The organism is Pseudomonas sp. PK-RTE-24 (assembly GCF_054052265.1).
In genome coordinates, this window is the sequence record NZ_CM133224.1 from 2884648 (window position 1) to 3115333 (window position 230686).

Below are 230686 nucleotides of genomic sequence, written 5' to 3' on the forward strand. Positions count from 1 at the left end.
GGTGATGTCGGCGATATGCACGGTGAGCAACCCTCCGCTGTGTTGTTCTCCCTTGATTGACCTTTATCCAGAATAGATGTTCGGTCGGGATTGCGCGGTGGGGTGTCACTCGGGTTTTGTTGAAAGGTAGATATTCGCGAGCAGGCTCGCTCCCACAATGGAATGCATTTTCCCTGTGGGAGCGAGCCTGCTCGCGAAGCGGCCAGTCGTCGCAGCTTAAATCCTGAAGCTGCCAACCAACTGTTTGAGACGCGAAGCCTGCTGCTCCAGATCCGAACAAGCGCGCAACGTCGCTTGCAGGTTCTCCACGCCTTCCTGGTTCAGCGTGTTGATCTCGGTGATATCGACATTGATCGACTCGACCACAGCGGTTTGTTCCTCGGTCGCCGTCGCCACCGACTGGTTCATCCCGTCAATCTCGCCAATGCGCAAGGTCACGCTGTTCAGGCGTTCGCCGGCGAGGTTGGCGATCTCGACGCTGTCCTGGCTGTGGCGCTGGCTGTCGCTCATGGTGCTCACCGATTCCCGGGCGCCGACTTGCAGCTCCTCGATCATGGTCTGCACCTGTTGGGCCGATTCCTGAGTGCGGTGCGCGAGGTTGCGCACTTCGTCGGCCACCACGGCAAAACCACGACCGGCCTCACCGGCGCGCGCCGCTTCGATCGCCGCGTTCAGCGCCAACAGGTTGGTCTGCTGGGAAATGCTGGTGATCACTTCGAGAATCTGGCCGATGTTGACGGTCTTGCTGTTCAGCGACTCGATGTTGGTGCTCGACGCGCTGAGCATGCTCGACAGCTGGTTCATCGCTTTGATGCTGCGCTCCACCACTTGCTGGCCATCTTCGGCCAGACCCCTGGCATCGCTGGCCTGATTCGACGCTTGCGCGGCGTTGCGGGCGATTTCCTGGGCGGCGGCGCCGAGCTGATTGATCGCGGCAGCAACGCTGCTGGTGCGCGAAGCTTGCTGGTCGGAGTTGTACATCGACGAGTTCGACGCAGCGACCACGCGCAGGGCGACCTCGTTGACCTGGCCGGTGGCCGAGGACACTTCGCGGATCGAGCCGTGAATGCGCTCGACGAAGCGGTTGAACGCGGTGCCGAGGATGCCGAATTCATCGTTATTGATGATGTTCAGGCGTTTGGTCAGGTCGCCTTCGCCGTCGGCGATGTCTTCCATGGCGCGGGTCATCACGTGCAGCGGCTGGATCAGCAGGCGGATGAGCATGCCGAGCAGGGCAATGATGATTACCACGGCAATGATGGTTGCGATTACCGCTGAGGTGCGGAATTCGCTGAGCATCGCGTAGGCCTGGTCTTTATCGATCGACAGACCGATGTACCAGTTCACCGACGGCAGGCCTTTGATCGGAGCGAAGGTGACGATGCGGGTTTTGCCGTCGACGCTCACTTCGCTGAAATCGCTGCTGATGCGCGGAGTGTCCTGCGGATAGGCTTCTTTCAGCGATTTCATCACCAAAGCCTTGTCCGGGTGGACGAGGATCTTGCCGTCAGCGCTGATCAGAAACGCATAGCCCATGCCGTCGAAATCCCGCGCGGCGAGGGTGTCGATCAGCGATTGCAGGCTGAGGTCGCCGCCGACCACGCCGACGCTCTGCCCGGCCTTTTTCGACGCGGTGGCGATGGAAATGATCAACTGGCCGGTGGCCGCATCGATGTAGGGTTCGGTCAGGGTCGAGGTGCTGCTGCTTTCGGCACCTTTATACCAAGGGCGTACGCGCGGATCGAAACCGTCCGGCATCTTCACGTCCGGGCGGATGGTGAAGTGGCCAGTGGCATCGCCCAGGTAGGTGGCCATGAACGTCGAGGTCAGGCTTTTCTGTTCCAGCAGGCTGGCGACGGTGGCAGGTTCCGGGTTGATGGCGATGTTCTGCGCGGCGTTCTCGATCAGCAGAATGCGCCCGCTGAGCCAGGTCTGGATGTTGCCGGCGGTGACCTCGCCCATTTCATTGAGGTAGTTGTTCAGATCATCGCGGATCGCATTGCGCTGCAGCCAGTCGTTGTACAACGTGAACGAGGCAAAAGCGGCAATGACGATGAGAGCGGCGGCAAGCAAAATCTTATGGCTGAAGCGCAGGTTTTTGTTCATGGCTTGGGGTTCCGCTAAGGTCTTAATGTCCTGGGCGTGCTTTGATAGAGACGCGCACTATGGGCAAGGTTGAAAAATTGATATTTCCGGCTCTCCTTAGGGAAATGTCCGACCCGGTTTTCTGGCGGGTCTGTCCAATTTATGTATCGGCCATGTGTCATCAAAGATTAACCATTGGGTGAGAAAATGCCTGACTCCTCGCAACTCGTTATCGGCGCTGATCCGGCCGCGCAACCCATCGCTCAGGCCATGCGCCTGGCCAACCGCCACGGCCTGATCGCCGGCGCCACCGGCACCGGTAAAACCGTGACGTTGCAGCGCCTGGCCGAAGCGTTCAGCGACGCCGGTGTGGCAGTGTTCGCTGCCGACATCAAGGGCGACCTGTGCGGCCTCGGTGCTGCCGGCAACCCGCAGGGCAAAGTGGCCGAGCGCATCGCCGGCATGCCCTGGCTCGGTCACACGCCGCAGGCTTATCCCGTGACGCTGTGGGACATCCACGGCGAATCCGGACATCCGCTGCGCACCACGCTGAGCGAAATGGGTCCGCTACTGATCGGCAGCCTGCTCGAGCTGACCGACAGTCAGCAGTCGGCGCTTTACGCGGCCTTCAAGGTGGCGGATCGCGAAGGGCTGTTGCTGCTGGATCTCAAGGATCTGAAAGCGCTGCTCAATCACCTCAAGGACAATCCACAGTTGCTCGGCGAAGACGCCGCGCTGATGACCACCGGTTCCAGCCAGGCGCTGCTGCGCCGGTTGGCGACGCTGGAACAGCAGGGCGCCGAAGCCCTGTTCGGCGAGCCGGCGCTGCAACTCGAAGACATTCTGCAACCGGGCGCCGATGGCCGTGGACGTATCCATCTGCTCGATGCCAGTCGGCTGGTGCACGAGGCGCCGAAGGTTTACGCAACGTTCCTGCTGTGGCTGCTGGCCGAGTTGTTCGAGCAACTGCCCGAGCGCGGCGACGCCGACAAGCCGCTGCTGGCGCTGTTTTTCGACGAGGCGCACTTGCTGTTCGGCGACACGCCCAAAGCTCTGCAAGAACGGCTCGAGCAAGTGGTGCGTTTGATTCGTTCCAAAGGCGTTGGCGTGTATTTCGTCACCCAGTCGCCGGCGGATCTGCCGGATGACGTGCTGGCGCAGTTGGGCTTGCGTATTCAACACGGTCTGCGTGCGTTCACCGCCAAAGAGCAGAAATCCCTGCGCGCCGTGGCGGATGGCTTTCGGCCGAATCCGGCGTTCGACAGTCTGTCGGTACTGACTGAACTGGGGATTGGCGAGGCGTTGGTGGGCACCTTGACCGAGAAGGGCACGCCGGAAATGGTCCAGCGTGTGTTGGTGGCGCCGCCGCAATCGCGGATCGGCCCGCTGACTGAAACCGAGCGCACCGTGCTGATCGCCGGCTCGCCGTTCAAGGGCCGTTATGACAAGCCGATCGATCGCGAGTCGGCCTATGAAATCCTGATGGGACGCAAAGGGCTGGCGCCCGAGGCTGAAACACCAGCGGGCAAACCAGCGGCCGCAGAGCCAAGCCTGGCTGACCGCGCTGGCGAATTCCTCGGCACGGCGGCAGGGCAGGCGCTGAAATCGGCGATGCGCCAGGCGGCCAATAATCTCGGCAAGCAGTTGGTGCGCGGGTTGATGGGCTCTTTATTGGGCGGCAGCAAGCGCCGCTGAATTGAGGAGAATCGGAGATCAATACAGTGGGAGCGAGCCTGCTGGCGAAAGCGCTGTGTCATTCAACATCAATGTCGTCTGACATGGCCTCTTCGCGAGCAGGCTCGCTCCCACATGGCAATGGTGTGCACGGTCAGGTTTTGCTTTTGGCATGCGCCGCCAGCCGCTCCAGCGCCGCGCGCAATCCCGGATCGCTGATCCCGTCGGCCGTCGACTGAATCGTCTCTGCCGCACTGCTCGACAGATCCATGGTGTGCCCAACCGCCCGATGCTGCACGATCGGCGGGCGTACGCTGAATTTGATCCGCGTCAGGTTGGCGAACTCTTCGAACAGTTGCAGTTGCCGTTGCAGGCGTTTCTGCTGATAGCGCAGGCGCGTCGCCCAGTGACCGTCAGTGACCACCAGCGACAGCTCGCCTTCGCGCCATTTGGCCACCCGGCAATGCTCGCGGGCGGCCGGCTGCAACTGGCTTTCGAGCAGGCGCTGCAAATGCTCCAGGCGCTGGGCATGGCCGAGGATGGCTTTGAGCGGTTTGGCTTCGCGTAGCAGAACGGCGGGTGCTCTGGCCGTAAGAGGGCGAAACGCCATGATCGAACACCTGAAAGTCACAGAGGCGCCATGGTAGCAGAAAGCTGCGGAACCTCTGGGCCATTGCTTTTGTCCCTGATTTGCTCATTAAATCAACGCCTGACTTCTTTCCCCCGACGGGTTGAAGTTGAGCAAAACGCCCCTATTTTAAGTGAGCCCCGTCAAAGCGCAGTGCCAGCATCGTGGAACATCGCCACTTTCCTCACCACCGTTTCCGGGTAGAATGCTCGTTCGCATGCGGCCATGAGGGCTGCACGGGCGACTCACGGGGCCGCCCTCCATCCCTTTAGTGTGGAAGATCCTGCCGATATGTTTGCGCCTTTGTTAAAGAAACTTTTTGGAAGCAAGAACGAGCGTGAAGTCAAACGCATGCTCAAGACGGTGCAGCTCGTCAATGCCTTCGAAGAGCAAATGGTGGCCCTTTCGGACGATCAATTGCGCGCCAAGACCGCCGAGTTCAAGGCCCGTATCGCCAAAGGGGAAACCCTCGACAAGCTGTTGCCTGAAGCCTTCGCCGTAGCCCGCGAGGCCGGCAAGCGTGTGATGGGCATGCGCCACTTCGACGTGCAACTCGTCGGCGGCATGACTCTGCACGAAGGCAAGATTGCCGAAATGCGCACCGGTGAGGGCAAGACCCTCGTGGCCACCCTGGGTGTTTACCTCAACGCACTGTCCGGCAAGGGCGTGCACGTTGTGACCGTGAACGACTACCTGGCCCGCCGTGACGCCAACTGGATGCGTCCGCTGTATGAATTCCTCGGCCTGACTGTCGGCGTCGTGACGCCGTTCCAGCCGCCGGAAGAAAAGCGTGCCGCCTACGCCGCCGACATCACCTACGGCACCAACAACGAATTCGGTTTCGACTACCTGCGCGACAACATGGCGTTCAGCATGGATGAAAAATTCCAGCGCGAACTCAACTTTGCCGTGATCGACGAAGTCGACTCCATCCTCATCGACGAAGCGCGTACTCCGCTGATCATTTCCGGTCAGGCCGAGGACAGCTCCAAGCTGTACATGGAGATCAACAAACTGATCCCGCAGCTGGAACTGCATGTCGAGGAAGTCGAAGGCCAGGTCACCAAGGCCGGTCACTACACCGTTGACGAAAAGACCCGTCAGGTCGAACTCAACGAAGCCGGTCACCAGTTCATCGAAGAAATGCTCACCCGCGTCGGCCTGCTGGCCGAAGGCGAGAGCCTGTACTCGGCGCACAACCTTGGCCTGCTGACCCACGTCTACGCCGGTCTGCGTGCGCACAAGCTGTTCAATCGCAACATTGAATACATCGTGCAGGACGGTCAGGTCGTACTGGTCGACGAACACACCGGTCGTACCATGCCGGGTCGTCGTCTGTCCGAAGGCCTGCACCAGGCCATCGAAGCCAAGGAAGGTCTGAACATTCAGGCCGAGAGCCAGACCCTCGCCTCGACCACTTTCCAGAACTACTTCCGTCTGTACACCAAGCTGTCCGGCATGACCGGTACCGCCGACACCGAAGCGTTCGAATTCCACCAGATCTATGGTCTGGAAGTCATGGTCATTCCGCCGAACAAACCGTTGGCGCGTAAAGACTACAACGACCTGGTGTTCCTCACCGCCGAAGAGAAATACGCGGCGATCGTCGCGGACATCAAGGAAAGCATGGCCGCCGGTCGTCCGGTGCTGGTGGGTACCGCGACCATCGAGACGTCTGAGCACATGTCCGAATTGCTCGTCAAAGAAGGCATCGAACACAAGGTTCTCAACGCCAAGTTCCACGAAAAAGAAGCTGAAATCATCGCTCAGGCCGGTCGTCCGGGTGCGCTGACCATCGCCACCAACATGGCCGGTCGTGGTACCGACATCCTGTTGGGCGGCAACTGGGAAGTGGAAGTCGCTTCGCTGGAGAACCCGACTCCTGAGCAGATCGCGCAGATCAAGGCCGACTGGCAGAAGCGTCACCAGCAAGTGCTGGAGTCCGGCGGCTTGCAGGTAATTGCTTCCGAGCGTCACGAATCGCGCCGTATCGACAACCAGCTGCGTGGCCGTGCCGGTCGTCAGGGCGATGCCGGTTCGAGCCGCTTCTACCTGTCGCTGGAAGACAGCCTGATGCGCATCTTCGCCTCCGACCGCGTGAAGAACTTCATGAAAGCCCTGGGCATGCAGCCGGGCGAAGCGATCGAGCACCGTATGGTGACCAACGCGATCGAGAAGGCGCAGCGCAAGGTTGAAGGCCGCAACTTCGACATCCGTAAGCAACTGCTCGAGTTCGACGACGTCAACAACGAACAGCGTAAAGTGATCTATCACATGCGTAACACGTTGCTGGCCGCTGACAACATCGGTGAAACCATCGCCGATTTCCGTCAGGACGTGCTCAACGCTACCGTCAGTGCGCACATTCCGCCGCAATCGCTGCCAGAGCAGTGGGATGTGGCCGGTCTGGAAGCGTCGATCGAAAGCGATTTCGGCGTGAAACTGCCGATCCAGCAATGGCTCGACGAAGACGATCACCTGTACGAAGAAACCCTGCGCGAGAAGCTCATGACCGAGCTGATGGCGGCGTACAACGAGAAAGAAGACCAGGCCGGTGCCGAGGCGCTGCGCTCGTTCGAGAAGCAGATTGTCCTGCGCGTACTCGACGACCTGTGGAAAGATCACCTGTCGACCATGGATCACCTGCGTCACGGCATTCACTTGCGTGGCTATGCGCAGAAGAACCCGAAGCAGGAATACAAGCGCGAGTCGTTCACACTGTTCTCCGAGCTGCTGGATTCGATCAAGCGCGACTCGATCCGCGTGCTCTCGCATGTTCAGGTTCGTCGCGAAGATCCGGAAGCCGAAGAGCAACGTCTGCGTCAGGAGGCCGAAGCACTGGCGGCGCGCATGCAGTTCGAGCACGCCGAAGCGCCTGGCCTGGATCAGCCGGAAGCGCTGGGTGAAGAGGTCGATGTGGCACTGGCCACCGCCGCTGCCCCGGTTCGCAACGAGCAGAAGCTGGGCCGCAACGAACTGTGCTACTGCGGTTCGGGCAAGAAATACAAGCATTGCCACGGGCAGATCCAGTAAAACCCGTTTCAATCGCTGAACACCCCGCGCCGCGACCGGCTCCTGCCGTCGCGGCGTTTTGCCATTTATCCCACCGTCCTTTCCCGTGGCGGTGCTGACATCATTGAGTAAGGAGCGCATTCATGGCTGTTGGTCTTGGTCCTTTGCCAACGTTGCACCCGGTTGCCGGTTTTGAACTCGGTATCGCCTCGGCCGGCATCAAGCGCCCGGGGCGCAAGGATGTGGTAGTGATGCGCTGTGCTGAAGGTTCGACCGTGGCTGGCGTGTTCACCCTGAACGCGTTCTGCGCCGCACCAGTGATCCTGGCGAAAAAGCGCGTGCACAATGCCGTGCGTTACTTGCTGACCAACACGGGCAATGCCAACGCCGGTACCGGCGAGCCTGGCTTGGCGGCTGCCGAGCGCACCACCGCTAAGTTGGCCGAGCTGACCGGCGTCGATGCCAGCCAGATTCTGCCGTATTCCACTGGCGTGATCGGCGAGCCGCTGCCGGTCGAGAAGATCGAAGGCGCACTGCAAGCCGCGCTGGATGATCTGTCGGAGAACAACTGGGAAGCCGCCGCCACCGGGATCATGACCACCGACACGCTGCCGAAGGGCGCCAGCCGCCAGTTCGAGCATGACGGCGTGACCATCACTGTCACCGGCATCAGCAAAGGCGCCGGCATGATTCGCCCGAACATGGCGACCATGCTGGGTTACATCGCCACCGACGCCAAAGTCTCCCGCGAGGTGCTGCACAACCTGATGCTCGACGGCGCCAACAAGTCGTTCAACCGCATCACCATCGACGGCGACACCTCGACCAACGATTGCTGCATGCTGATCGCTACAGGCAAGGCCGCGCTGCCCGAGATCACCCGCGCTGAAGGCGAGCTGTTCGCCAAGCTGAAGCAAGCGGTGTTCGAAGTGTGCATGGATGTCGCCCAGGCCATCGTGCGTGACGGCGAAGGCGCGACCAAATTCGTTACCGTTGAAGTGAATGGCGGCGGCAATCATCAGGAATGCCTGGACGTCGGTTACACCGTGGCCCACTCGCCGCTGATCAAGACCGCGCTGTTCGCCTCTGACCCGAACTGGGGCCGTATCCTCGCTGCCGTGGGCCGTGCCGGCGTGCCGGATCTGGACGTGAGCAAGATCGACGTGTTCCTCGGCGACGTGTGCATCGCCAGCCGTGGCGCCCGCGCCGCGACCTACACTGAAGCCCAGGGCTCGGCGGTGATGCAGCAGGAAGAAATCACCATCCGCATCGAACTGGGCCGCGGCGATTGCAGCGAAACCATCTGGACCACCGACCTGTCGCATGAGTACGTGAAGATCAACGCTGAATACCGTACTTGATTCAAGGTGTGGGAGTGGGCTGCCGGCCTCTTCGCGGGCAAGCCCGCTCCCACAGTGATTGCGGTCGTTCACAAATGCCGTGTACACCACCAAAACCTGTGGGAGCGGGCTTGCCCGCGATGACGGACGACCAGACGCCAGACATTCTGGATTGTTTCCCTGACGAAAAGGCGCCACACCATGTCCCTGCACCTGATCATCGGCGACAAACTGCTTTCCTCCTGGTCCCTGCGTGCGGCACTGGCGCTGGACCTGACCGGCGCACCCTACAGCGAAGAGCTGATCAAGCTCGGCAAACCCGACACCCGCGAGCGCCTGCTCAAGCACTCGCCGACCGGCAAGGTGCCGCTGCTGCATACCACCCGTGGCACCATCGCCGATTCGCTGGCCATTGCTGAGTACCTCGCTGAGCAGTTTCCGTCCGAGCAACTCTGGCCGAGCGATACCTTTGCCCGCGCGCAGGCCCGCTCGGCCTGCGCACAAATGCACAGCGGCTTCTTCGCCATGCGTAACCACATGCCGTTCAACCTGAGCCAGGACGCACCGCTGAACCCGGTGCCGCCAGAAGTGAAGGTCGATATCGAACGCATGCTCGCGCTGTGGGCCGAATGCCGCGCGGTAGCGACGGAAGAGGGGCCGTACCTGTTCGGTCGTGTCAGCCTTGCCGATGCCTTTTTCGCGCCGATCGCCGTGCGCTTGCGCACCTATCAGGTGAAGCTGCCGGCGGTCGACGAAGCCTATGTTGAAACCATCTACCAATGGCCCGCCTTCAAAGCGTGGCAAAAGGCTGGACTGGAGGAATTGAACCCGTGAAACGCGTCCACGTCGCCGCTGCCGTCATTCGTGACGGCGCCGGCAAAATCCTTATCGCCCGCCGTGCCGACACCCAGCATCAAGGCGGCTTGTGGGAATTTCCCGGTGGCAAGGTCGAGGCTGACGAATCGGTCGAGTCGGCACTGGCTCGCGAGCTGCACGAAGAGCTGGGCATCGTCGTTGACGCTGCCCGGCCGCTGATCAAGGTTCGCCACGATTACCCGGACAAACAGGTCTTGCTGGATGTCTGGGAAGTCTCGGCGTTCAGTGGCGAACCCCACGGCGCTGAAGGCCAGCCACTGGCCTGGGTCACTGCCAGGGAATTGATCGGCTATGAGTTTCCGGCGGCCAATCAGCCGATCGTCGCGGCGGCGCGCTTGCCTGCCGAATACTTGATCACTCCCGAAGATCTGGAGGGCCCGGCCTTGTTGCGCGGCATCCAGAAGGCGATTGCCGGAGGCATCAAACTGATCCAGCTGCGCGCACCCAACGGCTACGACCCGAAATACCGGGATCTGGCGGTGGATGCGGTGGGCCTGTGCGCCGGCAAGGCGCAGTTGATGATCAAAGGGCCTTTCGAATGGCTCGGCGATTTCCCGTCTGCCGGATGGCACATCACCGCTGCCCAACTGCGTAAATACGCAGCGGCAGGACGTCCGTTGCCGGCCGAGCGCTGGCTCGCGGCGTCCTGCCATGACGCCGAAGAACTGGCGCTGGCCGAGCAGATGGGCGTTGATTTCGTCACTCTGTCGCCGGTGCAGCCGACGCTGACGCACCCGGATGCGCAGCCGTTGGGGTGGGAGCGAGCACAGGCGTTGATTGACGGTTTCAGTAAACCGGTGTTTCTGCTCGGTGGAGTAGGGCCGGCGGAACGCGAGAAGGCTTGGGGTACTGGGGCTCAGGGTGTCGCGGGGATTCGGGCGTTCTGGCCTGATCCAGTGTAAGAGCTACCGACCTCTTCGCGAGCAGGCTCGCTCCCACAGTGGATTGCATTTCTCCAGTCAGAATGCAGTCAAATGTGGGAGCGAGCCTGCTCGCGAAGGCGCCCTGACAGGCGCTACTTTCCTTCAGGTTTCGCCGCCGGCTGCCACAAAATCTCCGCCACCCCCTGCCGCCGCGCAATCAACCGCGCCACAACAAACAGCAAATCCGACAACCGATTGATATACGCCAGGCCAACCCCGGCCAACGGCTCCAGCGCATTCAAATGCTGACAGCGCCGCTCGGCACTGCGCGCCAGACTGCGGCAGACATGTGCCTGCGCAATCAACATCGAACCACCCGGCAAGATGAAGTTTTCCAGCGGCCCCAGCTCTTCATTCCACACATCAATCGCCGCTTCCAAACGCTCGATTTCGGCCTCGTTCAACGCCTGATATTCAGGCATCGCCAGTTCTCCACCGAGGTCGAACAGGCGATGCTGACAAGGCGCCAACACTTCGATGATTTCATTCAGCGCCGGATGCACTTCGCGCTCGGCGAGCAAACCGGCCAGCAGCACGCCGACCTGACTGTTCAGCGTATCGACCTCGCCGATCGCCTCGATGCGCGGGTGATCCTTGGGGACGCGACGGCCGTCACCGAGGCCTGTTTCGCCTTTGTCGCCGGTGCGGGTGTAGATCTTCGACAAGCGAAAGCCCATGGGTTACCTCGGTAGTGAATTGGTTTCGGTGGTCAATGGCGCAGGCTGCACCAGCGGCAGACGCAGAGTGAAGCAAGTGCCCTGGCCGGGCGCCGACTGCACTTCCATCTGGCCTTTGTGATTGTTGGTGATGATGAAGTACGACACCGACAGACCAAGCCCCGTGCCCTGGCCGATTTCCTTGGTGGTAAAGAACGGCTCGAAAGTGCGCTTGCGCACGTTCTCGCTCATGCCGATGCCGTTGTCCTCGACCTGAATCTCGGCCCACGGCGGATTGAGTCTGGTGCGCAAAATGATCCGGCCCGGCTCGCTGTCGTCTTCGCGCTGATGAATCGCCTGCGCGGCATTTTTCAACAGATTGAGCAGCACCTGTTCCAGTTCGTTGGCGGTGCCCGGCACTGGACCCAGGGCCGGGTCGAACTGGCGGATGATCGCCTGGCCCTTGAAGTCGAAACCGATGGCCAGATCGAAGTCGTTACCGGCGATTTCCACGGCTTGATCGATCAGCGCCGGCAGATCGCACGGCGCCATTTGCCGGGTGCTGCGGCGGCTGAAGCTGAGCATGTGCGTGACGATTTTCGCCGCGCGGGCGCCGGCCTGTTGAATGCCGTCGAGCAGTTGCGGGACTTCGCGGCCTTGCAGGTAGCGGTTCACCGTGTCCAGTTCGATGCCCAGTTGTTCGGCAGTCTCGATGTTCTTCGGCAGATCCGCCGACAGACGCCGACGAATGTTCTGCACGTTGTGCAGGATCGCGCCGAGCGGGTTGTTGATTTCGTGGGCCATGCCGGCCGCGAGGCCACCGACCGAGAGCATCTTCTCCGACTGCACCATCATTTCTTCCAGCGACAGACGCTGGGTGATGTCATCGATACGGATCACCACGCCACGCCCGGCACCGCCCATCAGCGGATAAAACGTCAGCGCATAATGCTTGGGTTCATCGTCCTTGAACCAGGTTACCCGGTCGACTTTGGCCACGGTGTGCTGTTCGACGGTGGCCTTGAGCTGCGGCAAAAACGGCTTGAGCGGTTCGAAGGCGAGGAAGATCGGCTGGTTCAGCGCCTCGTCCAGGCGTGTCCCGGAAAGTGCGCTGGCCTCCTGGTTCCACTGGGTGACGTAGAGCTGTTCATCGAGAGCGATCAGCGCCGAGGGCATCGAGTCGATGATGCTGTTGAGATAATTCTGGAAGCCGGTGAGCTTCTTTTCGATCTTGCTGCGCACCTGGACTTCCAGCTCCAGTTTGCGGTTGGTATGGCGGGTTTCCTCGGCCAGCCCTTGCGCCTGATCGTAGGCGGCCTGCGAGTCGTCGCGGGCGCGTTTGAGTTGCTGCTCACGGGCTTCGATGCGCGAAAGCATGGTGTTGAACGCCTCGGCCAGACTGCCGATTTCGTCGTGATTGCCGCGTGCAGCGCGCAAGGCGTAGTTCTCTTCGCGGGTGACCTGCCGGGACAATTCCTCCAGCTGATGAATCGGCCGGGTAATCAGACGTTTGATCTGCCGGGCAATCACCAGCCACAGCAGTACGCTGAAGATCAGGATGCCGAGGCTGGCGGTCAGAGTGCCGGTGTAGAACGCCATCGGCAGTTCGCTGCTGGCGACCAGCAACAGATGCCCCGGCGCGGCACCGGGGCGGGGCAGGGTGATCAGTTGATTGCTGCGAAACTCGGTGAGTTGCCAGGCTTCGACATGGCGGTAGCGCTCGGGGAGGCTGAGTTTTTCGCCGCGCTGCACTTGCGCCAGGCGTTCGCCCTTGCCGTCGTACAGGGCGGCGGCGCGCAGCGGTGAATAACTGTCGAGCTCCTTGAGCAGGCGCTCGGCGCTGCGCGGCGACTCCAGCGCATCGCTGACCAGACTCGGATTGGCGATCAGCCGGCCGATGGTCTGCAAGGCCTGTGGTGCCATGCTTTCCTGGGAAATGTAGTAGGCGGCGCTGATAAAGGTCAGGTTGGCGACCAGCAGAACCGTGGTCAACAACACCAGCAGGGCGGCCAGCAGTTTCTGGCCGACCGGCAGGTTTTCAAGGCGCTGGCGCAATGGCATCAGGTTTATCGCAGCAGGGGAACAAGTCGTCAGCCTAGCGGCTGCTCAGTCGCTGGGCAATCCACGCTTGTGCAGATGAGCGATCAGGCGTTGCTGCAACTGCTGCAGATGCGGCAGATGCAACTGATGGCGCTCGGCAACTTTGCAGGCGCGGCCCAACAGATAGCTGATCTCGGTGCGGCGCTGGTTGGCGACGTCCTGATACATCGAAGAGTAATTGGCGGCGGTGGCGTGGATCACGCGTTCGACTTCCGCTTGCAGATTGTCCGCCGCAGCGGGTTGGCCGCAGCGTTCGAGCAGTTCGGTCAATTCGGCACAGAGTGTGGCAACTTCGCAGTGATGCTCGCTCAGCCCGCCGTTGCGGCAATCGTGGAGCACGGTCAGCGGGTTGATCGCGCAGTTCAGCGCCAGTTTGCGCCACAGTCGGGTGAGGATGTCAGCGCTCCATTCATGGGGAATGTTCGCCGCTTGCAGATCGTCCAGCCAGACCGGCGCCAGCGGATTTGCCGCATCGCCCAGCCAGTTGAAACCGTGACCGGCAAACACCACGCGCCAATCGCCATCGCGGAACGCGCCCTCGGTGCTGGACGCGCTGATGCAGCGCGCTTGCGGTACCCGCGCGGCCACGGCGTCCTGACTGCCAAGGCCGTTTTGCAGGAGGATCAGTTCGGCGTCCGGAGCGAGGCGTGAAGCGAGGCGGGCGACGGCCTCTTCGGCGTCATAGGCCTTGCACGCGACCAGTAAACGGCGAATTGGCTCGGGGCTGTCCGGGGTTTCGCCGGGAACTGCATAGGTATGAGCTTGTCCGTTTTCTACCAGGGTCAAGCCGCCCACTGCCTCGTAGCTGTGCAAGCGCGCGGCATCGCGCAGGATCAGTTGCACAGGCAAGCCGGCCCGGGCCAGACGTGTCGCCCAGAGTGTGCCGAGGCTGCCGGCGCCGAGTACATGCCAGGTGGTCGACATCAGTTTTTTGCTCGATTGCTTGCAGGCATGTGCGGCTCGCCGTATCGGTAGGAAAAGACCCGTTATAATGAGCCCGATTTTAACCGCAAGCCAAGCGCGCTCCATCCACATCGAGCGCGCCTTTTTATTGGAGAGATTACATGCCGTCGTTCGACGTGGTATCCGAACTGGACAAACACGAACTCACCAACGCGGTCGAGAACGCCGTGAAGGAACTCGATCGTCGTTATGACCTGAAAGGCAAGGGCAGCTTCGAGTTCAAGGAAAAAGACCTGACCGTCAGCCTCACCGCCGAAGCTGCTTTCCAGCTCGAAGCGATGATCGAAATCCTCAAGCTGGCGCTGACCAAGCGCAAGATCGACGTGCAGTGCCTTGAGGTCAAGGATGCTTACGCTTCGGGCAAACTGATGAAGCAGGACGCCATCCTCAAGGAAGGCATCGACAAAGAGCTGGCAAAGAAAATCGTCGGCCACATCAAGGAAGCCAAGCTCAAGGTCCAGGCCGCCATTCAGGGCGAGCAGGTGCGTGTCACCGGCAAGAAGCGCGACGATTTGCAGGAAGCCATCGCGGCCCTGCGTGCCAGGGAATTCGGCATGCCGCTGCAGTTCAACAACTTCCGCGACTAAGCTTGGTCTGAAGGCTATGTGGGAGCGAGCCTGCTCGCGAATGCGGTGTTTCATTCAGCGAAAAGTTGACTGACACGCCGCATTCGCGAGCAGGCTCGCTCCCACAGTTGTTTTGAATACACCCCGGGAAGCCGGAAATCAGGAGATAGAACATGGATTTGAATGCGGAAGTGGACCACCTGGTCAAGGCGTCCCAGGCGTGGATCCCGATGATCATGGAATACGGCAGCCGCGTACTGCTGGCAGTGATTACCCTGGCGATCGGCTGGTGGCTGATCAACAAGGTCACGCAAAAACTCGGCGGTCTGCTGGCCCTGCGCAATGCCGACCTCGCGCTGCAAGGCTTTATCAGCAGCCTGGCCAACATCATTCTCAAGGTGCTGCTGATTGTCAGCGTCGCGTCGATGATCGGCGTCGAAACCACCTCGTTCGTCGCGGCTATCGGTGCTGCGGGTCTGGCGATCGGTCTGGCCTTGCAGGGCAGCCTGGCGAACTTCGCTGGCGGCGTGCTGATTCTGCTGTTCCGCCCGTTCCGTATCGGTGACTGGATCGAAGCCCAAGGTGTAGCGGGTACCGTCGACAGCATCCAGATTTTCCACACCGTGCTGCGTACCGGCGACAACAAGACCATCATCCTGCCCAACGGCAACCTGTCGAACGGCATCATCACCAACACCAACCGCCAGCCAACCCGCAAAGTCGTGTTCGATGTGGGCGTGGATTACGAAGCGGATCTGCAGAAGGCCCGTCAGGTATTGCTGGATCTGGCCAAGGATCCCCGCGTCATGCAGGACCCCGAGCCACAGGCAGTGATTTCGACATTGGGCGACAGTTCGATCACGGTTTCCCTGCGTGTCTGGGTTAAAACTGCGGATTATTGGGATGTGATGTTCATGTTCAATGAACAGGCGCGGGATCGTTTGAAGGCTGCCGGGATTGATATTCCGTTTCCACAGCGGGTTATACGCGTAGTGCAGGAATCTGCCACGCAGTAAGCGTCTTTGAAGTTGGCTTGGCAGTCAGCAACTAATATAAAACCCGAGCAGTGTGCACACTCTCGGGTTTTTTATCGGCGCGATAAAACTATGCTGGCTAATAAGTAGCTGGCTAATGTTTTTTCTGTTTGATCAGTTATTCATCCATAAAAAAACCGCCCTCCTGATTCAGGAGGGCGGTTTTGTTAGAGCAAAGCTCTACAGTACGTCAGCTTCGCAACCTTATTACAGGATGCTCAGTGGATATTCAACGATCAAACGCAGGTCGTTGTTATCACCACCGTTGTAAGAAGTGTTGGAGCGATACCAGGCGCTACGCAGGCGGAAAGACAAGTCTTTCGCTGGACCGTTTTGCATAACGTATTTGGATTCGAAGTCCAGTTCGTGCTCTTTGCCCTCTTCAGCGCCGGTGCTGATGTTGTCACCTTTGATGTAACGGGTCATGAAGCTCAGACCAGGTACGCCGAAGGTAGCCATGTTCAGGTCATAACGGCCCTGCCACGAACGCTCGTCTGCACCGTTGAAGTCAGAGTACTGCACGGAGTTGGCGAGGAAGATCGTGCCGCCGCCGTCCACGCCGTACACGTAACCGGTGTCACCGCTGGAGCGCTGGTGGGCGAGGGTGAATTTGTGCGCGCCGATGCTGTAAGCAGCGCTAAGGGACCAGATGCGGTTGTCGATGTCGCCGGACAGGTCTTGACCCTGGCTCTTGCTCTTGTACCCGTTGAAATCGAAGTTCAGCGACTGTTCGTCGTTGATCGGCAGGGTGTAGTTCAGATTGACGTATTGCTTCTTGAAGTGGTCTTCCACGTCGGATGCTGCAACACCGGCGACAAAACTGTCGGTGAACTGATAGGTAGCACCGGCGATGTCAGCGGATTTCAGGCCACCTTCAACGATGGAGTCACGACCCATCTGGCTTTGCGCGCTCAGCGCGGTAAAGCGACCTGCGCTCAGTTCCAGGCCCGGGATCTCTTTGGATACGAGCATGGTGCCGGTAGCGGTCTCAGGCAGCAAGCGGCTGTCGTCGGTGGAAAAAACCGGGCTGGCGACAAACTGGTTACCGTATTTCAGGACAGTGTCGGAAAGACGGAACTTGACTGCTCCACCGCTTTTCGACTGAGTGTCTTCAGCTCTGCCGTCGCTATCGGGAGCGAACAGACCGTTGCCAGTGCGGCCGCGTCCAGTGTCCAGCTTGATGGAGCCAAGACCGAAAGCATCTACACCTACACCGATGGTGCCTTGGGTGAAGCCGGACTCGTAAATGGCATGCATGCCAATACCGGTTTCTTCCCGATAGCCCTGGCGCTCACCCGACGGGCTGCTTTTCAGGTTTTCGTTCTTGAAATCACGGTTCATATACAGCATGCGAGTCTTGACGCTGAAGCTGCTGTCTTCAACAAAACCTTTCGATTCATCTTGAGAAGACGCCATTGCGAACTGCGAGGTGCCTGCTGCAACAGCCAGGGCGATCATGCTCCACTTCATCACGCGCATCGTGATTTGCTCCTTTGGTTTTTAGAAGAGTACTGCCGTCCCACCTGTTTTATTATCTGGGCGGCTCTTTCTTTTTGTGTCGGCGCAAACTTATATCACGCCGACATTGTTGGCGATACTTGCGAAATCAACCTTTCAGCTTCTTTACGGCGTTGTCGCAAAAGGAGCGCTGGATGTCGCAAATTCACAGTACCGATGCAGCCGGACTGACAACTTTATCGCTGTTTCCGGGCCTTTTTTGCATCGCTAAAAAAGAGTCCCTGGCAAAACACTTGAATCTCCATCGGGCAACCCTGCCACTGTTTTTATTGGCTTCAAGCGACCACTTCCAGTGGTGCGCTTATAGTCCATACGGTTACTAATGCAACAAGCGTGCACAAACCGCGAAAACGCTGCGGTTATTTTTCTATGGGCCGCTCGCAGATGTGAAAACCGTGTGAAAACGGGGCTCCGGAGCCTTTTTTGCTGCGGGCTTGACGAGGTTCTCCCAATGGTGTTGCAGCGTACCCAGGGTGCGCAGGACAGCAAAAAACGTTACCGGTTCACCCCTTACTGAGTATTTAGCGGATGCCCGACCCAGTGAGCGTAGTCGTGTTGTGCAGTTTTGGTGCAAAAAAATCATGAATCCAGCCTTGGGCAATCTGGCGGCGACTGACCTGAGGTACGGCAGATCAAGGATTTTCGTGCAGCTCTTCACGTCAAGGCTCATGTCGGGGCCCGTGTTGGTGCGCGGCCGGGATAAATGTTTCATGTCGGAGCGCCTGACGATTTACTGCTGGCAGCGGCGTGAAGCTCGCTGCATTCGCAGGTATGCTGCCGTTCTGTCGCTTGGCGCGCTGCTTCGAATGGGCCGCCGCTAAGCTGAGTTAGAGGATCAGCGGGAGTGCTCACAGTGTTTGCTTTGGATTCACGACTTCAACAGGACGCCCTGGTCATCGGCGACTTTCCGTTGTGCCGGCTGTTGCTGTCCAACGACAGCAATTACCCTTGGTTCATCCTGGTACCTCGTCGCGAGGATATAAGCGAGTTGTTTCAGTTGGATGTCGCCGATCAGCAGCAACTGTGGCAGGAAACCACCACCCTTGCCGAGTTACTCAAGGATTCGTTCGACGCCGACAAGCTGAACGTGGCAACCCTGGGTAACGTTGTCAGCCAGTTACATATGCATGTGATCGTGCGTAAGCGTGACGATGTCGCCTGGCCGGCTCCGGTCTGGGGCAGGCACCCGGCCAAGCCGTACAGCGCGGAACAGGTAGCAGCCATTCGCGAGCGCTTGCGTCTGGTGCTGACCGATGAATTCACTTTTTTGGAGGGCTGAGTCATGAGCCTTGAGGGACGCGTAACCGATCTGGAAAGCCGTCTGGCCTTTCAGGATGACACCATTCAGGCTTTGAACGATGTGCTGGTGGCCCAGCAGAAAGTCATCGAGCGCCTGCAATTGCAGATGGAAGCGCTGATCAAGCGTCACGAAGAAATGGTCGGGCAGTTCGGTGCTTTTGAGGAAGATGCACCGCCGCCGCATTATTGAGCCATTCGGCAGGCATAAAAAAACCGCGAACAGTCAGGCTGCTCGCGGTTTTTTTGCTTTGGATCAGCGACGCGGCAGGGCGGCGATCACGTCCTCGGCTTGCAGGCCCTTGTCGCGGTTCATTACCGAGAACTCGACGCGCTGGCCTTCGACCAGGACGCGGTGGCCTTCGCCACGAATGGCGCGAAAGTGCACGAAAATATCATCGCCGGAATCCCGGGAGATAAACCCGAAACCCTTGGAAGTGTTGAACCACTTCACGGTGCCGGTATCGCGATTGCTCATGTCATAGGTAGTCGGCGCAGCGGCCGGTGACGATTTGTAGAAGCTCACGGCCAGATGCAGCAGCACGGCAACCAGGGCGATCACCAGGCTGAACAACACCGCCGGCTGGCCAGCGATGACCGGCATCGGCGCGATCAGGGTCAAAGTTTGCAGGACGACAGTCAGTACCAGAAGGGCGCTGACCAGATTTTGCAGATGCTGCCGCGGGCCTTTGTTCCAGTAAGGAATCACTGGAGCGATGACCAGGTTCAGCAGGCCGAAAAAGGCCAGGTAAAGTGCATCGGGCTGTTGCAGGTAAGGAACGGCTTCGGCTTTCAGGCTGGGTATGAACGACAGCAGCAAGGCTGCTGCGCCCATTAGCAGGTGGACGATTTTCAACATTTTGATTGGCTCACGTTATGACGGCTCACAAGGAAGAGCTGAAGGCGCACGGTTCGCTTCAGGACAAAATAAGAGGCGGTGGACACGTACACGGCATCAGCCTATGCGCAACACCCCGGAAAATAGGGCATGGCGACACACTGCCTATTTAACAGCAAAGCCTGCGGCTACTCAAATCAGCCCGGCCAGCGGCAGAGAAACGGTCGATTTGTCGCAGTCTGACCACGGATTCATAGCTGCGAGCCGGCTCTTGCCTTGCTACAGTGGGACCGAACCTGCTGGATGAATTCAATCACTGTTAGGGGGCAAGCATGGCAATTGATATCGGTATCAGTGAAGAAGACCGCAAATCCATCGTCGAAGGGCTGTCGCGACTGCTGTCGGACACCTACGTGCTGTATCTGAAAACCCATAACTTCCACTGGAACGTCACCGGCCCGATGTTTCGCACGTTGCACCTGATGTTCGAAGAGCAATACAACGAGCTGGCGCTGGCCGTCGATTCGATCGCCGAGCGTATCCGTGCGTTGGGCTTCCCGGCGCCGGGTGCCTACGCGACCTACGCGCGTCTTTCTTCTATTAAAGAAGAAGTCGGTGTGCCGAGCGCCGAAGACATGATCAAGCAATTGGTCGAAGGCCAGGAAGCGGTGACTCGTACCGCGCGCGGTATCTTCCCGCTGCTGGAAAAGGTCAGCGACGAGCCCACCGCTGACCTGCTGACCCAGCGCATGCAAGTGCACGAAAAAACTGCGTGGATGTTGCGCGCGCTGCTCGAGGAATGACCCGGCCGCTGCGGACGGCGTGAGGTCGTCCGCATGCTCTCCAGACTCTTACCGTTGTCGTTGGCTTGTCCTACGAGGCTGGTCAACAAGTCGTATGGCGCGAACTTTGTCACTGGGTTTTTATGAAGGCGCAGGATGTTGCCTTATAAATCAGCAGTCATGGCAAAGGAGTGTCAACGCTATGGTAGAAGGAGACAGGCGAAGCGGCAGGATGTCGGCTTCGCGGCACATAATAAAGGTCGATCCGTTTGTCAGCGAGTTCGACATGAACCTGATCCGGCCGCTGTCGCGATCGATTCGCCTCAATGGTTTTGCGACCTGCCTGCGACTCGAGCAGGTCTACTGGAACATCCTCGGCGGCATGGCCGAGGACAATCATTGCTCGATCAGCACACTGCTATCCCACGTTGATCGTGAGGTGCATCTGCGTTACGGCGGAGTGAAGAATTTCAGTGCGCTGGTGCGGGTGGTTTGCGTCATGAACGGGATCAAAGATCTCGCACCCGCAGTTTCACGCTGAAACGGCGGTTGCAACGAGGTTGCGGGCCGTGCAGCGTTACGGCTGCACAGCCCGCATTTAATCGATATAATCCCGCGCTTTCGCCGCAAAGCCCTGCGCGCGGCAGCAATCTGATCGCCGAGACACCTCCATGCCAATGTACGATTACCTATGTGCTTCCTGTGGTCATCAGTTGGAAGCCATTCAGAAGATCAGCGACGCACCGTTGGTCGATTGCCCTGCCTGCCAGGCGCCCGAACTGAAGAAGCAGCTGTCCATGCCGGGTTTTCGCCTCAGCGGCAACGGTTGGTACGAGACCGACTTCAAGACCGGAGCCAAGAAGAATCTGGCCGGTGGCGACAAAGCTGACTAGGGTTCCAACCCTGAACGAACGACACGCGTGAGTTTCCGCCTTGCTTGATGGCGGCGGGATCTCCACCGAATTTCGAATTACGAGAAGCGAACCACACCATGATGCGCAGCCACTATTGCGGCCAACTGAACGAAAGCCTGGAAGGCCAGGAAATTACCCTTTGCGGATGGGTTCACCGTCGCCGCGACCACGGCGGGGTGATTTTCCTCGACATCCGTGATCGTGATGGTCTGGCCCAGGTGGTGTTCGACCCGGATCGCGCCGAGAGCTTCGCCGCTGCCGATCGCGTGCGCAGCGAATACGTCGTGAAGATCACCGGCAAGGTGCGTCTGCGTCCGGCCGGCGCGACCAATGCCAACATGGCCTCGGGCATGATCGAAGTGCTGGGTTATGAACTGGAAGTGCTGAACGAGTCGGAAACCCCGCCGTTCCCGCTCAACGAGTTCTCCGACGTTGGCGAAGAAACCCGCCTGCGCTATCGCTTCCTCGACCTGCGTCGTCCGGAAATGGCCGAGAAGCTGCGTCTGCGTTCGCGCATGACCACCAGCATCCGCCGCTTCCTCGACGAGAACGGCTTCCTCGACGTCGAAACGCCGATCCTGACCCGTGCCACCCCGGAAGGTGCGCGTGACTATCTGGTGCCGAGCCGCACCCACGCCGGTTCGTTCTTCGCCCTGCCGCAATCGCCGCAGCTGTTCAAGCAGCTGCTGATGGTCGCCGGCTTCGACCGTTACTACCAGATCGCCAAATGCTTCCGTGACGAAGACCTGCGTGCCGACCGTCAGCCGGAATTCACCCAGATCGATATCGAGACCAGCTTCCTCGATGAAAAAGAGATCATGGGCCTGACCGAGCAGATGATCCGCAACCTGTTCAAGGAAGTGCTGGATCTGGAATTCGGCGAATTCCCGCACATGACCTTCGAAGAGGCCATGCGCCGCTATGGTTCGGACAAGCCGGACCTGCGTATTCCGCTGGAACTGGTCGACGTTGCCGACCAGCTCAAAGAAGTCGACTTCAAGGTATTCAGCGGCCCGGCCAACGATCCGAAGTGCCGTATCGCCGCACTGCGCGTTCCAGGCGGGGCGAGCATGCCGCGCAAGCAGATCGACGATTACACCAAGTTTGTCGGCATCTACGGTGCCAAGGGCCTGGCGTACATCAAGGTCAACGAGCGCGCGGCCGGTGTTGAAGGTCTGCAATCGCCGATCGTGAAGAACATCCCGGAAGACAAGCTCAACGTGATCCTCGATCGCGTTGGCGCAGTCGATGGCGATATCGTGTTCTTCGGTGCCGACAAGGCCAAGATCGTCAGCGAAGCCCTGGGCGCGCTGCGTATCAAGCTCGGTCACGACCTGAAGCTGCTGACCTGCGAGTGGGCGCCAATGTGGGTCGTCGACTTCCCGATGTTCGAAGAGAACGACGACGGCAGCTTCTCGGCGCTGCACCACCCGTTCACCGCGCCGAAGTGCACCCCGCAGGAGCTCGAAGCCAACCCGGCCGGCGCACTGTCCCGTGCGTACGACATGGTGTTGAACGGCACCGAACTGGGCGGCGGTTCGATCCGTATCCATCGCAAGGAAATGCAGCAAGCGGTATTCCGCCTGCTGGGCATCAACGAAGCGGAACAGGAAGAGAAGTTCGGCTTCCTGCTCGACGCGCTGAAGTACGGTGCACCGCCGCACGGTGGTCTGGCCTTCGGTCTGGACCGTCTGGTGATGCTGATGACCGGCGCCCAGTCGATCCGTGAAGTGATCGCCTTCCCGAAAACCCAGAGTGCTGCCGACGTGATGACGCAGGCTCCGGGCGTAGTGGATGCCAAGGCATTGCGCGAGCTGCACATTCGCCTGCGCGAAACGCCAAAGGCTGAGTAAGACGGGCCTGAAGGCGCATCTTCGGATGCGCCTTTTTTCTTTCTCAGGTCGAATTTTTCAATTGCCGGCCGCTGCCTCGGCGGGGCGGGCAAGGTTTCAAAGAGCATTCGGAGCAAGTTATGGCAGGTCATTCCAAGTGGGCAAACATCAAGCACCGCAAAGAACGTCAGGATGCCAAGAGGGGCAAGATCTTCACAAAGTGGATCCGTGAACTGACCGTTGCGGCCCGTCAGGGTGGCGGTGATCCGGGTTCCAACCCGCGTCTGCGTCTGGCTCTGGACAAGGCGTTGAGCGCGAACATGAGTCGCGACATCATCGACCGTGCCGTCGCGCGCGGTGCCGGCGCCACTGAAGCGGACAACGTTGAAGAACTGACCTACGAAGGTTACGGCCCGGGCGGTGTGGCGGTGATGGTCGAGTGCATGACCGACAACCGCAACCGCACTGCGGCGGCTGTGCGTCACGCGTTCAGCAAGTGTGGCGGCAACCTCGGCACCGATGGTTCGGTGGCGTATCTGTTCGAGCGCAAGGGCCAGATCAGCTTCGCTCCGGGCGTCGATGAAGACGCACTGACCGAAGCGGCACTGGAAGCCGATGCCGATGACGTGGTCACCCACGAAGACGGTTCGATCGACGTGTTCACCTCGTTCACCGGTTTCTATGCGGTGCGCAACGCGCTGGAAGCGGCCGGGTTCAAGGGCGATGATGCGGAAATCGTCATGCAGCCGACCACGAGCGCCGAGCTGGATCTGGAAGGTGCGGAGAAAGTGCTCAAGCTGATCGACATGCTTGAGGACCTGGATGACGTGCAGAACGTCTACTCCAACGCGGACATCCCGGAAGACGTCGCCGCTCAGCTTGGCTGATGTAAATAGAAAGGTCGCAGTTTTTTGCTGGCTCTACACTTCTTCTGTAGGAGCTGCCGAAGGCTGCGATCTTTTGATCTTTTAAAAACACAAAGATCGCAGCCTTCGGCAGCTCCTACATGTACCCTCAGCTTTCGCATCATTTTCTGCAGGCGTTATGACTCTAATCCTTGGTATCGACCCCGGTTCGCGCATCACCGGTTACGGGATCGTTCGCGATACCGGGCGGGGTGGCTGCATCTATGTGGCCTCGGGCTGCATTCGCACCGGTTCCGGCGAGCTGCATGAGCGTCTGCAGATCGTCTATCGCGGCGTGCGCGAAATCATCAAGACCTACGGCCCGGTGACCATGGGCATCGAAAAGGTGTTCATGGCGAAAAACGCCGACTCGGCGCTGAAGCTCGGACAGGCGCGGGGCGCTGCGATTGTCGCCGGCGCCGAAGAGTGTCTGGAAATCGCCGAGTACACCGCCACGCAAGTCAAACAGGCGGTGGTCGGCACCGGTGCGGCCAATAAGGAGCAGGTGCAGATGATGGTCATGCACATGCTCAAGTTGACCAGCAAGCCGCAGATCGACGCCTCCGACGCTCTCGCGATTGCCATTTGCCATGCGCACACGCGCTCCAGCCTGCTGCCGCACGGTCTGGGAACCGCACGCAGTCGTGGCGGGCGCCTGCGTCTCTGATAGCATCAGCATCAATTTTCCTGAAAGTGGCTTCGCGGTGCCTGTGTTGCCGGCGCGCAAGCCACCTTCAATCGTCGCCAGCCCACGGCTGGCCAGCGCTCAAGGATTCAAAACGTGATTGGACGCTTGCGCGGCACCCTGGCTGAAAAACAGCCGCCGCACCTGATTCTCGATGTCAATGGCCTTGGCTATGAGGTGGAAGTGCCCATGACCACCCTTTATCGTCTGCCGTCGGTCGGCGAACCGCTGACCCTGCACACCCATTTGGTCGTACGCGAAGATGCGCAATTGCTCTATGGTTTTGCCGGCAAGCGTGAGCGAGACTTCTTTCGCGAGCTGATCCGTCTCAACGGCGTCGGACCGAAACTGGCGCTGGCGTTGATGTCGAGCCTGGAAGTCGACGAGCTGGTGCGCTGCGTGCAGTCTCAGGACACTTCGGCGCTGACCAAGGTGCCGGGGGTTGGCAAGAAAACCGCCGAGCGTTTGCTGGTGGAATTGAAAGATCGCTTCAAGGCCTGGGAAACTTCGCCGGCGATGTTCGCGCTGGTGCCGAATCAGCCGGACGGCCCGGCGCCGGTCAACAGTGCCGAGACCGATGCGGTCAGCGCGTTGATCTCGCTGGGCTACAAGCCGCAGGAAGCGAGCAAGGCGATTTCCGCGATCAAAGACAAGAACCTGAGCAGCGAAGACCTGATCCGCCGCGCTCTGAAGGGAATGATTTAAGTGATTGAAGCTGATCGTCTGATCGCCGCCGCGCACAGCCCGCGCGAGCGCGAAGAAGTCCAGGATCGGGCCATCCGCCCGGTCAGTCTGGCCGACTACATTGGCCAGCCGACCGTGCGCGAGCAGATGGAGCTGTTTATCCAGGCTGCCCGTGGCCGCAGCGAGTCCCTCGATCACACCCTGATCTTCGGCCCGCCGGGGCTGGGCAAGACCACGCTGGCGAACATCATTGCCCAGGAAATGGGCGTGTCGATCAAGAGCACCTCCGGGCCAGTGCTGGAACGCCCGGGTGATCTGGCCGCGTTGCTGACCAATCTTGAGCCGCACGATGTGTTGTTCATCGACGAAATCCATCGTCTGTCGCCGATCGTTGAAGAAGTGCTGTATCCGGCGATGGAAGATTTCCAGCTCGACATCATGATCGGCGAAGGGCCGGCAGCGCGCTCGATCAAACTCGATCTGCCGCCTTTCACTCTGGTCGGCGCCACCACCCGCGCCGGCATGCTGACCAATCCGTTGCGTGATCGCTTCGGTATCGTCCAGCGTCTGGAGTTCTACAGCACGGCGGATCTGGCAACGATCGTCAGTCGTTCGGCGGCAATTCTCGGTCTGCCGCTGGACCCGGAAGGTTCGTTCGAGATCGCCCGTCGCGCCCGTGGCACGCCGCGAATTGCCAACCGTCTGCTGCGGCGGGTGCGCGATTTCGCTGAAGTACGCGCCAAGGGACACATCACCAAAGCGGTGGCGGATCTGGCGCTGAACCTGCTGGACGTCGACGAACACGGTTTCGATCACCAGGACCGGCGTCTGCTGCTGACCATGATCGAGAAGTTCGACGGCGGTCCGGTTGGTATCGACAGTCTGGCGGCGGCGATCAGTGAAGAACGCCACACCATTGAAGACGTGCTCGAACCGTATCTGATCCAGCAGGGCTACATCATGCGCACGCCACGGGGCAGGGTAGTGACGCGGCATGCCTATCTGCATTTCGGTTTGAATGTTCCGTCACGCATGGGCGAGATGCCCGTGGCAGACGAGTTTCTCGACGCCGTCGACGATTGATACACATTTGTTGGTGATTTATTCAGGGTTTGTACTGTCAGACGACGGTACTTTTGCGTTAAAGCTTTGAAACCACGAAAAACAGTTGTCTGGCCGGATTGGCAACCTGAGGAGTAAGCACTAGAGTATGCGCGCGCAAAACGGGCTTGAGCCGTTCGCACATCGTTGTCGCGTTTATTACGAGGACACCGATGCGGGCGGCATCGTGTATTACGTTAATTACCTCAAGTTTATGGAACGGGCTCGAACCGAGCGGCTACGGGAACTGGGTTTTGCCCAATCTGTGCTTGCCGGAGAGGACCTGTTGTTCGTCGTGCATTCCAGCGAAGCGCGCTACCACGCGCCGGCGCGACTGGATGACGAACTGCTGGTAAGCGCTGATGTAATCGAATTGAACCGTGCCAGCCTGCGCTTCAAACAGCAGGTCAGGCGGGCCACGGATAATGTGCTGCTCTGCGAAGGGCAGTTTTTGGTGGCCTGCGTGCGCACCGACAGTTTGAAACCCCGGGCCCTTCCCGAAGACCTGCGTGCGGCCTTCGCCGACGCGGTCGGCCCGGGTACACACTCAAAGCAGGAGATAAAGCGTGGAAGCTAACGTCGTCGACCATTCCTCCATGTGGAGCCTGGTCAGCAATGCCAGCATCGTGGTGCAGTTGGTAATGTTGACCCTGGTGGCCGCATCGGTGACCTCATGGATCATGATCTTTCAGCGCAGCAACTTGCTGCGTGCCGGTCGACGTGCCCTGGAGAGCTTCGAAGAGCGCTTCTGGTCGGGCATCGACCTGTCCAAACTGTACCGTCAGGCCGGCAGCAATCCTGATCCGGATTCGGGCGTGGAGCAGATTTTCCGTGCCGGCTTCAAGGAATTCTCCCGTCTGCGTCAGCAGCCAGGTGTCGATCCTGAAGCCGTGATGGAAGGTGTCGCTCGTGCGATGCGCGTGGCCATCTCGCGCGAAGAAGAGAAACTCGAGCAGAGCCTGCCGTTCCTCGCCACCGTCGGTTCGGTCAGCCCTTACATCGGTCTGTTCGGCACCGTGTGGGGGATCATGAACTCCTTCCGCGGTCTGGCCAGCGCCCAGCAAGCGACCCTGGCCACCGTTGCCCCGGGTATCGCCGAAGCCCTCATCGCCACCGCGATCGGCCTGTTCGCTGCGATCCCGGCGGTCATCGCTTACAACCGTTTTGCTGCGCGCAGCGAAACCTTGCTGGGCCGCTACTACACGTTCGCCGATGAATTCCAGGCGATCCTGCACCGCAAAGTGCACACCAGCGAAGAATAAGCAGGTATTTCCCGATGGCTTTAATCGCTCGAGCTCGCAAAAAGCGCAAGCCGGTCGCCGAGATGAACGTGGTGCCCTACATCGACGTGATGTTGGTGCTGCTGGTCATCTTCATGGTGACCGCGCCGATGCTCAATCAGGGCGTGAAAGTTGATCTGCCCAAGGTTTCCAGCGAAGCCTTGCCGCAGGACAACAACACTCAGGTCCTGACCATTTCGATCAAGGCTGACAAGACCTACTACTGGAACCTTGGCAGCGAAGTCGACACCGAGAAGCAACAGGACAGGGCCATGACCCTGCCACAGATGACGGACGCGGTGACCAAGATCATCCGCGCCGGCACCGAGGGCGGCAAACGCACCCAGGTGTTCATTCGTGGCGACAAGACTGTCGACTACGGCGCCGTCATGGGCGCCATGGGCGGGTTGCAGAAAGCCGGGGTCGGTAACGTTGGTCTGATTACCGAGGCCCCCTGATGCAGCAACAGCGAGAGCCGTCCGCCTCGGAAAGCTACTTCTGGCCTAGTGTTCTGGCAATCGTCCTGCACGTGCTGGTGTTTGGCATGCTGTTCGTCAGTTTTGCCTTCACGCCCGAACTGCCGCCGGCCAAGCCGATCGTCCAGGCGACTCTGTACCAGCTGAAATCGAAAAGTCCGGCGACTACCCAGACCAATCAGAAGATTGCGGGTGAGGCGAAGAAAACTGCCGCGCGCCAGACTGAAGTCGAACAGCTCGAACAGAAAAAGATCGAGCAGGAAGCGGTGAAGGCGGCGGAACAAAAGAAAGAGGAAGCGGCTCAAAAGGCCGAGGAAGCCAAGAAGGCCGACGAGGCGAAGAAAGCGGACGAAGCGAAAAAGGCTGATGAAGCCAAGAAAGCCGACGACGCGAAGAAAGCCGAAGCGAAAAAGGCCGAAGAGAAACAATTGGCTGATATAGCCAAGAAGAAGGCCGAAGACGAGGCGAAAAAGGCTGCTGAAGAAGAGGCCAAGAAAGCCGCTGCTGAAGAAGCCAAGAAGAAGATCGTCGAAGACGCGAAGAAGAAAGCCGCCGAAGACGCCAAGAAGAAAGCTGAAGCTGAAGAGGCGAAGAAGAAAGTCGCCGAAGATGCGAAGAAAAAGGCTGCTGCTGACGCTGCCAAGAAAAAGGCCCAGGACGCAGCTCGTAAATCGGCTGAAGATAAAAAGGCCCAGGCATTGGCTGAGTTGCTTTCGGACAAGACTGATCGGGCAGCGACCAAGGCTGATGAACTCGGCGACAGCGTCGCGGGTGATTTCGATGATCTGATCAGGCTGCGTGTTTCGGAGGGTTGGAATCTTCCGCCTTCGGCACGTAAAGGCATGAAGGTAGAGCTGCGGATCAGTATGTTGCCGGACGGTACCGTAACGGGCGCCGCGGTCACGAAGTCCAGCGGCGATGCTCCTTTTGACGCTTCGGCGGTAGCTGCAGTCAAGAACATCGGGCGGTTGACGGAAATGCAGGGGTTGAGCCCTAGTGATTTTGCTCCGTATCGTTCATTCAAGATGACATTCAATCCTGAGGATTTAGGCTTGTGAGAAATATTCTTCGATCAATGCTGGTCGTTATCTGCTGCCTTGCAGGGATAGCGGTAGCAGACGAAAAGAACATCCTGATCAGCAGTGGCACTGACCGGGCAACTCCGATCGCCGTCGTACCGTTCGGCATGCAGGGCGGTGCCGTGCTACCGGATGACATGGCGGAAATCATCGGTAACGATTTGCGCAACTCGGGCTACTACGCGCCGATCCCCAAGCAAAACATGATCAGCCAGCCAAGCCAGCCGAGCGAAATCATCTTCCGTGACTGGAAGGCATTGGGTGCTCAATACGTGATGGTCGGCAGCATCGCTCCAGCGGGCGGTCGCCTGCAGGTGCAGTGGGCACTGTTCAACGTCGCCACCGAGCAGAAAGTGGCGGACGGCAGTGTTTCCGGTACGACCGACCAGATCCGTGACATGGCGCACTTCATTTCCGATCAGTCGTTCCAGAAGCTGACCGGTATTGACGGTGCCTTCTCGACACGTTTGCTGTACGTAACGGCCGAGCGTTTCTCCGAGAAGAACACGCGCTACACCCTGCAGCGCTCCGACTATGACGGCGCCCGCGCAGTGACTCTGCTGCAATCGCGCGAGCCGATCCTGTCGCCGCGTTTTGCACCGGATGGCAAGCGTATCGCCTACGTGTCGTTCGAGCAGAAGCGTCCGCGTATCTTCATGCAGAACATCGACACCGGTCGCCGTGAGCAGATCACCAACTTCGAGGGCCTCAACGGCGCGCCAGCCTGGTCGCCGGATGGCAATCGCCTGGCGTTCGTGCTGTCGAAAGACGGCAACCCGGACATCTACGTGATGAACCTCGGTTCGCGTCAGATCAGCCGCGTAACCAACGGCCAAGGCATCAATACCGAACCGTTCTGGGGCAAGGATGGCTCGACCATCTATTTCACCTCGGACCGTGGCGGCAAGCCGCAAATCTATAAAACCAGCGTCGGTGGCGGTGGTGCCGAGCGTGTGACGTTCGTGGGCAACTACAACGCCAACCCGAAACTTTCGGCTGATGAAAAGACTTTGGTGATGATTCATCGTCAGGATGGCTTCACCAATTTCAAGGTGGCAGCTCAGGATCTGCAGCGAGGTAGTGTAAAGATCCTCACTGATAGCACTCTGGACGAGTCACCTACTGTTGCGCCCAACGGCACCATGGTAATCTACGCCACCCGCCAACAGGGCCGGGGAGTCTTGATGCTCGTGTCCATTAATGGACGCGTGAGGCTCCCGCTTCCTACCGCTCAAGGCGAAGTCAGAGAACCGTCCTGGTCCCCTTACCTGAAGTGAGCGGGCGCTACACGTTTTACTTAACACACTGGGGTTCATTAGGAGTTTCACGATGGAAATGCTGAAGTTTGGTAAATTTGCTGCGCTGGCTCTGGCCATGGCTGTAGCTGTAGGTTGCTCGTCCAAAGGCGGCGACAACGCCGGTGAAGGCGCTGTTGATCCAAACGCTGGTTACGGCGCAAACACCGGTGCCGTTGACGGTTCCCTGAGCGAAGAAGCTGCTCTGCGCGCAATCACCACCTTCTACTTCGAATACGACAGCTCGGACCTGAAGCCAGAAGCCATGCGCGCTCTGGACGTTCACGCCAAAGACCTGAAAGCAAACGGCGCTCGCGTTGTTCTGGAAGGCAACACCGACGAACGTGGTACTCGTGAGTACAACATGGCACTGGGCGAGCGTCGTGCGAAAGCCGTTCAGCGCTACCTGGTACTGCAAGGTGTTTCCCCAGCTCAGCTGGAACTGGTTTCCTACGGCGAAGAGCGTCCAGTTGCTACCGGCAACGACGAGCAGTCCTGGGCCCAGAACCGTCGCGTCGAACTGCGTAAGTAATTCGATATGCGAACGTGCCGTCGTGCTGTAACTGTTCTGGCTCTCAGCCTCGCGCCGCTTGCGGCGTGGGCTGCGGTTCCTGTGGTCGATGACAACTCCGGTTATAACAATAGCGGGAGCAGTTATCCGCCTGCGGGTTACGGTACGAACGGCGCCTATGCCGGGGGAGCGGCTTCGGCCCCTGCCTCGGCACAAGGCATGCTGTTCAACCAATTGCAACAGATGCAGGATCAGATCTCGCGCCAACAGGGCGTGATCGAAGAACTGCAGAATCAGGTTTCGCGCATGAAGCAGGAATCCCTGGAGCGATACCAGGATCTTGATCGGCGCATAGGATCCGGCGTTGCACCAGCCGCGACTCCCGAGAATTCTTCTGCTGGTGGCGATGCAAGTGCTGCTGCCGGTGCTGCCGCAGGCGCGGGTGCTGCTGCGGCAGCCCAGGCCCCTGCTGCGGGTAGCGAACCGGCTGATCCGGCCAAGGAAAAGCTGTATTACGATGCCGCTTTCGACCTGATCAAAGCCAAGGATTTCGACAAGGCCAGCCAGGCCTTCGCCGCTTTCCTGCGCAAATACCCCAACAGCCAGTACGCGGGCAACGCCCAGTACTGGTTGGGCGAAGTGAACCTGGCCAAGGGTGATCTGCAAGGTGCAGGTCAGGCCTTTGCCAAGGTTTCGCAGCTGTATCCCAAGCACAACAAAGTGCCGGATTCGCTGTACAAGCTGGCTGACGTAGAACGCCGCCTCGGTCATACCGACAAGGTCAAAGGCATTCTGCAGCAGGTGGTGTCCCAATATCCGGGCACTTCCGCCGCGCAGCTGGCCCAGCGTGATTTGCAGCGCATGTAAGCCTGTTCATCCGTGTTTTGAAGAAACCCGCGCTTGTCGCGGGTTTTTTCGTTAGAATTCACGCCCTTTTTCTGAAACACGCTTCTTGTGGTCTACGCGTTGGCGGGATTGCCTGAAGTGCCTGACGGAGGCGGACAGCCTGTTTAGCTGTTACGCCCGTGGCGACTATGCAAGACACATTGAGAATCACCGAAGTTTTCTACTCGTTGCAGGGGGAAACTCGGACTGCCGGGCTGCCCACGGTTTTCGTGCGCCTGACCGGTTGCCCGTTGCGTTGCCAATACTGCGACAGCGCTTATGCGTTCAGCGGCGGCACCGTCCGCACCCTCGACGACATCCTTGAGCAAGTGGCCGGTTATCGTCCGCGTTACGTTTGTGTCACCGGCGGTGAGCCGTTGGCTCAGCCGAACGCCATTCCTTTGCTTGAACGGTTGTGTGATGCCGGTTACGAGGTGTCGCTGGAAACCAGCGGCGCCCTCGACGTGTCCGCCGTCGATCCGCGTGTCAGTCGCGTCGTCGACCTGAAAACGCCGGGCTCGAAAGAAGCCCATCGCAACCGTTACGAGAACATCGAACTGCTGACCCGCAACGATCAGGTGAAGTTTGTCATCTGCTCGCGGGAAGACTATGACTGGGCGGTATCGAAACTGATCCAGTACGGGCTTGATCGACGTGCGGGTGAAGTGCTTTTCTCCCCAAGTCATCATGACCTCAATGCCAGGGATCTGGCGGATTGGGTGGTGGCAGATAACCTGCCAGTGCGGCTGCAACTGCAGTTGCATAAATATCTATGGAATGATGAGCCGGGGCGCTGAGATGATTGAGCAACTGAACACTACCGAAAAACGTGCCGTTATCCTGCTTTCGGGCGGCCTCGACTCGGCCACCGTGGTGGCGATGGCACGCGCCGAAGGCTACGCCTGCTATACCATGAGCTTCGATTACGGCCAGCGCTCCCATGCTGAATTGCATGCCGCCGCCCGCGTTGCTCGCGATCTGGGAGTGGTCGAGCACAAGGTCATTGGCCTGAATCTCAACGGCATGGGCGGCTCGGCGCTGACTGACACCAGCATCGACATTCCGGAAGAGCTGGGCGAAGGCATTCCGGTGACTTATGTGCCGGCACGCAACACCGTGTTTCTGTCGTTGGCGCTGGGTTGGGCCGAAGTGCTCGGCGCGCGCGACATCTTCATCGGCGTCAATGCAGTGGATTATTCCGGCTACCCGGATTGCCGTCCCGAGTTCATCGAGTCGTTCGAGCGCATGGCCAACCTGGCCACCAAAGCGGGCGTGGAAGGCAATGGCTTCCGCATTCAGGCGCCACTGCAAAACCTGAGCAAGGCGCAGATCGTCCAGGCTGGCGTGAAGCTGGGCGTGGATTATGGCCTGACGGTTTCCTGCTATCAGGCAGACGATGACGGCCGCGCCTGCGGCAAATGCGACAGCTGCCGCCTGCGTGCTGAAGGCTTCGCGGCGGCGGGTGTGAGCGATCCAACTCCTTATTTTTGATCTTTTTCAAAAAAGGTGTTGAATAGTCCTTAAAAATCAGTATTATACGCGCCACCACACAGCGGGTCGTTAGCTCAGTTGGTAGAGCAGTTGGCTTTTAACCAATTGGTCGTAGGTTCGAATCCCACACGACCCACCATATTTGGCGGTTTAGAAAATCCGGAAGGCCCACGAAAGTGAGGATTTCCGGGTTTTTTTTTGCCTGCAATTCGGGCGTTCGACGTTTCAGCGCGGGCGGCCTGACACAGGTCAGAATCATCTTTTGTATCAACGGGATATTCTGTAGCCTTGCGCAGCTTCAACGCTGTCCGTGCCTGATGATACTCACTCTCCCGGCGGTACCCTCTAACGGTCCGGAGCCGGGTGTATACTCGACTTTCGCGCGAATGCGCCTGCAGGTCTTGCGAACATGACGCAGATTTCCGAACGCCTTCTGGTTCAAGCCCACCTCGACGCCAAACAGCCCAAACCGCTGACGGCAGAAGAGGAGGCTTATTACCGTTCCGCCATCGCCGCCGAGCTCAAGGCTCAGGACGCGGTGCTGGTTGCCCACTTTTATTGCGATCCGGTGATTCAGGCCCTGGCCGAAGAGACCGGCGGCTGTGTATCCGATTCCCTGGAAATGGCCCGCTTCGGCAATGCCCATCCGGCCAAGACCGTGGTGGTCGCCGGCGTGAAGTTCATGGGCGAGACTGCAAAGATTCTCAACCCGGAAAAACGCGTGCTGATGCCGACCCTGGAGGCGACGTGCTCGCTGGACCTGGGTTGCCCGGTCGATGAGTTCTCGGCGTTCTGCGACCAGCACCCGGAACGCACCGTGGTGGTTTATGCCAATACTTCCGCCGCCGTGAAGGCTCGGGCTGACTGGGTGGTGACTTCGAGCTGTGCACTGGAGATCGTCGAAAGCCTGATGGACAACGGCGAGACGATCATCTGGGGCCCGGACAAGCACTTGGGCACTTATATTCAGCGCAAGACCGGCGCCGACATGCTGCTGTGGGACGGTGCTTGCATCGTCCATGAAGAATTCAAGTCCAAGCAGCTCGAAGACATGAAGGCGCTGTACCCGGACGCGGCGATTCTGGTGCATCCCGAGTCGCCGACTTCGGTGATCGAACTGGCGGACGCCGTCGGTTCCACCAGCCAGTTGATCGCTGCCGCGCAAAGCCTGCCGAACAAGACCCTGATCGTCGCCACCGACCGTGGCATCTTCTACAAGATGCAGCAGCTGTGCCCGGACAAGGTCTTCATCGAAGCGCCTACCGCCGGTAACGGCGCGGCTTGCCGCAGTTGCGCACATTGCCCGTGGATGGCCATGAACACCCTTGAGCGCACGCTCAAGAGCTTGAAGGAAGGCACCAACGAGATCTTTGTCGATCCGGCGCTGATTCCCCAAGCGATCCGCCCATTGAAGCGCATGCTCGACTTCACCCAGGCAGCGCGGATGAAATTGGCGGGTAACGCCTGAGAGAACCCCTTGTATGAGTGAGCCCTGTGGTGAGGGGATTTATCCCCGTTGGGTGGCGAAGCCGCCCTAAATCAAACACCGCGGCATATCAGGGATACCGCGTGGGCTCCTTTACGACTACTACGCAGCCGGACGGGGATAAATCCCCTCACCACAGGCCGACTCTTGAGCATGGAAATTATTTGCTCTTCTTCGGGATCCGCACCACACGCGTATCCGAATAGATGTCGTGCCAGGTGCGTTTCTGCTTGTCGAACAGCGACCAGAAGAACCCCAGCCCGATACACAACCACGACGCGATCGACACCATAAAGCGCAGCAGCGCCTGCCACAGGCTGATCGCTGTGCCGTTGGCGTTCTGCACGCGGATCCCCCACACCTGCATGCCCAGTGTCTGCCCGCCGTGGGTCCAGAACTTGGCGAAGAAGCCGAACAATACCAACAGCAGCACCGTGGAGTAGAGCGGATCACCATCCAGCTGGCCGGCGTCGGTCATCACTCGCAGACGCTCTTCGCCAATGATCGCCGCCTGGATCAACTTATAGATGAATCCGGTGACGATCAGCAGGGCGGCGCACAGCAGGAAGTCGTAGAACATCGCCGCCAGACGACGACCGAGAGCAACGGGAGGAAAGTCCCCTTGCGGCGTGAGCAGGTGTTTCGACATGGCAGCCTCGGGACGCGAATGGAAGCGCCATTTTACGGATAAGCGCGCACAAAAAAGCCCCTGATATCAATATCAGGGGCTTTTTCGTATCAGAAGATCAGGCTTCTGCTTGTACTTCGTCAGCCTGCATGCCTTTCTGGCCTTGCACGGCAACGAAAGTCACTTTCTGGCCTTCTTTCAGGCTCTTGAAGCCGTTGCCCTGAATGGCGCGGAAATGTACGAACAGATCCGGACCGCTTTCTGGAGTGATAAAACCAAAACCTTTCTCGTCGTTAAACCACTTGACGGTACCGCTCTGACGTGTGGACATTTCTTATTTCCTTTGACGCATAAATTGATGACAGCCCCTTTCACATGAAAGAGTACTGGAGCTGGTTGCAAGGAGTAAGAAGACGTCGAGCGGGATGTAGCTAACTTGTAGGCTACTGCCCAGGTCACGATTCCAAGCTGACCCATGCAAACACAGTGGACAAACTCTACGCCAACTACGGGAGAAAAAACAAGCCCTGCGAAGACCCCGGTTTTACTGCTCTTCGGGGCAATTAGTCAGTTCACTAGTGCAGTCTTGGACGATTGTCTGGTTCAGTTCTTTGCAGTCGTTATAAGCAACGTTCATATTCGAAACAGATGATAAAAAACGCACTGTTTTATGGCGATTGCGTTACACATTAGTGCACGCATAACGCAATCGCGTTACTTATAGAAACAGTCGATCAACCGCGATAGTAGCGTTGTGGAACAAATGGCATTTTGCTTACAAGCATTTGCACCTTTTTCCCACGGACGATGGCCCACACAGGTGTATCGAGCGTGACGTAGGCGCTGTCGAGGTAACCCATCGCCAATGGCCCGCCCAAGGTTGGACCAAAGCCGCCGCTGCAGACGCTGCCGATGATCTCGCCGGACTCGTTGACGATCTCTGCGCCTTCACGCACCGGGGTACGCTCCTGTGGCAGCAGGCCGACGCGTTTGCGTGCGACGCCGTTCTGTTGTTGCGCGAAGATCTGCTCGGCGCCCGGGAAACCGCCGGCCCGTGCGCCGTCGGCGCGGCGTGGCTTGGAGATCGCCCAAAGCAGGCTGGCTTCGATCGGCGTGGTTTCGGTGTTCATGTCATGGCCGTACAGGCACAGGCCGGCTTCCAGACGCAGCGAATCACGGGCGCCGAGGCCGATGGCCTGGACCTCTGGTTCGGCGAGCAGGGCGCGGGCGAGTTTCTCCGCTTCAGCGGCCGGTACCGAGATTTCGAAACCGTCTTCACCGGTGTAGCCCGAACGGCTGACAAAACAGTCCACGCCGAGCAACGACACACGGTTGAACTGCATGAAGGTCATCTTCGCCACATCCGGCGCAAGACGCGCCAGCACCGTGACGGCTGCCGGACCTTGCAGGGCGAGCAGGGCGCGCTCTTCGAACAGCGCCGTAATGGTGCACTGATCGCCGATGTGTTTTTGCAGATGCGCGAGATCCTGATCCTTGCACGCGGCGTTGACCACCAGGAACAACTCGTCATTGCCCAGATTGGCAACCATCAGGTCGTCGAGGATGCCGCCGCTTTCGTTGGTGAACATCGCATAACGCTGCATGCCCACCGGCAGGTCGATGATGTCCACCGGCACCAGGGTTTCCAGGGCTTTGGCCGCATTGGCACCGGTCAGACGAATCTGGCCCATGTGCGAGACGTCGAACAGCCCCGCCTGTTCGCGGGTGTGCTGGTGTTCTTTCATCACGCCGAGCGGGTATTGCACGGGCATGTCGTAGCCGGCGAACGGCACCATGCGCGCGCCGAGTTCGAGGTGCAGTGCGTGCAGCGGGGTTTTCGAGAGTTGTTCGGTGGACATGCGTGGCTCCTTTGAATTTGGGTTGCGGGTGAGAGGCAGGATCAAGAGCCCCTCACCCCAGCCCTCTCCCGGAGGGAGAGGGAGCTAGTTACGTTTGGCTGAGTTCGTAATCAGCATTCGATAATGTTGACCGCCAGGCCGCCGCGGGCGGTTTCCTTGTATTTGCTTTTCATGTCGGCGCCGGTCTGGCGCATGGTGCGAATGACTTTGTCGAGGGATACGAAATGCTGGCCGTCGCCACGCATGGCCATGCGCACGGCATTGATGGCTTTCACCGAACCCATCGCATTGCGCTCGATGCACGGGACTTGTACCAGGCCGCCGATCGGGTCGCAGGTCAGGCCGAGGTTGTGTTCCATGCCGATTTCCGCGGCGTTTTCGACTTGTTGCACGCTGCCGCCGAGCACTTCGCACAGAGCGCCGGCCGCCATTGAACAGGCCACACCGACCTCACCCTGACAACCGACTTCGGCGCCGGAGATCGAAGCGTTTTCCTTGTAAAGAATGCCGATTGCGGCAGCGGTCAGCAGAAATCGCACGACACCGTCGTCATTCGCCCCGGGGATAAAACGCATGTAGTAATGCAGCACCGCCGGAATGATCCCCGCCGCGCCATTGGTGGGCGCAGTGACCACGCGTCCGCCGTTGGCGTTTTCTTCGTTGACCGCCAGTGCATAAAGATTGACCCAGTCGAGCACCGACAGCGGATCGCGCAGGGCCGATTCCGGGTTCTTGCACAATTGCCGATGCAGCGCCGCCGCCCGGCGTTTGACCTTCAAACCGCCCGGCAAGATACCTTCGTTACGACAGCCAGCAGCGACGCAGTCCTGCATCACCTGCCAGATTTTCAGCAGGCCGGCACGGGTTTCGGCTTCCGGGCGCCAGGCGCTTTCGTTGGTCAGCATCACCTGACTGATCGACAGCCCGTACGTAGCGCAATGAACGAGCAAGTCCTTGGCGCTTTTGAAGGGGAAGGTCAGTGGCGTTGCATCTTCGACAATGCGATCGGCGCCGGCAGCATCTTCATCGACAACAAAACCACCGCCGACCGAGTAGTACTCGCGGCTGCGGATCTGAATCCCCGCCGCATCGAAGGCGCGAAAGATCATGCCGTTGGGGTGATAGGCCAACGGTTTGCGGATCATTGCCAGATGTTCTTTCTCGTTGAACGCAATGCTGTGTTCGCCGAGCAGGTTCAAGCGGGCGTTGCCGCGAATTTCCTGCAGGCGCGCGGCGACGGTTTCGGTGTCGACTGTGTCCGGGTGCTCGCCTTCAAGGCCGAGCAGCACGGCTTTATCGCTGCCGTGACCTTTGCCGGTAGCACCGAGCGAACCGTACAGCTCGACACGCACGCTGGCGGTGCTGGTCAGCAGGTTTTCACGGCGTAGACCCTCGGCAAAGCGCGCAGCAGCGCGCATCGGGCCGACGGTGTGGGAACTGGAGGGACCGATGCCAATCTTGAACAGGTCGAACACGCTTAACGACATGAGTGGTTCTCCGGTTTCTTGTTATGGGGATTGGCGCAGTTTTTGAGATCGGTGCAGATCCCTTGTGGGAGCGAGCCTGCTCGCGAAAGCGTCGGATCAGCCACCATTTACGTTGACTGAAATGGCGCCTTCGCGAGCAGGCTCGCTCCCACAGGGGGATCTAGGGTATTGCTGAAATCGGGGCCGATATTCAGCCCCTCATTCCATTAAGCGTAGCTTTCGATCGACGGGCAGGCACAGACCAGGTTGCGATCGCCGAAGACGTTGTCGACACGGCCGACCGGCGGCCAGTATTTGCCTTCGATCAGCGACGCGACCGGATAAACGGCTTGCTCGCGGCTGTACGGGTGGGTCCATTCGCCGACCAGTTCCGCTGCGGTGTGCGGGGCGTTTTTCAGTGGGTTGTCTTCCTTGTCCAGGGTGCCGTTTTCCACTGCGCGGATTTCCTCGCGGATGCGGATCATGGCGTCGCAGAAGCGGTCCAGTTCTTCCTTGGATTCGCTTTCGGTCGGCTCGATCATCAATGTGCCGGCGACCGGGAACGACATGGTCGGCGCATGGAAGCCGAAGTCGATCAGGCGCTTGGCGACGTCATCGACGCTGATGCCGCTGCTGTCTTTGAGCGGACGCAGATCGAGGATGCACTCGTGCGCCACCAGGCCGTTGCTGCCGGTGTACAGCACTGGGTAATGCTCTTCGAGGCGACGGGAAATGTAGTTGGCGTTGAGGATCGCCAGTTGCGAAGCGCGCTTCAGACCGGCACCACCCATCATGCGGATGTACATCCAGGTAATCGGCAGAATGCTCGCGCTGCCGAACGGTGCCGCGCAGACCGCGCCTTCCTTGCGTTCCATCTGGCCGTGGCCCGGCAGGAACGGGGTCAGGTGCGATTTGACGCCGATCGGACCGACGCCCGGGCCGCCACCGCCGTGCGGGATGCAGAAAGTTTTGTGCAGGTTCAGGTGCGAAACGTCGCCGCCGAACTTGCCCGGTGCGCAGAGGCCGACCATGGCGTTCATGTTGGCGCCGTCGATGTACACCTGGCCGCCGTTGTCGTGAATGATCGCGCAGATCTCGCGAATGCCTTCTTCGAACACGCCGTGGGTCGACGGGTAGGTGATCATCAGCGCGGCGAGGTGTTCGCGGTGCTCGATGGCTTTGGCGCGCAGGTCTTCAATGTCGACGTTGCCACGGGCATCGCACGCGGTGACGACCACACGCATACCAGCCATTTGCGCGGTGGCCGGGTTGGTGCCGTGGGCCGACGACGGGATCAGGCAGATGTCGCGGCGCTCATCGCCACGGCTCTGGTGGTAGGCGCGGATCGCCAGGAGACCTGCGTATTCGCCTTGCGAACCAGCGTTCGGTTGCAGCGAGATCGAGTCGTAACCGGTGGCGGCGCAGAGCATCGCTTCCAGCTCATCGGTCAGTTGCTGGTAACCGGCGCTTTGTGCGGCCGGGGCGAACGGGTGCAGTGCACCGAATTCGGCCCAGGTCACCGGGATCATTTCACTGGCGGCGTTGAGTTTCATGGTGCACGAGCCCAGCGGGATCATCGTGCGATCCAGCGCCAGGTCTTTGTCCGCCAGTTTGCGCAGGTAGCGCATCAGCTCGGTTTCCGAGTGGTAACGGTTGAACACCGGGTGGCTGAGGATCGGCGACTGGCGCACCAGCGCAGCAGGGATGGTGCTCTGCACCGAGGCGGCCAGCGCAGCGAAGTCCGGCAGGGCCTTGCCGTCAGCGAACAGGCCCCACAGGGTTTCGATATCAGCCTGAGTGGTGGTTTCGTCGACCGACAGGCCCAGACGTTCGGCGTCGATCACACGCAAATTGATCTGCTCAGCATGCGCCTTGTCGTGCAGCGCAGCGGTGTCTGCGCCGGTAGCGATGGTCAGGGTGTCGAAGAAACTGGCTTGTTCAACTTGAGTGCCGAGAGCAGTAAGGCCCTTGGCCAGGATCGCGGTCAGGTGATGCACGCGGTTGGCGATCTGCGTCAGGCCTTTCGGGCCGTGATAGACGGCGTACATGCTGGCAATGTTGGCCAGCAGCACTTGAGCGGTGCAGATGTTCGAGGTGGCCTTTTCGCGGCGGATGTGTTGCTCGCGGGTCTGCATCGCCAGACGCAGGGCCGGCTTGCCGAAACGGTCAACCGAGACACCGACCAGACGGCCGGGCATGTCGCGCTTGAACGCATCTTTGGTGGAGAAGTAAGCGGCGTGCGGGCCACCGAAGCCCAGCGGCACGCCGAAGCGTTGCGCCGAACCGATGGCAACGTCGGCACCGAATTCGCCCGGTGCGGTGAGCAGGGTCAGGGCGAGTAGGTCAGCGGCCACGGCCACCAGAGCGTTGGCGGCGTGGAAGCGCTCGGTCAGTTCGCGGTAGTCGAACACATCACCGTTGCTCGCCGGGTATTGCAGCAGCGCGCCGAAGAACGGCGTGACGTCAGTCAGTTCGCGCTCATCGCCCACGACCACGTCAATACCGAGCGGCTCGGCACGGGTGCGCAGCACGTCGAGGGTCTGTGGATGGCTGTGGATCGAGGCGAAGAACTGGTGGCTGCCCTTGTTCTTGCTCAGGCGTTTGCAGAAGGTCATGGCTTCGGCAGCGGCGGTGGCTTCGTCGAGCAGCGAGGCGTTGGCGATCGGCAGGCCGGTGAGGTCGCTGATCATGGTCTGGAAGTTCAGCAGCGCTTCGAGACGGCCCTGGGAAATTTCTGGCTGGTATGGGGTGTAAGCGGTGTACCAGGCCGGATTTTCCAGCAGGTTGCGCAGGATCGGCGACGGCGTGTGGCAGTTGTAGTAGCCCTGGCCGATGTAGGTCTTGAACAGCTGATTCTTGCCGGCGATGGATTTGATCATCGCCAGGGCGTCGGCCTCGCTGAGGCCGTCGTCCATGCCGAGCACGCTGGTGCCCTTGATGCTTTCCGGGATGACGCTGGCGCTCAGCGCTTCGAGGGAATCGAAGCCGAGGCTGTTGAGCATGGCTTGCTCGTCACCGGCGCGCGGGCCGATGTGACGGGCGATGAATTCGTTGGCGGTGCCGAGATTGATGGCGGTCATGGCGTAATTCCTCAGGCTTCGGCTTGGGCTTTGATCAGACGGTCGTAAGCGTCCTGATCAAGCAGTTTGCCGACAGCGGCGGCGTCGCTTGGCTGGAAGCGGAAGAACCAGCCTTCGCCCAGCGGATCTTCGTTGACCAGCTCAGGAGCGTTCTCCAGCGCCGGGTTGACTTCCAGCACGTCGCCATCGAGCGGCATGTACACGCCGCTGGCGGCTTTCACCGATTCCACGGTGGCGGCTTCAGCGCCTTTTTCGTAAGCCTGCAGCTCAGGCAGTTGCACGAACACCACGTCGCCCAAGGCGTTCTGCGCGAATGCGGTGATGCCGACAGTAACGCTGCCGTCGGCTTCGGTGCGCAGCCATTCGTGATCTTCAGTAAAACGCAACTCGCTCATGGAAACTCCTCAGGGGCCAGACTCGTCTGGTGGACGCGGTGGAAAGCTTGGGGCGGGGAAGCCCTTTATAGATGAGGAGGCAGGTAGCAAGAATGCGGCCAAGGTTGATTTATCTATATAAATCAATGGCTTGGATTTTTTAGGTGGGTGTCGGCAGGTTGCGCCTGTAGCGAAATCGCTACAGCTTGGGGCGAGGAGAAAAGCTTAATCGGATCAAAGCGTTGCGCAGCGCTGGTCACAGGCGGGTGTAGCGATATCGTTCCGCTGTAGCGCTTTCGGTACAGATAGAGGTCGTTTTTGAACGGATTTTGAATCCGCCATAAAACCTTGTGGGAGCGAGCCTGCTCGCGAAGACGGTGTGTCAGGCGCCAGCTATTTCGCTGATAGACCGCTTTCGCGAGCAGGCTCGCTCCCACATGGGGAATTTCCTGCAATAGGGATGCGTGGTGAGTCAGGGTTTATTGGGAATGCCGTATTTGCGCAGGCGATGGGCGATGGCGGTGTGCGAGGTTTGCAAGCGGCTCGCCAGTTGCCGGGTCGAGGGATAGCTGACGTAAAGCTTTTCCAGCAGCGCCCTTTCGAACGATTCGACCGCTTGTTCGAGACTTTCCACCTCAGTGTCGCTCTGGCGCGCGACGGAGGTGCCGGCGATGTCGAGGTCGCCGATATCGACAAGGCTGCTCTCGCAAATCGCTGCCGCGCGGAAAATCACGTTCTGCAGTTGCCGCACGTTGCCCGGCCAGCGATTGCCGAGCAGCGCCGGATAAGTGCCGGGCGCCAGGCGGCAGACCGGGCGCTGGATCTGCGCACAGGCCTGCTGCATGAAGTAGCGAGCCAGCAGCAAAATGTCTTGACCGCGTTCACGCAGCGGCGGCACTTCGACGTTGAGCACATTGAGGCGATAGAACAGGTCTTCGCGGAACAAGCCTTCGCTGACCATTTTTTCCAGATCGCGGTGGGTAGCGCTGAGGATGCGCACATTGACCTTCACTTCACGATCACCGCCCACCCGACGAAAGCTGCCATCGTTGAGAAAGCGCAGCAATTTGGCCTGCAAGTACGGCGACATCTCGCCGATCTCATCGAGAAACACCGTGCCCTGGTTGGCCAGCTCCATCAGCCCTGGCTTACCGCCACGCGCCGCACCGGTGAAGGCGCCGGGGGCATAGCCGAACAGTTCGCTCTCGGCGAGGTTCTCCGGCAGCGCCGCGCAGTTGAGGGCGAGAAACGGAGCGCTGTGCCGTGCACTGATGGCATGGCAAGCGCGGGCGACGAGTTCTTTACCGGTACCGGTTTCGCCTTGAATCAACAACGGTGCATCAAGGGCGGCGACGCGTTGCGCGCGGGCCTTGAGTGTGCGGATCGCCGGAGACTCGCCGAGCAGCGCGTCGAAGCCTTCGGCGTGATCGTGGTGCAGTGCCGAGAGTTGTTCGCCGATGCGGTTCGGTTGATACAGGGTCAGCAGGGCGCCGGCGTCGGTGATCGGCGTGGCGTCGAGCAGCAGGGTCTGGCCGTTGACGGTGATCTCGCGCAGCGGCAGGCGAAAGCCGTTTTCCAGCAGGGTATCGAGCAGGCCGGGCTCATTGAACAGCGCCGAGACGCTTTCACCGGCCGGTTCGCGACCGTACAGGGCAATCAACGCCGGGTTGGCCAGCAGCACCTTGCCGGCGCTGTCGAGGGCCAGCACCGGGTCGGTCATCGCCGCGAGCAGGGCATCTAGCTGCAAGTGCCGGCGCTGGCCGGGGAGGATATCGACCACGGTCACCGCTTCCACGCCGAGCACGCGAAACAGCGCATCTTTCAGTTCTTCGAGCACTTGCGGGCTGAGGGTCGGCGCGTCGATGTAGACGTTCGGCGGGATCATCTCCACCGCATCCAGATTGAGATTGCGCCCACCGAGGATAGCCAGGACTTCCTGGGTGATGCCGACGCGGTCGATGAAGCTGACGTGGATACGCATGGGGGCGGTTCAGTGATCTGTAGTGCGGAGGGGGGCAAGTATGCCTTAAATCAAAAGCCCCCTCACCCCAGCCCTCTCCCGGAGGGAGAGGGAGCCGACCGAGGTGTCTGGGGTTATGCATCGACCTGAAAGTACCGGGCGATTATGGATTCAGTGATGCAGGATCAGGTCGACGCAATGCTGCAGCATCCCCCAATCGGTTCCCTCTCCCTCCGGGAGAGGGCTAGGGTGAGGGGCTTTTGATTTTTATTCGAAATGCTCGAGGTTCACCGGATCCCCCGACTGCATATTCAACTTCTGCCGAATGTCTTCAAACATCAGATCGTAATGCTTGTGCACCGAGCCGATCTGGCTGTGGGTCTTGGGGATGCCGTACTTCTCGGCGATCCGCGTGACATCGCGGGCGAAGTTGTAGGCCTCTTCCTTGGGCAGGAAAAACGCCTCCTTCATGTCCTTGCCCTGCATGCTGCCGTGCAGGGTGAACTGAATCCCCTTGCCTTTCTGCGGATCGGTGAACACTTCATAGTCCAGATGCACGTTGTAATTGACGTCATCGTCGGTCAACGCGTGCCGCTCGATGTGCAGATGACCGGGTTCGAACTGGGCCATTGAGCTACTCCTTTCAAGGCATGGAAGCGGAGCAGGTCTTGAGCCTGCCCCGGCGTTTATTGTTATCGGTAGCTGATCCCCGGCTTCGCCGTGCTGACCCGCGTACCGGCGGTGCCCTGGACGATGGCTTCGATATCGGCCAGCGAACCGATCACCGCGACCTTGCCAGTATGGCGCGCGAATTCGCAGGCTGCCTGCACCTTCGGCCCCATCGAGCCGGCGGCGAAACCAAGGCGTTCGAGTTCGTCAGGGTGGGCTTCGGAGATGGCTTTCTGCGTCGGCTTGCCGTAATCGATGAACGCTGCGTTGACGTCAGTGGCGATCACCAGCAAATCGGCTTCCAATTGCTCGGCAAGCAACGACGAACACAGATCCTTGTCGATCACCGCCTCGATACCCTTAAGGTTACGGTTTTCGTCATACATGGTCGGAATGCCGCCGCCACCAGCGCAAATGACGATGCTGCCCTTGTCCAGCAGCCACTTGATCGGGCGGATTTCGAAGATGCGCTTCGGCCGTGGACTGGCCACCACGCGGCGGAATTTGTCGCCATCCGGGGCAATCGCCCAGCCTTTTTCGGCGGCGAGTTTTTCCGCTTCGGCTTTCTCGTAGACCGGGCCGATCGGCTTGCTCGGCTTCTTGAAAGCCGGGTCGTTGGCGTCGACTTCAACCTGGGTCAGCAGGGTGGCGAACGGCACTTCGAAGTCGAGCAGGTTGCCCAATTCCTGTTCGATGATGTAGCCGATCATGCCTTCGGTTTCGGCACCGAGCACGTCCAGCGGGTATGGGGTGACAGAGGTGTAGGCCGCCGCTTGCAGCGACAGCAGGCCGACTTGCGGGCCATTGCCGTGGGCGATGACCAGTTGGTTGCCGGGATGGATCTTGGCGATTTGCTCGGTGGCGATGCGGATGTTGGCGCGCTGGTTGTCAGCGGTCATCGGCTCACCACGGCGGAGCAGGGCGTTACCGCCCAGGGCTACGACGATACGCATGGTGCAATCCTTCTAAGCAGAGGAATGACAAACGATTCGATCTCCCTGCTGGAACCGATATCCCTGTGGGAGCGAGCCTGCTCGCGAACGCGTCAGATCAGTCGACATCGCTGTTGAATGACCCACCGCTTTCGCGAGCAGGCTCGCTCCCACATTGGGTTTCCGGTTCCTTCAGTGGGAGCGCTGTGGCGTCAGAGATCAGCCAGGGTCGAGACCAGAATCGCCTTGATCGTGTGCATGCGGTTTTCCGCTTGCTCGAAGGCGATGCAGGCCGGCGACTCGAACACGTCGTCGGTCACTTCAATACCGTTTTTCAGGTGCGGATATTGTTCGGCGATCTGTTTGCCGACCTTGGTGTCGCTGTTGTGGAACGCCGGCAGGCAGTGCATGAACTTGGTACGCGGGTTGCCGGTGGCCTTCATCAGCTCGGCGTTGACCTGATACGGCAGCAGTTGCTGAATGCGCTCGGCCCAGGCTTCCACCGGTTCACCCATCGATACCCAGACATCGGTGTGAATGAAGTCCACGCCCTTGACCGCTTCTTTCGGATCTTCGGTGAGGGTGATGCGTGCGCCACTTTCCTCACCGTATTTTTTGCAGCGCGCGACCAGATCGTCCAGCGGCCACAGTGCTTTTGGCGCGCAGATGCGCACGTCCATGCCCAGTTTGGCGCCGATCAGCAGCAGCGAGTTACCCATGTTGTTGCGCGCGTCGCCCAGGTAGGCGTAGCTGATTTCATGGATCGGCTTGTCGGCGTGCTCACGCATGGTCAGCACGTCGGCGATCATCTGGGTCGGGTGATATTCATCGGTCAGGCCGTTGAACACCGGCACGCCGGCGAACTTGGCCAGCTCCTCGACGATTTCCTGTTTGAAGCCACGGTACTCGATGGCGTCGTACATGCGCCCGAGCACGCGGGCGGTGTCCTTCATGCTTTCCTTGTGGCCGATTTGCGACGAGTTCGGGTCGATGTAAGTGACGTTGGCGCCTTGGTCATAGGCCGCCACTTCGAAGGCGCAACGGGTGCGGGTCGAAGTTTTCTCGAAGATCAGGGCGATGTTATTGCCCTTCAGGTGTTGTTGCTCGGTGCCGGTGTATTTCGCGCGTTTCAGATCACGGGACAGGTCGAGCAGGTAACGCAGCTCACGTGGGGTGTGGTGTTCCAGGCTGAGCAGGTTACGGTTGTGAATGTTAAAAGCCATGATGGATCTCCTTGGGTTTCGGTTATCCCCTTGGCCGCGCTCGATAAGTCGCGGCGAAGGCTCAAAGATTAGTAATCGATCGGGTCGCGGATGATCGGGCAGGTCATGCAGTGGCCGCCGCCACGGCCTCGGCCGAGTTCGCCGGCGCTGATGGTGATGACCTCCACGCCAGCCTTGCGCAGCAGAGTGTTGGTGTAGGTGTTGCGGTCGTAGCCGATGACCACGCCTGGTTCCATTGCCACCACGTTGTTGCCGTCGTCCCATTGCTCGCGTTCGGCGGCGAAGCTGTTGCCGCCGGTTTCCACCACGCGCAGTTTCGGCAGGTTCAGCGCCGCAGCGACGGTGTCGAGGAAGCTGCCTTCTTCGCGGCGGATGTCGATGCCACCCTGTTTGCTTTCGTCAGGACGCAGGGTGAAGGCGACGATCTGGTTGACCACTTCCGGGAAGATCGTCACCAGGTCGCGGTCGCAGAAGCTGAACACGGTGTCCAGGTGCATTGCTGCGCGGGACTTCGGCAGGCCGGCGACGATGACTTTTTCCACCGCTTTGTTGTTGAACAGGTTCAGCGCCAGTTGGCCGATGGCCTGCCGCGATGAGCGCTCGCCCATGCCGATCAGCACCACGCCGTTGCCGATCGGCATGACGTCGCCGCCCTCGAGGGTGGAGTTGCCGTGGTCCTTGTCCGGGTCGCCGTACCAGATCTCGAATTCGGCGTTGGTGAATTGCGGATGGAATTTATAGATGGCGGTGGTCAGCAGGGTTTCCTGACGGCGCGCCGGCCAGTACATCGGGTTCAGCGTCACGCCACCGTAGATCCAGCAGGTGGTATCGCGGGTGAACTGGGTGTTGGGCAGCGGCGGCAGGATGAAGCTGGAGTGGCCGAGGAAGTCGCGGAACATCTGGATGGTCTTGCCACCGAAGCTGTCCGGCAGATCATCGGCCGACACGCCGCCAATCAGGAATTCGGCGATGTGCCGTGGCTCGAGGCTTTTCAGCCAGGATTTCACTTCGCTGATCAGGCCCAGGCCCACCGAGTCGGCAGTGACTTTGCGCTCAAGAATCCAGTCCAGCGCTTCGGGGATGGCAACGATGTCGGTCAGCAGGTTGTGCATTTCCACCACGTCGATGCCGCGCTCGCGCATCTTGGTGACGAAGTCGAAGTGATCGCGCTTGGCCTGCGCCACCCACAGCACGTCATCGAACAGCAGTTCATCGCAGTTGTTCGGGGTCAGCCGCTGATGGGCCAGACCTGGGGAGCAAACCATGACTTTACGCAGTTTCCCGGCTTCGGAGTGGACGCCGTACTTCACTTTTTCCGTGGTCATTTCTGTGTTCCTCCAGATGACAATTCAATCAGGGGTTACAGCGTCAGGAAGCCATCGTAGAGACCGTAGGCCGCCACCACGGCACCCACGACCACTGCGGCGAAAATCAGCTTCTCGACGTTGGTGAAAACCGGTTGTTTGAGTTCCAGCTTGGCCTTGGCGAACAGGATCGCGCCGGGCGCGTAGAGCAGGGCCGACAGCAGCAGGTACTTGACCCCGCCGGCGTACAACAACCACACCGCATAGATCAGGGCGATACCGCCGATGATCAGATCCTTGCGCCGCTCGGCGGCAAAGCCTTCGTAGCTCTCGCCGCGCACCGCCAGCAGCAGGGCATAGGCCGCCGACCACAGGTAGGGCACCAGAATCATCGAGGTGGCGAGGTAGATCAGCGACAGGTAAGTGCTGGCCGAGAACAGGGTGATGATCAGGAACACCTGCACCATCGCGTTGGTCAGCCACAGGGCGTTGACCGGCACATGGTTGGCGTTTTCCTTGCGCAGAAACTCCGGCATGGTGTGGTCTTTGGCGGCGGCGAACATGATCTCCGCACACAGCAGCACCCACGACAGCAGCGCACCGAGCAGCGAGATGATCAAGCCGACGCTGATCAGCACCGCCCCCCAGTGACCGACCACATGCTCAAGCACGGCGGCCATCGACGGGTTCTGCAGTTTCGCCAGTTCCGGCTGGGTCATGATGCCCAGCGACAGCACGTTCACCAGCACCAGAAACAGCAGCACGGTGATGAAGCCGATCACGGTGGCCTTGCCGACATCCGAGCGTTTCTCGGCGCGGGCGGAGAAGATGCTCGCGCCTTCGATACCGATGAACACCCAGACGGTGACCAGCATCATGTTGCGCACCTGGTTCATCACACTGCCCAGATCGGGGTTTTTCACGCCCCAGATGTCGGCGGTGAAGATGTCCAGTCTGAACGCGAAGACTGCGATCAACACGAACAGCAGCAGCGGCACGACCTTGGCGACGGTGGTCACCAGGTTGATGAACGCCGCTTCCTTGATCCCGCGCAACACCAGAAAATGCACGCCCCACAGCAGCAAGGACGCGCCGATCACCGCCGCCGGGGTATTGCCTTCGCCGAAGATCGGAAAGAAATAGCCGAGGGTGCTGAACAGCAGAACGAAGTAACCGACGTTGCCCAGCCAGGCGCTGATCCAGTAGCCCCAGGCCGATGAGAAACCCATGTAGTCGCCGAATCCGGCCTTGGCGTAGGCGTAGACCCCGCCGTCCAGGTCAGGCTTGCGATTGGCGAGGGTTTGAAAAACAAATGCGAGGGTGAGCATGCCGACGGCGGTGATGGCCCAGCCGATCAGCACTGCACCGACGTCGGCGCTGGCGGCCATGTTTTGTGGCAACGAAAATATCCCGCCACCGATCATTGAACCGACTACCAGTGCAACCAGTGCACCGAGTCTTAGTTTTCCGGGCGCTTCAGACATTTGCATGACTCCATTGCAGGAAAGGAGAGCTCACAGCCTAGTACCGTTGTCTGTTCGAATAGCTGACTTGGATCAGTGCATGGCCACATTCCATTGTTAATGAATGACTTATCCACCCGTTGCGGGCATAGCACTGTGCTCTGGAAGGCCCGTCCCAGAGCCGTTTCGCTTACGCAATTGGGAATAGCAATTAATGCTTTCGAACTATGACGCTAGTTGCTTTTCCGCGTTTGGCAAATGTCCGTCATCTGTTTTCAGTACAGAATTGAATAATCAAGATTGGCGCACAAAACTGACTTAACGTGCTAAGCGTTATCGTGGTCGGCTATATATAACGGTGCGAAATTGGCCATTACCTGATAAACGTCATCTACCCTTAGGCTTTTAGTCGGCAGTTGTTACAAATAAACAACAACGGCTCTTTCAAGGAGATCTGCATGTCGCAACCGACGCAAAAGCTGCGCCTTGGTGCGTTGATCGCGCTGGTGGTGGGGTCGATGATCGGCGGGGGGATTTTCTCGTTGCCGCAAAACATGGCGGCGCGCGCCGATGCCGGGGCGATCCTGATCGGCTGGGGCATCACCGCAATCGGCATGCTGACGCTGGCCTTCGTCTTTCAGACCCTGGCCAATCGCAAGCCGGAGCTGGACTCGGGCGTCTACGCCTACGCCAAGGCCGGGTTCGGCGATTACATGGGTTTTTCGTCGGCGTGGGGTTACTGGATCAGCGCCTGGCTGGGCAACGTCGGCTATTTTGTGTTGCTGTTCAGCACCCTCGGTTATTTCTTTCCGGTATTCGGCCAGGGCAACACGCCGATCGCCATCGGCTGCGCTTCGGTGCTGTTGTGGGCGGTGCATTTTCTGGTGATGCGCGGGATCAAGGAGGCGGCGCTGATCAACCAGTTGACCACCGTGGCCAAGGTCGTGCCGCTGATCATGTTCATCGTCATCGCTGCCGTGGCATTCAAGGCTGACATCTTCACCCGCGACATCTGGGGCCGCAGCAACCCGAACTTCGGCGGGGTGATGGATCAGGTGCGCAACATGATGCTGGTCACCGTGTTCGTGTTCATCGGCATCGAAGGCGCCAGCGTCTATTCGGCTCGCGCAGAAAAACGCAGCGACGTCGGCCGCGCCACGGTGATCGGTTTTCTCGGCGTGCTGGCGCTGCTGGTGCTGGTCAACGTGCTGTCGCTGGGCATCATGAGTCAACCGGAACTGGCCAATCTGCAAAACCCATCACTGGCAGCGGTGCTCGAGCACATCGTCGGGCCGTGGGGTGCGTTGCTGATCAGCATCGGACTGGCGATTTCGCTGTTGGGCGCGTTGTTGTCATGGGCCTTGCTGTGCGCGGAAATCCTCTTCGCCACGGCCAAAGACAAAACCATGCCGGCGTTCCTGAAGAAGGAAAACAAGAACCACGTGCCGGTCAACGCGCTGTGGCTGACCAATGTGATGATCCAGATTTTCCTGCTGATCACACTGTTCTCGGCGGGTACTTACACCAGTCTGATCTATCTGGCGTCGTCGATGATTCTGGTGCCGTATTTGTGGTCGGCGGCCTATGCGGTGCTGCTCAGCGGGCGCGGCGAAACCTACGAACACGCCTCGGCGGAACGTACAAAGGATCTGCTGATCGGCGGCATCGCCCTGGTTTACGCGGTGTGGCTGTTGTATGCCGGGGGAGTGAAATATCTGCTGCTGTCGGCGCTGCTGTATGCGCCGGGGGTGATCCTGTTTGCCAAGGCCAAGCGTGAACAGGGGCAACCGGTTTTCACTACGGTGGAAAAGGGGATTTTTGCTTGCGTGGTGATCGGGGCGGGGCTGGCGGCGTATGGGTTGTATAGCGGGGTGTTGTCGTTGTGATCTGAAAAGCAGCCCCTCACCCTAGCCCTCTCCCAGAGGGAGAGGGGACCGACCGAGGTGTCTGGCGCTATACGTCGACCTGAGCGATCGAGTTGATTATGGATTCGACGAAAATCTTGCACGTCGGCGTAACTGTCCAATATCCCCCAATCAGTCCCCTCTCCCTCTGGGAGAGGGGACCGACCGAGGTGTCTGGCGCTATACATCGACCTGAGCGATCGAGTTGATTATGGATTCGACGAAAATCTTTCACGTCGGCGTAACTCTCCAATATCCCCCAATCAGTCCCCTCTCCCTCTGGGAGAGGGCTAGGGTGAGGGGCTTCTCATGGCCAACACGGAGGATGCGAGCCCAACTCCGTCGCCGGCCAATTCCACCGCATCGCCGTCCCGCTGATCTGCAGCGGCACGCGCAACCTCCGCGCCGGTCCCCACGCGGTGTGTTCAATCGCCGGATCCTGATCCAGTGCGTCTTCAGCCCGCAGTGGGTCAAGCATCCCCGGCCCATGCTCAAGCAACAGCTTCGCCGTCCGTGCCAGCGACAACCGCGCCGAACCCCCGCGACCGCTGGCCAGTCGTTCAGTCAGCAGCCTTATTGCACTCGCCGCCATCAGATACCCGGTCGCATGATCCAGTGCCTGCACCGGCAGTGGCGTCGGTTTATCGCTGTGCTTCCAGCGCTGTCCGGCCTCGGCGATGCCGCTGCTCATCTGCACCAGGCTGTCGAAGCCCCGGCGGTTCTGCCAGGGGCCGCTCCAGCCGTAGGCATTGAGGCAGACGTCGATCAGCCCCGGTGCCAGTTGCCTTCGGCGTTCAATACCAAACCCCAGATGTTCCAGCGCATCGGCGCGATAGCCGTGGAGCAAGATGTCGGCGTCTTGCAATAAACCTTCGAACACTGCGCGATCCGCTGGCACTTGCAGATCCAGCCGCGCACAGCGCTTGCCGACAGTCATTTCCGGAACGACGCCGGGTTCGTTCCAGCTCGGTGGATCGATGCGCAGCACGTTTGCGCCGAGCCCGGCGAGAAAGCGGCTGGCGCTGGGACCGGCGAGGACGCGGGTCAGGTCGAGCACCTTGATCCCGGCCAGAGGTCGTGCGAGCGAGCCTTGCCATGGGCTGCGGTTCTCGTCCGTCTGCTCGATGAATTGCACCAGCGCTTCGGCATTCACCGCCAGCCCCTGCGGATGCTGCTGCCACTGCGCCCAACTGCGCATCTCGGCGGCGCAGCCGTTGGCGTCGACCACTGCTTGTTCCAGATCCGCACTGTCCCATTGCGCGACTTTCGCCGCCATTGCGGCGCGGTCGGCGCAGGCACCGAGCACGCGTTCAGCGGCGGCGCGGTGATGCGGAGCGTTGGTGTGCAGACGGATCCAGCCGTCCCGGGTCGCATAGTCGCCGGCGATCGCGTCCCATAACGGCGGCACCTGCCAGCCGATCGGGCGAAGCGAGGTGGAGAACCAGAACGAGGCCAGGCGCCGGTCGACTGCAACCGCAGGCAAGTGCCCGGTTTGCTGGTGAAGCAATTCGCTGAGCGCTTGGCCGGCAGCGGCGATGCTGGCGCAGGCCAGTTCAGTGACGGCGAACGCCGAGGGCAGCGCGCCGTCACCGGTGAAGGGTATTGGCGTGTGAGGCAAATCGAGTGCGGTTTGGATGGACGTGAGCAGATCAGTCATCGAAGGCCCTCCGGAACGAGAGGGCGATGATAGTGCAAAAGAATCGCGGTTTAGATGAAACCAGGATGTGAACCCGTTTCCCCAGTGGGAGCGAGCCTGCTCGCGAAGGCGTCGTGTCAGTCAACACGGATGTTGGATATGACGACCGCTTCGCGAGCAGGCTCGCTCCCACAGGGATTTATGCTGGGCCGTTACACGCGGAACTGATCCATCAATTTCATCTGCTGGCTCGCCAGGCTGTTGAGCTGGCTGCTGATCGCTGCCGATTCGGTGGCCTGCTCGGTCAGGGTTTCGGTCACGGTGCGAATCGCCGAGACGTTGCGGTTGACCTCTTCGGCCACGGCGCTTTGCTCTTCGGCGGCACTGGCGATCTGCAGGTTCATGTCGCTGATCACCGTCACCGCGTCGCTGATCTTGCCCAGCGCATCAACGGCCTGACGAATCTGCCCGGCGTTGTTGTGCGCCTGGGTCTGGCTCGAGTGCATGGTGGCGACCACGCCACGGGTACCGGTCTGGATGCGCTCAATGACGATGCGGATTTCTTCCACCGAATCCTGCGTGCGTTTGGCCAGGTTGCGCACCTCGTCGGCGACCACGGCAAAACCGCGACCGCTTTCGCCGGCGCGGGCGGCTTCGATGGCAGCGTTGAGGGCCAGCAGGTTGGTCTGTTCGGCGATGCTGCGAATCACTTCCAGCACCGAGCCGATCTGCTCGCTGTTCACTGCCAGCGCTTCGACCTCGGTAACTGCTTTGCTCACCTCATCGGCCAGTTGATTGATGTCGCGGGTGCTGCGCTCGATGATCGCCATACCGTCCTTCGCCGACTGATCGGCACCCTTGGCCGCATTGGCCGCGTTCGAGGCACTGTTGGCGACGTCGTGGGCGGTGGCGCTCATTTCGTTGGACGCGGTGGCGACCTGATCGATTTCGCGGAACTGCACCTGCATGCCTTCGCTGGTCTGGCGGGCAATTTCCGACGACTGATCGGCCGTGCCACGTGCTTCGGTGATGCTCTGTTTGATCTGCGCGATGGTCGGCTGAAGCTTGTCGAGGAAGCGGTTGAACCAGTTCACCAGTTCGCCCAGTTCGTCTTTCTTGCTGTAGTTCAGGCGCTGGGTCAGATCGCCTTCGCCGCTGGCAATGTTCTTCAGCATGTCGGCGACGCTGTTGATCGGACGGGTGACGCCGGAGGCGGTGAGCCAGATCAGCAGGAGGCCGACCAGACCGGCCACGCCCGCCACCAGCAGGGCAGTGATGACGCCGGTTTGTTGCGCGTCATCCAGCACCGCTTGCAGTTTCACCGAGTCGGCCAGCAGCACGTGCTCGGGCAGGTCGATGACCACGCCCCAGGCCCGCGAATTGCCGATCGGGTCGACCGGGTAAACCGCGCGAATCAGCTCGCCCTGTTGGAGAATTTTTGCCGTGCCGCTGCCGACCAGTTGCAATACATCCTTGCCGTCAGCGCCGAGGGTGTCGCTGATTTTTTTGCCCACTCGCGTCGCGTCGGCACTGTCGGCCGCCAGTACGCCGCTGCCGGAGACGATCAGCATGTGCCCGGCGTTGTTGAACAGGCTGCGCTGCGAGTCGACGGCGGCGGCTTGCAGGGCGTCGAGCGCAATGTCGACACCAACCACGCCGATCGCTTTGCCATCCACCAGCAGCGGCACGGAAATGGTCGTCATGAGCATTTCCTTGCCACCGACCGTGTCGGCATACGGGTCAAGCAGGCAGGTGCGTTTGTTGTCGCGAGGGCAGGTGTACCAACTGTTGTACGGCGTGCCGCTGACGCTGAGGGTGGTCTTGGTCAAGTCGTCCTCGACCATGATCGTATTCAGCGCGGCGCCGGCGGCACGGCTCCAGTACGAGGCGAAGCGCCCGGCTTCGTTGGACTGCCGCGCGGCATCGTTGGCGAATTCGCTGTCCTTGCCGTCGAGGCCGTTGGGTTCGAAGGCCAGCCAGATACCGAGGACTTTATCGTTGCGCTCGAAAGCGGTTTTCAGGCTCTGGTTCAACTCTTCACGAACAGCGCCGGCTTCGAGCGAACGCTTGGCCGCCATCGTCCGCAGATCCTTGATCTGGTCGGCGAGGGCGGTGACCACCAGCAGGCTTTCACCAAAGGTTTTCTGCACCCGCACCGCTTGTTCGGCGGCCTTGGCCTGCAGCAGGTTCTGCACGCTGGCGGTGAGCAACTGGTTGCTGGATTGACTGACCAGCGCGTCGTTCTGGTTGGTCTGGTAGATGTTCATGCTGACAATCAGCACCACCACTCCGAGCAGGCACAGGCCGGAGAGCAGGACGATTTTCAGGCGAATGGAAAGAGAGTCGAACATGGGGCGATCTCGCGAATGGAATAAACAGGTGGCTGGGCCGGGAGCCCGGTTTGCCAAATCCATTCAGCGCCATTCAATCCTCATCGGCGTTAAGCGAAACGGCATGAGGCGCTTGCCGACGGACGGTCGCTGCTAAACGTTTGCGCAGGGGAAAGTGCTGAAAAGGCTTTAATTACAGGGATGTTTCACTACCGCGATGGGCGTTTCCGGGCGCGACCAGATCCACAGGTTGCCCGTGGCCATGCCGGCAATCGCCAGATAGATCGGCCAGCCGTGGTCGAGCATCACCAGCATCAACGTCGCACACAGCAGCATGCTGACGGTGGCACTGAGCTTGGCCTTGCGCGCGATGATCCTGCCGTTGCGCCAGTTACTGAGGATCGGCCCGAACAGGCGATGATTTTCCAGCCACGCACTCAGGCGCGGCGAACTGCGGGTCGCGGCCCACGCGGCTAAAAGGATGAACTCGGTGGTCGGCAGACCGGGCACGACGATGGCGACAAGGCCAATGCCGAGGCTGACATAGGCCAGCAGGCCGAACAGCAGACGGGCGAGTTTTGATGGGGCGGGTGCGGGCATGGGCTCGAGGTGGTTTCTGGAGCGGAACGGGGATCTTACAGGCTTACGCAGCCTCCTGTAGGAGCTGCCGAAGGCTGCGATCTTTTGATCTTTAAAGCAACATCAAAAGATCGCAGCCTTCGGCAGCTCCTACACAGGGATATTCGTGGCGCTCAGGCCGGTTCGGCTTCTGTCGCATAAGCCCGTTCCAGCAGCACGGTAAAGCGGTTGAATGCATCCAGCGCACCTTGCTCCACTTCAGCCTCTTCCTCAGCGGTGAACGGCAACGCATCGAGGGTGCGTACGAAGCTTTTCCAGCCCTCGGCGCGGCCACCTTGCGGTTCAGCCAAATGCCGGGCACCAAAGGTTTCGCTCAGTTCCAGTGCCACCGCACGCTTGATCAAAAACGCCGCGCCGAGCTTGGAACCCTCGGAAACAAAGATCCAGCCCAGCGCCCGCGCCTTGCTCGGGTTTTTCAGCGCGCCGGCCACCGGCGCCGGGACTTCGGTGTCGAGGTCGGCAAGGTCAGCCTTGGCCGCTTCGGCGCGGCAACGGGCCGGTAGATCCGGGACGATCGCGGTCAGTTCGGCATCGTTGTACAGCTCGACCAGTTCCGCCTGGAACAGGTACTGCGCGACGACGAAACGGGCGAAGCTGGCGCGGGTTTCGAATAGTGCGTGGGCTTTGACCAGCGCATCGAGTTTGCTGTGCGGCTCGTGGGTTATCTGGTTCAGGCGTTGCGAACGCAGGGCTTTTTCCGGGGTAGTCATGGGGTGTCCTTGATAGATGAGGCGCTTGATAACAAGACGTACGGGCGGGCGCCGGACAGTAAAAAAAACCTCACTGCGCGGCGAGAACACGCGCAGTGAGGCCGGCCGGATCAGATGTCCCAGATCAGGTTGATCGCGAAGTTGCGTCCCGGCTGGGTCAGCCGATCGAGGTTGGCCGGTTGCGTCACCGAGGCTTCGCCGACGCTGTCGTAACCGCGCACGTCATCCCATAGCCAGTATTTCTTGTCGGTCAGGTTGTAGACGCCGCCGCTGACGGTGACGTCGTCGGTCACCTTGTAATAGCCGGCCAGATCGAGAATGCCGAAGCCTGGGGTCTTGAACTGACTGCTGACGCCGTCCGGCGACTTGAAGTTGTTGTCGTCGACGCGGTCCTTTTTCTTCACCACGGTCCAGCTCAGCAAACCGCCATAGTTGTCCTGGTCGTAACCGAGACCGAACACGCCGGTGAGCGGATTGACGCTGTTGATCGGCTCGCCGCTGTCGTTGTTGCGACCGTAGGCGTAGGCGATCGAGCCTTGGGTATACAGGCCTTGCGGCGCGCCGAACGCATCCAGGTTCAAGCGACCTTTGACTTCCGCACCCTTGATGGTGGCGCGCTTGATGTTGTTGCTCTGGAAGGTCAACTGATCGTCGCCCGGCTTGACCGCGTCCTCGTTGATGAAGTCGCGGTACTTGTTATAGAACACCGCGACGTCGAACGAACCCTGCTCGAAATTCCCGCGCAGGCCGGTTTCGAAGCCTTTGCTCTTTTCCGGCTCGAGGTCGGAGTTGGGCGCTACGGTGTAGCCGGTCGTATTGTTCTCGAAACGCCCGTACAGCGATTTTGCCGTGGGCGTGCGGAAGCCTTCGGCGTACTGGCCGTACCAGGTGTAGTTGTCCGTCAGTGCATAGGTCAGGCCGAATTTCGGCGACACCTTGTGCCAGGTCTTGTTCTTGTCGCTGACCGTGCCCTGGCCGTCGGCGTTCACGGTGTTGAGGAACTCTTCAGTGATGTGCGGCTTGAGCTGGGTGTAGTCGTAGCGCAGGCCCGGCAGGAAGGTCCAGTCGTTCCAGCTGATCTGATCCTGAGCAAACAGGCTGTAGGTGTTGATGGTCGGATCGGGGAAATCAGTGGCCTTGGCCAGCACATCTGCCGGACTCGTCGCGCCAATCGCCGTGCAGCCGCGACCGACGGCCACACACGTGCCGTCGCCGCTGCGCGAGCCGGTGACTTTCTGCTGTTTGATCGTGGTGCCGTAAGTCAGCAGGTGATCGGTGTCACCGATGGCGAAAGCCTTGTCCAGTTGCGCGTCGAACACCCACTGTTTTTCTTCGTAGAGCGTGTCGCGGGTACGCTGCACTTTACGGGTGATCGGGTAGTACAACTCTTCGGTGCTCTGGTCGGTCTTGGCGATCTGGTGATTGAGGCTCCACTTGACGTTATCGACCAGCAGGCTGCCGAGGGCGAACGCGTGTTCGATGCCGAAACGCTCGCGGGTGATGGTGTCGTTACCGGTGCGCCACTGGTACATGCCGCCGGGCAGGACGCTGCTCGGAATGGTCGGCGCGCCATTGAAGTACGGGCCGCCGTAGGCACTTTTCTGGTCGGTGTCGCGATCGTCCTTGTACTTTTCGTAGGTCAGGCCCAGACGCGAATCGTCGTTGTAATTCCAGCCGAGCTTGGCCAGAACGTTGGTTGCGCGCACGTCTTCCGGGTTGGCGGCGGTGCGTTCCAGACCGGTGCCGTTGTGGCTGCCAAAGGATTCGGTTTCATGACCGTCGCGTTGGCTGTAATGCAGCAGACCGTCGAACTCACCACTGCGGCCAGCGACGGTGGCGGATTTCAGCCAGCTGTCGTCGGCGGAGCTGTAACCGCTTTTCAGACGCGCGCCGACGTCCTTGCCCGGTTTGATGATGTCGTCGGCGTCCAGCGTGTAGTAACTGACCGCGCCGCCGATGGCGTTGCTGCCGTACAGCACCGAGGCCGGGCCGCGCAGAATTTCCACACGCTTGACGATTTCCGGGTCGACGTAGTTGCGCTGGCTTTTGGCGTAGGGGCCGTTGAAGAAGCCGTTGGGGATTTCCACGCCATCGACTTGAGTCAGGATGCGGTCGCCGTCGATACCGCGAATGTTGTAGCCGCTGATGCCGCCGCGCTGGCCGGCACCGCCAACGGAAACGCCCGGTTCGTAGCGCACCAGATCCTTGATGGTGTTGACGTTGTTGCGGTCAAGCGCTTGGCGCTCCTGCACGCTGACGGTCGAGGGCACGCTGTTGACCGACTGTTCCTGGCGAGTGGCGCTGATGGTCACCTGATCGAGATTGAGCGTGCCGCTGCTGTTGCGTTTTTCCAGCACGACATTGTTGTTGCTCAGTTTGCGAAAGCTCAGGTTGGTCCCCACCAACAGGCGTTCGAGGGCTTTCTCCGGCGGCAGCGAACCGCGCACGCCCGGCGACGAGACGTTCTGCCCCAACTCGGCCGGCAAGCCGACCTGCCAACCGGTCACGGCGGTAAAGGCATTCAGTGCCGAAACCAGCGGTTGCTGGCCGATGGCGAAGGCGTAATCGCCCATGTTGCGTGTCGGTTGCTCGGCGGCGGCGAGCAGCGGTGCGGTGCCAGCCATGAGGATGGCCGCAGTCAGCAGCGACAGCACGCGGGAAGGGGAGGAAGTCTGGCGGGTAAGGCGTGAGGACATCGATAGCGCTCCGTGTCGCACGAATCTTTATAGGTGCTGATCGGCATGGTTAGATGCGAATCAATTGCATTGGCTATAACGAGACGTACTGTCGCTGGCTATCGAGTAAAAATAATTCTCATTTAGTTCAGGATCACCAGTGCCGGGAATTCCTGCAGGCGCGCCGAGGTGATGTGAGCGAGGGAGCGGACCACGTCGAGCGGCTGGTCGAGACGGTAATTGCCGGTGACGGCGACGTCGGCCAGGTGCTCGTTGTTGTTGATGATCCAGCCCGGGTAGTAGCGGCGCAGCTCGGCCAGCACCTGATTCAGCGGGCAGTTCTCGAACACCAGACGGCCTTCAACCCAGGCCAGATCGGCATTGGCGTCGAGCTTGGCCGGGCGATCAAAACCGTTGGGGCCGATGCGAATGCTTTCCCCGGCACGCAGGCGCACCCGGGCATCGTTGTGGGTGGCGCGCAGATCGACATCGCCACGTTGCACATTCACTTGCGCGACCCCGTCGAGGTAGCGCACGGCGAATGCGGTGTCGTGGACGCTGGCCGTTACCGGACCTGCGTCGATCTCCAGCGGCTGATTGCGCCCGCTGGCGATCTCGAAAAACGCCTCGCCCTGAAACAAACGGGCCACACGCTGCTGGTCATTGATGGTGCTGGAAAATGCCGAATTGGTGTTGAGCAAAACCTTCGAGCCGTCTTCCAGTTGCAAGCGCTGACGCTCGCCGACCACGGTCAGGTGATCCGCTTGAATGCGCATCGGCAAGTTACTGAAACTGAACAGCCCAAGGATCAGCACCGCAGCGGTGGCCAGCGGTTTCCAGTGCGGGCGCAAGCGTTTGAGGAAGGTGATTTTTACCGGTTTTGTCGCCAGAGCCTCGGCGCACAGTGCGACTTGCGGGCCGTCCCAGATGGCCTGGGCCTTGGCGAACGCCTCGGCATTCAACGAATCAGCCGCCAGCCAGGCATGAAATTGCCGGGTCTGTTCCTCATCCGGGCTGCCGAGCACGATGAGCCAGTCCAGCGCCTGGTCCATTGCAGCTGCAGCGTCCCGCGCCGAATCGGGCGAAGGCGAGCGGTGGGTGTCCGTCACGGTGGTTCCTCAGGGCTTCTGGCGAAGCAGTTTCTAGCTTCAAGCTGCAAGCTGCAAGCCGGATGCGTTACCGCTTTTTGTTTTTACTTGTAGCTTGCAGCTCAAAGCTTGCCGCTGCCGTTATGTCGTTCGGCAACACCGATGCAGATCGACATGATCAGTTTCAGTTCTTTCTGCACGGTGCTCAGCGAAACATTAAGTTCATCAGCGATTTCCTGATAACTGTGCCCGTGCAGGCGGCTGAGGATGAAGATCTGTTGCTGGCGCGGGCTAAGTTGGCTGAGGCTCACGTTCAAACGCTCCAGCAGTTGTTCGGCGTGGGCGGCGTCTTCAGCGCTGCTGGCGGGCGCGGCGATGCTCTGCACGACATCTTGCGGCACGTCGTCGACCATGGTCCGCGCATGAATCTTGCGCGCACGCAAATGATCCAGCGCCAGATTGCGCGCGGTCTGGAAGACAAAGGGTTCAAGGTGATCGATGGCCCGTTCGCTCAACGCCCGGGTCACGCGCAGGTAGGTCTCCTGCAACAGGTCTTCAGCGGTGCTGTGATTGTTGACCATCCGTTCCAGCGTGCGCAGCAGGGAAGTGCGCTGGGCGAGGAAGACGTGGTTGAAGCGCGATTGACTCACGGGAGGACCTGATCCATTTCGAGCGAATGATAATGCTTATCATCCAGCTAAATGGTCAAGTGCTGATTTCGAATTGAAATCGGATCTCCTGTGGGAGCGAGCCTGCTCGCGAAGGCGTCGTGTCAGTCAATTCCATATCGACTGACAGACAGCTTTCGCGAGCAGGCTCGCTCCCACAGGGATTGGGGACCGGCCGGGATTATTCGGCGTTACACAACGCCAGGCAGTTATCCAGCATGCGGTTGGAGAAGCCCCATTCGTTGTCGTACCAGGCCAGCACTTTCAGCAACTTGCCGCTGACCTTGGTGTGGTTGGCGTCGAAGATCGACGACAGCGGGTTGTGGTTGAAGTCGCTGGAAACCAGCGGCAAGGTGTTGTAACCGAGAATCTTCGAATGCTGGCTCGCCGCTTTCAGCAGGGCGTTGACTTCGTCGGCACTGGCTTCTTTCTTAAGTTGCACGGTGAGGTCGACCAGCGACACGTTGATCACCGGTACGCGCACGGCCATGCCGGTCAGTTTGCCCGCCAGTTCCGGCAGCACCAGGCCTACCGCTTCGGCTGCGCCGGTCTTGCTCGGGATCATGTTCTGCGTGGCCGAGCGGGCACGGTACGGGTCGCTGTGATAGACGTCGGTGAGGTTCTGGTCGTTGGTGTAGGCGTGGATGGTGGTCATCAGGCCGCTTTCGATCCCCAGCTCGCGATGCAGCACCTGCGCCACTGGCGCGAGGCAGTTGGTGGTGCACGAAGCGTTGGAAATGATCTGGTGCGACTGACGCAGAATGTCGTGGTTGACGCCGTAAACCACAGTGGCGTCGGCGCCTTTGGCCGGGGCAGAAATGATCACCTTGCGGGCGCCGGCGCTGATATGCGCGGCGGCTTTGGCACGGTCGGTGAACAGACCGGTGCATTCGAACACCACGTCGATTTTTTCTGCGGCCCAGGGCAGGTCGGCCGGGTTGCGAATGGCGCTGACCGCGATGCGGTCGCCATTGACCGTCAGGCTTTCGTTATCGTGCGCCACTTCGGCGTCGAAAGTGCCGTGGACGGTGTCGTATTTGAGCAGATGGGCATTGATCGAACTGTCACCCAGATCGTTGATCGCGACGATCTGCAGGTCTTGACGATAGCCTTGGGTATACAGTGCGCGCAGGACATTACGGCCGATGCGGCCAAAACCATTGATTGCGATTCGAAGAGTCATGGAACAGCGCCGCCGTCGTTTTGTTGTTGGAATTACAAGATTATTCGCATAAAAATAGAAAACAAGCCTTTTTAGTGGCAATATTTTGTTTTATCTACAACGAGTGACCTGAATCAACTGGTCCGAATGGTCAAAAAAGCCGTCTGTCATTCCAACAACAACGGCGTTTGATCAGCATAGACAATCAGGTCGCCACATCCGTTAGCCTGGAGTTCTACACATGCATCCCCGCGTTCTTGAGGTCACCGAACGGCTTATCGCCCGCAGCCGCGCCACGCGTCAGGCTTACCTTGCATTGATTCGCGGCGCCGCCACCGATGGCCCGATGCGCGGCAAGCTGCAATGCGCCAACTTCGCCCACGGCGTGGCCGGTTGCGGCACTGAAGACAAGCACAGCCTGCGGATGATGAACTCGGCGAACATCGCCATTGTGTCTTCGTATAACGACATGCTCTCGGCGCACCAGCCGTACGAAGTTTTCCCCCAACAGATCAAGAACGCCCTGCGCGAAATCGGCTCGGTCGGCCAGTTCGCCGGCGGCACTCCGGCCATGTGCGATGGCGTGACCCAGGGTGAGCCGGGCATGGAGCTCAGCCTGCCGAGCCGCGAAGTGATCGCCATGTCGACCGCCGTGGCGCTGTCGCACAACATGTTTGACGGCGCGCTGATGCTCGGCATCTGCGACAAGATCGTTCCGGGCCTGATGATGGGTTCGCTGCGTTTCGGTCATCTGCCGACCATTTTCGTACCGGGCGGGCCGATGGTGTCGGGGATTTCCAACAAGGAAAAAGCCGACGTCCGCCAGAAGTACGCCGAAGGCAAGGCGACCCGCGAAGAGCTGCTGGAATCGGAGATGAAGTCCTACCACAGCCCGGGCACCTGCACCTTCTACGGCACCGCCAACACCAATCAGTTGCTGATGGAAGTCATGGGCCTGCACTTGCCGGGCGCGTCTTTCGTCAACCCGAACACGCCGCTGCGCGACGCGCTCACCCGCGAAGCCGCGCATCAGGTCACGCGCCTGACCAAGCAGAACGGCAACTTCATGCCGATCGGCGAAATCGTCGACGAAAAGGCGCTGGTCAACTCCATCGTTGCCCTGCACGCCACCGGCGGCTCGACCAACCACACCCTGCACATGCCGGCCATCGCCATGGCCGCTGGCATTCAGCTGACCTGGCAGGACATGGCCGACCTCTCCGAAGTCGTCCCGACCCTGAGCCACGTCTACCCGAACGGCAAAGCCGACATCAACCACTTCCAGGCAGCGGGCGGCATGTCGTTCCTGATCCGCGAACTGCTCGGCGCAGGCCTGCTGCATGAAGACGTCAACACCGTGCTCGGCCATGGCCTGAGCCAGTACACCAAGGAGCCGTTCCTCGATAACGGTGAGCTGGTCTGGCGCGAAGGCCCGACCGACAGCCTCGACGAAAACATCCTGCGTCCGGTATCCCGTGCGTTCTCGCAAGAGGGCGGCTTGCGGGTGATGGAAGGCAACCTCGGTCGCGGCGTGATGAAGGTTTCCGCCGTTGCGCTGGAGAACCAGATCGTCGAAGCACCGGCGATGGTCTTCCAGGATCAACAGGATCTGGCGGACGCATTCAAGGCCGGTCTGCTGGAGAAGGATTTTGTCGCGGTGATGCGCTTTCAAGGGCCGCGCTCCAACGGCATGCCCGAGCTGCACAAGATGACGCCATTCCTCGGCGTACTGCAGGATCGCGGCTTCAAAGTGGCATTGGTGACTGACGGGCGCATGTCCGGCGCGTCTGGGAAAATCCCGGCGGCGATTCACGTCAGCCCGGAAGCTTATGTCGGTGGCGCTTTGGCGCGCGTGCAAGAGGGCGATATCATCCGCGTCGATGGCGTCAAAGGCACCTTGGAACTGAAGGTCGACGCCGCCGAATTTGCAGCGCGCGAACCTGCCAAAGGCCTGTTGGGCAACAACATCGGCAGCGGCCGCGAGCTGTTTGGCTTCATGCGCATGGCCTTCAGCTCGGCGGAGCAGGGCGCCAGCGCCTTCACTTCTGCCCTGGAGACGCTTAATTGAAACTGGCTTTGGTCGGTGACATCGGAGGCACCAACGCGCGGTTCGCGTTGTGGCAAAACCAGCAACTGCAATCGGTTCAGGTGCTGGCCACGGCCGACTTTGCCAGCCCGGAAGAGGCAATCGCTCTGTACCTGAGTGGGCTCGGCCTGGCGCCGGGTTCGATCGGCTCAGTGTGCCTGTCGGTGGCAGGTCCGGTGAGTGGCGATGAATTCAAGTTCACCAACAATCACTGGCGGCTCAGCCGCAGCGCGTTCTGCAAGACCTTGCAGGTCGAGCAGTTGTTGCTGACCAACGACTTCTCGGCGATGGCGCTGGGCATGACCCGCTTGCAGCCGGGCGAATTCCGCGTGGTCTGCGAAGGCACGCCGGAGCCGTTGCGCCCGGCGGTGGTGATCGGCCCCGGCACTGGCCTGGGTGTCGGCACCTTGCTCGATCTCGGCGAAGGGCGCTTTGCCGCGTTGCCGGGCGAGGGCGGCCACGTCGACCTGCCGCTGAGCAGTCCACGCGAAACGCAACTGTGGCAACACATCTACAACGAAATCGGCCATGTCAGCGCGGAAACCGCGTTGAGCGGCGGCGGCCTGCCTCGACTGTACCGGGCGATCTGCGCGGTGGATGGTCATGAGCCTACGCTTGAAACGCCGGAAGCGATCACCGCCGCTGGCCTTGCCGGTGACCCGATCGCTTTGGAAGTGCTCGAGCAATTCTGCTGCTGGCTCGGCCGCGTTGCCGGCAACAACGTGCTCACCACCGGCGCGCGCGGCGGGGTGTTTATCGTTGGCGGGGTGATTCCACGCTTCGCCGATTTCTTCCTCGCCAGCGGCTTCGCCCGCTGCTTCGCCGACAAAGGCTGCATGAGCGATTACTTCAAAGGCATCCCGGTGTGGCTGGTGACGGCGCCGTACTCCGGCCTGGTCGGCGCCGGCGTCGCCCTGGATCAATCAATCCCGACCTGAAATGCAATCCAATTGTGGGAGCGAGCCTGCTCGCGAAAGCGGTGTGTCAGTCAACAGATCTGTTGAATGTTAAAACCGATTCGCGAGCAGGCTCGCTCCCACAAGGGTTTCTGTAGTGTCTGTTAGTTTGATGCTTAAGGCATAATCCGCCCCAACTCCAACAACAAGGATGCCTTCGAAGTGAGCTCAGTCAACAAGTCGATATTGTTGGTCGATGACGACCAGGAAATACGCGAGTTGCTGGAAACCTACCTGACCCGCGCCGGGTTCCAGGTGCGGGCCACCGCCGATGGTGCCGGTTTTCGTCAGGCGCTCAACGAGGCGCCGAGCGATCTGGTGATCCTCGATGTCATGCTGCCCGACGAAGACGGCTTCAGCCTGTGCCGTTGGGTACGCCAGCACCCGCGTCAGGCACAGGTGCCAATCATCATGCTGACTGCCAGTTCCGACGAAGCCGACCGCGTGATCGGTCTGGAGCTCGGCGCCGACGATTACCTCGGCAAACCGTTCAGCCCGCGCGAACTGCAAGCTCGGATCAAGGCCCTGCTGCGCCGCGCACAGTTCGCCCACGAACGCAGCGGCAGCGAAGTGCTGGTCTTCGACGACTGGCGCCTGGACACGGTCAGCCATCGGCTGTTCCACACCGACGGCGAGGAAGTGATCCTTTCCGGCGCCGATTTCGCTCTGCTGAAACTGTTCCTCGATCATCCGCAGCAAATCCTCGACCGCGACACCATCGGCAACGCCACCCGTGGCCGCGATCTGATGCCGCTCGATCGCATTGTCGACATGGCCGTCAGCCGTTTGCGCCAACGCTTGCGCGACACCGAAAAACCGCCACGGTTGATCCGCACCGTGCGCGGCAGCGGCTATCAGTTGGCAGCCAATGTGGTTGCCGGCAATGCTCACTGAGTCGCTGCGCAAATTCGCCAGTCGCATACCGGTGCCGCGCTCACTGCTCGGGCGGATGCTGCTGCTGACTCTGCTGGCGGTGCTGTTCGCGCAGACGCTGTCGAGCGTGATCTGGGTATCGCAGTTGCGCGCCACTCAACTCGAAGGCCTCGTCACCAGTGCCCGCAGCCTGGCGCATTCGATGACTGCCAGCGTCAGCTATTTCCGTTCCTTGCCAGTGGCCTATCGACCGCTGGTGCTCGATCAGTTGCGCAGCATGGGCGGCACCCGGTTTGTCGTGACGCTGAACGACAAGCCGCTGGGCATGGACGTGCTGCCGGTGACGCCGCGCAAGGCTGCGGTGATGCAAGCGGTGGACGAAGTGCTGCGCCAGTCTCTGGGCCATGACACGGATATTTCGGTGACCTTCGTCAGTCCCGAAGACCTGCGGATTTTCAACGCAGGTTTGAAACTTGATGAATTGCCGCGCTCTTGGGCGCACTACGCGTTGACGCTTGAACCGGTGAATCCGCCGGTGCTGGTCACGCAGATTCAAATGGCCCCGGGCGAATGGCTGTACATCGCCTCGTTGCTGCCCGAGCCGTATACCAGTCTCGAAGAACAAGGCCTGCCGGCGCAGCAGGTGTGGTTTATCGTCCTCACCAGCGGCTTTCTGTTGTTGTTCATCGGCCTGCTGGTGCACTGGCAGAGCCGGCCGCTCAAGCGTCTGGCGCGGGCAGCGCGGGATCTGTCGCTGGGCGCGGACGTCGAGCCAGTGGCGGAGGGCGGTGGCAGTGAAGTGGTCGAAGTTGGCCGGGCGTTCAACACCATGCGCGAACGCATCAGCCGTTACCTGACCGAACGCAGCCAGTTGTTCAGCGCGATTTCCCACGACCTGCGCACGCCGATCACCCGCCTGCGCTTGCGCGTCGAACTGCTCGAGGACGAACAGCTGCAAGCCAAGTTCGGCCGCGATCTGGATGAGCTGGAGTTGCTGGTCAAAGGCGCGCTGCAATGTGTCAAGGACACCGACATCCACGAGAACATCGAGCCGGTGGATCTCAATCATGTCCTCGATTGCCTGGTCGAGCCGTATCTCGCGCCGAACGGCAATGGCCGCGTCACTCAGCACGGCCGCGCGCTGTCGGCATACCCGGGCAAACCGCTGGCGCTCAAGCGCTGCATCGGCAACCTGATCGACAACGCCTTGAAGTACGGGCAGAACGCGCATCTGCACATCGATGACGATGACAGCGCGTTCGTTTTGCACGTCGACGATGAAGGGCCGGGTGTGCCGCAGCAGCGGCTGGAGCAAGTGTTCGAGCCGCACTTTCGCCTGGCGGGGCAGCAGCAGGGCTACGGATTGGGACTGGGCATTGCGCGCAACATCGCCCATAGCCATGGCGGCGAGGTGACGTTGCAGAACCTGCGTGAGGGCGGGTTGCGGGTGACGTTGCAGTTGCCTCGGTCTGTGGATTAGCCCCGAAAAGCCCCTCACCCTAGCCCTCTCCCAGAGGGAGAGGGGACCGATTGGGGGATGCTGCTGAGGTGCGCTGACCTGTAAATGCGGTGGTGAATCCATAATCGCCAATATTTTTCAGGTCGACGGAGGACGCAAGACACCTCGGTCGGCCCCCTCTCCCTCCGGGAGAGGGTTGGGGTGAGGGTGCTTTTGCTCTTCTCTTTTGTCACGAGCCAGTGACAAACCCCGCCCCCTTCGTTACAAGCCCGCCCTGGCCCGTTGTTTAGACTGCCCGCAGTCCTAACAACAAAAAAGGGTCACGCCATGGACACCTTTCACCCAGACTTCAGCAGTTGGCTGAACGCCCCTGCCCACCAGCAATGGCTAGCCGCCGAAGGCCTGCGTCTGCTGGATTTCGCCAAGGCATCACGACTGCCCGAAGGCTTCGGCAACCTCGACGAACGCGGCCGTTTGCCGGCGAACGCACGAGCCGAAACCATGAACACCGCGCGCATGACCCACAGCTTCGCCATGGCGCACATTCAGGGGTTGCCGGGGTTTGCCGAACTGGTCGACCACGGTATCGCCGCGTTGCGCGGGCCGCTGCGTGATGCGCTGCACGGTGGCTGGTTTGCGGTTGCCCAGCATCGTGACGACAACACCGGCAAGAACGCCTATCTGCACGCCTTTGTCGCACTCGCCGCCAGCTCCGCCGCGGTCGCGCAACGGCCCGGCGCCCAGGCTTTGCTCGATGACGCAATCGACATCATCGACACTTATTTCTGGAGCGAAGAAGAGGGCGCCATGCGCGAATTCTTCAATCGCGACTGGAGCGAAGAAGAAGCCTATCGCGGCGCCAACAGCAACATGCACGCGACCGAAGCATTCCTCGCGCTGGCCGATGTCACCGAAGATCCGCGCTGGCTGGTGCGCGCCCAGCGCATCGTCGAACGAGTGATCCATGGCCACGCTGCAGCCAACGATTACATGGTCATCGAACACTTCGACCGCGACTGGCAACCGCTGCGCGAATACAACCGCGACAATCCGGCTGACGGTTTCCGTCCTTACGGCACCACGCCGGGCCACGGTTTCGAATGGGCGCGCTTGCTCCTGCACCTTGAAGCCGCGCGGGTGCAGGCCGGCATGCTGACGCCGGGCTGGCTGGCCGTCGATGCGCAAAAACTCTTCGAAAACAATTGCCGCCACGGCTGGAATGTCGATGGCGCGCCGGGCATCGTCTACACCCTCGACTGGCACAACAAAGCCGTGGTCCGCCATCGTCTGCACTGGACGCATGCCGAAGCCAGCGCCGCCGCCAGTGCCTTGCTCAAACGCACCGGCGACGGGCAATACGAAACCTGGTACCGGCTGTTCTGGGAGTTCTGCGAGACGAATTTCATCGACCGCTGCAACGGCAGCTGGTACCACGAACTCAATCCGCAGAATGTGCCGAGTGCCGATATCTGGCCGGGCAAGCCCGATCTGTATCACGCCTGGCAGGCTGTGCTGATTCCACGATTGCCGCTGGCGCCAAGCATGGCCACGGCTTTGGCGCAGTCGTCCCGGCCTGTTGCTGTGTAACCATGTCGTGACATTTACGCGTCCCTTCGTTACCTGCGAAGCGAAACGCTCTGTTTAAACTCCGTGCAGCGCAAGCACCAGACTTGCAATGCATAACAACAAGAAAGGTACATCTCGAATGAATGCGATTTCTCGCCTCGCTACTGTCATTTCTGTCGCCTCCCTGTTCCCGCTCGCAATCCTGCCGCTCAGTGTCTCCGCCGCCGATTCCAAAGGTTCGGTCGAAGTCGTGCACTGGTGGACTTCCGGTGGCGAAAAAGCCGCTGTCGATGTGCTCAAGGCCCAAGTCGAAAAAGACGGTTTCACCTGGAAGGACGGCGCTGTCGCCGGTGGTGGCGGTGCGACTGCCATGACCGTGCTGAAAAGCCGTGCCGTTGCCGGCAACCCGCCAGGCGTAGCGCAGATCAAAGGCCCGGACATCCAGGAATGGGCGTCGACCGGCCTGCTCGACACCGACGTTTTGAAAGACGTCGCCAAGTCGGAAAAGTGGGACAGCCTGCTCGACAAGAAAGTCTCCGATACCGTGAAGTACGACGGTGATTACGTGGCCGTGCCGGTGAACATTCACCGCGTGAACTGGCTGTGGATCAACCCGGAAGTCTTCAAGAAAGCCGGCATCACCAAGAATCCAACCACCCTCGAAGAGTTCTACGCGGCCGGCGACAAGCTGAAAGCGGCGGGCTTCATTCCGCTCGCTCACGGCGGTCAGCCTTGGCAGGACAGCACCGTGTTCGAAGCCGTGGTGCTCTCGGTCATGGGCGTGGATGGCTACAAGAAAGCCCTGGTCGATCTCGACAACAAAGCGCTGACCGGCCCGGAAATGGTCAAGGCGCTCACTGAGCTGAAGAAAGTCGCGACCTACATGGACGCGGACGGCAAAGGCCAGGACTGGAACCTCGAAGCGGCCAAGGTCATCAACGGCAAGGCCGGCATGCAGATCATGGGTGACTGGGCCAAGTCCGAATGGACCGCCGCCAAGAAAGTCGCCGGCAAGGACTACGAGTGCGTAGCGTTCCCGGGCACCGACAAGGCGTTCACCTACAACATCGACTCGCTGGCCGTGTTCAAGCAGAAGGACGCAGGCACTGCGGCCGGTCAGCAGGACATCGCCAAAGTCGTGCTGGGTGAGAACTTCCAGAAAGTCTTCAGCATCAACAAAGGCTCGATCCCGGTGCGCAACGACATGTTGAACAACATGGACAAGCTCGGCTTCGACTCCTGCGCACAGACCGCTGCCAAAGACTTCCTGGCGGACGCCAAGTCCGGCGGCCTGCAACCAAGCATGGCGCACAACATGGCGACCACGCTGGCGGTGCAGGGCGCGTTCTTTGACGTAGTCACCAACTACATCAACGACCCGAAAGCCGACCCGGCCGATGCGGCGAAGAAACTCGGCGCGGCAGTTCAGTCGGCCAAGTAATGCTTGGCCCCTGTAGCAGTGGGCGTTTGTGGTGAGGGGATTCATCCCCGATGGGTTGCGAAGCGACCCCGGAAAGTTGCAGCGGTGCAGTGTCTGAAATACCGCATGTAATGATTTCGCGACTGCTGCGCAGTCGATCGGGGATAAATCCCCTCGCCACAGGGCTCACTCCTGCAAGGGAATGCTTTCGTAAACCCTTATTGTGGATTTCCCCATGAGTTCTGTTGCTGTGTTCAGCAAGGCCTCGCCGTTCGATGCATTGCAGCGCTGGCTACCGAAACTGGTGCTGGCGCCGAGCATGTTCATCGTGCTGGTGGGCTTCTATGGCTACATCCTGTGGACGTTCATTCTGTCGTTCACCACCTCGACCTTCCTGCCCAACTACAAGTGGGCCGGTCTGGCGCAATACGCGCGGTTGTTCGACAACGATCGCTGGTGGGTGGCGAGCAAGAACCTCGCCGTGTTCGGCGGCATGTTCATCGGCATTACCCTGGTGATCGGCGTGTTGCTGGCGGTGTTCCTCGATCAGCGCATCCGTCGCGAAGGCTTTATCCGCACCATTTACCTGTACCCGATGGCGCTCTCGATGATCGTCACCGGTACCGCATGGAAATGGCTGCTCAACCCGGGCATGGGCCTGGACAAATTGTTGCGTGACTGGGGCTGGGAAGGCTTCCGTCTGGACTGGCTGATCGACCCCGATCGCGTGGTCTACTGCCTGGTGATCGCCGCTGTGTGGCAAGCCTCTGGCTTCATCATGGCGATGTTCCTCGCCGGCCTGCGTGGCGTCGATCAATCGATCATCCGTGCTGCGCAGATCGACGGCGCGAGCATGCCGCGCATTTACTGGAAAGTCGTGCTGCCAAGCCTGCGTCCGGTGTTCTTCAGTGCGGTGATGATCCTCGCGCACATCGCGATCAAGAGCTTCGACCTCGTTGCGGCAATGACCGCCGGCGGTCCGGGTTATTCCTCCGACCTGCCAGCGATGTTCATGTATTCCTTCACCTTCAGTCGCGGCCAGATGGGCATGGGCTCGGCCAGTGCGATTCTGATGCTCGGTGCGATCCTCGCGATCATCGTGCCTTACCTGTATTCCGAGCTGAGGACCAAGCGTCATGACTAGTCTCGCTGCCAAACCTGCGATCAGCTTCAGTCGCATCGCGATCTACGCGGTGCTGATCCTCGCAGTGTTCCTCTATCTGGTGCCGCTGGTAGTCATGTTGCTGACCAGCTTCAAGACCCCGGAAGATATCAGCACCGGCAACCTGTTGAGCTGGCCGACCGTGGTCAGCGGCATCGGCTGGGTCAAGGCCTGGGCCACGGTTGACGGCTACTTCTGGAACTCGATCAAGATCACCGTACCGGCCGTCATCATCTCCACCGCCATCGGTGCGTTGAACGGTTACGTGCTGTCGATGTGGCGCTTCCGTGGTTCGCAGTTGTTCTTCGGTCTGCTGCTGTTCGGCTGCTTCCTGCCGTTCCAGACCGTGCTGCTGCCGGCCTCGTTCACCCTCGGCAAGATGGGCCTGGCGAGCACCACCACCGGCTTGGTCTTCGTGCACGTGGTCTACGGTCTGGCGTTCACCACGCTGTTCTTCCGCAACTACTACGTGAGCATTCCCGATGCGCTGGTCAAGGCTGCGCGTCTGGATGGCGCGGGTTTCTTCACGATTTTCCGCCGCATCATTCTGCCGATGTCGACGCCGATCATCATGGTCTGCCTGATCTGGCAGTTCACCCAGATCTGGAACGACTTCCTGTTCGGTGTGGTGTTCTCCAGCGGTGATTCGCAACCGATCACCGTGGCGCTGAACAACCTGGTCAACACCAGCACCGGCGCCAAGGAATACAACGTGGATATGGCAGCGGCGATGATCGCCGGCCTGCCGACCCTGCTGGTCTATGTGGTCGCAGGCAAGTATTTCGTGCGCGGGCTGACGGCCGGCGCGGTCAAGGGGTAATCATGGCTACGCTTGAACTTCGCAACGTAAACAAGACCTATGGGGCCGGCCTGCCGGACACCCTGAAGAACATCGAACTGTCGATCAAGGACGGTGAATTCCTGATCCTCGTCGGCCCGTCGGGCTGCGGCAAATCGACCTTGATGAACTGCATCGCCGGTCTGGAAACCATCACCGGCGGCGCGATCATGATCGGTGATCAGGACGTCAGCGGCATGAGCCCCAAGGATCGCGACATCGCCATGGTGTTCCAGTCCTATGCGCTGTACCCGACCATGAGCGTGCGCGAGAACATCGAGTTCGGCCTGAAGATCCGCAAGATGCCGCAGGCAGCGATCGACGAAGAAGTCGCCCGCGTGGCCAAGCTGTTGCAGATCGAACACCTGCTCAATCGCAAACCGGGCCAGCTCTCCGGTGGTCAGCAACAGCGTGTGGCGATGGGCCGTGCCCTGGCGCGGCGGCCGAAGATCTACCTGTTCGACGAACCGCTGTCGAACCTCGACGCCAAGCTGCGCGTCGAGATGCGTACCGAAATGAAACTGATGCACCAGCGTCTGAAAACCACCACGGTCTACGTGACCCACGACCAGATCGAAGCGATGACCCTGGGCGACAAGGTGGCGGTGATGAAGGACGGCATCATTCAGCAGTTCGGTACGCCGAAAGACATCTACAACGACCCGGCCAACCTGTTCGTCGCAAGCTTCATCGGTTCGCCGCCGATGAACTTCATCCCCCTGCGTTTGCAGCGCAAGGAAGGTCGCCTGCTGGCGCTGCTCGACAGCGGTCAGGCGCGTTGCGAATTGCCGATGAGCATGCAGGACGCCGGCCTCGAAGATCGCGAAGTAATCCTCGGCCTGCGCCCGGAGCAGATTGTTCTGGCGAACGGCGAGGGCAATGGTCTGCCGAGCATCCGTGCCGAAGTGCAGGTCACTGAACCGACCGGTCCGGACACGCTGGTGTTCGTCAATCTGAATGACACCAAGGTCTGCTGCCGACTGGCGCCGGACGTGGCACCGCAGGTGGGCGAAAGCCTGACGCTGCAGTTCGATCCATCGAAAGTGTTGTTGTTCGACGCCAATACCGGCGAGCGTCTGGGCGTTGCGGGCCAGGTGCAGACAGAGACCCGGTCGGCGAATGTGGCGCAGTTCAAAGGCCGCTGAAGTACAAAATGTGGGAGCGAGCCTGCTCGCGAAAGCGGTCTGACATCCAGCATTGATGTCGCCTGATACACCGCATTCGCGAGCAGGCTCGCTCCCACAGGGGGCAAGCAGTGCCCGGCCTGTCGAGCACTGCACTTTATGTAAACCGCGTTAGATAAAAACAGTTAATAACAATAAAGACGAGGATGTAGGGATGAAAAAGAAACACGTCAATGCCCGGTTGATCTGCCAGGTTTCAGCGGCAGCTGCACTGGTGCTGGCCGGTAATGCAATGGCGGCGGATGCGTTCAGCTCCGACTCCAAGTGGATGACCGGCGACTGGGGCGGTGAGCGCACCAAGCTGATCGAGCAGGGTATCGACATCAAGGCCGACTACGTTGGCGAGATGGGCGCCAACCTGAACGGCGGTTACAACGACGACAAGACTGCGCGTTACGCCGACCAGTTCGGTCTGGGCGTGGCCCTCGACCTGCAGAAGCTGTGGGGCTGGGACAACACCCAGGCGAAGATCCAGCTGACCAACCGTAACGGCTACAACATCTCCAACGACCGCGTTGGCGATCCGCGTGCCGGCACCCTCAGCTCCTCGCAGGAAGTCTACGGCCGTGGCCACATGGTGCGTCTGACCCAACTGTGGATTCAGCACCAGTTCTTCGACAACAAGCTCGACGTCAAGGCCGGTTACTTCGGCGAAGGCGAAGACTTCAACACCTTCCCGTGCGACTTCCAGAACCTGGCGTTCTGCGGTTCGCAAGTGGGTAACTGGGCGACCAACATCTGGTACAACTGGCCCGTCAGCCAGGCCGCGATCCGTGTGAAGTACAACATCAACGACGAGCTCTACGCGCAGATCGGTGCGTACAACCAGAACCCGTCGCAACTGGAACACGGCAACGGCTTCAAGCTCAGCGGCAGCGGCACCAAAGGTACCGTGCTGCCGGTTGAGTTGGTCTGGTCGCCGAAGGTCAACAGCCTGCCGGGCGAATACCGCGTCGGTTACTACAAGAGCACGGCCGATGCCGACGACGTTCGCGAAGACGTCAACGGTCTTGATGCGGCAACCACCGGTGATGACTACAAGTCGCACAACAGCAAAAGCGGTTACTGGTTCGTTGCGCAACAGCAACTCACCAGCCACAACGGTGATGCGACTCGCGGTCTGAACATCGCCGCCAACGCGACCTTCCACGACAAGGACACCAACTTCATCGACAACTACCAGTCGGTGATGTTTGTCTACAAAGGCCCTTTCGACGCGCGTCCGAAAGATGACATCGGTATCGGCGCGGCGCGTATCCACGTCAACAAGGACGTCAAGCGCAACGCTGAACTGCTGAACGCTTCCAACGGTGTGTCCGATTACGACAACGCCGCGTTCTCGCCGATTCGTGAGACCGAGTACAACTACGAGCTCAACTACGGCATCCACGTCACCAACTGGCTGACCGTGCGTCCCAACCTGCAATACATCACCCATCCGGGCGGTGTGGATGAAGTCGATAACGCTTTGGTCGCTGGCCTGAAAATTCAGTCAACGTTCTAACGCGTCTGCGATAAGCTCCTCTCTATGTGCGCATTTTGCGGACAGCCCAGGCTGTCCGCTTTTTTTTGTGACACAGGTCAGATGTGTTGCTTGATGATTTTTTGTGGCTGGAGAGCTTTTTGTGGCGAGGGGATTTAGCGAAACGTCGCACCGCCCCGCTGGGCTGCGAAGCGGCCCCAAAACCATCCACTGAGGTGTATCAGCGAGAGGCCGTTTTCCAGGTTTGCGACTGCTTCGCAGTCGAACGGGGATAAATCCCCTCGCCACAGTATTCAAGGGTCACAAAGGTAATTGTACCCCCATGATTTTCAGGACCGTAGCCAATGCATGAGCATCCGCTGCAACGCTTCTTCAAATCCCTGCGCGAGCGACCGGTGTTCGCCTGGGAGCGCTATCAGATGCGCGACGTGTTGGTGATCGATCATCCGCTGTGTCAGGCGGTGTTCAGTCGGCAGGGTGCGCAGTTGCTGCACTTTCAGCCGCGTGGGCAGAAGCCGTGGTTGTGGTGCGCGGCGAAGTGGCCGCATGTCGGCGCGATTCGCGGTGGCGTGCCGGTGTGCTGGCCGTGGTATGGCCGTCATCCGAGCGAAAACGCCTGGCCGTCCCATGGTTGGGCGCGACTGCTCGACTGGAAACTGCTCGACAGCAGCAGCGCCGAAGACGGCGTGCGCCTGCACTGGCAATTGCAGCTGTGCGATTGGCAGGTCGACCTGCACGCGCACCTGGGCGAACGCATGGAATTACGGCTGAGCACCGAGCATCAGGACGACATGCCGTGCCAGTTGAGCCAGGCTTTGCACGCTTACTGGCGTATAGGCGATGTTGGTGAGATAGCGCTGTCTGGGCTCGAAGGCGCTCAGGGTTATGACCAGTTGAATCGTCGGGTTTGCCAGCAGGAAGGCGAGTTGCGGGTCGATGGCGGCTGTCAGCGGGTGTTCCAGCATGACGGCGAATTGCAGCTTAAGGATCACGCCTGGCAGCGCGAGTTGTGCATCGATACCGGCGACAGCGGCGACACCGTCGTCTGGCATCCCGGCGCGCGGCCGTTACTGGGGGTAAGTTGGGACGAGATTTCCGAATTCGTCTGCGTGGAAGCAGCGGCGGGCGGCACGGACAGCCTGCACCTGGCGCCGGGGGAGAAGGCGCATTTGAGTTTGCAGGCGTGGGCGGCGGCTTAGTGCGTCAAGTACACCGATACCCTCACCCTAGCCCTCTCCCAGAGGGAGAGGGGACCGAATGGGGGATGCTCAAGAATTACGCCGACGTGAAAGTGCAGTTCTGAATCCATAATCGACTGGATATTTCAGGTCGATGTACCGCGCAAGACACCTCGGTCGGCTCCCTCTCCCTCCGGGAGAGGGCTGGGGTGAGGGGGCTTTTGATCTTTAGTTGAATTCATCCCCAACCGGATACCGGCTCGCATTCAAGCTCTCTTTGATCTTGCGCAGATGCGGCTGGAAATCCACGCCACGGCGCAGGGTCATCCCCGTTGCCAGCACATCCAGCACGGTCAACTGAATGATCCGCGAGGTCATCGGCATATAAATGTCGGTGTCTTCCGGCAGTGGAATGTTCAGGCTCAGGGTACTGGCTTTGGCCAGCGGTGAATTCTCCGCTGTCAGGCCCAAAACCGAAGCGCCGTTCTCCCGGGCGATCCGCGCCACTTCCACCAGTTCGCGGGTACGCCCGGTGTAGGAAATGATCACGAACAGCTCGCCGGTGTGTGCCACCGAGGCAATCATCCGCTGCATCAGCACATCGGCATGGGCAGTGACGGCGAGGTTGAAGCGGAAGAACTTGTGCTGCGCATCCAGCGCCACCGGGGCCGAAGCGCCGAGGCCGAAGAAGTGGATCTGCCGGGCCTGGATCAACAGGTCGACGGCGCGGCTGATCAGGTTCGGGTCGAGCGCCTGGCAAGCACTGTCCAGGGAAGCGATGGCGCTGCCGAAGATCTTCTGCGTGTACGCCTCGGGATTGTCGTCGGCCTCGACCGCGCGGCTGACATACGCCGCACCACTGGCCAGGCTCTGGGCCAATTGCAGCTTGAGTTCGGGGTAGCCGCTGACACCGAACGAACGGCAGAAACGGTTGACCGTCGGTTCGCTTACCGAGGCGGCCTGGGCGAGGGCGGCGATGCTGAAGCGGGTGGCCTGCTGCGGATTGAGCAGAATCACCTCGGCGACCTTACGTTCGGCCTTGTTCAGCTCTTCAAGGCGACTCTGGATCTGTTCCAGTAAATTTCGCACGCGGTCCATATGGAATTCCTGATTCACCGACGCAGAGTTGCGTCGGGCTATGCAAATTGGGCCTTTGATATGGCCCGTGACGGTGGCCTATCCTACTGATGCGTCCGGGCGACCACCACTCGGATTGAGTATTCTGCGAAAATGTTGTGGTTATTACTACATTTTCCCTTGAGTGATGCCTTGAAAAAAGGTATTTGTAGCTTAACTTGATAAAAGAACAAACATCATGCCTTCCATTACGGTTGAACCGTGCACCTTTGCCTTGTTCGGCGCGCTTGGCGATCTGGCCCTGCGCAAGCTGTTTCCTGCCCTGTATCACCTTGACGGTGCCGACCTGCTGCACGAGGACACGCGCATCATCGCGCTGGCCCGTGAGCCCGGCAGCGAGCAGCAGCACATGGCGTTCATCGCCGCCGAATTGCGCCGTTACGTCGGCAAAGAGCTGAACGAAACCGTGGCCGAGCGCTTTCTCGCGCGCCTGACCTATCTGCACGTCGACTTCCTCAAGGCTGAGGATTACGTGGCGCTGGCGGAACTGGCCGGCAGCAGCCAGCGCATGATTGCCTACTTCGCCACCCCGGCGGCGGTGTACGGCGCGATCTGCGAGAACCTCGAGAAAGTCGGTCTGGCCGAAAATACCCGTGTAGTGCTGGAAAAACCGATCGGCTCTGACCTTGAGTCCTCGCGCAAGGTCAACGACGCAGTAGCGCAGTTCTTCCCGGAAGACCGCACCTACCGCATCGACCACTACCTGGGCAAAGAGACCGTTCAGAACCTGATCGCCCTGCGTTTCGCCAACAGCCTGTTCGAAACCCAGTGGAACCAGAATTACATCTCCCACGTGGAAATCACCGTGGCCGAGAAGGTCGGCATCGAAGGCCGCTGGGGCTATTTCGACAAGGCCGGCCAACTGCGCGACATGATCCAGAATCACCTGTTGCAGCTGCTCTGCCTGATTGCCATGGACCCGCCGGCCGACCTGTCCGCCGACAGCATCCGTGACGAAAAGGTAAAAGTGCTCAAGGCGCTGGCGCCGATCAGTCCGGAAGGCCTGACCACACAAGTGGTGCGCGGCCAGTACATCGCCGGCCACAGCGAAGGCAAATCCGTTCCGGGTTACCTCGAAGAACCGAATTCCAATACCCAGAGCGACACCGAAACCTTCGTCGCCCTGCGTGCCGATATCCGCAACTGGCGCTGGGCCGGCGTGCCGTTCTACCTGCGTACCGGCAAGCGCATGCCGCAAAAGCTGTCGCAGATCGTCATCCACTTCAAGGAACCGTCGCACTACATCTTCGCCCCGGAGCAGCGCCTGCAGATCAGCAACAAACTGATCATCCGCCTGCAACCGGACGAAGGCATTTCCTTGCGCGTGATGACCAAAGAGCAGGGCCTGGACAAGGGCATGCAACTGCGCAGCGGCCCGCTGCAACTGAATTTCTCCGACACCTGGCGTAGCGCGCGGATCCCCGATGCCTACGAGCGGTTGTTGCTGGAAGTGATGAACGGCAATCAGAACCTGTTTGTCCGTAAAGATGAAATCGAAGCCGCGTGGAAGTGGTGTGACCAGCTGATCGCCGGGTGGAAGAAATCCGGCGACGCGCCCAAGCCTTATGCGGCCGGGTCGTGGGGGCCGATGAGCTCCATTGCTTTGATCACGCGGGACGGGAGGTCGTGGTATGGCGATATCTGATGTGCAACTGCCGACGGGTGTGACTGCCCGCGAATTCAACAGCCCGGTGCTGCTGGCTGAAGGCCTGGCGCTGAACGTTGCCAATCAACTGAGCGAGGCCATTGCCGCGCGCGACAACGCGGTGCTGGTGGTGTCCGGCGGGCGCAGCCCGGTAGCGTTTTTCCAGCACCTGGCCAAGCAGGAGCTGGACTGGTCGAAGGTCGTTGTGACCCTGGCCGACGAACGCTGGGTACCGGTGGAACATGCCGACAGCAATGCCGGCCTGCTCAAGCAGTATCTGCTCAAAGGCCCGGCAGCCAAGGCGCAGTTCCTCAGCCTCTACAGCGCGGCGGCCAACGTCGAGCAGGCTGCTGAACAGGCCGATCGTCTGCTCGGCGAACTGCCGCCGATCGACGTGCTGGTGCTGGGCATGGGCGATGACGGCCACACCGCATCGCTGTTCCCCGACAGCCCGAACCTCGCCGAAGCCCTGCAAGCCGATGGCACGCGCCGTTGCTGGCCGATGCTGGCGCCAAGCGTGCCGCGTCAGCGCCTGACCATGAGCCGCGCGCTGCTGGCCTCGGCCCGGCACAAGATTCTGTCGATTTCCGGTCAATCGAAACTGACCACCCTGAATGCCGCGCTGGCATCCGATGACGTTGCGGCCATGCCGGTGCGCGCGTTTCTGCAACCTACGTTAGAGATTTACTGGTGCCCATGAGCCAAGGAACAGCCGCTATGACAACCCCATCCCCGACCGTTTCCATGGCGGACAAAGTTGCCCTGATCGACAGTCTCTGCGCCAAGGCGCGGATCCTGCCGGTGATCACCATCGCTCGCGAACAGGACGTGCTGCCGCTGGCCGACGCCCTCGCCGCCGGTGGCCTGACTGCGCTGGAAGTGACCCTGCGCTCGCAGTTCGGCCTCAAGGCCATTCAGATCCTGCGCGAACAGCGCCCCGAGCTGATGACCGGTGCCGGCACCGTGCTTGACCGCAACATGCTAGCGGCGGCTGAAGCGGCAGGCTCGCAGTTCATTGTTACCCCGGGCATCACCCGCGACCTGCTCGAAGCCAGCGTCGACAGCCCGATTCCGCTGTTGCCGGGCATCAGCAACGCCTCGGGGATCATGGAAGGCTACGGTCTGGGCTATCGCCGCTTCAAGCTGTTCCCGGCGGAAGTCAGCGGTGGCGTGGCGGCAATCAAGGCCCTCGGCGGCCCGTTCGGCGAAGTGAAATTCTGCCCGACTGGCGGCGTCGGCCCGGCCAATATCAAGAGCTACATGGCGCTGAAAAACGTCATGTGCGTGGGCGGTAGCTGGATGCTTGATCCGGAGTGGATCAAGAACGGCGACTGGTCCCGCATTCAGGAATGCACTGCCGAAGCCTTGGCGCTGCTGGACTGATCGTTACCCGACACTTCGTTGTGTGCTTTACGGCTTTATGGTGCGCTTGGTCGGCGCACCTTTTTTTTGCGCTGAAAAAAATTGCCGGTACATGCGGCGATACATAGTTACTGCACGCTGACTTTTTCACGGGGTTAATCTGCGTCCATCTTATGGAAGAGAGAACGCCTCATGGACGACCTTCAGTCTCTGACCCTTACGCCACAATCCCGTTATCAACCGAAGCAACTTCCCCTCGGCCGCCCCGCAGCTGAATCTCAAGTGCGCAATATCAGCCAAGGTGTCCAAGGCTTGCCGCTGGTCCTGCGTCTGTCGCTGGTCGATGCGATGACCAGCGAGCCGGTCATCGGCGCGCTGGTGCGCATTCAACAGCGTGTCGATGGGGACACCAGCCTGGGCGGCAGTCAATCGACTGACAGCCATGGCATCGTCCGTTTCACCAGTGTCTATCCGGATCGGCCGGCGCGCGGCGCTGCTTGCCTGAAGCTGAACGTATTCATTCCCGGCGACGAAGCAGGAGCGCAAGCTCACCACGAAGCCTGGGCCGGCACCTTGCACCTGCCCGGTCGCTGCGGCTGTGAAGGTGCCGCCGAGGACGCCTTGCGGTTGGTATTGCAGCCGATCGCCGGCGCGGATCTTGAAGACGGTGCTTTCGCCTGCCAGACCCTCGGCATCGACACCTTCGCCGTGTCGTCGCAACTTGGCCTGGAAGGCTACGAAAAAAACTCCGGAGCGCCGTTCTAGCGCAGTCGATCCAGCGCCCGAACCAGCTGCTCCATCTCGCCAGCCGTGGTGGTCAGCCCCGGGGTAATGCGAATGCACGGCCCGCACGCGGCGCCGGTGCGCACCACGGTGAACAGGTTGAATTCGCTGAGCAGACGCTCGGCCATGGCCTGCTGATCGGCATGCCGGGTGAAGCGCAGCGCGGTGATCCCGCAATACAGTTGCGGGTCGTCCGGCGTCAGCACCTCGATGCCCGGCAGGTGCCGGACCCGGCTGACCCACAGGTTGCGCAGGTAACTCAGGCGTGGGCTTTTGGCTGCGGCGCCGCCGAGCGCGTCGTGCTCTTCGAACACCAGCGGCAAGGTCATCAGTGCCGGGATGTTCGGCGTGCTGTACGAGGTCCGCGCGCGAATATCGCTGACCGGGTAATGCATCTCGCCCATGTCCGGATCGATGTCGGCGAGACGCTGCGGGGCGATATAGATAAAGCCGAGGGTCAGCGGTGCGCCGATCCATTTGTGCAGGTTGTAACCGGCGAAAGCGATGCCCAACGCTTGCAGGTCGAATTCAATCTGGCCGAGGGCGTGGGCACCGTCGAGGATGATGTCGACGCCATGCTCTTTGGCCAGCGCGGCGATGGCTTGCACGGGCATAACCAGACCGGTGCGATGGGTGACGTGGGTCAGGGCCATCAGTTTGAGTTTTGGATGGCGGACGAACGCCTCGCGGTAGCTTTCCAGCAGGCTGTCGAAACTGGCGGGATGGTGGTGGGCAATTTCGATGACCTCAACGCCACGCTGCTTCGCCAGCCAGCGCATGGCGCCCTTGACCGTGTCGTACTCGAGGTCGCAGATCAGTACCTGATCACCCGGTTGCAGACGATTGTAATTGCGGATCAGCGATTGCAGGCCTTCGGTGGCATTGCGCGTCAGCGCCACGCTTTGCGCGCGCACGCCAATCAGTTCGGCCAGTTGCGCGCGGATCTCAAGGTTGTCGTGCTGTTCAAAGCGCTGGCGTGCATAAATCGAGTTGCTGGCGTTGATCAGCTCGATATTGCGCTGGTACTCCTCGATCACTGTGCGCGACATGCGCCCGAAGTAACCGTTTTCCAGATTGACCGGACCGGGCTGCACATCGTATCGATCGGCAAAGGTTTGCCAGAAGGCTTCGTCACGGGCGCGGCGGGTGTTGTCAGGCATGGTCGGCAAGGCTCAAGAGGGAAGGGCGCGTCAGTGGCGCGGGGCGGGTTTGCCGTGTTTTGCGCGCAGCGGCTCGAGCAGGTCGGACAGGCCGTTATGGTCGATCTCCTGCATCAGCGCCAGCAGGCCACCGAGTTCACCGTGGGGAAAGCCTTCACGGGCAAACCAGTTCAGATAGGGGCCGGGCAGGTCGGCAATGATTCGGCCTTTGTACTTGCCGAAGGGCATTTCGCGGGTAATCAGCAGTTCGAGTTTTTCCGGATTCATCAGCACGCTTCATCGATTCACATCACAGCCTGGAAAATACAGGCATTCTGCATGCAGGCCAAATGACAGATCATGCAAAAAACCAGCATACAGATGGTTCAATCTTTCGTAATTTGTTGAAAATAAAGGATTTTTATCCGATCAAAAAGCTGGCACGCACACTGCAATATCCCTTGCATCTTCAACCCATCGCAAGGAATTGAAAAATGACCGACATGAAAAAAGAAGCCATTTCTGTACTCAACGACCTGATTGAAACCTGCAAGGACGGTCAGGAAGGGTTCAAGACTTGCGCTGAAGACATCAAGCACCCAGAACTGAAAACCCTGTTCGTGACTCGCTCCGCTGATTGCGCCACCGCAGCAGCCGAGCTGCAGGCTCAGGTACGTTCGCTGGGCGGCGATCCGGAAACCTCGACCAGCGTCAGCGGTGATCTGCACCGTCGCTGGGTCGATGTCAAGGCCATGTTCACCGGTAAAGACGAAGAGGCTGTGCTGAACGAAGCAGAGCGCGGTGAAGACCACGCACTGAAGGCCTACAAAGAAGCCCTCGAGAAAATCACCAAGCACAACCTGGTGGGTATTCGTGATCTGGTTGAACGCCAATATCACGGCGTACAACGCAACCACGACCAGGTGAAAGCCCTGCGCAACCAGGCTCGTGCCAACTCTTAAGCTGCACTGAAACAACTGTGGGAGCGAGCCTGCTCGCGAATTCGGTGTGTCATGCAATGTTGCTTTTGCTGACACGACCACTTCGCGAGCAGGCTCGCTCCCACTTTTATTTTGTGCGACTGATCAGCCGATACTGATCGCCGGCAAAGTCGGCAACGTCACCGTCTGCTGTTTGCGCGGCGCGAGAATCTCCGCTTCACCATCCACCACCAACTCATCACGTTGATTGAATACGCGAGTGGCAATGCGCACGCGGAATTTCGGCAGTTTCTCCAGAATCTCCAGGCGCACTGTCAGCGTGTCGCCGATCTTCACCGGCTTCTGAAAGCTCATCTGCTGACCGATATAAATGGTGCCCGGCCCAGGCAATTCACAGGCCACCGCTGCACTGATCAGCGCACCGCTGAACATGCCGTGGGCGATGCGTTCCTTGAACATGCTGGCGGCGGCAAACTCGGCGTCCAGATGCACCGGGTTGTGGTCGCCTGACATCGCGGCGAACAGCTGAATGTCGCGCTCTTCGACAGTCTTGCTGTAGCTGGCGGTCTGGCCGACTTCGAGGGCTTCGTAAGGGATGTTGGTAACCTGGGTCATCGGTTTCGATTCCTGTGACGGATTTCAGTCAATCCACAAAAAATTATTCGCTGCGCTGCGGGCGCTGGTGGCTCAGGGCTTGGTCGATCCAGGCGAGCACATCGGCGGTCACTTCGTCGCGATTACTTTCATTGAACAATTCGTGCCGGGCCTGCGGGTAGATCTTCAGTTGCAGGTGCTGGCTGCCGGCCCTGCGCAAGGCATTGGCAAGATCTGTCAGACGCTTGCCCTCGCTCACCGGATCACATTCGCCACCAATCACCAGCAGCGGCAGGCCCGGATCGATCTGCGCGAGATTGGACGCTTTGCTGATTTGCTGCAAGCCGCCGAGCAGGTCGACCCACAGCTGATTGGTGCAGCGAAAGCCGCATAACGGGTCGGCGGCGTACTTGTCGACTTCGGCCGGATCACGGCTCAGCCAGTCGAAACGGGTGCGCACCGGTTTGAATTTATTGTTGAACGAGCCGAACGACAGCCACTCGATCAACGCGCTGCGGCCCTTGCCGCCCTGGCGCAGTTTTTCCAGCCGGGCTATTTGCCGCGCGATGCGATAGAGGGCCACCGGCTGGAAATTCGAGCCGCTGAGAATCGCCCCGTGCAGACTGGCGCTGTGGTGCAACAAATAGCCTTGGGCGATGTAGCTGCCCATGCTGTGGCCGAGGAGGATGATCGGCACGCCGGGATGTTGCTGGCCGATGTGCTGGTTGAGGCTGGCCAGATCGCCGACGACCTTGCGCCAACCGTCGTCATCGGCGAAATGGCCGAGGGTGCCGTTGTCGGCGGTGCGACCATGGCCACGCAGATCCGGGGCGTAGACGCCATAGTCTTTGTCGCAAAACGTGTCAGCGAGCCGCGCGTAGCGAGCGCTGTGTTCGGCCATGCCATGGGCCAGCAGAATCACCGCTTTCAATGGCGTGGCCGGGAGCCAGCGGTTGACGTACAGGCGGCTGCGGTCACTCGCGTCCAGCCAGAAGGTGTCGTGGGTCATGGCGATTCCTTTGCTCAGCATCGCCACAGTGTATAGCGCGTCTGATCAGCTCACGCCACGGCAGGAAGATTCACGGGATCAATGAGGGCTTGCGTCATATTTGCCTCAATGGCCATAGCTGCTAGTGTCCGTGAAGCTCCGCTTTGTGCTTTTCGCCTTCCATGGACGAAGCAGAAACGACAGAAAGCGGCTCCCGGATCGGCTCAGGTAAAGAGGACAAGAACAATGCAACCTGATTTCTGGAATGACAAACGCCCGGCCGGCGTACCGCTGGACATCGACATGGGCGAGTTCAAGTCGGTCATCGAAGTGTTTGAGCGTTCCTGCAAGAAGTTCGCTGACCGCCCGGCGTTCAGCAGCATGGGCATCACCCTGACCTACGCCGAACTCGAACGCCAGAGCGCGGCGTTCGCCGGTTACCTGCAGGCCCATACCGATCTGGTGCCGGGGGATCGCATTGCGGTGCAGATGCCCAACGTCCTGCATTATCCGATTGCCGTGTTCGGCGCGCTGCGCGCCGGGCTGATCGTGGTCAACACCAACCCGCTCTATACGCCGCGCGAGATGCGCCACCAGTTCAAGGATTCCGGCGCACGCGCGCTGGTCTACCTGAATCTGTTCGGACAGAAAGTCCAGGAAGTGCTGCCCGACACCGACATCCAATATTTGATCGAAGCGAAGATGGGCGACCTGATGCCCACCGCCAAAGGCTGGCTGGTCAACACCGTGGTCAGCAAAGTGAAGAAACTGGTGCCCGAGTATTCGCTGCCGCAAGCCACTTCGTTCAAAAGTGCGCTGCGCATGGGGCGTGGTCTGGGCATCAAGCCGCTGAACGTCGGCCTCGATGACATCGCCGTGCTGCAATACACCGGCGGCACCACCGGCCTGGCCAAGGGCGCGATGCTCACCCACGGCAATCTGGTGGCGAACATGCAGCAGGTGCGCGCCTGTCTGGCTCAGCTCGGCCAGGATGGTCAGCCGCTGTTGCGCGAAGGCCAGGAGGTGATGATTGCGCCGCTGCCGCTGTACCACATCTATGCCTTCACTGCGAATTGCATGTGCATGATGGTGTCCGGCAACCACAACGTGTTGATCTCCAATCCGCGCGACATCGCCGGCTTCATCAAGGAACTGAAAAACTGGCGCTTCTCTGCGCTACTGGGTTTGAACACCTTGTTCGTCGCGCTGATGGATCACCCTGACTTCAAGACCCTGGATTTCTCCAGTCTGAAGCTGACCAACTCCGGCGGCACCGCGCTGGTCAAGGCCACCGCCGAGCGCTGGGAGCAGATGACCGGTTGCCGTATCACCGAAGGCTACGGCCTGACCGAAACCTCGCCGGTGGCCTGCACTAACCCTTACGGCGACCAATCGCGCTTGGGCACGGTGGGCCTGCCGGTGCCGGGTACGCTGGTGAAAATCATCAATGATGACGGCGTCGAGCAGCCGCTGGGCGAGCGCGGTGAGCTGTGCATCAAAGGCCCGCAGATCATGAAGGGCTACTGGAACAAACCCGAAGCCACCGCCGAAGTGCTGGACGCCGAGGGCTGGTTCAAGTCCGGCGATATCGCCGTGATCGACCCGGACGGTTTTGTGCGCATCGTCGATCGCAAGAAGGACATGATCATCGTCTCCGGCTTCAACGTTTATCCCAACGAAATCGAAGACGTGGTCATGGCCCACCCGAAAGTCGCTAACTGCGCGGTCATCGGCGTGCCGGACGAGCGTTCGGGAGAGGCGGTGAAGCTGTTTGTGGTAGCGCGGGAGAGCGGGGTCAGCCTGGAAGAGCTGAAGGCTTACTGCAAAGAGAATTTCACGGCCTACAAGGTGCCGAAACACATCGTGTTGCGTGAGTCGTTGCCGATGACGCCTGTAGGGAAAATTCTGCGGCGCGAATTGCGGGATATCGCATAAAGGTTAGGAGCGAAAAGATCGCAGCCTTCGGCAGCTCCTACAGGAAACGCATTCCAAATGCAGGAGCTGCCGAAGGCTGCGATCTTTTGCTTTTACACCCCATGACTACGGGGCTTTCACAGGGTAATAGGATTTTTGCTCTAAAATGACCGCTGGCAAGTCTTGAGTCATCAATATGACTGTAGGGGCCTCTTTTGGCTCTGGTCGACCCTTGGCAAAGCTGCTACTCTCGGCGCGCTTTGTGACTTCTCGGCCTGTAAAACGCCGGATTCACCAATACAAAACACACACCAATAATAATCGCATCAAATGCGGTGAAGAATTCGCGTTGCTGAGGAGTGGGCTTCCATGATCGAAGACTTTTGGAAGGATAAGTACCCGGCTGGAATCGCAGCCGAGATCAATCCAGACGAGTATCCGAACATTCAGGCAGTGTTGAAGCAATCCTGCCAACGCTTCGCCAACAAACCGGCTTTCAGCAACCTCGGCAAGACAATCACCTACGGTGAGCTGTACGAGCTGTCCGGGGCCTTTGCCGCGTATCTGCAACAGCATACCGACTTGCAGCCCGGTGATCGAATCGCCGTGCAACTGCCCAACGTCCTGCAGTACCCGGTCGCGGTCTTCGGTGCCATTCGCGCCGGGCTGATCGTGGTCAACACCAACCCGCTGTACACCGCGCGGGAAATGGAACACCAATTCAACGACTCCGGCGCCAAAGCCCTGGTGTGCCTGGCGAACATGGCGCACCTGGCCGAAGCCGTGGTGCCGAAGACCGGCGTCAAGCACGTCATCGTCACCGAAGTCGCCGACCTGCTCCCGCCGATCAAGCGCCTGCTGATCAACAGCGTCATCAAGTACGTGAAGAAAATGGTCCCGGCCTATCACCTGCCCAAAGCCATCAAGTTCAACGACGTTCTGAGCAAGGGCCACGGCCAGCCAGTGGCCGAAGCCAACCCGGACAGCGGCGATGTCGCGGTGCTGCAATACACCGGCGGCACCACCGGCGTGGCCAAGGGCGCGATGCTCACGCACCGCAACCTGGTCGCCAACATGCTGCAATGCAAGGCGCTGATGGGCTCCAACCTCAACGAAGGCTGCGAGATCCTGATCACGCCGCTGCCGCTGTATCACATCTATGCGTTCACCTTTCATTGCATGGCGATGATGCTGATCGGCAACCACAACATCCTGATCAGCAACCCGCGCGACCTGCCGGCGATGGTCAAGGAACTGTCGAGGTGGAAGTTCAGCGGTTTCGTCGGTCTGAACACGCTGTTCGTGGCGCTGTGCAACAACGAAGGTTTCCGCAAACTGGATTTCTCCGCGCTGAAAGTTACCCTGTCCGGCGGCATGGCCCTGCAACTGGCGGCGGCCGAGCGCTGGAAAGCCGTGACCGGTTGCGCCATCTGCGAAGGCTACGGCATGACCGAAACCAGCCCGGTGGCCACGGTCAACCCGATTCAGCACATCCAGATCGGCACCATCGGCATTCCGGTGCCGTCGACCCTGTGCAAAGTCATCGACGATGCCGGTGTCGAGCAGCCGCTGGGCGAAATCGGCGAGCTGTGCGTCAAAGGCCCGCAAGTGATGAAGGGCTACTGGCAGCGTCAGGAAGCCACCGATGAAATGCTCGACAGCGACGGCTGGCTGAAAACCGGTGACATCGCGCTGATCCAGCCGGACGGCTACATGCGCATCGTCGATCGCAAGAAAGACATGATTCTGGTGTCTGGCTTCAACGTCTATCCGAACGAACTGGAAGACGTGCTGGCGACTTTGCCCGGCGTATTGCAGTGCGCGGCGATCGGTGTGCCGGACGAGAAATCGGGTGAGGCGATCAAGATTTTCATCGTCGCCAAACCGGGCGTGACCCTGACCAAAGAGCAGGTCATGGACCACATGCGCGCCAACGTTACCGGCTACAAAGTGCCGCGCTCGGTGGAATTCCGCGATGCGCTGCCGACCACCAACGTCGGCAAGATCCTGCGCCGCGAATTGCGGGATGAAGAACTGAAGAAGATCAAGGCCAAGTCTGCCGCGTAAATAAAAAGCCCCGCAGATGCGGGGCTTTTTGTTGGGAAAGATTGGTGATTTGCAGCGTCTGGTAAATCCTACCCCCTCACCCCAACCCTCTCCCCCAAGGGGGCGAGGGGGAAGGGAGCCGATCTTCAAGCTTTTCAGAACCTGAGTTCGGCTCGATATTTCAGGTCGGCGTATTCCGTAAGAACAACCCGGTCGGTCCCCTCTCCCTCTGGGAGAGGGCTAGGGTGAGGGGAAGGGCTGACGCCACAAATCCTACTGACGAAACGGCGCAAAATTCACGTTGGTCCCCGCCGGTCGCATGTCCTGCAGATAAGAATCCTTGTCCGCACTCAATTCCAGGCTCAGCGCCGCCTTGCGTTTGCCTTCATTGCGAATCACCAGGCCTTCGAGCTTTTCGCGCAGGAACACCGTGGGCACTTTCAGGTGCAGCAACTCATCGGTGGCCGGGGTGTGCAGCAGCAAGTGAATCCACTCGTACTGACCGATGGCCAGACGCGACACCGGCAGGTCGAACCACCAGATATTGCGGTTGCGGTTCAGTTCGGCGAAGTGGCAGTTGTTGGTGCCGAGCACGGCGCCGCCCAGTTCCTGGTTGCGACGGGCGATGGCCTGGGTTTTATTGAGCTTCATGACATTCCTGCGAATCGGTGTGCCGGGCGCGACGCCCGTAGGCTGAGCATTCTCGGGGCAACGCCGGCAAACATAAAGCGCAACCTGCGCGCCACGACGAAATGCCGGCAAAATAAATGAAACTCGGCGCAAAGCGCACCGGTCAATCGTTACGTAATGACTTTTCTTCCCTATATGCATCACGGAGAAACACCATGAGTAGCACAGGCGATAAAGTAAAAGGCATGGCCAACGAAGCCGTCGGTAACGTCAAGCAAGGCGTCGGCAAGGTCACTGACAACGACAAGCTGCGCGCCGAAGGCAAGGTTCAAGAGAAAAAAGGCGAAGCCCAGCAAGCGGTTGGCAACGCCAAGGACGCTGTGAAAAAAGGCGTCGACAAGGCGTAAGCGAGCCTTGAACGAATCACACGAGCGGCCATCCAAGGATGGCCGTTTTTGTATCAGAACCCTGCGGTCATCCGCCGAAGGATCGCCAAGTAGGCTACCTTGAGGTAAAAAACGGCCCCTGAGTCGCCACGACTTCAACCTTTTGCGGCGCAAGGAGACGCGAATGATATTTCCGGACATGAAAGGTCTGCCCCTGCACCGGGTGATGGTGCGCACGGTCACTGAGTTCGTCGATGACGAAATGTCGACCTACGCCTCGGCGCTGGCCTACCAGATGCTGTTCTCGCTGTTTCCGTTCATTCTTTTCCTGATTGCCCTTATCGGTTTCCTGCACCTGCCGGACTTCTTTTCCTGGCTGCGTCTGCAATCTGAACTGGTGCTGCCACCGCAGGCACTGGAGCAGGTCAACCCGGTGATCGACCAGTTGCAGCAATCCAAGGGTGGCCTGCTGTCCATCGGTATCGTTATTGCGCTGTACACCGCGTCCGCCGGCGTGCGCCTGATGATGAGCGCAATGAATGCCGCCTACGACGTGGTCGAAGGCCGGCCGATCTGGAAGCGCTTCCCGTTGTCGATCGTCTACACCGTCGGCATCGCCGGCATGCTGCTGATCGCCGCTGCGCTGATGGTGCTCGGGCCGCAGGTGATGGGCTGGATTGCCGCACAAGTGGGGCTGGAATACTTCATCGTCACGGTGTGGACGATCGCCCGCTGGCCGGTGATCGTGATTCTGATGATGGTCGCGGTGGCGCTGATCTATTACGTGATGCCCGACGTCAAACAGGAATTCCGTTTTATCACTCCAGGTTCGGTGCTGGCTGTGGTGGTGTGGATCCTCGCCTCGCTGGGTTTTGCCTTCTACGTGAAAACCTTCGCCAACTACAACGCGATGTATGGCAGCATCGGGGCGATCATCGTGCTCTTGCTGTATTTCTACATTTCCTCCGCAGTCCTGTTGCTCGGCGCGGAGATGAATGCAGTGATCGAGCACATGTCCGCCGAAGGCAAGGAAAAGGGCGAAAAAGCCCCTGGCGAGCCTGACGAATCCCCCAAACAACACGTCTCGGGCCTGGGCCGCGATCATTCGCTCAAGCCGGACACTGATGAAGCCCGAACATGATTCGTGAAATTCTGAAAATGGGTGACGAGCGCCTGCTGCGCATCGCCGCGCCGGTACCACCGGAAATGTTCAACAGCGCCGAGCTCTGGCAACTGATCGATGACATGTTCCAGACCATGGAAAGCGTCGGCGGCGTTGGCCTCGCGGCGCCGCAGATTGGCGTCGACCTGCAACTGGTGATCTTCGGCTTCGAACACAGCGAGCGTTACCCGGACGCCGAAGCAGTGCCGCAGACGATCCTGATCAATCCGCTGATCACACCGTTGAATCCGTTGATGGAAGAGGGCTTTGAGGGTTGTCTGTCGGTGCCGGGCCTGCGCGGCGCGGTGGAGCGCTATCAGCAGATTCGCTACGAAGGCTTTGATCCCAAGGGCGAGCCGATCGTGCGAGTGGCCTCGGGGTTTCATGCACGGGTGGTGCAGCATGAATGCGATCACCTGATCGGCCGGCTGTATCCGTCGCGGATTACCGATTTCAGCAAGTTCGGCTTTACCGAAGTGCTGTTTCCGGACCTTGATCCCAACGCTGACGACTGATTGTCAGAACACCATCAACCCCTGTGGGAGCGAGCCTGCTCGCGAACGCGGAGTATCAGAACCAAATTCGGCGCTGACACACCGCATTCGCGAGCAGGCTCGCTCCCACAGGGTTTCAGCGTAAATCTGCGGGATTGAGTCCCATCGCAATCATCGGCTTACTCCGCGCGTACCGGCTCAACCGCTCGGCCATCGCCTGCGGCAGCGGCGGATCGAAGCTGAACCCACGCCGCTCATAAAACCCGCGCAAATCCGGATGGCAAAACAGCCACACCGGCTCGTCCACCTGGGCAACCGCCGCTGCGATCAACTGCGCAGCGACACCTTGTTCCCGACACTGCGGATCGACAAACAACCCCGTCAGCCAGTGTCCGCCCGAGACTGGCCGCAGGCACAGCGCCGCAACGATCTCGCCGCGCCTTGCAACCCACAGTTGCGCCTCGCGCACGGCTTTCATCGACGACTGGTGGTTGCGGTAGAACTTGTTCATCAGCGGCCACAACGATTCGTCGAGCTGGCTGTAGTGGATATCGGGCATGAGCTCGGCTGTTGTGCGAAAAGCGCCGATTATAAAAGAACGCGCGCTTCGGGATAGGTGTATACCTGAACTCACACCCCTGTGAGTGGAGTACCGATCATGTCCAAAGGTATGGATTCAAAGAAAGCCGCGAAGAAGAAGCCGGCCAAGACCGCAATTGAAAAACGCGCAGAGAAGAAAGCCAAGAAGGTCGATATTTTCGGCCATTGATCAAACCATGCGGAAGCCCGGTTCACGGGCTCCCGCCTCGCTGGCGAAAACGTCCGTTTTCACCACACTGTTTCCCGCGCTGAACCGTTTCTTGTGCAAAAAATGCCAGATACTGGCCGACTAGTGGCCTTGCGCCCGGCGTCGGGATGGCTATGCTTTGCAGGTAACTAACCATGTCGACCGTCATGCCACCAGGCCGACGGCACAGGTTGGTCCGTGATTCATGCTGCCAGAGTGCGCAATTCAAGGCACCAACACTGAACCAACAAGGAGCGTCACTTAAATGGAAGTTCTTCTACGCGTTAGGGCTGGCCCGCATGCGGGCTATCAAGAAAAGGATGTCTTGATCAGAGCGTCGCTGCACGGCGCATCCGATTGATCATCATTTATCACCTGACAACTTCCTCCCGTGGGGGAAGACGTGTGCCTGTTCTGTGGAACGTAGTGATGGATCTTGCAAGACCTGAACTTTCATCAAATCAAAAGAACGCGCGGAAGGTGATACAACCATGTTCAACCTACATCACAAGGCTGACCTGCGGGAAATCGAGCGCTTCAGCTGTGCGCTGACTGAGGCCAACGCGAAAATCGAAGCGATCAGCCGCTCGATGGCGATGATCGAGTTCACTCCGGACGGCATCGTTCTCGACGCCAACGAGAACTTCTGCAAGACCATGGGCTACAGCGCCGAAGAAGTGCGCGGCAAACACCATCGGATCTTCTGCGAAGAAAGCTTTTATCGCAGCGAGGACTACGCGAAGTTGTGGCGCGACCTGGCCCGTGGTGAACCGCTCAGCGGCACTTTCCTGCGTCTGAACAAGAGTGGCCGGGAGATCTGGCTTGAAGCCAGTTACATGCCGGTATTCGGTCCCGACAAACAGGTCAGAAGTGTGATCAAGGTTGCGGCGGACATCACCGCACGCATCAACAAAGAGCATGAAGAAGAAGCCATGCTGGCGGCGATCGGCCGTTCCATGGCGGTGATCGAGTTCACCCCCGAAGGCAATGTCATCCGCGCCAACGACAACTTTTTGCAGACCATGCAGTACGCGCACCCTGAAATTGTCGGCCAGCACCACAGCCTGTTCTGTCACCGCGCCGAAGCCGAATCCGCGCAGTACAAGGCGTTCTGGGCTTCGCTCAATCGCGGCGAATATCACTCGCACCGTTTCGAGCGCAAGAACAAGTCCGGGCAGATGGTTTATCTGGAGGCTTCGTATAACCCGCTGTTCGACGCCAAGGGCCGCTTGTACAAAGTGGTCAAGTTCGCCAGCGACATCACTCGGCAAATGACCACTCTGCAGAACGCTGCGGAATCGGCCCACAGTACCTCGGTGCAAAACGACGCCTGCGCGCAGAAAGGCTCACAGGTGGTGCAGCAGACCGTGCAGATCATTCAGGACATTTCCCGCGATCTGAATGAAGCGGCGGTGAGCATCGATGCGGTCAGCAAACAGTCGGACATCATCGGCACCATCGTCCAGACCATTCGCGGCATTGCCGATCAGACCAATTTGCTGGCGCTCAACGCCGCGATCGAAGCCGCGCGTGCCGGTGAGCATGGACGCGGTTTTGCCGTCGTCGCCGATGAGGTGCGCAGCCTCGCCGCGCGGACCAGTCAGGCCACTCTGGAAATTGTCGACGTGGTGCGCAAGAACCACGACCTGTCGCTGAGCGCAGTGTCGAGCATGCAGTCGAGTCTGAGCCGCACCGGGCTGGGCGTGGAACTGGCCAACGAAGCGGGCGAGGTGATCCTGGAAATCCAGCAAGGCTCGCGGCATGTGGTGGATGCGATCAGCCAGTTCAATGAAACCCTGCAATTGAACTGAGCTGTTTTAACATCACCAATAACCAATGTGGGAGCGAGCCTGCTCGCGAAAGCGTTGTGTCAGTCAAGCCTATAGCCACTGACACGACGCCTTCGCGAGCAGGCTCGCTCCCACAGGTGAGTCCTGTGTTGGCCGTCAACGATGGGCAATATTTTCCAGTGCCAGATTACGCGTACGCGGGCCGAACCAGCCGATGGTCAGCATCACGATCAGCATGCTGCTGACGATGAACGCCAGTACCCCCGGCGTGCCGAAGTTATCCAGGAACATGCCGATCAGCAGACTGCTGAACACCGTCGACAAGCGACTGAACGAATAGCAGAACCCGACCGCGCGGGCGCGGATGTTGGTCGGGAACAGCTCGCTTTGATAGGAGTGATAACTGAAGCTCAGCCAGGCGTTGCAGAAGGTGATCATCACACCGCAGAAAATCAGCCCGAAGGCGCTGGTCTGCAGGGCGAACAGGGTGCCGAAGGTCATCGCGCCGAGCGCCGAGCCGACGATTTGCCATTTGTTCTCGAAACGGTTGGCGAACTTCACAAACAGCAACGGCCCGAGCGGGTAGGCGAGGGTGATGATGAACGCATACATCAGACTGTGGGTGACGCTCACGCCCTGGCCGGAAAGCAGCGCCGGCAACCAGTTGCCGAAACCGAAGAAACCGATCGCCTGAAAGATATGAAAAACGATCAGCATCAACGCGCGGCGGCGGTAGGGCGGCTGCCAGATATCGGCGAAACGGCCCTTGCCTTCGACATCGACCGGCACCGGTTCCGGCGCATCCAGCGCTTTGCCGTAATCCTTGGCGCAGCGCGCTTCGAGATGGTCGAGGATCCGATTGGCCTCATCGAACCGACCGTGTTGCGCCAGCCAGCGCGGCGATTCCGGCAAACGCTTGCGCAGCCACCAGATAAACAGCGCAAACACCGCGCTGGCCAGCACCACCCAACGCCAGCCGGACACCCCGAACGGCGCTTGCGGCACCAGCCACCACGACATCAAGGCTACCGCCGGCACCGAGAGGAACTGCACGAAAAACGCAAAGGCGAACGCCGAGCTGCGCATGCGTTTAGGGACCAGTTCCGAGAGGTAGGCATCGATCGTCACCAATTCGATACCCAAGCCGATGCCGACCAGAAAACGCATGCCGATGATGCCCAGCGCTGAGGTCTGAATCCCCATCAGGACTGTCGCCACCGTGTACCAGATCAGCGCGAAGGTGAAGATTGCCCGGCGACCGAAGCGATCCGCCAACGGACTGAGCAGACTGGCGCCGAGGAACAGGCCGAGGAACGTCGCCGAGGCGAACGCCGCCTGATCGGAGAAGCCGAACACCCCCTGACTGCCAGTGGCGAACAGGCCGTCGCGAATCAGCCCGGGACTGATGTAGGCGGTCTGGAACAGATCGTAGAGTTCGAAAAATCCGCCGATCGACAGCAGCGCCACCAGACGCCAGATGGTGGCAACGGCGGGCAGCCGATCGATGCGGGCGGAAATTTCGGCGGCGCGTACCGGGTCGATGCCGTCACTGTGCGCGGCGGCGGAAGCGTGAGCAGTCATAAGCTGATCCATTTTTTATTGATGGAAAAGCTTAGCCTGCTATCGGAATTGATGGATTGTGAATATCAGCGGTTTACCCGGTCAAACCGCTGATTTCTCGCAATATCTGCTTACGAATTAGCGATTTATGCCGCAGCGGCAGAATCCGGCAGCGCCGAGTTCGGCAGGCCGAAGATCCGGTCGAACAGCCAGTTGAACACGAAGGTGTAGCACGGGATGAAAATGATCAGTGCCAGATCCAGCAGGAACGCCTGCACCAGACTGATGTTCATCCACCACGCGATCAACGGAATCAGAAACACGATCAGCGTCAGTTGAAAGCCGACCGCGTGGGCGATGCGCCGTTTGACCGTACGGGTGCGCGAGATCTGGCGACTTTCCCAGCGCTCGAACAACGAGGTGTAGATGAAATTCCAGGTCACGGCGATGCTGGTGATGATCACCGCCAGCGGCCCGGTGCTGCCCGGAGATGTGCCCGAGAGCAACGCCAGACCGAGGGCCGAGAAGGTCATCCCAATCACTTCGTAGAGCGACACGTAGACCAGTTTGCGTTTCACGCCTTGCATGCAGATTTGCCTCTTTCTTGCCAAATGTTGGCCAGCAGGGCTGGCGAAGGCGAGCAAAGATAGCTTCAATGCACCTGACAGAAAAAGTCGGTAGCTTTCAGTTTTATTGATAGGTGAGGCGTTTGAATTTCAACAGCGACAGCATCGAATTATTTCTCGCGGTGATCGAGCGCGGCTCGTTTTCCGCCGCCGCGCGGCAGTTGGGCAAGGTGCCCTCCGCGGTGAGCATGGGCATTGCCAATCTTGAAGCGGAACTCGGTTACCCGCTGTTCGACCGCAGTCATCGCGAGCCGCAACCGACGGCGATGGCGCAGTCGTTGGTGCCCCACGCGCGACTGATCGCCGAGCAGCTCAAGCAGCTGCAGGTGCACGCGGTGGAGCTGTCGCTGGGGCTGGAAAGCAGGTTGTCGATTGGCGTGGTTGCGGACATGGATCGGCGCCGCTTGCTGGCAGCGATCAAGGTGATTGCCGAGCGGCACCCGTTGCTCGATATCGAAGTGCTGACTGCGCCACAGGATGATGTGCTGGCGATGTTGCACACTGGCCGGGTCAGCGTGTGTCTGGCGTTTGCCGGGTTAAGCGTGAATGCGCTGGAGCGGTTTCAGTTCGTCGGCAGCGAACGCATGATCGCGACGCTGGCGGCGGACAGCCCGTTGTTGCAGGGGCGGGATGTGTTTCTCGAAGATCTGGTGCAGGTGCGGCAGATCATCGTCGCCAGCCGCGACTTGCCGATCAGCGAGACGCGGCCATTGGTGGCTGAATCCTACTGGCGTACGGACAATCTCGAGACGGCGATGGAAATGGTTGAAGCGGGATTGGGCTGGGGGAATTTTCCGCTGTCGGTGGTGCAGCCGTGGCTGGACGCGGGACGCTTGAAGCGGCTGAATTTTCGCAACATCGAAAATGGCCTGGTGCTGCCGGTGCATGCGGTGTGGCTCAAGAGCCAGCCCTTGCAGAAGGGCGCGCAGGCTTTGGTCGACCTGCTCAGCCATTGAATTTGGTAGAGATCCCCTGTGGGAGCGAGCCTGCTCGCGAAGGCGTCGTGTCAGCTGTATCAATGCTGACTGACCCACCGCTTTCGCGAGCAGGCTCGCTCCCACAAGGGTTGTGTTTCAACTTAGCATTTGTGAAGGGTCAGGTACTCTCGCGCACCTTCAGCTCAAACCCCATATCCTCCACCGGCCGCGCCACTTTGTTGCCCGCCATTAACGTGAGCATCTGCTCCGCCGCGCGCCGGCCGATCGCCTCGCGCGGGGTGTTGATGCTGCTCAGGCGCGGGACCATGTGCTCGGACATCGGCAAGTCGTTGAAACCCAGAATCGCCACTTGCTCGGGAATCTTGATGCCGTTACGCAACGCTTCCAGGAGCGCACCCTGGGCCAAGTCGTCGTTGCCGAAGAAAATCGCATCAACATCCGGATGCGCCGCCAGCAATTGCAAAAACAACTCGCCACCCAGACCCACAGACGAAGCACGCGGTGTCAGCACTTCCAGATCCGGGTCGTAACGGCCTGCCTTCTGCAACGCCTTGCGGAAACCCTCACCGCGCAGCAGGGTGCGCTGGTCCAGCTGCGCGCCGATGTACGCCAGACGCTTGCGTCCACGAGACAGGAGATGTTCGGCGGCAGTTTCGCCCGCGCTCAATTGTGAAAAACCCACGCAATTGACTCCGGCAGCACTGTCCAGCTCCATCATGTACACGCAAGGAATGTTGCTGGCCTCGATCATCCGCCGCGAACTTTCCGTGCGATCAAAACCGGTCAGCAGAAACCCGCGCGGCTGATAAGCCATGTAATTGCGCAGCAGGTTTTCTTCTTCATCGCGCGAATAATGGAAGTTGCCGATCAGCACTTCGAAGCCTTTGGGCGTCAGCACCCGATGAATGGCTTCCAGCGTGTCGATGAACAGCAGGTTGGACAGTGACGGCACCAGCACCACCACCGAATGGCTCTGCGCCGAGGCCAGTGCGCGGGCGGCGGGGTTGACTACATAATTGAGCTCAAGCGCAGCTTTCTGCACTTTTTCCACCAGTTCGGTGGCCACCGTGCTTACCCCGCGCAAGGCGCGCGAGGCAGTGATCGGGCTGACGCCGGCCAGGCGGGCTACTTCGTTGAGGGTCGGACGGCCGGTGGTGCGGGTATTTTTATCGTTCTTGGGGGAGGTCATCGGGCGGCTTGCCAAACAAAAATCAAGGCACTAAGGTAGCGCTGTCCTGATGCAGCTGCAAATGCGTGAGCGCGGTCCTGCCTGATCAGTGCTCTTTGGCGTTAGGAACAAACCTGCTGCAACCCAAAAAAACGACAAGAAGGCGTCGGCAACTTCTGCCTGTGCACTAGAGTCATAGCTAGCAAAGGTAGCGCTGTCTGCGCGCTGAGGTGTTATATGAGTCATCCCATCACCGCCCTGGTCATCATGGGCGTTGCCGGTTGCGGCAAGACGTGCGTCAGCCAGGCCCTGTGCCAATTGAGCGGCGCCACTGCCATTGAAGGCGATACTTTTCATCCGGCCGCGAACATCGAAAAGATGAGCGCGGGGATCCCCCTGAACGACGAAGACCGCGCCGGCTGGCTCGACAGCCTGTGCGATGAACTGCGTCGCGTCGATGCCCAAGGCCAGCGCCCGGTATTGACCTGCTCCGCCCTTAAACACAGTTACCGCGAACGTCTGCGCAGTGCCCTGCCGGGCCTGGGTTTCGTGTTTCTTGAATTGACTCCGGAAGTCGCCGCCGAGCGCGTATCGCACCGCCCGGGCCACTTCATGCCGGCGACGTTGATCGAAAGCCAGTTCGCCACCCTCGAATCGCCCAAGGGCGAGCCGCTGACCCTGCCGCTCAATGCCTCGATTCACAGCGTCGAAGAGCTGGCCCTGCAGGCTCACGTCTGGTGGCAGGCCAACGGCCTGAAACAGGCGATATGAGCATGTTGAAAAAGACAGCGCTGTCCTCCCGACTTCTGTTCAACCCGCTTTAATAACAACAACAATCCAGGAGACACCCCCCATGTTTGGCATGTCCCACGAGACGTTCCTGCTGCTCGATGCGGTGGTCACGGTAATCGGCCTGATTATCCTGATCACCAAGTTCAAGATTCACCCTTTTATCGCCCTGACCATCGCCGCCGCCTTCCTCGGCCTGACTTCCGGCATGCCGATCAATACCATCATCAAGGCGTTCCAGGACGGCTTCGGTGGCGTGCTCGGTTTTGTCGGCATCATCCTCGCCCTCGGCACCATGCTCGGCAAAATGATGGCCGAATCCGGCGGCGCCGATCAGATCGCCCAGACCCTGATCCGCGCCTTCGGCAAGGACAAAGTGCAGTGGGCGATGATGTTCGCTGCGTTCCTGGTGGGCATTCCGCTGTTCTTCGAAATCGGCTTCGTGCTGCTGATTCCGCTGGTGTTCATCGTCGCCCGTCGCACTGGCGTATCGATCATCAAGATCGGTATCCCGCTGCTCGCCGGCCTCTCTGCGGTGCACGGTCTGGTACCGCCGCACCCAGGCCCGCTGCTGGCCATCGGTGTGTTCGGCGCTGACATCGGCAAGACCATTCTCTACGGTCTGATCGTCGCGCTGCCGACCGCCATCATTGCCGGTCCGATCTTCGGTACCTTCATCGCCAAGCACATTCCTGGCCACCCGAATCAGGAGCTGGTCGATCAACTGGCCCGCGAAAACGATTCGGCCAACCTGCCAAGCTTCAGCATCACCCTGGTCACCGTGCTGTTGCCGGTGTTCCTGATGCTGCTGAAAACCTTCGCTGACGTGGCACTGCCGGACGGCAATTTCTTCCGCATCTGGATGGACATGATCGGCCACCCGATCTCCGCACTGCTGCTGGCGCTGCTGCTGTCGCTGTACACCTTCGGCTACAAGCAGGGCATCGGTTCCAACCAGATGCTCAAATGGCTCGACGCAAGCTTGGCGCCTACCGCTGCGATCATTCTGATCATTGGTGCGGGCGGTGGCTTCAAGCAGATGCTGGTGACCAGTGGCGTGGGTGACGTGATCGGCCACATGGCGGTCAGCGCGCAGATCTCGCCGATCCTGCTGGCCTGGCTGGTGGCGGCGGTGATCCGTATTGCAACCGGTTCGGCGACCGTGGCGACCATCACTGGCGCCGGCATTGTGGTGCCGGTTGTCGGCATGATTCCGGGCGTCAACCGTGAGCTGCTGGTGCTGGCCACCGGCGCCGGTTCGCTGATTCTGTCCCACGTCAACGACGCAGGTTTCTGGCTGGTCAAGCAGTACTTCAACATGACTGTGGCCGAAACCTTCAAGACCTGGACCGCGATGGAAACCATTCTGTCGGTAGTGGGCCTGGGCTTTATCCTGCTGTTGTCGCTGTTCGTTTAAACGGCAGTTTGCAGGCACAAAAAAACCGCAGTGATGCGGTTTTTTTGTGGGTGGATTTCGTGGTTCACCCAAAACCAATGTGGGAGCGAGCCTGCTCGCGAAGGGGCCAGGTCAGCCAGCCAATATGCTGACTGACCCACCGCTTTCGCGAGCAGGCTCGCTCCCACAGGGGGCAGGTGTCAGGCAGGAGATTTCGGATTGAAGCCATCCGCGCGGAACATCCCGCGAATCCCGCGCACGGCCTGACGAATGCGGTCCTGATTTTCGATCAGGGCGAAGCGCACGTGATCATCGCCGTACTCGCCAAAACCCACGCCCGGCGAAACGCAGACCTTGGCCTCGGCCAGCAGTTTCTTGGCGAACTCCAGCGAACCCAGATGCGCATACGCCTGGGGAATCTTCGCCCAGACATACATCGACGCTTTCGGATTCTCGACCATCCAGCCCAGCTCATGCAGGCCTTTGACCAGCACGTTGCGCCGCTGACGATACTGCTCGGCGATGTCGCGCACGCACTGTTGATCGCCTTCCAGCGCGGCAATCGCCGCCACTTGCAGCGGGGTGAAGGTGCCGTAGTCGTGGTAGCTCTTGATCCGCGCCAGGGCGCTGACCAGTTCCGGGTTGCCGACCATGAACCCGATGCGCCAGCCGGCCATGTTGTAGCTCTTGGACAGGGTGAAAAACTCCACCGCAATGTCCTTGGCCCCTGGCACCTGCATGATCGACGGGGCTTTCCAGCCGTCGTAGACGATGTCGGCGTAAGCCAGATCGTGGATGACCAAAACGTCGTACTGCTTGGCGAGCGCGATCACCCGTTCGAAAAAATCCAGCTCCACGCACTGCGCGGTCGGATTGGACGGGAAACCGAGGATCATCATTTTCGGCTTGGGGATCGAGCCGCGAATGGCCCGCTCCAGCTCATCGAAGAAGTCCACCCCCGGCACCAGCGGCACCGAACGCACCTGAGCGCCGGCAATCACTGCGCCGTAAATGTGGATCGGATAGCTCGGGTTCGGCACCAGTACGGTGTCGCCCTGGTCCAGGGTCGCCAGCATCAAATGCGCCAGGCCTTCCTTGGAACCGATGGTGACAATGGCTTCGCTTTCCGGGTCAATATCGACTTCGTAGCGCTGCTTGTACCAGTTGGAAATCGCCCGGCGCAGGCGCGGAATGCCCTTGGACGTCGAGTAACCGTGGGTGTCTTCACGTTGGGCGACCTGCACCAGTTTTTCGACAATGTGCGGCGGCGTGGCGCCGTCGGGATTGCCCATGCTCAGGTCGATGATGTCTTCACCACGGCGGCGAGCGGCCATCTTCAGCTCGGCGGTGATGTTGAACACGTAAGGGGGGAGTCGATCTATGCGCGCAAAGCGGCGCGGCGAACCTTGTTCGGCCATTGTTGCCTCGGATAACGTAAGCGCCCGGAACCGTCCGAGCGACGCTGGTCACTGCGGTGACCTGTGGCGGAAGATAAGTGCAGTGATGGCATACTGTCCAGCGCGGTTGTAAACATTTTTTTCAAGGAAAATCGGTCAATGGAATTCACCAGCGGCTTCTTGCTGAGCCTTTCGCTGTGCCTGGATATCGGCGTAGCCAACATCGCGATGATCACCCTGGCCATGCAGCGCGGCTACTTTCAGGGCTTCGCTCTGGGCCTGGGCACCTGCGTCGGCGACCTGATTTACGCGGTGCTGGCACTGGCCGGCATGACCGTTTTGCTGCAATACGAAACCGTGCGCTGGGTGCTGTGGATTGGCGGTTCGGCGCTGCTGATCTACTTCGCGGCGAAGATGATTTATTCGGCGATCCACCACGAAGCGCTGCTGGCGGAAACCGCGGAAGTGGGGCAGAACTCCCATCGCAAGGAATTCTTTCGCGGCATCTTCCTCGCGATGTCGTCGCCGAGTGCGATTCTCTGGTTTGCTGCGGTCGGCGGCACGTTGATTGCGCGATCCGGTGGCGGTGGTCCGTTGAGTTCGGCGCTGTTTTTGGGCGGCTTTCTCTGTGCCGGGCTGCTCTGGTCGGCCGGTCTGTGCTTCGCGGCAAGCCACGGCGGCAAGCTGCTGGGCGACAAGCTTCTGCGCTACTCCTATCTGGCATCGGCGGCGATCTTCTGCTATTTCGCGGTCTACGTGATCGTTTCCGGGTACAACGAGTTTGTCGGCTCGGGCGCCGTCGAGCAGTTGCATGCGCTGTAAACGTGCGAAACGGATCGGGCTTTCTATACTCCCAGCCGAACCCACTTATGCGTTCTGAGGAGTCGCGTCATGGATGAACAACCACGCGTCGAGATAACCGAGCCGCGCTTCGAACACGGGCAATTTCTGCTGATTGCCGGTTTCGGCGGGCGATTCACTCAGCAAACCACCGAAGACATTCCCGCGTTGTGGGAAAAACTGATCCCGCACTTGGGAAAAATCCCCGCGCAAGTCAATGAAGTGACCTACGGCGTTTGCTGTAACGCGGACGGCGAGGGCGGTTTCGAATACATCGCCGGGGTGCAGATCGACAAGCTCGACGACCTGCCGGAAAAGTACCGCTGGGTTGAAATCCAGCCGCAGAAATATGCGGTGTTCGAGCACAAGGGGTCACTGGCGCAACTCCCTCACACCTTCCGGTACATCTGGAACACCTGGCTGCCGCAGTCCGCTTACGAAGCGGCGGATGCCCCGGAATTCGAGCGCTATAGCGAGGATTTCAATCCGAAGCTCAATACCGGCACCCTGGAAATCTGGCTGCCGATCAAGGCTTGAGCGGTGTAACAATCGAGGCGGAGCATGTCCGCCCCGGTGGTTGTGCTTTATGCTGGCGGGCCTTGTTTCCACAGATTTTTGAGCTGCCATGAACACCGTGATCCGCAACGTCAGCGCCGCCGACCTCGACCGCTGCTACGCCATCGAAACCGACGCCTATGAAGGCGACGAAGCCGCTACCCGCGAAAAGATCGCCACGCGCATCGCCACCTGGCCGGACGGCTTCATCGTCGCTGAGGTGGACGGTGTGGTCGCCGGTTTCATCAATTCCGGCGCGGCGTTCGACGTGCAGATGTCCGACGAGGCCTTCAAGGAGCTGATCGGCCACGACCCGAAAGGGCCGAACGTGGTGATCATGTCGGTGGTGGTGCACCCGGATTACCAAGGGCAGGGCCTGGCCAAGCGCCTGCTCGGCGAATTCATCGAGCGCATGCGTGGGATGGACAAAGCGACAATTCATCTGATGTGCAAAGAGCAACACATTGCGTTGTACGCCGGGTTTGGCTTTGCTTACATCAAACCGTCGGAGTCCGACCACGGCGGCATGGCGTGGCACGAGATGATCCTGACCCTCTGAAGCCAACACCTATCGAAACTGCCTGATCGTTCCCACGCTCCGCGTGGTAATGCAGCCGGGGACGCTCCGCGTCCCAAAACCGTGACGCAGAGCGTCACAAAAAGGCGTTCCCACGCGGAGCGTGGGAACGATCAGGGGATACTCAGAAGAACAGCCCCATCCGCCGCTCGTAACCGATCCGGCCCTTGTACGCCTCGCCGCTGTCGACATAGCCATGCTTGGCGTACAGCGCAATCGCCGCCTCGTTATCAGCGTCCACCGACAATTCCAGTCCTTTGATTTCCGGCCATGCTTCACGGGCGACAGCGGGCAGCGCTTGCAGGCAAGCCTTGCCGTAACCCTTGCCCTGCGCTCGGCGATCGACCTGCAGCGCATGCAACGTGGCGCTGTGTTCGTCGGCCCAGTCGGGCAACACCGGCGGGCGCTTGAGCAGCAGAAACGCTACCGGTACGTCGTCCGCCAGCAGGGCAAAACCCTTTACGCCGGGGCCGGGTTTCGACAGTAGGGTGTGCAAGGCACCGTGGATGTCGCCGGAGAATTTGATCTGCTCGGGGTGGATTTCAATGGCCTCGACTTGCTGACGCTGTAAAGGGCTGAGGCTGTCGTAAGGCACGAGTTGGGCTGACACGGGAATTTCCTTTTTCCTACAAAGAGTGAGCCTCGGATTCTAGCGAGATTGTCGTCGGCGAAATTTTTTTGTTTGCCCTGTCGATCCGCGCATTGGGCAAACGACTAAGGGTGTCTTCACAACAAAAACCACGGAGAACACCATGAGCGCACAAAGCGAAATCCAGAACCTGATCAACACCTATCGCGAAGCGGTAATGGCCAAGGACGTCGAGAAAGTCATGGCCCTGTACGCCGACGACATCGTCTCGTTCGATGCGATCAAGGCCCTGCAATTCAAAGGCAAAGCGGCCTACCGCGCGCACTGGGTCGAGTGCATGGAAATGTGCCCCGGCCCGCACATCTTCGAGTTCCACGAAATCGCCATCGAAAGTGCCGACAACATCGCTTTCGCCCATTGGGTGGCCAACTGCGGCGGCACCAATGACAAAGGCGAAACCCAGAGTTGCTGGATGCGTGTCACCGCCTGTTACCGGCAAATCGGCGGGGCGTGGAAGATTGCCCACGAACACTGGTCGGCACCGTTCGATCCGATGAGCGGCGCGACGCTGTTCGATGTAACCCCCTGATCTTCAGCCATAGTTGATCCGTTCGAATCAGGAGATCGCCATGAAATACCTATGCCTGGTCTACAGCGATGAACGCCTGCTGCACACCTCGCCCGACAGCCCGGAGGACGCCGAATGCTGGGCCTACGCCGAGTCGATTCAGGGCAGCGGGCGGATGATCGCCGCCGAAGCGCTGGAATCGGTGGAGACCGCCACCACGGTACGCATGCGCAACGGCAAGGTGTCGATCACCGACGGGCCTTTCGCTGAAACCAAGGAGCAACTGGCCGGTTTCTACCTGATCGATGCCAAGGATCTCAACGAAGCGATTCAGGTCGCCGGCAATATTCCGGCAGCGCGGGTCGGCAGCGTTGAAGTGCGCCCGGTGCGGCAGTTGAATGTCTGACGTCAGGGCGCGGGTCGAGCAAGTCTACCGTGAGGATTCGCGGCGGATTCTGGCGACGCTGATCCGCCTGCTCGGTGATTTCGACCTCGCCGAAGAAGCCTTACACGAGGCGTTCTTCGTCGCGGTCGAGCGCTGGCAGCGCGACGGCGTGCCGGACAACCCGCGCACCTGGCTGGTCTCGACCGGACGTTTCAAAGCCATCGATGTGCTGCGCCGGCGCGCGCGGTTCAAGGCGTCGCAACCGTTGCTGCTGGCACAACTCGATGAGCTGGAACAGGCTGACTGGAGTGGCGAAGACGTGGAAGACGATCGCTTGCGGCTGATCTTCACCTGCTGCCACCCGGCACTGGCGGCGGATGCGCAGGTGCCGCTGACCTTGCGCGAAGTCTGCGACCTCACCACCGAGGAAATCGCCCGTGCTTTTCTCTCGGCGCCGGCGGCGATTGCCCAGCGCATCGTGCGCGCCAAAGCCAAGATCCGCGACGCGAAAATCCCTTATCAAGTACCCACGCTGAACGAATTGCCCGAGCGCCTCGACAGCGTGTTGCGGGTGATTTATCTGGTGTTCAACGAAGGCTATTCGGCCTCGGTCGGCGCCGAGCTGACCCGCGAGGACCTGACTCGCGAAGCGATTCGGCTAGGGCGCTTGTTGATGGAGTTGCTGCCGGAGCCGGAAGTCATGGGTCTGCTGGCGCTGATGCTGCTGCATGAATCACGCCGGCCGGCACGAACCTCGCCGAGCGGTGAACTGGTATTGCTCGACGATCAGGATCGCTCGCTGTGGGATGCCGGGTTGATGGCTGAAGGCTGCGCGCTGGTCGAGCGCGCGCTGAGTACGCGACGCTTCGGGCCATATTGCCTGCAAGCGGCGATTGCAGCGGTGCATGCGGAAGCGCCGTCGGCGGCGCAAACGGACTGGCAGCAGATTGTCGGTCTGTACGACGTCTTGCTGCGCGCGGTGCCGTCGCCGGTGATCGAGCTGAACCGCGCGGTGGCGGTGGCCAAGCGGGATGGGGCGTTGGCCGGGTTGTTGGTGATCGAAGGGATTCTGGCGCGAGGGGAGTTGCCGGATTACCACTTGGCGCATTCGGCTCGGGCGGAGTTTTGCCGGCAGTTGGGCCGAGTGGAGGAGGCGCGGGCAGCGTATCAGCGGGCGCTGGAGCTGACGCGGCAGGAGCCGGAGCGGCGGTTTATTCGAGGACGGATCATGGCGCTGGAAATGCTCTGACCTTGGCGCTCTGGCGATTGTGGGCAGTCTGTGGATTGCCCTCACCCTAACCCTCTCCCAAAGGGAGAGGGGACTGATCGGGGGATATTGGAGGGATTCACCGACTTGAACGAATTGTCTTGAATCCATAATCGATAAGGTTTTTCAGGTCGATGCATAACGCCAGACACTTCGGTCGGCCCCCTCTCCCTCCGGGAGAGGGCTGGGGTGAGGGGCTTTTGATCTTATTCGAGCATCTTGCTGAGCAACCAACTCCCCGCCGGCCCCGGCGGATACAAGCGCGACCACAAGGCATCGACAAACACCGGTTTCGGCCAGCCGCGCACGTCCAGCTCTATCAGCAAGTCATTGGCATAACGCTGCACCAGCCACCTCGGCAACGGCGCCCAGCCAAAGCCTTTTTCCGCCATTTCCAGCAGCATCAGATAACTCGGCGCCGACCACACCCGGCCTTTGCCACGGCTGTCATACGGATTGACGATGGTCGCCAGACGCAACTCGCGATGTTGCTCGAGGATCTGCTGATCGACATGCTCCAGTTTCGCCAATGGATGCTCGCGGCTGACGAACAGGGCAATCTCCGTGCGCTCGGCCACAGTGGAGGTCACCAGATCCGGCGGGTAGTTGTCCTGCATTTCCGCGAAGGCCAAATGCGCCCGGCCGCGCTGGACCAGTTCGATCAGGTCTTCGCATTCGGCAATCAGGCATTCCAGCTCAAGCTCCGGATAACGCTGCTCGAAACCCACCAGTGCCGCCTCGAAACGATACGACTGATAAGTGTCGGAAATCGCCACGGTCAGCTTCGGCTCGATGCCCTGCGCTAATTGCCGCGCGCTCATTTCCAGACGACTGGTGGCGGCCAGAATCGCCTCGGCTTTTTGCAGCATGACGTGGCCGGCGGGAGTGAGTGTTGGTTTGCGGCTGCTGCGGTCGAACAGCTGCAGATCCAGATCGATCTCCAGACTGGCGACTGCCGCGCTGATGGTCGACTGACTGCGGCCCAACTTGCGCGCTGCAGCCGAGAACGAGCCTTGCGTCGCCGCTTGGACAAACGCCAACAGCACTTCTTGCGAAGCCATGAACTATCGCCTTGGTCGATGGTTATTGGTTATGAAGTATCGGTATTCAGTTGGATCATGGCAACCATCGTCAAACAAGGAGTCAGGCCATGACTGCCCACAAGTCCATTACCGAACGTGTTTTCCAGGCGGTTGGTTTCGAGTTTCTCGCGATCCTGATCTGCACGCCGCTGCTCGCATGGATCATGCAAAAGCCGCTGCTCGACATGGGCGCGGTGACCGTGTTGATCGCGCTGTTGGCGCTGGCGTGGAATGTGGTGTTCAACCGTTTTTTCGACCGTGCTCTGGCGCGGATGAATCTGCCGCACAACGCCTGGGTGCGGGTGGTGCATGCGTTGCTTTTCGAAGGTGGACTGATCGTGATGGGCGTGCCGCTGATTGCCTGGTGGCTGTCGGTCAGCCTGTGGCAGGCGTTGTTGCTCGATATCGGCGTGCTGCTGTTTTTCCTGCCGTACACCTATGTCTATCACTGGGGTTATGACGTCCTGCGCGAGCGCTTCATGGCCCGCCGCACATGTGAAAGCTGAGGTAAACCTGTGGTGAGGGGATAAATTCCCTCACCACAAAGGTGAGTCATCGCACACAAAGTCAGAGGAACATGCCGCCGGATGCCTCGACCCGCTGACCATTGATCCACTGTCCACCCTCTGACAGCAGCAGCGCCAGTGCACCGCCAATATCATCTGGTTGGCCGACGCGACCCAGCGCAGTGTTGCTGGCAACCATCGCGTTGACCGCGCTGTTATCGCGCACCGTGCCACCGCCAAAATCGGTTTCAATCGCGCCCGGCGCCAGAACGTTCACGCCAATCTGCCGCGCACCCAACTCTTTCGCCTGATAACGCGTCAGCACTTCCATCGCGCCTTTCATCGCCGCATAGGCGCCATAACCCGGCAGGCTGAAGCGGGTCAGGCCGCTGGAAATATTGACGATGCGCCCACCATCATTGATCAGCGGCAGCAGTTGCTGAGTCAGGAAGAACGGTCCTTTCAACTGCACGTTCATCAGCAGATCGAACTGCTCAGGGGTGGTCTCGCTGAGAAGCGCATGCACGCCGACCCCGGCGTTGTTGATAAGGAAGTCAAAGCGCTGGCGCTGAAAAGTCTGTTCCAGTGCTTGTTCAATCTGCTCGGCAAACGCGGCGAAGTTTTCGCTGCGGCCGACGTCCAGTTGCAGCATCGCCGCGTTCGCGCCGCGTGCCTGTAATTCGCTGACCAGAGTTTGCGCCTCGTCGGCGCGGCTGTTGAAGGTGCCGATGATGTCGATGCCTTGCGCGGCGAGGTGCAGGGCGGCGCTGCGGCCCAGGCCACGGCTGGCGCCGGTGATCAGTGCGATTTTGCGATTCATGCGGACTTCCTCGATTGCGTTGAGTGGGGATGGAAGAAGTTTATTTATCCGCCCTGAGGTGATAAACACGGCAAAAGCGGAATCACTGATCGGCTCAGCCGAACAATCACCGGGGCTTGTCATGAACAAACTGGAACTGCTGCGCACCTTCGTTCGGGTCAGCGAACTGTCGAGTTTCACTCTCGCCGGTGAAAGCCTCGGCCTGCCGCGCTCCACGGTGTCCGAACAGGTGCAGGCGCTCGAAGCCTTGCTCGGCACGCGGCTGTTGCAGCGCACCACGCGCAAGGTGCAGGCCACTCAGGATGGACTGGTGCTGTATGAGCGCAGCAAAGACTTGCTTTCGCACATGGATGAGATCGAAGGGCTGTTTCGTCAGGACGAGGCTTCGCTGACCGGACGCATCCGCGTCGATATGCCGAACATCCTCGCGCGACGGCTGATCCTGCCGCGCCTGCCGGAATTCATGGATCGCCACCCGAATCTGCAGATGGAAATCAGCAGCACCGACCGCCGTGTCGATCTGCTGAGCGAGGGTTTTGACTGCGTGTTACGCATCGGCGCGCAGCCGGATCAGTCGGTGGTCGCCCGGCATCTCGGCGACTTCCCGATGGTCAATTGCGCCAGCCCGGCTTACCTGCAACGTTACGGCGTGCCGCAAACGATCGAGGATCTGGCGCAGCATCGACTGGTGCATTACGTCGGCGTACTGGGCTCGCGTTCGGAAGGGTTTGTCTATGAGGAGGGTGGCGAAGTGCGGCGCGTGGCGATGGCCGGCAGTGTCACGGTCAACAGCACCGACGCCTATGAAGCGGCGTGCCTTGGCGGCTTCGGCCTGACGCAGGTCCCGCGCACCGGCATGCAGCCGCATCTGGAAAATGGCGAACTGTTGACCGTACTGCCGCAACACACCGCACCGCCGATGGCGATTTCGTTGTTGTACGCGCGGCAAAGGCATCTGCCGCTGCGGGTGCGGGTGTTTATGGATTGGCTCGGCGATGTCGTTCGTTCAACGCTCTGACATTGAGCACATTGCCCCTGTGGGAGCGAGCCTGCTCGCGATAGCGCCATGTCATTCAACATTGATTTATCTGACACACCGACTTCGCGAGCAGGCTCGCTCCCACAGGGAGGGCTGTGTTGCGTGTGGGATTTGCGCTCAATAATCCCCGCGCTTGCGAAACGCCCAACGCCCGGCAATCACGGTGAACGTCGCCACCAGCGCGACCAGCACCCAAAATCCATGCGGGTCCTGCGACAGCGGTACACCCCCCACATTCATGCCGAAAAAACCGGCGATGATGTTGATCGGCAAGGCCAGCACCGTCACCACCGTCAGGGTGAACAGCGTGCGGTTGCTTTGTTCGTTGAGGTTGGCGGCGATCTCTTCCTGCAGCAATTTGATCCGCTCGCCGAGGGCGGTGAGGTCGTTGATGATCAGCGCAAATTCCTCGGTGGATTTGCGCAACTCCTTGACGTCCTCCTTCTGCAACCACGGCGGCGGACGATTGAGCAAGCGCAGCAACGACCCCGGCTCCAACGCCAGCAGCCGTTGCAGGCGCACCAGCACGCGACGGTTGGCGCCAAGTTCGGCGCGGTTGGTCGACAGGCGTGAAGACAGCAATTCGTCTTCGACCTGATCGACACTCAGGCTGGTCTTGCGCACGATCTGCGTCAGCACCTCACCTTGATCGCGCAGCAGATGCACGAGCAATTCCGAGGGCGAGCGAAAGCACTCGCCGGCCTTTACCGACGAGCGCAATTTATCTACCGAATGCAGCGGTTGCAGGCGCGCGCTGACGATCAGTTTGCTGCGCACGCAGACCCACAGCGTCGACACGTCGGAGGAGACCATGCTGCTGAGGTTGAACACCACATCGTTGACCACCGCCAGCAGCGCCGAATCGACATGCTCGATGCGTGTCGAACGCGAACCTTCGTGCAACGCCTCGAAAAATTCCTCGGGCAATTGCAGATGACTTTTCATCCAGCGCTCGCACGCGGCATGGGCCAGGTTCAGGTGCAGCCAGAGGAATTCGCCACTGTCGCTGTCGTCCTGCAAACAGCGCAAAGCCGTCGCCGAATCGATCTCGCGACCGCGCTCCCCGGGCAGAAAACGAAAGCCGTAGAGCAAGCCAAACAGGTCCGGGTCGCGATGGCTGATATCGAGGCTGTGGTTCATGGCGGCTCGCTGCGAGGAGGGTGTCTGGGGCAGGATTTTCAGGTTCACCGGAGCGGCATCATCGCAAGCTCACATGACCGTTTTGTGACAGCAAAATGACTGCAAATCAACGCGTTACCGGCTGTCGGAAGTTTCTCAAGGACGGCTCTGGCGCGCCGATCTCAGGTGAGTTAGGTTGCGCGCCATTGGCCTATGGCCATGGTACGTCGACAGGGAAGTCCGGCCATTTTTCACGTCCGCTCGGGCGTGCCTCATCCCTGCTTCGAGTACCTTGCAATGCTGCAAAAATCCCTGAGAGCGCAAATTCTCGCCCTGTTGAGCGGCAGTCTGCTGGCGATGCTGTTGATCGCTCTGGCCTGCTTTCATTTCCTCTCCAACGGCGTGCAAAGCTACAGCCAGTTGATCGCCGGCCCGCTGCACACTTCGCAACTGATCGATGAAGCCAACCTGCAATTCAAGGTGCAGGTGCAAGAGTGGAAAAACGTTCTGCTGCGCGGCAAGCAACCGGCGGATCTGGCGAAATACTGGAGCCAGTTCGAAGAGCGCCAGCGCGACGTGCAGAACATTCTCGGCGAACTCGCCAGCCAAAAAGGCATCGAGGCCAATCTCAAATCCCGCATCGAACGCTTGCGCGACGAGCATCGCCAGTTGGGTACTGCCTACCAGAAAGGCCGCGATGCCTACGTGGCTGCCGGTGGTGATCCGAGCGCTGGCGACGCTGCTGTCAAAGGCGTCGACCGCGCCACCAGCGAGCAGATGAGTGCATTGGTTGCCGAGCTGCGCGAGCAGGGTACCGCGCAGTCGGCATTGATCAGTGCCAGCGCTGACCGCACCGTGTGGCTGGGCCTGTTGGTGATGCTCGCGTCAGGCTTGTTGATCGGTCTGCTGAGCCTGTGGCTGGTCAGCCGCAACCTGATCGAGCCGATCCGCAACCTCATCGATTACGTCACCCGCTTGAGCCGTGGCCAGTTGGCTGAACGTGTTGTCAGCGAGCGTCGCGATGAGCTGGGCAACCTCGCCGCCGCAGCGAACACTCTGCGCGATTTTCTGGCGGACACCTTCACTCGCTTGCAACGCAGCGCCGGTGATCTGGACAGCGCCAGCGGCGAGTTGAACGCCATTGCCACGACCATGGCCGGCGGCACCAGCGAGCAATTCAACCGCACGGATCAAGTGGCCACGGCGATGAATGAAATGTCCGCCACGGCGCAGGAAGTCGCCCGTCACGCCGCCGATGCCGCGCGTGCTGCGGACGATGCCGATCAGTCGGCGCAGCAGGGTGAAAAGGTCATGCAGACCACCATCCATTCGATCACGCAGATGCGCGGCGAAATCGCCAACACCGCCACGGTGATCCGTCGCCTGGAAACCGACAGCGGTCGTATCGGCAAGGTGCTGGAAGTGATTCGTGGCATCGCCGAACAGACCAATCTGCTGGCGCTCAACGCCGCCATCGAAGCGGCGCGGGCGGGTGAGGCCGGGCGTGGTTTTGCCGTCGTCGCCGATGAGGTGCGCAACCTCGCTCAGCGCACGGCGGAGTCGATCATCGAGATCAACCAGATCATTCAGAACGTGCAGACCGGCGCTGTCGATGCCGCGCAGGCTATCGAGAGCGGCCAGGCGCGCAGTGATGAAAGTGTCGAGCAAGTCACCCAGGCCGGCGCGATGCTGGAGCGCATCACCTTGGCGGTGGAGGCGATTCGCGACATGAACCGTCAGATCGCCACAGCGGCAGAAGAGCAGACGTCGGTGGCCGAGGATATCTCGCGCAACCTCACTGAAATCACCGCGATTGCCAGCACCAACCTGGACAACGTGCAGCGCACCGAAAGTGCCAGTCAGAATTTGCATGGGTTGTCGGGGCAGTTGAATGAGGTGACGGCGCGGCTCAGTGCTTGATTTTGGGTGGTGGTTTGTCAGCCCCTCACCCTAACCCTCTCCCGGAGGGAGAGGGGACTGACCGTGTTGATTGTTCGAGATTCGCCGACCTGAAATGCCGAGGCGTACTCAGGCTGGTAGTCGTTTGTGATGGCTTTTTAATTTTGAGGCGAACTCAGGCTCCGAAATTTCCCCGATCTGCTCCCTTTCCCCCTCGCCCCCTTGGGGGAGAGGGCTGGGGTGAGGGGGATCGATTTCACAGACCACACAAAGTTTGCGCCCCAATCCGCAACCGCAAAAAAGCCGCACGATCGTTAAATCGTGCGGCTCTTCAACAGCGGTCTATCAAGTGTCTTGCTTGTTGCTCAGCACTTTACCGGTGGTGGCATCAAAGTCCACGTCGAACTCTTTGCCGTCAGCAGTTTTAAGTTCAACTTCATACTCATAACCATTGAAGTGGTTATCCAGGTCGGTGTCGGTAATCGTTGCGCCCGGGTGCAGTTTCAGTGCTTCGGCGTTCATCGATTCCAGCGACTTGATTTTGCCGTCCTTGACCAGTTGCGGGATCTGGTCGATGCGAACATCAGCCTGAGCCAGGCCAGCGGTGAGGGTCAGGGCAGCGGCGGTAAACAGGGCAGTCAAAGTTTTCATCGGTTCATTCCTTGGCAGTGCGTTGAAGTGGTTAATCTGTGTAAGTGGGCTCAGATTAACCAGCGCAACTTAATTCACCCTTAAATCTCTGCTCCGCGATAAAACTGCTCTTTGCGGGAGCGAGCCTGATCGTGAAGCAGGCGACTCGATTACAAATCAGAAACCGTTCTTCTTCAAAACATCGTCAATGCTGCCAGCCGCCGGACGCTTATAAAACTTCAACAGTTCACTGGCGCGGTTGGTAAAGATGCCGTCGACACCCGCGGCCATGACTTTCTCGTAGTCCACCGGCTCGTCGACCGTATAAACATGCACCAGCATGCCCTGATCATGGGTGTACTGATTCATCCATGGCTGCACCAGGTCGGAGTAACTCTGGTCACCACCATGGGTCAGCTTCGCCGAAGGGCCGGTGCCGATCGCGCCCTGGGCCTTGGCGTAATCGACCCATTGCTTGAATTCCGCTTCTGACTTCGGTTCCTGCTTGCCGTAGAAAACGTTTTTGTCTTTCTCGCCGGACGCGGCAAACGTCACCGCAGATTTAGGCTCGATGCTGCCTTCGCCGACCCACAACAGCAGGATCTTCGGCACTTGCGGCATTTCCTTTTCCAGCAATTGCAGGCTGTTCTTATCGAAGGTCTGCAGGATCACCTTGCCTTTGCCCTGACCGACGCCCAGCGCACTTTTCGCCAGTTTCGAACCGGCCGGGCTCAGCCAGCCGCGATCCTGCAGTTTTTCCTTCAGGTCATGTTCGATGCCGGGAAACAGCTGCGGCTCTTTGGTTTCGATGTACAGGCCCGGCTTGTGCTGCGGGTTGGCGCGGGCGATGTCGATGATTTCATCGAGGGTAAGAATTTTCAGCCCGGCGTAGGACGGGCGTGCGCGGTCAGGATATTTGCTGTTGAACCAGCTGCCGGCATCGAGGGTTTTCAGTTCGGCCATGGTGAACGCGGTGGCCGGGCTGTCCTTGCGCTCGGGGAATTTGCTGGCGACGTCGGTGGTGCGTTGCAGGTTGTCGTCGTGCAGGGCGAAGAGCACGCCGTCCTTGCTGCGCTGCAAATCCATTTCCAGGTAATCGGCGCCCAGGTCACGGGCCAGTTTGTAAGCCGCAGCGGTGGATTCCGGGGCATCGAACGACGCGCCACGGTGGGCAATCACCGCCGGATGCGGAATGCCATGGGCGGCAGCGATTGCCTTGGGCTCGGGGTGGCTGGCGGCATGCGCCTGACCGAGGCCGAACAACAGACTCAGCACCAGAGCGCTTCGGGTAAAAGTGGCAGGCATGGTCGAGTTCCTTTCGCAGGTTTTTTTCGAGACGTACCTTTTAACAATTGACGCGCCGCAGGGCTATCGCCAGACCGACATAAAGCGAGCAAAACGGAAATTTCCTGCACTTTTGTGGCGCTGTTTGCAGTACGCTTGCCCACGGCATATGCCCCGGCAGAGGGCGCGCCGCTACATTGCCCTGCGTGTAAACCATCATCATCTTTCGTGAGGTTTACCATGCGCATCACCTCCCAACTCATCTGCCAGGCCGCCGACGATCTCAAAGGCTTCGTCGGCCTCAATCGCAAGACCGGCCAATACATCGTGCGCTTCAGCGAAGATTCGTTCGGCATGGACGTCGCCGACGACGGCATCATCCCCGCCAGTGAATTCGTCTGGGCACCGCTGTCGGACACCACCATGACGCTCAAGCGCGAGTTGATTCAGTTGCTGCTCGATCAACACATCGACGACCGCATCAACATCACCGAGCCGTTGCGGGTTTACATGAGCAAGGTTGAAGTGCCGGAGATTGTTGCGGTGCGGAGTCTGGTGCGCGGTTGAAGTTTTGCTGTGTGGTTGCGGGCCTCTTCGCGAGCAGGCTCGCTCCCACAGGGATTTCGTGAACGCCACAGATCCAAGGTGGGAGCGAGCCTGCTCGCGAAGGCGACCTTAGTTCTGGCACACGTGAGCGTGCAATTCGCTGGTCAGTCCTTCGATGCGTTCGGTGAGGGTTTTCGTCATTTCGGTGAGGCGGGTGTTTTGTTCCAGCAATGCCAGCAATTGCGCGGAATTCTTCGCCGCCTCAGCCTGACGTTCGGTATTGGCCAATGCCAGAGCTTCGCGGTGCTGCGCATCGGCGTCGGCCTGCGCTTTGTCGCGCGCGGCCTGACGGGTTTGTGCGAGCAGGATCAATGGCGCGGCGTAGGCCGCCTGCAGGCTGAAGGCCAGGTTCAGCAGGATGAACGGGTAAACGTCGAATTGAGTCACGCCCCATACGTTGAGGCCGATCCATACCGCAACGATCAAGGTTTGCGCGCCAAGGAACAGCGGCGTGCCGAAGAACCGCGCAAAGGCTTCGGCGCGGAGGGCGAAGGCGTCGTTGCCGAAGGTCGTATTCAGGTGGGCGTGGGGGCGGTGGAAGCGTAGGTGATCGATCGGGGCGTTGGATACTTCGGGTTTTTCGTTATTCATGGGGCACTCGGCGGGGCTTGGGACGTGTCGTCACTATAGCTCTGCGTTGTGGCGGTCGACCTTCGCGGGCTGCCCACGAAGGTCGCGACGCGTTCTATCGACCCTGCACAAACCTCAATTTGGCACCCGCTCATTGGCAAACATGCTCACCGCATCCACCGCCTCACTGGCGCCGTCGCGAATCTGCAGAATCACCGTGCCGGCCTGATTGGCCAATTCCACACCTTCTGCGGCGCGGTCGCGGGTGCCTTGCATGCTTTTGATCGCTTGCCGCGTTTCACTCTGGATCAGACTGATCATGTTCGAGATCTCGGCAGTAGAGCCGCTGGTGCGCGCTGCCAGTTGCCGCACTTCATCGGCGACCACGGCAAACCCGCGACCCTGTTCACCGGCGCGTGCCGCCTCGATGGCCGCGTTGAGGGCGAGCAGATTAGTCTGATCGGCGATCGCGCGGATGGTGTTGACGATGGCGGTGATCTGCTCGGAACGGTCGCCCAGTTGTGCAATCAACGTCGAAGATTGGCTGATGTCCTCGGCGATTTCGCGCATTTCGCTGGCAGCCTGCTGAATCACTTGCGTGCCTTGCTCGGCGACTTTTCGCGTTGCTACCGAGATGTGGTAAGCGGTGCTGGCACTGCGCGCGTCCTGCTCGTGCTGCTCGACACGGGCGGTGACGTCAGACGCGAACTTCACGACTTTGTACAAGCGCCCCGAAGCGTCGTACACCGGGTTGTAATTGGCCTCCAGCCAGACGATCTGACCGCGCTTATCCACGCGCTCGAACTGCCCGTGGAAGAACTCGCCCTGATTCAGGCGGCGCCAGAAATCCTGATAGGCGCCGCTGTTGACCAGCGCCGGCGTGCAGAACAGGCGGTGATGCTGGCCCTTGAGCTCTGCGAGGCTGTAACCCATGCGCGTGAGAAAATTCTGGTTGGCGGTAAGAATATTGCCGTCGAGATCGAATTCGATCACCGCCATCGCGCGATCGATCGCCTGCAGCTTGGCGTTGGCCTCGTTCTCCTGCTGCACCTTGGCGGTGACATCCATCGCGTACTTGACCACTTTGATCACCCGTCCCGACGCATCCTTGATCGGGTTGTAACTGGCCTCCAGCCAGATCGGCTGGCCTTTGCTGTCGACCCGTTCAAAAGTGCCGGACTGGAACTGACCGTTTTTCAGGCGCGACCACAACTCGGTGTATTGGGCACTGCGCCCGAACTCAGGTGTGCAGAAATGCCGGTGCGGCTGACCAATCGCTTGGGCAGCCGTGTAACCCATGGTCTTGAGGAAATTGTCATTGGCACGCAACACCACGCCATCAAGATCGAACTCGATCACCGCCATCGAACGGTCGATCGCTTCGAGCATTGCAGCTTGGTCAAAAACGGTGTGTTGCAGTTCAGCGAGGGCGGCTTTCTGGCGATTGAAAAACATGCTTGCGGTACTCGGGAAGTGGGGAAAATCAAAAGAATTCAGTCCCTATTCCTGCGCCGGCAAACCGAAATGCACAGGCGGCATTCGGTGGTGACTGCTCAATGCCAACGTTCCGTTACTGGCAGATGGCTACTTATACAAAACTTAATAAAGTTGTACAAGAAAGTAATTTTTCGCGAGTTTGTATAACTTTTTACGAAATTAGTTGTACACGGCTCGACGAGCCGGTGATTCACCGCTGATACAGTGCCAGGAACATCGCCAGCGCCGACTCGGCAACTGCATTCTGCGCGTCTGGATCAAGGGCCGCGCGACCCAGCGAGATCTGCGGCCAGAACGCGAATGCCTTGAGCAAACCTTGTACTTGATGCGCGGCAAATTCCGGATCCACCGGTTTGAGCCGTCCGTCGGCTTGCGCCGCGCGTATCCAGACGGTCAGGCCTTCCTCGCGCTCGCCCATGCGCTCGATCATGTTCTGTGCACGTTCGGGGGAATGAATGGTTGCGGCAATCGCTACCCGGGCGAGGGTGAGAAAATTCTCGTCAGCCATCATCTGCACTTTTTCTCGCAGCATCTGGCGCAATTGCTCGTGCAGCGGTTGCTCGCGGTCGTAGCGCACCGATGGTTCGGCGATGATCCGCGCCCACAACTGATTGAGGATCTCGGCGAACAGCTCTTCCTTGCTGGGGAAGTGGTTGTACACCGTACGCTTCGACACGCCGGCCGTAGCGGCGATCTTGTCCATGCTGGTGATTTCGAAACCGTGGGCACGGAATTCGGAGATGGCCGCCTGGATGATGGCTTCGCGTTTACGGTCAGTGAGGCGTTGTGGAGCGGTCATGAGCGGGCTTCGGCAGAGAGGAATGAAATTACACTCGGCAGTTTACTTGGCGTCGGCTTTGATGCAACCTAGAAACTACACCGCTCAGTGTAATGTTGCGTTAATCCTCGCACCTTACAAACCAGAGCGTTTGGCCCTTGCGTGCAGCTTGGCCATTTTCATTTCCCATGGAATACCGTGCAGCACACGGTTTTTCGGAGTCGTTCAGTCATGGCCAATCCAGTCTCTCTCCCGGATAACACTCCCACGCCTGAAGCCTCGCGCCAGGATCAAGGGCTGTTTCGCAATCATGCGCCGGTGCAGCGCGAAGGGCTACGCAAAATGCTGCGGATCATGTGGAGCATGATTTTCCACAAACCGCGCAACACCCGTCCGACCGCCGCCATTCCTGTGCAGCCGCTGACCCGTGAAGATCTGCTCGCAGCGCCCAATCACAGCGTTTACCGCTTGGGGCACTCGACGCTGTTGCTTAAGATGCGCGACAAATTCTGGATCACCGACCCGGTCTTCGCCGAGCGCGCCTCGCCGGTGCAATGGGCGGGTCCGAAACGTTTTCATCAGCCACCGATCAGCATCGACGAACTGCCACCGATCGAAGCGGTGATCCTCTCGCACAACCATTACGACCATCTCGACTACGAAGCGGTACTCAAACTCGCCGCCAAAACCACTTACTTCCTGACTCCGCTGGGCGTGGGCGACACCCTGATCAAATGGGGCATCGACGCCAGCAAGGTGCGCCAGTACGACTGGTGGCAGGGCACCGAAATCGCCGGTGTCCGCTTCATCGCAACCCCATCGCAGCACTTCTCCGGCCGTGGCCTGTTCGACGGTAACAGCACGCTGTGGGCGTCCTGGGTGATGATCGACGCCGACACACGAATCTTCTTCAGCGGCGACAGCGGTTACTTCGATGGCTTCAAACGCATCGGCGAACAATACGGCCCGTTCGACCTGACCCTGATGGAAACCGGCGCCTACAACGTCGAATGGCCGCACGTGCACATGCAGCCGGAAGAAACCCTGCAAGCCCACATCGACCTCAAGGGCCGCTGGCTCTTCCCGATCCACAACGGCACCTTCGACCTGGCCATGCACGCCTGGCACGAACCCTTCGACCGCATCCTTGCGCTTGCATGGGAACGCAGTATCGCGATTACCACACCGCGAATGGGGGAGGCGTTCAACATTGCGCATCCACAACGGGGGAGTGCGTGGTGGATGGCGGTTGAAGAGGAGAGTGATGCGGTGGTACAGAACGCATGAATCCGTTCAGTTGGTGAGGGGCGTCCCCCTCGCCAGCTTAATCAGCCATCGCAAAATCCCCACGCCCCACCGATTCCCCTGCCATACCCTGCGCCCTGACACTGCGCCCCGGTGCGAACCCCGGAAAGAACACCAACCCCTGCGCTTCAAACCGATAAGCCAGTGCCAGTCTCGCGGCGTCCGCCACGTCCTGCTGCGCTTCGAACCGCTGGATATCTGCCACCGCCACCTCGGCCTCGCGCGACAGTTGTTCAACGCTCCAGCCCAGCATGGCGCGGGCCTGGACGCAGTGGGTCGGGGTGAACTGGAAAAGGGCAATGCGTTCGAGGACGTGGTTCATCGCAAGAGAGGCCATGGTGTGCTCCGGGCTCAAAAGTGCTGATTGAAAATGTACTGTGTTTTTGTACAGTTGTTTTCGGCCGGGATCAAATGCATTTTTCGAGTTTGCCTAGTTCTTCGGCTCCAACCAGACGGACGGTGCCTGTCCCAGCACTCGCCGAAACATCGTCGAAAACGCCGCCGGGCTCTCGTAGCCGAAGTCCAGGGCAATCCGCGTCACCGCTTCCCCCGCCGCCAACCGTGCCAACGCCTGCACGACGCACGCCTGCTGGCGCCACTGACGAAAGCTGAGCCCGGTCTGCTGCCGAAACAATCTGTTAAAGGTACGCAAGCTTATGTGTAACTGGTCGGCCCAATCCTGCGGCGATTGATGGGTATTGGGCATGTTCAGAAAGGTCTGACACAGACTGAGGAGCTTTCCTCCGGCGGGCATGGGAATGTGTAGGGCAAGGGGCGCGCTGCGTGCCAGTTCATGCAACAGCAAGTTGATCAGCACACCGTCGCGTCCGGCCTGGTCGTACATCAGTGGCACGTCCACCGCTTCCATCAGCAAATGCCGCAGCAGCGGCGACACATTGAGCACTTGGCAGTCCGGCCCCAATTCCACGTTGCCCGGTTCGATGTAAAGGCTGCGCGTGCTCACCCCGAGCATCAACACCTCATGGGCCACGCCCGGCGGAATCCACACCGCGCGTTGCGGCGGAACCACCCAATTACCGTTCCGAGTGCTGACCTGCATCACGCCGGTGGCGCCGTAGAGCAATTGCCCACGGCGATGCGTATGAAACGGGAGTAGGTGGCCGTGGGAATAATCGGTACCGATGGCCACAACCGGGCGAGGCGTGTCATCAAGCTGATTGATCGAAATATTGCGCATCGGGCGTGTTCCAGCGATTGGCGTAAACGCGAACATTATTGGCCCAACTACTGAAGCCGGCCAGTGCATCACGCTCTAATGTCCTGGGCTCCCCCGATCCTGGACGCCCACCATGTTCTACCTCCTGCTTACGCTGTTCGGTTGCCTCACCGGCATCAGCGCCGTGCTCTTCGGTTTCGGCGGCGGCTTTGTCATCGTGCCGCTGCTCTATCGCATGCTCACCGCCAGCCCCCCAGCCGACGACCCCATCGCGCATTCGGCCATGCACATCGCCGTGGCCACCTCGACCTGCGTGATGGTCGTCAACGCCCTGATCGCCACACGCAAACACCAGCGCGCTGGCAATCTGCTCCGGGAATACCTCTGGCCATTGGGCGGGTTTATCGGCGTAGGCGCGGTCGTCGGCGCCATCGCTGCGATGTGGGTCAGCGGTCAAGTGATCCGCTACGCCTTCATCGCCTACCTAGGCGTGACCATCGTCGATTGCCTGCTGCGCCGCGGATTTCTCACCCAGTCCCAAACCACATTCCCACGGCGACTGACCTCAACAGAAACATCCGCCGGCGGCGTAGGCATCGGCGCCATCGCGACCTTCCTAGGTGTAGGAGGAAGCGTCATGACCGTGCCGCTGCTGCGCCGCTGCGGGCTGAGCATGTCGCAAGCGACGTCCATGGCCAATCCGCTCAGCGTGCCGGTGGCGTTGGCCGGCACACTGACGTACATGGCGCTGGCCGGTTTCACCGGGGCTGATCTGGGGGGTTGGTATATCGGGTATGTCGATGTGCTGGCGTTTGCGCTGCTGACGGTTGGCTCGTTGCTGGGGATCAGATTGGCTTCGCGATGGATTGGGCGGATACCGGATCGGCTGCATGCCTGGATCTATATTGGTTTGCTGATCGTGGTGCTGCTGAGCATTTCGCTCAAATGAATCGTTGATTGGCGCAGGCGAAAGAAATCAGAATCAGCGGCAGAGCGTTGTCCTCCAGTCTTCAGCAGAGAACCACGATGTTGATCTTCAATTGCACCGAAGCCGCCAGTAAGTTTTTCAGCCGTGTCCATAAAGGCAAAACGATCACGCCGGTGGACACCAAACCGCCGTCATCAGTTATTGAGGATGATGAGCTGAACGGCGCGGACGAACAGTGGTTGGTTCATGCGATCACTGTGCAGCGCAAACATGCGTTGTTGGTCCTGCACATCAAAACCCGCTATTGCGTGATCCTGGCCGATGCCAAAAAGGCCGACGCCGAAGGGTTTGTAGCGTGGTTTAACGAGCGTTGGCGCGAAGGTCTGATCCGCGATGCAATCAATCATGACCTCATGCAATGGGTTGATGCGGGGACAATGACCGATCGTCTCGAGCTGAGTCGCGAGTATCGTTTTTATCGCCGTGGCCATCGCAGCGCACAAAAGCACATCGAACAAGTCGCCTGGTTTTTCGAGGATTGCGCGGCAGAGTGGGGCTGTTTGCCCCAAGGCGAACGTGCAGCTATCGGTTTCGATGCGCGGATGAACTCGCAAATTCGAAACACCAAGGACCGAAAAGATTACTTTCGCCCTGATGAAGAAATGCTCGCTCATTGGCTGCGCCAGTATTGCGGAGTGGAAGATCTGGGCGTTCAGGCTGCAGTTGAGCGACGCAGGGAGGCGGAGCGGGAGATTCGAGCGTTTGAAGAAGGGGCACGCATCAACTGAGCGTCACTCCAACCCCGGCGCTTCACGAATAATGAAGTGATCCAGGTTCTCGATATTGGCATTGAAGACCTCGAAAGGTTTTTCGGGGTTCTTCTTGCCGGGCACCTGCTTCAACTCCGGCGTCACCCCATAGAAGAAACAGAACAACGTCTTGTCGCTATCCACCGCGTGCTTGATCTCCTCCAGAAAGGCCTTGCGCTTGCGGTAGTTGTCGATCAGCTTCTTGTTCAGATAAACGCTGACCGGATACGGCTTCTTCTTGCTGTCTTCGGGTTTCTTGAACCAGACCTTGTCCTCGAAATCGATACGAAAACTGGCACTGTGGAAGTCCTCGATCTTCTTGATCCGCCCCCAGTAAATCAGCCCCTTGTTGTCCGTCAGATACTCGATCTTCTTGAAGAACGAACTGTACGGCGCCGAATGCTCGCCGACCTTCAACGGCATCCGCTTGAGCAACTCCTTGTCCGCGAAGTTGGAAACAAAACACTCCACCGGATGCGCAAACACACTGGTCTTGTCCGGCGCCGACTCACGACCCGCCGACTCTTTACCACTGTCCGCCGCCACCCGCACCGGATCATCCCGCAACACATCCGCCGCCCCCGCTGGCGCGACAGGCTTGCGCACATACTCACGCCGGGTCAGTAACAACTCTGATGGGAAATGTTCCTCACGACCGTCATCCGCTTCGCCATCCGCCGTTTCAACGCCCGACGCCGAAGCCTTCAAACTCACATACGGACAACCCGCCACATGCTGCGTCGTGGGCAGATTCTTGAAGTGCGGCGTGCGCAGGTAATTCACATTCTTCGCGTTGAACGTACCCAACTCGTTGGAAGCCTCGAACGCCGGGCGACAGGCATCGTTGGGGCACAGGAAGTGTTACTTCGCCGAGTCAAACGCCACCGTCTCATCGAAATTGAGATCGCGAACATCATAGATCGACAACTTGTCGTCGAGGCTGAGGCAGTAGGCGAGATCGAATTTCATGGTGGGGCTCGGATCCTTGAGTGGGGGAGGGATATTAATAGCGGGAGGCGGCGCGGGTTGCACTGATTGTTTTCAGGATGATGCGGAATCTGAGGGAGTCAGCCTGCTGGCGAATTGGTGGTATCAACTCAATACCGAATCCAGATACCCGCCCGGCAGCAATACGTTTCAAATATGGTGAGGGGATTTATCCCCGATGGGCAGCGAAGCTGTCCCAAGGACTTTTAGCCACAAAAAATCCGCTGCTTGAAAATTCAAACAGCGGATTCTGAAACCATCAGCCACCACGCAACAATCGCGAAGCCTTACGCCACCAGGACTCATGACGATTAAACGGATCATTCGCCAACAAACAAGGCATATCCCGCAACCGAATCCACGGCTCATCCTGCCAGTGCAACGTACTTAGCGACATCTGCGGCCAGCTCAAAACACTCAACGTCGGCCGCTCGACAGAACGTGTCGGACGAGCATCACGCAGCGTTGGCACAACCTGAAGCGTCATCCACTCACGGAGCTGTCGGTACTCAGGACTGTAGTGATAAATCAGCAAGGCGTACACGCCGGACTCACTCACCATCCACTGATCTTCTGTTTCGCCAAAAAGCTCCACGCACATCAACTGACGCTGATCGGCATCGAGTTTGCGTAGCTGGCGCTCATCAAGATGTTTGCCCATCAACCGTCCAAGATCATGGACGTAGAACCACACCTGGTTCTCAACCAGAACGGCATGCAGGTGCGTTTTGTTGCGAGTAAATCGAGTCGGTAAAAGTGGCTCAGACATGGCGAGCCTCCGGGGTCGGAAGCGACGAGGGCGTTGTACGGGTACAGCGATTCACCTTCATCATGAAGGTTTGATATTCAGGCATTTCCATTTACCTCTGGCTGCTTTCTTAGGGCATTTCGTTAGGGTGTCGGGAGCTAAGAAACCCACCAGAGACGGGCCGGACATATTCCCCTTTCGGGTCTTGTATTCGCCCACTCCCGACATAACGGGATTTTTCGCAGGCGTAGAGATACCGCAGACGAAAAAAAGCCGCATGACTGTCGGGTGCGGAGGACCGCTCTGGTTTGTAGAGTTTCTTAGGCTCGGAGCTGAGGGTAGGGGCATCAGGGATGGTCGTCAACCAGCGACTTTTCCTACCGTTCCCGAGGCGAAAGGAAACCTGGACAAAGACGCAGAGTAATTTATGCTGTCTATATATCCAGTACTTGATCGCCATTGAATCCCCCTGCACCCATATCCGTGTCGCCACGACCCATCTCACGGAATCCAGGGAATTTCATTTACTTTGAAGTTTTGCGGGCTAGAATGGTGACCATTCGTCACAGCTTTGACCCAGAGGAATTTCGGGCTCATGAATCTTTTTGAAACACCGTCTTTTGAATCCTTGAGCGAAGCAACCTCGGGTTCGTACGAGCCTGATACCCATCCCGTAACTGACCTGGCGCTACTGCACAAGCTGTTGGAGATCTACGACCAAGGGCAGTTGGCCGAAATTCTCAACGATGTAAGTCCGAGTCATTGGTGCCGTGAAACCATCAATCGCTGGATCAAGGGAAAGGCTTCGCCGAAGCTCTCTCACATTGAATTCACTCGTCTGAAGGATCTTCTGCCCAAGCGCTTGAACCACAAACCTTCATTCACCTTTATTGATCTCTTTGCCGGCATTGGCGGTATCAGGAAAGGGTTTGAAGCCATCGGTGGTGAGTGCTTGTTCACATCCGAATGGAACAAGTACGCCGTTAAAACGTACAAGGCAAACCACTACTGCGACCCTGCTCGTCATCGCTTCAATCTCGATATCCGCTCGGTCACGCTTTCTGACAAGCCCGAAATCAGTGATGAGGAAGCTTACAAGAATATTGATCGCGAAATTCCTGACCACGATGTCCTGTTAGCAGGATTCCCCTGCCAGCCGTTTTCGCTTGCAGGTGTTTCCAAGAAGAACTCCTTGGGCCGCAAGCATGGTTTCGAATGTGAGACTCAAGGCACCCTGTTTTTCGACGTGGCGCGCATAATTGCCGCGAAACGCCCGGCCGCTTTTTTGCTTGAAAACGTGAAAAACCTTAAAAGCCATGACAAGGGCAATACGTTCCGGATCATCTGCGAAGCGTTGGATGAACTGGGCTACGAGGTTGCAGATGTAAATGCGCCTAAGGGGTCAGATCCCAAGGTCATAGATGCCAAGCACTTTGTGCCGCAGCATCGTGAGCGAATCGTGCTGGTCGGCTTTCGCCGTGATCTCAATGTTCACCAAGGATTCACCCTGCGCGACATCAGCAAGCTCATACCAAAACAGCGACCTAGCTTCGGTGATCTGCTCGATAAGGACGTGGACGAGAAGTACATCCTCACCCCGAAGCTTTGGGACTATCTTTACCGGTATGCCGAGAAGCATCGTGAGAAGGGTAATGGCTTTGGCTTTGGTTTGACTCGTCCAAACGATGTCGCCCGTACGCTGTCGGCGAGGTACCACAAGGATGGTTCGGAAATCCTGGTCGACCGCGGGTTTATGGATACCTTGGATTTCAACAGTGAATTGAATCAGCTTAATCGCCCACGCCGATTGACTCCGCATGAGTGCTCGCGCCTGATGGGTTTTGACAAGCCGGGGGAAAGCAAATTTGTAATTCCTGTATCCGACACCCAAGCGTATCGACAGTTTGGTAACTCAGTGGCAGTCCCGGTTTTTGAGGCTGTAGCTCGGTTGATGAAGGATCGGATATTGGCCGCGAAGGAAAAAAACGCAGAAGAGGAACGACCGCAGTTGGAGTTTGCTCTTCCTGAGTAAGGAGAGGCATCTCCATCCAAGGTTTGGAGTAATTTTTTCTCGTCGACTCCCTCCACCAATGCATTAGATAGCTCAACGCGACCCTTGAGTTTGAAGTCCCCAAGGGTATACAAAGGAATTGAGTTATCGAGTGCATGGAGGTGATGCTTGGTCGATGTTGTAGATGCCGCGACCCGATCCCGAATGATGTCTGGTATTAAAGGTAAAAATACCAGGCCAGAGGTTTCGATCCGAAAGGCTTTACATGCCCGTGGGTTTCGTTACCGCATACACGCCAATAATCTTCCCGGTAAACCTGATCTGGTACTACCAAAATACAAAGCTGTGGTGTTCGTTCATGGCTGCTTCTGGCATGGACACTCTTGCAAGTATTTCAAAGTCCCAAAAACCCGCGCAAATTTTTGGTTGGATAAAATTGGAAAAAACCAAATCAGAGATAGTCTGCAGGTCGCTTTGCTGATAGAGCAAGGATGGAGGGTTGCTGTAGTTTGGGAATGCGCAGTAAAAAATAATAAGAATGGACGCTCTAATTTGTTAATCGATTCAGTCGCGGATTGGTTGTTAAGCGATAGTGGTTATTCCGAATTTGATGAGAATAGTGTTTTTGAATTATAAGTGGGGGTAGTGGTGTTCATGCTATTAAAGGTGTTGCAATGCTCTAATGGCGTAGTTTTTTTGGTTTTGTAAAATTTTCTTTCAAATTTTTTATGATTTAGGTAAATTGCTTCTTTTGGTAGCAGAGTGCCATTGTATGCAGACTCCATTTGGGTTGCTTTCAGATCTTGATCTGAAAAAACCACGTACCATTCTGGAGATTCTTTCGTTTGATAAGCATCAAATAGCGGAAGGTATGATTGTTGAGAGTATCTTCGAACAGGTGATAGATAAGATACCTGAGGAAATTGGCGCTCAGAAAGTATCTGTCCTAGATGTTGAAACATATATCACAAGAGAGGCGGATTTTAATACCGTTAATGCCTTTGTTTGGGAGCGTTCACGAAGGCCAGGCCTTGGAAGGTATCTAAAGGCTCTTGAGAGAAAATTTAACGTATATTTGGTAAGGTTTGATAATGCCAAAAGAGTATTCAGGGTCTGCAGTATAAAAGAAGGTGCTAGATGTGGTGAGTGGCTGGATATAGAAGAGTTTATGCTGGCTTTGGGCAAAACAAAGTTGCATGAATATGAGGTTGACGAATCGGTTCGATGTGAAGAGCGCCAGTTGTCTGCGTTTTGGGGATATTTGCAAGGTGTGCATGGAGGGGGATTGGCAGCCCAAGTAGCGCTTCCAAGATTGTTGGTAAATTGGGGGATATATCCTTGGTATAAGTTCGTTTGGAATATTGATAGAGTTCTACTGGTTGGAGATCAGGTATGGGTCTTGGAAGTGAAACATAAATTCCCCTATGGGAAAAATGGTGGTTTGAAGTTTGGTTTGAATGATGGTGAGGCATATGTTCTTAGAGATGTTGTTGACTGCGGAATAAAAGCAATTCATGTGGTTATTGTTAAGCCGCAGTGGGATGTAGACGTGAGCTCGTTAAATTTGTTGTCCGAATTTAAAGTGAGGGAGCGTGCGCTCGTTGTTGGGATGCTCGTCGATGGTATATATATACGAAATATTTTGGCTAGGCAGTCAGAGACATCTGGGGGGAAAACGGTTATTAGCGGGAAGGGTCGAGTAAAATTTAAGCCTCTTCGTGTTGGAGAATTTTCAATTATTGGATCTTTGGCAGAGCCAAATCTTGGTGCGGAAGTTTTGTCTGGGTACTTTCGAGGCGATGTGGGGGAAGTGTGTACTGAAGATGGGTTGCTTGCATTGCGAATGACCTGAGGTTTTAAGTTGTTTGGTTAGTGTGGTGTGCTAGTGTGAATTTTTTGTCGAATTTTAGGTGGGGGCGGTTTTAGGTATCTTTGGAAGCAATTGATCCAAGTGTATAGGTGCACTTTTAAAGTTAGCGCACCTTTTTGTAAAATTTTATTGTTTTTGTGGAAAGGCGCTTTGGATAAAAGAAATATAGCTGCTGACATCCATTACCCACTCCTGCTGAGTGGCGGTATAGGTTGATAACATCTTCTTTGGCACTACGAGCTGAAGGTTCAGGCTTTCCATTTCTTTTGTTTGATGTGCACTTATTGCTGGCTCTAGTGTAAGTAGATGTTTTTTCTTGATTCGAGCTGCCTCCGCTAATACTTGCCTCCAACGATCTTTGCAGCTCGACTTTGATGCGAGCATTATTAGCTTCTCTGCCGGGAAAAGACTGTCGTGGTATTCGATGCTGCCAGGAAATAAAAAGTCTACTTTGGTTCTGTTTTCAGTGGTTGCCTGTCGTTCAAAGGGTATCTTGTGTGCATCAAAGATAGCGGCCAAGTGATGTTCAAGTGCATGCCCTACCCTAGATTTTCTGCGATTCTGAACGCTTAAAGAAAAGCTAATAAAGTGGTCTACGCTTTCGAATCCAGTGTTTAGTTGTTTTTGAACTATCTCTCGTTCTAGGGTGCGAAATAGAATTTCTTCATGCTCCATCCATGCGGTCAAGGCTTCATCTGGATCTAAAAGTGGGTCGACTTTCTGTTTGCAGGTCTTTCGCGCGAAACTACTAAAGATCGTGGTTTTTGGATAAAGTAAGCCGAATTTATTAATTAGCTTTTTTAACCATGCTTTTTCATCCAGGCGAACTTCTAATCCTAGTGATTCCAAGATCATGGCTTCAGCCATAGATACGCAGCGATGTCGATCGACCGGTTGAACATTTAGGTCGTCATCATTTGGCATCATATCTATATCGAAGAGCCATTTCAGTTGACGTTCCGCAGTGGATTCTGGTGGAGCAATAATTACCCAAACAGTATTGTTTGGTTGTTTAGCAAAAATGCAGAAGTCACCTTCTGCCATACGTGAGGTGACAGAGTTTGCAGGGTAATAAAGACGAAACTCTTGGCCCTTACGCTTGGTCTTTCGTCTTGGGTCATACCAACTTAAGCGTCCCGATGCTCGAAGTGGGTCGTCGCTCTCGTCACTGTCATCAAGATAGAGAAACTCTCCGTCGAAATGAGTGATCGTCATGCCCGGGTTTTCTAGAATACTAATTAGTTTGTTTGAACCGATCTCATGTTGATTAGAGGTGCCAGAAGTCTTTGTGTCGACTCTGGAAAGATATTTGTAGGCTACACCAGTGAAATATTGTCGAAGGTCTTCCATGCGGTTTCCATCTTGAATAGTTGGTGAAGTTAATCTGTTAATTGCGCTCAGCGATATTCGGTTGCTTCTTCGTGCATGCAAACTATATTTTGAGTTCCACATAAAAAAGCCTTGAGAATTCTCAAGGCTTGTTTTTTTTGACTTAAACCATAATCGTTAAGTCATGTCGAGCCAAGATCAATCCCAGCTCAACGCCCCACCAGTCTGATACTCAATAACCCGCGTCTCAAAGAAATTCTTCTCTTTCTTCAAGTCCATAATCTCGCTCATCCAAGGGAACGGGTTAGTCGTCCCTGGATATTCCTCTTTCAAACCAATCTGCGACAACCGACGGTTAGCGATGAATTTCAGATAATCCTCCATCATCGCCGCATTCATACCCAACACCCCACGAGGCATGGTGTCGCGGGCGTATTCGATCTCCAGCTGCGTACCCTGCAGGATCATCTGGGTCGCTTCTTCCTTCATCTCAGCATCCCACAGGTGTGGGTTTTCGATTTTGATCTGGTTGATCACGTCGATGCCGAAGTTCAGGTGCATGGATTCGTCGCGCAGGATGTATTGGAACTGCTCGGCGACGCCGGTCATTTTGTTGCGGCGGCCCATGGAGAGGATTTGGGTGAAGCCGCAGTAGAAGAAGATGCCTTCCAGAACGCAGTAGTAGGCGATCAGGTTGCGCAGCAACTCTTTGTCGGTTTCCGGGGTGCCGGTTTCGAACTTCGGATCGGAGATCGAGCGGGTGTACTTCAGGCCCCAGGCTGCTTTCTTCGCGACCGATGGGATCTCGTGGTACATGTTGAAGATTTCGCCTTCATCCATGGCCAGCGATTCGATGCAGTACTGGTAGGCGTGGGTGTGGATCGCTTCTTCGAAAGCCTGGCGCAGGATGTACTGGCGGCATTCCGGGTTGGTGATCAGGCGGTACACGGCCAGGACCAGGTTGTTGGCAACCAGGGAGTCGGCGGTGGAGAAGAAGCCGAGGTTGCGCATCACGATGCGGCGCTCGTCGTCGGTCAGGCCTTCCGGGTTTTTCCAGAGGGCGATGTCGGCGGTCATGTTGACTTCTTGCGGCATCCAGTGGTTTGCGCAACCGTCCAGGTACTTCTGCCAAGCCCAGTCGTACTTGAAAGGTACGAGTTGGTTGAGGTCGGCGCGGCAGTTGATCATGCGCTTTTCGTCAACGGCGACACGGGCGGAGGCGCCTTCGAGTTCGGCGAGGCCTTCGGCGACGTCGAGGGAGTTCAGTGCAGCCTTGGCGCGGGCCACGGCGGCCGAGTCGTCGGCGGTGACGGCGCGGGCTTCCAGCGCTGCGGCGCCGCCGGCGTTGTCGAGGCGGTCCATGTTGGCTTCGCTTGCGTGGCCGGCGTTGGCGCCTTTCACGGTTGCGACTTCACTGTCTTCTTTATCGAATTCGTCCCAGCTCAGCATGACGTGTCGTCTCCTGCGTGAGGGCTTGTGCCCGTGTGAAACCTGATGGGTTGGTTTTTCACACGGCCAAACAAGCCGCGTTGGATGTCGTTTTTTGCAGCGCTGCACGCAGGCAAATAAACAGAAATTTTGACGGGTTCCGAGAGCCTCTGATGGGCGCAATCAGCGTCGGGCACTGTTGCGGGGCTTCAGAATGGCTTTTGCTCCCTGTAAGGGAATATTGCTGACCCGTATGGGGCGGCATTATAGGGAAATTTTTACCGGCGTGGTGCGGCGAATCGGCTCATGGCGAGGCCGAGGAGGGGGTGGATTTCGGTCCGACCGAGGGATTACAGGGCTTTGCGCGGAATCGACCCGAGCAGATTTTTTTTCGTTAATTTTTTGGCAGGTGTTTTTTTGTTTAAAAAATAGCCAGAAAAGCGGGTTTTTCACTATATCTAGTGTTTTGCAAGCGTTTTTCACGGCTCCAGACACAACTGAGCCCGACCGAAGCCGGGCTGGAATCGACCCTCAATGTAGCGCTGAGCGATCCGATTCGGTGCAGTCTGATTCAGTTCGTGCAGCCGTTGCCCATGATGCTGTAGCGCAGGATGTGGCGTTGGCCTTTGGAGTCGTCGTATTCCATTTTCGCCGGTACTACTTCGCAGACATTTGGCACTTCGCTCATCGATACAACTTTGGCGATGTCCAGATGCGTGGAGTAAGTGTATTCCTCGATCACCGGTTGTTGCTGTGCGACATCAGTCGGGACCTCGTCTGCCATGGCGGTTGCGCACAGACTGCTGAGGGCCAGAACCAATAAAGCTTTCATTTCTAATTCACCTTTTTGAGGTCGAGTGGGGTCACGCAACCTTTTTAGGGTTGCGTGTGGAGCTTGAGTATTTGATGCGTTACTTGGAGAGCTGGATTAACGGCCTTCGTGGGGGCTGTAACGTTGTTAATCGCGGTTGCCTTGTTGGCGAGGTGAATTTTAGGGTGGTGGGGCCGGGGTAAACAGAGCGGGTTTTGATAAACACTTTTGGCATATTTGGTAACAATCCCCCAAACACCCCATTCCCTGTAGGAGCTGCCGAAGGCTGCGATCTTTTGACTTTGATCTTGAAAACAGATCAAAAGATCGCAGCCTTCGGCAGCTCCTACAGGGGCGCGTGCGCAGGGGGAGGGTTGTTACTACCATCGTCGAATGGTTCTATGGGGCCCACCCGGCTACAACAGGGTCATACAAAAACAACTATTACACCGAGGTAGGAAAGATGAGTGCGGCTTCTCTGTATCCCGTTCGTCCCGAGGTTCTGGCTAACACGCTGACTGACGAGGCGACCTACAAAGCCATGTACCAGCAGTCGGTCGTCAACCCTGACGGCTTCTGGCGCGAGCAAGCCAAGCGTCTGGACTGGATCAAGCCCTTCACCACGGTGAAACAGACCTCGTTCGACGATCACCATGTCGACATCAAGTGGTTTGCCGACGGCACCCTGAACGTTTCCTACAACTGCCTCGACCGTCATCTGGCCGAGCGCGGCGATCAAGTCGCGATCATCTGGGAAGGCGACGATCCTTCCGAGAGCCGCAACATCACTTACCGCGAACTGCACGAACAAGTGTGCAAACTCGCCAACGCCCTGCGCGGTCAGGACGTGCACCGTGGCGATGTGGTGACCATTTACATGCCGATGATTCCCGAAGCCGTGGTCGCCATGCTGGCCTGCACCCGGATCGGCGCGATTCACTCGGTGGTGTTCGGCGGTTTCTCGCCGGAAGCCCTGGCCGGTCGCATCATCGACTGCAAATCGAAAGTGGTGATCACCGCTGACGAGGGTATTCGCGCCGGCAAGAAGATTTCCCTCAAGGCCAACGTCGACGACGCGCTGACCAACCCGGAAACCAGCAGCATCCAGAAGGTCATCGTGTGCAAGCGCACCGGTGGCGACATCAAGTGGAACCAGCATCGCGACATCTGGTACGAAGACCTGATGAAGGTCGCGGGCACCGTTTGCGCGCCGAAAGAGATGGGCGCTGAAGAGGCGCTGTTCATCCTTTATACCTCCGGCTCCACCGGCAAGCCGAAGGGCGTGCAGCACACCACCGGAGGTTATCTGCTCTATGCGGCAATGACCCACGAGCGCGTGTTCGACTACCGTCCGGGCGAAATCTACTGGTGCACCGCCGACGTCGGCTGGGTCACCGGCCACAGTTACATCGTCTACGGCCCGCTGGCCAATGGCGCGACCACCGTGCTGTTCGAAGGTGTGCCGAACTACCCGGACATCACCCGGGTGGCGAAGATCATCGACAAGCACAAGGTCAACATCCTCTACACCGCGCCGACCGCGATCCGCGCGATGATGGCTTCGGGTCAGGCGGCGGTTGAAGGCGCCGATGGCAGCAGCCTGCGTCTGCTCGGTTCGGTGGGCGAGCCGATCAACCCGGAAGCCTGGGACTGGTACTACAAGAATGTCGGCAAGTCGCGTTGCCCGATCGTCGATACCTGGTGGCAGACCGAAACCGGCGGCAACATGATGAGCCCGCTGCCGGGTGCTCACGCGCTGAAGCCGGGTTCGGCGGCGCGTCCGTTCTTCGGTGTGGTGCCGGCGCTGGTCGACAACCTCGGCAACATCATTGAGGGCGAGGCTGAAGGCAATCTGGTGATTCTCGATTCGTGGCCAGGCCAGGCGCGTACGCTGTACGGCGATCATGATCGTTTCGTCGATACCTACTTCAAGACCTTCCGTGGCATGTACTTCACCGGTGACGGCGCGCGTCGCGATGCCGACGGTTACTACTGGATCACCGGGCGCGTAGACGACGTGCTCAACGTCTCCGGCCACCGCATGGGCACCGCCGAAATCGAAAGCGCGATGGTCGCGCATCCGAAGGTTGCCGAAGCTGCGGTGGTGGGTGTGCCGCATGACATCAAGGGGCAGGGCATCTATGTCTATGTGACCTTGAAGAACGGCGAGGAGCCGACCGAGCAGTTGCGCCTTGAGCTGAAGAACTGGGTGCGCAAGGAGATCGGCCCGATTGCTTCGCCGGACGTGATCCAGTGGGCGCCGGGGCTGCCGAAGACCCGTTCGGGCAAGATCATGCGCCGCATCCTGCGCAAGATCGCCACGGCGGAATACGACGGCTTGGGCGATATCTCGACCCTGGCGGATCCGGGTGTGGTGCAGCATTTGATTGATACGCACAAGACCATGAATGTTGCTTAAGCGTTAGAAGCATAGGAGCCCTGTCCGGTGATGCCGGGCGGGGCTTTTTTATGGCTGTGAGGTTTGTGGTAGCTGGGAGGGCCTCTTCGCGAGCAGGCTCGCTCCCACAAGGAAGCGGGCGCATTTCAAATGTGGGAGCGAGCCTGCTCGCGAAGGCAATCTGTAAGACACCGCAGTAGTCAGCTGTAGGAAACCGCACCAAACCAACCAATAATTATCGACCTGCGCCGTAAGCCCTTTGCTTCTGTTACCCGGTCCAGGCCAATGTGTAACCGCCCGCGCCAAACCGGGGCGAAGGGAAACGCGGCGCCCCGTTTTAGAGCCTCACAACCTGCGCTAAAAAATAAGACATAACGCTGCGCTTGCCGGATTAGAAGGGTTTACGAATAATAGGCCCGCAACTTGCAATATGTATCGGTTCACTGTCTTTCGCTCTTGCATGAAATTGCAGGGCTGTCAATGAGCTCAAACCGCTTTCTCGGTGCATCTGTAATTAGTTGTCGCATTGAAGAAATATCGGCTTCGGGCCTGTCGTTAGAATGCCGATCACTCGCTCATCGTGGCTGACGTTGAAATCGCCTGCGGTTCCAATGGGAAATTTCCGTCGATGCGCAACCGATTTCCGATTCACCCATTCGCATATTGGGCTGTCGCTCACTCTGCCGTTTTTGCCCTTTACCGATGGAGTCCCAAGATGAAGAAACTTGTGCTGCTTGGCGCCCTGGCACTGTCCGTGCTGTCGATGAATGCCTTCGCTGACGAAAAACCGCTGAAGATCGGCATCGAAGCGGCTTACCCTCCGTTCGCTTCGAAAGCACCGGACGGCAGCATCGTCGGTTTCGACTACGACATCGGCAACGCGCTGTGCGAAGAAATGAAGGTCAAGTGCGTGTGGGTCGAGCAAGAGTTCGACGGCCTGATCCCGGCTCTCAAAGTGCGCAAGATCGACGCGATCCTGTCGTCGATGTCGATCACCGAAGATCGCAAGAAGTCGGTCGATTTCACCAACAAGTACTACAACACCCCGGCGCGTCTGGTCATGAAGGCCGGCACTCAGGTCAGCGATGGTCTGGCTGAGCTGAAAGGCAAGAACATCGGCGTACAGCGTGGCTCGATCCACGAGCGTTTCGCCCGCGAAGTTCTCGCTCCACTGGGCGCCGAGATCAAGCCGTACGGCTCGCAGAACGAAATCTACCTCGACGTGGCTGCCGGTCGCCTCGACGGTACCGTGGCTGACGCTACCCTGCTCGACGACGGCTTCCTGAAAACCGACGCCGGCAAAGGCTTCGCGTTCGTCGGCCCGGCCTTCACCGACGTCAAATACTTCGGCGACGGCGTAGGTATCGCGGTGCGCAAGGGCGACGCCCTGAAAGACAAGATCAACACTGCCATCGCGGCCATCCGCGAGAACGGCAAATACAAGGCAATCCAGGACAAGTACTTCGCCTTCGATATCTACGGCAAGTAACACGTCTCTGCGACAAGTCCGAAATGGCGCAAGCAACAGAATCTCTGCGGTTTGCGCCATTTTTTCATCCCAACTTTCGAGGACCTGAATCATGTTGAAAGGCTACGGGGCTGTCATCCTCGATGGCGCATGGCTGACGCTTCAGCTCGCCTTGTCGTCCATGGCTCTGGCCATCGTTCTCGGGCTGATCGGTGTCGCGTTGCGCCTGTCGCCGGTGCGCTGGCTGGCGTGGCTGGGCGACCTGTATTCGACGGTGATCCGCGGCATTCCCGATCTGGTGCTGATCCTGCTGATCTTCTACGGCGGTCAGGACTTGCTTAACCGCGTTGCGCCGATGCTCGGCTATGACGACTACATCGATCTGAACCCGCTGGCCGCCGGTATCGGCACCCTCGGTTTCATCTTCGGTGCTTACCTCTCGGAGACGTTCCGTGGCGCGTTCATGGCGATCCCCAAAGGCCAGGCCGAAGCGGGCATGGCGTACGGCATGAGCAGTTTCCAGGTGTTCTTCCGGGTGATGGTGCCGCAGATGATTCGCTTGGCGATTCCCGGCTTCACCAACAACTGGCTGGTACTGACCAAGGCCACCGCGCTGATCTCCGTGGTCGGTCTGCAAGACATGATGTTCAAGGCCAAGCAGGCGGCGGATGCCACGCGCGAGCCTTTCACCTTCTTCCTCGCAGTGGCGGCGATGTACCTGGTGATCACCAGTGTTTCGTTGCTGGCATTGCGTCACCTTGAGAAGCGCTACTCGGTAGGCGTAAGGGCGGCTGATCTATGATCTTCGACTACAACGTCATCTGGGAGGCACTGCCGCTGTACTTCGGCGGCCTGCTGACCACCCTCAAACTGCTCGCGCTGTCGCTGTTCTTCGGTTTGCTCGCGGCGTTGCCGCTGGGGCTGATGCGCGTCTCGAAAAACCCGTTCGTCAATGGCGCCGCGTGGCTGTACACCTATGTGATTCGCGGCACGCCGATGCTGGTGCAGCTGTTCCTGATCTACTACGGTCTGGCCCAGTTCGAAGCGGTGCGCGAAAGCTTCCTGTGGCCGTGGCTGTCCAGCGCAACGTTCTGTGCCTGTCTGGCTTTTGCCGTCAACACCAGCGCCTACACCGCGGAAATCATCGCCGGCAGCCTCAAGGCCACGCCAAACGGTGAGATCGAAGCGGCCAAGGCCATGGGCATGTCGCGCTTCAAACTGTACAAGCGCATCCTGCTGCCGTCGGCCCTGCGCCGGGCGCTGCCGCAGTACAGCAACGAAGTGATCATGATGCTGCAGACCACCAGTCTGGCGTCGATCGTGACCCTGATCGACATCACTGGCGCGGCACGTACCGTCAACGCGCAGTTCTATCTGCCGTTCGAGGCGTACATCACTGCCGGCGTGTTCTACCTGTGCCTGACCTTCATTCTGGTCAAGCTGTTCAAACTGGCCGAGCGTCGCTGGTTGAGCTACCTCGCGCCACGGAAGCACTGATATGCAACGCATCGACCACCTATTGCCGTGGAGCCACCTGGGCAGCGAGCGCAAGGTTTCGGTTTTTCGTTTTGGTAGCGGCGAGCGCAAGGCCTACATCCAGGCCAGCCTGCACGCCGATGAACTGCCGGGCATGCGCACCGCCTGGGAGCTGAAAAAGCGCCTCGGCGAACTCGAAGCCCAAGGCTTGCTCAACGGCGTGATCGAGCTGGTGCCGGTGGCCAATCCGATCGGCCTCGGGCAATTGCTGCAAGGCAATTTCCAGGGCCGTTTCGAGGCGGGCAGCGGCAAGAATTTCAACCGTGATTTCGTCGAGCTCAGCGCGCCGGTCGCGGCGGCGCTGGGCGAAAAACTCGGTGATGATCCCCATGCCAACGTGCGCCTGATCCGTCAGGCAATGGCCGACCACCTGGCCGGATTGCCTGAAGCAAGCAGCCAGTTGCAAGGCATGCAACGTGTGCTGCTCAGCCACGCCTGCACCGCCGATGTGGTGCTGGATCTGCACTGCGATGCCGAAGCCGCGCTGCACATGTATGCGCTGCCGCAGCACTGGCCGCAGTGGCGTTCGCTGTCGGCACACCTGAACGTCAAGGTAGGTTTGCTCGCGGAAGATTCCGGCGGCAGCTCCTTCGATGAAGCCTGCTCGTTGCCATGGCTGCGCCTGTCGCGGCAGTTCCCCGAGGCGCAGATTCCGCTGGCGTGTCTGGCGACGACGATCGAGCTGGGCGGGCAGGCCGACACCGGCCGCGTCGAAGCCGAGGCTTATGCTGAAGGCATTCTGGCGTTCCTTGCCGAGCAAGGTCTGATCACCGGCGAGTGGCCGGATCCGGCCTTCGAACCGTGCGAAGGCATGCCCTTCGAAGGCACCGAATTGTTGTTCGCACCGCACCCCGGTGTGGTGAGTTTTTCCCGCAGGCCTGGCGAATGGGTCGAGGCGGGCGATGAGATTTTTCAAGTGATCGACCCTGTGTCCGATCGGGTCAGCACGGTATGTGCTGGTACGTCCGGGGTGCTGTTTGCCATTGAACGGCTGCGCTATGCCCAACCCGGTTTCTGGCTGGCCAAGGTGGCGGGGCGCGAAGCGCTGCGTCACGGGCGCTTGCTCAACGACTGACTGACTGTTTTTGTGAGAACCGACCGCATGTACAAACTTGAAGTCCAAGACCTGCATAAACGCTATGGCAGTCACGAAGTGCTCAAGGGCGTGTCCCTGAAAGCCGCCGCCGGCGATGTGATCAGCATCATCGGCTCCAGTGGCTCCGGCAAAAGCACTTTCCTGCGTTGCATCAACCTGCTCGAGCAGCCGCACGCCGGCAAGATCCTGCTCAACAACGAAGAGCTGAAACTGGTGGCGAACAAGGACGGCGCGCTGAAAGCCGCTGATCCAAAACAGCTGCAACGCATGCGTTCGCGCCTGTCGATGGTGTTCCAGCATTTCAATCTGTGGTCGCACATGACCGCGATTGAAAACATCATGGAAGCGCCGGTGCACGTGCTCGGCGTACCCAAGTACGAAGCGCGCGAAAAAGCCGAGTACTACCTGAACAAGGTTGGCGTGGCCCATCGCAAAGACGCGTTCCCGGGGCACATGTCCGGCGGCGAACAGCAGCGTGTGGCTATTGCCCGTGCGTTGGCGATGGAGCCGGAGGTGATGCTGTTCGACGAACCGACCTCGGCCCTTGACCCCGAACTGGTCGGCGACGTGCTGAAAGTCATGCAGGCGCTGGCGCAGGAAGGCCGCACCATGGTCGTGGTGACCCACGAAATGGGCTTCGCCCGTGAAGTGTCGAACCAGCTGGTGTTCCTGCACAAAGGCGTCGTCGAAGAAAGCGGCAACCCGCGCGAAGTGCTGGTCAACCCGCAGTCGGAGCGCTTGCAGCAGTTTCTGTCGGGCAGCCTGAAATAAATCAGGGCTGCCGTTGTGCACCAGATTAGGTCATGCTTCGCGATCTTCTGGCTGGCTCAGATCCCTGTGGGAGCGAGCCTGCTCGCGAAAGCGGTACAACAGCCAGCAATTATGTTGACTGGTACACCGCCTTCGCGAGCAGGCTCGCTCCCACATTCTGATCTTCACCGGTTTCAGGATTTGTGTTCATTTCCGGGCTAGCATTGGCCCATGCCTTCATCACCGTTGTTCGTTTCGGATTGCCCGCCCATGACTGCCCATCGAATTGGTTTCCTGATTTGGCCCAGCACTAAAGCGTTGACGCTGGCGCTGGCGGAGGAGGCCTTGCGTGTTGCGCAGCGGGTGCACCCGGACGTGGTTTACGAACTGTCGTTCTTGCAGGCCGAGCCGCAGAGCGAAGGTGCCTGGCAATTGCCCGGCGAGCCGTGGGCCGGCAAGCTCGAGAATTTCCAGAAACTGTTCCTGCTCGCTGACGAGCCACCGACCACGCTCGCGCCGGCGCTGAGCAGTGCGCTCAAGCAACTGGTGCGTGCCGGTTGCGTGATCGGTGGTCTGTCGGCCGGTGTCTATCCGCTGGCCCAGCTCGGTTTGCTCGACGGTTATCGCGCCGCCGTGCACTGGCGCTGGCAGGACGATTTCGCTGAGCGCTTCCCGAAAGTCATCGCCACCAGTCATCTGTTCGACTGGGATCGCGATCGTCTGACCGCCTGCGGTGGCATGTCGGTGCTCGACCTGCTGCTGGCGGTGCTGGCCCGCGATCACGGCGCGGAACTGGCCGGTGCGGTGTCGGAAGAACTGGTCGTTGAGCGCATCCGCGAGGGCGGTGAGCGTCAGCGCATCCCGTTGCAGAATCGCCTCGGCTCCAGCCATCCGAAGCTCACCCAAGCGGTGTTGCTGATGGAAGCCAACATCGAAGAGCCGCTGACCACCGACGAAATCGCCCAGCACGTGTGCGTATCCCGTCGACAGCTGGAGCGGATCTTCAAGCAATACCTCAACCGCGTGCCGAGCCAGTACTACCTGGAACTGCGCCTGAACAAGGCCCGGCAGATGTTGATGCAGACCAGCAAGTCGATCATCCAGATCGGCCTCTCGTGCGGCTTCTCCTCGGGGCCGCATTTCTCCAGCGCCTATCGCAACTTCTTCGGTGCCACGCCGCGCGAAGATCGCAACCAGCGGCGCAGCAGCAGCCCGTTCGAATTGTCGTCAGTGCCGCCGGAGCGTGGCTGAGCGCGGATCGACCCTCAATCGGTTTCCATGCCGCCGGAGAAGTCATGGAAATCCTCAATCGTCTGATACGCGGTGTCGTTGCTCGACTGCTGCTCCAGCAGGCGCAATTGATACGCCGCCTCATACCGCTGCAGGCGCTGCAAACTTTCGGCATTCAGCGGGTTGTCGCTGAAGTCGTATTCGGTCAGCACGTCGCCGGGCTGTAAAGGAAACTCGCCCGGCAACTCGGTGATCGCGTTTCCGGACAAGTCGGCGTACATCAATCGAGGCAGTCCGAACAGGCCATCAGGCACCTTGCTCAAGGCACAGTTGCCCAGACGCACATCGGTCATCTGCGGGAAATGACTCAGATCCGGAGCGATGTTGAGCGGATTGTCGCTCAGGTCCACGGAACTCAGGTTTCTCAGCGTTGCGAATGCTTCTGCGGTCTGCGCAGTCAACGTGATCTCACAGCCCGGCAGATACAGGCTGCGCAGCCTTTCCATGGCGAAAATCGGGGCGGGAATCTCGCCCAGCGGATAATTGCGGATGTCGATGCCTTTGAGCTTCGGGAACAGCTCCAGCAGACGATCGATCTGAGGCGCAGCGGACGCTGTGGTCAGTTTCAATTGTTCGATGTGGTCGAAACGCGCGGTCAGCGGCGGCAGCTCACCGGTAAACGACAACTCGCAGCTGACCCTTGGCCCTGTCAGGAACGAGGGCGCACGGCGCAGGTCGTCTTCGAGGTTTTGCCTGAAGTGCTGGCGGTTGAGTCTTTCCCTGGCTGCCGCGTCGGTCGCAAGCGGCATCTGCGTGTCAGTATCGTTGGGAGTCTCGTTGGCCCAGCTATCCAGGCGTTCGAGCAGGCTGGTGAGCTCGGTTTTGCGGCGCATCAGCTCAACACGTCCATCGGCCAGCGTGCCCGCAAGCTTGTAGACCAGATCGTTGGCATCGAAGCCGAACAGCGATGGATAAAGGCTTTGCGCCAGATCGATGTCTTGCTGTTGGACCCAGACACCGAAGTTGTCAGCCTTGGCCTGAAATGCGGCCTTGATCCGTTCTCTGGAAGCAACCGACAACGGGTTGCCGCCCAATTCAATACCGCGATCGGAATACTGCGTCAGTTGCGCCGGCAATTCGCTGATGTTGTTGTCGCTCAGCAACGCGACTTCCAGGTGCGGCAGCTGTTCCAGCCCGGCGGGAACACTATCGATGCCGGTGTTGATCAGGTCGATGAACGTCAGGTTCTGCAGGGTCGATAGATCGGGCGTCACCTGCAGAGGGTTGCTATACAAATCCAGAGATTTCAATCGGGTCATCGTGGACAGGATCGCTTGTCCGGGAGGATCCAGAGTGATCTGGCACTTGCTCAGCATCAACCTCTCAAGCAACGGCAGGCTTTGCAGTGTTTGAGGCATCCGGCCGAGGGCGAAGCCCTGTAGTTCCAGGCCCCGCAGGCCGCTGAAGCTTCGGAAAAACCCATCTGGAATGTTCAGCCCCGGATTGCCCTGAAGGTTGAGATGCGTGATGTGGCTGAAGTCAGCGGTCAGTTCCGGCAATTCGCCGGTGAATGTCGCATCGGCTTCGAAAGTATTGAACCGCAGGGCTGAGTTTTCGTTTTGCCGGCCGCGCCAGAGTTTCTCAAGGTCGCTGCTGAATCTTTGTCTGGCGGCGAGTTCTGCAAATCTTTCCGGCGCAGTCCAGGGCAGCTCTGTCGAAGGGTTGTTGACCGGCAGGCGCGCGCTCCATGTGTTGAGATCACTGATCATGCGGGCAATTTCCGCCTCCCATCTGACCAGTTGTGCCGTACCGGTCTGTAATGTCCCGGGCAGGCGATAAATCATGTTGATCGCAGCGTTTTCGCCCAGTCGCGGGAACAGTCTCTGCGCCATGGCAATGTCAGCCGATGCCGGCTTGATCCGGAAGTTGCGCCCTTGTGCGGCGTAGTAGCGCTTGACGCGCTCGCGGGCATTCATGGACAGAGGATTGTCGTTCAGATAGACGCTGTCGGCCCGCTCGGGATGCAAACTGAAAACAGCGTCGGGCAGCACGGTTATCTGGTTGTTATTGAGATGGAGCTCTCGCAGCAGCGGATGCTCGGCGATGCCCTTCGGCACGCTCGTCAGTTCGCTATGGCCGAGTGAGAAGTTCGTCACCTTGGGCAGGATTGTCAGGTCTGGCGCGTTTGTCAGTGGGTTATGGCTCAGATCGAGCAACCGCAACTCGGGCAGCGCGCCAAGTACCTGCTGCCCGGCAGGGGTAAGCGTCAGCGCGCAGTCATTGAGTTTGAGCTCTTTGAGATAGTGCAGACGGCTGACGAATGAAGGGATGTCATAGAGTGTGAAAGCTTTCAGTTCCAGCATCTGAAGATTCGGGAACAAGGCAGCGAACGGCTCCAGTCCCGCGATCGTCACGTTGCCCGCCAGCTTGAGGCTGGTAACGTGATCGAAGTTGACCGTCAGGCGCGGCATTTCGCCGAGGAACTTGAGGTCTGCCGCGAAAGAAGTCGTGCGCCTGCCGGTGCCCATAGATCTTTCGCCCCAGAAATCCTTTATCAATTGCTTGAAGTCCGAGCGTGCGGATCGTTGCGCCAAACGCTCGCTTGCGCTCAAGGCCTGACCGGTAACCGGGTGCGCAGACGGCGTTGCCAAGGCCCAGCGGGTCAGGTCATCGCGCATCTGTTGCTGTTCTGCTTGCCAGCGAAGCAGCTGTTGGCGACCGTCGGCCAGGTCGCCGGGCAAGTCGTAAATCATCTCGCTGGCCTCTTGCTTGTTCAAACCGGGAAACAACTGCCGGGCGAGGCTCACGTCCGGCTCGGCCGCCAGTACGTCGAAGTCGTTGCGATGGAGGCGGTAGTAGTTTTTGATCTGGTCGCGGGTGGCGGCCGATAGCGGGTTGTCGGCAAGGTCAATGCCGTCACTGCGCTCGGCGGGGAGGTCGAACAGCGCCTCGGGCAGTTGCGTGATGCGGTTGCCTGCGAGCACTGCGGTTCGCAACCCCGGATGGCTGGCCAGTCCTTCGGGAACGACGGTCAGCCCGCAGTTGGACAGATCGAGATAGATCAATTCGGGCAACAAATTCAGGTCGGGGAACGTACCCAACGGATTGTCGCTCAGGTCCAGTGAGTCGAGGCTGCCAAGTGACAGCAGCGCAGCCTGATTTTCCGGGGTCATGACCACGCCACAATTTTTCAGCTCCAGATCGCTCAGTTGAGGCAGTTTTGCTTCGCCCAGCGCAAGCGGTCCCAGTTCGAAACCGTTCATTTTCAGCTTGGCAAGGTTGGGGAAGCACTCCACGAAGCGCAGGGCAGCGGTGCTATTGGCGGTGCCGGTGAGGTTCAGCTGCGTCGCGCGCTCGAGACCGGCGCTGAGTATCGGCATATCCCCACTGAACGTCGCCGTTGCCCTGAGTTCTTCAAGGCGCGGGTACAGGGGCGGGCTGCGCCAGAATTGCTCGATCTGTTGCGCAAAGGATCGCCGGGCCTCCAGTTCGCGGGTTTGCGCCTCGAGGGGAAGACGTTCCCCCGACTCAGAGGCGGTCACGGTGGCCTGGTTGATCCATTGACTGAGTTCGAGATTCAGCACGCCGAGTTCATTTTCCCAGCGGGACAACTGTGCGCCGCACTCCGCCAATGGCCCGGGCAATCGGTACAACACCTGTGTTGCGCCTTCCGTGTCGAGGGATGGAAACAAGGCGATGGTGCGTTGCAGATCTTCCTGCACGGGCCGGACGCCGAAGTGCCTTCCGGTGTGCTCGTAGAACACTTTTACCCGCTCGCGAGAAGCCGCCGTCAACGGATTATCGGCGAAGGTATAACCATCGCTGAGGGAGCTTGCCAGGTTGAAAAAACTGTCCGGTATCCGCGTGATGCGGTTGCGATCGAATTGCGCCGAAATCAGGCGCGGATGATCCAGCAGATCGTCGGGCACCGTGTGAATGCCGGTATCCGACAGGTTCACGTAGCGCAATGAAGGCAGTGTGTGCAGGTCCGGAGGCAGGCCCAGCGCATTGCCTTGCAGATCGAGCAGGGTGAGCTGCGGCATGGCCGCGAGCACTGACTCTGTGACCGTCGTCAGACTGATCCGACAATTGCGTAAGCGCAATTCGCGCAGCGAGCGCATCGAAGTCAGTGCTTGCGGCAGGCTCGACAGATTGAGATTGCGCGCATCGATATTCTGCAACTGGCTGAAGGACTGCAGAAAGCTGTCGACGGAGGTGGTCATCGGGCTGCCATCAATGGCGAGCGAGGTGATATGACTGAAGTCTGCTGACAACACGGGCAAGTCGCCCATCACCGCAGGTGTAAGGCGCAAGGCGTATCCGGCGGCAAAGCCCCGGTGATTGATACCCGTGACGTGCTCCCGTCTCCAGGCTTTGAGCAATTGCTCCCTGAGCAGCCTGCGATTCTGGATTTCGGCGCGCTTCTCCAGCGAGGTGAGCGCCGTGCCGGTTTCCGGGTGCACGGCGGGCGGATTGTTGGCCCAGACATGCAGTTCGTTCTGCAATTGCAGGTAGTCATTTTGCAAACGAAGCATTTCGGCGCGCGGGCCTGCGGGACTGCTTCGCATGCTTTCGGCGAGGAAGCGCACTTCATGGTTCGACATGCGTGGATAGAGCACCCGGATGTCTTCTTCGAGGGTGTGCGGCTGGTAAGCGGGGCGTGGCGGACGCGGAGCATGGGCGTAACCGTCGGTACCGAGCAGGCGCAGGGTGTCGACAGCCGGCGCTCGGGACGGCGTATCGGCAATCACCTGACGCCACTCGTTGCGCTCGAGCGTGCGTTCACGAATGGCCGCCTTCAGCGCCTGACCCTGGCCGATCCGCATGTCCAGGCTCTGGCGCTCGCTGTCGGGCAATGCGTACAACAGGCTGGAATAGAAATCAGCGAACGAATGCAGCTGCTGCCCACGATCGTCATAAGGTTGGTATTGGCCATCGTCGCGGCGAACCAGCACCTTGTATTCGGGCGCATCGTCACGGCCGATCGTGTCCAGTAACCGGCCCTCGTAGCGCCCGTCGCGGATTTCGATACGTACATCGCCGCTCCAGCCCGGCAACAATTTGAGGCTGTGCAGCGCCAGAGAATCAGAGCCGTGATTGCTCACCGAGGCCAGCTCAAGGCCTTCATACGCGCGGGTAACGCGCACCTCGTCACTGGCCATCTGCATGAGTGCCTGCTGGCGCGGGGGCAATCGTCCTTCGCTGATCTGCAACAGTTCGCTGCCGGTCGCGGTATCGAGCAGTTCGCGGGTAATGCTGGCCGGCAATTGCGGAGGGTGAATCTTGAGTCGTGCAGCCAGCGGGTCGTCGAGGTGCTGGAGGGCTTGATAGCGCGACTCGAACAGCGCGCTGGTGTTGCGTCTGGCGAGGTCGGCCACTTGTTTGCGCAGGTTGTGGCTGCGGACCTCGATGGACGGCGTCGGTCCGGCAAAGGGCTCGTCCAGCAAGGTTTTGATCTGCGTCTCGTCGAGGGTGTAGAGCAGCGCTTTGAGCACGTCACCACCGACCAGTTCGCCTTGGCGCAGTTCGGTCACGGGCAGGCTTGCGTCAGTAGACGACTGCCACAGTTGCTCGCCTTGGCGATCGAGCAGACGCAGGCACTGGTCGCCTGGCCAGCGGCCGTATTCGCTGAGCACCTGCAGCTGCATGACCGGGTCGGCGCGCAAAAAAACTTCAGCGTCAGCGCTGTCGAGCTGGTCGATGAAGCGTTGCAACTGCTGATCAATCTTGAAGCGCTGGATGCTGTCGGCCAGCAGAGGCGGGACCTTTTCCTGCTCGACATGCATTTTGCGCAACGCGTCTTCGCTGGTTCCGCTGATCTGCAGCACGGTTTCGCGCTCGCTCGCGGACAAGCTCTCGACCGCAGGGCCGATACGGCGCAGCGCGGTTGCGCCATCCCATTCCAGCGGTTGCTCGAGTTCAGTGTGCCAGGCGCCTTCGCCATTGTGGTGCAGCACCGGTTGGTAAGCGTCGGGGCGACTCGGATGTTCGATGCGGTACTGCCCCGGCACCTGACTTTCCGTGACCGCAAAGTGCGCGTCCTCCAAGGGCAGCAGAAGCTTGTCCTCATGCGCATGCAAACCCAGGGCATCGGGTTGCGAATCGGCAGTCGGGCGCTGCGGATGTTTGTAGCGTTCGAGATCCGGTTGCCAGTAGCGGATGTCACCATTGGCCAGTTGTACCGGTTTGAAGCGGTCGATGAACGCCACGATTTCCTTGGGCAATACTTTGCGAAACTCGGCCGCGCCAATCGCGCCGCCGACGGCGAACATGCCCAGCTGGATCATCGATTCCACGGTGCCCATCAAGTGTTCGACCGCTTCGGTCGTGCGTCCCTGCGCCCACTCGACAATGCCTTCGAATACTTCATCGAGCATCTGATAGGCCATGTACGCCATCATCGCTTCACCGAGCACCGGCACGAAGGGCGCGACGATCATTGCGGCGGTCTGGGCGATGGAAGAGAGGATGTTGACCAGCGAATCCCAGAACGCCCAGCGCGCCCTTTGATCAACCAGGGCAGTCGGTACGGCAATGGTTCGGGCGTCATTGAAAATCTTGTTCAGTTTTGCCTGGTACAGGTGTTGCCACACATCGTCGTAAAACGGCGTCAGCGCAGTCTGCAGGTCGGGCCGCTCCACTGCGGCTTCGCGCCACGCCGGCCGAGGGTCGCCGGGTTCGTGCGGGTGCCAGCGGATTTCACTCAGCCGGCTGTTGAGGGTGCTGAAGAAGAAGCCGCGCTGGTCGTGGTTGACGAAGCGGCTGAAGAACTGCTGATAGTCTCTGGAGCGCAACTGGCGCGTCAGTTCCACGACCATTTCCAATGGCGAGGCGTACTCCTTGAACGGATGTTCGGGGTCATCCGGGACGTAGGCGACGACGCGCGCTGCATTGCGTGTCATGTACAGGTCCGGGGCGAATACCACGATGCCGGTGAGCGGTGCGCAAAGCATCGTCATGTCATGACACAGCAGCGGGGCGCCGTACACATGCAGGCCTTTCACACCGTCGAGCATGGCCTCGATCAGGCGCACCGCGTTTTCCGACACGTCGCGGTTCATCCGCGCCCATTGCAGGGCCGACTTCATCGCGGCCTTCTGGCTGGCGTCGATCTTGCCGCGCAAGACCGACGCGACCATCAGATCGGAGTAGCCCAGATTGTCTTCCAGACTGGCTTTGTATTTCGCGCCGATATCCAGTCGACGGCACAGTTTTGTGAAAGCGGAAATGCTCAGTTTCGCCTTGATCTCGGGCAGGGTTTCAAACTGTCCTGTGGCCGAGGGGGCGCTAGTGAATGTCGACTCGGCTTCGAAGGCGTCGTCTTCGGTTTCCCTTTCTTCGAAGTTATGCAGTGCCGCCTCAAGCAGTGACACGGACCAGGCGCGGGCGCCGGTGCGGATCGGAAACCATGGGGTGGTGGCAGGAATGTACAGGCGCACGTAGGTGTTTCTGACATCCAGTTCCAGATCGAAGCAGCTTTTCAGCTCGGCCTTGAGCAGGGGCTCGGCGAAGGCCGCAGCGTCCTGCAAGTGCGCAAGGCTCTTGTCGACCCGGCTCTGCGCGGTGATATGCGCCGCCCCAAGGCTTTTCATCAACGCGTGCTGTTCGGCTGGCGCGACCTTGAGCGCGGCCGGCTGTTGCGGGACGCTGTTCTTCAGCGCTTCGCGCCGCGTGGCTGAGGTGTCGCCCAGCCAGGCCGGAATCGCGTTTTTCAGTGGTTGGTAATGCTCGTCCGCATGTTGCGCGTCATGTGCGGCATCCGGGGTTGCCGATGGGGGTGCTTCAGACAAATGCATGGCCATTCCTTGGCGTTGGGAAGAACCCTCAGCAAATCAGCGGCAAGCGACCACCGTGCGGTAGATATTTATGTCTCTGCCGTGGGGGCTGACTTGGTATCCTGCGCGGCCTGCCGCAAATCGGCCGCGCCCGGTAAACTGCGCCTTTGCGACGCTATATGTCGCATTGCCGTAAACCCGGGAAAATCCGGGGTTTGCGCTATAAGAAGTTGTCGCTTGGCGACAAGGCCGGGCACCAAACTGTCCTTACAATCCCCTCATCGCTCGCCAGTTCCAGGCGGGTGTTCCTCTTCAGGAGACTCCGATGTCCGTTGAGCACGCTGCGGTACAACGCGCCGATTTCGACCAGGTAATGGTTCCCAACTACGCGCCTGCCGCTTTCATTCCGGTGCGTGGCGCCGGTTCCCGGGTCTGGGATCAGGCCGGCCGCGAGCTGATCGACTTCGCCGGCGGGATTGCCGTCAACGTTTTGGGCCACGCGCATCCGGCGCTGGTCGGCGCGTTGACCGAACAGGCGAACAAGCTGTGGCACGTGTCCAACGTGTTCACCAACGAACCGGCCCTGCGTCTGGCGCACAAGCTGATCGACGCCACGTTTGCCGAGCGCGTGTTCTTCTGCAACTCCGGCGCCGAAGCCAACGAGGCCGCGTTCAAGCTGGCTCGTCGCGTCGCATTCGACCGTTTCGGCACCGAGAAATACGAAATCATCGCCGCGCTGAACAGCTTCCACGGCCGTACCCTGTTCACCGTCAACGTCGGTGGCCAGTCGAAGTACTCCGACGGTTTCGGCCCGAAAATCACTGGCATCACCCACGTTCCCTACAACGATCTGGCCGCGCTGAAAGCCGCGGTGTCCGAGAAGACCTGCGCGGTCGTGCTCGAGCCGATCCAGGGCGAGGGCGGCGTGCTGCCGGCCGAGCTGGCTTACCTGCAAGGTGCCCGCGAACTCTGCGATGCGAACAACGCGCTGCTGGTGTTCGACGAAGTGCAGACCGGCATGGGCCGCAGCGGCAAGCTGTTCGCCTACCAGCATTACGGCGTGACCCCGGACATCCTCACCAGCGCCAAGAGCCTGGGCGGTGGTTTCCCGATCGCGGCAATGATGACCACCGAAGCGCTGGCCAAACATCTGGTCGTCGGCACCCACGGCACCACTTACGGCGGCAACCCGCTGGCCTGCGCCGTCGCCGAAGCGGTGATCGACGTGGTCAACACCCCTGAGGTGCTGAACGGCGTGAACGCCAAGCACGACAAGTTCAAGACCCGCCTGCAACAGATCGGCGAGAAATACGGCCTGTTCACTCAGGTGCGTGGTCTCGGTCTGCTGATCGGTTGCGTGCTGAGCGAAGCGTGGAAAGGCAAGGCCAAGGACATCTTCAACGCCGCCGAACAGGAAGGCCTGATGATTCTCCAGGCTGGCCCGGACGTAATCCGTTTCGCCCCGAGCCTGGTGGTGGAAGATGCCGATATCGATGCCGGTCTCGACCGCTTCGAACGTGCTGCGGCGAAGTTGACGCAAGCCTGATGGACCTTTCGGCGCCTGGAGTTTTTCCGGCGCCGAACCAATTTTTGATACCGGGCACATTCACCTGTTGGATTGAACCTGTGGTGAGGGGATTTGTCCCCGATGGGCTGCGCAGCGGCCCCAGATTTTTGGGGGTGCTTCGCCCCCCAGCGGGGATAAATCCCCTCGCCACAAGTCCCATTCCTGCATCGATCTTTATGTGGGCCCGGTTTTTTCTGTGAATATTGAAGAGAAAGGAGTGACACCATGCTGGTGATGCGCCCCGCGCAAATGGCTGATCTGGGCGAGGTACAGCGTCTGGCTGCGGACAGCCCGATTGGTGTCACTTCCTTGCCGGATGACGTGGAACGTCTGAGCGACAAGATCGCCGCGAGCGAAGCTTCGTTCGCCGCCGAAGTGAGCTTCAACGGTGAAGAGAGTTACTTCTTTGTCCTCGAAGACTCGAGCACCGGCAAACTGGTCGGCTGCTCGGCCATTGTCGCTTCCGCCGGTTATTCGGAGCCGTTCTACAGCTTCCGCAACGAGACTTTCGTCCACGCCTCCCGCGAGCTGAAGATCCACAACAAGATCCACGTGCTCTCGCAGTGCCACGACCTGACCGGCAACAGCCTGCTGACCAGTTTCTATGTGCAGCGCGAGCTGGTCGGATCGCCGTGGGCCGAGCTCAATTCCCGTGGCCGTCTGCTGTTCGTCGCCAGCCACCCGGAGCGTTTTGCCGATTCGGTGGTGACCGAGATCGTCGGTTACAGCGACGAGAATGGCGACTCGCCGTTCTGGGATGCGATCGGACGTAATTTCTTCGACCTCAACTACGCCGAGGCCGAGCGCCTGTGCGGGCTGAAAAGCCGCACCTTCCTCGCCGAGCTGATGCCGCATTACCCGATCTATGTGCCGCTGCTGCCGGACTCCGCCCAAGAGGCGATGGGCCAGGTGCACCCGCGTGCGCAGATCACCTTCGACATCCTGATGCGCGAAGGCTTCGAAACCGATCACTACATCGACATCTTCGACGGCGGCCCGACCCTGCATGCGCGGGTTTCCGGGATCCGTTCGATCGCCCAGAGCCGCGTAGTGCCGGTGAAGATCGGCGAGCCGGTCAAAGGTGCCGGGCGTCAATACCTGGTAGCCAATGCGCAGTTGCAGGATTACCGCGCGGTGTTGCTCGAGCTGGATTACGCGCCGGGCAAACCGGTGACGCTGGATATGGAAGCGGCCGAAGCCCTGGGCGTCGGTGAAGGTGCCAGCGTGCGCCTGGTGGCGGTTTAACGCCTTAGCGAGTTTCACGGGTGGCGCGAGCGGCCCGTTTGAGGAGATAGCATGATTGTTCGTCCCGTACGCAGCAGCGATTTATCCGCGCTGATCGACCTGGCCCGCAGCACCGGCACCGGCCTGACCACATTGCCGGCCAACGAAGAGCGCCTGACCCACCGGGTCGGCTGGGCCGAGAAGACCTTTCGCGGCGAAGCCGGGCGTGGCGATGCGGACTATCTGTTCGTGCTCGAAGACGATGACGGCCGCGTGGTGGGGATTTCCGCCATCGCCGGCGCGGTTGGTCTGCGTGAGCCCTGGTACAACTTCCGCGTCGGTCTGACGGTCAGCGCTTCGCAAGAGCTGAACATCTACCGCGAAATCCCGACGCTGTTTCTGGCCAACGACCTGACCGGCAATTCCGAGCTGTGCTCGCTGTTCCTGCACGCTGATTACCGCAACGGCCTCAACGGCCGGATGCTGTCCAAGGCGCGCATGCTGTTCATCGCTGAGTTCCCGGAGCTGTTCGGTAACAAGATCATCGCCGAAATGCGTGGCGTGTCCGATGACGCCGGGCGCTCGCCGTTCTGGGAAAGCCTCGGTCGGCACTTCTTCAAGATGGAATTCAGCCAGGCCGATTACCTGACCGGCGTCGGCAACAAGGCGTTCATCGCCGAACTGATGCCGAAATTCCCGCTGTACACCTGCTTCCTTTCGCCGGACGCGCGCAACGTCATCGGCCAGGTGCACCCGGACACCGAGCCGGCACTGGCCATGCTCAAGAGCGAAGGCTTCAGCTATCAGGGTTACGTCGACATCTTCGACGCCGGGCCGGCCATCGAATGCGAAACCAGCAAGATCCGCGCGGTGCGTGACAGCGAAGCGCTGGTGCTGGCCGTCGGCACGCCGGGCGATGACGCCACGCCGTTCATCATCCACAACCGCAAGCGCGAGGATTGCCGCATCACGGCTGCACCAGCGCGCCTGGCTGCGGGCACCCTGGTGGTCGATCCGCAGACCGCGAAACGTCTTCAACTCAGCGCCGGCGATCAGGTTCGCGCCGTGGCGCTGTCCGCTGCACGGGAGTCGAAATAATGAATTCGCTATACATCGCAGGTGAGTGGCTGGCCGGTCAGGGCGAGGCCTTTCAATCGCTGAACCCGGTGACTCAGCAAGTGCTGTGGGCGGGCGAGGGCGCCACTGCTGCGCAGGTCGAATCGGCGGTTCAGGCTGCTCGCCAGGCATTTCCTCAGTGGGCACGTCGCACCCTCGAGGAGCGCATCAGCGTCCTCGAAGCTTTCGCCGCTGCGTTGAAAAACCACGCTGACGAACTGGCTCGCACCATCGGCGAAGAAACCGGCAAACCGCTGTGGGAAGCTGCGACCGAAGTCACCAGCATGGTCAACAAGATCGCGATTTCGGTGCAGAGCTACCGCGAGCGCACCGGCGAGAAGAGCGGCCCATTGGGCGACGCCACCGCCGTGTTGCGCCACAAGCCCCACGGCGTGGTCGCGGTGTTCGGCCCTTACAACTTCCCCGGTCACCTGCCTAACGGTCATATCGTCCCGGCACTGCTGGCCGGTAACAGCGTGCTGTTCAAGCCCAGCGAACTGACGCCGAAAGTCGCCGAGCTGACGGTCAAGTGCTGGATCGAAGCCGGCCTGCCGGCAGGCGTGTTGAACCTGCTGCAGGGCGCGCGGGAAACCGGCATCGCTCTGGCGGCGAATCCGGGTATCGACGGTCTGTTCTTCACTGGTTCGAGCCGCACCGGCAATCATCTGCACCAGCAATTCGCCGGGCGTCCGGACAAGATCCTTGCGCTGGAGATGGGCGGCAACAACCCGCTGGTGGTCGATCAGGTCGCTGATCTGGACGCGGCGGTGTACACGATCATTCAGTCGGCATTCATTTCCGCCGGCCAGCGCTGCACCTGCGCCCGCCGTCTGCTGGTGCCGCAAGGCGCGTGGGGCGACAGCCTGCTCAAGCGTCTGGTTGAAGTCAGTTCGACCATTGAAGTCGGTGCCTTCGATCAGCAACCGGCGCCGTTCATGGGTTCGGTGATTTCCCTCGGCGCGGCGAAAGCGCTGAGGGATGCGCAAGAGCAATTGCTGGCCAACGGCGCGGTGGCGCTGCTGGAAATGACTCAGCCACAGGCGCAGTCGGCTTTGCTGACCCCGGGCATTGTCGATGTGACGGCCGTGGCCGAGCGTCCGGACGAAGAACTGTTCGGGCCGCTGCTGCAAGTGATCCGCTATACCGATTTCGGCGCGGCGATCACTGAAGCCAACAACACTGCTTATGGACTGGCCGCCGGTTTGCTCTCCGATTCCGAAGCGCGTTACCAGCAGTTCTGGCTGGAAAGCCGCGCCGGCATCGTCAACTGGAACAAACAGCTGACCGGCGCCGCGAGCAGCGCGCCATTCGGCGGCGTCGGCGCCTCGGGCAACCACCGCGCCAGCGCCTATTACGCAGCGGACTACTGCGCATACCCGGTGGCGTCGCTGGAAACCCCGAGCCTGGTGTTGCCTGCCTCGCTGACACCCGGCGTGAAAATGGCGTAGCGCCCATTCGCGAGCAGGCTCGCTCCCACAGGTTCAGTGGTGTTCACACATTTTGTGTCCAACCTAAATCCTGTGGGAGCGAGCCTGCTCGCGAAGGCCGCGCCTCGGTCGCAAAGAATAGTTACTGAAGCCTATAACAACAGATTCTCGTGGAGCCTCGCTGATGAAATCCTATGAAGTCAATTTTGACGGTCTAGTGGGGCCGACCCATAACTACGGTGGTCTGTCCTACGGCAACGTCGCCTCGCAGAGCAACAGTCAGCAATCCTCGAACCCGAAGGAAGCGGCGCTGCAAGGTCTGGCAAAAATGAAAGCGCTGATGGACATGGGCTTTCAGCAAGGCGTGCTGGCTCCGCAGGAACGTCCCGACGTGGCGGCGCTGCGTCGTCTGGGCTTCAGCGGCACTGACGCGCAGGTGATCGAGCGCGCCGCCAAAGAAGCGATGCCGCTGCTGGTCGCCAGTTGCTCGGCGTCGAGCATGTGGGTGGCCAACGCCGCCACGGTCAGCCCAAGTGCCGATACCGCTGACGGCCGTGTGCACTTCACCGCCGCCAACCTCAATTGCAAATATCACCGCAGCATCGAACACCCGACCACCAGCCGCGTGCTCGGCGCGATGTTCGCCGATCAACAGCACTTCGCCCATCACGCCGCATTGCCGGCGGTGGCGCAGTTCGGCGACGAAGGCGCGGCCAACCACACGCGTTTCTGCCGTGAGTACGGCGAGGCGGGCGTCGAGTTTTTTGTGTTCGGCCGCAGTGCGTTCGACAACCGCTTCCCGGCGCCGCAGAAATACCCAGCACGCCAGACCCTCGAAGCCTCGCAAGCCGTGGCGCGTCTGCACGGTCTGCGTGACGAAGGCGTGGTCTACGCGCAGCAGAACCCCAACGTCATCGATCAGGGTGTGTTCCACAACGACGTGATCGCCGTGGGCAACGGTGAAGTGCTGTTCTATCACGAGGACGCGTTCCTCGAGACCGACAAGATGCTTGCCGAACTGCAAGGTAAACTGGCCAAGGTCGGCGGTAACTTCCAGTCCGTTTGCGTGCCGCGTTCGGCAGTCACCGTGGATGACGCGGTGCGTTCCTACCTGTTCAACAGCCAGTTGCTCTCGCGTCCTGACGGTTCGATGCTGCTGATCGTGCCGCAGGAATGCCAGGCCAACGAACGCGTCTGGGCTTATCTGCAAAGCCTGACCAGCTCCGGCGGAATGATCCGCGAAGTTAAAGTCTTCGATCTCAAGCAAAGCATGCAGAACGGCGGTGGTCCGGCGTGCCTGCGTCTGCGCGTGGCGCTGAATGAAACCGAACTGGCGGCGGTCAACCCAGGCGTTATCATGACGGCCCCGTTGTACGGTTCGTTGACCGCATGGGTTGAAAAGCACTACCGCGACCGCCTGAGCGAAACCGATCTGGCGGACCCGCAATTGTTGCTTGAATGCCGGACGGCACTGGATGAACTGACGCAAATCCTTAAACTGGGCGCGGTTTATCCCTTCCAGATCAATTGATCGCCAGCGCGCTGCCTGAACGTGGCGCGCGGCGTGTCACCCCAAGAGAGTAAAAACATGAGCGATTCCCTGCAGCTGATCCTTGAAGACACCGACGGCACGCAATTGCAAACCTCGTGCACCCGCGTTGCGGTCATGTGGCAAGGCAAAGAGCTGTGGATCCAGCAGGACGGCCGTGGCCAGCTGCTGATCGGCGTGGACGTCGAGGAAGGTGACGAAGAGTACGCCAACCTGCTGCTGCGCCCATTGGCGACTAATCTGGTAAGTCTGCAACTGGAAATGGAACCGGCTGACCTCGGCGCTGACGAGGATCACGTACACGGCCCGGATTGCAACCACGACCACTAAGGAAACCGCTCTATGCTCGCCCTCGGCAAACTGCTTGAACTGACCCTCGCCGGCCGCGAACCGGCGGAGAAGACTCAACTGACTGTCGAAGGCGTGCGCATGCGCTGGTTGAGCGAAGGGGCGCTGGAAGTGCGGCCCCCGGAAGCGCGCGACAATGGCCTGGACCTGCTGCTGTCGGCAGGCATCCATGGCAACGAAACGGCACCGATCGAGTTGCTCGACCGGCTGCTGCACGACATCGCACGCGGCGATCTCAAGCCGCGCGCACGCATTCTGTTCCTGTTCGGCAACCCGGAAGCGATTCGCAAGGGCGAGCGTTTCGTCGAGCAGGACGTCAATCGACTGTTCAACGGTCGCCACGAACAAAGCAGCGGCTCGGAAGCGTTGCGCGCCTGTGAGCTGGAACGGCTGGCGGCGAGTTTCTTCAGCAAGCCCGAGCGCCAGCGTCTGCACTACGACCTGCACACGGCGATTCGTGGGTCGAAGATCGAACAGTTCGCCTTGTACCCGTGGAAGGAAGGGCGCCAGCATTCCCGTCGCGAACTGGCGCGCCTGCGCTCGGCCGGCATGGAGGCGGTGCTGCTGCAGAACAAACCGTCGATCGTCTTCAGTTCGTACACCTACGACAAACTCGACGCCGAGGCTTTCACCCTGGAACTGGGCAAGGCGCGGCCGTTCGGGCAGAACGATGGCGTCAACGTCTCACTGCTGGAAACCCGTCTGAAGCAGATCATCGAAGGCACTGAGCCGGATACAGAAGAAGGGCTGGACGGTTTGCAGCTGTTCAGCGTGGCGCGGGAAATCATCAAGCACAGCGATGCGTTCCGCCTGAACCTGCCGGCGGACATCGAAAACTTTTCCGAGCTGGAGCCGGGTTATGTGCTGGCCGAGGATCTGGCCAATACCCGCTGGGTGATCGAAGAGCAGGGCGCGCGAATCATCTTCCCCAATCCCAAGGTCAAGAACGGCCTGCGCGCCGGCATTCTGATCGTCCCGACCACCGACGAAAACCTCGCCTGACGTTCCGATTAACGCGAAGCACTGTGGGAGCGAGCCTGCTCGCGAATGCTGACTGTCTGCCAACTTCTTTGGTGGCTGACACGGCGCCTTCGCGAGCAGGCTCGCTCCCACATTTGAATTCGGGTGGGGCTTAAGTCCCCACCCGGCCTGGTGCAGTCAGACCGCTACAGCGCGCGGCTCCGTGCGACGCAACGCGCGAATCTTCTGCAACGTATCCGCGCAAGTCCGCGCCGCTTCCTGACCCTTGTGCACAAAGTGCTCGAAGAAGAACTTTTGATGCTCTTCGCCCGAATGGAAGTGGTGCGGGGTGAGCGACACCGAGAACACCGGCACTTCGGTTTCCAACTGCACCTGCATCAGGCCGGTGACCACCGATTGCGCGACGAATTCGTGGCGATAAATGCCGCCGTCCACCACCAAAGCGGCGGCGACAATGCCAGCGTAACGGCCTGACTTGGCCAGCAGCTTGGCGTGCAGCGGCATTTCGAAGGCGCCGCCGACTTCAAAAAAGTCGATGTCCGATTCCTGATAACCCTGCACCAGCATTTCAGCGACGAAGCCTTTACGGCTCTGGTCGACGATTTCCTTGTGCCAGCAGGCCTGGATGAACGCGACGCGCTCGCCCTGGGGGTGTTTGCTTTTGCTGTCGATAGCGGTGGGTTGCATGTTCTGACTCCTGTTTGTGTGAAAAACAGGGCGTTATGAATCGAAAGGGATGCAAGGGTGCGAACGCAGGCACGGATGCACGCGGACGGCCCTTTGGCGTCGATCCCGTTCTCTCTTCATCCGGACTATGACCGTCGGCCCCGGAATCACACCGGGTCTGCTGACCTTGCCGACGCACCCGACTCAAGTCGTGTGCAGCGCCAAGCGCTCGCGGGCTATGCGCATTGCGCGCAATTACCGCCGGTGGGGAATTGCACCCCGCCCTGAGAACGTTTCGCCGCCCATAGGCGGGCGGCGGCAAGTTTGTAACACATATTTCCCGGCCATGCACATGACACTGCGGGAGCGAGCCCGCTCGCGAAAGCGGCTTCACATTCAACGAAGATGCTGACTGTTACTCCGCTCTCGCGAGCAGGCTCGCTCCCACATGGGCTTTGTCTGCTCGAGGAAGAATGGGGTTTTTCCGCGTTCAAGGGTTGATTAATCTGCGCGATGACCGCAGTAATCCCACTTCACAAAGGGATTTCCCCATCTGATCAGAGGCCAGGTTCATGAGCGTTATCGATCTTCGCAGCGACACCGTCACCCAACCGACTCCCGCCATGCTCGACGCGATGACCGCAGCGGACACCGGCGACGATGTGTACGGCGAAGATCCGACGGTCAATCGCCTCGAGGCCGAACTGGCCAAGCGCCTGGGCTTTGCCGCCGCGTTGTTCGTGCCGACCGGGACCATGAGCAACCTGCTCGGCCTGATGGCGCACTGCGAGCGTGGCGACGAATACATCGTCGGTCAGCAGGCGCACACCTACAAGTACGAAGGTGGCGGGGCGGCGGTGCTCGGCTCGATTCAGCCGCAGCCGCTGGAGGTGCAGGCCGACGGTTCGCTGGATCTGGATCAGGTCGCCGCCGCGATCAAACCGGACGATTTCCATTTCGCCCGCACGCGTTTGCTGGCGCTGGAAAACACCATGCAGGGCAAAGTGCTGCCGCTGGAATATCTGGCGCGCGCGCGACGCTTTACTCAGGAACACGGCCTGCAATTGCACCTGGACGGCGCGCGGCTGTACAACGCGGCGGTCAAGCTTGGCGTCGATGCCCGGGAGATCACCCAGCATTTCGATTCGGTGTCGGTGTGCCTGTCCAAAGGCCTCGGCGCACCGGTCGGTTCGGTGCTGTGCGGTTCCGAGCAACTGATCGGCAAGGCGCGGCGTTTGCGCAAAATGGTCGGTGGCGGCATGCGTCAGGCCGGGTTGCTCGCGGCGGCTGGCTTGTACGCGCTGGATCATCACGTCGAACGGCTGGGGGATGACCACGCCAATGCACAGTTACTTGCCGATGGTCTGCGTGAGGCCGGTTTCATCGTCGAACCCGTGCAAACCAACATGGTTTATGTGCAAATGGGCGACAGGGCCGCAGCACTCAAGGACTTTGCCGGCGAACGCGGGATCAGGCTCAGCGCCGCTGCGCGCTTGCGCATGGTCACGCACATGGACGTCAGCCGCGCGCAAATCGAGCAAGTGATCGCGACATTCGTCGAGTTTTCACGCAAGTGACAGCGTCAGCCGTCCAATTGACCGTTTCTATCGTATAAACACGCTGTACCCCGCGCGCAGGGCCGATATAATGCGGCCCTTTGCCGTCGCTTCGTCTCATGACGTTTCGAACAGGCCTTTGGCCGCAGCCTCCGTGGAAGAACCTAATGAAAAGCGCAGAAATCCGTGAAGCCTTCCTTCGCTTCTTCGAAGAGCAAGGCCACACCCGTGTAGCCTCCAGCTCTTTGATTCCGGGCAACGACCCAACCCTGCTGTTCACCAACGCGGGGATGAACCAGTTCAAGGACTGCTTCCTGGGCCAGGAAAAACGTGCGTACACCCGTGCCACCAGCAGCCAGAAATGCGTGCGCGCCGGCGGCAAGAACAGTGACCTGGAAAACGTCGGTTATACCGCGCGTCACCACACGTTCTTCGAAATGCTCGGTAACTTCAGCTTCGGCGACTACTTCAAGCACGACGCGATCACCTTCGCCTGGACCTTCCTCACTGGCGTGCTCAAGCTGCCGAAGGAAAAGCTCTGGGTCACCGTCTACGCCACCGACGACGAAGCGTATGACATCTGGACACAGAAAATCGGTGTGCCGGCCGAGCGCATGATCCGCATCGGCGACAACAAGGGTGCGCCGTACGCTTCCGATAACTTCTGGACCATGGGCGATACCGGCCCGTGCGGCCCGTGCACCGAGATTTTCTACGATCACGGCGAGCACATCTGGGGCGGCCCGCCGGGCTCGCCGGAAGAAGATGGCGACCGCTACATCGAGATCTGGAACAACGTGTTCATGCAGTTCAACCGCACCGCCGATGGCGTGTTGCATCCGTTGCCAGCGCCGTCGGTGGACACCGGCATGGGCCTGGAGCGGATCAGTGCGGTGATGCAGCACGTCAACTCCAACTACGACATCGACCTGTTCAAGAACCTGCTCAAGGCTTCGGCTGAAGCGATCGGCTGCGAAAACGGCGATCAGTCGTCGCTCAAAGTCGTTTCCGACCACATCCGTTCCTGCGGTTTCCTGATCGCCGACGGCGTACTGCCGTCCAACGAAGGTCGCGGTTACGTGCTGCGCCGGATCATCCGTCGCGCCTGCCGTCACGGCAACAAGCTCGGCGCCACCGGCAGCTTTTTCTACAAGATCGTCGCGGCGCTGGTCGCCGAAATGGGCGAAGCCTTCCCGGAACTGAAGAAGCAGCAAAGCAACATCGAGCGCGTCCTCAAGGCTGAAGAAGAGCAGTTCTCCAAGACCCTGGAGCACGGCCTGAAAATCCTCGAGCAGGATCTGGCCGAACTCAAAGGCACCGTGGTGCCGGGCGACGTGGTGTTCAAACTCTACGACACCTACGGCTTCCCGATGGACCTGACCGCCGACATCGCCCGCGAACGCGGCTTGACCGTTGACGAAGCCGGCTTCGAGCGCGAGATGGAAGCGCAGCGTGTTCGCGCGCGTTCGGCCAGCTCGTTCGGTCTGGACTACAACACCCTGGTCAAGGTCGACGTGGCCACCGAGTTCACCGGTTACGCCGCCACCAGCGGCTCGGCGAAAATCGTTGCCATCTATAAGGATGGTCAGTCGGTCGACGTGCTGAGCGAAGGTCAGGAAGGCGTGATCGTGCTCAACCAGACGCCGTTCTACGCCGAATCCGGTGGCCAGATCGGCGACTGCGGTTTCATTCAGGCCGGCAGCAGCCGCTTCGACGTGCGCGATACCACCAAGACCGGCGGCGCATTCCTGCACCACGGTGTGCTGGCCTCGGGCAGTCTGACCATCGGCGCACCGGTGGAAACTCACGTCGACGCCGAAGTACGTCACGCCACCGCGCTGAACCACTCGGCTACTCACTTGCTGCACGCCGCGCTGCGTCAGGTGCTGGGCGAGCATGTGCAGCAGAAAGGTTCGTTGGTCGACAGTCAGCGCCTGCGTTTCGACTTCAGCCACTTCGAAGCAATCAAGCCAGAGCAGATCAAGCAGCTGGAAGACATCGTCAACGCCGAGATTCGCAAGAACTCCGCCGTTGAAACCGAAGAAACCGACATCGAAACCGCGAAGAACAAAGGCGCCATGGCGCTGTTCGGCGAGAAGTACGGCGACAGCGTGCGCGTGCTGAGCATGGGCGACTTCTCGGTCGAACTGTGCGGCGGTATCCACGCCAACCGTACCGGCGACATCGGCCTGCTGAAAATCATCAGCGAAGGCGGTGTGGCATCGGGCGTGCGTCGTATCGAGGCAGTCACCGGTGCTGCGGCGCTGGCCTACTTGAACGCGGCGGAAGAACAACTCAAGGAAGCGGCCAGCCTGGTCAAGGGCAGCCGCGACAACCTGATCGACAAGCTCTCGGCGGTACTGGAGCGCAACCGTCTGCTGGAGAAACAACTCGAGCAGTTGCAGGCCAAGGCAGCCAGCGCTGCGGGCGACGATCTGTCGGCCTCGGCGGTGGACGTCAAGGATGTGAAGGTGCTGGCTGCCCGTCTGGACGGTCAGGATGGCAAGGCGCTGCTGGCGCTGGTCGATCAGCTGAAAAACAAACTCGGCCGCGCAGTGATCCTGCTCGGCGGTGTCCATGAGGAAAAGGTCGTACTGGTTGCAGGCGTAACCAAGGACCTGACTGGCCAACTCAAAGCCGGTGATTTGATGAAACAGGCTGCTGCGGCAGTGGGCGGGAAGGGCGGTGGTCGTCCGGACATGGCGCAGGGCGGTGGTGTCGATGCCGCTGCGCTGGATGGCGCACTCGCGCTGACCGTTCCATTCGTCGAGCAGGCTTTATAAGACGGCTCGCCAGGCCCGCAGTCTAGTGGCGGGCCTGGCGACTGTTCGAAAGATTATTGGGCGCCCTTCATGGGCAGAGGCGGCTTTGAAATGGCTTTGATCGTACAGAAATTTGGAGGCACCTCGGTCGGCACTGTCGAGAGAATCGAGCAGGTCGCCGACAAGGTTAAGAAATTCCGCGATGCCGGCGATGACCTGGTGGTTGTGCTGTCTGCAATGAGCGGCGAAACCAACCGTCTGATCGATCTGGCCAAGCAAATCAGTGGCGAGGCGCAACCGGTTCCGCGCGAGCTGGACGTGATCGTCTCCACCGGTGAGCAGGTGACGATTGCCCTGTTGGCCATGGCGCTGATCAAGCGCGGTGTGCCGGCGGTGTCGTACACCGGTAATCAGGTGCGGATCCTGACCGACAGTGCGCACAATAAAGCGCGTATCTTGCAGATTGATGACCAGAAGATTCGCGGTGATCTGAAGGCTGGTCGCGTGGTGGTTGTCGCCGGTTTCCAGGGTGTCGACGAGCACGGCAACATCACCACCCTCGGTCGCGGCGGTTCCGATACCACCGGCGTGGCACTGGCTGCGGCCTTGAAAGCGGATGAATGCCAGATCTACACCGACGTCGACGGTGTCTACACCACCGACCCGCGTGTGGTGCCGGTCGCTCAGCGTCTGGACAAGATCACCTTCGAAGAGATGCTGGAAATGGCCAGCCTCGGTTCCAAGGTCCTGCAGATCCGTGCGGTGGAATTCGCCGGCAAGTACAACGTTCCGCTGCGCGTACTGCACAGCTTCAAGGAGGGTCCGGGCACCCTCATTACTATTGATGAAGAGGAAACCATGGAACAGCCGATCATTTCCGGCATCGCTTTCAACCGCGATGAAGCCAAGCTGACCATCCGTGGCGTGCCAGACACCCCGGGCGTGGCGTTCAAGATTCTCGGCCCGATCAGTGCCGCGAACATCGAAGTCGACATGATCGTGCAGAACGTCGCGCACGATAACACCACCGACTTCACCTTCACCGTGCACCGCAACGACTACCAGGCTGCACAGACCGTGCTGGAAAACACCGCTCGCGAAATCGGTGCCCGTGAAGTGGTTGGCGACACCAAGATCGCCAAGGTCTCGATCGTCGGCGTCGGCATGCGTTCTCACGCAGGCGTGGCCAGCCGCATGTTCGAATCCCTGGCAAAAGAAAGCATCAACATCCAGATGATCTCGACTTCGGAAATCAAGGTTTCCGTAGTGATCGAAGAGAAGTACCTGGAACTGGCCGTGCGCGCGCTGCACACGGCTTTCGAACTGGATGCTCCGGCCCGTCAGGGCGAGTAATCCGCTTCTGTGAAGGGCGCGGTCTGACCGCGCCCTTTATTTTTGAATGGCGCGAGCCCCGGAACTGTTCTTTTGCTCGCGCTGGTCAATACTCAGGCATGTAGGGCTACGATCGCTGCGGTTGTAGGTCGGGTGCCTTTTTTTTGCAGACTGTTGTCCCTGAAATGAATGGCGTAAGGAGAAAGGTATGCTGATTCTGACTCGTCGGTGCGCGGAAAGCCTGATTATCGGTGACGGCGAAATCACCGTGACCGTGCTCGGCGTCAAAGGAAACCAGGTGCGTATCGGCGTCAACGCTCCGAAAGAGGTTGCGGTGCACCGTGAGGAAATTTACCTGCGTATAAAGAAAGAGAAGGACGAAGAACCAAGCCATTAATTTTTATCGATTTTTATGTTTGCAAACGGGGAAGAAGCTGGTTAATATACGCCCCGTGTTGCGGAGAGCTGGCCGAGTGGCCGAAGGCGCTCCCCTGCTAAGGGAGTACACCTCAAAAGGGTGTCGGGGGTTCGAATCCCCCGTTCTCCGCCATTATTTGCTTAGTACGTCGTAATCTGGCTTCTTCTGTAAGTTGTTGAAATTACTAGAAAAAGTGTTTGACATAGAGATTAGACGGCCTATAATGCGCGGCAACAAATGCACTCGTAGCTCAGCTGGATAGAGTACTCGGCTACGAACCGAGCGGTCACAGGTTCGAATCCTGTCGAGTGCACCATTTAAGAGTTATTTGCTGTAAGGTGAGTAACTCGGCTTCAGCCAGTTGTGGTCTGGTTTAAAAACACAAAATGCACTCGTAGCTCAGCTGGATAGAGTACTCGGCTACGAACCGAGCGGTCACAGGTTCGAATCCTGTCGAGTGCACCATATACCAAGAAGCCCGCGTTTAACGCGGGCTTTTTGCTGTCCGGGATTTGGCTTTTCCCTTCACGCAGCCTCTTTCATCAAAATCAATTTGAGCACTGCGGCCTCGCTTGAGGTCGTAACGATAGCTCGTGGTCGATGTGCGGGTGTTGATCTTGTCCGGTTTGCCCAGCGCGCTTTCGACGTCCCGCTGACTCATGCCGGCAATCACTCGGCGGTTGATGATCGCTTCGCGCCGCTGTCTGTTGTCGATCAGGTTTCCACATTTATGTTCAGTGCCGCTGACGATGCCCGGTTCGTGTCCGCTGTCTTTCATACCGGTCACTGCTTCGTGATTGAACTCCGGCATGATCGCGACCCAGCCGGGGGAATACGGGTGGACCTCCTGAATTGAGAGTTGCTCGCCAGTTGCGCAGCTCATCGACGTGAACGTGAGGCGGCCGTCAGCGGCCTGGCAACGATGAAGTGTAGTGGCGTTGGCAGGCGTGAAGTGGAGCAGGGCGGTCAGTAGAAAAAGCGCTGGTTTTGCTGGCATTCGATGTCCTCCATGACGATCTAAGCTCAAGGGTAGTCGCTGCTTTTTGCATTGCCGGTGTGTTTTCTTTTCAAGATGAGTCGTCGCATTTGCACGGGTCAGGCAGGCGCTCAGGTTTGTTTCGCAAGCGCTTGTTTCAGCCGTGATTTTTTCAACGTTTTAAACCGTCAGGCGTGTATCATTGCGCCCGTCAGCCCCGCCGGGGCTTATGGAAAACCTCCATGGACTTACCCAGTAGTTGTTCAGTAAACCGTTTCACCAATCATGAATTGACTGATTGATCCTTCCGGCGTGCCCCGCTGCTGGGAGTGGAGTTCGCCTATGTCCGAAATCGAAGTAAAGAAAACACAGGAAAGCCTGCAGGACCGCCTGGCTCAGGTCGTCGAGTTGCTGCAGCGCCAGCGTGTCGTTGAAGACCTGACTCATCGCCAGGAAGGTCCGCACCACGACCGCGTGGAAAACCTGGTTCACCGGCAAAACCTCGTCGAGCTGCAACGCAAGCTCGATGATCTGCACTCCGCCGACGTCGCCTACATTCTCGAAGCCTTGCCGCTGGACGATCGCCTGACGCTCTGGCAACTGGTCAAGGCCGACCGCGACGGCGACATTCTTCTCGAAGTATCCGATTCCGTCCGTGAAACGCTGATCGCCGACATGGACGATCACGAGCTCCTGGCTGCCGCCAAGGACATGGACGCCGACGAACTCGCTGACCTGGCCTCCGAGCTGCCGCGAGACGTTGTCCATGAGCTGATGGAGAGTCTGGATAACCAGCAGCGCGAACGCGTGCGCTCGGCGCTGTCCTATGACGAGGATCAGGTCGGTGCGCTGATGGACTTCGAGATGGTGACGATCCGTGAGGACGTCAGCCTTGAAGTGGTTCTGCGCTATCTGCGTCGCCTCAAAGAGCTGCCCGGTCATACCGATAAATTGTTCGTGGTCGATTACGACGGCGTGCTCAAGGGCGTGCTGCCTATCAAACGTCTGCTGGTCAACGATCCGGAGAAGCAGGTCGCGGAAGTGATGGCCAGCGATCCGGTGAGCTTCCACCCGGACGAAGACGCCTACGACGCTGCTCAGGCGTTCGAGCGTTACGACTTGATCTCCGCGCCGGTGGTCGACAAGAACGGCAAGCTGATCGGGCGTCTGACCATCGATGAAATGGTCGACCTGATCCGTGAGGAAAGCGAAAGCGAAGTCCTCAACATGGCCGGTCTGCGCGAAGAGGAAGATATCTTCGCCTCCGTGTGGAAATCCCTGCGTAACCGTTGGGCGTGGCTGGCGGTGAACCTGATCACTGCATTTGTGGCATCGCGGGTGATCGGTCTGTTCGAAGGTTCGATCGAGAAATTGGTGGCACTGGCGGCGCTCATGCCGATCGTGGCGGGTATCGGTGGCAACTCCGGTAACCAGACCATCACCATGATCGTGCGCGCCATGGCGCTGGATCAGGTCAGCACCGGCAACACTTCGCGCTTGATGCGCAAAGAGCTGGCGGTCGGTTTGATCAATGGTCTGGTCTGGGGCGGGGTGATCGGTGTGGTCGCGTACATGCTCTACGGCAGTTGGTCACTCGGCGTGGTAATGACGGCGGCGATGACACTCAACCTGTTGCTGGCGGCGTTGATGGGGGTGTTGATTCCGATGACGCTGGCGAAGATGGGCCGCGATCCGGCGATGGGTGCCAGTGTGATGATCACCGCAATGACCGACAGCGGTGGCTTCTTCATCTTCCTCGGGTTGGCGACAATCTTCCTGCTCTGACCTTGTGCAATGAAAAGCCCGTCAAATCGACGGGCTTTTTTGTGCCTGCCAAACAAATACGGGCGCAAGTACAAGTAACGGTGGCGAGGGGATTTATCCCCGCTGGACTGCGCAGCAGTCCCATTGTTTTTGGGGCTGCCATGCAGCCCAGCGGGGATAAATCCCCTCGCCACACTCCATTGCCAAGCGGCCATCTGTCATATCGCGGGCAAAAAAAAGCCAGCAATCATGCTGGCTTCAATATGTTCGGTATAACTCAGGACGCGTCTGCGGCCATTTCAGCGTCGTGGGCGATCAGCGACACCAGGGCGTTCTGCTGACGGTGCGACAGCTGACGGAAGCGCTGCAACAGCTCGCGCTCGTGCAGCGACAGCTCCGGGCTGTCCAGGCGCATGCTCAGCTCTTCGCCCAGTGCGCCTTCCTGAATAAGACTCTGCTCAAGGCGCGCAATGATCTCGGAGTTCATGCTGCGATGATGATTGCGAGCCACCTCGGCAATGCGTTCACGCATTCCGTCTGGCAGACGTACGACAAACTTGTCAGCCGTACGGCTGGAATAAATTGCCTGTTTCAATGGGCGCATATATTTAACCGGTTAGTTCAGGGGAGCGGTTCTCGGGATTGGCCGCAGGATGTGTGGTAGGACAAGCATCCGGACCAATTGGTTCAACCTGAATTGTTAAGAGGCCGGCATCATGCCTCAAAATTGCCAGATCATTGGCGTCAATTCTGTGACAAATATTGAGCCGGGTAAAGGCGTAATGCCAGCACCAGTTGTCAGAAATGCGGACTGGTTGGAAAACTTTCGATCCTTCCGTATCGCTGCCCGCTTTCGCATGCACATCTGTTGATGTCCGAAGACCTTAGAACGTGCATGCTATGCGGCTCGCTATTCTTGATCCCTATGTGTACAGGATAGTGGCAATTTGCCGATTTACTAGAGGCAGGACCCGTCGGAGGGCGTTTTCGGGATGGATGGCAAGCTTTTTTACCTGATGGGGCCGTCCGGTTCGGGCAAGGACAGCCTGATCGAAGCAGCGCGTGAGCCACTGCGTGAGTTGAACTGTGAAGTGATGCGCCGGGTGATTACCCGATCGGCGGAGTCAGTCGGCGAAGATGCAATCGGCGTGACGCCTGAAGAGTTCGACCGGCGACAGCACGCTGGCGCTTTTTCCTTAGCCTGGCAAGCCAACGGCCTCTCTTACGGCATTCCAAGGGAAATGGATGAATGGTTGCAAGCGGGCCGGCACGTATTGGTTAACGGGTCGAGAGCGAACCTGCGTCAAGCAATGGAGAAATATCCAACGCTGGTGCCGGTTCTGCTGACAGTCAACGATGAGGTCCTGCGTAAGCGCCTGCTCAAGCGTGGCCGGGAAACCCCTGAGCAAATCGACGCAAGACTCGCGCGCAACGCACTGTTCAAAGACCGCAGATCCAGCGACAGCCCCGTTCATCAGATCGAAAATTCTGTTGATCTTGCTGAAGCTGTCTCTGCATTACTTGAGCTGATCCGGCTCAACGCAGAACCGGATCAAACTTGATCTTGCGCCCTGCAATCAGCGCCAGCACAAACAGCACCGCAAACACGCCACAGCCAACCAGAGGCAAGGTGACTTCCGTCTCCTCGAACAGCGCCAGATGGGTAACGCCACTCAGTAAAGCGAGGATCAGAAATCCCGTCGCTGATTTGGACATGTTGTACTCCTGAAGATATTTCAAAAAACCAGACGTTCGGTGGTCGGCGCCGAGGCTAGCTCAGGCTCGCTGACCATTTGCGTAGAGGCATCGCTGCGATCACTCAGCACCGCCCACTGCGGCGCTTTCTGCACCTGCAAGTAATGCGGCATGCGCTGCGCCACTGGCTGCTCGATGTCCGCCTTGGGAAAAAAATGCGATCCGAGCAAGAAGGCCAATGCCGCTGCGTTTGCAAGCAAGAGGGTGCTGTTCATGGCACGACGCTCCAAATTGTTCTTTTTGATAGAACAGCCATAGCAGTCGCCGTGCCAACAGTGTAACGGCTGATAAGTCCTTTAAAAACAAGGGTTTGGTATGTTTTTTCCGGCGACGCTGATTGCAATCTGCAATGACCGTATTTCCGCGTAGTGCAATTTGCCCGGTAAAAGTTCCCGCAATCTTCCAAGGCGCTTGCCTACACTTAAAAAGCCCTACGGACGACATGACAAAACAGGGGCCGGCCGTTAACATGCACGCCGTCTGTCGCGCCGCGTACAGCCCGCTTCAATCAGTGTCTCAGTAGCTCAATTGGATAGAGCATCCCCCTCCTAAGGGGAAGGTTGGCAGTTCGAACCTGCCCTGGGACACCATATAATTCAAGGCCTACAGCCATTCATCGCTGTTCACTGGAATAATGGTGACAGCAGGGTGGCAGCAACAGGCAAAAGAAAGCCCCGATCGGTTGTTCCTGATCGGGGCTTTTTTGTGACCGATAACTACGGGATGGTTACTGATAGTCCAGAGTTCGGACCAGGAGGCAGACCCAAAACGGTATCGATACCGGTCGTTGCACGCAGATCATCCAGTAACTGTTGCGGATCAAATTTCTTGCCGATTATCGCCTCAGACTCTGCGCGGGGGGTTGCAGATGGCCGCGCTCGGTAAGCAATGAGGTAAGGGATATCTTCGGCCAGCGCCTTCAGGCACAGCCCCCTAATATAAAATCGGTTGAACTCACCTTCTGCAAGGGTATCTGGGGCTGTAACCGGTATTTGTGCTTGGGTAAATCCGCCGCTCGCTTTGGCTCGATTTTCATGGCTTTTGAGCAATCTTTGCTCCCGGATTTGACCCGCTAACCATACATCGGAGTGGTTTCCCGCTGCTTCTTTGAGGGTGTCAGGCCAAAGTCGGATACCTTCTTCGTTCAACCGTGGGCTCGTGTAGATAGTCCCTTTGTCCAGATCGAATTTTACTTCTTTGACCATATTTGCGCGGACATCTACATCCATGTCCCTGTACTCAAGACCCATGATTACTTTCCTTCGTTATCCATCGCAGGCAAGACCTTGCCCTCTTGAGGTGTAGGCCGGAAGTCAATCAACCGCCCTAGACATCGCCTACCGCGTCATCACTCCGACGCAGTCGATCTGACGCTAGCACTTTGATGGCTTCGCCTTCAACACACTCAGATCAGTACATATCAAGTAAGTGTTGCAAGGAATCTCAGCTTGCTGCCGCGTCTCTGATGCGAAGCACGGTTGTGGTTGAACAATTAGCGTGCCGGGCGGTAGCACGGATGCCCAAGCCGGCGTTGAGCAGTTCGGTCACGCGCCTATGCAGATCAGCATCAACGGGGCGCCCTTGGTACTTCCCCGCGGCCTTGGCCTTCTCGATGCCTTGAGCCTGTCGCTCGCGGCGCTGTTCGTAATCCTTGCGCGCGATCGCGGCCATCATTTCCACCAGCATGGAATTTATCGCGCCCAGCATCCGGCCGGTGAACTCGTCTCCCTTTGTGTCCTGAATTCCTTGATGGCTCGTCGGCAGGTCGAGCGCAACGATGCGCAGGCCTTTGGAGTCGATCGCCGACTTCAGTTTCTGCCAGTCTTCCACGGGAAGGCGCGAGAGGCGATCTATCGATTCCACCAGCAGGACGTCACCCTTGCGCGCATCTTTGAGCAGGCGCAGCAGTTCAGGTCGATCTGCCGAGGCACCGCTGGCATTCTCCAGATACACGCTCGCTATCACCTTGTTGTGGTCGGTGGCGAATTGCTCGAGCGATGTCCGGGCGCGGCCGGCGTCCTGCTCTTCGGTCGATGCTCGGAGGTATGCGCGGATGAACATGATGTGCTGTCCGTATCAGTTAAGGTGTTCTACTAATGCTGTTGCACTTTGAGTGTTACTTATCAAGCGAGGAGGGCGAATAAAGCCGAATTTGTGCGTATCAGCTCAGGCATACCCATAGATTCGATAGACAGAGTGATGGCCAAACAGTAGCGTTGCATCCTATCGGCAGCACCAACCACCTGGCACTGTTTTAAAGGAGCGTGAATGTCTTTTTCTGGCTATAGGGAGCACCCAATACACACCACCGTACGACGGTTTTTGGAGTTGCGAGATTCACCTGCATTTTCGATAAATCCAGTCGTATTTAGTGAGGCGCACACCTACGCCCGTAATAAGATCTTCGCGATCGCTCAGACGCTGCAGCATTTGCTGAAGACCACACCCGAAGAATTAACCAGTCTTCCGGGGCTGTATGCAATTAATGAGGCGCTGCAACAACCACTTGCTGAGCTGACCGTCTTTCTAAACGACGAAAATGTCACTCGACTAGAAAATGCCGCGGCGATCATGGAGAACTCCATTCTTCAAGGCATGTGGGCGTTCTCGCCGAATGTGCACGCCACACTCGTCGATGTGCTGCCCGGGCTTCTCCAAGCTCAGCAAAAATTTGCCATGGACAGCGTGGCTCAAGTCGCAGACTCCAGCGATTCTCTAGCTGCACATCTTGTAGAGTTAGACGAAGAGACTGTGGTTTTACAGGCTAAGCTCGTTGAAATAACAGAGAGCGCAAATCGTGAGCGCGCTGAGGCTACGGCAGCCTTAGCCAAGCTTGAGCACGCATTCACCGTGGCTGAGGCAGCCAGGCAAGTGGCTTTCGATGAGGCACAACGGATCAATAAAATAGCTGTTGAGGAAGGTATTAGAGACATTCGTGATCAGTCTGAGGCCCTGATACTGGAGTTGGAATACAAGCGCGAACAAGCGGCGCAGATAGTCCAGGTGGTAGGCAATATCGGCGTGACCGGGAATTATCAACGCATAGCCACCACTGAGGCAGAGAGCGCAAACTTTTGGCGCTGGGCGACTGTAATAATTTTTGGGGCCGGCATTGCGATTGCTTTGGCTACGTTTTACAAGTTCTGGCATGAGCCTTTTTCACAAGACACTGCTGTATCAGTGCTCATCCGCCTGTTTTACGCGATTGTTATCACTTCGCCAGCGGTTTACACCGCTCGCGAATCAGCTCGGCACCGTACTAACGCTGACAGAGCCAGACAGACTGAGCTTGAGCTCGCTTCAATTGGTCCGTTCATTGAGCTGCTTCCTGAGGACAGTAAAGTTGCGATCCGAACCGGTCTAACATCGAGCTATTTTGGTAAAGCGACTGAGGCCCATACGGCGAGCAGTCCACTGGATCCTGAGCATTTCAAGAATCTCGTCGAGATGCTAAAGGCAGTGAAGTCCAAGTAATTTGGGACTGGTAAAGCGCCGCAGCGCATAGGTTTAAACACACTATGGCGTTTTCATCACGGTGAGCAGGGCGGCGGCGCTACAAGCAGGATTTAGCGCTTGCTGCGCGGCGCTCAGATATCCAGCTCATACTGCTGTCGGAGAAGAAATCCACGTTTGTTCGGCTATTGCCTACGGTGACGTCGACCATCTCCCGGTAGTTCGCACTGACCACAGTCCTGCCGCCGCCTGGCTTAGGCTGAAGGCTCACATTGTAATGAACGCCAGCCAATGATTCATTCTGCCAGGCGTAAAGGATGCACTCGGCAACCTGCTGCTCAGATTTTGCAGAAGTGAACGTTTTCATCGGGCCATCTGCCCTCATCTCCTGAGGTGAGGCACTCACCCCCCGAGGGTTAGTGCGATTACTCCGGCAGCGATAATCCTTTGCATGATCTTTTCTCCTCGAAACGAGCGAATGTATCATCAGCGGGCGAAATTTACGCTTTGTCCTCAGCGACAATCGACGCTGAAATTACGATCCCGCCCCACCGACGCTCGCCGATGCACATCGGTACAGGGTTGCCGCTGGCCGTGGTGTTCTTGGCGCTGCCGAAGGCGTAGGAAGGGGCGTTCTCAGGCGATGTGCTGAGTTTCAAGCCAGAGGCCTGAGGGCTGAGCATTTGAATCACGCCGCCGGCGGCCATGGATGCGCCGGCCGCTCCTACAGCACCCCAGGCACCGCCCGCCGCAAACCCACCGAAACCACCAGTAGCGAACGTTGCGATCGCTACCAGCGCAATGCCGATAACCGTCTGCGTCATGCCAGCGCGCTTGCTGCCACTGATCACCGGCACAATGCGAATTTCTCGGGCGCCGCCCATCTGCAGCTCTCTCTCACCGACGTTCTTTCGATTCCGGAACACTGCGAATTCGAGACCCTTCCGTTTTGCGTCTGCGAGGTACTTCGCGAACCCTGGATGGTTGACGTCGATCGCCTTCACCGCTTCCCGCGTGTCACCTGTGGCAAGCTCGTAAATGTGCTCGCGCCCGAAGAGCTTCCCGGCCGAGCCGCTCAGCAGGATTCGGGTTTTGGCGCCGTAGTTAGTAGCCATAGCCATGGTTTACTCCTTGGCGCCCTGGGCGCTATTGTTTGGTATCGAAACACCCAGTCGGATGGCGAGCAGCGAGCGCGACATACGCGCTTGGTCGACCGTCACCTGTTCGTGACGCGGGTCGTAGTTCCAGATCCGGTCGTAAATCCCCTGGTAGGCCCTGGCACCCCGGAAGGTGCCGCGCAGAAGATCGGCCGATACCCGGGCTTCATCCTCGGTGAAGAACGGCCCGTCAATGGTCACCTTTTGGCCGTCGCGGACGTGCTGGACGTCCCACACGACATAACCAGAGTCGGGGCCTTGTTTCAGGGAGTAGGGCGAAAAGTACGTTGTCGTGCAGGCTTCGGCGAAGCGCTCTTGGTAGTTGGTCAAGGTGTTGCTCCTTGAATGGCGACCGCGTAGTCGCGGCCGCACGCCGGTCTGCTTAGGCGGCTTCGGCTTCTTCTGGGGCTGCTTTGGTGGCAGGACGTGTTGGCATCTTGGCGAGCCACTCGCGAAGCGCGATCGAGCCTTCGCAACCGGATTTCCATTTCTCAAATCGACCCGTGTAACCGTTCGAATTTGCAACCATCCCACTGAGCGCGACGCCGGCATTGGAAGCGGTAGCCAGCACATCGTCGTAGACCGCGAGCATTTGCTTGAGCTCCTCGATGTCCTCGGCGCGCGATGCGGCAATGCCAGCGCGCGATAAGCTCTCGGCAACTTCTGCAGAGAGCCCGGACAGCATAGGGTTGGCGCGGAGCACCGCTTCTACGATGTCGGGATGGCTACCGGCGCGCGCCTCGGCGATCAACGTCCGGCGCTCTTCAGGACTCAGCCCTCGCACGATGGCCCGAAGCTCCTGGTCGGCGAGAAAGCCAACTACATCAGAGCTGGCGCGAGGTGTAACTGGTGCAAAACCCTCCGCGACAGTTTGAGCAAGTGCGAGCATATCCTTGGCTACTTTTTCCATGGCCGGCATGAGCGTTGGAGCGATGTCGTCAATCTGCTCCTTGCTCATTCGCTCGACTGCGGCGGCGTTCAGATCCTTGTTATTGCGGACTGAGAGAATTTCCTCGCCGATATCCTTGAAAGTCTCAAGGGCGAGCCCCTGCAGGTGGCGGACTGACTTGAGCAGGCCACCTGCTTGCCAGGTGCCCTTGGTGCCGTCTTGGCGCTGGATGCCAAACGTCCGGCTTTCGATATGAGCGTGGTCGTATTCGGAATAGTGCAGGTTGGCCAAGCCAACCTTGAGGACGGAGCGTTTGCCGATTTCATTAAGTTACCTTTGAATTGTGGGTCGATTAGGCTGCGTCGACGTGAAGCGGGTGGCTCTCAACAAGCGCGATCAGCAGAGCGCTTGCCTGAACGCTTCCTTGTTCGGCGGCTGAACGCAGGCGGCCCCACGCGGCATTGATTTCGGCGCGGGTCGGTTTGGCTTGTGGGCCACGGGGTTTGGTGGCGCTGACTGACATGATCAATCCTCTGTGAGCAGTTGAAAGCCTTGCAAAGCTCACATTAGGCAGTATCTGGCCGCATATCCAGTGCTTTCAGGGTGCACCTAAGGAGCTACACGCAACTGGATTAAACGGGACTGAAATACTTGGTTTTGGTGGATCGGAAGGGGGGATTTTTGTTGCAGTAAGTTGTTACTAGGCAAAGTGATACAGCGGCTCAGGCGAACGAATCGTTCACCCTCAATCTGAGGTCGGGTGCGGGGCGTGCACTGGAGAGTGGTGGGACTTCCTCAATTTGAGAAACACTCCCCAGCGGGGGAAGTTGAGCTACCCAACCTCCATTGGGGGCTGCACCTGCCATCCCAATCCGGTAGGGCAGGTGTCGCGACACGTTTTGCGAATTATGAAAACGTGTCGCGTACTCGATGCGCTCAGTTTTGAGCACATCTTCCCCCAGCGGGGTAATACCCCGGATATGAGGGGGTTCGAACTACCTAGAACCTCGAGGGGCGCGCGACCAGAAAGGTGAGTAAATCCCACTTTTGTCTGGAAGGCTCAAAGGTGAGTCAGGATCACAATTAAGTGCGCCTGCTCTAGCCTGCTGTCAGGCGGCGTGCGGCCCGTGTCACTCAGGGATCAATAGCTCGTTGTATTTCTTGGGTACCAACGCAATTTCGCCCCAGGCAAGGTGCTCTACCCCAATCCCACTGCCATTTTTTGTGATCACGCCGTAAAACATGACGATCCTGTCTACCGAGGTGTCATTGATATTCTTGGCTTGGCAAAATCCATCCGGCATTTTCACCGTGAAATCACCCGCACCTGGGCCGCAACGCAAGCGGGTCATCCGAATAGAGGTGCTATAGCTTCCAGCATTTTTACTTCGGAGAATCTTTCCGTAATAAAGCTTGGGCTTCTGGGGCTTGTCGAGCACGTTCCTATCAAGGTCTGCAACATCCGTTAGAAGTTCTGCGAGCTTCACTGCGTGGATTGCACCCGGAAGGACAAAGTATTTGTCCTTATTTTTTTCGAAGTTGCGGCACATACCTGCGACAGTCGTGATTTTGCTAGGAAGCTCAAAAGACTCGCCTTGGTGCCTCCCGATAGGGACATCCGATACCGGACCGTCCAAATCTTCTACGGGGGTCTCGTCGTATTCTTCGCTCGGCCCGAGGTCGATTTCAGGTCGTTCCTGAAGAAACTCTTTTACGATAGACAGGTGTTCGTGCTCGATCGCTCTTTTCGCCTCTTCCCATGTGTCGTAGCGCTTACCAATAGGCTTCTTGGCCCTCAGCACGCATCCGACATGACTCCATCGCTGAAGATGCCGGTAGAAAGGGTCACGCTGATTCGTGAACAGGTCTTTCTCTTTGGGGGTGCGCTCAACATTGGTGAAGCATCCCGGGCAGTACAAGGCGCCTCTCATTTCCTCCTCATACTCATCCGGTGCCACTCGCCTGCTTGCCTTCAAGACCTCTCGGTTTCCGCCCTCAAACTTCCACCCTGGTAGGTGGTGTGCATAAGCAATTTTCCGTTTGTTCGCCATCGATCATTCATCCATGTGGGAATGATCGCAAATAGCCACACCGAACAAACCAAATCAAGTCAGAAGGCGGCAAATGCTACTTTAGTTTAACGGGCTACCTCGGCTTTGCCGGCTGATTGCTGCGAGCCGCATCCGGCAGGCTGAGACCTATTTTGTCCAATCAGGAAGAAGACGAAGGTGCTCACACAGTGGATTTTCGTGATGTTCATCGGCGGTCAGCCGGTCATGACAGAGCAGAGGGCGTCCGAGTCTGACTGCAATCGGATGCTGGTGCGTCTTGTCACGGCGGCGCGAGCCCAGGGTAAGGACGCGATTGGTGCCTGCTACCTTCGTGCAACGTCAGATTAAGGCGGTGCGGAATGCGATCTGTACGCCACAATGCGAGAGATTTCACCGCTGGAGCGAAATTTTGCAGGGGATTTGCCTGGCTTTGGAGATATCCTCAGATTTAAGGACATCTCCCGGAGCGAGCCCGACCACCGCAGCGATCGCCTCTGGCGCCGATCCGCGCCAGGTGATCAGGCAGATGCGGCTGTAACTCCCACCGATGGTGGAAGTCTGGGGGTTACACCAACTGTGGGGCATCGAGGTTTCCACCATTGGAGTAAACCTCCCATGCTTTTTACGACCGTCTCACGAAAGTGTCGGCGAACCCGGCAGATAAGGGCAAAGCGGGAATTCCCAATTTCAGATCTGTAACGCAGATGTGAGCAGCTTTGTGCGCATCTGCCTGACCAATTGTGGCCATGATGGTGATGGGAGATAACGGAAATTCTCCCGGCATCTCTGATGTGCTCAGTTTTGAGCACACCTACGGTGGTTCAGATCTAGACCAAACTCACTTTTCGGATTTTAAACCCAGAAGTGTCCTATTTGAGATAGGACACTTGACGAGTGCTCAGTCCACAGCGTTTGCACACGGTTCAAAGAGTATGTCGCTGCGAAAGCGGTTTCCCGGATTTATGCTCGCATTAAGTTTTTTGTTAGGCAAATTGGTTTGCGCGCTTTACCACGACCAAGGGTTTTGGTTTTAACTCGTACGACTGCAATAATCGCTTGGCCGACTTTCTATTGAAATGTTTTAATTCTGCTTCGGCTAGTACTTCAATCGTAGGTGAGGTGGAGCGGTGAAGCAGTAATGCGAAAGCTTCCTGTTTCAGATCGTCGCTGGCAATCTCAATTTCGTCAATTGTAAGGTAGGCTTTTGTTATCTGCTCCCAGATACATATCTCTCGCTCTGGGTCGAGGTCTCGAGTGAAATCTTCAAGCCATTCCTCTACCTTGGATGGGAAGATCTTGGAAAGTAACATTGCAATTATTTTTATTCTGTCTGCTTGTTCTGGAGATATACTGCTTGTTCCAATAGGACTGCTTTTGATTTTTTTTAGTTCGATACCAATTGTTTCTTGATTGTCTTCAGGAACGGAAATTCGCCGTTCAATCGCATCTATTTCATGCTTTTTATTTTTAGGTGATCTTACTTTAATAACATAGGGCTTTGGAGATGTTAGGCCAAGCGAGTCATTAATCTTCGCACACGTCTCGTAGGCTAGTGAGGCCGCCACTGATGGGCTTGTTCGGAAGAATTCACGCCTTCCATTTACTCGAAAAGCTCTAAGCCGCTTGTGAATTTGTGCTTCGGCTTGTTTGCAATCACCGACAGAATAAGCAGTGAGAACATCAAATGGGGTGGGTACTCCTGACGAGCCATTGTAAAGCTGTAACGCTCTAGCGTCGGGCTCCAGTGTAGTGAGACCAATTTTTACGACGTAAGGTCCAAAGAGCTCGTTTTGAAGAACATATATGTAGCCTGGTGTCATTATTTTCTTCCCTGATGTAGATGAGCGTGAATTGCAGTAAATGTTTTTCTCAATATTCAGTTAACTTAGAACATTCTCTGGGATTTCAAGTGCTCTTTGTCCCTTGCCTTGATGTGATCTAAGGATGTGAAGAAAGCTGGATGAATATCCAGTTTTCCATCAACGATTTTATGGCAATGAATTTGTGCTTTCTTGCCATGAGCTTCGAGATACTGGTGGGCTGCTTTGTGGCCTTCGAGTAGAAGCGAGTCGATATCTATGCCTTCTGTGGTTTTGAGCAATAGACGGATCACTACAGAGGTATCGATATCTTCAAAGTAAACTATATCTCGGTATTCCAAGTACGCGTGATCTGGTAACTTTACGTTTTTAATTATTGTGTCCACCATCACGCCGACCGGGCGCTTTAGTAGGCGGTCATAGAATTCGTCAAAAACTTTTTTTGCAAAGCAGGTGCCAAGAAATAATATTACCGTACCAGCAACTTCAAGTCCGCCGAATGCCTTCGGTCTAAGGTCCAATCTCAGAGAAGGTATGGTTTGAAAAGACATACTACAGTATTCCCATTCTTCACCTTCAAGCAGAGGTTCTAATAAGTTTTCGCGGATGGTTGTTACTTCCGAGATAAAACGGCTGTTCCCCTCCAACGCAAATGTATAAGTGGTTTTCATATTATCCATTTCTTCGTTGTTCTCACGCTCGATGTGCCATATGGCTTAATCCGGCATAAGGCCATCAGCGTAGCGGTGGATCCAATGGTCCGCAAATGAGAACATTTTGTGCATCACTGTCTTGTGTTACCACTCACAATGGTCATCACCTCTTCAAAAAACAAAAAGCCCCGTCGCACTTACTCGTGCGGCGGGGCTTTTTGCATTGGAGCGCTGGCGAGCTTTACAGCAACTCCGAACGGCGCAACGCCTCGATGGTTTCAATCAGGTCGTCGTACGCCACCGGTTTGCCCAGATGCTGATCGAACCCGGCTTCACGGGACTTCTGCATGTCGCTCTGAGTGCCATAACCGGTAAGGGCGATCGCCGGTACGTTTTTCACCAGCGGCAGCTTGCGCAGGGCAGCCATCAGTTCATAGCCGGTCATTACCGGCATGCCGAGGTCTGAGATGATCAGATCGTAGCGCGTGCTCTCAGCGGCTTTGAGCGCTGCCACGGGATGGTCGAAGGCCGTTACGTCGGCGTCTTCCATCTCCAGCAGCAGCTTCAATGTCTCCAACACTTCCGGAGAATCGTCGACCAGCAGAATGCTCAAGCCATCGAGCTTGCCGGAAACCGGTTCAACCTCGGCTGTTGCAGCGGTTTCTTCGACATCAGTCGACAGCGGCAGGCGAACGGTAAAGGTACAACCGGCGCCCAGCCCCGGCGAAGCAACCTTCACCGTGCCGTGCTGGGCTTCGGTCAGTTGCCGCACCAGTGACAGGCCGATGCCCAAGCCTTCACGTTGATGGTTGGTGTGCTGTTTTTCCGCCTGGCCGAACAGATCGAAGACGTGTTCGAGGTTTTCCGCAGCGATGCCGACGCCGTTGTCCTTGATGTCCAGTTGCGCCATTTTCCCGCTCTTGCTGGCGATCAATTCAATGCGCCCGCTCGGTGGCGTGAACTTCAAGGCATTGTTGACCAGATTCCAGATGATCTGCTCGACCCGGGTCGGGTCGGCATGAATGATCAACGGTACTTCAGGCAATTGCAGGTCGATGCGCGTGGCGTGCTGCTCATTGAGCACCACCGTGTGGATGTCACGCAGAACCGCGCTCAGATCGACACGCGCCAATTGCAGTTTGAGCTTGCCGGTGCGTACCCGTGCTACATCAAGCAGGTCGTCGATGATCCGCGCCTGACTGTTCACTGCATCGCAAATGGTGTTGACCGCTTTGGTCGCCGGGCCGGCAGTACGGATCATCGGCAGGCGCCGCAGCAGTTCGGCGTTGAGCTGAATCAGATTCAACGGATGCTTGAGTTCGTGGGACATGACCGCAAAGAACTCATCACGCAGGGACACCGTATTGCGCGTCTGCGCCAGTTCCTTGCTCTGTTCATCCTGCTGGCGCTTGTGCCCGGTCAGGTCGCGGGCGATTTTCACATAGCCTTGCAAGCGATCGCCGCTGAGCAAGGTGACCTCGCCGCTGCAGAAGAAACGGCTGCCATCCTTGCGCACATGCCAGCGCTCATCCTCAGAGCGGCCGTGTTGGCGGGCGGTGGACAATTCACTTTCAGCCATGCCGGCAGCACGGTCTTCGGCTGTGAAGATGAAATCGTAGTACTGACCTTCGGCCTCGTTTTTGCTGTGGCCAAAGATCAGTTCAGCGCCTTTGTTCCAACTGGTGATCGCACCCATTTCATCGAGGATGATAATCGCGTAATCACGCGTACTCTCAGCGACCAGACGCATGCGTTCTTCGCCCAGGCGCAGCTCTTCCTCGGCTTCGCGGCGTTTGCTGATGTCGATGAAGGTCAACACGGTGCCGTCGATGTGGTCTTCGCTGGAGCGATAAGGCAGCAAGCGGGCAATGTACCAGCGGTTATCGGTACTGTTGACCTCGCGTTCGATCATGTTCAGCGATTCGAACACTTGCGCCGCGTCCTCGGTCATCGCCGGGTAATTCAGGCGATGGGTGATATCCAGCAGTGAACGGCCGGTGTCTACCGGCAACATGCTGAAGATGTCGGTGGCGCGCGGCGTGAACCATTTGATGCGCATGCTGCGATCGACGAACACCGTAGCAATGTCGGTAGATGCGATCAGATTGGTCAGGTAATCGTTGATCTTGTCGGTTTCTTCGACTTTGGTCTTCAGCTCGTAGTTGACCGTCAACAGCTCTTCATTGATTGACTGCAACTCTTCCTTGCTGGTCTCGAGCTCTTCGGTGGCCGAGCGCAGTTCTTCGTTGATCGCCTGCATCTCCTCGTTGGAAGCCTTGAGCTCTTCGCTGGAGATTTCCGACTGTTCGATGGTGTCCTGCAAATGCAATTTGGTGCGTTGCAGCTCACGTTCGAGGTTGGAGAGTACTTGGCTTTCAGTCTGCAGCACCGTGGTCAACGCCTGCTCGTGCGCGTCGATCTCCGTTTCATCGAAGGTCACCAGCACGCACTCGCTGTCGAAGTCGTCGTCCTTGTACGGCTGCGCAATCAGCGTGATGCGGTATTGGCGCTCCTCGCGCTTGAGCAGCACTTCACGCGAGCGCACGGTGAGGTTGCTTTGCTGCACCTGGAACAGCGTCGTGCGAATTTCCAGGCGCAGTTCCGGCAGGATCAGCGTCAGCAAGTTGCGTGACAGCTCGCCGCCGACATGCCGCAGGAAGCGTCCGGCGGCTTCGCTCATATGCAGGATATCGGCATTGGTGTCGACGATGATGCTCGGCGGGGCGAAGCGTTCTATGGCGCGGCGGTGGATATCGGCAAACGACAGCTTGACGGGCTCTATGGCTTTCGATGGCGGTCGGGAAACGCTGGTGCGCATGTAACCGCCACGCGGCATGGTCGGGGTGCGGCGGCTGTTCGCGGTACCGGTCTTGGCGCGGAAGATGCGGTTGCGCTTGTCCACTGGCGCGAACAGTTCATGGCAGGCATCGGCGCTTTCCGAAGTGCCGAGAAACAGGAAACCACCCGGTCGCAGGGCGAAGTGGAACATCTGCAGGATTTCCCGCTGCACCTCGCGATCCAGGTAAATCAGCAGATTGCGGCAAACGATCAGGTCGATCTGCGAGAACGGCGGATCGGACAACAGGCTGTGCTTGGCGAACAGCACTTTCTCGCGGATTTCCTTGCGGATCCGGTAGTGGTCATCGTCTTTGACGAAATAATGCCGAAGGCGTGTTGGCGGTACGTCGGTGACGATGGCTTGCGGATAGGTGCCGGCGCGGCCAGTGGTGATGGCGCGTTCGTCGATATCGGTGGCGAACACTTGCAGGTTGGCCTTGCTGCTTTGTACCTGCATCTGATCATCGAGCAGGATCGCCAGGCTGTAGGCTTCTTCGCCGGTCGAGCAGCCGGCAGACCAGACGCGCAATTCTTCTTTTTCCGACGAGTCGGCAACCGATTGCACCAGTTGCGGCAGCACATCGCGCTCAAGGGCTTCGAAGGCTTCGCGGTCACGGAAGAAGTTGGTCACGCCGATCAGCATGTCGCCGAGCAGGGCCTTGGATTCTTCCGGGGTATTTTGCAGGTAGTCGTAATAGGCGCCGAGGTCAGACTGGCTGGTGACCTGCATGCGCCGCTCGATGCGGCGCAGCACGGTGGCGCGCTTGTAGTGTTTGAAATCGTGACCGGTGCTGCTGCGCAGCTACAACATGATCTCATGCAGGCGTTGTTCGGCGATCGACGCTTCGTGTTCGTTTGCAGGCTTCAAGGCTTTCAGGTCGGGATCATTGGCGCTGGGTAATTTGATGTTCTGAGAGTTGCGCCACAGCTCCATCAGTTTCTGCGGCATCTCGACCACTGGCAGTATCAGATCGACCATGCGCGTCTCGATGGCGGCGCGCGGCATGCCGTCGAACTCGGCGTCTTCCGGCACTTGTACCAGCGTCACGCCACCCTGTTCCTTGATTCGCGACAAGCCCACCGCACCATCGGAACCGGTGCCTGAAAGCACCAGGCAAAAAGCCCGCTCGCGATGCACATCGGCCAGATCGCGGAAGAACAGGTCGATGGCAGTGTGGCGCGCTTGCGGTGAGGCAGCGGGGCTGACGCGCAGGTAGCCGTCATTCATCGTCAGCGAGTGCGCCGGAGAAATCACGTACACGCAGTTCTTTTCGATCGGCACCGGCTGCGTCACTTGCAGCACCGGCATGCGCGTCGATTCCTGAATGATCTGGTCGGCGATGCTCTGGTGATCGGGCGACAGGTGCAGAATTATCACGAACGCCATGCCACTGTCCTTCGGCATATGCTCGAAAAACAGCTTGATCGCTTGCAGGCCGCCCGCCGAGGCGCCGATGCCCACCACGGGGAAATTCAGGTGGCTGGGTGTCAGGTCCTTGCGTTCGGGCGCAGAGGGCGAGGCAGGGGTTTTCGAGGTCATCACTTCGGCCTTTTTTGTGGCGGTACAAGCGTATCGCGGACGTCCGGGGGCGCAGGTAATTGAGCAGAATAAACCTCATTTGCGAATCTGCCTGCACTTTTGAAGGACAAATGTGCTGCCTGTGTTTTTGACATCCGGTGATTGGCAACCGTGCCGATTAATTTGCCGGCGTGATGGTCGGTGGTCGTTCGTCGTCAATTTCGATCCTTAGACGCTTCGACAATCTCAACGAAGAATCTTGAGCAGCACCCTCAGGCCCCGTGATTTTTGGCCGATAACCCGAACGGTGAGTTCAGACTCCAGCGAAATCGCTTGATGGCGCATGGCCTCCAGCTATCATCTGCGCGCCTGAAATCGCCTCGGTTCGTTTTCTTCAATTGCCTGGAAATCTTCGATGTCGTCGTATCACCAAAAAAGCTTTCTGATCGTCGATGATTTTTCCGATTTCCGCAGTTCCGTGCGTTCGATGTTGCGTGAGCTCGGCGTCAAGGATGTCGATACTGCCGACACTGGCGAGCAGGCGCTGAAGATGTGCTCGCAGAAGTCCTACGATTTCATTCTTCAGGACTTCCACCTCGGCGACGGCAAGAAGAACGGCCAGCAGGTACTCGAAGACCTGATGTCGGAAAAGCTCATCAGCCACGAAGCCGTTTTCGTCATGGTCACCGCCGAGACCAGTCAGGCGATGGTGCTCAGTGCGCTGGAGCATGAGCCGGATGCGTACCTGACCAAGCCGTTCAACCGTTCCGGGCTGGCCCAGCGCCTTGAGCGTCTGGAGCAACGCAAGACGTTGCTCAAACCGATTCTGCAGGCCCTCGATCGCGGTAAGCCGGTCGAGGTGCTCAATGCCTGTATTGCCCTGTGCAAACAGGACATCCGCTATTCGCCGCTGTGCCTGCGTTACCGCGCCGATGCGCTGCGCGACATGAATCAGAACGAAGCGCTGGAGCGACTCTACGACGGCATCATTGCCGACCGTCCGTTGCCGTGGGCCTTCGCTGGATTGGGCAAGTTGCTGTTCAAGCGCGGGCAGGTCTCGCAGGCCAAAGAAGTTTATGAAAAAGCCTTGAAAGTCTTTCCGATGATGCCGGCGCTGTATGACGGCATGGCCGATGTGCTGGTGGCCGAAGGCGACAGCAAAGGCGCGCAGCGAGTGCTCGAAGAAGCGATCCGTCTGTCGCCGCTGGCGGTGCGCCGTCAGGCGCTGCTCGGCAAACTGGCGATGGCCAACGAAGATTTCGAAACCGCCTCGCGGGCTTATCGTCAGGCCGTGGCGCAGGGCGCGCAGTCGCGTTTCAAGGACCCGGAAAGCAATCTCGGCCTGGCGCACGCGCTGATCAGCAAGGGTAGCGATCGCGGGCTCGACACGCGTACGCGACTGGAGATCAACACCACCCTCAGCGCAGTGGCCAAAGAAAACCCGAGCGACCCCGGTCTGCAGATTCGCGCGCGTTTGATGAAAGCCACCAGCCTGTTGCTCAACGACGCCGAAACCGCCGACAAGCTCACCGAACAGGCGCTGATGCGCCTCGATGGCATGGAGCAATTCATGAGTCCCGAGGCGGCGTTGCTGGTGGCCAAGCAGTTGCAGATGCTCGGTCAGGCCGAGGCGGGCACTTCGATGCTCAAGAGCTGCGCGGAGATCTACGGTGATGACCCGGCGGTGATGAAAGACATTGCCAAGCTCACCGACGATCCGACGATTCTCAGTTCGAGCAACGCTGCGGCCGATCTCAACCGTCAGGGCGTGCGCGTGTACAAGACCGGCAATCTGGTCGAGGCCCGCGAAGTGTTCCGCAAGGCGCTCAAGCTGCAACCGAAAAACATCAGTATCGCGCTGAACCTGGCCCAGTCGCTGCTGCACGGCACCGACACCAGTGTGCCGTCGGCGGAGCTGGAAGAATGTCGGGCCTGCCTGAAACTGGTGGGCCTGATGCCCGACACCGACGCGCGGTTTGCGCGTTATCAGAAGCTGAAAAGCAAGGCGTTTGGCGAATGAACCCAATAGATCCGGCGCTGGATTTTTCCACGGTGATTGCCTCCACCGTTCACGACATGAAGAACTCTCTGGCCATGCTGATGCAGGCGCACAGCCAATGGCTGGCGCGTCTGCCGAAAGAGCTGCGCGACGGCTCGGAGCAGGGCGTGATCGACTTCGAGTTCGCCCACCTCAACGGCATGCTCGTGCAGTTGCTGGGGCTGTACAAACTTGGCGTGAATCAGTTGCCGCTGCAGCCGGCGTATCACGAACTCGACGATTTCATCGAGGCGCAACTGGCCGCGCATCAGGAAGTGTTTGCCAGTCGCGGCATCATCGCCACCTATGAAGTCGATCCGTTGAGCCCGCTGGGTTTCTTCGATCGCGAGCTGATCGCCTCGGTGCTCGGCAACTGCATCAACAATGCGATTCGCTACGCCCGCGAGTCGTTGCTGATTACTGTCAGCGACGAAGCCGGGCAACTGGTGTTGAGCATCAACGACGATGGCGACGGCTATCCGGCAGAGATGCTCGAGCGTCAGGCCGATTATGTGCAGGGCATCAATCACAGCAGCGGCAGCACCGGGCTGGGTCTGTATTTCGCCAATCGCATCGCGGCGCTGCATCAGCGCAACGGCGTGGAAGGGCGCACCGAAATCAGCAATGGCGGGCCGTTGGGCGGTGGGGTGTTCAGCCTCTACTTGCCCTGAGGTCTGGTGTAGGAGCTGCCGAAGGCTGCGATCTTTTGATTTTGAAAAGCAAGATCAAAAGATCGCAGCCTCGTTGCACTCGTCAGCTCCTACGGCTCCTGCACAAGATCGGGATTTTTGTGGGCGCTGCTTGATATTCCGAACAGCCGCAGCCTATTTTGTCCGGGTCGCCGTTCGCGGCTCGCACAACAACAAGGATTGCGTCATGACAACCGATGGCCAGGGTTCACTCGCGCAGCGATTGACCGGCATTGATGAGATTGAATGTGTCACCCCGGATCTGAACGGTGTGCCACGGGGCAAGGTGATGACCGCCGAGGGTTTCCTCGAAGGGCGGCGTTTGCAGTTGGCGCGGGGTGTGCTGCTGCAATGCATCATGGGCGGCTATCCGCCGGCGCGGTTCTACGGCAGCGATGACGGCGATCTGGCGCTGGTCGCCGATCCTGCGCAGATTCACCGTTTGCCCTGGAGCGACGAGCCGCGTGCCATGGCGATTTGCGACGCCGACGAACTGAGCGGGGGGAGCTCAAGTCTCTCGACCCGTGGCCAGCTCAAAGCGGTCATCGCCCGTTACGCCGCGCACGGTCTGGCGCCGGTGGTGGCGACCGAACTGGAATTTTTTGTCTTCGCACCGAACACCGATCCGACTCAGCCGTTCCGTCCGCCGGTGGGCCTCGACGGCCGTCGCGAGGATGGCCAGTCGGCGTTCAGCGTCAGTTCCAACAACGGCCTGCGGCCGTTCTTCAGCGAAGTATATAAATGCATGGCCGCCCTCGGCCTGCCGCGCGACACGTTCATGCATGAAATGGGCGTCAGCCAGTTCGAGATCAATCTGCTGCACGGCGATCCGCTGCTGCTGGCCGATCAGACGTTCCTGTTCAAGCATCTGCTCAAGGAGGTCGCGCTCAAGCATGGCCTGAGCGTGGTGTGCATGGCCAAACCGCTGGCGCACACGCCGGGCAGTTCGATGCATATTCACCAGAGCATCGTTGAGATCGGCAGCGGCAAGAATGTCTTCACTGACTCGAACGGCGAGCCGACGTCGATGTTCCGCCACTTCATCGGCGGGCAACAGGCAGGCCTCGCCGATTTCACCGCACTGTTTGCGCCCAACGTGAATTCCTATCAGCGCCTGTGTCATCCGTACGCGTCGCCGAACAATGCCTGCTGGTCCCATGACAATCGCGCCGCCGGCTTGCGTATTCCCGCCAGCTCGCCGGCCGCACGTCGGGTCGAAAACCGCTTGCCGGGCGCCGACGCCAATCCTTATCTGGCGATCGCCGCCAGTCTGGCCGCGGGTTTGCACGGCATCGAACAGGAGCTGGAGCCGAGCGCAGCGATCCAGGGCGAATTCGCCGTGCCGGATAATCTGGCCTTGCCGTGTACCTTGCACGCCGCGCTTGAGCGTCTGAAACGTAGCCAGTTGGCGAGGGAACTGTTCGGGTCGGAGTTCATCGAAGGCTACATCGCTTCGAAGACCATGGAGTTGACCAGCTTCTTTGATGAAATCACTCCCTGGGAGCGCCGTGTACTGGCCGCCCAGGCCTGACGTATCGCTGCTGCCGGGCTGTCGATCTGACCGCCCGGTATTTACTGCAAGGAGCCGCTCGGAACGCCGATGCGCCAAATCTGGAAATCCTTTCGAGCGCTGTATTTCGCCTCGCTGATGATGTTGATCGGCTCAGGCCTTCTTTCTACTTATCTGGCTTTGCGTCTGGCCGCCGACAATGTCGACGGGCTGTGGGTCGGTGCGCTGATGGCGGCCAACTATTTCGGTCTGGTGCTGGGCGGCAAGATCGGCCATCGCCTGATCGCCCGGGTCGGGCATATCCGTGCCTACTCGGCGTGTGCCGGGATCGTCGGCGCGGCGGTGCTCGGTCATGGTCTGGTGGACTGGCTGCCGGCGTGGCTGGTGCTGCGGACGATCGTCGGTCTGGGCATGATGTGTCAGTACATGGTCATCGAGAGCTGGCTCAACGAGCAGGCCGATGCCGATCAGCGTGGCCTGGTGTTCAGCGGTTACATGATCGCCTCTTATCTGGGCCTGGTGCTGGGCCAGCTGATTCTGGTCATGCATCCCGGCCTCGGGCTGGAACTGCTGATGCTGGTGGCGCTGTGCTTTGCCCTGTGCCTGGTGCCCGTGACGCTGACTCGACGGATTCACCCGGCGCCTCTGCACCCCGCGCCGATGGAGCCGCGCTTCTTTATCAAACGTGTGCCGCAATCGCTGAGCACGGTGCTCGGCGCCGGTTTGATCATCGGTTCGTTCTACGGTCTGGCGCCGCTGTACGCCTCGCAACAGGGGCTGACGACCGAGCAGGTCGGTCTGTTCATGGGTAGCTGCATTTTTGCCGGCTTGCTGGTGCAGTGGCCGTTGGGCTGGTTGTCCGACCGTTATGACCGCGCATTGCTGATTCGCTGCTTTGCCGGGTTTCTGGCGGTGGCGGCGTTGCCGTTGGCGATCATGCCGCAGGTGCCGCTGGAGGTGCTGTTCGTCGTCGGCTTCTTCTGTTCGCTGGTGCAATTCTGCCTGTATCCGCTGGCGGTGGCGTTTTCCAACGACCACGTCGAAGGCGATCGCCGCGTGTCGCTGACCGCCATGCTGCTGGTGACTTATGGTGTTGGTGCGAGCATCGGGCCGCTGCTGGCGGGTGTGCTGATGAAGTTTCTCGGCAGTCAGAGCCTGTATGCGTTCTTCAGTTTCTTCGCGTTGGTGCTGGTCTGGCGGATTCGTCCGAAAGCAGTGACCAACCTGCACCAGGTCGACGACGCACCGCTGCATCACGTGGCAATGCCGGACAGCATGTCGAGCTCGCCGCTGGTGGCGGCGCTTGACCCGCGTGTCGATGAGCAGGTGGTGCAGGAGCAGATGGTCCAGGACCCGGCGCCGGTCACTCCTGAGCCTGAGCCTGAGCCCGAAGCGCAGCCGGAAGCAGTCGTTGAAACCGAACTGGACAGCGGCAATGACGACAAGCCTGCGCCGGATATCAGTGGTGGCAGGCCCTGAGCCGAAGATAAACACCGGCGCATAAAAAAGGGCAGTCCCGCACAGGACTGCCCTTTTTATTGGTCGCTGCGACTCAGAGATCGTCTTTGTCGAAACGCCGTGCTTCACGCTGCAACTGGTAAACGAAACGCTCGACGTTGCGCGCAGCCTGGCCACTGATGTTGTGGAAGCGCAGACCGGCGAAGGTGATGTTGAGTTTTTCTTCGAAGTGCAGGTAGCGCAGCTCGACCGATGTTGGCTGATTGCCGAACAGCGGCGGGGCGATCAGGCGGTCGTAGACCTGGCCCAGTTGCAGGCGGTCAGTGATGTCGCCTTCGAAGCGGAATTTGCAGCCGGTGGCGGAGATGTCCAGCAGCTTGCCGTGCAGAGGAACCTTGAGCTTTTCGCCGCCCAGTTCAACGCTGACCAGGTCGGTGAGTTTCAACGCAGCGCGGAAGGCGTTGCGGCGCTGGTGGTAGACCACTTCGCTCGGCAGGTCGCCGGTGTAGAAACGGTCGCCGTCGGATTCTTCGATGTTCAGTGTGCCGTTGCATTCCCAGGCGATGCGCACGCCGTCATGAAAGCCTTCGACCTTGAACGGCTCGCCCGCTTGCAGGAAGCGCTCGCCATCGCGCGGGATCATTTCGTCCAGGGCGATCGTCGCGGTTTCGCGGTCGACCTTGATCAGGTAACTCTGAAAGCGCTGGCTGCGTTCATGGAAGGTGATGATCAGCGGATCGTGGCTGTCTTGCAGCTGGCGCAGGTTGCTGGAGATTTCCAGTGGCGTGGTGAGCACCTTCGGAGGCTGCGGAGCATCATCCGCGCTTAGGGTGTTGGACACGGTTCTTCAATCTCCAGACAAAATAAGACGACTGGCCAGTATTTTGCCAGCATGTTGCGCAGGTGGATAGTGCAGGGTCAGCGAATGGCTCATGCCTGGCTGAGCGTTCGCGGCTTGACCGGTTTGGCAAAGGTGCCGCTGGCGTCGTACAACGCTGGCGGCTCACCGCCGGTGAGGATCTTCAGCTGATTGGCCGTGGTCGCCTGCTGGATCTGGATCGACTGGCCATTCTTGACGTTGGCAGCCTGGCACTGGGCGATCAGCGCGGTCAGGGCGTCGCCCTGGGTCAGCAACTGTTCGCCAATGCTCGAGTGACTGGCCAGTTGCTCAAGACCTGTGCGATCGGTCGGCAGGTTGAGGCTGGCGAGGATTTCGCTGCGCTTGCGGCCATGCTGCTCGAGCAGAATGATCAACGCTTGCTTGGTCGCCAGAATTTCTTCCAGCAACGGCATGTCGCGACCATGCAAAGCGAGGGATTCGGTTTGCAATAACTCCAGCAATTGTTGCGCTGGAGCAAAGTCGTCGTTGATCAGTTGCAATAAGTTAGTGTCGTGCATGGCTGGCCTTGGGGTTTAAGCGTCCAAAAGCCTGGCGCCGGCAAAAGCCTAGCGCTGGGCTTCGAAGTTGAGCAGTTTGCTGGCTACACGGTTGCTGTCGACTTTATAGCTGCCATCGGCAATCGCGGCTTTCAACTCGGCCACACGGGCTTTGTCGACAGCAGGCTGATCGCGCAGCTTGTCAGTGACCTTCTGCAACTGTTGAGCCTCATTGCTGAGGTGTACCGACTCCCCGCTTTTGGCGACATTGGCCTGTTCGGCCTGGGTATTCAGCGGCGCGGAGGGGCTGTTTTCAGCGCTTTCCTTGGCGTTGCTGGTACGTGTGCTGCCGGTTAGTGACGAGGAACTGTTCAATCGGTTGAAATCGATAACCATGATAAAAAACCTCTGGGAATTTGGACGCTTGCCATGTTTTCGGCTATCCCCTGAAAAACTTTAGGCCCAATCAACCATAAGCTTGCATGCGCCGTTGCGAGACCTGCTGCGGCACAGTTTAGGGAAGCGACGGGATCGGCGCCAGTTTTCTCCACGAGGCTTTTACATGGCCACTTCGACCTGTCCCGGCGCAATCACCTGCGCCTTGATAACTCTCTGAGAATTAAGGTTTTTTACTCGAATCTGTTCTTTCATCCCGCCATTGGAGAGCGCTTCCCCCGGCATGCGTACGGCAAGGGTGCCGCTGCGCGCAGTGATCACCACCTGATCACCCTTGCGGACCACTTCGGCCTGTTCCAGATGCACCAGGGTGATGACCTGATCGGCGACCGTTGGTCGGGTAAGTTTCTGCCCGATCGCTTCGTCGACAGAGGTCAGGAAACCCTGGTTGATCGTGCTGACGTCGCGCTCGCGCAAGGTCACGTCCTGCGGCTCGATAATGCCGGCGCGTTTCAGCGGACGAGTGGTCGTCACGATATCGCGAAACAGGCGGACTTGAGCGGGTACGAACACCGTCCAGGGCGAGCTGCCTTCGCAGCGAACCTTCACCGTGACGCGGCCCAGCGGGCGTGCCGGGCTCTCCAGAGTCGCTGTCAATTCCTTGTCGCACATGGGCATGCGCATGCGCGGGTCGAGCTGATTGACTTCGATTTCGTAGCGGCCTTCGGTTTGACTGGAAGCCAAATAGTCTTCTACGGTGAATTCAAGAAAGCCCTGAGTCACGCCGATAAGCATATCAGGCAAGGTAACCGCATCTGCATGGGCAGGACTGCCAGCAAGCAAGCAGCAAACGGCGGACACCGCGCAAAGCCCTTTGCGAAGGGAAGATGTCAGGCGTCGGGAAAATGTCGTTTGAGCGTTCATACGAGTTAAAAAGCAAGCGCCGTGCCGTTTAGCAATGAATGTGCGTCGCAACAACACTTGGCGTTGATGTAGGAGTCTGGGCATGGCTGGTGTAATGGATTCGGTGAACCAGCGCACGCAACTGGTAGGGCAGAATCGCCTCGAGCTGCTGTTGTTCCGTCTCGACGGGCCGCAGCTCTACGGGATCAACGTGTTCAAGGTACGGGAAGTGTTGCAATGCCCGTCCCTGACGTTGATGCCCAAATCCAGTCCTGTCGTGTGCGGGGTAGCGAATATACGGGGAGCGACCATTCCGATCCTGGATCTGGCAATGGCAACGGGCTCCGGTGCGTTGAAAGACAAGAACAGTCCGTTCGTGATCATCACGGAGTACAACACCAAGACCCAGGGTTTCCTGGTCCGCTCGGTGGAGCGCATCGTCAACATGAACTGGGAAGAGATCCATCCGCCACCCAAGGGTACCGGTCGCGATCACTACCTGACCGCTGTGACTCGGGTCGACAACCAGTTGGTCGAAATCATCGACGTCGAGAAGGTGCTGGCCGAAGTGGCGCCGACGCCGGAAGCGATTTCGGTGGGCGTGGTCGATGTCGAGACGCAGACCAAGGCGTTGTCGCTGCGGGTGCTGACGGTCGATGACTCGTCGGTGGCGCGCAAGCAGGTCACCCGTTGTCTGCAGACCATCGGTGTCGAAGTGGTGGCGCTGAACGACGGCAAGCAGGCGCTGGATTACCTGCGCAAGCTGGTCGACGAGGGCAAGAAGCCGGAAGAAGAGTTCCTGATGATGATTTCCGACATCGAGATGCCGGAGATGGACGGGTACACCCTGACGGCGGAAATCCGCGGCGACGCACGCATGCAAAAGCTCCATATCATCCTGCATACTTCGTTGTCGGGGGTATTCAATCAGGCGATGGTGAAGAAAGTCGGTGCTGATGACTTTCTGGCCAAATTCCGTCCTGATGACCTCGCATCCCGGGTAGTCGACCGGATCAAAGCAGCAGATATCAGCTAGGGACCTTCTGTCCCTGGCGGTCAACACGATTTAAGAGGCGGCATCATTGTCTACGGGTAATTTGGATTTCGAACAGTTCCGGGTCTTCCTGGAAAAAGCCTGTGGCATTCTGCTCGGTGAAAACAAGCAGTATCTGGTCTCGAGCCGTCTCAACAAACTGATGGAGCAGCAAGGCATCAAGTCCCTGGGTGAGCTGGTACAGCGCATCCAGACCCAGCCGCGCAGCGGTTTGCGCGAGCAGGTGGTCGATGCCATGACGACCAACGAAACCCTGTGGTTTCGCGACACCTATCCGTTTGAAGTCTTGAAGAACAAGGTACTGCCGGAAGCGATCAAGGCCAGCCCCAACCAGCGTCTGCGGATCTGGTCGGCGGCCTGCTCGTCGGGACAGGAACCGTACTCGCTGTCGATGTCGATCGACGAGTTCGAGCGCAGCAACCTGGGTCAGTTGAAGATGGGTGTGCAGATCGTTGCCACCGATCTGTCGGGCCTGATGCTCAACAACTGCAAAACCGGCGAGTACGACAGCCTGGCCATCGGTCGCGGTCTGTCGCCGGAACGCCTGCAACGCTACTTCGACCCGAAAGGGCCGGGGCGCTGGGTGGTCAAGGCGCCGATCAAGAGCCGGGTGGAATTCCGCTCGTTCAACCTGCTCGACAGCTACGCGGCGCTGGGCAAGTTCGACATCGTGTTCTGCCGCAACGTACTGATCTACTTCTCTGCCGAAGTGAAGAAGGACATCCTGTTGCGCATTCACAGCACGTTGAAGCCGGGCGGGTATCTGTTCCTTGGCGCTTCGGAAGCGCTGAACGGATTGCCGGATCATTACCAGATGGTTCAGTGCAGCCCGGGGATTATTTACAAGGCGAAATAAGCGGTTTGCGCTGATACAAAAACGGGAGGCCCGCAAAGGCCTCCTTTTTTTATGCCCGAATTATTTTCCACGAATCCCCTGTGGGAGCGAGCCTGCTCGCGAAAGCGGTCTGTCCATAAGACAGTTGGCGCCTGACACGCCGCCTTCGCGAGCAGGCTCGCTCCCACAGGGATCTGCGCTGACCTGGCAACGACGGCAAGCGGCAGAAAAGCGGCATCCGGCGGTAACCGGTTGCCGCTTTTCTGGCATTGCCGCTTAGCCTGTTCGGCACAAAGCCCCGGAATACGGGGCTTTGATCATTTGGCACGGCGCTTGCTAAAGCTCAAGTACGAAAAACCGGTCACCTGAAGGTTCCCGACATGAGCATCAGCTTCGACAAAGCGCTGGGCATTCACGAAAAGGCATTGGGCTTCCGCGCCCAGCGTGCCGAAGTGCTGGCCAACAACATCGCCAACGCCGACACCCCGAACTACAAAGCGCGGGATCTGGATTTCTCCAAAGTGCTCGAAGCACAGACCGAGAAGACCAAGACCGGCGGCCACTTTGCCCTGAACATGACCAACAGCCGGCACATCGAGGCTGAAGGGCTGGGCAATGGCGACGAGTCGCTGATGTATCGCACGCCGATGCAGCCTTCGATCGACCAGAACACCGTCGACGCTCAACTGGAACAGTCGAACTACGCGGAAAACGCCGTCGGCTTCCAGGCCAGCTTCACCTTGCTCAACAGCAAATTCAAAGGGCTGGTGTCAGCCCTGCGCGGAGAATAATCCATGTCCCTGTCCAGCGTTTTCAACATTGCCGGCAGCGGCATGAGCGCGCAGACCACGCGTCTGAACACCGTGGCGTCGAACATCGCCAACGCCGAAACCGTTTCGTCGAGCATCGACCAGACCTACCGCGCCCGTCATCCGGTGTTCGCCACCATGTTTCAGGGCGGCCAGGCCGGCGGCAGCAATTCGCTGTTCCAGAACCAGGATGCGGCCGGGCAGGGCGTGCAGGTGCTTGGCGTCGTCGAAGACCAGAGCAACCTCGAAGCGCGCTACGAGCCGAACCATCCGGCCGCCGACGCCAAGGGCTACGTCTACTACCCGAACGTCAACGTGGTGGAAGAAATGGCTGACATGATTTCCGCGAGCCGCTCGTTCCAGACCAACGCGGAAATGATGAACACCGCCAAAACCATGATGCAGAAGGTACTGACCCTCGGTCAGTAATAAGGGGCGACTGCCATGAGCGTTACGGATACCACCAGCAGCCTGAGCATGAACGACATCCTGGCCAACTCGTCGAAGAAGGCCAGCAGCACGACGTCGGGCGGCATCGCTTCGGCGACCAACAGTGCCACCGGCGGCCAGGCGCTGGGCAAGGATGCTTTCCTGCAATTGCTGGTCACCCAGCTGAAAAACCAGAACCCGCTCGACCCGCAGGACAACAGCGCTTTCGTCGCGCAGTTGGCGCAGTTCAGTAGCCTTGAAGGCATCACCACGCTGAACTCCACTGTCAGTGGCCTTGCCGGCAACTACAACTCGTCGCAGGCGTTGCAAGCGTCATCGCTGGTCGGTCGCAACGTGATCGTGCAGACCAACACCGCCCAGCTCGATGACCCGAGCAAAGGCCTGACCGGTTCGGTCACCGTGCCTTCGTCGATTGCCGGCGGCACCGTGACCATCACCGACAAGGACGGCAAGACCGTGCGCACCATCGACCTGGGCAGCCGCGCTGCCGGCGATGCCAGTTTCACTTGGGACGGCAAGGACACCGCCGGCACCGTGGTTCCGGTCGGCACTTACACGTTCAAGGCCAACGCACCGATCAACGGCACCGCGACCGACCTGGCGACCTACCTGCCGGCGACCGTCAACAGCGTGACGATCAGCCAGACCGGTGGCGAGCTGATGCTCAACCTGGCCGGCAAGGGCACCGTTGCCCTGTCCAAAGTACAAACCATTGGTATATAGAGCCGACTAACCCGGCACGAAGGAGTGGAACATGTCTTTTAACATCGGCCTTAGCGGTCTCTATGCCGCCAACAAACAACTCGACGTCACCGGCAACAACATCGCCAACGTCGCCACCGCCGGTTTCAAATCCTCGCGCGCAGAATTCGAAGACGTCTATTCGTCGACTCGTCTGGGCAGCGGCAGCAAAGTGATCGGCAACGGCGTGCGCCTGGCCAACGTTTCCCAGCAGTTCACCCAGGGTGACATCAACAACACTGGCAACGTGCTGGACATGGGCATCAACGGTTCCGGCTTCTTCACCATGAGCAACAACGGCTCGATCTCGTACACCCGTGCCGGTACGTTCAAGGTCGACAACGCCGGTTACATCACCAACACCGACTACACCTCGCGTCTGCAGGGTTACGGTGTGGATGCCAACGGCAAGATCATCAACGGCGTGTTGACCGATCTGAAGATCGACACTTCGAACCTGGCGCCGAAGTCGTCTTCTGCGGTGACCTCGAGCATCAACCTCAATTCGTCTTCGCCAGTGATCGTTGATACCGGCGCCAGCGCCGTCAAGTTTGATCCGTCGAAGCCTGAGACTTACACCAAGTCCTTCAGCACACCGATCTATGACACCCAGGGCAACGCCCACGTCATGGACCAGTACATGGTCAAGACTGGCGGGAACACCTGGAAGGTTTACACCCTGGTCGATGGCCGTAACCCGGACGCTACCGGCAGCAACCCTGTGACCACTGCGCCGGTTGCTTCGACATTGTCGTTCGACAGCTCCGGCAAGCTGGTTCAGGTGAGCACGCCTAACCCGGCGGATCCGGCCAACCCGATCATCAGCAGCGATCTGAAGATGACCGGCTGGGTGCCGGGCACTGTGACCAATGGCGTGTTTACGCCTAACGGCGCGGCAGCGAACCCGAATGGCGTGACCATCTCGATGGCCAACACCACTCAGTACAACGCTGATACCTCGCGTACGATCCCGACTCAGGATGGTTACGCCACTGGCCAGATCACCAACCTGACCATCGACGGCACCGGTACGCTGTTTGCCAACTTCAGCAACAACCAGAGCAAGGCGATTGGTCAGGTTGCACTGGCCAGCTTCACCAACGAACAGGGCTTGCAGGCTGTCGGTGGCACCAGCTGGAAAGAGACTTTCGCTTCGGGTATTCCGGGCTATGACGCGCCGAAGACCGGTACGTTGGGTGAGGTGGTGTCCAACTCGCTGGAAGAGTCGAACGTTAACCTGACCAATGAGCTGGTTGATCTGATCAAGGGTCAGAGCAACTATCAGGCGAACGCCAAGACTATTTCGACGCAGAGCACGATTATGCAGACCATTATTCAGATGACCTGATTCGGGTTTCTGACTGGTTTTTTGGGCCCCTCGGTTTTGAGGGGCTTTTTTTTTGGTCGTGGCGGCCTTTGGGCCGACCAGGCTGTTGGGGTTTTGGGGGTATATCCGTTTTTTGCGGTGCTGCGGCTGGCGGTTTCGCCCTTACGGCGACTCACTTTTTTTACAAACGCCTAAAAAAAGTAAGCAAAAAAACGCTTGCTCCTACGTTCGGCCCTCGCAGGCTCGGGTCCCTTCGCTGCGGGATCGATCCGGGCGCAGCGGCTCCGGTTTGCTTCGCTGCACCTACACTCGCTGTGTACGACTGCGTCGTACGGTCGCTGCGCTCCCACGCCCGGATCAATCCCTCCGCTCAGCCTTCCGACGTCGCCGGTGGATCAAGATCAAAGGCAGTACTCGAGCTTGCGCTCATTGTTGAGTGGGGCGGCTTCGCCGCGGGCAGCTGCGCTGCTTTGCCTTTTTGTGGGAGCGAGCTTGCTCGCGAAGGCGGCCTGTCAGCCGACCTGTTCTTGAAGTGGTACCCAATCCAACTGTAGGAGCTGCCGAAGGCTGCGATCTTTGATCTGGCTTTTGCTTTTGCTTTTGCTTTTGCTCTGGCTTTTGATCCGGCTTTTGATCTTTTGCCCCTTCGGCAGGCTTCGTTACGGGATCGATCCGGGGGTGGGAGCGCAGCGACCGTACGACGCAGTCGTACACAGCGAGTGTAGGTGCAGCGAAGCCAACCGGAGCCGCTGCGCCCGGAACGGTCCCGTAACGAAGGTACCCCGAGCTCCAGCGAGCGGGCCGTACGCCGGGGCAAAGCCTTTTGGGTTACCTTTTTGGCGTCTGAAAAAGGTGACTCGCTGTAAGAGCGAAACCGCCAGCCGCAGCACCGAGAAAACGGATATTCACCCAAAACCCCAAGAGCCTGGTCGGCCCAGAGGCCGCCAAGGCCGCCAAAAAACAAAACCCCCAACAAACCTGAAGTCTGTCGGGGGTTTTCTTTTGTCTCGAGATCCCAGGCGTCTCGCAACGCCTGATCTCAGCTCAGCTTATTGGCAAGCTTCGCAATCCGGCTCGTCGATCGCGCAGGCCTTTGGCACTGGCGCCGGACCTGCCGGAGCGGCCAGGACCGAATCGTCGCCGTGGTTGCCGCCGCTGGAAACAGCGTTCAGCTTACCGGTGTTGATGGTCGACTTCTCGGTGCTGGTCGCGGCCAGGGCACGGAGGTAGTAAGTGGTTTTCAGACCACGGTACCAGGCCATGCGGTAGGTCACGTCGAGCTTCTTGCCCGATGCGCCGGCGATGTACAGGTTCAGCGACTGGGCCTGGTCGATCCACTTCTGACGACGGCTGGCGGCGTCAACGATCCACTTGGTGTCCACTTCGAACGCGGTCGCATAGAGCTCTTTGAGTTCTTGCGGAATGCGCTCGATCTGCTGCACCGAACCGTCGTAGTACTTCAGGTCGTTGATCATCACCGAGTCCCACAGACCGCGAGCCTTCAGGTCGCGAACCAGGTACGGGTTGATCACGGTGAATTCGCCCGACAGGTTCGATTTCACGTACAGGTTCTGGTAGGTCGGTTCGATCGACTGCGAAACGCCAGTGATGTTGGCGATGGTCGCGGTCGGTGCGATGGCCATGATGTTCGAGTTACGGATGCCTTTCTGTACACGGGCGCGAACCGGTGCCCAGTCGAGGGTTTCCTTCAGGTCGACGTCGATGTACTTCTCGCCGCGCTGTTCGATCAGGATCTGTTGCGAATCCAGCGGCAGGATGCCCTTGGACCACAGCGAACCGTTGAACGTCTCGTAGGCGCCGCGCTCGTCGGCCAGGTCGCAGGAAGCCTGGATCGCGTAGTAGCTGACCGCTTCCATCGACTTGTCGGCGAACTCGACGGCCGCGTCGGAGCCGTAGGCGATGTGCTGCAGGTACAGAGCGTCCTGGAAGCCCATGATGCCCAGACCGACCGGACGGTGGCGGAAGTTGGAGTTCTTCGCTTGCGGCACCGAGTAGTAGTTGATGTCGATCACGTTATCGAGCATGCGCACGGCGGTGTTCACGGTGCGTTGCAGTTTGGCGGTATCGAGCTTGCCGTCGACGATGTGGTTCGGCAGGTTGATCGAGCCCAGGTTGCAAACGGCGATTTCGTCCTTGTTGGTGTTCAAGGTGATCTCGGTGCACAGGTTCGAGCTGTGGACCACGCCGACATGCTGCTGCGGGCTGCGCAGGTTGCACGGGTCCTTGAAAGTCAGCCATGGGTGGCCGGTTTCGAACAGCATGGACAGCATCTTGCGCCACAGGTCTTTGGCCTGGATGGTCTTGAACAGCTTGACCTTGCCCGGGTACTCGGTCAGCGCTTCGTAATACTCGTAGCGCTCTTCGAACGCTTTACCGGTCAGGTCGTGCAGGTCCGGTACTTCGGATGGCGAGAACAGGGTCCACTTGCCGTCATCGAAGACACGCTTCATGAACAGGTCAGGGATCCAGTTGGCGGTGTTCATGTCGTGGGTACGACGACGATCGTCACCGGTGTTCTTGCGCAGCTCGATGAACTCTTCGATGTCCATGTGCCAGGTTTCCAGGTAGGCACACACCGCGCCTTTGCGCTTGCCACCCTGGTTCACGGCCACAGCGGTGTCGTTCACTACTTTGAGGAACGGCACAACGCCTTGCGACTTGCCGTTGGTGCCCTTGATGTACGAACCCAGCGCACGAACAGGCGTCCAGTCGTTGCCCAGACCGCCGGCAAATTTCGACAGCATGGCGTTGTCGTGGATCGCGTGATAGATGCCCGACAGGTCATCCGGCACGGTGGTCAGGTAGCAGCTCGACAGCTGTGGACGCAGGGTACCGGCGTTGAACAGGGTCGGGGTCGAAGCCATGTAGTCGAACGAGGACAGCAGGTTGTAGAACTCGATCGCACGGTCTTCTTTCTGCTTCTCTTCGATCGCAAGGCCCATGGCCACGCGCATGAAGAAGATCTGCGGCAGTTCGAAACGCACGCCATCCTTGTGGATGAAGTAGCGGTCGTACAGGGTCTGCAGGCCCAGGTAGGTGAATTGCTGATCGCGCTCGTGGTTGATCGCCTTGCCCAGTTTTTCCAGGTCGAAGGTAGCCAGCACAGGGTTCAGCAGTTCGAACTCGATACCTTTGGCGATGTAGGCCGGCAGTGCCTTGGCGTACAGGTCGGCCATTTCGTGATGGGTGGCGCTTTCGGCGACTTCGAGGAAGTTCAGGCCTTCGGCACGCAGGGTGTCCATCAGCAGGCGGGCGGTAACGAACGAGTAGTTCGGCTCGCGCTCAACCAGGGTACGGGCGGTCATCACCAGCGCGGTGTTGACGTCGGTCAGGGCCACGCCGTCGTACAGGTTCTTCAGGGTTTCGCGCTGGATCAGGTCGCCGTCGACTTCTTCCAGGCCTTCGCAGGCTTCGGTAACGATGGTGTTCAGGCGGCCCATGTCCAGCGGCGCGAGGCTGCCGTCGGCGCGGGTGATGCGGATCGACGGGTGCGCGTTGACTGCTGCTTCGGCAGGAGCGTGAGCTGCGCGCTCTTTCGAACGGCCGTCACGGTAGATCACGTAGTCGCGTGCAACTTTCTGCTCGCCGGCACGCATCAGGGCCAGTTCGACCTGGTCCTGGATTTCTTCGATGTGGATGGTGCCGCCCGATGGCATGCGACGCTTGAAGGTCGCAGTGACCTGTTCGGTCAGGCGCGCAACGGTGTCGTGGATTCGCGACGAAGCGGCAGCGGTGCCGCCTTCAACTGCGAGGAACGCTTTGGTGATAGCGACGGTGATCTTGTCATCGGTGTAAGGAACGACAGTGCCATTACGCTTGATCACGCGCAGCTGGCCAGGCGCGGTGGCTGCCAGATCCGAAGTCGAATCGGCGGCCTGCGGCAAGGTGCCCTGCGGGTTCTCGCGAGTTGTGTCGGTTTGCATGGGGGGTGGTCTCCACATTCTCTATGTTTGTTTGGCACCGTCATGGTGCTCACCGTTCTGTACCGAAGCACTGCAACCGACGGGCGTCGGCATTACAAACTTCGGAACAGTAGGAAAAAGGCTGCAACGCCGCATCCTTGCCGAAGTTTTGGTTACGAGCCGAAGCTCGCCACCGGATTCCTTCGCGGGTGGCAGTCATGACTGCAACACCCATACCGTTTTGTCCGTTTCGGACCAAATAAAACGGTGCCATCCGCCAGTGCGGTTTGGGCTTGAAAAAACTCGCTTGTTCTACCGGAAACCGGCCATAAAGCACTTGAGTTTCAGGTCTGAAATGTGGTTGGGCGTTTTAGGTGAAAACCCTATATGTAGGGTCTCCGTTTTCGCCGTGCTACAAGATAATGCGTTTCAGGGGGGGATTGCAATGTACTACCTGTGGATAAGCCTGTGCGTAATTTGTGTAAGAAACAGGGAAAACGCGTGTAGGCCGCGAACCTGCTGAGCCAGACCGTTTGTCACTGTTTTTTTGCCTGGAAAAACGCTTCAGCGGTTTTTTAAGGGCGCGAACCCTATCACAGAATTCCGCCTTGTCCGAACGCATTTACCGACTTGTTTTCCGGGTGATCGGCGTTTATACAATCGCTGGGTGCACGGGCATTTTTATCCTCCTGAAACATGACAGATGATCGGGAGATACACGCAGGATTGTGGGAGCGAGCCTGCTCGCGAATCGGTTGACCACTGAGCATTCAGGTTGAAGCAACAGACGCTTTCGCGAGCAGGCTCGCTCCCACAGGTTTTGTCCGTGTCAGGCGATTGTCTTTCTTCTTTTAATAAAAACAGCAAGCAGAGGTCACCGGTGGAGCAACAAACCTGGCAGGTATTGATCGTCGAGGATGACCAGCGACTGGCCGAGCTCACCCGCGATTACCTGCAAGCCAATGGCCTGCGCGTGGAGATCGAAGGCAACGGTGCGCTGGCGGCGGCGCGGATCATCAAGGAGCAACCGGATCTGGTGATCCTCGACCTGATGCTGCCCGGCGAAGATGGCCTGAGCATCTGCCGCAAGGTGCGCAGCCAGTACGACGGGCCGATCCTGATGCTCACCGCGCGCACCGACGACGCTGATCAGATCCACGGCCTCGACCTCGGTGCCGACGACTATGTGTGCAAACCGGTGCGTCCGCGCTTGTTGCTGGCGCGCATCCAGGCGTTGCTGCGACGCAGTGACACACCGGAGCCGGTCGCGGAAAAATCCCGGCGGTTGCAATTCGGTCCACTGGTGGTCGACAACGCATTGCGAGAAGCCTGGCTGAGCGACAACGGCATCGAGCTGACCAGCGCCGAGTTCGACCTGCTCTGGCTGCTGGTGTCCAACGCCGGGCGGATACTTTCCCGGGAAGAAATCTTCACTGCATTGCGCGGCATCGGCTATGACGGCCAGGACCGCTCGATCGACGTGCGCATCTCGCGCATCCGCCCGAAAATCGGCGACGACCCCGATCATCCGCGCCTGATCAAGACCATTCGCAGCAAAGGCTATCTGTTCGTCCCTGAGGCCTGCGCAGACCTGGCGCTGTGAATTCGATCTTCCTGCGCATCTACGGCGGCATGTGCGCCGCGCTGATTCTGGTGGCGGTGCTCGGCGTGCTGGCGCTGAACCTGCTCAATCAGGTGCGCAGCGAGCAATACCGCGAACGCCTGGCCCACGGCACCTTCTCGCTGATGGCCGACAATCTGCAACCGATGAACCAGACCGAACGCCATCGCGCGTTGCTGGTGTGGGAGCGGCTGCTCGGTATACCGCTGACGCTGAAGAAATTCTCTGAAACCGACCTTGATCTGGCCCAGCGCACCCGTGTGTTGCGCGGTCAGGCGCTGGTCGAGCAGACCGGGCCACATGCGGCCAAGGTCTATCGGCTGATCAGCGAAAAAGAGCAGCTTGTACTGGTAGGAGAGGTGCAGCAGATCAGCGAGCAACTGGCTCGGGCGACCATTTACCTGCTGGCCGATGAACTGGTGCGGGTACCGGTCGGCGAACAGCCCAAGCGTCTGGCGCAGATAAAGCAGGAAAAGGGCTTCGGCTTCGATCTGCGTCTGGTCACGGTAAATGACGCCGACATGGACGAAGACCAGAGTCGTCGCGTGGCCGAGGGCGATACGGTGATGGCGCTGGGCAAGGGCGGCGATTCGATCCGCGTGTTCGCCGGCATGGTTGGTACGCCGTGGGTGCTGGAAATCGGCCCGCTGTACCAGATGAATCCGTACCCGCCGGAATGGCTGGTATTGATTGCCGCGCTCGGTCTGACGCTGATCGGTCTCATCGTTTATCTGCTGGTGCGTCAGCTTGAGCGACGTTTGCGCGGCCTCGAAGCGGCGGCCACGCGCATCGCCAAGGGCAGCCTGGAAACCCGTGTGCCGGCGCGCGGCGCTGACTCGGTCGGGCGGCTTGCGTCGGCGTTCAATGGCATGGCTGAGCACTTGCAACAGTTGCTGGCGATCCAGCGTGAACTGGTGCGCGCGGTGTCTCATGAACTGCGTACCCCAGTGGCACGGCTGCGTTTCGGGCTGGAAATGATCGGCACGGCCACCACCCCGCAGGCACTGGAGAAATACCGTGAAGGCATGGATCACGACATCGAGGACCTCGACAAGCTGGTCGACGAAATGCTCACCTACGCACGACTGGAGCAAGGCTCGCCGGCGCTGACTTTCCAGCGAATCGATCTGGATGCGCTGGTCAATCAGGTGATCGCAGAATTGGCGCCGCTGCGCGCCGAGGTCACGGTGCAGCGCGGTTTGTGTCTTTCATCTGCCGACAATGACGGCGCCTGGGTCGAGGCTGAACCGCGTTATCTGCATCGGGCGCTGCAGAATCTGGTGGGCAACGCGATGCGCCATGCGCATTCGCAGGTGACGGTGAGTTATCAGGTCGGCCAGTTGCGTTGCCGGATCGACGTCGAGGATGACGGGCCGGGCGTGCCGGAAGTGGCGTGGGAGCGGATCTTCACGCCGTTTCTGCGCCTCGACGATAGCCGCACGCGGGCCTCGGGCGGGCATGGTCTGGGGTTGTCGATTGTGCGGCGGATCATTCACTGGCACGACGGCCGCGCGATCATTGGCAAGAGCAAGAGCCTCGGCGGGGCGTGTTTCAGTCTGAGTTGGCCGAGGAATCAGGAGCGCCGCTGAGATTCGGTATACCGCCTTCGCGAGCAGGCTCGCTCCCACATTTGAAATGCAATCCCCTGTGGGAGCGAGCCTGCTCGCGAAGGCGCCATAACAGACAATGCAAATCCTCAGGCTTGAATACTGACCAGGCTCAACAACTGCCCATCCTGCACGCCGAACTGCGCCTCCAGCTCCGATCCATTGCGCCATTCGCTCGACAGATCCGTCAACAACCGCAGCCTGACCTGTCCCGCCTCAGTCCACTCCAGCACTTCGGCATGCTCGAAATAAAAGCGCTGCTGCACGATCGGGTACAGCGCCTTGAACAAACTCTCTTTGACCGAAAACGTCAGGGTCACCCGCAGCGCCAGTTGCTCCTGAGAACCCGCCGCCATGCGTTGCAGTTCCGCTGGCGTGAGGATTTCCCCGGCCAAGCGTTCGGCGCGCTCATGGCTCAACAGGTTTTCCAGATCCATGCCCAAGCCGCGCCAGTGCTGCTTGTTGGCAACAATCGCCGCCGCACGGCCGGTGCTGTGAGTGATCGAACCGCAGATATGCGCCGGCCACACCGGGGCGCGGTCTTCGCCGATCGGCGGGACGATATTCAGGCCTTCGAGTTGTTGCAGCGCGGCCCGGGCGCAGATGCGTCCGGCGAGAAACTCGGCCTGACGCTTGGCCACCGAACGCTGGATGCTCAGTGGCGCCAACACAGCGCTGCGCTGGAAGTCATCGCCAAGCAGGCGTGCCGGGTCGAAGTGGGTACTGAGCAGCACGGTATCGGCCAGGACCGTCGGCAACGGCCAGTGGCTGTCGAGCGCAGTGCAGCAGGCGGGCAGGGCGGGGGTGAAGTTCATGGCGGGCATTTTGCCGGTTAGTCGGGGCGAGGTCGAGATCGGCGGTGAAGCCTTCGCGAGCAGGCTCGCTCCCACAAGGGATCTTCTGCGCGACAGATATCCAGTGTGGGAGCGAGCCTGCTCGCGAAAGCCGCGCCTCGGCGTTACTGACTCAACCGAAAATCTTCTTGAAGAACGCCTGCATATCCGCCCACGACTTCTCGTCCGCCGCCTTGTTGTAACCAATGTCCGGCCCGCCATGCTCGCCATGGCTCAAGCGATCGGCATCCGGATTGCTGAAACCATGCTTGGCGCCATCCAGACTGACGAACTTGTAGTCCGCCCCGGCCTTGTCCATCTCAGACTTGAACGCGGTGACGTGGTCCTGAGTGACCATGCTGTCCAGCGCCCCATGCTCGACGAGGATTTTCGCCTTCACACTGCCCGGAGTCGCCGGGGTCTTGGTCGCCAGCGCGCCATGGAAACTCACCACACCGGCCAGCGGCACACCCTGACGCGCCGCATTCAGCACCACGGCGCCACCGAAGCAATAGCCGACGGCGGCGATTTTGTTCGGGTCGGTCTGCTTTTGCTTCTTCAACAGATCGAGCCCGGCGGCGAAGCGTTTACTGGCGGCATCGGCATCCTTGGTCGCCGCCTGCATGAAGGCCATGGCGTCTTTCGGGTGCTCGGTGTTCTTGCCTTCGCCATACATGTCGATGGCCAGCGCGCTGTAGCCGAGTTCGGCGAGATCCCGCGCGCGGCGCTTGGCGTAATCGTTCAGCCCCCACCATTCGTGGACCACGACAACGCCGGGGCGTGGGCCTTTGATCGCGTCGTCGTAGGCGTAGTAGCCGATCAGTTGGCTGCCGTCGGCGCTTTGGTAGGGGATTTCTTCAGTCTTGATCGCAGCCTGGGTGAGGCTGCTGACCGCCAGCAAAGTGAGGGCGAGGAACAGGCGCATGGTCGGGTGTCCTTATTGAAAGTGGTCAGAACAGCCTAGTCGATCTGGTTCAGGTCAGGTTCAGAGACGGTTCAGGGGCCGTACAGGGGCGGCTCAGTAACCTTGCGCCATACCCAAACAGCACTGTGAAAGAGGAAATACCCATGACTCGTTTAAACAAATTGCTGCTGGCTTTTACCCTGTTAGGCTCCAGCATCGCGGCGAATGCCGACGACACCAGCAACTTCGCCGGCCTGACATTCGGCCAGACCAGCGACAAGATCGACAAGTCCCACGCGCTCAACAACAACCTCGGCAACCCCAACGTCACTGGGGCCATCGACGGCAACAACACCTACGGCATGCGCCTCGGTCAGCAAAACAGCCAGAGCCGCTACTACGCCACCTACGACAACGTTTCCGGCTCGCACAATGGCGTTAAACTGCGCCAGGAAAATCTGCTCGGCAGCTATGACCTGTTCTATCCGGTGGGCGGCAGCACCAAATTGTTCGGCGGCGCCACGGCCGGTCTGACCAAACTTACGCAGGATTCGCCCGGCTTCAGCCGTGACAGCGACATCGGTTACGCCATTGGTGGCCAGGTCGGTGTGTTGCAGCAAGTTTCGCAGAACACCTCGGTGGAACTCGGTTACCGTTACCTTCGCAGCAACGCCAGCACCGAAATGAAAGAAAGCGGCGGCAGCAAACAGGGCTCGCTGGACTTGACCAGCAGCGCGCAGACCTACCTGTCGGCCAACTACTATTTCTAAGCGGTTGTCGCAGTTTGAAGTGTGGGAGCGAGCCTGCTCGCGAAAGGGGTGTATCGGCCGACACTTGCTTGGCTGATCCACCGTATTCGCGAGCAGGCTCGCTCCCACAGGTAGTTGCCTGGAGAGTTCAAGTGATAGGGAGAAAGGCATGAAACTGTTGGTCGTCGAAGACGAGGCGCTGTTGCGTCATCACCTGCAAACCCGTCTGACGGAAAGCGGTCACGTGGTCGAGTCCGTGGCCAATGCCGAGGAGGCGCTGTACCAGACCGGCCAGTACAACTTCGATCTGGCGGTGATCGATCTCGGCCTGCCAGGCATGGGCGGGCTCGACCTGATCCGCCAGTTGCGCTCGGGCGGCAAGACCTTCCCGATCCTGATCCTCACCGCGCGCGGCAACTGGCAGGACAAGGTCGAAGGCCTCGCCGCCGGTGCCGACGATTACGTGGTCAAGCCGTTCCAGTTCGAAGAGCTCGATGCACGCCTGAACGCATTGCTGCGGCGCTCCAGCGGCTTCACCCAGTCGACCATCGTTGCCGGGCCTTTGCTGCTCGACCTCAATCGCAAACAGGCCAGCCTCGATGAGCAGCCGCTGGCGCTGACCGCTTACGAATACCGCATCCTCGAATACCTCATGCGCCACCATCAGCAAGTGGTGCCCAAGGATCGCTTGATGGAGCAGCTCTATCCGGACGATGACGAGCGCGATCCGAATGTCATCGAAGTGCTGGTCGGCCGTCTGCGCCGCAAGCTCGAAGGCCCGGCCGGGTTCAAGCCGATCGACACCGTGCGCGGCCTCGGCTACCTGTTCAATGAGCGCTGCACTTGATCCGTTCCCTTCGCGTTCGCTTGATGCTCGCCGCCACCACGTTGGCGGTGTTGTTCATGCTTGCCTTGCTGCCGGCGATGCAGGGTGCCTTCAGCCTTGCCTTGCAGGACTCGATCGAGCAACGTCTGGCCTCCGATGTCACCACATTGATCTCCGCCGCCCGGGTGGAAAACGGTCGGCTGGTGATGCCGTCGCAATTGCCGGACGAACGCTTCAACCTCACCGACTTCCGTTTGCTCGGCTATATCTACGACCGCGACGGCAAACTGGTGTGGCGCTCGAAAGCCACCCAGGAAGAGCAGATCAACTACAAACCGCGCTACGACGGTCTCGGCAATGAGTTCGCGCGGATTCGTGAAGCCAGCGGTCAGGAGTTCTTCGTCTACGACGTCGAAGTCAAATTGCTCGGCGGCAAGAGTGCGGCGTTCAGCATCGTCGCTCTGCAACCGGTACGTGAATACGAAACCACCCTCGAAGGCCTGCGGGAAAATCTCTATCTGGGCTTCGGTGCGGCGTTGCTGGTATTGCTGGCGCTGCTATGGATCGGCTTGACCTGGGGTCTCAAGGCCTTGCGCCGATTGAGCCAGGAACTCGACGAAATCGAAGGTGGTACTCGCGAAAGCCTGACGGAAAAACACCCGCGTGAACTGCTGCGCCTGACCGGCTCGCTCAACCGCTTGCTGCTCAGCGAGCGCCAGCAACGCAGCCGCTACCGCGACTCCCTCGACGACCTCGCCCACAGTCTGAAAACCCCGCTGGCGGTACTGCAAGGTGTCAGCGAAGACATGGCCCAGCGCCCCGAAGACCGCGATCAGGCGTGGGTTCTGCAAAGTCAGATTGAACGCATGAGCCAGCAGATCAGCTACCAACTGCAACGGGCCAGCCTGCGCAAAAGCGGCCTGGTCCGCCATCAGGTGCGCCTGCAACCGGTGCTCAAAAGCCTCTGCGATACGCTGGACAAGGTCTACCGCGACAAACACGTGCGCGTGACCTTTGATCTGCCGGAGCACTGCTACGTGCCGATCGAGCAGGGCGCCTTGCTGGAAATGCTCGGCAACCTGCTGGAAAACGCCTATCGCCTGTGCCTCGGCGCAGTGCGGGTCAGCGTGCGCGAGTCCTTGGCCGGGATCGAATTGTGCGTCGAGGACGATGGGCCGGGTGTGCCACTCGATCAGCGCGCGCGGATTCTCGAACGCGGCGAACGCCTGGATGCCCAGCATCCGGGGCAGGGCATCGGGCTGGCGGTGGTCAAAGACATCATCGAAAGCTACAACGCGCGTTTGGCTTTGGGTGATTCACCGATGGGCGGGGCGGCGTTCAGGATTGATTTTCCTGCGGTGTGATTGCGAGCTGCCCTCACCCTAACCCTCTCCCAGAGGTAGAGGGGACTGACCGAAGTGTCTTTGGAAAATTATCGACCTGAGCGATTTGCAGCGAATATGGATTCAATAGAGAGCTTGCAGGTCGGCGTATTTCTCAAGCATCCCCCAATCAGTCCCCTCTCCCTCCGGGAGAGGGTTAGGGTGAGGGGCTTTTGATTTAGCGCCTCATTGCTCCTGCGCCCGATAAGCCCCCGGTGTCAGCCCCGTCCATTTCTTGAACGCCCGATGAAACGCCGAAGGCTCAGAGAACCCGAGCTGCTCGGCAATCTGTTGCAACGACAGCTCCGCCCGGCCCAGATGATAGATGGCGATATCCCGCCGCAGCTGATCCTTGAGCTCCTGAAAACTGCTGCCTTCCTCGCGCAAGTGCCGGCGCAAGGTTTGCGGACTGATATGCAGATGCGCCGCAACCGCTTCCAGATCAGGCCAGTGCGCAGCGTCGCGACTGAGCAAGCGGCGCAGGCGGCTGCTCAGGCTGTCGCCGTCGTCCGGGCGTGAGAGCAGGTCGGCGGGGGAGCGTTCGAGAAAATGCTTGAGCGTGCGTTCGTCCTGCAACAGCGGCATGGCCAGATAGCGACTGTGAAACAGCAGACTGCTCTGCTCGGCATCAAAGGTCAGCGGGCAGGGGAACAGCAGGTCGTATTCGCTGCCGTGCTCGGGGCGCGAATAGCTGAAGGTTGCCTGCTCGAGGCGAATGCGCTGGCCGATCAGCCAACTGCCGAGGCGGTGCCAGATCACCAACAGACTCTCGCTGAGAAAATGATCCGGGTCCCACCACTGCGCGTCGTCCAGGCTCAAACGCACCCATTCGTCTTCGCGACGCAGGGTCAGGCGTGGGGCGTCGGGGAACAGGCTGTAAAACAACAAGCCACGTTGCAGAGCCTTCTCCAGGTTGCGGCAGTGAATCGAGGCGTGGCACATCATGGCGAAGCTGCCGGGCTTGCTCGGGGCGTTACCGAAACCCAGGTATTCGTCGTCCAGCGCCAGCCACAGCCCTTGAATCAGCCGGGTGAACTGCTCAGGGGCAATCCGCGCGCGGGGCTCGTCGAGCAACTCCGGGCTGATTCCCAGTTGCTGTAACAGGCCTGAATAATCCAGGCCGCGCCGGCGCGCACCGCCAAGGGCGGCGCGGGCGAAATGGCTGGCGATGGTGCGTTCGCGCATAAGCGGCAATCCTTGTTCAGGCACCGATCGTAATGGCGGGCCGGCAACGCCACAAGGCGGATTTCCGCCAAATTGCAGGACGCTGAACGCTCAGTTGGCGGAAATCCGCCATGACTCAAGTCGCTGATTGGTGACAGGAAAATCCCGCAGGCCCTGATATCAAAAGGCTTGCTGCCGTTCGCACCAATCTGGCACGACGTTTGCGATACAAGCGACAGAAGCGTGCACTTCTTCCGCCCGGGAGGATGCCGTTCCAACAACAAATCCCTCCAGTGCAGGAGGGTTCGCAATTAAGGTTCGGCGCTCGACAGATGGATGTTGCCGCTGGACGCTTGAGGAAACCTGCAATGACGACTCGTCAGCCACTGTACAAATCCCTGTATTTCCAGGTGATCGTTGCCATCGCCATCGGCATCCTGCTCGGTCACTTCTATCCGCAGACCGGTGTGGCCCTCAAGCCACTGGGTGACGGCTTCATCAAGCTGATCAAAATGGTCATCGCCCCGATCATCTTCTGTACTGTTGTCAGCGGCATCGCCGGCATGCAGAACATGAAGTCGGTAGGCAAGACCGGCGGCTACGCGCTGCTGTACTTCGAAATCGTTTCGACCATTGCCCTGCTGATCGGTCTGGTCGTGGTCAACGTTGTGCAACCGGGCGCCGGCATGCACATCGACGTCACCACCCTCGACGCCTCGAAAATCGCCACCTACGTGACGGCCAGTAAAGACCAGAGCATTGTCGGTTTCCTTCTCAATGTGATCCCGAACACCATCGTCGGCGCGTTCGCCACCGGTGACATCCTGCAAGTGCTGATGTTCTCGGTGATCTTCGGCTACGCCCTGCATCGCCTCGGCTCGTACGGCCGTCCGCTGCTGGACATGATCGATCGCTTCGCCCACGTGATGTTCAACATCATCAACATGATCATGAAACTGGCGCCACTGGGTGCGTTCGGTGCCATGGCGTTCACCATCGGTGCCTACGGTGTCGGCTCGCTGGTGCAACTGGGCCAGTTGATGATCTGCTTCTACATCACCTGCGTCCTGTTCGTCGTACTGGTGCTGGGTGCGATCTGCCGGGCTCACGGTTTCAGCGTGTTCAAACTGGTGCGCTACATCCGTGAAGAGCTGTTGATCGTACTGGGTACGTCCTCGTCGGAATCGGCACTGCCACGCATGCTGATCAAGATGGAGCGTCTGGGCGCGAAGAAATCCGTCGTGGGTCTGGTGATCCCGACCGGTTACTCGTTCAACCTCGACGGCACTTCGATCTACCTGACCATGGCCGCCGTGTTCATCGCTCAGGCGACTGACACGCACATGGACATCACCCACCAGATCACTCTGCTGCTGGTGCTGCTGCTGTCCTCCAAAGGCGCGGCGGGTGTGACCGGTTCGGGCTTCATCGTGCTGGCCGCGACACTGTCGGCGGTAGGTCACCTGCCGGTTGCCGGTCTGGCGCTGATCCTCGGTATCGACCGTTTCATGTCTGAAGCCCGCGCCCTGACCAACCTGGTCGGTAACGCTGTAGCGACCATCGTCGTGGCCAAGTGGGTCAAGGAGCTGGACACCGATCAACTGCAGACCGAGCTGGCTTCCGGCGGTCGCGGTATCTCCGATGAGCGTGAAGAAGACGACCTGGGTGTGGCTGAAGGCCCAACCCCGAGCAATGTGAAGTAAGCATCGCTTGCACAGAAAAACCCGCTTCGGCGGGTTTTTTCTTGCCCGGAATTTGAGCGCAACGGTCACACCTGCTGACATTTGCGGTGATTGCCGCATCGCCGATGGCTGCCTAGGCTGAGTACATCGCCCAAGGAGTTCGCCCATGTCTGCACCGCTGGCCTCACTGAAGATTCTCGATTTCTCCACCTTGCTGCCGGGGCCGTTCGCCTCGTTGCTGCTTGCGGACATGGGCGCCGAGGTGCTGCGCATCGAATCGCCGACGCGTATGGATCTGCTGCGGGTGCTGCCGCCGCATGATGGCGGGGTCTCAGCCAGCCACGCTTATCTGAACCGCAACAAGCGCAGTCTGGCGCTGGACCTGAAACAGCCCGAAGCGCTGCAGATCATCAAGCAACTGCTGGGCGAGTACGACATCGTGCTCGAGCAGTTTCGCCCCGGGGTGATGGAGCGCCTGGGCCTGGGTTATGAAGCGTTGAAAGCGATCAATCCAAAGCTGATTTATGTGTCGATCAGCGGTTACGGCCAGACCGGGCCGTACAAGGAGCGCGCCGGGCATGACATCAACTATCTGGCGCTGGCGGGACTTGCCAGTTACACCGGACGCGTCGACAGCGGGCCGTTGCCGTTGGGCATGCAGGTGGCGGACGTGGCGGGCGGCTCGCTACACGGCGTGATCGGCTTGCTGGCAGCGGTGATTGCTCGTCAGCAAACCGGGCAGGGCACCCATCTGGATGTGAGCATGACCGACTGCGCGTTCAGCCTGAACGCCATGGCCGGCGCTGGCTATCTGGCCTGCGGCGTGGAACCGGGCCGCGAAGATCAGATGCTCAACGGCGGCAGTTTCTATGACTCTTACCGCACCCGGGATGGGCGCTGGATGTCGGTGGGCAGTCTGGAGCCGGCCTTCATGCAGCAATTGTGCACGGCGCTGGGCCGGCCGGAGCTGGCGGCGCAAGGGTTGTCGCCCAGGCCTGAGCAACAACAAGCCTTGAAAGAGGCGTTGCGCATCGAATTCGAGCGGCACGATTTTGCAGAACTGTGTGAATTGTTCGCCGGGGTCGATGCCTGTGTCGAGCCGGTGTTGAGTTTGGGCGAGGCGTTGCACCATCCGCAGTTACAGGCGCGGGAGCTGGTGACCCAGGTGCCGCGCGGCGATGGTACGACGCAGGCGCAGATGGCGTGTCCGTTGAAATTCTCTCAAGCATTGCCGGCGCCAAGGCATGTTGGCGCGGGGTTGGGGCAGCATACGGATGAGGTGTTGGGGGAGTTAGGGTTGAGTGCTGAGCGGATCGCCGAGTTGCGTTCGGCCAGGGTGATTCTGTAGCGCTCATGCCGCCGCCTTCGCGAGCAGGCTCGCTCCCACATTGAAATGCATTCCCCTGTGGGAGCGAGCCTGCTCGCGAAGGGGCCCGCCGATACTCTACAAAACTGTCATTCCACCCGCATTTCACCACTGAACACCAGCGTACTGCGGCAGCGCCGGCACAGATACCGCCGCCCTTGCCGCACCAGGCCATGGCGCTGGGCGGTAAACGGGAAATCACTGTCGGGGCACGGGCATTTGTAGATATAGCGGGTCACGCTGCGCCGCTTGATTTCATAGGTGTGGCAGCGATCCGGCGGCAGTTCGTAGACGCCGCGCATGATCAGTTGCCACTCCTCGCCATGGGGCTGGATGCGGTCGCCGAACAGTTGATGAGCGATCAGGTGGGCGACTTCGTGGGCCACGGTCTGCTTGAGGAAGTGTTCGGTGTTTTCCCGGTACAGCTGCGGGTTGAAGCGCAGCAGGTTCTCGTGCAGATGCGCGACACCGGCTTTCTGCCCGCGCAGCTTGAGACTGACCACGGGGCGTTTGAAGGAACGTTTGAAAAAGGATTCAGCGAGTTGGTAACAATCTTCGACGCGGGTATTGAGTTGCTCGGGCATGCTTGATGGATCTCCAGAGACGCCGAGTATGCCGCAACCCCGGCGACTTGCGAATCGCCGACCTGCCGAATGGTCGTCGCTCCAACAAGAAGGCCGCCTTGCGGCGGCCTGTATTGGCAGATGTTGTTTTTCTCAGGGAGGAAACAGGTCAGTTGGTATAGACCGGGCCGACACCCAGGCCCCAGACAATCACGGTGAACGCCATGATCGCCACCAGCACCACCAGCCCAACCGCGAGCACCGAGCTGGAAAACAGAAAGCCTTCATCCGAAGGGATGTTCATGAACGTCGGCAAGCCGACATACAAAAGATAGACCGTGTAGCAGATGGCCGCCGTACCGACGATCATCCCCAGCCACATGTGCGGATACAGCGCCGCCAGGCCGCCGACGAACAACGGTGTCGCCGTGTAAGTGGCGAATGCCACGCAACGGGCCAGGCTTGGATTGGCGTCATAGGTGCGCGCCATCCAGTGCACGAAGGCGCCCATCACCGCGACCCCGCCGAGCATCGCCAGGTACGACATGATGGTCATCCACAGAGCGCTTTCAAACGTGAGCATTACCGGCGCGCGGTTGCCGATCACCCAGCCGACCTGGGTCGTGCCGATGAACGCCGAGACAGCGGGGATCGCCGCCAGAATCAGCGTATGCGTCAGGTACATGTGGCTGATGCTTTCCTCTTGGTCGCCACGGATCTCCTTCCATTCCTGATCGGGGTGGGTAAACAGTCCCACTACGTGATGGATCATGCCATTCACTCCTCTTGTCATTGCCATCGCCCCCCAACGGAGCGCCTACGGGCCAAGATGGCCGAGCAAATACAGGTCTTCAGATGTGTGCGACCTTATGTCGCAGTATAGAAAGGACTCCAACGCACCGGTATGCCGGGCTTAGAGCAAATCGCGCTGTAAACGGGATGGATAATCGCCTCGGGGTCTTGCGCGGGAAGGCATTTTTGGGGTTGAAACACTTTTTGTGGCGAGGGGATTTATCCCCGTTCGGCTGCGCAGCAGTCGCCAGCCCATTCAGCGCGCAGTGTCAGGCATTACGAGTTCCCAGGTTTTGGGGCTGCTTCGCAACCCAGCGGGGATAATTCCCCTCGCCACAGATGCTTCGCGCTACCAGGGTTTTTGCGTAAAATGCCGGCCTTTCGTCACACCTCACGGATTTCGCGTCATGGGCACTCTTACGGTCAACCAGAACAAACTGCAAAAGCGCCTGCGCCGCCTGGCCGGCGAAGCGGTCGCCGATTTCAACATGATCGAAGATGGCGACAAGGTCATGGTCTGCCTGTCCGGGGGCAAGGACAGCTACACCATGCTCGACGTGCTGATGCACCTGCAGAAGGTTGCACCGATCAAGTTCGACATCGTCGCGGTGAACATGGACCAGAAACAGCCGGGCTTTCCCGAGCACGTGCTGCCGGCCTACCTGAAAGAACTGGGCATCGAGTACCACATCGTCGAGAAGGACACTTACTCGGTGGTCAAGGAACTGGTGCCGGAAGGCAAGACCACCTGCTCGCTGTGCTCGCGTTTGCGTCGCGGCACCCTGTACACCTTTGCTGACGAAATCGGCGCGACGAAAATGGCCCTCGGTCATCACCGCGACGACATCGTCGAAACGTTCTTCCTCAACATGTTCTTCAACGGCACCCTCAAAGCGATGCCGCCGAAGCTGCGCGCCGACGATGGCCGCAACGTGGTGATTCGCCCGCTGGCTTACTGCAACGAGAAGGACATTCAGGCCTACTCGGACTTGAAGCAATTCCCGATCATCCCGTGCAACCTTTGCGGCTCGCAGGAAAACCTGCAGCGCCAGGTGGTCAAGGAAATGCTTCAGGACTGGGATCGCAAGACCCCGGGCCGTACCGAATCGATTTTCCGCAGCCTGCAGAACGTGGTGCCGTCGCAACTGGCCGACCGCAACCTGTTCGACTTCACCAGCCTGAAGATCGACGAAACCGCGGCTTCGCGTTTCGTCAATGTCGTCAATCTGTAAACACCTTCAAATGTGGGAGCGAGCCTGCTCGCGAAAGCGGTGTGTCATTCAACTGATTGGTTGACTGAGACTCCCTCTTCGCGAGCAGGCTCGCTCCCACATTGGTTTCTTCGCTTCATTCAATAGGAGAGGGCATGCGCGATTACAAGTGGCTGCACGAATACTGTCTGAACCGTTTCGGTTCGGCGGCTGAACTGGAAGCCCATCTGCCCGTTCCCAAGACCCCCGCACAACTGCGCAAGATCCGCGACGACCGCTACCTCTCGACCATGGCCCTGCGGGTTTTTCGCGCCGGGCTCAAGCACAGCCTGGTCGACGCCAAGTGGCCGGCGTTCGAAGAAGTGTTCTTCAAGTTCGATCCGGAAAAAGTCGTGCTGATGAGCGCCGAGCACCTTGAGCGGCTGATGCAGGATGCGCGGATCATCCGCCATCTGGGCAAGCTGAAAAGTGTGCCGCGCAATGCGCAGTTCATTCTCGATGTGGAAAAGGACAAGGGCAGCTTCGGCGCATTGATCGCCGACTGGCCGGTGACCGATATCGTCGGCCTGTGGACGTACCTGAAAAAGCACGGCCACCAACTTGGCGGGCTGTCGGCGCCACGCTTTTTGCGCATGGTCGGCAAGGACACGTTCGTGCCGAGCTACGACGTGGTCGCGGCGCTTAATGCGCAGAAGATCGTCGACAAAGTGCCGACCAGCCAGCGCGATCTGGCGACGGTGCAGAACGCGTTCAACCAGTGGCATGAGCAGAGTGGCGGACGGCCGATGAGCCAGATTTCGATGATGCTCGCCTATACCGTCAACCATTAAAACCGCGTCGCTGCATTCGCGAGCAGGCTCGCTCCCACCTCTGGAATGCATTCCCTGTGGGAGCGAGCCTGCTCGCGAAAGCGGTTGGTCAGGCGACGCTGATCTCGCCTTCGCCAGCCAATTTGCGATTCAACTGATAGCGCCAGCGCACATACAGCAGCGCCGAGCAGAACACCGCCAGGCTCGCGGCCATTTCCAGCAGGCCGAACAGCTGCCGGTTGGGGTCGTACGCCGCCAGAGCGCCTTTGATGAAGTACAGGTTCACCACAAAACACATCCACGAATGGCCACGGGCGCTGCCCATGATCATCGCCGGGGCGAGGACCAGCCACGGGATCAGTTCGACCAGCAGAATCACCCAAGGCCGCGCGCCATGCAGATCGGCGAACAGCAGGTAATAAACAGCGAGCAGACCGGCGAGGGCGAAAAAGCTCAGCAGGCTGAGCACGCGCATCGCCTTCACCCGTGGCTCTAGCCACTCTATCGAGGGCAGGACTTTCGGCTTCTTCGCCATCAGCCCACCAGCTTCTGTGCGGTTTTCGCCAGGCGCAGACCAAGTGCGCGACACAGCGCCACTTCGTGCTGATCAAGACCGTTCTTGCCGTCGGCACCGGCGTGATGGCTGGCCCCGTAAGGCGTGCCGCCACCTTCGGTTTCGAGCAGGGCCGATTCGCTGTAGGGCAGGCCGGTGATCAACATGCCGTGATGCAACAGCGGCAACATCATCGACAGCAGCGTGGTTTCCTGACCGCCGTGCAGGCTGGCGGTGGAGGTGAACACGCCGGCCGGTTTGCCGACCAGCGCGCCGGTCAGCCAGAGGTTGCTGGTGCCGTCGAGGAAGTACTTGAGCGGCGCGGCCATGTTGCCGAAACGCGTCGGACTGCCCAAGGCGAGGCCGGCGCAGTTCTTCAGATCATCGAGGCTGGCGTAGAGCGCGCCTTCAGCGGGAATCTCCGCCGCTACCGCTTCGCATTCGGTGGAAATCGCCGGCACTGTGCGCAGACGCGCTTCCATTCCGGCCTGCTCGATGCCACGGGCGATTTGCCGGGCCATCTCGTTGGTCGAACCGTTGCGGCTGTAATAGAGAACCAGAATGTACGGCGTGCTCATGGCAACAACTCCAGCACGTTTTCCGGTGGGCGACCGATGACGGCTTTGTCGCCTGCTTCAAGAATCGGCCGCTCCATGAGTTTCGGGTGCGTGGCGATGGCGTCGATCAGCTGCTGCTCGCTGAGGCTGGCGTCGGCCAGGTTCAGGGTTTTGTATTCGTCTTCACCGCTGCGCAGCAGCTGTCGCGCGCTGATCCCGAGCTTGCCGAGCAGGGCCTTGATCTGCGCGGCGCTGAGCGGCGTTTCCAGGTAGCGCACGACATTCGGATGCAAGCCGCGGGCTTCGAGCAGTTCCAGCGCGCCGCGGGATTTCGAGCAGCGCGGATTGTGATAAAGCGTCAGATCGGTCATGGCGGGTCGCTTCTGGCGTAAAGTGGCGGCTATTCTAACTGTGCGGCGCGCAATCCAGAACCGTCAGAGGCGATGGGTCGCAGGCGCTTTCGAATTTTCACAAGGAACACGACATGACACGGCGATTGGCAGCGGCATTGACGATAATCGGGGCGTTGATGCTGGGGGGCTGCGGTAATGATTACGGCATCGACCAGAACGGCCAGAAGGTAGCGTCCGAACGTCTGGACAAGCAGTGGGTGGTGCTCAATTACTGGGCCGAATGGTGTGGCCCGTGCCGCACGGAAATTCCCGAGCTGAATCATTTGGCTGATGAGCTCAATAGCAAGAATGTCGGGGTGTTCGGGGTCAATTTCGACAACGTGCAGGGCGCGGAGCTGAAAGAGGCGAGCGAGAAACTCGGCATCAAGTTCACCGTGCTGGCGCAGGATCCGGCCGAGCTGTTCGACCTGCCGCGCAGTGAGGCGCTGCCGGTGACGTTCATTATTGATGACAAGGGCAAGGTGCGTGAGCAGTTGCTGGGTGAGCAGACGGCGGCGGGGGTGATGGCGAAGCTGGAGGCGTTGCAGGCTACGAAGTAAACCGCCAGAAGCCCCTCACCCCAGCCCTCTCCCGGGGGGAGAGGGGGCCGACCGAGGTGTCTTTCGTCGTACATCGACCTGAGACACCGAGTTGATTATGGTCCCGTCAGACAGAATCCAGTCGATTATGGATTCGGCGAAGAATTACCACGTCGACATAACTCTTCAATATCCCCCAATCAGTCCCCTCTCCCTCTGGGAGAGGGCTAGGGTGAGGGCCTTGGCGATCCAGGGCGGATCAACCCTCTTCCAGCCACCAGCGCAACGGTTTGCCTTCAGCCGGCCAGAAGCGTATCTGCTCGATTGGCGAAATGTCCCAGCGCTCGACTTTTTCCAGCGCCTGCAAGAAGCGTTGTTCCTGCTCCATCAGCGCCGGGGCGCAGAGCTTGCGGGTCTTGCCGATCTTGCCGAAGCTCAGCTTGTCGCCGTCCTGCGTGTACGGCGCGAACCAATGATTACAGCCGCCGTTGCCGTAGGCGCGGCCGTCATCGCCGAGGGTCACGGTCAAATGGCTGTAATCCATCAGTGGCCGCTCGCCGATCCATTCCAGAATGTAGCTGCGGTTGTGCTGCAGTTGTACCGGCTCTGCGGCGCAACCAGCCAGGCCGACACCGATCAGTGCGGTCAGGGCGAGGCGTTTCATCATGCAGGCTCCTGGCATTTCGGGCACAGGTGCTTGTCGCCAGCGGTTTTCCAGCCGAGCTCGGCGATGCGCGCAGTGGCGGCGGGTTTCTCGGCGGTTTTGCCGAGTTTGGCATCCACGGCGAATTCGAAACTCAGCTCTTTCGCGCAGCTGTCGCAGTTGACCTGCCAGGTGTGAATGGCCAGTTCGCCAAACACCGGGCCTGTGGTCATTGCGGTCCATTGGCCTGGCGGATTGATCAAGTGGCGGACCGTGTCGACGGTCAGGCGCATGGACAAATCCTTGCTGCCTTTGAGGGTGACCAACAGGGCATCGCCGATGCGGATCGAGCCACCGTTACCGGTCACCTGATAGCGGCCCGGAACGAGGGCGCGGCATTCGGTGAGGGTGTGTTGCGGGTTCATCAGGGTGTAGCGGAAATCGTGTTCGACCATGGGTCCTCCAAATATGCGCGACATGCTAGCACGGGCTCGATTGCAGAATGATGCACGCGTGCGACCTTCGATCCGGTTCAAATGCGCCGACAGTCATGGCACACTGCCGGCCCCCGAATCTGAAGGAACGGAACATGGCGCTGATCGAATGTTATGAATGCAAGCGGAGCATCAGTTCCGAAGCGCTGGTGTGCATTCACTGCGGCGCGCCGATGGCCGAACATGTCGCCATGCAGGCGCAATCGACGGCGGCACCGGTGCAAGCCGCGACGATTTCCTTCGGCAGCCTGCCACGCAACAACGCAGTGCCCGAGGCGGTTGTGCCGCCAGTGTCCGAGCCTTTACCCAAAGTGATGCCGGCAGCGGCGGGGCGTCGCCGTCGTCAGCAGGCTGCGGAACAGGCGCGCCAGGAACAACAACCGCTCAACGCCGATGGCAGTCGCCCGGTGGAGGGCTGGCTGAAAATCATGGTGTTTCTGTTGCCAGCGTTTTTCGTCTGGTTCCTGCTGCGCAACGGCCATTCGAGCAAGCAGCGCCTGCTCGGTTTTGGCTGGCTGGGCTTGCTGATCCTGGCGTCTTCGCTGTCCAAGTAAAACGGTTCAACCCTCGACCTGGTTCTGCGGCGCACCTGCCGCCCAGGTCGCGATGTTGTGCAGGGTGGTCGCGGCAATCGCGCCCAGTGCTTCGCGGGTCAGAAACGCCTGATGCGCGGTGATGATCACGTTGGGAAACGTCAGCAGACGCGCCAACACATCGTCCTGCAACGGCAGGTCGGAGCGATCCTCGAAAAACAGCTGCGCCTCTTCCTCGTAAACATCCAGCCCCAGATACCCGAGTTGACCGTCCTTGAGCGCGTCGATCAGCGCCGGCGTGTCCACCAGCCCGCCACGCCCGGTGTTGATCAGCATCGCCCCCGCCTGCATGTGCGCCAGTGAATCGCGATTGATCAGGTGCTTGCTCTGCTCGTTGAGCGGGCAATGCAGGCTGATGATCCGCGACTGCGCGAGCAACTCCGGCAGGCTCAGATAACGTGCGCCCAACGCCAGCACCTCGGGATTGGGATACGGATCGTAGGCCAGCAATTCACAGCCGAAGCCGTGCATGATTTTCGCGAACGTTGCACCGATCTGTCCGGTGCCGACGATGCCGACGGTCTTGCCGACCAGATCGAAACCGGTCAGGCCATGCAGGCTGAAATCGCCTTCGCGGGTGCGGTTGTAGGCACGGTGCAAGCGACGATTGAGGGCGAGGATCAGCGCCACCGCATGTTCGGCCACGGCATGCGGCGAGTAGGCCGGCACACGCACGACGGCCAGGCCGAGGCGTTTCGCCGCCGGCAGGTCGACATGGTTGTAACCGGCCGAACGCAGGGCAATCAGCCGCGTACCGCCAGCCGCGAGGCGTTCGAGCACCGGGGCGCTGAGGTCGTCATTGATGAACGCGCAGACCACCTCGTGCTGCTCGGCCAGCGCCGCCGTATCGAGGCTCAGTCGCGCAGCTTGAAAATGCAATTCGAGCCCGGCCGGGCAGTCGGCGCCGAGAAAGCTGTCGCGATCGTAGGTCTGACTGCTGAAAAAGATTGTGCGCATGAATCCTCCTGGAACATCGACGCGGGCCGCAATGGCCCGCGACAACTGTAGCGCTTTGCGCGTGCAGCGCCTTGCCGTGGATCAGGCGCTGATGCGCGCCTGCGCTGCGAGTCGATTGATCGAGCGCTCCAGTTCATCCAGCGCGGCGGCGGCTTTCGGATCGTCCTGCTTGAGCAGGGTTTCGCTGCGCTGGCAGGCGGCGCGCAGTTGCGGCACGCCGCAATAACGGGTCGCGCCGTGCAAGCGGTGCACGCGTTCAAGCAGGGCATTCTGGTCGTGGCTGTCACGCGCGGCGCGAATCGCTTCGCGGTCGGCTTCCAGCGAGGCCAGCAGCATGGCGAGCATGTCTGCCGCCAGATCCGCTTTGCCCGCCGCCAGGCGCAAGCCTTCTTCGTGATCGAGCACCGGCAGTTCCTGCTGACTCGCCGCGCTGTCGCCGTTGCGCTCCGGCGCCTGATTGCGCAGGGCCAGCCCGGTCCACTTCAACACCACCTGCGCCAGTTGCCGCTCGCTGATCGGTTTGGTCAGATAGTCGTCCATGCCGCTTTGCAGCAGCGCGCGTTTTTCGTTGGCCATGGCGTGGGCAGTGAGGGCGACGATCGGCAGCGGCGTGCAATGCCGCTCGCTTTCCCACTGGCGAATGGTTTCAGTGGTCTGGCGACCGTCCATGCCCGGCATCTGCACGTCCATCAGCACCAGATCGAAAGATTCGCTCTGCACGGCTTTGACGGCCGCGTAACCGCTTTCGACCGCGAGCACCCGGGCGCCCATGTCTTCGAGCAGGGTCTGCACCAGCAACAGATTGGCCGGGTTGTCGTCGACACACAGGACGCGCGGCGCACGGCTGGACAGCGGCTCGCCCGGTTCGCTGCGGGTCTGGCGCGGATTGACCAGATCGGACAACGCCCGGCGCAGCTTGCGCGTACACGCCGGTTTGGCTTGCAGCTGGCTGTGCGGGTTGGGCACCGACAGATGAAACAGCGTCTGTTCGGTGGTCGGGCACAGCACCAAAACTTTGCAGCCCAGGTGTTCGAGGTCCCAGATGTGCTGGTTCAAGCGTTCCGGGAGCATGTCGTTGCTGGTGATGCCGATCACCGCCAGATCGATCGCCTGATCGGTCTGATGCGCGCCGGTAACGCCATTGCTCAGGCTCTCCAAAGTATTGAACGGCGTAACTTGCAGTCCGCAGTCTTCCAGCTGATGTTGCAAGGCCTGACGCGCCAGTTCGTGATTTTCCAGTACCGCCACGCGGCGTCCGAGTAATGGCGCAGCGGGCAGGTCTTCGGCGTCGTCGCGAGTCTTGGGCAGGCTCAGGCTGATCCAGAATTCCGAACCTTCGCCCGGGGTGCTGTCGACGCCGATCTCGCCGCCCATCTGCTCGATCAGGCGCTTGGAAATCACCAGCCCCAGGCCGGTGCCGCCGGGTTGGCGCGACAGCGAATTGTCGGCCTGACTGAAAGCCTGAAACAGCGCGCGCACATCCTGATTCGACAGGCCGATGCCGGTGTCCTGAATGCTGATGCGCAGTTGCACGCTGTCTTCGTGTTCGTCTTCGAGCATCGCCCGGGCGACGATGGTGCCTTCGCGGGTGAACTTGATCGCGTTGCTGACCAGATTGGTGAGGATCTGCTTCAGGCGCAGCGGATCGCCGACCAGCGACAGCGGCGTGTCGCGATAGACCAGACTGACCAGCTCAAGCTGCTTGGCGTGCGCGGCCGGGGCGAGAATGGTCAGGGTGTCTTGCAGCAGGTCGCGCAGGTTGAACGGAATGTGATCGAGCACCAGTTTGCCGGCCTCGATCTTCGAGAAGTCGAGAATCTCGTTGATGATTCCCAACAGGCTGTCGGCAGACTTTTCGATGGTGCCCAGATAGTCGAGCTGGCGCGGGGTCAGTTCGCTTTTCTGCAACAGGTGAGTGAAACCGAGAATGCCGTTGAGCGGCGTGCGGATCTCGTGGCTCATGTTGGCGAGGAATTCGGATTTGATCCGGCTGGCTTCCAACGCTTCTTTGCGCGCCAGGTCCAGTTCGATGTTCTGGATCTCGATGGTTTCCAGGTTCTGCCGCACGTCCTCGGTGGCCTGATCGACGCTGTGCTGCAATTCTTCGCGAGCATTCTGCAGGGTGCCGGCCATGCGGTTGATGCCCGAGGCCAGTTCGTCCAGCTCCTGGCTGCCGAGGGGCGGCAAGCGGGTTTCCAGATGACCGTCCTTGAGTTGCGCGACTGCCTGTTTGATCTGGCTCAGCGGACGGTTGATGGTGCGGCCCATGCGCAACGCGAGGAGGGCGGCGCCGGCAAGTCCGGCGGCGATCAGCAGCAGGCTGGCGAACAGGCTGCGATAGCCGCGCAGCAACATGCCGTTGTGCGACAGCTCCAGCTCGACCCAGCCGAGCAGGCGTTCGGATTCTTCGGGAATGATTTCACCGGCGAGGTTGCGGTGCTTGCCGAACACCGGCATCAGGTAGCGCGTCGCGTCATTGCCGCTGCGTCGTTGCAACAGCGCGCTGTCGCCGCTTGGTGCCTGATTGAGCATGGTCGGGCCGGCGTGGGCCAGTGGCGAGCGGTCCGCCGCGAGGAAGGTCACCGCGCGCACGTCGGGTTGTTCAAGGGACTGGGTGGCGATGCGTTCAAGCAGATCGGCGTCGCCGTGACCCATCGCCGGCGCCACCAGCGGCGCCAGTTGCTCGGCGATCATTTCGCCGCGCTGCATCAATTGGCTGTGCAGGTCGGTCTGCTGCGTCCAGGTGAAATAGCCACCTAGCACCAGCGCCATCAGGCTGGTCGGCAACAAGGTCAGCAACAGCACGCGACCTTTGATTCCCAGTTTCTTGAGCACGCCTATCTCCCGCATCCCGCTGATCTGTTGACACATGCGTGCATCCGGCACGCGACATGGGCGCAGTGTAGCGATTTGCAGGCGGGCAATCTTGCGGAAAATGCAGCGCCGCCGACGCACTCGTTCGTCCGACAGGCCAAGCTTGTGTTGCCCGCTGTCGGACAATCTTGAATAATCCGCCAACTGAGAATTACTTGCAGATACTCATGACTCCTGTTTCCGTTGGCCAGCCACGCATCCTTTCCATTGAAGACGATCCGGTCCTCGGCGCGTATGTGCACGAGCATCTGGGCCGCAGCGGTTTTCAGGTGACCTGGTGCCAGAACGGCCAGGAAGGTCTGAACATCGCCCAGCGCCAGCCTTTCGATGTAGTGCTGATGGATATTCTGCTGCCGGGGCTCGATGGTCTGCAGTTGTTGACGCAATTGCGGCAGAGCCATTCGACGCCGGTGTTACTGATGTCGGCGCTGGGTGCCGAGGCCGACCGCATCAGCGGTTTCCGCCTCGGTGCCGATGACTATCTGCCCAAGCCGTTCAGCATGGCCGAGCTGCATGTGCGCATCGAAGCGATCCTGCGCCGCGTGGCCCTGGATCGGCGCCCGCCTGCGGTTACCGCTGCGGTGGTCAGCGGCACCCTGCGTTTCGATGACGAACACTGCGACGTGTTCTTCGGCGAGCAAGCGGCCGGGTTGACCCGCAGCGAATTCCGTCTGCTGGAAACCCTGCACCGCAACAACGAGGAGGTGCTGAGCAAAGCCTTCCTTTATCAGCATGTCCTGCAACGCGGCTTTGCGGCGCATGACCGCAGCCTCGACATGCACATCAGCCAGATCCGTCGCAAACTCAAAGCCATCGGTTACACCGAGCGTGAAGTGCGCACGGTGTGGGGCAAGGGCTATGTCTTGAGTGGCGCCGATGAAACTGTCTGAGCTGCCGGGGCGGCATTCGCTGTTCTGGAAACTGGCGTGCCTGCTGGTGGCGTTCTGTCTGCTGATGATCTGGTTGAGCTGGTCGTGGGGCCGCTACATGGAGGAGCGCAATCAGTTCCTCTCCAGTGACGCGCGCAACACCCTCGGCCGTTATGCCGCGCAAGCCGAACAGGCGTGGCAGCGCGGCGGGCGCAATGGCGTCGATGACTGGTTGCAGAGCATGGAATTGCGCGAGGCCAGTTGGGTCGGGGTGATCGGCGCTGATTTGCAGTCGCTGAGCAGCCAGCCGTTGAACGCCGCAGAGGTGCAGCACCTGACCTTCCTGCGCGGCCTCGACTGGCCGATCCACAAGAAGGGCCGACCTTGGCTGCGGGTGCCGTTCCCGCAGGATCCGGCCGCCGGCATTCTGGTCATCGAGTTGCCTGAGCGCTTTGTTCCGGGCAAGTACCGGGTGTTCTGGCGGGTGATCACCAACGGCGTGATTCCCGGGCTGTTCACCCTGTTGCTCTGTGTCGGCCTGTATCGCCTGCTGGTGGTGCCGCTGAACAACCTGCGCGAACAGGCCAACGCCTGGCGCGCCGACCAGTTGAATGTGCGCCTGTCGAGCGGCATCACCCAGCGCCCGGATGAACTCGGTGAACTGGCGCGGGCCTTCGATTCCATGTCCGAGCGCCTGCAAACCACCGTCGCCTTGCAGCAGCAGTTATTGCGCGACTTGTCCCACGAACTGCGCACGCCGCTGAGCCGTCTGCGTGTGGCCAGCGAAAGCGAACAGGGCTTGCCGCAATTGCGCGAGCGCATCGGCCGCGAAGTCGACGGCATGCAGCGGCTGGTCGAAGACACCCTGCAACTGGCCTGGCTCGACACCGACCGCTCGCCGTTACCAAATGAAGCGATCCAGATTCAGGCACTGTGGGAAATGCTCACCGACAACGCCTGTTATGAAAGCGGCTGGCCGAGCCTGCAATTGCAATGCTCGGTCGAAGCTTCGTGTTGGGTGCGCGGCAACCTCAATACCCTCGCGCAAGCGCTGGAAAACATCCTGCGCAACGCCATTCGTCACTCGCCCGAGGGCGGCATCGTGCGTCTCGATGCACGGCGTGATGGCGAGTATTGGCATTTGTGGCTGGAGGATCAGGGCGGCGGCGTGGCTGACGAAGATCTGCAGCGGATCTTTTCGCCGTTCATTCGATTGGACGGATCGAGACCCGGGGATGGTGGCTTTGGCTTGGGTTTGAGCATTGCGCGTAATGCGGTGCAGCGCCAGGGCGGGTTGCTCTGGGCGGAAAATACCGGGGCGGGGCTGCGGTTGAATTTGTGCTTGTTGGCGGATGATGGTGTTGCGCCGACTGACGCTATCGCTGGCAAGCCAGCTCCCACAGGGAGTTTCTGCCAAACACAAATCGTGTGAGACTCGGTCTCTGTGGGAGCTGGCTTGCCAGCGATGAGGCCATCCGCATCGCTGCAGATGAAGTCTGGCGAACTTAAATGTCTCACCACTGGTGAGACTTTTGTGCCTTATTCCCATAAACCATAAGCACCGCACTTTGCGTGATATGGCCTGCGCGGGTTTGCCGGTATGATAGGCGCCCCCGCACGTCTGGATTGCGAATACGCCATGACCCTGCAGTACCCAACCATCGCCGATTGCGTCGGCAACACGCCGCTGGTGCGTTTGCAGCGCCTGCCCGGCGCCACCAGCAACACCCTTTTGCTCAAGCTCGAAGGGAACAACCCGGCGGGTTCGGTCAAGGACCGCCCGGCGTTGTCGATGATCACTCGCGCCGAGTTGCGCGGGCAGATCAATCCCGGCGATACGCTGATCGAGGCGACCTCCGGCAACACCGGCATCGCGCTGGCGATGGCCGCTGCGATCAAGGGTTACAAGATGATCCTGATCATGCCGGACAACTCCAGCGCCGAGCGCAAAGCGGCGATGACCGCTTACGGTGCCGAGCTTATCCTGGTGACTCAGGAAGAGGGTATGGAAGGCGCCCGCGATCTGGCCCAGCGTATGGAAGCCGAAGGCCGTGGCAAGGTGCTCGACCAGTTCGCCAATGGCGACAACCCGGAAGCGCACTACACCACCACCGGTCCGGAAATCTGGCGTCAGACCCAGGGCAGCATCACCCATTTCGTCAGTTCGATGGGCACCACCGGCACCATCATGGGCGTGTCGCGCTACCTCAAAGAACAGAGCGACAGCGTACAGATCGTCGGCCTGCAACCGATGGAAGGCTCGGCCATTCCCGGCATCCGCCGCTGGCCGCAGGAATACCTGCCGAAGATTTACCAGGCTGACCGCGTCGATCGCATCGTCGATATGGCGCAAAGCGAAGCCGAAGACGTGACCCGTCGTCTGGCCCGCGAAGAAGGCATCTTCTGCGGCGTGTCCTCGGGCGGTGCGGTGGCAGCGATGCTGCGCCTGTCCAAAGAAGTTGAAAACGCGGTGATCGTTGCGATCATCTGCGACCGTGGCGACCGTTATCTGTCGACCGGCATTTTCGACGCGCCCAACTGATGGCAAAGCACGAACGAGGCCTGCGCTTCCAGCCCACCGGCGGCAGCAAGGCGCCACAGATCCCGACCGGCAAAAAGCAGCGCTTGAGTATCGAGCGCCTGGCCAATGACGGTCGCGGCATCGCGTTTTTCGAAGGCAAAACCTGGTTCGTCCTCGGCGCCCTTGCCGGTGAAGAGGTCGAAGCACGGGTGCTCGGCGCCCACGGCAAAGTGGTCGAGGCGCGTACCGAGCGCGTGTTCACGGCCAGCGACGTGCGGCGCCCGGCAGCATGCCCACACTTCGGCCGCTGTGGCGGTTGCAGCGTTCAGCACTTGCCCCACGCTGAACAACTCGCCCTGAAACAGCGCATGCTCGCCGAGCAATTGTCGCGGGTGGCCGGTGTCGAACCGGAAGAGTGGGCGGCGCCGCTGACCGGCCCGGAATTCGGTTACCGTCGGCGCGCGCGCATCGCCGTGCGCTGGGACATGAAGGCAAAAAAACTCGAAGTGGGTTTCCGCGCTGCCGGCAGTCAGGACATCGTCGCGATCAGCGAATGCCCGGTGCTGGTACAGCCTTTGCAACCGATCATGACCCGCTTGCCAGAGATGCTGCGGCGCTTGAGCAAACCGCAGGCGCTGGGCCATGTCGAGTTGTTCAGCGGCTCATCTCTGGCGCTATTGCTGCGGCACATGGCGCCGTTGTCCGAAGCGGATCTGAGCATTCTCAAGGATTTCTGCCAGTTCCATGAAGCGCAGTTGTGGCTGCATGGCGAAGGTGAACCGCAACCGGTCGAAGCCGGTCAGAGCCTCGGCTATCGCCTGGAACAGTGGGATCTCGAGCTGGCGTACCGGCCGGGTGACTTCGTTCAGGTCAACGCCGGGGTCAACGAAGCGATGATCGCTCAGGCTCTGGACTGGCTTAAACCGACGGCTGAAGAACGCGTGCTCGACCTGTTTTGCGGGTTGGGAAATTTTGCGCTACCGCTGGCCAAAAGCGTCCGTGAAGTGGTGGCGGTGGAGGGTGTGCAGACCATGGTCGAGCGTGCCGCTGCAAATGCCATCAGTAACAATTTGCATAACACAAAGTTTTTTCAAGCCGATTTATCCCAGCCTTTGAGCGATGCCCAGTGGATCGGAAACGGCTTTTCTGCGGTACTCTTGGACCCACCGCGTGACGGTGCTTTCGAGGTGGTGCGCAAGCTCGCGACCCTGGGTGCCAAACGGTTGGTATATGTGTCGTGCAATCCGGCCACGCTGGCGCGCGACACGCAGGAATTGATCAAGCAGGGCTACCGGTTAAAACGTGCCGGGATTCTCGATATGTTTCCTCAGACGGCACATGTCGAGGCCATGGCGTTATTTGAAGCGAGCCAGGACGGCTCGTCTGAATCCGTCTGATCTGTCCGCGCAGCGCTCGCCTGAGCCCCGCGAGCGCGAACGGACACTGAGGATCAGCGATTTGACGCATTGAATCTGCGTCGTAGGGAAGGTAAAGCAGCATGGTACAGGTGAGAGCACACCAGCCGATCAACACCGACGGCAGTATCAATCTCGAGGCCTGGCTCGATCACGCGGTCAGTGTCGATCTGGCACTGGATCGCGAGGCCTTGAAAGAAGCCTGCGAGTTCGCTCGCGAGGCCGAACAGCAGTCCAATGCGAAGAAGAATCTGTGGGCCGAAGGCTCCGGCAGTTTCAGCACTGGCCTTGAGATCGCCGAGATCCTCGCCGACCTCAAGCTCGACCAGGATTCGCTGGTCGCCGCCGTTTTGTATCGCGGCGTGCGCGAAGGCCAGATCGAGCTGGCGGCCATCGGCCAGCGCTTCGGTCCGGTGGTGGCCAAGCTGATCGACGGCGTGCAGCGCATGGCGGCCATCAGCGCCAGTCTCAGCCCACGGCAATCGATGGTCATGGGCACCCAAGGGCAGGTCGAGAACCTGCGCAAGATGCTCGTGGCCATGGTCGATGACGTGCGCGTTGCGCTGATCAAACTGGCCGAACGCACCTGCGCCATCCGTGCGGTGAAAACCGCTGACGATGAAAAGCGCAACCGCGTCGCTCGCGAAGTCTTCGACATCTATGCGCCACTGGCGCATCGCCTCGGCATCGGTCACATCAAATGGGAACTGGAGGACTTGTCCTTCCGTTATCTGGAACCCGATCAATACAAACAGATCGCCAAGTTGCTCCACGAGCGGCGGCTGGATCGCGAGCGCTTCATCAGCGACGTGATGACCCAGCTCAAGGACGAACTGCAGGCCACTGGTGTCGATGCCGACATCAGCGGCCGGGCGAAACACATCTACTCGATCTGGCGCAAAATGCAGCGCAAGGGTCTGGAATTCAGCCAGATCTATGACGTTCGCGCCGTGCGCGTGCTGGTGCCGGAAATGCGCGACTGCTACACCGCGCTCGGTATCGTCCACACCCTGTGGCGGCACATCCCGAAAGAATTCGACGACTACATCGCCAACCCGAAAGAGAACGGCTACCGCTCGCTGCACACGGCGGTGATCGGCCCGGAGGGCAAGGTCCTCGAGGTGCAGATCCGCACCCACTCCATGCACGAAGAAGCCGAACTCGGCGTCTGCGCGCACTGGCGCTACAAGGGCACCGACGTCAAATCCGGCTCGAACCATTACGAAGAGAAAATTTCCTGGCTGCGTCAGGTGCTCGAATGGCATGAAGAGCTGGGCGATATCGGCGGTCTGGCCGAACAGTTGCGCGTCGACATCGAGCCTGATCGGGTTTACATCTTCACTCCCGACGGACACGCCATCGACTTGCCGAAAGGCGCGACGCCGCTGGATTTCGCCTATCGGGTGCACACCGAAATCGGCCACAACTGCCGGGGCGCGAAGATCAACGGGCGTATCGTGCCGTTGAACTACAGCCTGCAGACCGGCGAGCAGGTCGAGATCATCACCAGCAAGCACGGCACGCCGAGCCGCGACTGGCTGAACCCGAACCTCGGTTACGTCACCACCTCGCGCGCGCGGGCGAAGATCGTTCACTGGTTCAAGCTGCAGGCTCGCGATCAGAACGTTGCGGCCGGTAAAACCCTGATCGAGCGCGAACTCAATCGCCTCGGCCTGCCGGCGGTGGATTTCGACAAGCTGGCCGAAAAGGCCAACATGAAAACCGCCGAAGACATGTTCGCCGCCCTCGGTGCCGGCGACCTGCGTCAGGCGCATCTGGTCAACCTTGCGCAGCAATTGGTCGAACCGGAGCGCGGCAACGAGCAACTGGAGCTGATCCCGCGCAAGGCCACCGGTTACAAGCCGGGCAAGCGCGGCGATATCCAGATCCAGGGCGTCGGCAACCTGATGACGCAAATGGCCGGTTGCTGCCAGCCACTGCCGGGCGATGCGATTGTCGGTTACATCACCCAGGGCCGTGGTGTGAGTATTCACCGCCAGGACTGCGCCTCGGTGCTGCAACTGGGCGGGCGCGAGCCGGAGCGGATCATCCAGGTCAGCTGGGGGCCGGTGCCGGTGCTCACCTATCCGGTGGACATCATCATCCGCGCCTACGACCGTTCCGGGCTGCTGCGTGACGTCTCGCAGGTGCTGCTCAACGAGCGCATCAACGTGCTGGCGGTCAACACCCGCTCGAACAAGGAAGACAACACCGCGCTGATGTCGCTGACCATCGAGATCCCCGGTCTGGATGCGCTGGGGCGGCTGCTGGGGCGGATTTCGCAATTGCCGAACATCATCGAAACGCGGCGTAACCGTACCCCGTGATGCAATTGATTGTTCCCTGTGGGAGCGAGCCTGCTCGCGAAGAGGGCGTGTCAGTCGACATCTTTGTTGCAGACACAGCGCTTTCGCGAGAAGGCTCGCTCCCACAATGGTTTTGTGGTGAGACAGAAAAATGATGTACAGCCTCGAAGACCTGCTCCATCTGATGTCCCGTCTGCGCGATCCGCAGTTCGGTTGTCCGTGGGACATCAAGCAAACCTACGCGACCATCGTCCCACACACCCTCGAAGAAGCCTATGAAGTGGCCGATGCCATCGAGCGTGGC

At 59.4% G+C, this 230686-nt stretch carries 202 protein-coding genes, 5 tRNA genes, 5 pseudogenes and 1 riboswitch (1 of these 213 cut by a window edge); of the genes and pseudogenes, 123 read left to right on the forward strand and 89 right to left on the reverse strand.

What is annotated here, in order from left to right; genetic code table 11:
* Positions 1-216: 216 nt before the first annotated feature.
* Complete coding sequence (locus tag ACV8MC_RS12920) at positions 217-2106, reverse strand: methyl-accepting chemotaxis protein (protein WP_457265492.1); 1890 nt, start codon at positions 2104-2106, stop codon at positions 217-219.
* Positions 2107-2292: 186 nt separating this feature from the next.
* Between ACV8MC_RS12920 and ACV8MC_RS12925 the strand changes: the two genes are divergently transcribed.
* Positions 2293-3780: a helicase HerA-like domain-containing protein gene (locus ACV8MC_RS12925; RefSeq protein ID WP_252868164.1), complete on the forward strand. Its 1488-nt coding sequence runs from the start codon at positions 2293-2295 to the stop codon at positions 3778-3780.
* A 133-nt stretch (positions 3781-3913) separates the two neighbouring features.
* Here the strand turns inward: ACV8MC_RS12925 and ACV8MC_RS12930 are convergent, their stop codons facing one another.
* The gene (locus tag ACV8MC_RS12930) at positions 3914-4369 is read right to left on the reverse strand and encodes a DUF721 domain-containing protein (RefSeq protein ID WP_041479804.1); all 456 of its coding nucleotides are present in this window, start codon (positions 4367-4369) and stop codon (positions 3914-3916) included.
* A gap of 309 nt (positions 4370-4678) precedes the next feature.
* Here ACV8MC_RS12930 and secA point away from each other — a divergent pair, with 309 nt between their 5' ends.
* The 4 genes from secA to ACV8MC_RS12950 all read left to right on the forward strand — a co-directional run bounded on the left by secA (position 4679) and on the right by ACV8MC_RS12950 (position 10517).
* Positions 4679-7420, forward strand: a complete 2742-nt coding sequence (gene secA, locus ACV8MC_RS12935; protein WP_038861039.1) for a preprotein translocase subunit SecA — start codon at positions 4679-4681, stop codon at positions 7418-7420.
* A 122-nt stretch (positions 7421-7542) separates the two neighbouring features.
* Complete coding sequence (argJ, locus tag ACV8MC_RS12940) at positions 7543-8760, forward strand: bifunctional glutamate N-acetyltransferase/amino-acid acetyltransferase ArgJ (protein ID WP_041479803.1); 1218 nt, start codon at positions 7543-7545, stop codon at positions 8758-8760.
* Positions 8761-8940: 180 nt separating this feature from the next.
* Complete coding sequence (locus ACV8MC_RS12945) at positions 8941-9573, forward strand: glutathione S-transferase family protein (RefSeq protein WP_457265494.1); 633 nt, start codon at positions 8941-8943, stop codon at positions 9571-9573.
* Positions 9570-10517: a Nudix family hydrolase gene (locus ACV8MC_RS12950; RefSeq protein ID WP_457265496.1), complete on the forward strand. Its 948-nt coding sequence runs from the start codon at positions 9570-9572 to the stop codon at positions 10515-10517. Before ACV8MC_RS12945 ends, ACV8MC_RS12950 begins: the two co-directional genes overlap by 4 nt.
* A gap of 113 nt (positions 10518-10630) precedes the next feature.
* On the opposite strand, the gene ACV8MC_RS12955 is transcribed toward ACV8MC_RS12950, so the two are convergent.
* The 3 genes from ACV8MC_RS12955 to ACV8MC_RS12965 are packed head-to-tail and all read right to left on the reverse strand — an operon-like array spanning position 10631 to position 14218.
* Positions 10631-11215: a cob(I)yrinic acid a,c-diamide adenosyltransferase gene (locus tag ACV8MC_RS12955; protein WP_056787890.1), complete on the reverse strand. Its 585-nt coding sequence runs from the start codon at positions 11213-11215 to the stop codon at positions 10631-10633.
* A 3-nt stretch (positions 11216-11218) separates the two neighbouring features.
* The gene (locus ACV8MC_RS12960) at positions 11219-13255 is read right to left on the reverse strand and encodes a sensor histidine kinase (protein WP_076563949.1); all 2037 of its coding nucleotides are present in this window, start codon (positions 13253-13255) and stop codon (positions 11219-11221) included.
* 45 nt (positions 13256-13300) lie between these two features.
* The gene (locus ACV8MC_RS12965; RefSeq protein WP_457265499.1) at positions 13301-14218 is read right to left on the reverse strand and encodes a putative 2-dehydropantoate 2-reductase; all 918 of its coding nucleotides are present in this window, start codon (positions 14216-14218) and stop codon (positions 13301-13303) included.
* Between the two features lie 140 nt (positions 14219-14358).
* Between ACV8MC_RS12965 and ACV8MC_RS12970 the strand changes: the two genes are divergently transcribed.
* A complete protein-coding gene (locus tag ACV8MC_RS12970; protein WP_056787899.1) occupies positions 14359-14844 on the forward strand; it encodes a YajQ family cyclic di-GMP-binding protein in 486 nt (161 codons plus the stop codon).
* 152 nt (positions 14845-14996) lie between these two features.
* Entirely contained in the window at positions 14997-15839 is an 843-nt protein-coding gene (locus tag ACV8MC_RS12975; protein WP_016773492.1) for a mechanosensitive ion channel family protein, read from the forward strand.
* Positions 15840-16064: 225 nt separating this feature from the next.
* Here the strand turns inward: ACV8MC_RS12975 and ACV8MC_RS12980 are convergent, their stop codons facing one another.
* Positions 16065-17336 carry an OprD family porin gene (locus tag ACV8MC_RS12980; RefSeq protein ID WP_071173364.1) on the reverse strand — a complete coding sequence of 424 codons (1272 nt, stop codon included), beginning with the start codon at positions 17334-17336 and terminating at the stop codon, positions 16065-16067.
* A gap of 892 nt (positions 17337-18228) precedes the next feature.
* Here ACV8MC_RS12980 and ACV8MC_RS12985 point away from each other — a divergent pair.
* Entirely contained in the window at positions 18229-18654 is a 426-nt protein-coding gene (locus ACV8MC_RS12985) for an HIT family protein (protein WP_056787907.1), read from the forward strand.
* Positions 18655-18657: 3 nt separating this feature from the next.
* Positions 18658-18864 carry a SlyX family protein gene (locus ACV8MC_RS12990; protein ID WP_041479795.1) on the forward strand — a complete coding sequence of 69 codons (207 nt, stop codon included), beginning with the start codon at positions 18658-18660 and terminating at the stop codon, positions 18862-18864.
* A 63-nt stretch (positions 18865-18927) separates the two neighbouring features.
* Here ACV8MC_RS12990 and ACV8MC_RS12995 read toward each other — a convergent pair whose 3' ends face one another.
* Entirely contained in the window at positions 18928-19530 is a 603-nt protein-coding gene (locus ACV8MC_RS12995) for a cold-shock protein (RefSeq protein ID WP_016773496.1), read from the reverse strand.
* A gap of 311 nt (positions 19531-19841) precedes the next feature.
* Between ACV8MC_RS12995 and ACV8MC_RS13000 the strand changes: the two genes are divergently transcribed.
* From ACV8MC_RS13000 to nadA, 19 genes are all read left to right on the forward strand, one after another.
* Complete coding sequence (locus ACV8MC_RS13000; RefSeq protein WP_217853051.1) at positions 19842-20312, forward strand: Dps family protein; 471 nt, start codon at positions 19842-19844, stop codon at positions 20310-20312.
* Positions 20313-20493: 181 nt separating this feature from the next.
* Positions 20494-20832 carry a ribbon-helix-helix domain-containing protein gene (locus tag ACV8MC_RS13005; RefSeq protein ID WP_150637472.1) on the forward strand — a complete coding sequence of 113 codons (339 nt, stop codon included), beginning with the start codon at positions 20494-20496 and terminating at the stop codon, positions 20830-20832.
* 130 nt (positions 20833-20962) lie between these two features.
* On the forward strand, positions 20963-21184 hold the full coding sequence (locus ACV8MC_RS13010; protein WP_056787910.1) for an FmdB family zinc ribbon protein: 222 nt from the start codon (positions 20963-20965) through the stop codon (positions 21182-21184).
* Positions 21185-21282: 98 nt separating this feature from the next.
* Positions 21283-23058 (forward strand): aspartate--tRNA ligase, encoded by a 1776-nt coding sequence (aspS, locus tag ACV8MC_RS13015; RefSeq protein WP_064365013.1) that lies wholly within the window; start codon positions 21283-21285, stop codon positions 23056-23058.
* Between the two features lie 119 nt (positions 23059-23177).
* Positions 23178-23924: a YebC/PmpR family DNA-binding transcriptional regulator gene (locus ACV8MC_RS13020; protein ID WP_024014089.1), complete on the forward strand. Its 747-nt coding sequence runs from the start codon at positions 23178-23180 to the stop codon at positions 23922-23924.
* A gap of 157 nt (positions 23925-24081) precedes the next feature.
* On the forward strand, positions 24082-24609 hold the full coding sequence (gene ruvC, locus ACV8MC_RS13025; RefSeq protein WP_016773501.1) for a crossover junction endodeoxyribonuclease RuvC: 528 nt from the start codon (positions 24082-24084) through the stop codon (positions 24607-24609).
* Positions 24610-24723: 114 nt separating this feature from the next.
* The gene (ruvA, locus tag ACV8MC_RS13030) at positions 24724-25332 is read left to right on the forward strand and encodes a Holliday junction branch migration protein RuvA (RefSeq protein ID WP_024014088.1); all 609 of its coding nucleotides are present in this window, start codon (positions 24724-24726) and stop codon (positions 25330-25332) included.
* Positions 25333-26394, forward strand: a complete 1062-nt coding sequence (ruvB, locus tag ACV8MC_RS13035; RefSeq protein ID WP_024014087.1) for a Holliday junction branch migration DNA helicase RuvB — start codon at positions 25333-25335, stop codon at positions 26392-26394.
* Positions 26395-26521: 127 nt separating this feature from the next.
* The gene (gene ybgC / locus ACV8MC_RS13040; protein ID WP_041479792.1) at positions 26522-26989 is read left to right on the forward strand and encodes a tol-pal system-associated acyl-CoA thioesterase; all 468 of its coding nucleotides are present in this window, start codon (positions 26522-26524) and stop codon (positions 26987-26989) included.
* The gene (gene tolQ / locus ACV8MC_RS13045) at positions 26979-27674 is read left to right on the forward strand and encodes a protein TolQ (RefSeq protein ID WP_008080223.1); all 696 of its coding nucleotides are present in this window, start codon (positions 26979-26981) and stop codon (positions 27672-27674) included. Before ybgC ends, tolQ begins: the two co-directional genes overlap by 11 nt.
* A gap of 23 nt (positions 27675-27697) precedes the next feature.
* Complete coding sequence (gene tolR / locus ACV8MC_RS13050; protein WP_160767866.1) at positions 27698-28150, forward strand: protein TolR; 453 nt, start codon at positions 27698-27700, stop codon at positions 28148-28150.
* The gene (tolA, locus tag ACV8MC_RS13055; protein ID WP_150741944.1) at positions 28150-29226 is read left to right on the forward strand and encodes a cell envelope integrity protein TolA; all 1077 of its coding nucleotides are present in this window, start codon (positions 28150-28152) and stop codon (positions 29224-29226) included. Before tolR ends, tolA begins: the two co-directional genes overlap by 1 nt.
* A gap of 17 nt (positions 29227-29243) precedes the next feature.
* Positions 29244-30524, forward strand: a complete 1281-nt coding sequence (gene tolB / locus ACV8MC_RS13060; protein ID WP_082367955.1) for a Tol-Pal system beta propeller repeat protein TolB — start codon at positions 29244-29246, stop codon at positions 30522-30524.
* Between the two features lie 52 nt (positions 30525-30576).
* Positions 30577-31074: a peptidoglycan-associated lipoprotein Pal gene (gene pal, locus ACV8MC_RS13065; RefSeq protein WP_003178634.1), complete on the forward strand. Its 498-nt coding sequence runs from the start codon at positions 30577-30579 to the stop codon at positions 31072-31074.
* Positions 31075-31080: 6 nt separating this feature from the next.
* Positions 31081-31920, forward strand: a complete 840-nt coding sequence (gene ybgF, locus ACV8MC_RS13070) for a tol-pal system protein YbgF (RefSeq protein ID WP_024014085.1) — start codon at positions 31081-31083, stop codon at positions 31918-31920.
* A gap of 167 nt (positions 31921-32087) precedes the next feature.
* Positions 32088-32735 carry a 7-carboxy-7-deazaguanine synthase QueE gene (gene queE, locus ACV8MC_RS13075; protein WP_041479789.1) on the forward strand — a complete coding sequence of 216 codons (648 nt, stop codon included), beginning with the start codon at positions 32088-32090 and terminating at the stop codon, positions 32733-32735.
* A 1-nt stretch (position 32736) separates the two neighbouring features.
* Positions 32737-33429, forward strand: coding sequence for a 7-cyano-7-deazaguanine synthase QueC (queC, locus tag ACV8MC_RS13080; RefSeq protein WP_041479788.1), 693 nt, complete (start codon positions 32737-32739; stop codon positions 33427-33429).
* A 63-nt stretch (positions 33430-33492) separates the two neighbouring features.
* Positions 33493-33568 (forward strand) — tRNA-Lys (locus ACV8MC_RS13085).
* A gap of 270 nt (positions 33569-33838) precedes the next feature.
* A complete protein-coding gene (gene nadA, locus ACV8MC_RS13090; protein ID WP_016773509.1) occupies positions 33839-34897 on the forward strand; it encodes a quinolinate synthase NadA in 1059 nt (352 codons plus the stop codon).
* A gap of 178 nt (positions 34898-35075) precedes the next feature.
* Here the strand turns inward: nadA and ACV8MC_RS13095 are convergent, their stop codons facing one another.
* The 12 genes from ACV8MC_RS13095 to arcD (ACV8MC_RS13150) form a co-directional block, all read right to left on the reverse strand.
* Positions 35076-35564, reverse strand: coding sequence for an RDD family protein (locus tag ACV8MC_RS13095; RefSeq protein ID WP_457265506.1), 489 nt, complete (start codon positions 35562-35564; stop codon positions 35076-35078).
* Between the two features lie 97 nt (positions 35565-35661).
* The gene (locus ACV8MC_RS13100) at positions 35662-35874 is read right to left on the reverse strand and encodes a cold-shock protein (protein ID WP_003227496.1); all 213 of its coding nucleotides are present in this window, start codon (positions 35872-35874) and stop codon (positions 35662-35664) included.
* Between the two features lie 403 nt (positions 35875-36277).
* The gene (gene gcvT / locus ACV8MC_RS13105; protein ID WP_457265508.1) at positions 36278-37402 is read right to left on the reverse strand and encodes a glycine cleavage system aminomethyltransferase GcvT; all 1125 of its coding nucleotides are present in this window, start codon (positions 37400-37402) and stop codon (positions 36278-36280) included.
* Positions 37403-37512: 110 nt separating this feature from the next.
* Positions 37513-38889 carry an L-serine ammonia-lyase gene (locus ACV8MC_RS13110; RefSeq protein ID WP_457265510.1) on the reverse strand — a complete coding sequence of 459 codons (1377 nt, stop codon included), beginning with the start codon at positions 38887-38889 and terminating at the stop codon, positions 37513-37515.
* 206 nt (positions 38890-39095) lie between these two features.
* Positions 39096-41948 carry an aminomethyl-transferring glycine dehydrogenase gene (gcvP, locus tag ACV8MC_RS13115; protein WP_457265512.1) on the reverse strand — a complete coding sequence of 951 codons (2853 nt, stop codon included), beginning with the start codon at positions 41946-41948 and terminating at the stop codon, positions 39096-39098.
* Between the two features lie 11 nt (positions 41949-41959).
* On the reverse strand, positions 41960-42343 hold the full coding sequence (gene gcvH, locus ACV8MC_RS13120) for a glycine cleavage system protein GcvH (protein ID WP_016773514.1): 384 nt from the start codon (positions 42341-42343) through the stop codon (positions 41960-41962).
* Positions 42344-42794: 451 nt separating this feature from the next.
* Positions 42795-44303, reverse strand: coding sequence for a sigma-54-dependent transcriptional regulator (locus tag ACV8MC_RS13125; RefSeq protein WP_457262270.1), 1509 nt, complete (start codon positions 44301-44303; stop codon positions 42795-42797).
* 246 nt (positions 44304-44549) lie between these two features.
* Positions 44550-44912 carry a DUF5064 family protein gene (locus ACV8MC_RS13130; protein WP_041479784.1) on the reverse strand — a complete coding sequence of 121 codons (363 nt, stop codon included), beginning with the start codon at positions 44910-44912 and terminating at the stop codon, positions 44550-44552.
* Positions 44913-44974: 62 nt separating this feature from the next.
* Positions 44975-45904 carry a carbamate kinase gene (arcC, locus tag ACV8MC_RS13135; RefSeq protein ID WP_256808999.1) on the reverse strand — a complete coding sequence of 310 codons (930 nt, stop codon included), beginning with the start codon at positions 45902-45904 and terminating at the stop codon, positions 44975-44977.
* A gap of 191 nt (positions 45905-46095) precedes the next feature.
* Positions 46096-47106, reverse strand: a complete 1011-nt coding sequence (locus ACV8MC_RS13140) for an ornithine carbamoyltransferase (RefSeq protein WP_041479782.1) — start codon at positions 47104-47106, stop codon at positions 46096-46098.
* A 68-nt stretch (positions 47107-47174) separates the two neighbouring features.
* Positions 47175-48431 (reverse strand): arginine deiminase, encoded by a 1257-nt coding sequence (arcA, locus tag ACV8MC_RS13145; RefSeq protein WP_016773516.1) that lies wholly within the window; start codon positions 48429-48431, stop codon positions 47175-47177.
* 35 nt (positions 48432-48466) lie between these two features.
* Entirely contained in the window at positions 48467-49894 is a 1428-nt protein-coding gene (arcD, locus tag ACV8MC_RS13150; protein ID WP_016773517.1) for an arginine-ornithine antiporter, read from the reverse strand.
* A 437-nt stretch (positions 49895-50331) separates the two neighbouring features.
* On the opposite strand from arcD (ACV8MC_RS13150), the gene arcD (ACV8MC_RS13155) reads away from it, so the two are divergent.
* A complete protein-coding gene (arcD, locus tag ACV8MC_RS13155) occupies positions 50332-51759 on the forward strand; it encodes an arginine-ornithine antiporter (protein ID WP_076563934.1) in 1428 nt (475 codons plus the stop codon).
* A gap of 325 nt (positions 51760-52084) precedes the next feature.
* On the opposite strand, the gene ACV8MC_RS13160 is transcribed toward arcD (ACV8MC_RS13155), so the two are convergent.
* The 9 genes and pseudogenes from ACV8MC_RS13160 to gap form a co-directional block, all read right to left on the reverse strand.
* A complete protein-coding gene (locus ACV8MC_RS13160; protein WP_457262271.1) occupies positions 52085-53434 on the reverse strand; it encodes a CoA transferase in 1350 nt (449 codons plus the stop codon).
* Between the two features lie 191 nt (positions 53435-53625).
* Complete coding sequence (locus tag ACV8MC_RS13165) at positions 53626-54381, reverse strand: methyl-accepting chemotaxis protein (protein ID WP_371699605.1); 756 nt, start codon at positions 54379-54381, stop codon at positions 53626-53628.
* A gap of 150 nt (positions 54382-54531) precedes the next feature.
* A pseudogene (locus ACV8MC_RS13170) lies at positions 54532-55827 on the reverse strand (PDC sensor domain-containing protein); the annotation flags it as partial.
* Positions 55828-55932: 105 nt separating this feature from the next.
* The gene (locus ACV8MC_RS13175; protein ID WP_457262272.1) at positions 55933-56343 is read right to left on the reverse strand and encodes a YbaN family protein; all 411 of its coding nucleotides are present in this window, start codon (positions 56341-56343) and stop codon (positions 55933-55935) included.
* A gap of 152 nt (positions 56344-56495) precedes the next feature.
* Entirely contained in the window at positions 56496-57092 is a 597-nt protein-coding gene (locus ACV8MC_RS13180) for a biliverdin-producing heme oxygenase (RefSeq protein ID WP_457262273.1), read from the reverse strand.
* A 110-nt stretch (positions 57093-57202) separates the two neighbouring features.
* Complete coding sequence (locus ACV8MC_RS13185; protein ID WP_457262274.1) at positions 57203-59788, reverse strand: TonB-dependent receptor; 2586 nt, start codon at positions 59786-59788, stop codon at positions 57203-57205.
* 122 nt (positions 59789-59910) lie between these two features.
* Positions 59911-60876: a FecR family protein gene (locus ACV8MC_RS13190; protein ID WP_457262275.1), complete on the reverse strand. Its 966-nt coding sequence runs from the start codon at positions 60874-60876 to the stop codon at positions 59911-59913.
* 101 nt (positions 60877-60977) lie between these two features.
* Complete coding sequence (locus ACV8MC_RS13195) at positions 60978-61505, reverse strand: RNA polymerase sigma factor (RefSeq protein WP_095181483.1); 528 nt, start codon at positions 61503-61505, stop codon at positions 60978-60980.
* Positions 61506-61704: 199 nt separating this feature from the next.
* Entirely contained in the window at positions 61705-62706 is a 1002-nt protein-coding gene (gene gap, locus ACV8MC_RS13200; protein WP_016773526.1) for a type I glyceraldehyde-3-phosphate dehydrogenase, read from the reverse strand.
* Between the two features lie 220 nt (positions 62707-62926).
* Here gap and edd point away from each other — a divergent pair, with 220 nt between their 5' ends.
* From edd to ACV8MC_RS13255, 11 genes are all read left to right on the forward strand, one after another.
* A complete protein-coding gene (edd, locus tag ACV8MC_RS13205) occupies positions 62927-64753 on the forward strand; it encodes a phosphogluconate dehydratase (RefSeq protein ID WP_016773527.1) in 1827 nt (608 codons plus the stop codon).
* Entirely contained in the window at positions 64750-65709 is a 960-nt protein-coding gene (locus ACV8MC_RS13210) for a glucokinase (protein WP_056787957.1), read from the forward strand. The genes edd and ACV8MC_RS13210 overlap by 4 nt, the downstream gene beginning before the upstream one ends.
* A 180-nt stretch (positions 65710-65889) precedes the next feature.
* Complete coding sequence (locus ACV8MC_RS13215; protein WP_016773529.1) at positions 65890-66621, forward strand: response regulator; 732 nt, start codon at positions 65890-65892, stop codon at positions 66619-66621.
* Positions 66611-68080 (forward strand): ATP-binding protein, encoded by a 1470-nt coding sequence (locus ACV8MC_RS13220; protein ID WP_056787959.1) that lies wholly within the window; start codon positions 66611-66613, stop codon positions 68078-68080. The genes ACV8MC_RS13215 and ACV8MC_RS13220 overlap by 11 nt, the downstream gene beginning before the upstream one ends.
* Before the next feature lie 306 nt (positions 68081-68386).
* Positions 68387-69646 carry a D-mannose isomerase gene (locus tag ACV8MC_RS13225; RefSeq protein WP_457262276.1) on the forward strand — a complete coding sequence of 420 codons (1260 nt, stop codon included), beginning with the start codon at positions 68387-68389 and terminating at the stop codon, positions 69644-69646.
* Between the two features lie 118 nt (positions 69647-69764).
* Entirely contained in the window at positions 69765-71066 is a 1302-nt protein-coding gene (locus ACV8MC_RS13230) for an ABC transporter substrate-binding protein (protein ID WP_024014061.1), read from the forward strand.
* A gap of 214 nt (positions 71067-71280) precedes the next feature.
* Positions 71281-72189 carry a carbohydrate ABC transporter permease gene (locus tag ACV8MC_RS13235; protein ID WP_016773533.1) on the forward strand — a complete coding sequence of 303 codons (909 nt, stop codon included), beginning with the start codon at positions 71281-71283 and terminating at the stop codon, positions 72187-72189.
* Entirely contained in the window at positions 72182-73027 is an 846-nt protein-coding gene (locus tag ACV8MC_RS13240; protein ID WP_016773534.1) for a carbohydrate ABC transporter permease, read from the forward strand. The genes ACV8MC_RS13235 and ACV8MC_RS13240 overlap by 8 nt, the downstream gene beginning before the upstream one ends.
* 2 nt (positions 73028-73029) lie before the next feature.
* Positions 73030-74190: an ABC transporter ATP-binding protein gene (locus tag ACV8MC_RS13245; protein ID WP_457262277.1), complete on the forward strand. Its 1161-nt coding sequence runs from the start codon at positions 73030-73032 to the stop codon at positions 74188-74190.
* Positions 74191-74383: 193 nt separating this feature from the next.
* Positions 74384-75733 carry a carbohydrate porin gene (locus ACV8MC_RS13250; protein WP_252886693.1) on the forward strand — a complete coding sequence of 450 codons (1350 nt, stop codon included), beginning with the start codon at positions 74384-74386 and terminating at the stop codon, positions 75731-75733.
* A gap of 323 nt (positions 75734-76056) precedes the next feature.
* Positions 76057-76911, forward strand: coding sequence for a D-hexose-6-phosphate mutarotase (locus tag ACV8MC_RS13255; protein ID WP_252876779.1), 855 nt, complete (start codon positions 76057-76059; stop codon positions 76909-76911).
* 207 nt (positions 76912-77118) lie between these two features.
* On the opposite strand, the gene ACV8MC_RS13260 is transcribed toward ACV8MC_RS13255, so the two are convergent.
* The gene (locus tag ACV8MC_RS13260; protein ID WP_169842436.1) at positions 77119-77979 is read right to left on the reverse strand and encodes a MurR/RpiR family transcriptional regulator; all 861 of its coding nucleotides are present in this window, start codon (positions 77977-77979) and stop codon (positions 77119-77121) included.
* Positions 77980-78205: 226 nt separating this feature from the next.
* Here ACV8MC_RS13260 and zwf point away from each other — a divergent pair, with 226 nt between their 5' ends.
* From zwf to ACV8MC_RS13280, 4 genes are all read left to right on the forward strand, one after another.
* Complete coding sequence (gene zwf, locus ACV8MC_RS13265) at positions 78206-79672, forward strand: glucose-6-phosphate dehydrogenase (RefSeq protein ID WP_016773537.1); 1467 nt, start codon at positions 78206-78208, stop codon at positions 79670-79672.
* Positions 79659-80372: a 6-phosphogluconolactonase gene (pgl, locus tag ACV8MC_RS13270; protein WP_457262278.1), complete on the forward strand. Its 714-nt coding sequence runs from the start codon at positions 79659-79661 to the stop codon at positions 80370-80372. The genes zwf and pgl overlap by 14 nt, the downstream gene beginning before the upstream one ends.
* Before the next feature lie 17 nt (positions 80373-80389).
* Entirely contained in the window at positions 80390-81055 is a 666-nt protein-coding gene (locus tag ACV8MC_RS13275; RefSeq protein WP_056787965.1) for a bifunctional 4-hydroxy-2-oxoglutarate aldolase/2-dehydro-3-deoxy-phosphogluconate aldolase, read from the forward strand.
* A gap of 171 nt (positions 81056-81226) precedes the next feature.
* Positions 81227-81799 (forward strand): hypothetical protein, encoded by a 573-nt coding sequence (locus ACV8MC_RS13280; RefSeq protein ID WP_457262279.1) that lies wholly within the window; start codon positions 81227-81229, stop codon positions 81797-81799.
* Here the strand turns inward: ACV8MC_RS13280 and ACV8MC_RS13285 are convergent.
* Positions 81796-82977, reverse strand: a complete 1182-nt coding sequence (locus tag ACV8MC_RS13285; RefSeq protein ID WP_457262280.1) for an aminotransferase class V-fold PLP-dependent enzyme — start codon at positions 82975-82977, stop codon at positions 81796-81798. The genes ACV8MC_RS13280 and ACV8MC_RS13285 overlap by 4 nt on opposite strands.
* Positions 82978-83007: 30 nt before the next feature.
* The gene (locus tag ACV8MC_RS13290) at positions 83008-83244 is read right to left on the reverse strand and encodes a DUF3820 family protein (protein ID WP_003227425.1); all 237 of its coding nucleotides are present in this window, start codon (positions 83242-83244) and stop codon (positions 83008-83010) included.
* Between the two features lie 206 nt (positions 83245-83450).
* On the opposite strand from ACV8MC_RS13290, the gene ACV8MC_RS13295 reads away from it, so the two are divergent.
* Positions 83451-83918 carry a ferritin-like domain-containing protein gene (locus ACV8MC_RS13295; protein ID WP_457262281.1) on the forward strand — a complete coding sequence of 156 codons (468 nt, stop codon included), beginning with the start codon at positions 83451-83453 and terminating at the stop codon, positions 83916-83918.
* Between the two features lie 123 nt (positions 83919-84041).
* On the opposite strand, the gene ACV8MC_RS13300 is transcribed toward ACV8MC_RS13295, so the two are convergent.
* Together ACV8MC_RS13300 and ACV8MC_RS13305 are read right to left on the reverse strand one after the other, a co-directional pair.
* The gene (locus tag ACV8MC_RS13300) at positions 84042-84512 is read right to left on the reverse strand and encodes a MaoC family dehydratase (protein WP_003227420.1); all 471 of its coding nucleotides are present in this window, start codon (positions 84510-84512) and stop codon (positions 84042-84044) included.
* A gap of 43 nt (positions 84513-84555) precedes the next feature.
* Complete coding sequence (locus ACV8MC_RS13305) at positions 84556-85500, reverse strand: alpha/beta hydrolase (protein ID WP_457262282.1); 945 nt, start codon at positions 85498-85500, stop codon at positions 84556-84558.
* A gap of 225 nt (positions 85501-85725) precedes the next feature.
* Here ACV8MC_RS13305 and fadD2 point away from each other — a divergent pair, with 225 nt between their 5' ends.
* Positions 85726-87414, forward strand: a complete 1689-nt coding sequence (fadD2, locus tag ACV8MC_RS13310) for a long-chain-fatty-acid--CoA ligase FadD2 (RefSeq protein ID WP_150637506.1) — start codon at positions 85726-85728, stop codon at positions 87412-87414.
* Positions 87415-87762: 348 nt separating this feature from the next.
* Entirely contained in the window at positions 87763-89460 is a 1698-nt protein-coding gene (fadD1, locus tag ACV8MC_RS13315) for a long-chain-fatty-acid--CoA ligase FadD1 (RefSeq protein WP_457262283.1), read from the forward strand.
* A 252-nt stretch (positions 89461-89712) separates the two neighbouring features.
* On the opposite strand, the gene ACV8MC_RS13320 is transcribed toward fadD1, so the two are convergent.
* Positions 89713-90090, reverse strand: a complete 378-nt coding sequence (locus ACV8MC_RS13320) for a hypothetical protein (protein WP_016775519.1) — start codon at positions 90088-90090, stop codon at positions 89713-89715.
* Positions 90091-90284: 194 nt separating this feature from the next.
* Between ACV8MC_RS13320 and ACV8MC_RS13325 the strand changes: the two genes are divergently transcribed.
* The 3 genes from ACV8MC_RS13325 (at position 90285) to def (ending at position 92132) form a co-directional block, all read left to right on the forward strand.
* Entirely contained in the window at positions 90285-90476 is a 192-nt protein-coding gene (locus ACV8MC_RS13325; protein ID WP_041479186.1) for a CsbD family protein, read from the forward strand.
* Between the two features lie 163 nt (positions 90477-90639).
* Positions 90640-91596: a YihY/virulence factor BrkB family protein gene (locus ACV8MC_RS13330; RefSeq protein WP_150637508.1), complete on the forward strand. Its 957-nt coding sequence runs from the start codon at positions 90640-90642 to the stop codon at positions 91594-91596.
* Positions 91593-92132, forward strand: a complete 540-nt coding sequence (gene def / locus ACV8MC_RS13335) for a peptide deformylase (protein WP_076563914.1) — start codon at positions 91593-91595, stop codon at positions 92130-92132. The genes ACV8MC_RS13330 and def overlap by 4 nt, the downstream gene beginning before the upstream one ends.
* Before the next feature lie 115 nt (positions 92133-92247).
* On the opposite strand, the gene ACV8MC_RS13340 is transcribed toward def, so the two are convergent.
* Positions 92248-92670, reverse strand: a complete 423-nt coding sequence (locus ACV8MC_RS13340; RefSeq protein WP_457262284.1) for a GNAT family N-acetyltransferase — start codon at positions 92668-92670, stop codon at positions 92248-92250.
* Positions 92671-93494: 824 nt separating this feature from the next.
* Here ACV8MC_RS13340 and ACV8MC_RS13345 point away from each other — a divergent pair.
* A pseudogene (locus ACV8MC_RS13345) lies at positions 93495-94115 on the forward strand (PAS domain-containing protein); the annotation flags it as partial.
* 168 nt (positions 94116-94283) lie between these two features.
* Positions 94284-94709: pseudogene (locus tag ACV8MC_RS13350) on the forward strand (methyl-accepting chemotaxis protein); the annotation flags it as partial.
* Positions 94710-94844: 135 nt separating this feature from the next.
* Here the strand turns inward: ACV8MC_RS13350 and ACV8MC_RS13355 are convergent.
* Both ACV8MC_RS13355 and ACV8MC_RS13360 read right to left on the reverse strand, forming a co-directional pair.
* The gene (locus ACV8MC_RS13355; RefSeq protein ID WP_150741963.1) at positions 94845-96269 is read right to left on the reverse strand and encodes an MFS transporter; all 1425 of its coding nucleotides are present in this window, start codon (positions 96267-96269) and stop codon (positions 94845-94847) included.
* 125 nt (positions 96270-96394) lie between these two features.
* Positions 96395-96835, reverse strand: coding sequence for a PACE efflux transporter (locus ACV8MC_RS13360; RefSeq protein WP_041479195.1), 441 nt, complete (start codon positions 96833-96835; stop codon positions 96395-96397).
* 122 nt (positions 96836-96957) lie between these two features.
* On the opposite strand from ACV8MC_RS13360, the gene ACV8MC_RS13365 reads away from it, so the two are divergent.
* On the forward strand, positions 96958-97830 hold the full coding sequence (locus ACV8MC_RS13365) for a LysR family transcriptional regulator (protein WP_095181497.1): 873 nt from the start codon (positions 96958-96960) through the stop codon (positions 97828-97830).
* Positions 97831-97969: 139 nt separating this feature from the next.
* Here ACV8MC_RS13365 and gntR read toward each other — a convergent pair whose 3' ends face one another.
* Positions 97970-99001: an HTH-type transcriptional regulator GntR gene (gntR, locus tag ACV8MC_RS13370; protein ID WP_024014046.1), complete on the reverse strand. Its 1032-nt coding sequence runs from the start codon at positions 98999-99001 to the stop codon at positions 97970-97972.
* 216 nt (positions 99002-99217) lie between these two features.
* Here gntR and ACV8MC_RS13375 point away from each other — a divergent pair, with 216 nt between their 5' ends.
* Together ACV8MC_RS13375 and ACV8MC_RS13380 are read left to right on the forward strand one after the other, a co-directional pair.
* A complete protein-coding gene (locus tag ACV8MC_RS13375) occupies positions 99218-99751 on the forward strand; it encodes a gluconokinase (protein ID WP_071173330.1) in 534 nt (177 codons plus the stop codon).
* Between the two features lie 82 nt (positions 99752-99833).
* Positions 99834-101186: a GntP family permease gene (locus ACV8MC_RS13380; RefSeq protein ID WP_016773551.1), complete on the forward strand. Its 1353-nt coding sequence runs from the start codon at positions 99834-99836 to the stop codon at positions 101184-101186.
* A 179-nt stretch (positions 101187-101365) separates the two neighbouring features.
* Here the strand turns inward: ACV8MC_RS13380 and alaC are convergent, their stop codons facing one another.
* A complete protein-coding gene (gene alaC / locus ACV8MC_RS13385; RefSeq protein ID WP_110602462.1) occupies positions 101366-102583 on the reverse strand; it encodes an alanine transaminase in 1218 nt (405 codons plus the stop codon).
* 138 nt (positions 102584-102721) lie between these two features.
* On the opposite strand from alaC, the gene ACV8MC_RS13390 reads away from it, so the two are divergent.
* The 3 genes from ACV8MC_RS13390 (at position 102722) to ACV8MC_RS13400 (ending at position 104516) form a co-directional block, all read left to right on the forward strand.
* Positions 102722-103384 (forward strand): LysE family translocator, encoded by a 663-nt coding sequence (locus tag ACV8MC_RS13390; RefSeq protein ID WP_041479200.1) that lies wholly within the window; start codon positions 102722-102724, stop codon positions 103382-103384.
* Between the two features lie 69 nt (positions 103385-103453).
* Entirely contained in the window at positions 103454-103939 is a 486-nt protein-coding gene (locus ACV8MC_RS13395) for a GyrI-like domain-containing protein (RefSeq protein ID WP_457262285.1), read from the forward strand.
* Between the two features lie 88 nt (positions 103940-104027).
* Entirely contained in the window at positions 104028-104516 is a 489-nt protein-coding gene (locus tag ACV8MC_RS13400; RefSeq protein ID WP_041479202.1) for a GNAT family N-acetyltransferase, read from the forward strand.
* 142 nt (positions 104517-104658) lie between these two features.
* On the opposite strand, the gene ACV8MC_RS13405 is transcribed toward ACV8MC_RS13400, so the two are convergent.
* A complete protein-coding gene (locus tag ACV8MC_RS13405) occupies positions 104659-105144 on the reverse strand; it encodes a GNAT family N-acetyltransferase (RefSeq protein ID WP_150637515.1) in 486 nt (161 codons plus the stop codon).
* Positions 105145-105286: 142 nt separating this feature from the next.
* Here ACV8MC_RS13405 and ACV8MC_RS13410 point away from each other — a divergent pair, with 142 nt between their 5' ends.
* From ACV8MC_RS13410 to ACV8MC_RS13420, 3 genes are read left to right on the forward strand one after another with little or no spacing between them, the layout of a single operon-like run.
* Entirely contained in the window at positions 105287-105712 is a 426-nt protein-coding gene (locus ACV8MC_RS13410) for a YybH family protein (RefSeq protein WP_150637517.1), read from the forward strand.
* A gap of 40 nt (positions 105713-105752) precedes the next feature.
* Positions 105753-106097 carry a YciI family protein gene (locus ACV8MC_RS13415; protein WP_039758054.1) on the forward strand — a complete coding sequence of 115 codons (345 nt, stop codon included), beginning with the start codon at positions 105753-105755 and terminating at the stop codon, positions 106095-106097.
* Complete coding sequence (locus ACV8MC_RS13420; protein ID WP_457262286.1) at positions 106090-107325, forward strand: RNA polymerase sigma factor; 1236 nt, start codon at positions 106090-106092, stop codon at positions 107323-107325. Before ACV8MC_RS13415 ends, ACV8MC_RS13420 begins: the two co-directional genes overlap by 8 nt.
* A 224-nt stretch (positions 107326-107549) precedes the next feature.
* Here the strand turns inward: ACV8MC_RS13420 and ACV8MC_RS13425 are convergent, their stop codons facing one another.
* Positions 107550-108404: a LysR family transcriptional regulator gene (locus ACV8MC_RS13425; protein WP_457262287.1), complete on the reverse strand. Its 855-nt coding sequence runs from the start codon at positions 108402-108404 to the stop codon at positions 107550-107552.
* An 89-nt stretch (positions 108405-108493) separates the two neighbouring features.
* Between ACV8MC_RS13425 and ACV8MC_RS13430 the strand changes: the two genes are divergently transcribed.
* Complete coding sequence (locus tag ACV8MC_RS13430) at positions 108494-108931, forward strand: multidrug/biocide efflux PACE transporter (RefSeq protein WP_041479212.1); 438 nt, start codon at positions 108494-108496, stop codon at positions 108929-108931.
* Positions 108932-108992: 61 nt separating this feature from the next.
* Here ACV8MC_RS13430 and ACV8MC_RS13435 read toward each other — a convergent pair whose 3' ends face one another.
* Positions 108993-109751, reverse strand: coding sequence for an SDR family NAD(P)-dependent oxidoreductase (locus ACV8MC_RS13435; protein WP_457262288.1), 759 nt, complete (start codon positions 109749-109751; stop codon positions 108993-108995).
* A 121-nt stretch (positions 109752-109872) separates the two neighbouring features.
* Between ACV8MC_RS13435 and ACV8MC_RS13440 the strand changes: the two genes are divergently transcribed.
* Positions 109873-110769 (forward strand): LysR family transcriptional regulator, encoded by an 897-nt coding sequence (locus tag ACV8MC_RS13440; protein WP_457262289.1) that lies wholly within the window; start codon positions 109873-109875, stop codon positions 110767-110769.
* A 138-nt stretch (positions 110770-110907) separates the two neighbouring features.
* Here the strand turns inward: ACV8MC_RS13440 and ACV8MC_RS13445 are convergent, their stop codons facing one another.
* Positions 110908-111930 (reverse strand): transporter, encoded by a 1023-nt coding sequence (locus ACV8MC_RS13445; RefSeq protein WP_039758494.1) that lies wholly within the window; start codon positions 111928-111930, stop codon positions 110908-110910.
* Positions 111931-112206: 276 nt separating this feature from the next.
* On the opposite strand from ACV8MC_RS13445, the gene ACV8MC_RS13450 reads away from it, so the two are divergent.
* On the forward strand, positions 112207-113829 hold the full coding sequence (locus ACV8MC_RS13450) for a methyl-accepting chemotaxis protein (protein ID WP_457262290.1): 1623 nt from the start codon (positions 112207-112209) through the stop codon (positions 113827-113829).
* A 324-nt stretch (positions 113830-114153) separates the two neighbouring features.
* On the opposite strand, the gene ACV8MC_RS13455 is transcribed toward ACV8MC_RS13450, so the two are convergent.
* Both ACV8MC_RS13455 and ACV8MC_RS13460 read right to left on the reverse strand, forming a co-directional pair.
* On the reverse strand, positions 114154-114459 hold the full coding sequence (locus ACV8MC_RS13455) for a PepSY domain-containing protein (RefSeq protein ID WP_030142484.1): 306 nt from the start codon (positions 114457-114459) through the stop codon (positions 114154-114156).
* A gap of 156 nt (positions 114460-114615) precedes the next feature.
* Positions 114616-115743 carry a glycerophosphodiester phosphodiesterase gene (locus ACV8MC_RS13460; RefSeq protein ID WP_457262291.1) on the reverse strand — a complete coding sequence of 376 codons (1128 nt, stop codon included), beginning with the start codon at positions 115741-115743 and terminating at the stop codon, positions 114616-114618.
* A gap of 219 nt (positions 115744-115962) precedes the next feature.
* Here ACV8MC_RS13460 and ACV8MC_RS13465 point away from each other — a divergent pair, with 219 nt between their 5' ends.
* The gene (locus ACV8MC_RS13465; RefSeq protein ID WP_095181510.1) at positions 115963-116289 is read left to right on the forward strand and encodes a DUF2025 family protein; all 327 of its coding nucleotides are present in this window, start codon (positions 115963-115965) and stop codon (positions 116287-116289) included.
* Between the two features lie 108 nt (positions 116290-116397).
* On the opposite strand, the gene ACV8MC_RS13470 is transcribed toward ACV8MC_RS13465, so the two are convergent.
* The 3 genes from ACV8MC_RS13470 to ACV8MC_RS13480 form a co-directional block, all read right to left on the reverse strand.
* On the reverse strand, positions 116398-116919 hold the full coding sequence (locus ACV8MC_RS13470) for a DUF1003 domain-containing protein (protein WP_041479221.1): 522 nt from the start codon (positions 116917-116919) through the stop codon (positions 116398-116400).
* 114 nt (positions 116920-117033) lie between these two features.
* Positions 117034-118353 (reverse strand): methyl-accepting chemotaxis protein, encoded by a 1320-nt coding sequence (locus tag ACV8MC_RS13475; protein WP_252884716.1) that lies wholly within the window; start codon positions 118351-118353, stop codon positions 117034-117036.
* A gap of 232 nt (positions 118354-118585) precedes the next feature.
* Positions 118586-119194, reverse strand: a complete 609-nt coding sequence (locus tag ACV8MC_RS13480; RefSeq protein ID WP_056788030.1) for a TetR/AcrR family transcriptional regulator — start codon at positions 119192-119194, stop codon at positions 118586-118588.
* A gap of 210 nt (positions 119195-119404) precedes the next feature.
* Here ACV8MC_RS13480 and ACV8MC_RS13485 point away from each other — a divergent pair, with 210 nt between their 5' ends.
* The gene (locus ACV8MC_RS13485; RefSeq protein WP_310217856.1) at positions 119405-120460 is read left to right on the forward strand and encodes an MBL fold metallo-hydrolase; all 1056 of its coding nucleotides are present in this window, start codon (positions 119405-119407) and stop codon (positions 120458-120460) included.
* 37 nt (positions 120461-120497) lie between these two features.
* Here ACV8MC_RS13485 and ACV8MC_RS13490 read toward each other — a convergent pair whose 3' ends face one another.
* Positions 120498-120815, reverse strand: coding sequence for a helix-turn-helix domain-containing protein (locus ACV8MC_RS13490; RefSeq protein ID WP_056788034.1), 318 nt, complete (start codon positions 120813-120815; stop codon positions 120498-120500).
* Positions 120816-120908: 93 nt separating this feature from the next.
* Positions 120909-121676 (reverse strand): AraC family transcriptional regulator, encoded by a 768-nt coding sequence (locus tag ACV8MC_RS13495; RefSeq protein ID WP_457262292.1) that lies wholly within the window; start codon positions 121674-121676, stop codon positions 120909-120911.
* A gap of 112 nt (positions 121677-121788) precedes the next feature.
* Between ACV8MC_RS13495 and ACV8MC_RS13500 the strand changes: the two genes are divergently transcribed.
* Positions 121789-122604: a sulfite exporter TauE/SafE family protein gene (locus ACV8MC_RS13500; protein ID WP_457262293.1), complete on the forward strand. Its 816-nt coding sequence runs from the start codon at positions 121789-121791 to the stop codon at positions 122602-122604.
* 77 nt (positions 122605-122681) lie between these two features.
* Positions 122682-123371 (forward strand): DUF6933 domain-containing protein, encoded by a 690-nt coding sequence (locus ACV8MC_RS13505; RefSeq protein ID WP_457262294.1) that lies wholly within the window; start codon positions 122682-122684, stop codon positions 123369-123371.
* Between the two features lie 3 nt (positions 123372-123374).
* Here the strand turns inward: ACV8MC_RS13505 and ACV8MC_RS13510 are convergent.
* Together ACV8MC_RS13510 and ACV8MC_RS13515 are read right to left on the reverse strand one after the other, a co-directional pair.
* Positions 123375-124361, reverse strand: a pseudogene (locus ACV8MC_RS13510) (hypothetical protein).
* A gap of 277 nt (positions 124362-124638) precedes the next feature.
* Positions 124639-125148, reverse strand: coding sequence for a BRO-N domain-containing protein (locus ACV8MC_RS13515; protein ID WP_457262295.1), 510 nt, complete (start codon positions 125146-125148; stop codon positions 124639-124641).
* Between the two features lie 574 nt (positions 125149-125722).
* Between ACV8MC_RS13515 and dcm the strand changes: the two genes are divergently transcribed.
* The 3 genes from dcm (at position 125723) to ACV8MC_RS13530 (ending at position 128990) form a co-directional block, all read left to right on the forward strand.
* The gene (gene dcm, locus ACV8MC_RS13520) at positions 125723-127159 is read left to right on the forward strand and encodes a DNA (cytosine-5-)-methyltransferase (RefSeq protein ID WP_457262296.1); all 1437 of its coding nucleotides are present in this window, start codon (positions 125723-125725) and stop codon (positions 127157-127159) included.
* Between the two features lie 147 nt (positions 127160-127306).
* Positions 127307-127774, forward strand: a complete 468-nt coding sequence (locus tag ACV8MC_RS13525) for a very short patch repair endonuclease (protein WP_457262297.1) — start codon at positions 127307-127309, stop codon at positions 127772-127774.
* A 136-nt stretch (positions 127775-127910) separates the two neighbouring features.
* The gene (locus ACV8MC_RS13530; RefSeq protein WP_457262298.1) at positions 127911-128990 is read left to right on the forward strand and encodes a hypothetical protein; all 1080 of its coding nucleotides are present in this window, start codon (positions 127911-127913) and stop codon (positions 128988-128990) included.
* Between the two features lie 144 nt (positions 128991-129134).
* Here the strand turns inward: ACV8MC_RS13530 and ACV8MC_RS13535 are convergent, their stop codons facing one another.
* The 3 genes from ACV8MC_RS13535 to ACV8MC_RS13545 form a co-directional block, all read right to left on the reverse strand.
* Entirely contained in the window at positions 129135-130358 is a 1224-nt protein-coding gene (locus ACV8MC_RS13535) for a type II restriction endonuclease (protein ID WP_457262299.1), read from the reverse strand.
* Between the two features lie 177 nt (positions 130359-130535).
* Complete coding sequence (locus ACV8MC_RS13540) at positions 130536-131786, reverse strand: ribonucleotide-diphosphate reductase subunit beta (RefSeq protein WP_016773579.1); 1251 nt, start codon at positions 131784-131786, stop codon at positions 130536-130538.
* A 550-nt stretch (positions 131787-132336) separates the two neighbouring features.
* Positions 132337-132597 (reverse strand): DUF2790 domain-containing protein, encoded by a 261-nt coding sequence (locus tag ACV8MC_RS13545; protein WP_007912695.1) that lies wholly within the window; start codon positions 132595-132597, stop codon positions 132337-132339.
* A 442-nt stretch (positions 132598-133039) separates the two neighbouring features.
* On the opposite strand from ACV8MC_RS13545, the gene acs reads away from it, so the two are divergent.
* From acs to argR, 7 genes are all read left to right on the forward strand, one after another.
* A complete protein-coding gene (acs, locus tag ACV8MC_RS13550) occupies positions 133040-134995 on the forward strand; it encodes an acetate--CoA ligase (protein ID WP_056788049.1) in 1956 nt (651 codons plus the stop codon).
* A gap of 694 nt (positions 134996-135689) precedes the next feature.
* Positions 135690-136463 carry an ABC transporter substrate-binding protein gene (locus ACV8MC_RS13555; RefSeq protein ID WP_095181521.1) on the forward strand — a complete coding sequence of 258 codons (774 nt, stop codon included), beginning with the start codon at positions 135690-135692 and terminating at the stop codon, positions 136461-136463.
* A gap of 91 nt (positions 136464-136554) precedes the next feature.
* The gene (locus ACV8MC_RS13560) at positions 136555-137244 is read left to right on the forward strand and encodes an ABC transporter permease (protein WP_016773583.1); all 690 of its coding nucleotides are present in this window, start codon (positions 136555-136557) and stop codon (positions 137242-137244) included.
* Complete coding sequence (locus ACV8MC_RS13565; RefSeq protein ID WP_122507650.1) at positions 137241-137939, forward strand: ABC transporter permease; 699 nt, start codon at positions 137241-137243, stop codon at positions 137937-137939. The genes ACV8MC_RS13560 and ACV8MC_RS13565 overlap by 4 nt, the downstream gene beginning before the upstream one ends.
* A gap of 1 nt (position 137940) precedes the next feature.
* Entirely contained in the window at positions 137941-139053 is a 1113-nt protein-coding gene (locus tag ACV8MC_RS13570) for a succinylglutamate desuccinylase/aspartoacylase family protein (protein WP_252882529.1), read from the forward strand.
* Positions 139054-139080: 27 nt separating this feature from the next.
* On the forward strand, positions 139081-139845 hold the full coding sequence (locus tag ACV8MC_RS13575; RefSeq protein WP_007912705.1) for an ABC transporter ATP-binding protein: 765 nt from the start codon (positions 139081-139083) through the stop codon (positions 139843-139845).
* A gap of 249 nt (positions 139846-140094) precedes the next feature.
* Positions 140095-141075 carry a transcriptional regulator ArgR gene (gene argR, locus ACV8MC_RS13580; protein ID WP_024014018.1) on the forward strand — a complete coding sequence of 327 codons (981 nt, stop codon included), beginning with the start codon at positions 140095-140097 and terminating at the stop codon, positions 141073-141075.
* A gap of 14 nt (positions 141076-141089) precedes the next feature.
* Here argR and ACV8MC_RS13585 read toward each other — a convergent pair whose 3' ends face one another.
* Positions 141090-148850, reverse strand: coding sequence for a dermonecrotic toxin domain-containing protein (locus ACV8MC_RS13585; protein ID WP_457262300.1), 7761 nt, complete (start codon positions 148848-148850; stop codon positions 141090-141092).
* Positions 148851-149154: 304 nt separating this feature from the next.
* Here ACV8MC_RS13585 and ACV8MC_RS13590 point away from each other — a divergent pair, with 304 nt between their 5' ends.
* The 7 genes from ACV8MC_RS13590 (at position 149155) to astE (ending at position 157062) form a co-directional block, all read left to right on the forward strand.
* The gene (locus ACV8MC_RS13590) at positions 149155-150375 is read left to right on the forward strand and encodes an aspartate aminotransferase family protein (RefSeq protein ID WP_016773586.1); all 1221 of its coding nucleotides are present in this window, start codon (positions 149155-149157) and stop codon (positions 150373-150375) included.
* A 246-nt stretch (positions 150376-150621) separates the two neighbouring features.
* Positions 150622-151641, forward strand: coding sequence for an arginine/ornithine succinyltransferase subunit alpha (gene aruF / locus ACV8MC_RS13595; RefSeq protein WP_024014015.1), 1020 nt, complete (start codon positions 150622-150624; stop codon positions 151639-151641).
* Positions 151642-151692: 51 nt separating this feature from the next.
* Positions 151693-152718 (forward strand): arginine N-succinyltransferase, encoded by a 1026-nt coding sequence (astA, locus tag ACV8MC_RS13600; RefSeq protein WP_024014014.1) that lies wholly within the window; start codon positions 151693-151695, stop codon positions 152716-152718.
* Complete coding sequence (gene astD, locus ACV8MC_RS13605; RefSeq protein ID WP_457265557.1) at positions 152715-154184, forward strand: succinylglutamate-semialdehyde dehydrogenase; 1470 nt, start codon at positions 152715-152717, stop codon at positions 154182-154184. The genes astA and astD overlap by 4 nt, the downstream gene beginning before the upstream one ends.
* 163 nt (positions 154185-154347) lie before the next feature.
* Positions 154348-155694 (forward strand): N-succinylarginine dihydrolase, encoded by a 1347-nt coding sequence (gene astB / locus ACV8MC_RS13610; protein WP_056788059.1) that lies wholly within the window; start codon positions 154348-154350, stop codon positions 155692-155694.
* Between the two features lie 57 nt (positions 155695-155751).
* A complete protein-coding gene (locus ACV8MC_RS13615) occupies positions 155752-156042 on the forward strand; it encodes a hypothetical protein (protein WP_016773591.1) in 291 nt (96 codons plus the stop codon).
* Positions 156043-156054: 12 nt separating this feature from the next.
* Positions 156055-157062: a succinylglutamate desuccinylase gene (gene astE / locus ACV8MC_RS13620; protein WP_457262301.1), complete on the forward strand. Its 1008-nt coding sequence runs from the start codon at positions 156055-156057 to the stop codon at positions 157060-157062.
* Between the two features lie 156 nt (positions 157063-157218).
* On the opposite strand, the gene ACV8MC_RS13625 is transcribed toward astE, so the two are convergent.
* A complete protein-coding gene (locus tag ACV8MC_RS13625) occupies positions 157219-157728 on the reverse strand; it encodes a 6,7-dimethyl-8-ribityllumazine synthase (protein WP_252886669.1) in 510 nt (169 codons plus the stop codon).
* A 103-nt stretch (positions 157729-157831) separates the two neighbouring features.
* Positions 157832-158003, reverse strand: a riboswitch (FMN riboswitch).
* 276 nt (positions 158004-158279) lie between these two features.
* On the opposite strand from ACV8MC_RS13625, the gene ltaE reads away from it, so the two are divergent.
* The 7 genes from ltaE to ACV8MC_RS13660 all read left to right on the forward strand — a co-directional run bounded on the left by ltaE (position 158280) and on the right by ACV8MC_RS13660 (position 164240).
* Entirely contained in the window at positions 158280-159284 is a 1005-nt protein-coding gene (gene ltaE / locus ACV8MC_RS13630; protein WP_457262302.1) for a low-specificity L-threonine aldolase, read from the forward strand.
* A 146-nt stretch (positions 159285-159430) separates the two neighbouring features.
* Complete coding sequence (alaS, locus tag ACV8MC_RS13635; protein WP_056788068.1) at positions 159431-162046, forward strand: alanine--tRNA ligase; 2616 nt, start codon at positions 159431-159433, stop codon at positions 162044-162046.
* A 90-nt stretch (positions 162047-162136) separates the two neighbouring features.
* Positions 162137-163378 carry an aspartate kinase gene (locus ACV8MC_RS13640; RefSeq protein ID WP_016773595.1) on the forward strand — a complete coding sequence of 414 codons (1242 nt, stop codon included), beginning with the start codon at positions 162137-162139 and terminating at the stop codon, positions 163376-163378.
* Positions 163379-163565: 187 nt separating this feature from the next.
* On the forward strand, positions 163566-163754 hold the full coding sequence (gene csrA / locus ACV8MC_RS13645; RefSeq protein WP_002554426.1) for a carbon storage regulator CsrA: 189 nt from the start codon (positions 163566-163568) through the stop codon (positions 163752-163754).
* A 62-nt stretch (positions 163755-163816) separates the two neighbouring features.
* Positions 163817-163907 (forward strand) — tRNA-Ser (locus tag ACV8MC_RS13650).
* 107 nt (positions 163908-164014) lie between these two features.
* A tRNA-Arg gene (locus ACV8MC_RS13655) sits at positions 164015-164091 on the forward strand.
* 72 nt (positions 164092-164163) lie between these two features.
* Positions 164164-164240 (forward strand) — tRNA-Arg (locus ACV8MC_RS13660).
* A 19-nt stretch (positions 164241-164259) separates the two neighbouring features.
* On the opposite strand, the gene ACV8MC_RS13665 is transcribed toward ACV8MC_RS13660, so the two are convergent.
* Positions 164260-164772, reverse strand: a complete 513-nt coding sequence (locus tag ACV8MC_RS13665) for a cell envelope protein SmpA (protein ID WP_457262303.1) — start codon at positions 164770-164772, stop codon at positions 164260-164262.
* A 321-nt stretch (positions 164773-165093) separates the two neighbouring features.
* Between ACV8MC_RS13665 and mgtE the strand changes: the two genes are divergently transcribed.
* Positions 165094-166536: a magnesium transporter gene (mgtE, locus tag ACV8MC_RS13670; RefSeq protein ID WP_016773597.1), complete on the forward strand. Its 1443-nt coding sequence runs from the start codon at positions 165094-165096 to the stop codon at positions 166534-166536.
* Positions 166537-166792: 256 nt separating this feature from the next.
* On the opposite strand, the gene ACV8MC_RS13675 is transcribed toward mgtE, so the two are convergent.
* Positions 166793-167119, reverse strand: a complete 327-nt coding sequence (locus tag ACV8MC_RS13675; RefSeq protein ID WP_003178899.1) for an Arc family DNA-binding protein — start codon at positions 167117-167119, stop codon at positions 166793-166795.
* A gap of 388 nt (positions 167120-167507) precedes the next feature.
* Here ACV8MC_RS13675 and phnN point away from each other — a divergent pair, with 388 nt between their 5' ends.
* On the forward strand, positions 167508-168077 hold the full coding sequence (gene phnN, locus ACV8MC_RS13680) for a phosphonate metabolism protein/1,5-bisphosphokinase (PRPP-forming) PhnN (protein ID WP_056788074.1): 570 nt from the start codon (positions 167508-167510) through the stop codon (positions 168075-168077).
* Here the strand turns inward: phnN and ACV8MC_RS13685 are convergent.
* Both ACV8MC_RS13685 and ACV8MC_RS13690 read right to left on the reverse strand, forming a co-directional pair.
* Positions 168052-168231, reverse strand: a complete 180-nt coding sequence (locus ACV8MC_RS13685; RefSeq protein WP_016773599.1) for a PA3371 family protein — start codon at positions 168229-168231, stop codon at positions 168052-168054. The two genes, phnN and ACV8MC_RS13685, sit on opposite strands and share 26 nt — an antisense overlap.
* A gap of 20 nt (positions 168232-168251) precedes the next feature.
* On the reverse strand, positions 168252-168485 hold the full coding sequence (locus ACV8MC_RS13690; protein ID WP_056788077.1) for a hypothetical protein: 234 nt from the start codon (positions 168483-168485) through the stop codon (positions 168252-168254).
* Between the two features lie 298 nt (positions 168486-168783).
* Between ACV8MC_RS13690 and ACV8MC_RS13695 the strand changes: the two genes are divergently transcribed.
* Positions 168784-168860: transfer RNA gene (locus tag ACV8MC_RS13695), tRNA-Arg, on the forward strand.
* A gap of 126 nt (positions 168861-168986) precedes the next feature.
* On the opposite strand, the gene ACV8MC_RS13700 is transcribed toward ACV8MC_RS13695, so the two are convergent.
* Positions 168987-169520 (reverse strand): hypothetical protein, encoded by a 534-nt coding sequence (locus ACV8MC_RS13700; RefSeq protein ID WP_243240902.1) that lies wholly within the window; start codon positions 169518-169520, stop codon positions 168987-168989.
* Positions 169521-169713: 193 nt separating this feature from the next.
* Positions 169714-170331 carry a recombinase family protein gene (locus ACV8MC_RS13705; protein ID WP_457262304.1) on the reverse strand — a complete coding sequence of 206 codons (618 nt, stop codon included), beginning with the start codon at positions 170329-170331 and terminating at the stop codon, positions 169714-169716.
* Positions 170332-170538: 207 nt separating this feature from the next.
* Between ACV8MC_RS13705 and ACV8MC_RS13710 the strand changes: the two genes are divergently transcribed.
* Positions 170539-171744 carry a hypothetical protein gene (locus ACV8MC_RS13710; protein WP_457262305.1) on the forward strand — a complete coding sequence of 402 codons (1206 nt, stop codon included), beginning with the start codon at positions 170539-170541 and terminating at the stop codon, positions 171742-171744.
* Positions 171745-171823: 79 nt separating this feature from the next.
* Here the strand turns inward: ACV8MC_RS13710 and ACV8MC_RS13715 are convergent, their stop codons facing one another.
* The 9 genes and pseudogenes from ACV8MC_RS13715 to ACV8MC_RS13755 form a co-directional block, all read right to left on the reverse strand.
* Positions 171824-172090, reverse strand: coding sequence for a hypothetical protein (locus ACV8MC_RS13715; protein WP_457262306.1), 267 nt, complete (start codon positions 172088-172090; stop codon positions 171824-171826).
* A 133-nt stretch (positions 172091-172223) separates the two neighbouring features.
* Positions 172224-172844, reverse strand: coding sequence for a tail assembly protein (locus ACV8MC_RS13720; RefSeq protein ID WP_457262307.1), 621 nt, complete (start codon positions 172842-172844; stop codon positions 172224-172226).
* Positions 172845-172847: 3 nt separating this feature from the next.
* The gene (locus ACV8MC_RS13725) at positions 172848-173210 is read right to left on the reverse strand and encodes a hypothetical protein (RefSeq protein WP_457262308.1); all 363 of its coding nucleotides are present in this window, start codon (positions 173208-173210) and stop codon (positions 172848-172850) included.
* 52 nt (positions 173211-173262) lie between these two features.
* Complete coding sequence (locus ACV8MC_RS13730) at positions 173263-174060, reverse strand: hypothetical protein (RefSeq protein ID WP_457262309.1); 798 nt, start codon at positions 174058-174060, stop codon at positions 173263-173265.
* Positions 174061-174121: 61 nt separating this feature from the next.
* The gene (locus ACV8MC_RS13735) at positions 174122-174292 is read right to left on the reverse strand and encodes a hypothetical protein (RefSeq protein WP_457262310.1); all 171 of its coding nucleotides are present in this window, start codon (positions 174290-174292) and stop codon (positions 174122-174124) included.
* A 607-nt stretch (positions 174293-174899) separates the two neighbouring features.
* The gene (locus ACV8MC_RS13740) at positions 174900-175820 is read right to left on the reverse strand and encodes a hypothetical protein (protein WP_457262311.1); all 921 of its coding nucleotides are present in this window, start codon (positions 175818-175820) and stop codon (positions 174900-174902) included.
* A gap of 983 nt (positions 175821-176803) precedes the next feature.
* The gene (locus ACV8MC_RS13745) at positions 176804-177640 is read right to left on the reverse strand and encodes a GIY-YIG nuclease family protein (protein ID WP_457262312.1); all 837 of its coding nucleotides are present in this window, start codon (positions 177638-177640) and stop codon (positions 176804-176806) included.
* Positions 177641-177705: 65 nt separating this feature from the next.
* Positions 177706-178311, reverse strand: a complete 606-nt coding sequence (locus ACV8MC_RS13750) for a hypothetical protein (protein WP_457262313.1) — start codon at positions 178309-178311, stop codon at positions 177706-177708.
* 223 nt (positions 178312-178534) lie between these two features.
* Positions 178535-182671 (reverse strand): annotated as a pseudogene (locus ACV8MC_RS13755) (CheR family methyltransferase).
* Between the two features lie 394 nt (positions 182672-183065).
* Here ACV8MC_RS13755 and ACV8MC_RS13760 point away from each other — a divergent pair.
* The 4 genes from ACV8MC_RS13760 (at position 183066) to ACV8MC_RS13775 (ending at position 188366) form a co-directional block, all read left to right on the forward strand.
* Entirely contained in the window at positions 183066-184670 is a 1605-nt protein-coding gene (locus ACV8MC_RS13760) for a tetratricopeptide repeat-containing response regulator (RefSeq protein WP_016773603.1), read from the forward strand.
* Positions 184667-185359 (forward strand): sensor histidine kinase, encoded by a 693-nt coding sequence (locus ACV8MC_RS13765; protein ID WP_016773604.1) that lies wholly within the window; start codon positions 184667-184669, stop codon positions 185357-185359. The genes ACV8MC_RS13760 and ACV8MC_RS13765 overlap by 4 nt, the downstream gene beginning before the upstream one ends.
* 307 nt (positions 185360-185666) lie before the next feature.
* On the forward strand, positions 185667-186908 hold the full coding sequence (locus ACV8MC_RS13770; protein WP_191637002.1) for a glutamine synthetase family protein: 1242 nt from the start codon (positions 185667-185669) through the stop codon (positions 186906-186908).
* Between the two features lie 69 nt (positions 186909-186977).
* Positions 186978-188366, forward strand: coding sequence for an MFS transporter (locus tag ACV8MC_RS13775; protein WP_457262314.1), 1389 nt, complete (start codon positions 186978-186980; stop codon positions 188364-188366).
* A gap of 73 nt (positions 188367-188439) precedes the next feature.
* Here ACV8MC_RS13775 and ACV8MC_RS13780 read toward each other — a convergent pair whose 3' ends face one another.
* From ACV8MC_RS13780 to flgA, 4 genes are all read right to left on the reverse strand, one after another.
* Positions 188440-189186: a flagellar brake protein gene (locus ACV8MC_RS13780; RefSeq protein WP_041479276.1), complete on the reverse strand. Its 747-nt coding sequence runs from the start codon at positions 189184-189186 to the stop codon at positions 188440-188442.
* A gap of 89 nt (positions 189187-189275) precedes the next feature.
* Positions 189276-189743 carry a flagella synthesis protein FlgN gene (locus ACV8MC_RS13785; RefSeq protein ID WP_095181572.1) on the reverse strand — a complete coding sequence of 156 codons (468 nt, stop codon included), beginning with the start codon at positions 189741-189743 and terminating at the stop codon, positions 189276-189278.
* A 48-nt stretch (positions 189744-189791) separates the two neighbouring features.
* A complete protein-coding gene (flgM, locus tag ACV8MC_RS13790) occupies positions 189792-190118 on the reverse strand; it encodes a flagellar biosynthesis anti-sigma factor FlgM (protein ID WP_016773609.1) in 327 nt (108 codons plus the stop codon).
* Positions 190119-190280: 162 nt separating this feature from the next.
* Positions 190281-191042: a flagellar basal body P-ring formation chaperone FlgA gene (gene flgA / locus ACV8MC_RS13795; protein WP_150637562.1), complete on the reverse strand. Its 762-nt coding sequence runs from the start codon at positions 191040-191042 to the stop codon at positions 190281-190283.
* An 82-nt stretch (positions 191043-191124) separates the two neighbouring features.
* On the opposite strand from flgA, the gene ACV8MC_RS13800 reads away from it, so the two are divergent.
* The 6 genes from ACV8MC_RS13800 (at position 191125) to flgE (ending at position 196258) form a co-directional block, all read left to right on the forward strand.
* Entirely contained in the window at positions 191125-192057 is a 933-nt protein-coding gene (locus ACV8MC_RS13800; protein WP_016773611.1) for a chemotaxis protein CheV, read from the forward strand.
* 46 nt (positions 192058-192103) lie between these two features.
* Complete coding sequence (cheR, locus tag ACV8MC_RS13805) at positions 192104-192931, forward strand: protein-glutamate O-methyltransferase CheR (RefSeq protein WP_016773612.1); 828 nt, start codon at positions 192104-192106, stop codon at positions 192929-192931.
* A 359-nt stretch (positions 192932-193290) separates the two neighbouring features.
* Positions 193291-193701, forward strand: coding sequence for a flagellar basal body rod protein FlgB (gene flgB, locus ACV8MC_RS13810; protein ID WP_016773613.1), 411 nt, complete (start codon positions 193291-193293; stop codon positions 193699-193701).
* A gap of 3 nt (positions 193702-193704) precedes the next feature.
* Positions 193705-194148 carry a flagellar basal body rod protein FlgC gene (gene flgC, locus ACV8MC_RS13815; protein ID WP_016773614.1) on the forward strand — a complete coding sequence of 148 codons (444 nt, stop codon included), beginning with the start codon at positions 193705-193707 and terminating at the stop codon, positions 194146-194148.
* A 15-nt stretch (positions 194149-194163) separates the two neighbouring features.
* Positions 194164-194892, forward strand: a complete 729-nt coding sequence (flgD, locus tag ACV8MC_RS13820) for a flagellar hook assembly protein FlgD (RefSeq protein ID WP_016773615.1) — start codon at positions 194164-194166, stop codon at positions 194890-194892.
* A 31-nt stretch (positions 194893-194923) separates the two neighbouring features.
* Positions 194924-196258, forward strand: coding sequence for a flagellar hook protein FlgE (gene flgE / locus ACV8MC_RS13825; protein WP_041479563.1), 1335 nt, complete (start codon positions 194924-194926; stop codon positions 196256-196258).
* A 1028-nt stretch (positions 196259-197286) separates the two neighbouring features.
* Here flgE and ACV8MC_RS13830 read toward each other — a convergent pair.
* On the reverse strand, positions 197287-200181 hold the full coding sequence (locus ACV8MC_RS13830) for a ribonucleoside-diphosphate reductase subunit alpha (protein ID WP_024013986.1): 2895 nt from the start codon (positions 200179-200181) through the stop codon (positions 197287-197289).
* 859 nt (positions 200182-201040) lie between these two features.
* Between ACV8MC_RS13830 and ACV8MC_RS13835 the strand changes: the two genes are divergently transcribed.
* A complete protein-coding gene (locus tag ACV8MC_RS13835) occupies positions 201041-201763 on the forward strand; it encodes a response regulator (protein ID WP_056788095.1) in 723 nt (240 codons plus the stop codon).
* On the forward strand, positions 201760-203370 hold the full coding sequence (locus ACV8MC_RS13840) for an ATP-binding protein (RefSeq protein ID WP_041479566.1): 1611 nt from the start codon (positions 201760-201762) through the stop codon (positions 203368-203370). The genes ACV8MC_RS13835 and ACV8MC_RS13840 overlap by 4 nt, the downstream gene beginning before the upstream one ends.
* Before the next feature lie 107 nt (positions 203371-203477).
* Here ACV8MC_RS13840 and ACV8MC_RS13845 read toward each other — a convergent pair whose 3' ends face one another.
* Both ACV8MC_RS13845 and ACV8MC_RS13850 read right to left on the reverse strand, forming a co-directional pair.
* Positions 203478-204203 (reverse strand): 4'-phosphopantetheinyl transferase family protein, encoded by a 726-nt coding sequence (locus ACV8MC_RS13845; RefSeq protein WP_457262315.1) that lies wholly within the window; start codon positions 204201-204203, stop codon positions 203478-203480.
* Positions 204204-204354: 151 nt separating this feature from the next.
* The gene (locus ACV8MC_RS13850; RefSeq protein WP_423664236.1) at positions 204355-205146 is read right to left on the reverse strand and encodes a dienelactone hydrolase family protein; all 792 of its coding nucleotides are present in this window, start codon (positions 205144-205146) and stop codon (positions 204355-204357) included.
* Positions 205147-205289: 143 nt separating this feature from the next.
* On the opposite strand from ACV8MC_RS13850, the gene ACV8MC_RS13855 reads away from it, so the two are divergent.
* The 3 genes from ACV8MC_RS13855 to ACV8MC_RS13865 all read left to right on the forward strand — a co-directional run bounded on the left by ACV8MC_RS13855 (position 205290) and on the right by ACV8MC_RS13865 (position 208064).
* Positions 205290-205895, forward strand: a complete 606-nt coding sequence (locus ACV8MC_RS13855) for a hypothetical protein (RefSeq protein WP_457262316.1) — start codon at positions 205290-205292, stop codon at positions 205893-205895.
* Positions 205896-206043: 148 nt separating this feature from the next.
* Complete coding sequence (locus ACV8MC_RS13860) at positions 206044-206721, forward strand: response regulator transcription factor (RefSeq protein WP_016773623.1); 678 nt, start codon at positions 206044-206046, stop codon at positions 206719-206721.
* Positions 206718-208064: an ATP-binding protein gene (locus tag ACV8MC_RS13865; RefSeq protein ID WP_305381342.1), complete on the forward strand. Its 1347-nt coding sequence runs from the start codon at positions 206718-206720 to the stop codon at positions 208062-208064. The genes ACV8MC_RS13860 and ACV8MC_RS13865 overlap by 4 nt, the downstream gene beginning before the upstream one ends.
* Positions 208065-208268: 204 nt before the next feature.
* On the opposite strand, the gene ACV8MC_RS13870 is transcribed toward ACV8MC_RS13865, so the two are convergent.
* Complete coding sequence (locus ACV8MC_RS13870) at positions 208269-209267, reverse strand: AraC family transcriptional regulator (RefSeq protein WP_252868113.1); 999 nt, start codon at positions 209265-209267, stop codon at positions 208269-208271.
* 347 nt (positions 209268-209614) lie between these two features.
* Here ACV8MC_RS13870 and ACV8MC_RS13875 point away from each other — a divergent pair, with 347 nt between their 5' ends.
* Together ACV8MC_RS13875 and ACV8MC_RS13880 are read left to right on the forward strand one after the other, a co-directional pair.
* Positions 209615-210949 carry a dicarboxylate/amino acid:cation symporter gene (locus ACV8MC_RS13875; protein WP_024013978.1) on the forward strand — a complete coding sequence of 445 codons (1335 nt, stop codon included), beginning with the start codon at positions 209615-209617 and terminating at the stop codon, positions 210947-210949.
* 145 nt (positions 210950-211094) lie between these two features.
* Positions 211095-212276 carry a CaiB/BaiF CoA transferase family protein gene (locus ACV8MC_RS13880; RefSeq protein WP_457262317.1) on the forward strand — a complete coding sequence of 394 codons (1182 nt, stop codon included), beginning with the start codon at positions 211095-211097 and terminating at the stop codon, positions 212274-212276.
* 107 nt (positions 212277-212383) lie between these two features.
* Here ACV8MC_RS13880 and ACV8MC_RS13885 read toward each other — a convergent pair whose 3' ends face one another.
* Positions 212384-212878: a SprT family zinc-dependent metalloprotease gene (locus ACV8MC_RS13885; RefSeq protein ID WP_024013976.1), complete on the reverse strand. Its 495-nt coding sequence runs from the start codon at positions 212876-212878 to the stop codon at positions 212384-212386.
* 148 nt (positions 212879-213026) lie between these two features.
* On the reverse strand, positions 213027-213629 hold the full coding sequence (locus ACV8MC_RS13890; RefSeq protein ID WP_016773629.1) for a Yip1 family protein: 603 nt from the start codon (positions 213627-213629) through the stop codon (positions 213027-213029).
* A gap of 427 nt (positions 213630-214056) precedes the next feature.
* On the opposite strand from ACV8MC_RS13890, the gene ttcA reads away from it, so the two are divergent.
* Positions 214057-214881 carry a tRNA 2-thiocytidine(32) synthetase TtcA gene (ttcA, locus tag ACV8MC_RS13895; protein ID WP_024013975.1) on the forward strand — a complete coding sequence of 275 codons (825 nt, stop codon included), beginning with the start codon at positions 214057-214059 and terminating at the stop codon, positions 214879-214881.
* Between the two features lie 134 nt (positions 214882-215015).
* The gene (locus ACV8MC_RS13900) at positions 215016-215690 is read left to right on the forward strand and encodes a DNA-3-methyladenine glycosylase I (RefSeq protein ID WP_016773632.1); all 675 of its coding nucleotides are present in this window, start codon (positions 215016-215018) and stop codon (positions 215688-215690) included.
* Between the two features lie 88 nt (positions 215691-215778).
* On the opposite strand, the gene ACV8MC_RS13905 is transcribed toward ACV8MC_RS13900, so the two are convergent.
* From ACV8MC_RS13905 to arsC, 3 genes are read right to left on the reverse strand one after another with little or no spacing between them, the layout of a single operon-like run.
* On the reverse strand, positions 215779-216204 hold the full coding sequence (locus ACV8MC_RS13905) for a DUF2069 domain-containing protein (protein ID WP_016773633.1): 426 nt from the start codon (positions 216202-216204) through the stop codon (positions 215779-215781).
* A complete protein-coding gene (gene wrbA / locus ACV8MC_RS13910; RefSeq protein WP_041479575.1) occupies positions 216204-216800 on the reverse strand; it encodes an NAD(P)H:quinone oxidoreductase in 597 nt (198 codons plus the stop codon). The genes ACV8MC_RS13905 and wrbA overlap by 1 nt, the downstream gene beginning before the upstream one ends.
* On the reverse strand, positions 216797-217150 hold the full coding sequence (gene arsC, locus ACV8MC_RS13915; protein WP_056788121.1) for an arsenate reductase (glutaredoxin): 354 nt from the start codon (positions 217148-217150) through the stop codon (positions 216797-216799). The genes wrbA and arsC overlap by 4 nt, the downstream gene beginning before the upstream one ends.
* 113 nt (positions 217151-217263) lie before the next feature.
* Here arsC and ACV8MC_RS13920 point away from each other — a divergent pair, with 113 nt between their 5' ends.
* Complete coding sequence (locus ACV8MC_RS13920) at positions 217264-217731, forward strand: TlpA disulfide reductase family protein (RefSeq protein ID WP_457262318.1); 468 nt, start codon at positions 217264-217266, stop codon at positions 217729-217731.
* Between the two features lie 238 nt (positions 217732-217969).
* Here ACV8MC_RS13920 and ACV8MC_RS13925 read toward each other — a convergent pair whose 3' ends face one another.
* On the reverse strand, positions 217970-218374 hold the full coding sequence (locus ACV8MC_RS13925) for an META domain-containing protein (protein ID WP_041479578.1): 405 nt from the start codon (positions 218372-218374) through the stop codon (positions 217970-217972).
* On the reverse strand, positions 218374-218808 hold the full coding sequence (locus ACV8MC_RS13930; protein ID WP_095181583.1) for a hypothetical protein: 435 nt from the start codon (positions 218806-218808) through the stop codon (positions 218374-218376). The genes ACV8MC_RS13925 and ACV8MC_RS13930 overlap by 1 nt, the downstream gene beginning before the upstream one ends.
* Positions 218809-218942: 134 nt before the next feature.
* On the opposite strand from ACV8MC_RS13930, the gene ACV8MC_RS13935 reads away from it, so the two are divergent.
* Positions 218943-219401, forward strand: coding sequence for a hypothetical protein (locus ACV8MC_RS13935; RefSeq protein ID WP_305381339.1), 459 nt, complete (start codon positions 218943-218945; stop codon positions 219399-219401).
* 6 nt (positions 219402-219407) lie between these two features.
* On the opposite strand, the gene ACV8MC_RS13940 is transcribed toward ACV8MC_RS13935, so the two are convergent.
* Both ACV8MC_RS13940 and ACV8MC_RS13945 read right to left on the reverse strand, forming a co-directional pair.
* Positions 219408-220397, reverse strand: coding sequence for a 2-hydroxyacid dehydrogenase (locus tag ACV8MC_RS13940; RefSeq protein ID WP_150637580.1), 990 nt, complete (start codon positions 220395-220397; stop codon positions 219408-219410).
* 81 nt (positions 220398-220478) lie between these two features.
* Positions 220479-223232: a response regulator gene (locus tag ACV8MC_RS13945; protein WP_056788622.1), complete on the reverse strand. Its 2754-nt coding sequence runs from the start codon at positions 223230-223232 to the stop codon at positions 220479-220481.
* Between the two features lie 206 nt (positions 223233-223438).
* Here ACV8MC_RS13945 and ACV8MC_RS13950 point away from each other — a divergent pair, with 206 nt between their 5' ends.
* From ACV8MC_RS13950 to mazG, 6 genes are all read left to right on the forward strand, one after another.
* Positions 223439-224161, forward strand: coding sequence for a response regulator transcription factor (locus ACV8MC_RS13950; RefSeq protein WP_056788132.1), 723 nt, complete (start codon positions 223439-223441; stop codon positions 224159-224161).
* Positions 224148-225572 (forward strand): histidine kinase sensor domain-containing protein, encoded by a 1425-nt coding sequence (locus ACV8MC_RS13955; RefSeq protein ID WP_457262319.1) that lies wholly within the window; start codon positions 224148-224150, stop codon positions 225570-225572. Before ACV8MC_RS13950 ends, ACV8MC_RS13955 begins: the two co-directional genes overlap by 14 nt.
* A gap of 207 nt (positions 225573-225779) precedes the next feature.
* Positions 225780-226682 (forward strand): cysteine synthase CysM, encoded by a 903-nt coding sequence (gene cysM, locus ACV8MC_RS13960; RefSeq protein ID WP_039757833.1) that lies wholly within the window; start codon positions 225780-225782, stop codon positions 226680-226682.
* On the forward strand, positions 226682-228058 hold the full coding sequence (rlmD, locus tag ACV8MC_RS13965) for a 23S rRNA (uracil(1939)-C(5))-methyltransferase RlmD (RefSeq protein ID WP_457262320.1): 1377 nt from the start codon (positions 226682-226684) through the stop codon (positions 228056-228058). The genes cysM and rlmD overlap by 1 nt, the downstream gene beginning before the upstream one ends.
* A gap of 101 nt (positions 228059-228159) precedes the next feature.
* Positions 228160-230403, forward strand: coding sequence for a GTP diphosphokinase (relA, locus tag ACV8MC_RS13970; protein WP_041479585.1), 2244 nt, complete (start codon positions 228160-228162; stop codon positions 230401-230403).
* Between the two features lie 133 nt (positions 230404-230536).
* Positions 230537-230686 carry the start of a nucleoside triphosphate pyrophosphohydrolase gene (mazG, locus tag ACV8MC_RS13975; RefSeq protein WP_024013963.1) on the forward strand. Its footprint extends 684 nt past the window's final position, so 150 of the gene's 834 nt are visible here — the first part of the coding sequence; the start codon lies at positions 230537-230539; the stop codon falls past the right edge of the window.

Bases quoted from the DNA above. Each gene is read 5' to 3' on its own strand.
- ACV8MC_RS12920 (WP_457265492.1), bottom strand. From the start codon at position 2,106: ATGAACAAAAACCTGCGCTTCAGCCATAAGATTTTGCTTGCCGCCGCT.
- ACV8MC_RS12925 (WP_252868164.1), top strand. From the start codon at position 2,293: ATGCCTGACTCCTCGCAACTCGTTATCGGCGCTGATCCGGCCGCGCAA.
- ACV8MC_RS12930 (WP_041479804.1), bottom strand. From the start codon at position 4,369: ATGGCGTTTCGCCCTCTTACGGCCAGAGCACCCGCCGTTCTGCTACGC.
- secA (WP_038861039.1), top strand. From the start codon at position 4,679: ATGTTTGCGCCTTTGTTAAAGAAACTTTTTGGAAGCAAGAACGAGCGT.
- argJ (WP_041479803.1), top strand. From the start codon at position 7,543: ATGGCTGTTGGTCTTGGTCCTTTGCCAACGTTGCACCCGGTTGCCGGT.
- ACV8MC_RS12945 (WP_457265494.1), top strand. From the start codon at position 8,941: ATGTCCCTGCACCTGATCATCGGCGACAAACTGCTTTCCTCCTGGTCC.
- ACV8MC_RS12955 (WP_056787890.1), bottom strand. From the start codon at position 11,215: ATGGGCTTTCGCTTGTCGAAGATCTACACCCGCACCGGCGACAAAGGC.
- ACV8MC_RS12960 (WP_076563949.1), bottom strand. From the start codon at position 13,255: ATGCCATTGCGCCAGCGCCTTGAAAACCTGCCGGTCGGCCAGAAACTG.
- ACV8MC_RS12965 (WP_457265499.1), bottom strand. From the start codon at position 14,218: ATGTCGACCACCTGGCATGTACTCGGCGCCGGCAGCCTCGGCACACTC.
- ACV8MC_RS12970 (WP_056787899.1), top strand. From the start codon at position 14,359: ATGCCGTCGTTCGACGTGGTATCCGAACTGGACAAACACGAACTCACC.
- ACV8MC_RS12975 (WP_016773492.1), top strand. From the start codon at position 14,997: ATGGATTTGAATGCGGAAGTGGACCACCTGGTCAAGGCGTCCCAGGCG.
- ACV8MC_RS12980 (WP_071173364.1), bottom strand. From the start codon at position 17,336: ATGCGCGTGATGAAGTGGAGCATGATCGCCCTGGCTGTTGCAGCAGGC.
- ACV8MC_RS12990 (WP_041479795.1), top strand. From the start codon at position 18,658: ATGAGCCTTGAGGGACGCGTAACCGATCTGGAAAGCCGTCTGGCCTTT.
- ACV8MC_RS12995 (WP_016773496.1), bottom strand. From the start codon at position 19,530: ATGTTGAAAATCGTCCACCTGCTAATGGGCGCAGCAGCCTTGCTGCTG.
- ACV8MC_RS13000 (WP_217853051.1), top strand. From the start codon at position 19,842: ATGGCAATTGATATCGGTATCAGTGAAGAAGACCGCAAATCCATCGTC.
- ACV8MC_RS13005 (WP_150637472.1), top strand. From the start codon at position 20,494: ATGGTAGAAGGAGACAGGCGAAGCGGCAGGATGTCGGCTTCGCGGCAC.
- ACV8MC_RS13010 (WP_056787910.1), top strand. From the start codon at position 20,963: ATGCCAATGTACGATTACCTATGTGCTTCCTGTGGTCATCAGTTGGAA.
- aspS (WP_064365013.1), top strand. From the start codon at position 21,283: ATGATGCGCAGCCACTATTGCGGCCAACTGAACGAAAGCCTGGAAGGC.
- ACV8MC_RS13020 (WP_024014089.1), top strand. From the start codon at position 23,178: ATGGCAGGTCATTCCAAGTGGGCAAACATCAAGCACCGCAAAGAACGT.
- ruvC (WP_016773501.1), top strand. From the start codon at position 24,082: ATGACTCTAATCCTTGGTATCGACCCCGGTTCGCGCATCACCGGTTAC.
- ybgC (WP_041479792.1), top strand. From the start codon at position 26,522: ATGCGCGCGCAAAACGGGCTTGAGCCGTTCGCACATCGTTGTCGCGTT.
- tolA (WP_150741944.1), top strand. From the start codon at position 28,150: ATGCAGCAACAGCGAGAGCCGTCCGCCTCGGAAAGCTACTTCTGGCCT.
- tolB (WP_082367955.1), top strand. From the start codon at position 29,244: ATGCTGGTCGTTATCTGCTGCCTTGCAGGGATAGCGGTAGCAGACGAA.
- pal (WP_003178634.1), top strand. From the start codon at position 30,577: ATGGAAATGCTGAAGTTTGGTAAATTTGCTGCGCTGGCTCTGGCCATG.
- ybgF (WP_024014085.1), top strand. From the start codon at position 31,081: ATGCGAACGTGCCGTCGTGCTGTAACTGTTCTGGCTCTCAGCCTCGCG.
- queE (WP_041479789.1), top strand. From the start codon at position 32,088: ATGCAAGACACATTGAGAATCACCGAAGTTTTCTACTCGTTGCAGGGG.
- queC (WP_041479788.1), top strand. From the start codon at position 32,737: ATGATTGAGCAACTGAACACTACCGAAAAACGTGCCGTTATCCTGCTT.
- nadA (WP_016773509.1), top strand. From the start codon at position 33,839: ATGACGCAGATTTCCGAACGCCTTCTGGTTCAAGCCCACCTCGACGCC.
- ACV8MC_RS13095 (WP_457265506.1), bottom strand. From the start codon at position 35,564: ATGTCGAAACACCTGCTCACGCCGCAAGGGGACTTTCCTCCCGTTGCT.
- ACV8MC_RS13100 (WP_003227496.1), bottom strand. From the start codon at position 35,874: ATGTCCACACGTCAGAGCGGTACCGTCAAGTGGTTTAACGACGAGAAA.
- gcvT (WP_457265508.1), bottom strand. From the start codon at position 37,402: ATGTCCACCGAACAACTCTCGAAAACCCCGCTGCACGCACTGCACCTC.
- ACV8MC_RS13110 (WP_457265510.1), bottom strand. From the start codon at position 38,889: ATGTCGTTAAGCGTGTTCGACCTGTTCAAGATTGGCATCGGTCCCTCC.
- gcvP (WP_457265512.1), bottom strand. From the start codon at position 41,948: ATGACCGCCATCAATCTCGGCACCGCCAACGAATTCATCGCCCGTCAC.
- gcvH (WP_016773514.1), bottom strand. From the start codon at position 42,343: ATGAGCGAGTTGCGTTTTACTGAAGATCACGAATGGCTGCGCACCGAA.
- ACV8MC_RS13125 (WP_457262270.1), bottom strand. From the start codon at position 44,303: ATGCGTATCCACGTCAGCTTCATCGACCGCGTCGGCATCACCCAGGAA.
- ACV8MC_RS13130 (WP_041479784.1), bottom strand. From the start codon at position 44,912: ATGGCCCAGTTCGAACCCGGTCATCTGCACATCGAGCGGCACGCGTTG.
- arcC (WP_256808999.1), bottom strand. From the start codon at position 45,904: ATGCGTATCGTCGTAGCCCTGGGCGGTAACGCCCTGCTCCGCCGTGGT.
- ACV8MC_RS13140 (WP_041479782.1), bottom strand. From the start codon at position 47,106: ATGGCTTTTAACATTCACAACCGTAACCTGCTCAGCCTGGAACACCAC.
- arcA (WP_016773516.1), bottom strand. From the start codon at position 48,431: ATGACCACGGAAAAAGTGAAGTACGGCGTCCACTCCGAAGCCGGGAAA.
- arcD (WP_016773517.1), bottom strand. From the start codon at position 49,894: ATGTCTGAAGCGCCCGGAAAACTAAGACTCGGTGCACTGGTTGCACTG.
- arcD (WP_076563934.1), top strand. From the start codon at position 50,332: ATGTCGCAACCGACGCAAAAGCTGCGCCTTGGTGCGTTGATCGCGCTG.
- ACV8MC_RS13160 (WP_457262271.1), bottom strand. From the start codon at position 53,434: ATGACTGATCTGCTCACGTCCATCCAAACCGCACTCGATTTGCCTCAC.
- ACV8MC_RS13165 (WP_371699605.1), bottom strand. From the start codon at position 54,381: ATGCAGGTGCAGTTCCGCGAAATCGATCAGGTCGCCACCGCGTCCAAC.
- ACV8MC_RS13175 (WP_457262272.1), bottom strand. From the start codon at position 56,343: ATGCCCGCACCCGCCCCATCAAAACTCGCCCGTCTGCTGTTCGGCCTG.
- ACV8MC_RS13180 (WP_457262273.1), bottom strand. From the start codon at position 57,092: ATGACTACCCCGGAAAAAGCCCTGCGTTCGCAACGCCTGAACCAGATA.
- ACV8MC_RS13185 (WP_457262274.1), bottom strand. From the start codon at position 59,788: ATGTCCTCACGCCTTACCCGCCAGACTTCCTCCCCTTCCCGCGTGCTG.
- gap (WP_016773526.1), bottom strand. From the start codon at position 62,706: ATGACTCTTCGAATCGCAATCAATGGTTTTGGCCGCATCGGCCGTAAT.
- edd (WP_016773527.1), top strand. From the start codon at position 62,927: ATGCATCCCCGCGTTCTTGAGGTCACCGAACGGCTTATCGCCCGCAGC.
- ACV8MC_RS13220 (WP_056787959.1), top strand. From the start codon at position 66,611: ATGCTCACTGAGTCGCTGCGCAAATTCGCCAGTCGCATACCGGTGCCG.
- ACV8MC_RS13225 (WP_457262276.1), top strand. From the start codon at position 68,387: ATGGACACCTTTCACCCAGACTTCAGCAGTTGGCTGAACGCCCCTGCC.
- ACV8MC_RS13230 (WP_024014061.1), top strand. From the start codon at position 69,765: ATGAATGCGATTTCTCGCCTCGCTACTGTCATTTCTGTCGCCTCCCTG.
- ACV8MC_RS13235 (WP_016773533.1), top strand. From the start codon at position 71,281: ATGAGTTCTGTTGCTGTGTTCAGCAAGGCCTCGCCGTTCGATGCATTG.
- ACV8MC_RS13240 (WP_016773534.1), top strand. From the start codon at position 72,182: ATGACTAGTCTCGCTGCCAAACCTGCGATCAGCTTCAGTCGCATCGCG.
- ACV8MC_RS13245 (WP_457262277.1), top strand. From the start codon at position 73,030: ATGGCTACGCTTGAACTTCGCAACGTAAACAAGACCTATGGGGCCGGC.
- ACV8MC_RS13250 (WP_252886693.1), top strand. From the start codon at position 74,384: ATGAAAAAGAAACACGTCAATGCCCGGTTGATCTGCCAGGTTTCAGCG.
- ACV8MC_RS13255 (WP_252876779.1), top strand. From the start codon at position 76,057: ATGCATGAGCATCCGCTGCAACGCTTCTTCAAATCCCTGCGCGAGCGA.
- zwf (WP_016773537.1), top strand. From the start codon at position 78,206: ATGCCTTCCATTACGGTTGAACCGTGCACCTTTGCCTTGTTCGGCGCG.
- pgl (WP_457262278.1), top strand. From the start codon at position 79,659: ATGGCGATATCTGATGTGCAACTGCCGACGGGTGTGACTGCCCGCGAA.
- ACV8MC_RS13275 (WP_056787965.1), top strand. From the start codon at position 80,390: ATGACAACCCCATCCCCGACCGTTTCCATGGCGGACAAAGTTGCCCTG.
- ACV8MC_RS13280 (WP_457262279.1), top strand. From the start codon at position 81,227: ATGGACGACCTTCAGTCTCTGACCCTTACGCCACAATCCCGTTATCAA.
- ACV8MC_RS13285 (WP_457262280.1), bottom strand. From the start codon at position 82,977: ATGCCTGACAACACCCGCCGCGCCCGTGACGAAGCCTTCTGGCAAACC.
- ACV8MC_RS13290 (WP_003227425.1), bottom strand. From the start codon at position 83,244: ATGAATCCGGAAAAACTCGAACTGCTGATTACCCGCGAAATGCCCTTC.
- ACV8MC_RS13295 (WP_457262281.1), top strand. From the start codon at position 83,451: ATGACCGACATGAAAAAAGAAGCCATTTCTGTACTCAACGACCTGATT.
- ACV8MC_RS13300 (WP_003227420.1), bottom strand. From the start codon at position 84,512: ATGACCCAGGTTACCAACATCCCTTACGAAGCCCTCGAAGTCGGCCAG.
- ACV8MC_RS13305 (WP_457262282.1), bottom strand. From the start codon at position 85,500: ATGACCCACGACACCTTCTGGCTGGACGCGAGTGACCGCAGCCGCCTG.
- fadD2 (WP_150637506.1), top strand. From the start codon at position 85,726: ATGCAACCTGATTTCTGGAATGACAAACGCCCGGCCGGCGTACCGCTG.
- fadD1 (WP_457262283.1), top strand. From the start codon at position 87,763: ATGATCGAAGACTTTTGGAAGGATAAGTACCCGGCTGGAATCGCAGCC.
- ACV8MC_RS13320 (WP_016775519.1), bottom strand. From the start codon at position 90,090: ATGAAGCTCAATAAAACCCAGGCCATCGCCCGTCGCAACCAGGAACTG.
- ACV8MC_RS13325 (WP_041479186.1), top strand. From the start codon at position 90,285: ATGAGTAGCACAGGCGATAAAGTAAAAGGCATGGCCAACGAAGCCGTC.
- ACV8MC_RS13330 (WP_150637508.1), top strand. From the start codon at position 90,640: ATGATATTTCCGGACATGAAAGGTCTGCCCCTGCACCGGGTGATGGTG.
- def (WP_076563914.1), top strand. From the start codon at position 91,593: ATGATTCGTGAAATTCTGAAAATGGGTGACGAGCGCCTGCTGCGCATC.
- ACV8MC_RS13340 (WP_457262284.1), bottom strand. From the start codon at position 92,670: ATGCCCGATATCCACTACAGCCAGCTCGACGAATCGTTGTGGCCGCTG.
- ACV8MC_RS13355 (WP_150741963.1), bottom strand. From the start codon at position 96,269: ATGACTGCTCACGCTTCCGCCGCCGCGCACAGTGACGGCATCGACCCG.
- ACV8MC_RS13360 (WP_041479195.1), bottom strand. From the start codon at position 96,835: ATGCAAGGCGTGAAACGCAAACTGGTCTACGTGTCGCTCTACGAAGTG.
- gntR (WP_024014046.1), bottom strand. From the start codon at position 99,001: ATGACCTCCCCCAAGAACGATAAAAATACCCGCACCACCGGCCGTCCG.
- ACV8MC_RS13375 (WP_071173330.1), top strand. From the start codon at position 99,218: ATGAGTCATCCCATCACCGCCCTGGTCATCATGGGCGTTGCCGGTTGC.
- ACV8MC_RS13380 (WP_016773551.1), top strand. From the start codon at position 99,834: ATGTTTGGCATGTCCCACGAGACGTTCCTGCTGCTCGATGCGGTGGTC.
- alaC (WP_110602462.1), bottom strand. From the start codon at position 102,583: ATGGCCGAACAAGGTTCGCCGCGCCGCTTTGCGCGCATAGATCGACTC.
- ACV8MC_RS13390 (WP_041479200.1), top strand. From the start codon at position 102,722: ATGGAATTCACCAGCGGCTTCTTGCTGAGCCTTTCGCTGTGCCTGGAT.
- ACV8MC_RS13395 (WP_457262285.1), top strand. From the start codon at position 103,454: ATGGATGAACAACCACGCGTCGAGATAACCGAGCCGCGCTTCGAACAC.
- ACV8MC_RS13400 (WP_041479202.1), top strand. From the start codon at position 104,028: ATGAACACCGTGATCCGCAACGTCAGCGCCGCCGACCTCGACCGCTGC.
- ACV8MC_RS13410 (WP_150637517.1), top strand. From the start codon at position 105,287: ATGAGCGCACAAAGCGAAATCCAGAACCTGATCAACACCTATCGCGAA.
- ACV8MC_RS13415 (WP_039758054.1), top strand. From the start codon at position 105,753: ATGAAATACCTATGCCTGGTCTACAGCGATGAACGCCTGCTGCACACC.
- ACV8MC_RS13420 (WP_457262286.1), top strand. From the start codon at position 106,090: ATGTCTGACGTCAGGGCGCGGGTCGAGCAAGTCTACCGTGAGGATTCG.
- ACV8MC_RS13425 (WP_457262287.1), bottom strand. From the start codon at position 108,404: ATGGCTTCGCAAGAAGTGCTGTTGGCGTTTGTCCAAGCGGCGACGCAA.
- ACV8MC_RS13430 (WP_041479212.1), top strand. From the start codon at position 108,494: ATGACTGCCCACAAGTCCATTACCGAACGTGTTTTCCAGGCGGTTGGT.
- ACV8MC_RS13435 (WP_457262288.1), bottom strand. From the start codon at position 109,751: ATGAATCGCAAAATCGCACTGATCACCGGCGCCAGCCGTGGCCTGGGC.
- ACV8MC_RS13440 (WP_457262289.1), top strand. From the start codon at position 109,873: ATGAACAAACTGGAACTGCTGCGCACCTTCGTTCGGGTCAGCGAACTG.
- ACV8MC_RS13445 (WP_039758494.1), bottom strand. From the start codon at position 111,930: ATGAACCACAGCCTCGATATCAGCCATCGCGACCCGGACCTGTTTGGC.
- ACV8MC_RS13450 (WP_457262290.1), top strand. From the start codon at position 112,207: ATGCTGCAAAAATCCCTGAGAGCGCAAATTCTCGCCCTGTTGAGCGGC.
- ACV8MC_RS13455 (WP_030142484.1), bottom strand. From the start codon at position 114,459: ATGAAAACTTTGACTGCCCTGTTTACCGCCGCTGCCCTGACCCTCACC.
- ACV8MC_RS13460 (WP_457262291.1), bottom strand. From the start codon at position 115,743: ATGCCTGCCACTTTTACCCGAAGCGCTCTGGTGCTGAGTCTGTTGTTC.
- ACV8MC_RS13465 (WP_095181510.1), top strand. From the start codon at position 115,963: ATGCGCATCACCTCCCAACTCATCTGCCAGGCCGCCGACGATCTCAAA.
- ACV8MC_RS13470 (WP_041479221.1), bottom strand. From the start codon at position 116,919: ATGAATAACGAAAAACCCGAAGTATCCAACGCCCCGATCGATCACCTA.
- ACV8MC_RS13475 (WP_252884716.1), bottom strand. From the start codon at position 118,353: ATGTTTTTCAATCGCCAGAAAGCCGCCCTCGCTGAACTGCAACACACC.
- ACV8MC_RS13480 (WP_056788030.1), bottom strand. From the start codon at position 119,194: ATGACCGCTCCACAACGCCTCACTGACCGTAAACGCGAAGCCATCATC.
- ACV8MC_RS13485 (WP_310217856.1), top strand. From the start codon at position 119,405: ATGGCCAATCCAGTCTCTCTCCCGGATAACACTCCCACGCCTGAAGCC.
- ACV8MC_RS13490 (WP_056788034.1), bottom strand. From the start codon at position 120,815: ATGGCCTCTCTTGCGATGAACCACGTCCTCGAACGCATTGCCCTTTTC.
- ACV8MC_RS13495 (WP_457262292.1), bottom strand. From the start codon at position 121,676: ATGCGCAATATTTCGATCAATCAGCTTGATGACACGCCTCGCCCGGTT.
- ACV8MC_RS13500 (WP_457262293.1), top strand. From the start codon at position 121,789: ATGTTCTACCTCCTGCTTACGCTGTTCGGTTGCCTCACCGGCATCAGC.
- ACV8MC_RS13505 (WP_457262294.1), top strand. From the start codon at position 122,682: ATGTTGATCTTCAATTGCACCGAAGCCGCCAGTAAGTTTTTCAGCCGT.
- ACV8MC_RS13515 (WP_457262295.1), bottom strand. From the start codon at position 125,148: ATGTCTGAGCCACTTTTACCGACTCGATTTACTCGCAACAAAACGCAC.
- dcm (WP_457262296.1), top strand. From the start codon at position 125,723: ATGAATCTTTTTGAAACACCGTCTTTTGAATCCTTGAGCGAAGCAACC.
- ACV8MC_RS13530 (WP_457262298.1), top strand. From the start codon at position 127,911: ATGCAGACTCCATTTGGGTTGCTTTCAGATCTTGATCTGAAAAAACCA.
- ACV8MC_RS13535 (WP_457262299.1), bottom strand. From the start codon at position 130,358: ATGGAAGACCTTCGACAATATTTCACTGGTGTAGCCTACAAATATCTT.
- ACV8MC_RS13540 (WP_016773579.1), bottom strand. From the start codon at position 131,786: ATGCTGAGCTGGGACGAATTCGATAAAGAAGACAGTGAAGTCGCAACC.
- ACV8MC_RS13545 (WP_007912695.1), bottom strand. From the start codon at position 132,597: ATGAAAGCTTTATTGGTTCTGGCCCTCAGCAGTCTGTGCGCAACCGCC.
- acs (WP_056788049.1), top strand. From the start codon at position 133,040: ATGAGTGCGGCTTCTCTGTATCCCGTTCGTCCCGAGGTTCTGGCTAAC.
- ACV8MC_RS13555 (WP_095181521.1), top strand. From the start codon at position 135,690: ATGAAGAAACTTGTGCTGCTTGGCGCCCTGGCACTGTCCGTGCTGTCG.
- ACV8MC_RS13560 (WP_016773583.1), top strand. From the start codon at position 136,555: ATGTTGAAAGGCTACGGGGCTGTCATCCTCGATGGCGCATGGCTGACG.
- ACV8MC_RS13565 (WP_122507650.1), top strand. From the start codon at position 137,241: ATGATCTTCGACTACAACGTCATCTGGGAGGCACTGCCGCTGTACTTC.
- ACV8MC_RS13570 (WP_252882529.1), top strand. From the start codon at position 137,941: ATGCAACGCATCGACCACCTATTGCCGTGGAGCCACCTGGGCAGCGAG.
- ACV8MC_RS13575 (WP_007912705.1), top strand. From the start codon at position 139,081: ATGTACAAACTTGAAGTCCAAGACCTGCATAAACGCTATGGCAGTCAC.
- argR (WP_024014018.1), top strand. From the start codon at position 140,095: ATGACTGCCCATCGAATTGGTTTCCTGATTTGGCCCAGCACTAAAGCG.
- ACV8MC_RS13585 (WP_457262300.1), bottom strand. From the start codon at position 148,850: ATGCATTTGTCTGAAGCACCCCCATCGGCAACCCCGGATGCCGCACAT.
- ACV8MC_RS13590 (WP_016773586.1), top strand. From the start codon at position 149,155: ATGTCCGTTGAGCACGCTGCGGTACAACGCGCCGATTTCGACCAGGTA.
- aruF (WP_024014015.1), top strand. From the start codon at position 150,622: ATGCTGGTGATGCGCCCCGCGCAAATGGCTGATCTGGGCGAGGTACAG.
- astA (WP_024014014.1), top strand. From the start codon at position 151,693: ATGATTGTTCGTCCCGTACGCAGCAGCGATTTATCCGCGCTGATCGAC.
- astB (WP_056788059.1), top strand. From the start codon at position 154,348: ATGAAATCCTATGAAGTCAATTTTGACGGTCTAGTGGGGCCGACCCAT.
- ACV8MC_RS13615 (WP_016773591.1), top strand. From the start codon at position 155,752: ATGAGCGATTCCCTGCAGCTGATCCTTGAAGACACCGACGGCACGCAA.
- astE (WP_457262301.1), top strand. From the start codon at position 156,055: ATGCTCGCCCTCGGCAAACTGCTTGAACTGACCCTCGCCGGCCGCGAA.
- ACV8MC_RS13625 (WP_252886669.1), bottom strand. From the start codon at position 157,728: ATGCAACCCACCGCTATCGACAGCAAAAGCAAACACCCCCAGGGCGAG.
- ltaE (WP_457262302.1), top strand. From the start codon at position 158,280: ATGAGCGTTATCGATCTTCGCAGCGACACCGTCACCCAACCGACTCCC.
- alaS (WP_056788068.1), top strand. From the start codon at position 159,431: ATGAAAAGCGCAGAAATCCGTGAAGCCTTCCTTCGCTTCTTCGAAGAG.
- ACV8MC_RS13640 (WP_016773595.1), top strand. From the start codon at position 162,137: ATGGCTTTGATCGTACAGAAATTTGGAGGCACCTCGGTCGGCACTGTC.
- csrA (WP_002554426.1), top strand. From the start codon at position 163,566: ATGCTGATTCTGACTCGTCGGTGCGCGGAAAGCCTGATTATCGGTGAC.
- ACV8MC_RS13665 (WP_457262303.1), bottom strand. From the start codon at position 164,772: ATGCCAGCAAAACCAGCGCTTTTTCTACTGACCGCCCTGCTCCACTTC.
- mgtE (WP_016773597.1), top strand. From the start codon at position 165,094: ATGTCCGAAATCGAAGTAAAGAAAACACAGGAAAGCCTGCAGGACCGC.
- ACV8MC_RS13675 (WP_003178899.1), bottom strand. From the start codon at position 167,119: ATGCGCCCATTGAAACAGGCAATTTATTCCAGCCGTACGGCTGACAAG.
- phnN (WP_056788074.1), top strand. From the start codon at position 167,508: ATGGATGGCAAGCTTTTTTACCTGATGGGGCCGTCCGGTTCGGGCAAG.
- ACV8MC_RS13685 (WP_016773599.1), bottom strand. From the start codon at position 168,231: ATGTCCAAATCAGCGACGGGATTTCTGATCCTCGCTTTACTGAGTGGC.
- ACV8MC_RS13690 (WP_056788077.1), bottom strand. From the start codon at position 168,485: ATGAACAGCACCCTCTTGCTTGCAAACGCAGCGGCATTGGCCTTCTTG.
- ACV8MC_RS13700 (WP_243240902.1), bottom strand. From the start codon at position 169,520: ATGGGTCTTGAGTACAGGGACATGGATGTAGATGTCCGCGCAAATATG.
- ACV8MC_RS13705 (WP_457262304.1), bottom strand. From the start codon at position 170,331: ATGTTCATCCGCGCATACCTCCGAGCATCGACCGAAGAGCAGGACGCC.
- ACV8MC_RS13710 (WP_457262305.1), top strand. From the start codon at position 170,539: ATGTCTTTTTCTGGCTATAGGGAGCACCCAATACACACCACCGTACGA.
- ACV8MC_RS13715 (WP_457262306.1), bottom strand. From the start codon at position 172,090: ATGAAAACGTTCACTTCTGCAAAATCTGAGCAGCAGGTTGCCGAGTGC.
- ACV8MC_RS13720 (WP_457262307.1), bottom strand. From the start codon at position 172,844: ATGGCTATGGCTACTAACTACGGCGCCAAAACCCGAATCCTGCTGAGC.
- ACV8MC_RS13735 (WP_457262310.1), bottom strand. From the start codon at position 174,292: ATGTCAGTCAGCGCCACCAAACCCCGTGGCCCACAAGCCAAACCGACC.
- ACV8MC_RS13740 (WP_457262311.1), bottom strand. From the start codon at position 175,820: ATGGCGAACAAACGGAAAATTGCTTATGCACACCACCTACCAGGGTGG.
- ACV8MC_RS13745 (WP_457262312.1), bottom strand. From the start codon at position 177,640: ATGACACCAGGCTACATATATGTTCTTCAAAACGAGCTCTTTGGACCT.
- ACV8MC_RS13750 (WP_457262313.1), bottom strand. From the start codon at position 178,311: ATGAAAACCACTTATACATTTGCGTTGGAGGGGAACAGCCGTTTTATC.
- ACV8MC_RS13760 (WP_016773603.1), top strand. From the start codon at position 183,066: ATGTCGTCGTATCACCAAAAAAGCTTTCTGATCGTCGATGATTTTTCC.
- ACV8MC_RS13765 (WP_016773604.1), top strand. From the start codon at position 184,667: ATGAACCCAATAGATCCGGCGCTGGATTTTTCCACGGTGATTGCCTCC.
- ACV8MC_RS13770 (WP_191637002.1), top strand. From the start codon at position 185,667: ATGACCGCCGAGGGTTTCCTCGAAGGGCGGCGTTTGCAGTTGGCGCGG.
- ACV8MC_RS13775 (WP_457262314.1), top strand. From the start codon at position 186,978: ATGCGCCAAATCTGGAAATCCTTTCGAGCGCTGTATTTCGCCTCGCTG.
- ACV8MC_RS13785 (WP_095181572.1), bottom strand. From the start codon at position 189,743: ATGCACGACACTAACTTATTGCAACTGATCAACGACGACTTTGCTCCA.
- flgM (WP_016773609.1), bottom strand. From the start codon at position 190,118: ATGGTTATCGATTTCAACCGATTGAACAGTTCCTCGTCACTAACCGGC.
- flgA (WP_150637562.1), bottom strand. From the start codon at position 191,042: ATGAACGCTCAAACGACATTTTCCCGACGCCTGACATCTTCCCTTCGC.
- ACV8MC_RS13800 (WP_016773611.1), top strand. From the start codon at position 191,125: ATGGCTGGTGTAATGGATTCGGTGAACCAGCGCACGCAACTGGTAGGG.
- flgB (WP_016773613.1), top strand. From the start codon at position 193,291: ATGAGCATCAGCTTCGACAAAGCGCTGGGCATTCACGAAAAGGCATTG.
- flgC (WP_016773614.1), top strand. From the start codon at position 193,705: ATGTCCCTGTCCAGCGTTTTCAACATTGCCGGCAGCGGCATGAGCGCG.
- flgD (WP_016773615.1), top strand. From the start codon at position 194,164: ATGAGCGTTACGGATACCACCAGCAGCCTGAGCATGAACGACATCCTG.
- flgE (WP_041479563.1), top strand. From the start codon at position 194,924: ATGTCTTTTAACATCGGCCTTAGCGGTCTCTATGCCGCCAACAAACAA.
- ACV8MC_RS13830 (WP_024013986.1), bottom strand. From the start codon at position 200,181: ATGCAAACCGACACAACTCGCGAGAACCCGCAGGGCACCTTGCCGCAG.
- ACV8MC_RS13845 (WP_457262315.1), bottom strand. From the start codon at position 204,203: ATGAACTTCACCCCCGCCCTGCCCGCCTGCTGCACTGCGCTCGACAGC.
- ACV8MC_RS13850 (WP_423664236.1), bottom strand. From the start codon at position 205,146: ATGCGCCTGTTCCTCGCCCTCACTTTGCTGGCGGTCAGCAGCCTCACC.
- ACV8MC_RS13855 (WP_457262316.1), top strand. From the start codon at position 205,290: ATGACTCGTTTAAACAAATTGCTGCTGGCTTTTACCCTGTTAGGCTCC.
- ACV8MC_RS13860 (WP_016773623.1), top strand. From the start codon at position 206,044: ATGAAACTGTTGGTCGTCGAAGACGAGGCGCTGTTGCGTCATCACCTG.
- ACV8MC_RS13870 (WP_252868113.1), bottom strand. From the start codon at position 209,267: ATGCGCGAACGCACCATCGCCAGCCATTTCGCCCGCGCCGCCCTTGGC.
- ACV8MC_RS13875 (WP_024013978.1), top strand. From the start codon at position 209,615: ATGACGACTCGTCAGCCACTGTACAAATCCCTGTATTTCCAGGTGATC.
- ACV8MC_RS13880 (WP_457262317.1), top strand. From the start codon at position 211,095: ATGTCTGCACCGCTGGCCTCACTGAAGATTCTCGATTTCTCCACCTTG.
- ACV8MC_RS13885 (WP_024013976.1), bottom strand. From the start codon at position 212,878: ATGCCCGAGCAACTCAATACCCGCGTCGAAGATTGTTACCAACTCGCT.
- ACV8MC_RS13890 (WP_016773629.1), bottom strand. From the start codon at position 213,629: ATGATCCATCACGTAGTGGGACTGTTTACCCACCCCGATCAGGAATGG.
- ttcA (WP_024013975.1), top strand. From the start codon at position 214,057: ATGGGCACTCTTACGGTCAACCAGAACAAACTGCAAAAGCGCCTGCGC.
- ACV8MC_RS13900 (WP_016773632.1), top strand. From the start codon at position 215,016: ATGCGCGATTACAAGTGGCTGCACGAATACTGTCTGAACCGTTTCGGT.
- ACV8MC_RS13905 (WP_016773633.1), bottom strand. From the start codon at position 216,204: ATGGCGAAGAAGCCGAAAGTCCTGCCCTCGATAGAGTGGCTAGAGCCA.
- wrbA (WP_041479575.1), bottom strand. From the start codon at position 216,800: ATGAGCACGCCGTACATTCTGGTTCTCTATTACAGCCGCAACGGTTCG.
- arsC (WP_056788121.1), bottom strand. From the start codon at position 217,150: ATGACCGATCTGACGCTTTATCACAATCCGCGCTGCTCGAAATCCCGC.
- ACV8MC_RS13920 (WP_457262318.1), top strand. From the start codon at position 217,264: ATGACACGGCGATTGGCAGCGGCATTGACGATAATCGGGGCGTTGATG.
- ACV8MC_RS13925 (WP_041479578.1), bottom strand. From the start codon at position 218,374: ATGAAACGCCTCGCCCTGACCGCACTGATCGGTGTCGGCCTGGCTGGT.
- ACV8MC_RS13930 (WP_095181583.1), bottom strand. From the start codon at position 218,808: ATGGTCGAACACGATTTCCGCTACACCCTGATGAACCCGCAACACACC.
- ACV8MC_RS13935 (WP_305381339.1), top strand. From the start codon at position 218,943: ATGGCGCTGATCGAATGTTATGAATGCAAGCGGAGCATCAGTTCCGAA.
- ACV8MC_RS13940 (WP_150637580.1), bottom strand. From the start codon at position 220,397: ATGCGCACAATCTTTTTCAGCAGTCAGACCTACGATCGCGACAGCTTT.
- ACV8MC_RS13950 (WP_056788132.1), top strand. From the start codon at position 223,439: ATGACTCCTGTTTCCGTTGGCCAGCCACGCATCCTTTCCATTGAAGAC.
- ACV8MC_RS13955 (WP_457262319.1), top strand. From the start codon at position 224,148: ATGAAACTGTCTGAGCTGCCGGGGCGGCATTCGCTGTTCTGGAAACTG.
- cysM (WP_039757833.1), top strand. From the start codon at position 225,780: ATGACCCTGCAGTACCCAACCATCGCCGATTGCGTCGGCAACACGCCG.
- rlmD (WP_457262320.1), top strand. From the start codon at position 226,682: ATGGCAAAGCACGAACGAGGCCTGCGCTTCCAGCCCACCGGCGGCAGC.
- relA (WP_041479585.1), top strand. From the start codon at position 228,160: ATGGTACAGGTGAGAGCACACCAGCCGATCAACACCGACGGCAGTATC.